This window comes from Phaeobacter sp. JH20_26 (assembly GCF_048056275.1).
GTDB classification, from domain to species: domain Bacteria; phylum Pseudomonadota; class Alphaproteobacteria; order Rhodobacterales; family Rhodobacteraceae; genus Phaeobacter; species Phaeobacter bryozoorum.
The window spans coordinates 1,302,946-1,533,631 of sequence record NZ_JAYMWL010000013.1 but is presented as its reverse complement, the minus strand read 5'-3'; the positions used below and the strand labels follow the sequence as shown (position 1 = coordinate 1,533,631).

At 62.1% G+C, this 230,686-nt stretch carries 206 protein-coding genes, 1 tRNA gene and 2 riboswitches (2 of these 209 running past the window's edge); of the genes, 98 read left to right on the top strand and 109 right to left on the bottom strand.

Features of this window, described 5'->3' with window-relative positions; all coding sequences use genetic code 11:
- On the bottom strand, nt 1-714 hold the 5' portion of the coding sequence (locus VWY60_RS13075) for an indolepyruvate ferredoxin oxidoreductase family protein (RefSeq protein ID WP_416540677.1). It extends 2,709 nt beyond the left edge of the window; 714 of the gene's 3,423 nt are visible here — the first part of the coding sequence; it begins with the start codon at nt 712-714; the stop codon falls past the left edge of the window.
- A 140-nt stretch (nt 715-854) separates the two neighbouring features.
- On the opposite strand from VWY60_RS13075, the gene VWY60_RS13070 reads away from it, so the two are divergent.
- A complete protein-coding gene (locus VWY60_RS13070) occupies nt 855-1,325 on the top strand; it encodes an Lrp/AsnC family transcriptional regulator (RefSeq protein WP_416540676.1) in 471 nt (156 codons plus the stop codon).
- A gap of 45 nt (nt 1,326-1,370) precedes the next feature.
- Here the strand turns inward: VWY60_RS13070 and VWY60_RS13065 are convergent, their stop codons facing one another.
- A complete protein-coding gene (locus tag VWY60_RS13065; RefSeq protein ID WP_340544401.1) occupies nt 1,371-1,763 on the bottom strand; it encodes a DUF3307 domain-containing protein in 393 nt (130 codons plus the stop codon).
- Between the two features lie 292 nt (nt 1,764-2,055).
- On the opposite strand from VWY60_RS13065, the gene VWY60_RS13060 reads away from it, so the two are divergent.
- Nucleotides 2,056-5,013, top strand: coding sequence for an ABC transporter transmembrane domain-containing protein (locus tag VWY60_RS13060; RefSeq protein WP_416540807.1), 2,958 nt, complete (start codon nt 2,056-2,058; stop codon nt 5,011-5,013).
- 100 nt (nt 5,014-5,113) lie between these two features.
- Here the strand turns inward: VWY60_RS13060 and VWY60_RS13055 are convergent, their stop codons facing one another.
- The 9 genes from VWY60_RS13055 to VWY60_RS13015 all read right to left on the bottom strand — a co-directional run bounded on the left by VWY60_RS13055 (nt 5,114) and on the right by VWY60_RS13015 (nt 14,349).
- Complete coding sequence (locus VWY60_RS13055; RefSeq protein WP_416540675.1) at nt 5,114-6,346, bottom strand: mandelate racemase/muconate lactonizing enzyme family protein; 1,233 nt, start codon at nt 6,344-6,346, stop codon at nt 5,114-5,116.
- Between the two features lie 27 nt (nt 6,347-6,373).
- Nucleotides 6,374-7,465, bottom strand: a complete 1,092-nt coding sequence (locus VWY60_RS13050) for a zinc-binding dehydrogenase (protein WP_416536506.1) — start codon at nt 7,463-7,465, stop codon at nt 6,374-6,376.
- Between the two features lie 139 nt (nt 7,466-7,604).
- Nucleotides 7,605-8,954: a class-II fumarase/aspartase family protein gene (locus tag VWY60_RS13045; RefSeq protein ID WP_416540674.1), complete on the bottom strand. Its 1,350-nt coding sequence runs from the start codon at nt 8,952-8,954 to the stop codon at nt 7,605-7,607.
- Nucleotides 8,954-9,676: an alpha/beta fold hydrolase gene (locus VWY60_RS13040; protein ID WP_416536508.1), complete on the bottom strand. Its 723-nt coding sequence runs from the start codon at nt 9,674-9,676 to the stop codon at nt 8,954-8,956. The genes VWY60_RS13045 and VWY60_RS13040 overlap by 1 nt, the downstream gene beginning before the upstream one ends.
- Nucleotides 9,669-10,460: a 3-oxoadipate enol-lactonase gene (pcaD, locus tag VWY60_RS13035; RefSeq protein WP_416540673.1), complete on the bottom strand. Its 792-nt coding sequence runs from the start codon at nt 10,458-10,460 to the stop codon at nt 9,669-9,671. Before pcaD ends, VWY60_RS13040 begins: the two co-directional genes overlap by 8 nt.
- 96 nt (nt 10,461-10,556) lie before the next feature.
- Nucleotides 10,557-11,759, bottom strand: a complete 1,203-nt coding sequence (locus tag VWY60_RS13030; RefSeq protein ID WP_416540672.1) for an endonuclease/exonuclease/phosphatase family protein — start codon at nt 11,757-11,759, stop codon at nt 10,557-10,559.
- A 52-nt stretch (nt 11,760-11,811) separates the two neighbouring features.
- Nucleotides 11,812-12,786, bottom strand: a complete 975-nt coding sequence (locus VWY60_RS13025) for a threonine ammonia-lyase (protein WP_416540671.1) — start codon at nt 12,784-12,786, stop codon at nt 11,812-11,814.
- Nucleotides 12,783-13,655 carry an alpha/beta fold hydrolase gene (locus VWY60_RS13020; protein ID WP_416540806.1) on the bottom strand — a complete coding sequence of 291 codons (873 nt, stop codon included), beginning with the start codon at nt 13,653-13,655 and terminating at the stop codon, nt 12,783-12,785. The genes VWY60_RS13025 and VWY60_RS13020 overlap by 4 nt, the downstream gene beginning before the upstream one ends.
- A gap of 7 nt (nt 13,656-13,662) precedes the next feature.
- Nucleotides 13,663-14,349: a haloacid dehalogenase type II gene (locus VWY60_RS13015; RefSeq protein WP_416536512.1), complete on the bottom strand. Its 687-nt coding sequence runs from the start codon at nt 14,347-14,349 to the stop codon at nt 13,663-13,665.
- 198 nt (nt 14,350-14,547) lie between these two features.
- Here VWY60_RS13015 and VWY60_RS13010 point away from each other — a divergent pair, with 198 nt between their 5' ends.
- Both VWY60_RS13010 and VWY60_RS13005 read left to right on the top strand, forming a co-directional pair.
- Nucleotides 14,548-14,976 carry an FKBP-type peptidyl-prolyl cis-trans isomerase gene (locus VWY60_RS13010; RefSeq protein WP_340544413.1) on the top strand — a complete coding sequence of 143 codons (429 nt, stop codon included), beginning with the start codon at nt 14,548-14,550 and terminating at the stop codon, nt 14,974-14,976.
- Nucleotides 14,977-15,059: 83 nt separating this feature from the next.
- A complete protein-coding gene (locus tag VWY60_RS13005) occupies nt 15,060-16,133 on the top strand; it encodes an NAD(P)H-dependent flavin oxidoreductase (RefSeq protein ID WP_416536513.1) in 1,074 nt (357 codons plus the stop codon).
- A 75-nt stretch (nt 16,134-16,208) separates the two neighbouring features.
- Here the strand turns inward: VWY60_RS13005 and VWY60_RS13000 are convergent, their stop codons facing one another.
- The 3 genes from VWY60_RS13000 to fabA are packed head-to-tail and all read right to left on the bottom strand — an operon-like array spanning nt 16,209 to nt 18,792.
- Nucleotides 16,209-17,000 (bottom strand): enoyl-ACP reductase FabI, encoded by a 792-nt coding sequence (locus VWY60_RS13000; RefSeq protein ID WP_340544415.1) that lies wholly within the window; start codon nt 16,998-17,000, stop codon nt 16,209-16,211.
- Between the two features lie 6 nt (nt 17,001-17,006).
- Complete coding sequence (fabB, locus tag VWY60_RS12995; RefSeq protein ID WP_416536514.1) at nt 17,007-18,236, bottom strand: beta-ketoacyl-ACP synthase I; 1,230 nt, start codon at nt 18,234-18,236, stop codon at nt 17,007-17,009.
- Between the two features lie 46 nt (nt 18,237-18,282).
- The gene (gene fabA / locus VWY60_RS12990) at nt 18,283-18,792 is read right to left on the bottom strand and encodes a bifunctional 3-hydroxydecanoyl-ACP dehydratase/trans-2-decenoyl-ACP isomerase (RefSeq protein WP_340544418.1); all 510 of its coding nucleotides are present in this window, start codon (nt 18,790-18,792) and stop codon (nt 18,283-18,285) included.
- 234 nt (nt 18,793-19,026) lie between these two features.
- On the opposite strand from fabA, the gene irrA reads away from it, so the two are divergent.
- A complete protein-coding gene (irrA, locus tag VWY60_RS12985; protein WP_260099685.1) occupies nt 19,027-19,443 on the top strand; it encodes an iron response transcriptional regulator IrrA in 417 nt (138 codons plus the stop codon).
- Nucleotides 19,444-19,478: 35 nt separating this feature from the next.
- On the opposite strand, the gene VWY60_RS12980 is transcribed toward irrA, so the two are convergent.
- Nucleotides 19,479-20,378: a LysR family transcriptional regulator gene (locus VWY60_RS12980; protein ID WP_416540670.1), complete on the bottom strand. Its 900-nt coding sequence runs from the start codon at nt 20,376-20,378 to the stop codon at nt 19,479-19,481.
- 125 nt (nt 20,379-20,503) lie between these two features.
- Between VWY60_RS12980 and VWY60_RS12975 the strand changes: the two genes are divergently transcribed.
- The gene (locus tag VWY60_RS12975; protein ID WP_416537245.1) at nt 20,504-21,301 is read left to right on the top strand and encodes a phytanoyl-CoA dioxygenase family protein; all 798 of its coding nucleotides are present in this window, start codon (nt 20,504-20,506) and stop codon (nt 21,299-21,301) included.
- Between the two features lie 36 nt (nt 21,302-21,337).
- On the opposite strand, the gene VWY60_RS12970 is transcribed toward VWY60_RS12975, so the two are convergent.
- The gene (locus VWY60_RS12970; RefSeq protein WP_416537246.1) at nt 21,338-22,207 is read right to left on the bottom strand and encodes a hypothetical protein; all 870 of its coding nucleotides are present in this window, start codon (nt 22,205-22,207) and stop codon (nt 21,338-21,340) included.
- Nucleotides 22,208-22,349: 142 nt separating this feature from the next.
- On the opposite strand from VWY60_RS12970, the gene miaB reads away from it, so the two are divergent.
- From miaB to trpB, 17 genes are all read left to right on the top strand, one after another.
- On the top strand, nt 22,350-23,672 hold the full coding sequence (gene miaB / locus VWY60_RS12965; RefSeq protein WP_416536518.1) for a tRNA (N6-isopentenyl adenosine(37)-C2)-methylthiotransferase MiaB: 1,323 nt from the start codon (nt 22,350-22,352) through the stop codon (nt 23,670-23,672).
- A 205-nt stretch (nt 23,673-23,877) separates the two neighbouring features.
- On the top strand, nt 23,878-24,429 hold the full coding sequence (locus tag VWY60_RS12960; RefSeq protein ID WP_340544425.1) for an OmpA family protein: 552 nt from the start codon (nt 23,878-23,880) through the stop codon (nt 24,427-24,429).
- Nucleotides 24,430-24,440: 11 nt separating this feature from the next.
- Nucleotides 24,441-24,737, top strand: a complete 297-nt coding sequence (locus VWY60_RS12955; protein WP_340544426.1) for a hypothetical protein — start codon at nt 24,441-24,443, stop codon at nt 24,735-24,737.
- Nucleotides 24,738-24,890: 153 nt separating this feature from the next.
- Complete coding sequence (locus VWY60_RS12950) at nt 24,891-25,898, top strand: PhoH family protein (protein ID WP_416540669.1); 1,008 nt, start codon at nt 24,891-24,893, stop codon at nt 25,896-25,898.
- A gap of 127 nt (nt 25,899-26,025) precedes the next feature.
- Nucleotides 26,026-26,556, top strand: a complete 531-nt coding sequence (gene ybeY / locus VWY60_RS12945) for an rRNA maturation RNase YbeY (RefSeq protein ID WP_340544428.1) — start codon at nt 26,026-26,028, stop codon at nt 26,554-26,556.
- A gap of 5 nt (nt 26,557-26,561) precedes the next feature.
- Nucleotides 26,562-27,461 (top strand): hemolysin family protein, encoded by a 900-nt coding sequence (locus VWY60_RS12940; RefSeq protein WP_340544429.1) that lies wholly within the window; start codon nt 26,562-26,564, stop codon nt 27,459-27,461.
- The gene (gene lnt / locus VWY60_RS12935; protein WP_416540668.1) at nt 27,458-28,969 is read left to right on the top strand and encodes an apolipoprotein N-acyltransferase; all 1,512 of its coding nucleotides are present in this window, start codon (nt 27,458-27,460) and stop codon (nt 28,967-28,969) included. The genes VWY60_RS12940 and lnt overlap by 4 nt, the downstream gene beginning before the upstream one ends.
- Nucleotides 28,970-29,030: 61 nt before the next feature.
- Nucleotides 29,031-29,079: riboswitch (SAM-SAH riboswitch) on the top strand.
- 6 nt (nt 29,080-29,085) lie between these two features.
- The gene (metK, locus tag VWY60_RS12930; protein WP_340544431.1) at nt 29,086-30,267 is read left to right on the top strand and encodes a methionine adenosyltransferase; all 1,182 of its coding nucleotides are present in this window, start codon (nt 29,086-29,088) and stop codon (nt 30,265-30,267) included.
- Between the two features lie 245 nt (nt 30,268-30,512).
- Nucleotides 30,513-31,160, top strand: a complete 648-nt coding sequence (locus tag VWY60_RS12925; RefSeq protein ID WP_340544432.1) for an ATP-dependent Clp protease proteolytic subunit — start codon at nt 30,513-30,515, stop codon at nt 31,158-31,160.
- A 105-nt stretch (nt 31,161-31,265) separates the two neighbouring features.
- Nucleotides 31,266-32,030 carry a tRNA (guanine(46)-N(7))-methyltransferase TrmB gene (gene trmB / locus VWY60_RS12920; RefSeq protein ID WP_416540667.1) on the top strand — a complete coding sequence of 255 codons (765 nt, stop codon included), beginning with the start codon at nt 31,266-31,268 and terminating at the stop codon, nt 32,028-32,030.
- A gap of 128 nt (nt 32,031-32,158) precedes the next feature.
- Nucleotides 32,159-33,508: a 3-phosphoshikimate 1-carboxyvinyltransferase gene (gene aroA / locus VWY60_RS12915; RefSeq protein WP_340544435.1), complete on the top strand. Its 1,350-nt coding sequence runs from the start codon at nt 32,159-32,161 to the stop codon at nt 33,506-33,508.
- Nucleotides 33,505-34,110 carry a (d)CMP kinase gene (cmk, locus tag VWY60_RS12910; protein WP_416540666.1) on the top strand — a complete coding sequence of 202 codons (606 nt, stop codon included), beginning with the start codon at nt 33,505-33,507 and terminating at the stop codon, nt 34,108-34,110. The genes aroA and cmk overlap by 4 nt, the downstream gene beginning before the upstream one ends.
- Nucleotides 34,111-34,502: 392 nt before the next feature.
- Nucleotides 34,503-36,182 (top strand): 30S ribosomal protein S1, encoded by a 1,680-nt coding sequence (gene rpsA / locus VWY60_RS12905; protein ID WP_340544437.1) that lies wholly within the window; start codon nt 34,503-34,505, stop codon nt 36,180-36,182.
- A 341-nt stretch (nt 36,183-36,523) separates the two neighbouring features.
- On the top strand, nt 36,524-36,808 hold the full coding sequence (gene ihfB, locus VWY60_RS12900) for an integration host factor subunit beta (RefSeq protein ID WP_008560927.1): 285 nt from the start codon (nt 36,524-36,526) through the stop codon (nt 36,806-36,808).
- Nucleotides 36,808-37,158 (top strand): LapA family protein, encoded by a 351-nt coding sequence (locus tag VWY60_RS12895; RefSeq protein WP_340544448.1) that lies wholly within the window; start codon nt 36,808-36,810, stop codon nt 37,156-37,158. The genes ihfB and VWY60_RS12895 overlap by 1 nt, the downstream gene beginning before the upstream one ends.
- Before the next feature lie 6 nt (nt 37,159-37,164).
- A complete protein-coding gene (locus tag VWY60_RS12890; protein WP_416536528.1) occupies nt 37,165-37,815 on the top strand; it encodes a phosphoribosylanthranilate isomerase in 651 nt (216 codons plus the stop codon).
- Between the two features lie 135 nt (nt 37,816-37,950).
- Nucleotides 37,951-39,204, top strand: a complete 1,254-nt coding sequence (gene trpB / locus VWY60_RS12885; protein ID WP_416540665.1) for a tryptophan synthase subunit beta — start codon at nt 37,951-37,953, stop codon at nt 39,202-39,204.
- A 91-nt stretch (nt 39,205-39,295) separates the two neighbouring features.
- Here trpB and VWY60_RS12880 read toward each other — a convergent pair whose 3' ends face one another.
- From VWY60_RS12880 to VWY60_RS12850, 7 genes are all read right to left on the bottom strand, one after another.
- A complete protein-coding gene (locus VWY60_RS12880) occupies nt 39,296-39,679 on the bottom strand; it encodes a DUF2237 family protein (RefSeq protein WP_416540664.1) in 384 nt (127 codons plus the stop codon).
- A 9-nt stretch (nt 39,680-39,688) separates the two neighbouring features.
- Nucleotides 39,689-40,852: a serine hydrolase domain-containing protein gene (locus VWY60_RS12875; RefSeq protein WP_416536531.1), complete on the bottom strand. Its 1,164-nt coding sequence runs from the start codon at nt 40,850-40,852 to the stop codon at nt 39,689-39,691.
- A gap of 77 nt (nt 40,853-40,929) precedes the next feature.
- Nucleotides 40,930-41,682 carry an aminoacyl-tRNA hydrolase gene (gene pth, locus VWY60_RS12870; protein WP_416540663.1) on the bottom strand — a complete coding sequence of 251 codons (753 nt, stop codon included), beginning with the start codon at nt 41,680-41,682 and terminating at the stop codon, nt 40,930-40,932.
- Between the two features lie 200 nt (nt 41,683-41,882).
- On the bottom strand, nt 41,883-42,512 hold the full coding sequence (locus tag VWY60_RS12865; RefSeq protein WP_340544454.1) for a 50S ribosomal protein L25/general stress protein Ctc: 630 nt from the start codon (nt 42,510-42,512) through the stop codon (nt 41,883-41,885).
- A gap of 128 nt (nt 42,513-42,640) precedes the next feature.
- Nucleotides 42,641-43,804: an alpha-hydroxy acid oxidase gene (locus VWY60_RS12860; protein WP_416540662.1), complete on the bottom strand. Its 1,164-nt coding sequence runs from the start codon at nt 43,802-43,804 to the stop codon at nt 42,641-42,643.
- A gap of 153 nt (nt 43,805-43,957) precedes the next feature.
- On the bottom strand, nt 43,958-44,749 hold the full coding sequence (trpA, locus tag VWY60_RS12855) for a tryptophan synthase subunit alpha (RefSeq protein WP_340544456.1): 792 nt from the start codon (nt 44,747-44,749) through the stop codon (nt 43,958-43,960).
- A 108-nt stretch (nt 44,750-44,857) separates the two neighbouring features.
- A complete protein-coding gene (locus VWY60_RS12850; protein ID WP_416540661.1) occupies nt 44,858-45,370 on the bottom strand; it encodes an acyloxyacyl hydrolase in 513 nt (170 codons plus the stop codon).
- A 297-nt stretch (nt 45,371-45,667) separates the two neighbouring features.
- Here VWY60_RS12850 and ychF point away from each other — a divergent pair, with 297 nt between their 5' ends.
- From ychF to VWY60_RS12835, 3 genes are all read left to right on the top strand, one after another.
- Complete coding sequence (ychF, locus tag VWY60_RS12845; protein ID WP_416537256.1) at nt 45,668-46,765, top strand: redox-regulated ATPase YchF; 1,098 nt, start codon at nt 45,668-45,670, stop codon at nt 46,763-46,765.
- 154 nt (nt 46,766-46,919) lie between these two features.
- Nucleotides 46,920-47,840 (top strand): nucleoside hydrolase, encoded by a 921-nt coding sequence (locus VWY60_RS12840; protein ID WP_340544460.1) that lies wholly within the window; start codon nt 46,920-46,922, stop codon nt 47,838-47,840.
- A 177-nt stretch (nt 47,841-48,017) separates the two neighbouring features.
- A tRNA-Ser gene (locus tag VWY60_RS12835) sits at nt 48,018-48,107 on the top strand.
- A gap of 613 nt (nt 48,108-48,720) precedes the next feature.
- Here the strand turns inward: VWY60_RS12835 and VWY60_RS12830 are convergent.
- The 13 genes from VWY60_RS12830 to VWY60_RS12770 all read right to left on the bottom strand — a co-directional run bounded on the left by VWY60_RS12830 (nt 48,721) and on the right by VWY60_RS12770 (nt 61,589).
- Nucleotides 48,721-49,398, bottom strand: coding sequence for a DUF2461 domain-containing protein (locus tag VWY60_RS12830; protein ID WP_416540660.1), 678 nt, complete (start codon nt 49,396-49,398; stop codon nt 48,721-48,723).
- Nucleotides 49,399-49,407: 9 nt separating this feature from the next.
- On the bottom strand, nt 49,408-49,752 hold the full coding sequence (locus VWY60_RS12825) for a TfoX/Sxy family protein (RefSeq protein ID WP_416540659.1): 345 nt from the start codon (nt 49,750-49,752) through the stop codon (nt 49,408-49,410).
- Nucleotides 49,752-50,150, bottom strand: a complete 399-nt coding sequence (locus VWY60_RS12820; protein WP_340544464.1) for an MAPEG family protein — start codon at nt 50,148-50,150, stop codon at nt 49,752-49,754. The genes VWY60_RS12825 and VWY60_RS12820 overlap by 1 nt, the downstream gene beginning before the upstream one ends.
- A 12-nt stretch (nt 50,151-50,162) precedes the next feature.
- Entirely contained in the window at nt 50,163-50,549 is a 387-nt protein-coding gene (locus tag VWY60_RS12815; protein ID WP_340544466.1) for a VOC family protein, read from the bottom strand.
- Between the two features lie 67 nt (nt 50,550-50,616).
- Nucleotides 50,617-51,852, bottom strand: coding sequence for an RNA polymerase sigma factor (locus VWY60_RS12810; RefSeq protein WP_416540658.1), 1,236 nt, complete (start codon nt 51,850-51,852; stop codon nt 50,617-50,619).
- 4 nt (nt 51,853-51,856) lie between these two features.
- Nucleotides 51,857-52,363, bottom strand: coding sequence for a YciI family protein (locus tag VWY60_RS12805; protein ID WP_416540657.1), 507 nt, complete (start codon nt 52,361-52,363; stop codon nt 51,857-51,859).
- 262 nt (nt 52,364-52,625) lie between these two features.
- Nucleotides 52,626-54,230: an amidohydrolase gene (locus VWY60_RS12800; protein ID WP_416540656.1), complete on the bottom strand. Its 1,605-nt coding sequence runs from the start codon at nt 54,228-54,230 to the stop codon at nt 52,626-52,628.
- 10 nt (nt 54,231-54,240) lie between these two features.
- Nucleotides 54,241-55,164, bottom strand: coding sequence for an oligopeptide/dipeptide ABC transporter ATP-binding protein (locus VWY60_RS12795; protein WP_416540655.1), 924 nt, complete (start codon nt 55,162-55,164; stop codon nt 54,241-54,243).
- Nucleotides 55,161-56,144 carry an ABC transporter ATP-binding protein gene (locus VWY60_RS12790; RefSeq protein WP_340544472.1) on the bottom strand — a complete coding sequence of 328 codons (984 nt, stop codon included), beginning with the start codon at nt 56,142-56,144 and terminating at the stop codon, nt 55,161-55,163. The genes VWY60_RS12795 and VWY60_RS12790 overlap by 4 nt, the downstream gene beginning before the upstream one ends.
- Nucleotides 56,141-56,998 (bottom strand): ABC transporter permease, encoded by an 858-nt coding sequence (locus VWY60_RS12785; protein ID WP_340546277.1) that lies wholly within the window; start codon nt 56,996-56,998, stop codon nt 56,141-56,143. Before VWY60_RS12785 ends, VWY60_RS12790 begins: the two co-directional genes overlap by 4 nt.
- An 11-nt stretch (nt 56,999-57,009) precedes the next feature.
- Entirely contained in the window at nt 57,010-57,948 is a 939-nt protein-coding gene (locus VWY60_RS12780; RefSeq protein WP_416536542.1) for an ABC transporter permease, read from the bottom strand.
- Nucleotides 57,949-58,021: 73 nt separating this feature from the next.
- Nucleotides 58,022-59,584, bottom strand: coding sequence for an ABC transporter substrate-binding protein (locus VWY60_RS12775; RefSeq protein WP_416540654.1), 1,563 nt, complete (start codon nt 59,582-59,584; stop codon nt 58,022-58,024).
- Nucleotides 59,585-59,606: 22 nt separating this feature from the next.
- The gene (locus VWY60_RS12770; RefSeq protein WP_416540653.1) at nt 59,607-61,589 is read right to left on the bottom strand and encodes a CocE/NonD family hydrolase; all 1,983 of its coding nucleotides are present in this window, start codon (nt 61,587-61,589) and stop codon (nt 59,607-59,609) included.
- Nucleotides 61,590-61,715: 126 nt separating this feature from the next.
- Here VWY60_RS12770 and VWY60_RS12765 point away from each other — a divergent pair, with 126 nt between their 5' ends.
- Nucleotides 61,716-62,483, top strand: a complete 768-nt coding sequence (locus VWY60_RS12765; protein ID WP_416541610.1) for a helix-turn-helix transcriptional regulator — start codon at nt 61,716-61,718, stop codon at nt 62,481-62,483.
- Between the two features lie 68 nt (nt 62,484-62,551).
- Here VWY60_RS12765 and VWY60_RS12760 read toward each other — a convergent pair whose 3' ends face one another.
- The gene (locus VWY60_RS12760; RefSeq protein ID WP_416540651.1) at nt 62,552-66,475 is read right to left on the bottom strand and encodes a Hint domain-containing protein; all 3,924 of its coding nucleotides are present in this window, start codon (nt 66,473-66,475) and stop codon (nt 62,552-62,554) included.
- A gap of 248 nt (nt 66,476-66,723) precedes the next feature.
- Between VWY60_RS12760 and VWY60_RS12755 the strand changes: the two genes are divergently transcribed.
- On the top strand, nt 66,724-67,527 hold the full coding sequence (locus VWY60_RS12755) for an SDR family NAD(P)-dependent oxidoreductase (protein ID WP_416540650.1): 804 nt from the start codon (nt 66,724-66,726) through the stop codon (nt 67,525-67,527).
- 42 nt (nt 67,528-67,569) lie between these two features.
- Here VWY60_RS12755 and VWY60_RS12750 read toward each other — a convergent pair whose 3' ends face one another.
- On the bottom strand, nt 67,570-68,667 hold the full coding sequence (locus VWY60_RS12750; protein ID WP_416540649.1) for a DegT/DnrJ/EryC1/StrS family aminotransferase: 1,098 nt from the start codon (nt 68,665-68,667) through the stop codon (nt 67,570-67,572).
- Complete coding sequence (locus tag VWY60_RS12745) at nt 68,667-69,077, bottom strand: sugar 3,4-ketoisomerase (RefSeq protein ID WP_416540648.1); 411 nt, start codon at nt 69,075-69,077, stop codon at nt 68,667-68,669. Before VWY60_RS12745 ends, VWY60_RS12750 begins: the two co-directional genes overlap by 1 nt.
- 412 nt (nt 69,078-69,489) lie before the next feature.
- Here VWY60_RS12745 and VWY60_RS12740 point away from each other — a divergent pair, with 412 nt between their 5' ends.
- Nucleotides 69,490-70,434, top strand: coding sequence for a glycosyltransferase (locus tag VWY60_RS12740; RefSeq protein WP_340544482.1), 945 nt, complete (start codon nt 69,490-69,492; stop codon nt 70,432-70,434).
- A 25-nt stretch (nt 70,435-70,459) separates the two neighbouring features.
- Here the strand turns inward: VWY60_RS12740 and VWY60_RS12735 are convergent, their stop codons facing one another.
- Nucleotides 70,460-71,122, bottom strand: coding sequence for a GntR family transcriptional regulator (locus VWY60_RS12735; protein ID WP_340544483.1), 663 nt, complete (start codon nt 71,120-71,122; stop codon nt 70,460-70,462).
- 158 nt (nt 71,123-71,280) lie between these two features.
- On the opposite strand from VWY60_RS12735, the gene VWY60_RS12730 reads away from it, so the two are divergent.
- From VWY60_RS12730 to VWY60_RS12710, 5 genes are all read left to right on the top strand, one after another.
- Nucleotides 71,281-72,240 (top strand): dihydrodipicolinate synthase family protein, encoded by a 960-nt coding sequence (locus tag VWY60_RS12730; RefSeq protein ID WP_340544485.1) that lies wholly within the window; start codon nt 71,281-71,283, stop codon nt 72,238-72,240.
- Nucleotides 72,231-73,175, top strand: a complete 945-nt coding sequence (locus VWY60_RS12725) for a proline racemase family protein (RefSeq protein WP_416540647.1) — start codon at nt 72,231-72,233, stop codon at nt 73,173-73,175. Before VWY60_RS12730 ends, VWY60_RS12725 begins: the two co-directional genes overlap by 10 nt.
- Nucleotides 73,175-74,605: an aldehyde dehydrogenase family protein gene (locus VWY60_RS12720; protein ID WP_416540646.1), complete on the top strand. Its 1,431-nt coding sequence runs from the start codon at nt 73,175-73,177 to the stop codon at nt 74,603-74,605. Before VWY60_RS12725 ends, VWY60_RS12720 begins: the two co-directional genes overlap by 1 nt.
- Nucleotides 74,606-74,662: 57 nt before the next feature.
- Entirely contained in the window at nt 74,663-75,913 is a 1,251-nt protein-coding gene (locus VWY60_RS12715; protein WP_416540645.1) for an NAD(P)/FAD-dependent oxidoreductase, read from the top strand.
- Nucleotides 75,914-76,079: 166 nt separating this feature from the next.
- On the top strand, nt 76,080-78,359 hold the full coding sequence (locus VWY60_RS12710; protein WP_416537273.1) for a methyl-accepting chemotaxis protein: 2,280 nt from the start codon (nt 76,080-76,082) through the stop codon (nt 78,357-78,359).
- 192 nt (nt 78,360-78,551) lie between these two features.
- Here VWY60_RS12710 and VWY60_RS12705 read toward each other — a convergent pair whose 3' ends face one another.
- From VWY60_RS12705 to VWY60_RS12670, 8 genes are all read right to left on the bottom strand, one after another.
- A complete protein-coding gene (locus VWY60_RS12705) occupies nt 78,552-79,706 on the bottom strand; it encodes a M56 family metallopeptidase (protein WP_416540644.1) in 1,155 nt (384 codons plus the stop codon).
- Complete coding sequence (locus tag VWY60_RS12700) at nt 79,696-80,091, bottom strand: BlaI/MecI/CopY family transcriptional regulator (RefSeq protein WP_340544494.1); 396 nt, start codon at nt 80,089-80,091, stop codon at nt 79,696-79,698. Before VWY60_RS12700 ends, VWY60_RS12705 begins: the two co-directional genes overlap by 11 nt.
- Nucleotides 80,092-80,249: 158 nt before the next feature.
- On the bottom strand, nt 80,250-80,528 hold the full coding sequence (locus VWY60_RS12695; protein WP_340544496.1) for a DUF2160 domain-containing protein: 279 nt from the start codon (nt 80,526-80,528) through the stop codon (nt 80,250-80,252).
- Nucleotides 80,528-81,325 carry a carbohydrate ABC transporter permease gene (locus VWY60_RS12690; RefSeq protein ID WP_008561997.1) on the bottom strand — a complete coding sequence of 266 codons (798 nt, stop codon included), beginning with the start codon at nt 81,323-81,325 and terminating at the stop codon, nt 80,528-80,530. Before VWY60_RS12690 ends, VWY60_RS12695 begins: the two co-directional genes overlap by 1 nt.
- A 12-nt stretch (nt 81,326-81,337) precedes the next feature.
- Nucleotides 81,338-82,201, bottom strand: a complete 864-nt coding sequence (locus VWY60_RS12685; protein ID WP_340544503.1) for a carbohydrate ABC transporter permease — start codon at nt 82,199-82,201, stop codon at nt 81,338-81,340.
- Complete coding sequence (locus VWY60_RS12680) at nt 82,201-83,304, bottom strand: ABC transporter ATP-binding protein (protein WP_340544505.1); 1,104 nt, start codon at nt 83,302-83,304, stop codon at nt 82,201-82,203. The genes VWY60_RS12685 and VWY60_RS12680 overlap by 1 nt, the downstream gene beginning before the upstream one ends.
- Before the next feature lie 7 nt (nt 83,305-83,311).
- Entirely contained in the window at nt 83,312-84,388 is a 1,077-nt protein-coding gene (locus VWY60_RS12675) for an ABC transporter ATP-binding protein (protein ID WP_416540643.1), read from the bottom strand.
- 152 nt (nt 84,389-84,540) lie between these two features.
- Nucleotides 84,541-86,274 (bottom strand): ABC transporter substrate-binding protein, encoded by a 1,734-nt coding sequence (locus tag VWY60_RS12670; protein WP_416540642.1) that lies wholly within the window; start codon nt 86,272-86,274, stop codon nt 84,541-84,543.
- Nucleotides 86,275-86,601: 327 nt separating this feature from the next.
- Here VWY60_RS12670 and VWY60_RS12665 point away from each other — a divergent pair, with 327 nt between their 5' ends.
- Nucleotides 86,602-87,732 (top strand): THUMP domain-containing class I SAM-dependent RNA methyltransferase, encoded by a 1,131-nt coding sequence (locus VWY60_RS12665; protein ID WP_416537276.1) that lies wholly within the window; start codon nt 86,602-86,604, stop codon nt 87,730-87,732.
- Nucleotides 87,733-87,747: 15 nt separating this feature from the next.
- Here the strand turns inward: VWY60_RS12665 and VWY60_RS12660 are convergent, their stop codons facing one another.
- Nucleotides 87,748-88,602: a 2-dehydro-3-deoxygalactonokinase gene (locus VWY60_RS12660; RefSeq protein ID WP_416537277.1), complete on the bottom strand. Its 855-nt coding sequence runs from the start codon at nt 88,600-88,602 to the stop codon at nt 87,748-87,750.
- Between the two features lie 846 nt (nt 88,603-89,448).
- Between VWY60_RS12660 and VWY60_RS12655 the strand changes: the two genes are divergently transcribed.
- The 3 genes from VWY60_RS12655 (at nt 89,449) to VWY60_RS12645 (ending at nt 92,716) form a co-directional block, all read left to right on the top strand.
- Nucleotides 89,449-90,192 (top strand): sugar transferase, encoded by a 744-nt coding sequence (locus VWY60_RS12655; RefSeq protein WP_416540641.1) that lies wholly within the window; start codon nt 89,449-89,451, stop codon nt 90,190-90,192.
- 75 nt (nt 90,193-90,267) lie between these two features.
- Nucleotides 90,268-91,326, top strand: coding sequence for a CpsD/CapB family tyrosine-protein kinase (locus VWY60_RS12650; protein WP_416537279.1), 1,059 nt, complete (start codon nt 90,268-90,270; stop codon nt 91,324-91,326).
- Between the two features lie 103 nt (nt 91,327-91,429).
- Entirely contained in the window at nt 91,430-92,716 is a 1,287-nt protein-coding gene (locus VWY60_RS12645) for a GumC family protein (RefSeq protein ID WP_416540640.1), read from the top strand.
- A 22-nt stretch (nt 92,717-92,738) separates the two neighbouring features.
- Here the strand turns inward: VWY60_RS12645 and VWY60_RS12640 are convergent, their stop codons facing one another.
- On the bottom strand, nt 92,739-94,103 hold the full coding sequence (locus tag VWY60_RS12640) for an oligosaccharide flippase family protein (protein WP_416540639.1): 1,365 nt from the start codon (nt 94,101-94,103) through the stop codon (nt 92,739-92,741).
- 144 nt (nt 94,104-94,247) lie between these two features.
- On the opposite strand from VWY60_RS12640, the gene VWY60_RS12635 reads away from it, so the two are divergent.
- Nucleotides 94,248-95,465 carry a glycosyltransferase gene (locus VWY60_RS12635; RefSeq protein ID WP_416540638.1) on the top strand — a complete coding sequence of 406 codons (1,218 nt, stop codon included), beginning with the start codon at nt 94,248-94,250 and terminating at the stop codon, nt 95,463-95,465.
- 18 nt (nt 95,466-95,483) lie between these two features.
- On the opposite strand, the gene VWY60_RS12630 is transcribed toward VWY60_RS12635, so the two are convergent.
- The 8 genes from VWY60_RS12630 to VWY60_RS12595 all read right to left on the bottom strand — a co-directional run bounded on the left by VWY60_RS12630 (nt 95,484) and on the right by VWY60_RS12595 (nt 114,433).
- Complete coding sequence (locus VWY60_RS12630) at nt 95,484-96,326, bottom strand: glycosyltransferase (RefSeq protein WP_416540637.1); 843 nt, start codon at nt 96,324-96,326, stop codon at nt 95,484-95,486.
- The gene (locus VWY60_RS12625) at nt 96,323-98,896 is read right to left on the bottom strand and encodes a hypothetical protein (RefSeq protein WP_416540636.1); all 2,574 of its coding nucleotides are present in this window, start codon (nt 98,894-98,896) and stop codon (nt 96,323-96,325) included. Before VWY60_RS12625 ends, VWY60_RS12630 begins: the two co-directional genes overlap by 4 nt.
- The gene (locus VWY60_RS12620; RefSeq protein ID WP_416540635.1) at nt 98,893-99,795 is read right to left on the bottom strand and encodes a hypothetical protein; all 903 of its coding nucleotides are present in this window, start codon (nt 99,793-99,795) and stop codon (nt 98,893-98,895) included. The genes VWY60_RS12625 and VWY60_RS12620 overlap by 4 nt, the downstream gene beginning before the upstream one ends.
- Entirely contained in the window at nt 99,792-100,505 is a 714-nt protein-coding gene (locus tag VWY60_RS12615; protein ID WP_416540634.1) for a 4'-phosphopantetheinyl transferase family protein, read from the bottom strand. Before VWY60_RS12615 ends, VWY60_RS12620 begins: the two co-directional genes overlap by 4 nt.
- Nucleotides 100,502-105,139, bottom strand: a complete 4,638-nt coding sequence (locus VWY60_RS12610; RefSeq protein ID WP_416540633.1) for a MupA/Atu3671 family FMN-dependent luciferase-like monooxygenase — start codon at nt 105,137-105,139, stop codon at nt 100,502-100,504. The genes VWY60_RS12615 and VWY60_RS12610 overlap by 4 nt, the downstream gene beginning before the upstream one ends.
- Nucleotides 105,136-106,209, bottom strand: a complete 1,074-nt coding sequence (locus VWY60_RS12605; RefSeq protein ID WP_416540805.1) for a glycosyltransferase family 2 protein — start codon at nt 106,207-106,209, stop codon at nt 105,136-105,138. Before VWY60_RS12605 ends, VWY60_RS12610 begins: the two co-directional genes overlap by 4 nt.
- A gap of 2 nt (nt 106,210-106,211) precedes the next feature.
- Nucleotides 106,212-112,703, bottom strand: coding sequence for a type I polyketide synthase (locus VWY60_RS12600; RefSeq protein ID WP_416540632.1), 6,492 nt, complete (start codon nt 112,701-112,703; stop codon nt 106,212-106,214).
- A gap of 266 nt (nt 112,704-112,969) precedes the next feature.
- Nucleotides 112,970-114,433, bottom strand: coding sequence for a hypothetical protein (locus tag VWY60_RS12595; RefSeq protein WP_416540631.1), 1,464 nt, complete (start codon nt 114,431-114,433; stop codon nt 112,970-112,972).
- 164 nt (nt 114,434-114,597) lie between these two features.
- Here VWY60_RS12595 and VWY60_RS12590 point away from each other — a divergent pair, with 164 nt between their 5' ends.
- Nucleotides 114,598-115,350 (top strand): WecB/TagA/CpsF family glycosyltransferase, encoded by a 753-nt coding sequence (locus tag VWY60_RS12590; RefSeq protein WP_416540630.1) that lies wholly within the window; start codon nt 114,598-114,600, stop codon nt 115,348-115,350.
- A 90-nt stretch (nt 115,351-115,440) separates the two neighbouring features.
- Here the strand turns inward: VWY60_RS12590 and VWY60_RS12585 are convergent, their stop codons facing one another.
- Both VWY60_RS12585 and VWY60_RS12580 read right to left on the bottom strand, forming a co-directional pair.
- Complete coding sequence (locus VWY60_RS12585; protein ID WP_416540629.1) at nt 115,441-116,427, bottom strand: glycosyltransferase; 987 nt, start codon at nt 116,425-116,427, stop codon at nt 115,441-115,443.
- Complete coding sequence (locus tag VWY60_RS12580; protein WP_416540628.1) at nt 116,424-117,539, bottom strand: glycosyltransferase family 2 protein; 1,116 nt, start codon at nt 117,537-117,539, stop codon at nt 116,424-116,426. Before VWY60_RS12580 ends, VWY60_RS12585 begins: the two co-directional genes overlap by 4 nt.
- Before the next feature lie 161 nt (nt 117,540-117,700).
- Between VWY60_RS12580 and VWY60_RS12575 the strand changes: the two genes are divergently transcribed.
- Entirely contained in the window at nt 117,701-118,651 is a 951-nt protein-coding gene (locus tag VWY60_RS12575) for a glucokinase (RefSeq protein ID WP_416537291.1), read from the top strand.
- A gap of 25 nt (nt 118,652-118,676) precedes the next feature.
- Here the strand turns inward: VWY60_RS12575 and VWY60_RS12570 are convergent, their stop codons facing one another.
- From VWY60_RS12570 to VWY60_RS12560, 3 genes are all read right to left on the bottom strand, one after another.
- Nucleotides 118,677-122,339, bottom strand: a complete 3,663-nt coding sequence (locus tag VWY60_RS12570) for a translocation/assembly module TamB domain-containing protein (protein ID WP_416540627.1) — start codon at nt 122,337-122,339, stop codon at nt 118,677-118,679.
- The gene (locus VWY60_RS12565; protein ID WP_416535530.1) at nt 122,336-124,189 is read right to left on the bottom strand and encodes an autotransporter assembly complex protein TamA; all 1,854 of its coding nucleotides are present in this window, start codon (nt 124,187-124,189) and stop codon (nt 122,336-122,338) included. The genes VWY60_RS12570 and VWY60_RS12565 overlap by 4 nt, the downstream gene beginning before the upstream one ends.
- Nucleotides 124,190-124,418: 229 nt before the next feature.
- Nucleotides 124,419-125,651, bottom strand: a complete 1,233-nt coding sequence (locus tag VWY60_RS12560; protein WP_340544549.1) for a urate hydroxylase PuuD — start codon at nt 125,649-125,651, stop codon at nt 124,419-124,421.
- 228 nt (nt 125,652-125,879) lie between these two features.
- On the opposite strand from VWY60_RS12560, the gene VWY60_RS12555 reads away from it, so the two are divergent.
- Nucleotides 125,880-126,857 (top strand): LysR family transcriptional regulator, encoded by a 978-nt coding sequence (locus VWY60_RS12555; RefSeq protein ID WP_416535528.1) that lies wholly within the window; start codon nt 125,880-125,882, stop codon nt 126,855-126,857.
- Nucleotides 126,858-126,944: 87 nt separating this feature from the next.
- Here the strand turns inward: VWY60_RS12555 and uraH are convergent, their stop codons facing one another.
- On the bottom strand, nt 126,945-127,316 hold the full coding sequence (uraH, locus tag VWY60_RS12550; protein WP_416540626.1) for a hydroxyisourate hydrolase: 372 nt from the start codon (nt 127,314-127,316) through the stop codon (nt 126,945-126,947).
- Between the two features lie 155 nt (nt 127,317-127,471).
- On the opposite strand from uraH, the gene puuE reads away from it, so the two are divergent.
- The 3 genes from puuE to VWY60_RS12535 all read left to right on the top strand — a co-directional run bounded on the left by puuE (nt 127,472) and on the right by VWY60_RS12535 (nt 130,965).
- Complete coding sequence (puuE, locus tag VWY60_RS12545; protein ID WP_416540625.1) at nt 127,472-128,887, top strand: allantoinase PuuE; 1,416 nt, start codon at nt 127,472-127,474, stop codon at nt 128,885-128,887.
- A 28-nt stretch (nt 128,888-128,915) separates the two neighbouring features.
- Nucleotides 128,916-129,401, top strand: a complete 486-nt coding sequence (locus VWY60_RS12540) for an ureidoglycolate lyase (protein ID WP_340546280.1) — start codon at nt 128,916-128,918, stop codon at nt 129,399-129,401.
- Nucleotides 129,402-129,537: 136 nt separating this feature from the next.
- The gene (locus tag VWY60_RS12535) at nt 129,538-130,965 is read left to right on the top strand and encodes a uracil-xanthine permease family protein (protein ID WP_340544553.1); all 1,428 of its coding nucleotides are present in this window, start codon (nt 129,538-129,540) and stop codon (nt 130,963-130,965) included.
- 85 nt (nt 130,966-131,050) lie between these two features.
- On the opposite strand, the gene VWY60_RS12530 is transcribed toward VWY60_RS12535, so the two are convergent.
- The 4 genes from VWY60_RS12530 to VWY60_RS12515 all read right to left on the bottom strand — a co-directional run bounded on the left by VWY60_RS12530 (nt 131,051) and on the right by VWY60_RS12515 (nt 134,504).
- Nucleotides 131,051-132,040: a type I glyceraldehyde-3-phosphate dehydrogenase gene (locus tag VWY60_RS12530; RefSeq protein ID WP_416536326.1), complete on the bottom strand. Its 990-nt coding sequence runs from the start codon at nt 132,038-132,040 to the stop codon at nt 131,051-131,053.
- Between the two features lie 145 nt (nt 132,041-132,185).
- On the bottom strand, nt 132,186-132,671 hold the full coding sequence (locus tag VWY60_RS12525; protein WP_416540624.1) for a hypothetical protein: 486 nt from the start codon (nt 132,669-132,671) through the stop codon (nt 132,186-132,188).
- A gap of 117 nt (nt 132,672-132,788) precedes the next feature.
- Nucleotides 132,789-133,619, bottom strand: coding sequence for a bifunctional allantoicase/(S)-ureidoglycine aminohydrolase (locus VWY60_RS12520; protein WP_416540623.1), 831 nt, complete (start codon nt 133,617-133,619; stop codon nt 132,789-132,791).
- Between the two features lie 114 nt (nt 133,620-133,733).
- Nucleotides 133,734-134,504 (bottom strand): IclR family transcriptional regulator, encoded by a 771-nt coding sequence (locus VWY60_RS12515; RefSeq protein ID WP_340544559.1) that lies wholly within the window; start codon nt 134,502-134,504, stop codon nt 133,734-133,736.
- A gap of 406 nt (nt 134,505-134,910) precedes the next feature.
- Between VWY60_RS12515 and VWY60_RS12510 the strand changes: the two genes are divergently transcribed.
- The 8 genes from VWY60_RS12510 to queF all read left to right on the top strand — a co-directional run bounded on the left by VWY60_RS12510 (nt 134,911) and on the right by queF (nt 144,220).
- Nucleotides 134,911-136,362, top strand: coding sequence for a glutamine synthetase family protein (locus tag VWY60_RS12510; protein ID WP_416540622.1), 1,452 nt, complete (start codon nt 134,911-134,913; stop codon nt 136,360-136,362).
- 223 nt (nt 136,363-136,585) lie between these two features.
- A riboswitch (glycine riboswitch) is annotated at nt 136,586-136,666 on the top strand.
- A 295-nt stretch (nt 136,667-136,961) separates the two neighbouring features.
- Complete coding sequence (gene gcvH, locus VWY60_RS12505) at nt 136,962-137,324, top strand: glycine cleavage system protein GcvH (protein WP_340544561.1); 363 nt, start codon at nt 136,962-136,964, stop codon at nt 137,322-137,324.
- A gap of 142 nt (nt 137,325-137,466) precedes the next feature.
- The gene (gcvP, locus tag VWY60_RS12500; RefSeq protein WP_416540621.1) at nt 137,467-140,316 is read left to right on the top strand and encodes an aminomethyl-transferring glycine dehydrogenase; all 2,850 of its coding nucleotides are present in this window, start codon (nt 137,467-137,469) and stop codon (nt 140,314-140,316) included.
- Nucleotides 140,317-140,459: 143 nt separating this feature from the next.
- Complete coding sequence (locus VWY60_RS12495) at nt 140,460-141,698, top strand: acyl-CoA dehydrogenase family protein (RefSeq protein WP_340544563.1); 1,239 nt, start codon at nt 140,460-140,462, stop codon at nt 141,696-141,698.
- A gap of 275 nt (nt 141,699-141,973) precedes the next feature.
- A complete protein-coding gene (queC, locus tag VWY60_RS12490; protein WP_416540620.1) occupies nt 141,974-142,672 on the top strand; it encodes a 7-cyano-7-deazaguanine synthase QueC in 699 nt (232 codons plus the stop codon).
- Nucleotides 142,672-143,025: a 6-carboxytetrahydropterin synthase QueD gene (gene queD / locus VWY60_RS12485; RefSeq protein WP_416540619.1), complete on the top strand. Its 354-nt coding sequence runs from the start codon at nt 142,672-142,674 to the stop codon at nt 143,023-143,025. Before queC ends, queD begins: the two co-directional genes overlap by 1 nt.
- Nucleotides 143,022-143,729 (top strand): 7-carboxy-7-deazaguanine synthase QueE, encoded by a 708-nt coding sequence (queE, locus tag VWY60_RS12480; protein WP_416540804.1) that lies wholly within the window; start codon nt 143,022-143,024, stop codon nt 143,727-143,729. Before queD ends, queE begins: the two co-directional genes overlap by 4 nt.
- Before the next feature lie 26 nt (nt 143,730-143,755).
- The gene (gene queF, locus VWY60_RS12475; RefSeq protein WP_340544567.1) at nt 143,756-144,220 is read left to right on the top strand and encodes a preQ(1) synthase; all 465 of its coding nucleotides are present in this window, start codon (nt 143,756-143,758) and stop codon (nt 144,218-144,220) included.
- 55 nt (nt 144,221-144,275) lie between these two features.
- Here the strand turns inward: queF and VWY60_RS12470 are convergent, their stop codons facing one another.
- Nucleotides 144,276-144,947: a PAS domain-containing protein gene (locus VWY60_RS12470; protein WP_416540618.1), complete on the bottom strand. Its 672-nt coding sequence runs from the start codon at nt 144,945-144,947 to the stop codon at nt 144,276-144,278.
- A 174-nt stretch (nt 144,948-145,121) separates the two neighbouring features.
- The gene (truA, locus tag VWY60_RS12465) at nt 145,122-145,895 is read right to left on the bottom strand and encodes a tRNA pseudouridine(38-40) synthase TruA (RefSeq protein WP_416536332.1); all 774 of its coding nucleotides are present in this window, start codon (nt 145,893-145,895) and stop codon (nt 145,122-145,124) included.
- Between the two features lie 145 nt (nt 145,896-146,040).
- On the opposite strand from truA, the gene VWY60_RS12460 reads away from it, so the two are divergent.
- From VWY60_RS12460 to VWY60_RS12450, 3 genes are read left to right on the top strand one after another with little or no spacing between them, the layout of a single operon-like run.
- A complete protein-coding gene (locus VWY60_RS12460; RefSeq protein ID WP_340544573.1) occupies nt 146,041-147,456 on the top strand; it encodes a YcjX family protein in 1,416 nt (471 codons plus the stop codon).
- A complete protein-coding gene (locus tag VWY60_RS12455; RefSeq protein ID WP_416540616.1) occupies nt 147,453-147,983 on the top strand; it encodes a GNAT family N-acetyltransferase in 531 nt (176 codons plus the stop codon). Before VWY60_RS12460 ends, VWY60_RS12455 begins: the two co-directional genes overlap by 4 nt.
- A complete protein-coding gene (locus VWY60_RS12450) occupies nt 147,980-149,017 on the top strand; it encodes a YcjF family protein (RefSeq protein WP_416540615.1) in 1,038 nt (345 codons plus the stop codon). Before VWY60_RS12455 ends, VWY60_RS12450 begins: the two co-directional genes overlap by 4 nt.
- Nucleotides 149,018-149,124: 107 nt before the next feature.
- On the opposite strand, the gene VWY60_RS12445 is transcribed toward VWY60_RS12450, so the two are convergent.
- Both VWY60_RS12445 and VWY60_RS12440 read right to left on the bottom strand, forming a co-directional pair.
- Nucleotides 149,125-149,535, bottom strand: coding sequence for a group III truncated hemoglobin (locus VWY60_RS12445; protein WP_340544577.1), 411 nt, complete (start codon nt 149,533-149,535; stop codon nt 149,125-149,127).
- Nucleotides 149,536-149,645: 110 nt separating this feature from the next.
- The gene (locus VWY60_RS12440; RefSeq protein ID WP_416540614.1) at nt 149,646-149,768 is read right to left on the bottom strand and encodes a hypothetical protein; all 123 of its coding nucleotides are present in this window, start codon (nt 149,766-149,768) and stop codon (nt 149,646-149,648) included.
- 604 nt (nt 149,769-150,372) lie between these two features.
- Here VWY60_RS12440 and ileS point away from each other — a divergent pair.
- Nucleotides 150,373-153,303, top strand: a complete 2,931-nt coding sequence (gene ileS, locus VWY60_RS12435) for an isoleucine--tRNA ligase (protein ID WP_416540803.1) — start codon at nt 150,373-150,375, stop codon at nt 153,301-153,303.
- 243 nt (nt 153,304-153,546) lie between these two features.
- On the opposite strand, the gene VWY60_RS12430 is transcribed toward ileS, so the two are convergent.
- The gene (locus VWY60_RS12430; protein ID WP_416540613.1) at nt 153,547-153,882 is read right to left on the bottom strand and encodes a hypothetical protein; all 336 of its coding nucleotides are present in this window, start codon (nt 153,880-153,882) and stop codon (nt 153,547-153,549) included.
- 262 nt (nt 153,883-154,144) lie between these two features.
- On the opposite strand from VWY60_RS12430, the gene VWY60_RS12425 reads away from it, so the two are divergent.
- Complete coding sequence (locus tag VWY60_RS12425; protein ID WP_416540612.1) at nt 154,145-154,639, top strand: methylated-DNA--[protein]-cysteine S-methyltransferase; 495 nt, start codon at nt 154,145-154,147, stop codon at nt 154,637-154,639.
- A 60-nt stretch (nt 154,640-154,699) separates the two neighbouring features.
- Here the strand turns inward: VWY60_RS12425 and VWY60_RS12420 are convergent, their stop codons facing one another.
- From VWY60_RS12420 to fsa, 5 genes are all read right to left on the bottom strand, one after another.
- A complete protein-coding gene (locus VWY60_RS12420) occupies nt 154,700-155,395 on the bottom strand; it encodes a CDP-alcohol phosphatidyltransferase family protein (RefSeq protein WP_340544582.1) in 696 nt (231 codons plus the stop codon).
- Nucleotides 155,396-155,564: 169 nt separating this feature from the next.
- The gene (locus tag VWY60_RS12415) at nt 155,565-155,906 is read right to left on the bottom strand and encodes a hypothetical protein (RefSeq protein WP_416540611.1); all 342 of its coding nucleotides are present in this window, start codon (nt 155,904-155,906) and stop codon (nt 155,565-155,567) included.
- A gap of 97 nt (nt 155,907-156,003) precedes the next feature.
- Nucleotides 156,004-156,939 carry a tyrosine recombinase XerC gene (locus tag VWY60_RS12410; protein WP_416540610.1) on the bottom strand — a complete coding sequence of 312 codons (936 nt, stop codon included), beginning with the start codon at nt 156,937-156,939 and terminating at the stop codon, nt 156,004-156,006.
- Nucleotides 156,936-157,643: a DUF484 family protein gene (locus VWY60_RS12405; RefSeq protein WP_416540609.1), complete on the bottom strand. Its 708-nt coding sequence runs from the start codon at nt 157,641-157,643 to the stop codon at nt 156,936-156,938. The genes VWY60_RS12410 and VWY60_RS12405 overlap by 4 nt, the downstream gene beginning before the upstream one ends.
- Before the next feature lie 234 nt (nt 157,644-157,877).
- Nucleotides 157,878-158,531, bottom strand: a complete 654-nt coding sequence (gene fsa, locus VWY60_RS12400; RefSeq protein ID WP_072505527.1) for a fructose-6-phosphate aldolase — start codon at nt 158,529-158,531, stop codon at nt 157,878-157,880.
- Nucleotides 158,532-158,723: 192 nt separating this feature from the next.
- On the opposite strand from fsa, the gene VWY60_RS12395 reads away from it, so the two are divergent.
- Nucleotides 158,724-160,919, top strand: coding sequence for a primosomal protein N' (locus VWY60_RS12395; RefSeq protein WP_416540608.1), 2,196 nt, complete (start codon nt 158,724-158,726; stop codon nt 160,917-160,919).
- Nucleotides 160,920-161,047: 128 nt separating this feature from the next.
- Here VWY60_RS12395 and VWY60_RS12390 read toward each other — a convergent pair whose 3' ends face one another.
- Nucleotides 161,048-162,112, bottom strand: coding sequence for a YeeE/YedE family protein (locus tag VWY60_RS12390; protein WP_416540607.1), 1,065 nt, complete (start codon nt 162,110-162,112; stop codon nt 161,048-161,050).
- 130 nt (nt 162,113-162,242) lie between these two features.
- Here VWY60_RS12390 and VWY60_RS12385 point away from each other — a divergent pair, with 130 nt between their 5' ends.
- The 3 genes from VWY60_RS12385 (at nt 162,243) to VWY60_RS12375 (ending at nt 164,909) form a co-directional block, all read left to right on the top strand.
- Nucleotides 162,243-163,478 (top strand): MFS transporter, encoded by a 1,236-nt coding sequence (locus VWY60_RS12385; RefSeq protein WP_416540606.1) that lies wholly within the window; start codon nt 162,243-162,245, stop codon nt 163,476-163,478.
- A 108-nt stretch (nt 163,479-163,586) separates the two neighbouring features.
- Nucleotides 163,587-164,459 (top strand): 50S ribosomal protein L11 methyltransferase, encoded by an 873-nt coding sequence (locus VWY60_RS12380; protein ID WP_340544593.1) that lies wholly within the window; start codon nt 163,587-163,589, stop codon nt 164,457-164,459.
- Between the two features lie 105 nt (nt 164,460-164,564).
- Complete coding sequence (locus VWY60_RS12375) at nt 164,565-164,909, top strand: hypothetical protein (protein ID WP_260086218.1); 345 nt, start codon at nt 164,565-164,567, stop codon at nt 164,907-164,909.
- Nucleotides 164,910-165,115: 206 nt separating this feature from the next.
- On the opposite strand, the gene VWY60_RS12370 is transcribed toward VWY60_RS12375, so the two are convergent.
- Entirely contained in the window at nt 165,116-165,334 is a 219-nt protein-coding gene (locus VWY60_RS12370; protein WP_340544595.1) for a DUF1127 domain-containing protein, read from the bottom strand.
- Nucleotides 165,335-165,695: 361 nt separating this feature from the next.
- On the opposite strand from VWY60_RS12370, the gene ruvC reads away from it, so the two are divergent.
- The 17 genes from ruvC (at nt 165,696) to folD (ending at nt 181,905) form a co-directional block, all read left to right on the top strand.
- On the top strand, nt 165,696-166,193 hold the full coding sequence (gene ruvC / locus VWY60_RS12365) for a crossover junction endodeoxyribonuclease RuvC (protein WP_340544597.1): 498 nt from the start codon (nt 165,696-165,698) through the stop codon (nt 166,191-166,193).
- Nucleotides 166,190-166,879 carry a Holliday junction branch migration protein RuvA gene (ruvA, locus tag VWY60_RS12360; RefSeq protein ID WP_340544598.1) on the top strand — a complete coding sequence of 230 codons (690 nt, stop codon included), beginning with the start codon at nt 166,190-166,192 and terminating at the stop codon, nt 166,877-166,879. Before ruvC ends, ruvA begins: the two co-directional genes overlap by 4 nt.
- A gap of 111 nt (nt 166,880-166,990) precedes the next feature.
- Nucleotides 166,991-168,022 carry a Holliday junction branch migration DNA helicase RuvB gene (gene ruvB / locus VWY60_RS12355; RefSeq protein WP_416540605.1) on the top strand — a complete coding sequence of 344 codons (1,032 nt, stop codon included), beginning with the start codon at nt 166,991-166,993 and terminating at the stop codon, nt 168,020-168,022.
- Nucleotides 168,023-168,329: 307 nt separating this feature from the next.
- Nucleotides 168,330-168,998: a hypothetical protein gene (locus tag VWY60_RS12350; RefSeq protein ID WP_416540604.1), complete on the top strand. Its 669-nt coding sequence runs from the start codon at nt 168,330-168,332 to the stop codon at nt 168,996-168,998.
- Nucleotides 168,999-169,038: 40 nt separating this feature from the next.
- A complete protein-coding gene (gene ybgC, locus VWY60_RS12345; protein ID WP_416534703.1) occupies nt 169,039-169,425 on the top strand; it encodes a tol-pal system-associated acyl-CoA thioesterase in 387 nt (128 codons plus the stop codon).
- 114 nt (nt 169,426-169,539) lie between these two features.
- Nucleotides 169,540-170,235, top strand: coding sequence for a protein TolQ (gene tolQ, locus VWY60_RS12340; protein WP_027247939.1), 696 nt, complete (start codon nt 169,540-169,542; stop codon nt 170,233-170,235).
- Between the two features lie 3 nt (nt 170,236-170,238).
- Complete coding sequence (gene tolR / locus VWY60_RS12335; protein ID WP_260114293.1) at nt 170,239-170,727, top strand: protein TolR; 489 nt, start codon at nt 170,239-170,241, stop codon at nt 170,725-170,727.
- 13 nt (nt 170,728-170,740) lie between these two features.
- Nucleotides 170,741-171,892, top strand: coding sequence for an energy transducer TonB (locus VWY60_RS12330; protein ID WP_416534702.1), 1,152 nt, complete (start codon nt 170,741-170,743; stop codon nt 171,890-171,892).
- Nucleotides 171,889-173,229, top strand: coding sequence for a Tol-Pal system beta propeller repeat protein TolB (gene tolB, locus VWY60_RS12325; RefSeq protein ID WP_340544609.1), 1,341 nt, complete (start codon nt 171,889-171,891; stop codon nt 173,227-173,229). Before VWY60_RS12330 ends, tolB begins: the two co-directional genes overlap by 4 nt.
- Nucleotides 173,230-173,350: 121 nt before the next feature.
- Nucleotides 173,351-173,860: a peptidoglycan-associated lipoprotein Pal gene (pal, locus tag VWY60_RS12320; RefSeq protein WP_340544610.1), complete on the top strand. Its 510-nt coding sequence runs from the start codon at nt 173,351-173,353 to the stop codon at nt 173,858-173,860.
- A gap of 6 nt (nt 173,861-173,866) precedes the next feature.
- On the top strand, nt 173,867-174,712 hold the full coding sequence (ybgF, locus tag VWY60_RS12315) for a tol-pal system protein YbgF (RefSeq protein WP_340544611.1): 846 nt from the start codon (nt 173,867-173,869) through the stop codon (nt 174,710-174,712).
- 53 nt (nt 174,713-174,765) lie between these two features.
- Entirely contained in the window at nt 174,766-175,971 is a 1,206-nt protein-coding gene (tilS, locus tag VWY60_RS12310) for a tRNA lysidine(34) synthetase TilS (protein ID WP_416540802.1), read from the top strand.
- 77 nt (nt 175,972-176,048) lie between these two features.
- Nucleotides 176,049-177,962: an ATP-dependent zinc metalloprotease FtsH gene (gene ftsH / locus VWY60_RS12305; protein WP_340544613.1), complete on the top strand. Its 1,914-nt coding sequence runs from the start codon at nt 176,049-176,051 to the stop codon at nt 177,960-177,962.
- A gap of 172 nt (nt 177,963-178,134) precedes the next feature.
- Nucleotides 178,135-178,713, top strand: coding sequence for an MOSC domain-containing protein (locus VWY60_RS12300; RefSeq protein WP_416540603.1), 579 nt, complete (start codon nt 178,135-178,137; stop codon nt 178,711-178,713).
- 211 nt (nt 178,714-178,924) lie between these two features.
- Nucleotides 178,925-180,601: a formate--tetrahydrofolate ligase gene (locus VWY60_RS12295; protein WP_340544615.1), complete on the top strand. Its 1,677-nt coding sequence runs from the start codon at nt 178,925-178,927 to the stop codon at nt 180,599-180,601.
- 57 nt (nt 180,602-180,658) lie between these two features.
- Complete coding sequence (locus VWY60_RS12290; protein ID WP_340544616.1) at nt 180,659-180,964, top strand: chorismate mutase; 306 nt, start codon at nt 180,659-180,661, stop codon at nt 180,962-180,964.
- A gap of 38 nt (nt 180,965-181,002) precedes the next feature.
- Nucleotides 181,003-181,905 carry a bifunctional methylenetetrahydrofolate dehydrogenase/methenyltetrahydrofolate cyclohydrolase FolD gene (folD, locus tag VWY60_RS12285; RefSeq protein ID WP_416534698.1) on the top strand — a complete coding sequence of 301 codons (903 nt, stop codon included), beginning with the start codon at nt 181,003-181,005 and terminating at the stop codon, nt 181,903-181,905.
- Between the two features lie 120 nt (nt 181,906-182,025).
- Here the strand turns inward: folD and VWY60_RS12280 are convergent, their stop codons facing one another.
- The 16 genes from VWY60_RS12280 to VWY60_RS12205 all read right to left on the bottom strand — a co-directional run bounded on the left by VWY60_RS12280 (nt 182,026) and on the right by VWY60_RS12205 (nt 197,901).
- Entirely contained in the window at nt 182,026-182,436 is a 411-nt protein-coding gene (locus VWY60_RS12280; RefSeq protein WP_340544618.1) for a PaaI family thioesterase, read from the bottom strand.
- A gap of 86 nt (nt 182,437-182,522) precedes the next feature.
- Nucleotides 182,523-183,209 (bottom strand): ligase-associated DNA damage response endonuclease PdeM, encoded by a 687-nt coding sequence (pdeM, locus tag VWY60_RS12275; protein WP_340544620.1) that lies wholly within the window; start codon nt 183,207-183,209, stop codon nt 182,523-182,525.
- Between the two features lie 53 nt (nt 183,210-183,262).
- A complete protein-coding gene (locus VWY60_RS12270; protein ID WP_416540602.1) occupies nt 183,263-185,698 on the bottom strand; it encodes a ligase-associated DNA damage response DEXH box helicase in 2,436 nt (811 codons plus the stop codon).
- Between the two features lie 75 nt (nt 185,699-185,773).
- Nucleotides 185,774-187,081 carry an ATPase gene (locus VWY60_RS12265; protein ID WP_340544623.1) on the bottom strand — a complete coding sequence of 436 codons (1,308 nt, stop codon included), beginning with the start codon at nt 187,079-187,081 and terminating at the stop codon, nt 185,774-185,776.
- A gap of 182 nt (nt 187,082-187,263) precedes the next feature.
- On the bottom strand, nt 187,264-187,770 hold the full coding sequence (locus VWY60_RS12260) for an A24 family peptidase (RefSeq protein WP_416537316.1): 507 nt from the start codon (nt 187,768-187,770) through the stop codon (nt 187,264-187,266).
- Between the two features lie 18 nt (nt 187,771-187,788).
- Entirely contained in the window at nt 187,789-188,637 is an 849-nt protein-coding gene (locus VWY60_RS12255; RefSeq protein WP_340544625.1) for a tetratricopeptide repeat protein, read from the bottom strand.
- Between the two features lie 40 nt (nt 188,638-188,677).
- Nucleotides 188,678-189,280 carry a tetratricopeptide repeat protein gene (locus VWY60_RS12250; protein WP_340544627.1) on the bottom strand — a complete coding sequence of 201 codons (603 nt, stop codon included), beginning with the start codon at nt 189,278-189,280 and terminating at the stop codon, nt 188,678-188,680.
- A 3-nt stretch (nt 189,281-189,283) separates the two neighbouring features.
- Nucleotides 189,284-190,264, bottom strand: coding sequence for a type II secretion system F family protein (locus VWY60_RS12245; protein WP_340544628.1), 981 nt, complete (start codon nt 190,262-190,264; stop codon nt 189,284-189,286).
- Nucleotides 190,265-190,274: 10 nt separating this feature from the next.
- Nucleotides 190,275-191,243, bottom strand: coding sequence for a type II secretion system F family protein (locus VWY60_RS12240; RefSeq protein ID WP_340544629.1), 969 nt, complete (start codon nt 191,241-191,243; stop codon nt 190,275-190,277).
- Complete coding sequence (locus VWY60_RS12235) at nt 191,243-192,685, bottom strand: CpaF family protein (RefSeq protein WP_340544630.1); 1,443 nt, start codon at nt 192,683-192,685, stop codon at nt 191,243-191,245. Before VWY60_RS12235 ends, VWY60_RS12240 begins: the two co-directional genes overlap by 1 nt.
- 29 nt (nt 192,686-192,714) lie before the next feature.
- Nucleotides 192,715-193,947 carry an AAA family ATPase gene (locus VWY60_RS12230; protein ID WP_340544631.1) on the bottom strand — a complete coding sequence of 411 codons (1,233 nt, stop codon included), beginning with the start codon at nt 193,945-193,947 and terminating at the stop codon, nt 192,715-192,717.
- 204 nt (nt 193,948-194,151) lie between these two features.
- Entirely contained in the window at nt 194,152-194,778 is a 627-nt protein-coding gene (locus VWY60_RS12225) for an OmpA family protein (RefSeq protein WP_340544632.1), read from the bottom strand.
- 19 nt (nt 194,779-194,797) lie between these two features.
- The gene (locus VWY60_RS12220) at nt 194,798-196,204 is read right to left on the bottom strand and encodes a type II and III secretion system protein family protein (RefSeq protein WP_340544633.1); all 1,407 of its coding nucleotides are present in this window, start codon (nt 196,202-196,204) and stop codon (nt 194,798-194,800) included.
- A 227-nt stretch (nt 196,205-196,431) separates the two neighbouring features.
- Entirely contained in the window at nt 196,432-197,292 is an 861-nt protein-coding gene (gene cpaB, locus VWY60_RS12215) for a Flp pilus assembly protein CpaB (protein WP_340544634.1), read from the bottom strand.
- Nucleotides 197,293-197,448: 156 nt separating this feature from the next.
- The gene (locus tag VWY60_RS12210; protein ID WP_340544635.1) at nt 197,449-197,625 is read right to left on the bottom strand and encodes a hypothetical protein; all 177 of its coding nucleotides are present in this window, start codon (nt 197,623-197,625) and stop codon (nt 197,449-197,451) included.
- Nucleotides 197,626-197,715: 90 nt separating this feature from the next.
- The gene (locus VWY60_RS12205; protein ID WP_040181915.1) at nt 197,716-197,901 is read right to left on the bottom strand and encodes a hypothetical protein; all 186 of its coding nucleotides are present in this window, start codon (nt 197,899-197,901) and stop codon (nt 197,716-197,718) included.
- Between the two features lie 354 nt (nt 197,902-198,255).
- On the opposite strand from VWY60_RS12205, the gene VWY60_RS12200 reads away from it, so the two are divergent.
- Complete coding sequence (locus tag VWY60_RS12200; protein WP_416540601.1) at nt 198,256-199,185, top strand: lytic transglycosylase domain-containing protein; 930 nt, start codon at nt 198,256-198,258, stop codon at nt 199,183-199,185.
- Nucleotides 199,186-199,330: 145 nt separating this feature from the next.
- Nucleotides 199,331-199,822 carry a hypothetical protein gene (locus tag VWY60_RS12195; RefSeq protein ID WP_416540600.1) on the top strand — a complete coding sequence of 164 codons (492 nt, stop codon included), beginning with the start codon at nt 199,331-199,333 and terminating at the stop codon, nt 199,820-199,822.
- A 71-nt stretch (nt 199,823-199,893) separates the two neighbouring features.
- Here the strand turns inward: VWY60_RS12195 and VWY60_RS12190 are convergent, their stop codons facing one another.
- The 5 genes from VWY60_RS12190 to tldD all read right to left on the bottom strand — a co-directional run bounded on the left by VWY60_RS12190 (nt 199,894) and on the right by tldD (nt 207,335).
- Complete coding sequence (locus VWY60_RS12190) at nt 199,894-200,523, bottom strand: 3-oxoacid CoA-transferase subunit B (protein WP_416540599.1); 630 nt, start codon at nt 200,521-200,523, stop codon at nt 199,894-199,896.
- Between the two features lie 12 nt (nt 200,524-200,535).
- Complete coding sequence (locus VWY60_RS12185) at nt 200,536-201,255, bottom strand: CoA transferase subunit A (protein ID WP_340544649.1); 720 nt, start codon at nt 201,253-201,255, stop codon at nt 200,536-200,538.
- A 334-nt stretch (nt 201,256-201,589) separates the two neighbouring features.
- Entirely contained in the window at nt 201,590-204,277 is a 2,688-nt protein-coding gene (gene topA / locus VWY60_RS12180; RefSeq protein WP_416540598.1) for a type I DNA topoisomerase, read from the bottom strand.
- Between the two features lie 113 nt (nt 204,278-204,390).
- Entirely contained in the window at nt 204,391-205,629 is a 1,239-nt protein-coding gene (dprA, locus tag VWY60_RS12175; protein ID WP_416540597.1) for a DNA-processing protein DprA, read from the bottom strand.
- A gap of 284 nt (nt 205,630-205,913) precedes the next feature.
- Complete coding sequence (tldD, locus tag VWY60_RS12170) at nt 205,914-207,335, bottom strand: metalloprotease TldD (RefSeq protein ID WP_340544652.1); 1,422 nt, start codon at nt 207,333-207,335, stop codon at nt 205,914-205,916.
- Nucleotides 207,336-207,534: 199 nt separating this feature from the next.
- Here tldD and coxB point away from each other — a divergent pair, with 199 nt between their 5' ends.
- From coxB to VWY60_RS12120, 10 genes are all read left to right on the top strand, one after another.
- Entirely contained in the window at nt 207,535-208,374 is an 840-nt protein-coding gene (gene coxB / locus VWY60_RS12165; protein ID WP_416534684.1) for a cytochrome c oxidase subunit II, read from the top strand.
- A 122-nt stretch (nt 208,375-208,496) separates the two neighbouring features.
- Entirely contained in the window at nt 208,497-209,438 is a 942-nt protein-coding gene (gene cyoE, locus VWY60_RS12160) for a heme o synthase (RefSeq protein WP_340544654.1), read from the top strand.
- A gap of 1 nt (nt 209,439) precedes the next feature.
- Nucleotides 209,440-209,619: a cytochrome C oxidase assembly protein gene (locus tag VWY60_RS12155; RefSeq protein WP_416534683.1), complete on the top strand. Its 180-nt coding sequence runs from the start codon at nt 209,440-209,442 to the stop codon at nt 209,617-209,619.
- A complete protein-coding gene (locus VWY60_RS12150) occupies nt 209,619-210,206 on the top strand; it encodes a cytochrome c oxidase assembly protein (protein ID WP_340544656.1) in 588 nt (195 codons plus the stop codon). The genes VWY60_RS12155 and VWY60_RS12150 overlap by 1 nt, the downstream gene beginning before the upstream one ends.
- Nucleotides 210,207-210,230: 24 nt before the next feature.
- Nucleotides 210,231-211,046 (top strand): cytochrome c oxidase subunit 3, encoded by an 816-nt coding sequence (locus VWY60_RS12145; protein ID WP_416540596.1) that lies wholly within the window; start codon nt 210,231-210,233, stop codon nt 211,044-211,046.
- A gap of 120 nt (nt 211,047-211,166) precedes the next feature.
- The gene (locus VWY60_RS12140) at nt 211,167-211,841 is read left to right on the top strand and encodes an SURF1 family protein (RefSeq protein WP_416540595.1); all 675 of its coding nucleotides are present in this window, start codon (nt 211,167-211,169) and stop codon (nt 211,839-211,841) included.
- Nucleotides 211,842-211,845: 4 nt separating this feature from the next.
- Nucleotides 211,846-213,234, top strand: a complete 1,389-nt coding sequence (thrC, locus tag VWY60_RS12135) for a threonine synthase (RefSeq protein WP_416540594.1) — start codon at nt 211,846-211,848, stop codon at nt 213,232-213,234.
- Entirely contained in the window at nt 213,231-214,493 is a 1,263-nt protein-coding gene (locus tag VWY60_RS12130) for a M16 family metallopeptidase (protein WP_416540593.1), read from the top strand. The genes thrC and VWY60_RS12130 overlap by 4 nt, the downstream gene beginning before the upstream one ends.
- Entirely contained in the window at nt 214,493-215,083 is a 591-nt protein-coding gene (locus VWY60_RS12125; protein WP_260105589.1) for a GNAT family N-acetyltransferase, read from the top strand. Before VWY60_RS12130 ends, VWY60_RS12125 begins: the two co-directional genes overlap by 1 nt.
- Before the next feature lie 63 nt (nt 215,084-215,146).
- On the top strand, nt 215,147-216,571 hold the full coding sequence (locus tag VWY60_RS12120; protein ID WP_416540592.1) for an FAD-binding oxidoreductase: 1,425 nt from the start codon (nt 215,147-215,149) through the stop codon (nt 216,569-216,571).
- A gap of 18 nt (nt 216,572-216,589) precedes the next feature.
- Here VWY60_RS12120 and VWY60_RS12115 read toward each other — a convergent pair whose 3' ends face one another.
- The 5 genes from VWY60_RS12115 to VWY60_RS12095 form a co-directional block, all read right to left on the bottom strand.
- Complete coding sequence (locus VWY60_RS12115; RefSeq protein WP_416540591.1) at nt 216,590-217,810, bottom strand: CynX/NimT family MFS transporter; 1,221 nt, start codon at nt 217,808-217,810, stop codon at nt 216,590-216,592.
- Between the two features lie 242 nt (nt 217,811-218,052).
- The gene (locus VWY60_RS12110) at nt 218,053-218,529 is read right to left on the bottom strand and encodes a fasciclin domain-containing protein (RefSeq protein WP_416535773.1); all 477 of its coding nucleotides are present in this window, start codon (nt 218,527-218,529) and stop codon (nt 218,053-218,055) included.
- 218 nt (nt 218,530-218,747) lie between these two features.
- Nucleotides 218,748-219,287, bottom strand: a complete 540-nt coding sequence (locus VWY60_RS12105; protein WP_416540590.1) for an adenine phosphoribosyltransferase — start codon at nt 219,285-219,287, stop codon at nt 218,748-218,750.
- 244 nt (nt 219,288-219,531) lie between these two features.
- A complete protein-coding gene (locus VWY60_RS12100) occupies nt 219,532-220,392 on the bottom strand; it encodes an S-methyl-5'-thioadenosine phosphorylase (protein WP_416540801.1) in 861 nt (286 codons plus the stop codon).
- Between the two features lie 185 nt (nt 220,393-220,577).
- Nucleotides 220,578-220,721 (bottom strand): hypothetical protein, encoded by a 144-nt coding sequence (locus VWY60_RS12095; protein ID WP_416540589.1) that lies wholly within the window; start codon nt 220,719-220,721, stop codon nt 220,578-220,580.
- 498 nt (nt 220,722-221,219) lie between these two features.
- Between VWY60_RS12095 and VWY60_RS12090 the strand changes: the two genes are divergently transcribed.
- The gene (locus VWY60_RS12090) at nt 221,220-222,860 is read left to right on the top strand and encodes a SulP family inorganic anion transporter (protein WP_416535776.1); all 1,641 of its coding nucleotides are present in this window, start codon (nt 221,220-221,222) and stop codon (nt 222,858-222,860) included.
- A gap of 100 nt (nt 222,861-222,960) precedes the next feature.
- On the opposite strand, the gene VWY60_RS12085 is transcribed toward VWY60_RS12090, so the two are convergent.
- Together VWY60_RS12085 and VWY60_RS12080 are read right to left on the bottom strand one after the other, a co-directional pair.
- Entirely contained in the window at nt 222,961-223,602 is a 642-nt protein-coding gene (locus VWY60_RS12085) for a CatB-related O-acetyltransferase (RefSeq protein WP_416540588.1), read from the bottom strand.
- Nucleotides 223,603-223,611: 9 nt separating this feature from the next.
- Nucleotides 223,612-224,217: a flavin reductase family protein gene (locus VWY60_RS12080; RefSeq protein ID WP_416540587.1), complete on the bottom strand. Its 606-nt coding sequence runs from the start codon at nt 224,215-224,217 to the stop codon at nt 223,612-223,614.
- A 204-nt stretch (nt 224,218-224,421) separates the two neighbouring features.
- Here VWY60_RS12080 and VWY60_RS12075 point away from each other — a divergent pair, with 204 nt between their 5' ends.
- From VWY60_RS12075 to VWY60_RS12060, 4 genes are all read left to right on the top strand, one after another.
- Entirely contained in the window at nt 224,422-224,931 is a 510-nt protein-coding gene (locus VWY60_RS12075) for a GNAT family N-acetyltransferase (RefSeq protein WP_416540800.1), read from the top strand.
- A gap of 86 nt (nt 224,932-225,017) precedes the next feature.
- Entirely contained in the window at nt 225,018-225,797 is a 780-nt protein-coding gene (locus VWY60_RS12070; RefSeq protein ID WP_340544674.1) for an EcsC family protein, read from the top strand.
- Nucleotides 225,798-225,927: 130 nt separating this feature from the next.
- Nucleotides 225,928-226,461 (top strand): DUF1178 family protein, encoded by a 534-nt coding sequence (locus VWY60_RS12065; RefSeq protein WP_416540586.1) that lies wholly within the window; start codon nt 225,928-225,930, stop codon nt 226,459-226,461.
- Between the two features lie 13 nt (nt 226,462-226,474).
- Nucleotides 226,475-227,116 (top strand): SDR family oxidoreductase, encoded by a 642-nt coding sequence (locus tag VWY60_RS12060; RefSeq protein WP_340544676.1) that lies wholly within the window; start codon nt 226,475-226,477, stop codon nt 227,114-227,116.
- Between the two features lie 113 nt (nt 227,117-227,229).
- Here VWY60_RS12060 and VWY60_RS12055 read toward each other — a convergent pair whose 3' ends face one another.
- Entirely contained in the window at nt 227,230-229,020 is a 1,791-nt protein-coding gene (locus tag VWY60_RS12055; RefSeq protein ID WP_416540585.1) for a serine protease, read from the bottom strand.
- A 258-nt stretch (nt 229,021-229,278) separates the two neighbouring features.
- On the opposite strand from VWY60_RS12055, the gene VWY60_RS12050 reads away from it, so the two are divergent.
- Together VWY60_RS12050 and VWY60_RS12045 are read left to right on the top strand one after the other, a co-directional pair.
- Entirely contained in the window at nt 229,279-230,208 is a 930-nt protein-coding gene (locus tag VWY60_RS12050) for a glycine--tRNA ligase subunit alpha (protein ID WP_340544678.1), read from the top strand.
- Between the two features lie 32 nt (nt 230,209-230,240).
- Nucleotides 230,241-230,686, top strand: the 5' portion of a protein-coding gene (locus tag VWY60_RS12045) for a DUF6446 family protein (protein ID WP_416540584.1). It continues 88 nt past the right edge of the window; the window shows 446 of its 534 coding nt (coding positions 1-446); its start codon is at nt 230,241-230,243; its stop codon lies off the right edge, out of view.

The following is a 230,686-nucleotide window of genomic DNA, read 5'->3' as shown; positions in this document are numbered from 1 at the left end:
GTGCAGCCCGCCTGGATAATCGGGCAGTTCGGGGTAGGAGAAAGCGCGGTCCGGGCGCAGGTCCACGGAGCGTGCGCTTTCCACGGTTTCCGAGACGGCTTTGAACCCCACCCAGGTGCCCGAATAGCGCGACAGCGCAAAGCCGTATTCGCCAAACTGCAGGAATTCCCCGACATCGGCCGGGTTCAGGACCGGCATGAACCAGGACATGAAGGCCACGTCGGACTGATGTGGCATTGAGGAGCTGACGCAACCATGGTCATCGCCTGCAACGACCAGAACGCCGCCCTTCTCGGATGAGCCATAGGCGTTGCCGTGCTTCAGCGCATCGCCGGACCTGTCGACCCCCGGTCCCTTGCCATACCACATGGAGAACACGCCCTCGACCTCGCAGTGAGGGTCAAGAATGGCCTGCTGCGCGCCCAAGACGGCGGTTGCGCCCAGATCTTCGTTCACGGCGGGCATGAAGGTGATGTTATTGGCGTCCATGCGTGTGCGGCTGCGCCAGAATTCCAGATCAACGCCGCCCAGCGGAGAGCCGCGATAGCCGGATACAAAGCCTGCGGTATTCAATCCGGCCGATCTGTCGCGCCGTGCCTGATCCAGCATCACGCGCGCCAGTGCCTGGGTGCCGGTCAGAAAGACGCGGCCCGTCGTCATCTCATACCGGTCATCCAGCTGGTAACTGCGAAAATCGTGGCTGAGCTGGGTCATTGGAGTATCCCTTGCAATGATACGATCATATGCGCGAAATGATAATCCACATTGGCTGGATATTCTTGCCAGATTACCTCTGTTTTACTCCATTCATGAATGATATTTCCATGTGGTGTAAGAATTTGGATGATTTTACCATGGATGATGATCTCACCCTTGATGATCGGGACCGTCGGATCCTGACGCTGCTGCAACAGGATGCGCGGATGTCGAATGCGGATCTGGCAGAGGCGGTGGGGATGTCAGCTTCGGCGTTGTGGCGGCGGGTGCGCGCGCTGGAGGAGGCGGGTGTCATTGAGCGCTATGGCGCGGTGGTGAACGCGGCGGCGATGGGGCTGGGATTTCACGCGATTGTCCATGTGCAGCTGACCCGCCACGACCGCGAAAAGCTGTCGGACTTCATCAAGGCGGTTGAGACCAGCCGTCTGGTTCAGGAATGCTATGCCACCACGGGGCAGTCGGATTACCACCTGCGGGTATTGGCGCCTGATCTTGACGCTTACAATCGGTTTCTTGAGGAGTTTCTGTTCCGCCTGCCTGCGGTTGCCAGTGCGCAAACAAACGTGGTGCTGCGGACCATCAAGCGCGACGAACCTGTCACGCGCTGAGCTTTGTCCCGGGCGCCGACAGCTTAGGTCGCGCTGCTTCGGCTTTCAGCCGAAACTGACATGCGCCCAGGCAGCTGCCATCGCAAGATAGGTGAGTTGGTGTAAGGCCTGGTCGGTGCCCATCGCGCGCCAGTAGACAGCCATATTCGGTGCCAGTTCCTTGCGTTTGGAATAGCAGGCCTTGCAATAGTCGATGTTGAAATGTGCCACCCATTCCAGCGCGCAGATGATCAAGATGAAGCCAACCGGAGCCCCCATGATAACAAAGGCAATAATGGATCCCATCACATGCACCCCCGCATGTTGTGCCCGTCCGGCATGCAGATATTCACCACGACCCGAGAGCATCTTGGGTGTTTGCAGGTAGAAATCCGCAAACATGTGTTTGATCTGAAGCAGGCAAAGCAATCCCAAAAGGGATGCGAGGTGGTCTGTCAAAGCAATGGCCCCGTTTTGTGTCGCGCGCTGAAAGCTTACGTATTTTTTCGAAACAGGCAAATGGCCTGTGGCACTAATCGCCACGACGCTCCGTCATCTGGATAGGCTTTGGGCAAGGTCAGCTGGATTGAACCGGACGACACGGCGTGCGACGTCCGTCTTGCCATTGCCTGCAACTGGCAATCCGGGCTAGGCATATCGGGATCAGTTTCCGTAACATTTTCCATTTCGGAGCCGTCCCATAGAACGCACTCTTTTTCGGTTTATCTGGAACTACTCAAAGCGCGACCAACTGGTTCTGTTGGTGGTCACGGCCTGCTTGTTTCCACTTCTCTATCTCACTCTGGAACTGCCAAAACGCATCATCAACGATGCTATAGGGGCGCAGAGCTCCACGATTGACCTGCTTGGGTACGAGCTGAACCAGCTGCATTATCTCTGGCTTCTCTGCGGTGGATTTCTTCTGGCGGTTCTCGCGCATGGTCTGCTGAAAATGCGCATCAACACGATGAAGGGGGTTCTGGCCGAGCGGATGCTACGGCGGTTTCGCTATCGGTTGATCTCGCGTGTTGTGCGGTTCCCACAGCCGTATTTCGAACGGGTAAGCCAGGGCGAACTGGTGTCTATGATCACCTCGGAAAGTGAGCCGATGGGGGGGTTGATGGGGGATGCGGTCAGCCAGCCGGTGCTACAGGCCGGTCAGATGCTGACGATCCTCTATTTTCTGTTCATGCAGAGTGTCTGGTTCGGTCTGGCGGCGGTTGCGCTAATTCCCTTGCAGGGCTGGTTGATCCCGATGTTGCAGCGGCAAATCAACCTGTTGAACAAGAAGCGCATTCATCAGATCCGCGCTTTGGCCTCCGAGATCGGCGAAAGCGCTGCTGGCGCATCTACCCTACGTCTGAACGGCGGTTGGCGTTACCGGATGGCTGTCATCACGGATCGGCTCGGATGGCTCTATGACATCCGGTTTGCGATCTATCAGAAAAAATTCTTCATGAAGTTTCTCAACAACTTCATTACCCAGCTGACACCGTTTCTGTTCTATGCAGTTGGCGGCTATCTGGTGCTTGAAGGCAAGGTCTCGCTCGGTGCACTGGTTGCAGCCCTTGCCGCCTACAAGGACTTGGCATCGCCCTGGAAGGAACTGCTGGCCTATTACAACCAGACGCAGGATATGGCGTTGCGCTGGGATGTGATCCTGGAGCGATTTGACCCGCCCGGCATGGTCGATGAGGCCTTGATGACGGGCGCTCCCGAGGATCTGAAACGGCTTCGGGGCGATATCGTCGTGGAGGGGGTCAACGTCCGCGATGCGGATGGCAATCTTGTTCTGGAAGATCTCAATGCCCGCTTCCCGGCAGGCAAGGTGATCGGGGTTGCCGCGCCTTCAGAGGAGGATCGCCGTGCGTTGGCGGGATTGTTGACCCGCGAATTGCTGCCTTCGGCGGGCAAGGTCTGTATCGATGACCAGAACATGCGTGACATTCATCAGGCGGTGATCGCTGCCCGCATCGGTCATGCCACGTCCCGCCCGGTGCTGTTTCAAGGCTCTTTTGGCGACAATGTGATGATGCCGATCAGGCAGCGGCCGCTTGGTACCGCGCAGGACCTGCGGCGCTATGATGTGGCGCAGCGTGCGGGTAACAGCCCAGATCCACTGGACGCCTCCTGGCTGGACCCGAGCCTGGCCGGGTTCTCCAGCGAGGCGGAGCTGCGCGACTGGTGGCTGCGGTTGGTGTCGGGGATCGGGTCCGATACCGCCCTGTTCCGTCGTGGCGTCGAACAGCGTTTCGATGCCAAGAGTCATTCAGAATTGGCGCTTCAGCTGGTCGAACTGCGTCCAAAGGTGCAGCAGGCGGTTACCAAGGCGGGCCTGGAACAATACGTGCACTTTCTGGCGTCAGATCGGTACAATCCGGCCCTGCCGGTGGCGGAGAATCTTCTATATGCAACCACGCAAGCGCGGATCACCGAAGACGTCCTGAGGCAACAGAATGATTTTCTGGATCAACTCAGGGCACTCGATCTTGACGTCGATCTCGTCGCGCTCAGCCGTGACGTGGTGGAAATGCTGCGGCAGATCTTTGGCATTGACGGTACCGATCATCCGCTCTTCCGCAAGCTTGGGCTGGAGGCTTCGGCCTATGAGGGGGCGCTGGCGCTGGTCGACAAGACCCGGAACGATGGCGTCTCTACGCTGAGCCATGAAGAACTTGCGCGGTTACTTATCGTGCCTTTCAGCATCTCTGCCGAACAAATCGGTGCTGCGTTCAGCGATGAGATAGAAGAGCGCATTCTTGCGTTCCGCCAAAGCCACTCCAAGCAGTTGATGGCGACGCTGGGTGATATTTTCGAGCCGCTTGATGAGGGGGCCTTTGCTCCGGGTCTGACGGTGCTCGAGAATGCCCTGTTCGGCAAGATTTCCGATAGCGCCGGCGGGCGAGCCGAGGAGGTGCAGAAGCTGGTCTCAGAGGTTCTTGTCGAGAACGGCGTGCGTGATCGGGTTGTTGAGCTGATTTTTGATCTGCCGATTGCGATAGGCGGGCAGGGGCTTGCAGCCAGCTTTGCCGAGCCGCTTGCCTTCTCACGCGCTTCGATCAAGCGCCCGGATATCCTGATCCTAGACACTGCAATGGCGAGCTACGATCTGGATACACGCATCGCCATTCACAAGAACCTGCGCCATCTTTTGCCAGAGACGACGCTGATCTATCTGGGCAGCAGCTTTGAAAGCCCGGATGTCTTCGACAGTTATTATGAGCTTCGCCAGGGCCGGTTGGTGAGTGACACCCCCGCTGCGGATGCGGTCAGTGATGGTGCGGGCAGTGCTGATCTTGCACGGAAACTACGAGCGCTTGAGCAAACTGAGCTGTTCTCCGAGCTCAACCGTCGCCAGCTCCGGCTTCTTGCCTTTGGGGCGCGCTGGTATACCGCCAAGGCTGGTGACACGGTGTTTCTCAAGGACGATGAAGCGAGTGACGGCGCTTATATGATTCTGGAGGGCGAAGCGGGCCTATATCTGCCGCAGGCAGGTGATGACAGCCGTCTCGTAGCCAAGGTCGGTGCCGGTCGTCTGGTTGGCGAACTGGGATTGATCCGGAAGGAACCCAGGGCGCTGAGCATGATTGCCGAAAGCGAGCTGACGTGTTTGCGGATCGGTGAGGAGGAGTTCCTCGCAGTTGTCGAAAACGATGCCGCCACGGCTTTTAAACTGTTGCAGGTGGTTGCTGGCTACGTGTCGAGCTAGCGCGGCCGAGACTTGTGGCAGGGCAAGCGCAGGCCGGATGGTCAGACAGGCGGCGCGCATGCGCGACAGGTTCGAAATCCTACTGCGACGGGTAGTTCTGTTATTTGGTTTTGGGCGGCGCGCCGCCGACAAAACTGTTACCATCGGCGTAGTTGCAGGGGGCATCCTGCATATTGAGGTGCAAATCGTCTCCCTCGAATGGATGGGCGCGGGCGAGACCTTCGTCTACCTCGATACCAAGGCCGGGGGCGTCCGAGGGGATGACGCACCCAGCTTCGATCGTGATACTCTGCTTGATCAACGACATGTGGAACGGCGTTTCAATGGTCTCGATCATCAGAAGGTTGGGGATTGACGCCGCCAACTGGATATTGGCAGCCCATTCCACAGGACCGGCGTAGAGATGCGGTGCCATTTGGGCACCAAAAACCTCGGCGATGGCCGCAATCTTCTTGACCTCCCAGATGCCGCCTGCCCGCCCCAATGCCGGTTGCAGGATTTCGGCCGCGCCAGCGCGCAGCACAGCGGCAAACTCCGCCTTGGTGGTCAGTCGTTCTCCGGTGGCAACGGGAATGCGCACCCGTTCAGCGACACGGGCCATATCCGCGACCAAATCGGGGGGTGTCGGCTCCTCGAACCACAAGGGACTATAGGGTTCAAGAGCCTGCCCCAACCGAATGGCGCCGGCGGGCGTGAACTGGCCATGGGTTCCGAACAGTAGGTCGGCACGATCTCCCACAGCCTCACGGATCGCTCGGCAGAAGGCGACGGATTTCGTGATGTCAGATTGTGCCGGCATATGCCCGCCGCGCATCGTATAGGGACCGGCGGGGTCGAATTTGATCGCTGTATATCCGTTCTCCACAGCTGCAATGGCGGATTCAGCTGCCAGCTCGGAGCTGTTCCAGAACGCATCAATATCGTGATGGGGCTGCGGATAGAGATAAGTATAGGCGCGCAGCCGCTCGTTCATTCGCCCGCCGATAAGTGCGTGAACCGGACGATTGCGATCCTTTCCGAGAATGTCCCAACAGGCGATTTCCAGTCCTGAGAATGCGCCCATGACGCTGAGGTCGGGCCGCTGGGTGAAACCTGACGAGTACGCCCGTCGGAACATCCATTCGATGTTTTCTGGCGATTGTCCCAGCATGTGGCGGTCAAATACATCACGGATCACGTGGCTCATCGCGTCTGGGCCGATCGAGGCCGCGTAGCATTCGCCCCAGCCGATGATGCCGGTATCGGTGGTCAGTTTGACGAGGATCCAATAGCGCCCTCCCCAGCCGGGCGCGGGTGGGGCTGTGACGATGATGTCGAGGTCTTGCAGTTTCATGTCATTTCCCCGTGGCTACTGAACGGTTTATTGGTCGAAAACGATGATGTTGCGGCGCGCCGAGCCCGTCTTGGTGTCTGCGATCGCTGCATTGATCTCTTCAAGCCGCCACCGGCCGGAGATCAGCTCGTCCAGCTTCAAACGTCCTTGTTTGTAGAGGTCTACCATCCATGGAATATCGCGCTGGATAACGACGTCGCCCATTTTCGACCCGATCATGCCCTGACCGATAGCCGCCATGATCACGGGTTCGTAGCTGGCTTTCGCGCCGGAATGGGGCATGCCGATCATTACCATGCGCCCACCGACACCGAGATACCTTGTGGCCTGATCGTAGGCGGGGATCGCACCAACGGTGACCAGGACGACATCTGCACCGCGACCGCCAAGCGCTTTGTAGGCGGCCTTCCAAGGGGCATCCAGACTGCCGAGAACCGTATGGGTGGCCCCGAACTCTTCGGCAATGGCCAGCTTATCCTCGCTGAGGTCGACAGCGACGATGCGGCGGGCGCCGGCGATGCGGGCGCCCTGAATCGCATTGAGGCCGACACCGCCTGCACCAATCACCACAACATCCTGGCCTGCGCGCAGCTGGGCGGCGTTCACCGCAGCGCCGACACCGGTGATCACGCCGCAGGACAGAAGTGCGGCAACGTCTTTACCCAGATCTGCCGGAATTTTCACAATCTGGCGTTGGTCAACCACCACCCGTTCTGCAAATGCACCGCAGGCCATGGCCTGCATCAGGGGGGAACCTGCAAGGGTTTTCAGCGGGCCATTGATAGCATCATAGGGGGTCTCGCACAGCGTTGGAGCGCCCCCTGCACAGCTGGGACAGCTGCCGCAGGAGCGGATCAGGGTCACGACCACGCTATCGCCTTCGGCGAAGCCATGAACATGCTCGCCAACTGCGCTGATCACGCCGGCAGCCTCGTGACCATAGACAGCGGGCAGGAAACCACCCCAGGCACCCTCCGCATAGGAGATATCACTGTGGCAGATCGCGACGGCATCCAGTTTGACCTCCACTTCACCGCTACGCGGCGCGGCAAGCTGGACATCCTCGATCACAAGCGGGCTGCCGAACTGATGGCATACGGCTGCTTTAACGATAGGCATGTCGCGTCTCTCCCCTTTTAGTGGTCACGGTGGACCGGGGGAAGCGAGCCCGCAAGCCCGAAACCGTCTGTGACGCGTCGTATCTTGAAGACGAATTGGCGCAGGGGGCAGGGAAACGGTTGCGCCGATCACCGCCGGGTCAGGAGGGATTTCGTCTGGCTTGCAGGGCGGTGACGCTTTTCGCAAATTGCTGTGCCTCTTCCGGGGCAGAGCCAAGTTGCCGTGCTGCGTCAAAGATCGCGGTGTGATCAAGCTCTGGATAATGCGCGACCGTGATCTCCTGCAACGACTTTCCGTCTTGGGCGGCCTTGGCACAGAGCTCCTTGACCATCGCCTGCGCCTCACCGCGCCGCATATGCTCAGCCAGAGCAAAGCTCAACGCTTCGGCATGAATGGTACCGTTGGCAGCGTTCAGATTGTGCCGCATGCGGTCGACATCCGGTGTCAGCCCCCGGGTCATGGAATTGGCAATCCGCACGGCACTGGCGGCGCAGAAAATGGTCTGCGGCAGGCTAAACCATTCGCCGAGCCAGCTTGTCCCGTCCCGTTGGTGCTGATGGCCAGCAGAATGATGCAGGGCCGAGAGCTGGGCGTTTGCCTGCGACGTCAGCGCAACCAATGCGGAGGCGCCTACCGGGTTTTGCTTCTGTGGCATTGTGGATGAGGCGCCGCGACTGCTGATCGCAATCTCATCAATACCACTCTGACGGAGGGCGAGGCAGTCAGTACCCAGTTTGCCCAATGCAACGCAGACTCGGGTAAACCAATCGGCAATACGCAAGACCGGCGTGCGGTCGGTATGCCAGCTGCGACCCGGATCGGCGAGCGACAGACCGGCGGCCAGTTCTGCGCGCAGCTCCGCAACCCGGGGGCCAAGCGCGCCAGAGGTGCCCGCGGCGCCTGAAAGTGACACCAGCAGACAGCTGTCGCGCAACCTTGGCAATTCGTCCAACAGCCCAAGCAGGGGCTGTCCCCAGGCGGCCACGACAGCGCCAAAACTTGTTGGCGTGGCCAGCTGGCCGTAGGTGCGTGCGGCCATCGGCAGGCTGGCATGGGCTTCAGCCAAATCGGAGAGCTGGGCCAGCAGCGCCATCAGATCCCCTTCCACCGCCGCAAGCGCCTGTCGCAGGCGTAGCATCAGCGCGCTGTCCATGATGTCCTGCGAGGTTGCGCCCCAATGAACATACTGTGCATGTTCCGGCGCGCTCATCTCGCTCCGCAGCGCTGCGACCAGACCTGGAACCGGCACGCCGTTCTGCCCAGCCGCGGCAGCCAGTGCCCCAGGATCAAGAGCGACCTCCATCACGGCGCGTCCGATCGCGGCGGCGCTGTCTTCGGGGATAATGCCGACTTTGCCCTGCGCCTTCGCTAGCGCACCTTCGACCAGCAGCATGGCACGGATTTCAGCACTGTCTGAAAATAGCCGGGAGACATCTCCGGCAGGAAAAAGCGCGGCATAGAGCTGACTGTCAAAAAGAGAAGCGGCCATCAGAGATCTTTCACTATGGTTGCCATCACCGTTGCCAGTTGATCGGGCGCGGCAAAGAACGGCGAATGTGACGTGTCGAGATTTTTTATCCGATCAGTGGGCCAATCCGCCACCATTTCTGCCTGATATTCTGGCGGGATGACGCGATCTTGGGTGCATCGAATATAGGCTTTTGGTGTCGCGGCCCATTGTGGACCCAGTTTCACGGGCGTGTCTTGCGGCCTGATCGGCTGCGGTGCCAGTCGCGACAGCGCATAGTCCACCACTGACCTCGGGCAATCGTGGTATAGCAGATCCGGTGCGGCTTCGGGGTCGAAACAGTAGCTTTGCCCGTCCGCGGTTTTCAAAACCTTGCCGATGAGCGGTTGGCTTGGGCCGCGTTTGCGCATGTCGATCATCGACAGGCCATTCTGGGGGACATAGGCGCAAAGGTAAATCAATCCACGCAGCGGTGGGCCGATATCGGCTGCGGCTGACATCGGGTAGCCGGCCCAGGAATGGCCCACAACGATAGTCTCTGATCGCGCGGCGTCGCGGACAGCGGCTACGGTTTCCTCCAAAGTGACAGCGACTGGATCGCACCCCCGCGCGTTGCCGCCTATACGAGGGCCGGGAAGGTCGATGGTTCGCGCGTTGATCCCGCGTGCTTCCAGTTGAGGCAGGACGTCGCGCCAGCACCACGAACCGTGGCAGGAGCCGTGGACCAGCAGCAGATCAGTCAATATGCCCGAGCTCCTTCAGGAAGGTCACCAAACGGTCAGCAAAGATATCGGGCTGTTCGACACAGGGAAGATGTCCGGCTCGGCGGATCAGCTCGAACCTTGATCCGGGGATTAAATCCACCGTTTCGCGAACCAGATCTGCCGGCGTTGCACCATCATCCGATCCCGCGATGCCCAAGGTTGGCAGGCGCAGGCCGCTGGTTGGGGTGTAAAAATCAGTTCCGGCGATGGCCGCGCAGCAGCCGATATAGCCTTCGACCGATTGCCCAAGCAGCTGGGCGCGCCAATGGGCCAGCTCCGGGGACCTGTAGAAGGCCGGAGCAAACCAGTTCTGCATGATCGTGTCGGCGACCGCATCAAGCCCATCCTGCTTGATCGCATCAATGCGCTGTTGCCATTTGGCGGGGGTGCCAATCTTGGCCGCCGTATTCGAGAGCACCAGTCCGCGTATCAGATCCAGCCGCTTGACGGCCAGCCCCTGCGCGATCATCCCGCCGATCGATAAGCCAACAAAAATACAGTCCCGCACCCCCAGATGATCCAGCAGGCGCTCGGCATCGCGCACCAGAGCGCCCATCGAATAGGGAGCGGGCGTGGCCGACGTGCCGCCATGGCCGCGCAGGTCATAGCGAATGATGCGCAGCGACGGCGGCAAGCGCGCCACCACGTCGTCCCAGACATGCAGATCGGTGCCGAGGGAATTGGCGAACACCAGCGTCGGGCCGTCAGGCGTTCCATCCAATTGATAGTTCACCCGGATGTCACCCAGATCTGCAAGCGGCATGGAACTCCTCCTGAGCTTATTCGATGCGCTTCCCTAGCCTGCGTGTTTCAGGACGTAAACCCGATCCGAGCACCGCCATGCGGCTGGATCGCGGCTCTATTCGGCAGTCTCGAGCCGCATATGGGCCATGATTTGCCCATGGTCGGAGGCCAGCTTATTATAGGGCGCTTCGGGGTGGCTGCCATCAGTAAGGTGGTCGTTGAAGACGCTGAAATATTGCATTTCGCCGATGGCCCCTGTCCATTCGGGATCAAAATGGCGGGACATATAGATCTGATCGATGCTCTGGTGCACGCCTCCGAATGTGGTGGTGTATACCACGTCACGGAGAGATTTCTTGAGAAACAGCTTTTCCGCCGAACGCAGGCGAACCCGGTCGATCATCTCCCGGATCTGACGGTTTTCGTCTGGATTGTAGCGATCTCCCGAGTGGCGAGCGTCATGCCGCAGCATCCAGGAGTAGTTGCGAAACGGTGTCTCGCCGCTGATGATTTCAGAGCTGACGGCATCCTCGCCATCATTGAAGTCTCCCAGGACCATGACCGGCCGGTCCTGTTCCAGCTCGTCCAGGATGGCGCGGCGCAGAACCCAGGCCTCGGCCATACGCCGCAGAGCTGCCCGCAACGCGCCCATGGCCCGCCCACTGGCATCATAAGCCGTGAGCACGGTTTCGGGCGCATAAGGCGCCCCAAGTGGTGTTATGAACTCGCCCAGTTTCGATTTCAGGTGGCAGTTGAATACGCTGATGATCTGGTTCGCGACGGGAATGCGGGCCTTCATGATCGGTCGAGACAGCCGTCGCAGCGTGTAGTAGCCCGCGTCATCCTCGCCGCCCAGGCAGGCCATCGGGATATCCAGCGGCAGCGGCAGGTCCTGAATAATCTCGACCGGTTCCACAAAACCCGTACGTGACAGAATCGCGAGACCGGGGCGACGCTTGCCCGGAGTGTCGTGGTCATTCGTATTGGCAGCATAGGCCAGCTTGGCATCGGTATAGGGCGTGTAGACGAGTTTGCGGAATATGGCCTTGCGGTGATAGCGTTTGGAGCGATCGGGCAGGGTCGCGGCGTTTACCTGTTTGCCACGCCGATCGGTTTCGGCGACCACCTCGCGCAGCGTCGCCTCATCGAAGATTTCCTGAAACCCCACGATATCGGCATCGAGCGTCAGCAGCTGATCGGCCAACCAATCGGATTTCCAAGCATATTCCTCGGGCGTGTAGCTTTGAAACCTGTAGTATTCTTGATCGGGACCGATCAGGTTCTTCACATTGAAGGAGGCGATAGTGAACTCGGTCATAGGGGCACTCCAGGGGCGAAGGGCACCGGATCGACCGGTGCGAGTGTGAAGCCTATCCGAACTTTTGTAGCGCTTCGGCAAAAATGGCGGGGTCGACATTACCACCGGTCGCAATGGCAATCGCGCTCGATCCGTTGAGGTGGTCTGCGTGAAACAATGCTGCCGCCAGCGAGACAGCACCGCCAGGCTCCAGCACGATTTTGAGCCTCGAATAGGCCAGCGCCATGGCGTGCATGGCCTCGTCTTCGCTGACAGCAATTCCGGAACCGCAGAGCCGTGCCAGGATCGGGAAGGTGATTTCGCCGGGTGCAGGCGTGAGAATAGCGTCACAGAGTGAGCCGGCCGTGGTCTCATTGCGACAGATCCGCCCGGCGGCCAGTGACCTGGAAACGTCATCGAACCCCTGCGGTTCACAGGGGCGAACCCGCATTTTTGGCGCAGCGTGTTCCAGCGCCAGGGCAACACCCGAAGTCAAACCACCACCGCCGCAGCAGACCAGAACATCCGCCTCGGTCACGTCTTGTTCAGCAGCCTGTCGGGCGATTTCCAGACCAACCGTGCCCTGACCGGCGATGACGTCGTCGTCGTCGTAGGGCTTGATCAGGGTGAGGCCGCGAGTCTCTGCCAGCTCTGCCCCAATGGCATCACGATTATCGGTGGCGCGGTTGAACAGCACCACCTCTGCGCCGAGCGCACGGGTGTTGGCGATCTTAATTCTTGGGGCGTCCTGCGGCATCAGGATCACGGCGGGTGTGCCATGGGCGGCCGCCGCTGCGGCCACACCCTGCGCATGATTGCCACTTGAATAAGCAAGCACGCCTTTCTTGCGCTGATCCTGGCTGAGCGCAGACAGCGCGGCCCAGCCCCCCCGGAACTTGAACGATCCGGTATGTTGCAGGCACTCGGCCTTGACCAGTACCCGGCGACCCGCGATGTCGTCCAGAAAGGGGGAGGAGAGCAACGGCGTTTCGCGGGCGTGGCCCCGCAGGCGCTCCGCAGCGGCACTGATTGCGGCAAAGGATGTCATTGGGCGACCTCGAGAATTCGGTGGATAAGGGCAAGTGCTTTGGGTTCGTCCAGAAACGGGACATGGCCGCGATCCTGCACTTCCATGGCGATCAGGTCCGGCAGACGGCGCTGCATGTTCTCGTAGGTCTCAGCCGTCAGAATGTCGGAGTTCGCGCCTCGGATCACGCCGCAGGGCAGACCTTCAAGTGATTGAAACAATGGCCAGAGATCCGGCGCTGGCCCCGCTGCAGCCTGCGCCAAGAGAGCTTCACGCAACCGGGCGTCATAGCGCAGCGCCAAACCCGTCCGGGTCTGCGTGTAAAAAACCTCGGCTTCTTCGCGCCAGCGTGTCATCGGCACATCGGGAAACGCTGGCGCCATATGGGTCGCAAGCGCCGAGGCGGCTTCTTCGTGGGTTTTGGCTGCCGGACGATATCCGACATAGGCCATAATCCGGGTGATCCCATCTGCCGGAATTTCTGGCCCGACATCGTTCAGGATGACACCGGCCAATCGCTCCTTGTGTAGAGCGGCCAGTGCCATCGCCACCAACCCGCCGCGCGAGGTGCCGAGCAGCGTCACGCGATCAATGCCCAGATGGTCCAGCAGCTCGATCACATCCTGCGCCTCGCGCGGGACCGAATAGCTATGGATATCGTCTGCATATTGAGACCGGCCCCGACCCCGGGCGTCCAGGGTGATCAGGCGATGGCCATGAATATGCGGCCGCAGGTAGCGAAAGTCCTGCCCGTCGCGTGTGAGCCCTGCCAGGCACAATAGGGGTGGGCGGGAAATGGCTGTTGTCTGGGGGCCGAAGTCTGGATCGTCATAGGCCAGCTCCAGCCCGTCAGAGCTGGTAAAATATGAGAGTGCGCGTGGCGTGTTCAGCACGGGTTTATCCCCCCGCCAGGTCAGGGATACTGGCCAGATTCCTCAGCACGTGATGCGGCCTCCACGGCAGGCGATCCATAGGTTCACCACTTCGGTTCACCCAAGCCGTAGTAAACCCGTATCCCGCCGCACCGGCAGCGTCCCAGCCGTTGGAGGACACGAAAAGCACTTCATCGCGCTGGCAGCCAAAGCGTTTGCCGACAAGGTCATAGACCTGCGGGTCCGGTTTAAAGACACCAACGCTTTCGACAGAGAGCACATCGTCCAGCAGGTCGCCGACCCCTGCGGATTGAACGGCTCCGTCCAGCATCTCGGGTGATCCGTTGGAGAGGATTGCGGTCTGCAGGCCCGCAGTCTTGAGGGCGCGCAGCATCTGCGGAACCTCATCATAGGCCTGAAGCTGCCAGTAGAGATCCAGCAGGCGCTTTCGCAGCTGCGGGTCACCGCTCAGGCCGGTGGCCTCCATGGCCCAATCCAACCCGTCCTGTGTGACCTGCCAGAAATCGGCATGTGAGTTTGTGATTACACGCAGCCAAGTGTATTGTAGCTGCTTCAGCCGCCAGTGGTTGGCCAGCTCTGCCCAATGGTCGATCAGATGCGGAAACTCCGGCTCACCTGCAGCTTGCCGTGCGGCCGCTGTCACATCGAACAATGTGCCATAGGCATCAAAGATACAGGTGCTGATTGCCATGGGGCCTCCGGTTCGATGTCCTGCGGTTGTCCCAGCCTAGGCGCAAACGGGGCGCAAATTCCAGCCACAATCATTTCCCGCCGCTCTGCGGACGCCCGGGAACGGTGCGACCGGGGCTGCTTCGGATCATCGGGTTTACATCACGGTGGTGTCCTATACTGTGCGCGCCTTTGTAACGTGAAAGCAACTGGAGGTCCCATGACCGAGGTAAAAAGCGGCGATACCGTACGCATCCACTACACAGGCAAGCTGACAGACGGCAGTGTCTTTGACAGCTCTGAAGGGCGCGAGCCGCTTGAGTTCACCGTCGGCTCTGGTCAGGTTATCGAGGGTATGGACGCCGGTCTGCTCGGCATGGCCGCAGGCGAGACGAAAACGCTCAACATTCCCGCGGATCAGGCCTATGGCCCCAGCCATGACGAGGCGCGGCAGAGCATTCCGCGTGAAGGGATCCCTGATGACATCCCGCTTGAGGTTGGAACACAATTGCAGATGCAGGCTCCGACGGGCGAAGTGCTGCCGGTGACCGTGGTTGAGGTGAGCGAGGCGACTGTGACCCTTGACGCCAATCATCCCCTGGCAGGCAAAGACCTGATCTTTGATATCGAGCTGGTCTCGATCAACTGATCGCATCTGAGGCGGTGCCTCTTGCGCCGCCTCGTCAAACCGGCTCTTTTGCAGCGGGATATGCCGTGGTGAAAGAGGACGGAATGACTGATATTTCTACGTCAGCCGCATTGATGGAACTTCTGGGTATATCCGTGCCGATTCTCCAGTCTCCCATGGCCGGCGTCAGCACGCCCCAGATGGCGGCGGCTGTCAGCAATGCCGGTGGGCTGGGCGCCCTGGGTATCGGAGCGGCAAGCATCGACCAGGCTGAGGAGATGCTGCGTCAAACGGTGGCACTGACTGGCCGACCCTTTAACGTCAATGTGTTCTGCCACCGGCCAGCGCTTGAGGATTCCTCCCGCGAGGCGGCCTGGCTCAGCGCCTTGGCACCGGTGTTTCACAGCTACAATACGGCGCCGCCGGAGGCGCTGCGCGAAATCTACACCAGCTTCTGCGTTGATACCGATATGCAGGAGATGCTGATTGCGCAGCGCCCGGCAGTTGTCAGCTTCCACTTCGGTTTGCCGCCGCAGGGGGTGATCTCGGCTCTGAAGTCAGCCGGCATCATCTTGCTGGCCACAGCAACCTCACTTGCCGAGGCTGCTGTGTTGGCGAGCGCCGGGATCGACGCCATTGTTGCACAGGGGTGGGAGGCCGGAGGCCATAGGGGTATCTTTGATCCGCGCGGCGCGGATCCCAGGCTTGGAACTCTTGAACTGGTCCGTGAACTGGTTACCAACCTGAACCTGCCGGTGATTGCCGCAGGCGGGTTGATGACCGGTGCCGATATTGCAAAGGCGCTGGTAGCAGGTGCCGCTGCTGCGCAGTTGGGCACCGCGTTCATCGCCTGTCCCGAGAGCAGTGCCGATGCGGGCTATCGGGCCGCCTTGCTGGCCGCGGATCCGAAAACAGAGATGACGACGGTAATTTCAGGTCGCCCGGCCCGCTGTCTGAGAAACCGTTTCACCGACCTTGCGCAGAAGCTCGATCCGACGATCATTCCGGATTACCCCATTGCCTATGATGCCGGGAAAGCCCTGAACACTGCGGCGAAGCAGGCTGGCGAGCCCGGATATGGCGCGCAATGGGCCGGACAGGGCGCTGCCGGAGTTCGTGCTATGCCTGCGGCTGATCTCATGCAGCAGCTTCTTTCAGAACTGGCTGCGGAACAGTGATGTCAAGCGGAGACAGCAACAAGAAAGGGCACCCGCTGGGTGCCCTTGGTTCTTGTGACAGGGATTGGCAGCAGGTCAGAGATTGTCCTGCTGCGGCATGCCAAGGACATGAAAACCACCGTCGACGCGGATGATCTCGCCCGTCGTGCAGGCCCCTGCGTCGGAGGCGAGATAGACGGCTGTACCACCAACCGCTTCCAACGTGGCGTTATCGCGCAATGGGGCGTTCTGCGCCGTATGTTTAAACGTCTTGCGGGCACCACCGATGGCGGCCCCTGCCAGGGTTTTCATCGGGCCAGGGGAGATGGCGTTCACACGGATGCCTTCGGGGCCGAGATCATTGGCCAGGTAACGCGTGGCGCTTTCCAATGCCGCCTTTGCGACACCCATCACGTTGTAGTTGGGCACCACTCGGTTCGATCCCTGGTAGGTCAGGGTCAGCAACGTGCCGCCATTGGCCTTCATCAGCGGGTAGGCGCGGCGCGCCACCTCGACAAAGGAATAGGCGGAGATATCCATCGAATTCTTGAAGTTCTCGCGGCTGGTGTCGAGGAAGCGTCCGGTCAGCTCGGTCTTGTCCGAATAGGCGATGGCGTGCACCACGAAGTCGACACTGTCCCAGCGTGCCGCCAATTGCTCGAACGCGGTGTCGAGCGACGCATCATCGGTGACGTCCACATCGACCATAAAGTCGCTGCCAACGCTCTGGGCCAGCGGTTCCAACCGTTTACCAAAGGCTTCACCCTGATAGGTGAATGCCAGTTCGGCCCCCGCATCGGCCATGGCCTTGGCGATGCCCCAAGCGATCGAACGGTCGTTTGCGACCCCCATGATCAGGCCACGTTTGCCCGTCAATACTCCTGACATCCGCCGTTATCCTTTGTATTTGCTCAATACCATTGAGCCATTGGTGCCGCCAAAGCCGAAGCTGTTGGTCATTACGCTGTCAAGGCCCGCGTTTTCCACCAGCTGGGTTGCGACCTCTCCCGGCTCGATGCCCTCGGCAAGCGTGTCGACGTTGATCGACGGCGTGATGAAGTCATTGTCCAGCATCAGAAGGCAGAAGATCGCCTCCAGTGCGCCCGCCGCGCCCTGCGCATGACCGGTCATTGATTTGGTCGAAGAAATCGGCGGCACGTTGCCCGCGCCGAAAACCCGGCGGGCCGCTTCGATCTCGCCGACGTCGCCGACCGGGGTCGAGGTGCCGTGGGCGTTGATATAGTCCACCTTGCGGCCGTCCGGCAGGGATTGCAGGGCCAGACGCATGGCGCGCTCGCCGCCTTCGCCGGAGGGGGCGACCATATCGTGGCCATCGGAGGTGGCGGCAAAGCCGGTCACTTCGGCGTAGATCTTGGCACCGCGCGCCAGGGCGTGATCCAGATCCTCCAGCACGACGATACCGCCGCCACCAGAGATCACGAAACCGTCACGGTCCTGATCAAACGCGCGGGAGGCTTTCTCCGGCGTGTCGTTGTATTTGGACGACATCGCGCCCATCGCATCGAACAGGCACGACAGGGTCCAGTCCAGTTCCTCGCCACCACCGGCGAACATCACATCCTGCTTACCCATCATGATCTGCTCAGCCGCATTGCCGATACAGTGCAGCGAGGTCGAGCAGGCCGAGGTGATCGAGTAGTTGATACCTTTGATTTTGAAGGCTGTGGCCAGATTTGCCGAGATCGTGGAAGACATGCACTTGGGAACGGCAAACGGCCCGATCCGCTTCGTGGCCCCGGTTTTCAGCACGGTCTGATGGGCTGCCAGCATGGCCGATGTGGACGGCCCGCCCGAACCGGCCACCAGACCGGTCCGCTCATTCACCACTTGCTCTTCGGAGAGGCCGGCATCGGCAATTGCCTGGCTCATCGCGATATGGGCATAGGCCGCGCCAGCCCCCATAAAACGCAGGGTACGCTTGTCGACATGGTCAGCAACATTCAGCTTGAGCGTTCCCGCAATTTGGCTGCGAAAGCCATGCTCGACCATTTCGGGGCTGGCCTCGATGCCAGATTTTCCTGCTTTGAGAGAGGCAAGAACCTCTTCGGCATTGTTCCCGATGGACGAGACGATGCCCAGACCGGTGACGACGACGCGACGCATGATGCGTACTCCTATTTCTTGTTCAAGGGGCGGGGAGAGCTGCGGATCAGCTCTCGGAGAGGGCCACCTTCATGTCCTTGACCTGGTAGATAACTTCACCATCGGCTTCCACGATGCCGTCGGCAACCCCCATGGTCAGGCGACGGGTCTGGATAGCTTTGGTGAAATCGATCTTATAGGTCAGCATCTTGCGGTCGGGTCGCACCATTCCAGTCAGTTTCACCTCGCCTACACCCAGCGCATAGCCGCGACCCTGCCAGCCACGCCAGCCCAGGTTGAAGCCGGTGAGCTGCCAGAGGCCGTCAAGACCCAGACATCCGGGCATGATCGGGTTGCCGGGGAAATGACAGTCAAAGAACCACAGGTCAGGCGTGATATCGAACTCGGCCGTAATGTGACCCTTGCCGTGGGCGCCGCCATCGGCCGACACATCGGTGATGCGATCCATCATCAACATGGGAGGGGCGGGCAGCTGTGCGTTGCCAGGGCCGAACAGCTCGCCTCTGGCGCATTTCAGCAAATCGTCTTTGTCAAAGCTGCTGGGGTAATCGGCCATGCTGGCGCTTCTCCTGCCTATGTTATGATCGTGTATCTGGCTCCCTGTAGCACCCGTTTCGACTCTCCTGCAAGGGTTCCGGGTGCCGAGGGCACACCAGCATTCAGCCTGTGGCCTTCAGGTTTTTCAACTGTGACAGTCTACAGATACAGATCGGAGCTACGCAAATTGAATTGAATGCAAGGACCCTTTCGGCCTATAAATGCGGCCAGCAACGCTATGCAGGACCGCTACATGACGCCAACACCAGCAGATATCGCTACCAACTGGCTGGAAACAGCCGGATTGCGCCCGACCCGTCAGCGGGTGGCGCTGGCAGAGTTGTTGGTGGGCGACGGCAAGCATCGCCATGTGACCGCCGAGAGCCTGTTTGACGCGGCAAAGGACAAGGGTGCAGCTGTTTCACTGGCGACGGTCTACAACACGTTGCGCGCCTTTTGCGATGCTGGCGTCTTGCAGGAAATCACAGTCGATGGGTCCAAAAGCTATTTTGACACCAATACGCACGACCACCCCCATTTTTACTGGGAAGACGAGGGGCGTCTGTCGGATGCGCCATCCGATCAGCTGGTGATCAAGAGCCTGCCCGCGGCGCCGCAGGGCGTTGAAATCGCGTCCGTCGACGTTGTGATCCGACTGCGCAAGGTCTGATCGTAGGAACGCCGGGCGCTGCGCTCATGTGCGTGCTAGAGTATTTCCGTAACCGTTTTCGCCAGAATCTGCTGCGCGGTCTCTATCACGCTGCCTTTTGACGGCGGGCTGTGGCTGATCAGGACCAAGGGCTCCTCTGCCGATGTGTCGCTGATGGGTATCGCGACCAGTGGCTTGCCATCGTAGGAGCGTAAATCGGGGGGCCTGCTGTAGGTGATGCCGATCCCTTCGCCATGGGCGGCCAGGCTGCGCAGCAGCTCGACCGATGCCGCCCGGTGGGCAATTCGGGGCAGCGCGCCAATGGATTTGAACAGCCCAAGCATGTGGCGCACGGACAATCCTTCTTCGGACAGAATCAGGGGCTGTTCGGCCAGATCGGCCAAGGACAGGAGGTCACGATCTGCCAGCGGGTGACCATTGGGCATCAGCGCTACGGGGCCGCGCCGCAACACCTCCTGCCGGACGAAGCTTGCATCCACGCCCAGGTCATAGCTGATCGCCAAGTCGATATTCCCGGCGGTCATCGAGGCCAGCAGCGGTTTAAAGTGATCCGTCCTGTAGCGGATGGCCACACCGGGCAAGCCGATCCGAAGGCGCTGCAGCGCTGGGGCCAACAGAAAGGGAGCCAGATCGGTAAAACATCCCAAGGTCAGCTGCTGGCCGTCGGTTTGATCTGCGCCCCGACGTTCCAGCCGCGCGGCCTGATCCAGGAGCGCTTGCGCACGGTCTGCGAACCTGCGGCCTTGTGGGGTCAGGATCATGCCGGCCCCGCGACGCCTCAGGAACAGGGGCTCTCCCAGCTGCGCTTCAATCCGGGCAAGCGCTGTGGACAACGCGGGCTGGCTGACATGCACGGCGGCAGCCGCCGCCGACAGGCTGCCGTGCTGAGCGATCGCGCAGACATATTCGTAGTGGCGTAGAGTTAGGTATAACATCAGTTTATTTTCTGCATACTAAGATATTATTTGAGCACGCCGCCCCGCCGGGTGCAACATCGGCCCGAAACGGGTGACTGCAACCAGATGCTGTCACCAGTACTCCCGATACCAAGGATTGATCGATGCCCCATCCCCTCATCACCCGAGACCATATTGACGATTTCCAACGCGATGGCGTTGTGTTGATCCGCGGTCTCTTCGTCGATCAGGTCGATATTCTGCGCGACGGCGTCGAGGCGAATATGGCGCAGCCCGGCCCTTATGCTTCCAACAATGAAAAACCCGGGCAGACCGGGCGGTTCTTTGATGACTATTGCAATTGGACCCGGATCCCTCAGTTTCAGCAGGCAATCGAACAATCGCCCGTGGCGGAGGTGGCCGCAGATCTGATGCAGTCCAAACGGGTGCAGATGTTCCACGACCACGTGCTGGTGAAAGAGCCGGGCACCTCCATGGCGACGCCCTGGCATCAGGATGGGCCTTATTATTTCGTCGAAGGGCAGCAGACCATCAGCTTCTGGTCGCCGCTCGATCCTGTCACGAACGCCTCGCTGCGATGCGTTGCAGGCTCGCACCGCTGGGAGAGGGAGGTGTTGCCAACGCGCTGGGTCTCCGAGGAGGGCTTCTTTGCCGATGAGGGGCAGTACATGCCGGTGCCGGATCCCGATGCCGAAGGCATGACAATCCTGGAGTGGGAGATGCAGCCAGGTGACGCCGTCGCCTTTAATTACCGGACGCTGCACGGCGCCCGCGCCAATACCAGCGAAACCCGTCGCCGCGCCTTTTCGTTGCGTCTGGTCGGGGAGGACGCACGCTATATTGAACGCCCTGGCCCAACCTCGCCGCCCTATCCGGGCCATGACATGGTGTCGGGTCAGACCCTCCGCGAGGATTGGTTTCCCGTTCTATTGCAGCGCTAAGCTATGACAGGGTCGCGCTGCATTGGCGCTCGGACCCTAGAACCACTGTCCCGGCTCCATCAGGCCCAGATCAAGCAGCTGACGAGAATGCCAGTCAAAGGGTGCCGAGTTGTGCCATCGAAAACTGTCGATCTCAAAGGAGGATCCGGGGTTGCGTTTCAACGCCTTTGCGGTGCGAAAAGAGCAAATCGCGGCGGTCAGATTGTGGTGCCAGGGGCAGGCGTAGGTGTTGTACTCCGGTTCGTTGAACCGGTGATCCTCAAACAGCCGTAGTTCCGGTTTTGCACGGAACAGCGAAATCCGGTCGATCTTTCGGCTTGCTGCGGGGATATGTTCTTCATAGCGCCAGCGTATGCCGCCGTAGAAATCCAGCTGGCGATCAAGCGGATGGCCGGTCTGTGGATCAATGCGGGCCTGTGCATAGTAGCCGGATTTATCCAGATGCGCGGTTTCCAGCGATACGCCGTTTGGTGCTGCGTCCAGATCGGCGGCATAAAGATCAATGACATAGGTCAGCATGGCCGAGCGCCGCTCTTCGCCATGAAACCCCAAGAGTTCGACAACATTGCGGCTCTCACAGAAGGGGTAGAACAGGTACTCTGCATTATAGCAGTAATAGAGCCAGCAACCCGGTGCGGCTCTCGCGATCACCTTGTTGATGGCCTCAATCACCGCTTCACGCGCGCTACAGTCAAACGGCACACGGTGGATGCGCGTCTCCAGATCGTAGGGGATGTCGAAAGCGTCCGGCATAAAGGCCACAACGGTTGTAAAGGCGAGATCAAGATGGTGGCGCAGGGTGGTCGCAATCTCCACCTTATCCTCGACAAAGATCAGAGCGACGGGCCCTGTTGTCAGGATCTTGTCCCCGGCGCCAAGAAACCCTTCGAGTGATGAATGCATCATATCTGATTGCCTGCTGTTCTCTGCCGACTTCCCTGTCTGGCGATTGCTGCTAAAGTCGGGTAATCCGCGCGCCATTGCAAGCAGAGCCGTTTCCGGCTATGCCACGCCGCTGTTGCGACCCTCCGGTGAAAAGGTTGTCCCCATGAGCGCCCCGAAGAAGCTGTTTATCAAGACCTATGGCTGTCAGATGAATGTCTATGACAGTGAACGCATGGCCGAGGCGCTGGGCGGCGAAGGTTACGTTGAAACCAAATCGCCGGATGACGCCGACATGATCCTGCTGAACACCTGCCACATCCGGGAAAAGGCGGCGGAGAAGGTCTATTCCGAACTGGGGCGCTTCAAGGGGCTGAAAGCGCAGAAGCCGGACCTGAAGATTGGCGTCGCGGGCTGCGTCGCCCAGGCCGAGGGCGAGGAGATCATGCGCCGCCAGCCGCTGGTCGATCTGGTGGTCGGCCCGCAGAGTTATCACCGGCTGCCGGAGATGGAAGCGAAGGCCCGCAAGGGGGAGAAGGTGCTGGACACCGATTTCCCCGAGGAAGACAAATTCGAGAAGCTGAAGAACCGCCCCAAAGCCAAGCGCGGCCCGACGGCGTTTCTGACCGTGCAGGAGGGCTGCGACAAGTTCTGCGCCTTCTGCGTGGTGCCCTACACCCGCGGCGCCGAAGTGTCGCGCCCGGCGGACCGTATCCTGCGCGAGGCTCAGGAATTGGTGGAGCGTGGCGTGCGCGAAATCACGCTCCTCGGCCAGAACGTGAACGCTTATCACGGTGCTGGCGCCAACGGCGACCTGACCCTGGCCCAGCTTATCTGGGAGCTGGACAAGATCGACGGGCTGGAGCGCATTCGCTTCACCACCTCGCACCCCAATGACATGCAGGACGACCTGATCGAGGCGCATGGCACCTGTGCCAAGCTGATGCCCTATCTGCACCTGCCGGTACAGGCGGGTTCCGACAAGATCCTCAAGCGGATGAACCGCGCACATACCGCCGAGAGCTATATCCGCCTGATCGAGCGGATCCGCGCCGCGCGCCCAGACATTCTGATCTCAGGCGACTTCATTGTTGGCTTCCCGGAAGAAACCGAAGAAGATTTCCAGGCCACCATGGACCTGGTGGAAGAGGTGAAATACGGCACCGCCTATTCCTTCAAATACTCCACCCGGCCTGGCACCCCGGCGGCCGAGCGTCCCCAGGTTGACCCGGCTGCGGCTGACGACCGGCTTCAGCGCCTGCAGGCCCTGCTGACCAAGCAACAGCGCGAGGTTCAGGACAGCATGGTTGGCCGCGAGGTTGGTGTTCTGTTCGAAAAGGCGGGCCGCTTCGCGGGCCAGATGGTTGGCAAATCCGATTACCTGCATGCGGTGCATGTTGCGGATTGTGATCGCGCCATCGGTGATCTTGCCCGCGTGCGGATCCTGTCCTCTGGGGCCAACTCACTGGCGGGCGCTCTGATCGATTGATCATGGGCGGGGGCGGTCGCGCAGCCGATAGCGCCCCCAGCGCGACATGGCGTCGTGAAACTTCTGATTTCCTTAAGCAAATGATTGCAATTTGCGTTCTATACCTGCGAATATCACGGTAACGGCCGGCACAAAGCCTGCGTGGCCGCAAGAATGACGCCTGCGAATGACTGGTGTAAGGGGGATATTGGGTGTGTTGAAACCAATGAGGAAACAACTCTGCGGACTCGTGGCCACCGTTGTCGCGACTGTCGGCTTGAATGTGGGCGCTTTGCTGGCGCAGGACGCCGGTGTGATCGGTCAAAGCTATATTCCAACCATCTGGGTTGATCCCGACGGTTGCGAGCATTGGGTGATGGACGATGGCGCCGAAGGCTTTATGACACCCCATGTCACGCGAGACGGGAAACCGGTTTGCCGTCGGGGCAATATCTGCGGCGTGATGCCCAGCGATCAGTTCTTTGCCACCAACAGGCATCACATCAGCGCCGCCGGGCAACAGCGCCTGCGCGAGTTTTTCCAGTCCGCGAATGCCCGATCCTTCATCATCACGGGCCATACCGACAGTCGCGCATCAGATGAATATAACATGCGGCTGTCTCAGCGCCGTGCCGATGCGGTCGCAAAAGTCGGCCAATCGGTTGGCGCCCGCATCCTTGAGGCGCGGGGCTATGGCGAGCGTGATCCGCGCGTGCCGAACGACTCGGCCGTGAATATGGCGCAGAACCGTCGCGTCGAAATTATCTGCCTGCGCTGAGGAGCATCGTTATGTCATTCACCAGAACAGCGCTTCTTGCGTCCTTGGCGATCGGTCTGTCTGCCTGTGGCGACAAGGTCGACAAAACCGTGGATCGTGGTTTTGACAGCAAGGATCTGTCTCAGCTGAAGGCGGGGATTTGGGTTGATCCGACCGGCTGCGATCATTGGATCATTGACGACGGGGTCGAAGGTTACCTGTCGCAACGGCTGGCGCCGGATGGCCGCCCGGTCTGTTCCGGCGTCGCCCCTCCGAATACGGCGGTTGGTCCGTTCAAATCCGGGTCCAGCATCGAGGACCCGATTTGACGGGATTTCGTTACCACTGCAAACAACTGCCTATTGGCCGTCCTTTTCGGGCGGCCATTTTGTTTCAATCGCGTGAAATTGCCGACGCGTAGCTTGCGCAGGGGCGACCGGAGAGGCACACTGAAAGAGCAACGTCAAAGACAGGAGACCGGATTGGCCATTGGCACTTTGACCCCATCGCATGAGCAGGATTCCTCACATGAGGCGCTGCTCGAATTTCCTGATAACCGACTGCTGATTGATCTGTGCGGTGAATACGACCGCAATCTCGCGACGCTCGAGCAGACGCTTGGTGTTCAGATTGTCCGGCGCGGCAATCAACTCTCAGTACTGGGAGAAGAAGCCGCCCGCGATCAGGCCGCGGCGGTTCTGGCAGCGCTATATGACCGGTTGGAAACCGGCCGCAGTGTTGAGGCCGGCGATATTGATCGTGAATTGCGGATGGGACAGGAGCAGGTGGAAAATCCCGGCAGCCAGCTGGAGATGTTTCGGGGCGGCAAGGTCGAGATCAAGACGCGTAAGAAACTCGTCGAGCCACGTACCGACGCTCAGAAAGCCTATGTCCAGTCGCTTTTCGAACATGAGCTTGCCTTTGGGGTCGGTCCGGCTGGCACCGGCAAAACCTATCTTGCTGTTGCTGTTGGCGTGAGCATGTTCATTACCGGGCATGTCGACAAGATCATCCTCAGCCGCCCTGCGGTGGAGGCGGGCGAGAAGCTCGGCTATCTGCCCGGCGACATGAAAGATAAGGTCGATCCTTATATGCAGCCGCTCTATGACGCGCTGAATGATTTCCTACCCGGCAAACAGTTGGCGAAGCTGCTGGAAGAAAAACAGATCGAGATCGCGCCGCTGGCCTTTATGCGGGGGCGTACGCTATCCAATGCTTTTGTTGTTCTGGATGAGGCGCAGAATGCCACCACCATGCAGATGAAGATGTTCCTGACACGTTTGGGTGAGGGATCGCGCATGGTCATCACCGGCGACCGCAGCCAAGTTGACCTGCCGCGCGGCGTGGCGTCGGGGCTGGCGGATGCGGAACGTCTGCTGAGCAAAATCCCCAAGGTGAGCTTTAACTACTTCACATCTCGTGACGTGGTGCGACATCCGCTTGTGGCGGCCATCATCGAGGCCTATGAGGCGGATGAGAAATCCGTCTGAACCAGCCTTCGGTTGCTGAACGAGGGGGATGCAAATTCATATTGGGTTGGGGCCTTCATGGAAAACCACCCAAGAAACGCCCTCCCGGACCTGTCGGAACGGGCTGCCTTGGCATTGAGACTGGACTATGACTCTCGACATCTCCATTGAAGACGCCCGCTGGCAGGACATCGGCTTGTCAGCGCATGCCGAGCAGGCCGTTGATGCGGTGCTGTCGCATTTCAATCTCGATCCGGAAGACTGCGAACTATCCCTGCTGGCCTGCAATGATGCGCGGATCATGGAATTGAACACTGAGTTCCGTCAGAAGGCCAAGCCGACAAATGTGCTCAGCTGGCCAGCTGAGGAACTTGCCGCCGAGGAACCGGGGGGTGATCCGCTGCGACCCGAGGCGGATTTTACCGGCGAAATACCGCTCGGCGACATTGCGATTGCCTATGAGACCTGCGCAGGCGAGGCCGAGGCCGCTGGCAAGCCATTGGCCGACCATTTGCGTCATCTGATCGTTCACGGAGTGTTGCATCTTTTGGGTTACGATCACATTCGTGACCCGGACGCCACTTTGATGGAAGGTCTTGAGGTGGAGATACTTGGCAAAATGGGTATCGATGACCCATATACATTGGATGACAGCCCCAATCACGGGCGTATCGGATAGGAACGATGGACGATATAGACGGAAGTTCTAACGCAGCGCAGGGCGCGCTGGAGAACAAGGACAGCGCTGGCGACACCGCAGCGGCTGGACAATCGACGGGGTTTCTGGGGCGTATTTTCAGCTCCTTTACTCCGACCGAAAGCGAGGAAGACGTGGATTCCGGACCGGAAACACGCCTGGCGAACCAGCCGCACGGGATGATCAATCTGCGGCGTTTGCGGGTCGAGGACGTTGCCATTCCCGCAGCGGAAATCGTGGCAATCCCAGCCTCGACTCCGAAAGACGAACTTGTTCAGGTCTTCCGCGAAAGCGGTTTTACCCGTATCCCCGTCTACGAGGGCACGCTGGATACACCCATCGGCTTTGTCCACCTCAAGGACTTTGCCCTGATGCACGGTTTCAACGGCACCGATGCCGATTTCGCGCTGGACGCTATGGTGCGTCCTTTGCTGTTTGTCCCGCCGTCCATGACGATTGGCGTTCTGCTGACAAAAATGCAGGCAGAGCGCCGCCACATGGCGTTGGTGATTGATGAATATGGCGGCGTTGATGGTTTGCTGACCATCGAAGACCTGATCGAGCAGGTTGTTGGCGAAATTGAGGACGAGCATGACGCGGGCGAAGATCAGACCTGGTTCCGTGAGAAACAGGGCTGTTATGTCGCGCAGGCACGTACCCCGCTGGATGAGTTCGAGAATGAAATCGGTCGGTCGCTGACCAGTCACGATGACGTCGACGGCGAGGAGATCGATTCCCTTGGCGGTCTGGTCTTCATGCTGTCAGGACGCGTCCCTGCACGGGGTGAGGTCATCCAGCATCCCGACGGGCCTGAGTTCGAGGTTATGGATGCCGACCCGCGCCGGATCAAACGCCTGCGGGTGCGGTTGCCCGATTGTTCGGGATGATTGCTGCGGTCCGGCGGTATGTCGGGCTGCGGCCGGTCATTCTGCCATTGGTCACGGCGGTTGCTGCGGGTGGTCTTCTGGCCTTCGCGCTTGCACCGTTCCATATGCTCTGGCTGGCTCCGTTCTGCCTGGGCGCAGTGGGATATCAACTGCTTCAGCTTTCGGCCTCCCGGCAGGGCGCACTTTTCGGCTGGCTTCTGGGGACGGCCTATTTTTCCGTCGGCATGATCTGGATCTACGAGCCGTTTCAGATTGATGCAGAACGCTACGCCTGGATGGCGCCCTTTGCCGTCGTCGGTCTTGCCGCCGGATTGGCGCTGTTTTGGGCGCTGGCGTTCGGTTTGGCTGTTCGGCTCAGGCGCGGTGGCAACCGGATCGTCCTGCTGATTGCCGCGCTGTCGCTTGCCGAGTTTGCGCGGGCCTATGTCCTCACCGGGCTGCCCTGGGCAGCGTTCGGGCAATTCTGGATTGATACGCCTGCCGCAGGGCTGCTGCCCTGGATCGGGCCACATGGTCTAGCCTTCTTCACCCTCGTTGCGACTTTACCGCTAGGGCTGATATCGCGTCGTCCGGTCGTTGCGCTGCTGCCCATGCTGCTTGTCGGTGGGGCTATCCTGCTGATGCCGCAGCAGCCCTCTGCCATGCTGACGGGTAAGATTATTCGTCTCGTTCAGCCCAATGCGCCGCAGGACGAGAAATGGCACCCGGATCTGCGCTGGTCGTTTGTTGATCGCCAGCTGGACTATTCGCGCGCGCCAGCTCGCAGCGGACAGCCCGTCGATCTGATTGTCTGGCCTGAAACAGCCGTTCCGTTGATGCTGAATTATGCGGATGACGTGTTGAGCGAGATTGCGGATGCGGCTGGAACTACCCCAGTTCTGCTGGGCATTCAGCGCCGGGAAGAGGGCCGCTATTACAATTCAGCAATCGTACTGGATGGCGCTGGTAACGTTGGCCAGATCTACGACAAGGCGCATCTGGTTCCCTTTGGTGAGTATATTCCAGCTGGCAATCTGATGGCGCGTTTTGGCGTCCATGGGTTCGCCTCTCAGGCCGGGGCAGGTTACGCACCGGGGCCGGGACCGCGGCTGTTGGATCTGCCGGTCGGCAAAGCGCTGCCACTGATCTGCTACGAAGCGGTTTTCCCACAGGATGTGAACGGGGCACCGGACCGGGCTGATCTGCTGATTCAGATCACCAATGATGCCTGGTTTGGCACCTATTCCGGTCCGTATCAGCATCTGGTCCAGGCGCGGATGCGTGCTATTGAGCAGGGGCTGCCCATGGTGCGGGTTGCCAATACCGGCATCTCGGCAATGATTGATCCACATGGCCGCGTCCTGGATGCGCTGCCTTTGGGGGAGGCCGGCTATCTGGACGCAGCCCTGCCTGCGCCGCTGCCGCCTACGCTCTATTCGCGGACCGGTGACCTGCCAGTGTTTCTCGGCTGCATCCTCCTCGGCGGGTTGGCGCTGCGACGCAGAACCACAGTTGCGCGCGGGTCATAGCTGCTTAACCTCTCGGCTTTATAGATTGACGACACACGTCTCCCCGCGTACTGCGGATCGATTACTGCCACAACGGCTTCCTGGCGTGGCAGGCTAAACCCAACGGAGCACCTTTCATGACCCGCACGAACTATACCTTCACCTCGGAATCGGTTTCCGAGGGCCATCCGGATAAGGTCTGTGACCGTATCTCGGACGCTGTTCTTGACGCCTTTCTGAGCGAAGAGCCTGAGGCCCGCGTTGCGGCCGAAACCTTTGCTACCACCAATCGCGTGGTGATCGGGGGGGAAGTGGGTTTGTCGGATCAGGACAAACTGCACGACTACATGGGCCGGATCGACGAAATCGCCCGCGCCTGTATCAAGGACATCGGCTACGAGCAGGACAAGTTTCACCACGAAACCGTCGAAATCACCAATCTGCTGCACGAGCAGTCTGCCCATATCGCACAGGGTGTTGATGCGGCCGCCGACAAGGAAGAGGGTGCCGGCGATCAAGGCATCATGTTTGGTTTTGCCACGAATGAGACCCCAGCGCTGATGCCGGCCCCGATCCAGTACAGCCATGCGATCCTGCGCCGACTTGCGGAAGTGCGCAAGAATGGCTCCGAGCCGACGCTTGGCCCGGACGCAAAATCGCAGCTGTCGGTGGTCTATGAAAACGGCAAACCCACACGCGTCAGCTCTTTGGTTCTGTCGACACAGCATCTCGATGAAACGCTGACCTCCAACGATATCCGTGCCATCGTCGAGCCTTATATCCGCGAAACCCTGCCGGATGGCTGGCTGACGGATGAGACGGTATGGCACGTCAACCCGACGGGAAAATTCGTCATCGGCGGACCGGATGGGGATGCGGGGCTGACCGGTCGCAAGATTATCGTGGACACCTACGGTGGTGCGGCGCCTCATGGCGGCGGCGCGTTTTCCGGCAAGGATCCGACCAAGGTCGACCGTTCGGCCGCCTATGCCGCGCGCTATCTGGCCAAGAACGTCGTCGCTGCGGGCCTCGCCGATAAATGTACAATCCAGTTGTCCTATGCGATCGGCGTGGCCAAGCCGCTGTCGATCTATGCGGATACCCACGGCACCGGCGATGTTGATGCGGCCCGGATCGAGGCGGCCATTGATCAGATCATGGACCTCACGCCTCGTGGCATTCGTCATCACCTCGGCTTGAACAAACCGATCTACGAGCGAACAGCGGCTTATGGGCATTTTGGCCGTGAGCCTGACACAGATGGCGGGTTCAGCTGGGAGCGCACCGATCTGGTCGACGCGCTGACAAAAGCGATCTGACGCCATTAGGCGATAAGACAAGAACGACAAAGGCGGGGAAGTCCCCGCCTTTTTTTCATCCAGCCGTAGCCGCTCATAACGGCCTTGGCAAAAGACGTGGAAGATCGGGCGCTTTGCTGGCAATATAGCTGCGAACCCGGATCTACATGGAATTGCGTTTGCCCTGTCTTCGTCATGTTCTGTTATTTTCTCAACGCGCCCCTGCCAGGGCTGCGCAATGCGGCTTGCTTGGACTTGTCGCTCTGATGTCTGTCGGCCTCACCGGGCTTGGCCCCGCCATGGCCCGCGAGACGCTGCCCGCGAAGTTCAAGATAGACGGCAATACGCTGATCTATGACACCGACGCCCAGTTTGCTGACAACGGGGATGGCACATCTCAGGAGACAGCCGGTGAGATTACGGATGATGATATCGAACCCTTCCGTGAAATCCTTGATGCGAACCCGGCCATAACACGGCTGCAGCTCAATAGCGGCGGCGGCAGCGTCTACGCAGGTGAAACGATTGCCGACATTGTTCAGGGCCACGCGCTTGATACCTGGGTGGTCGGCGAATGTATCAGCGCCTGCGTCGATATCTTTCTGGCCGGTGATCGTCGCCAGATGACGCTGGGATCAAAGATCGGCTTTCATCAGCGTGATTGGGCGCCCAAAGCGGTGCAGAGCTATTATCGCCTGTGGCGCAAGGATGAGAACTGGGCGACGCCCTTTGAGTTCGGCACCTGGATCTATCGCGACACGCAGTCGGAGGTCTTTCGGCATCTGAAGTATATGATGCAGCGCGGTGTTGATCCGGCCTTTGCGATCGAAACGTTGAAGACCGAGCCCGAGGACGTCTGGTACCCGACCCGGTTGCGGCTGATGGCGGCCGGGGTGCTGCGCGAGAAGCCTTGATAGGGCCTGCCCCGAACCGCATCTATTGCCGGCTGACTTGACCCAGACGCAAGCATGGGGCAGAGGGGCGGCCAGGTTTTGAACGCGCGATAGGAAAGTCTCCCGATGTCTGATGACAGCAAACCCACCCAGGCGCCTACTGGCGACAGCCGGCCCAATGCGGTTGACAAACATCAGAGCGGTGCGCCCTGGCGGAACTTTTACGGGCGGCTCAAAGGCAAGCAGCTGAAAGACAGCCAGCAGCGCTACATCGACGAAGATCTCGCCTCACTCAGCCCAGGCGCTGTTGGCTGGGACGTGAACCCCGATCGCTCCGATCTTGATCTGGCGGCGATGTTCGGAGGGCGCGATGTCTGGCTGGAAGTTGGTTTCGGCGGCGGCGAACATCTGGTGCATCAGGCGAAGTCGAACCCGGATGTCGGGATCATCGGCGCAGAACCCTATATCAACGGTGTCGCTATGGTCTTGGGCAAGATCCGCCGCGCGGGGGTGGACAATATAAAGGTCCATCACGGCGATGCACGCGACCTGATGGATGTTCTGCCGGAACAGTCGATCTCCCGTGCCTTTTTGCTCTACCCCGACCCCTGGCCTAAGGCCCGCCATCACCGTCGCCGTTTCGTGACCCAAGAGCATCTCGAGCCGCTGGCAAAATGCCTGAAACCGGGCGCGATCTTCCGGGTGGCAACCGATATCCCCGATTATGTCCGCCAAACCATGGAAGAGGTGCCGCAGGCCGGATTCGAGTGGCTGGCAGAGGGGCCGGATGACTGGCGCGTGGCCTGGGATGACTGGATCTCGACCCGCTATGAGCAAAAGGCCCTGCGCGAAGGCCGTACGCCCCACTATATGACCTTCCGTCGCCTCTGATCTCATTCGCGCCCGCCCGACGAACACGATATTCTGCCGGGAATGGCGGCAGCGGGAAAACACGCTGGACCGAAACCGAGCGATTGGGTAGGTCCAAGTGTGAACGCTAGCATTTCGAAAGGTTCTTCATGTCCGGACACGGTACGCCCATCCCGATGACCTCGCACCGCGCCGATCCGCTGACCGGCATCGCTGAGGTTCCAGGCGACAAGTCGATTTCGCATCGCTCGCTGATCCTTGGGGCGCTGGCCGTTGGCGAGACCAAGATTTCGGGCTTGCTGGAAGGTGAGGATGTCCTGGATACAGCCAAGGCGATGCAGGCGATGGGGGCGGAGGTCATCAACCATGGTGGCGGAAACTGGTCGGTGCATGGCGTCGGCGTCGGTGGTCTGGCCGAGCCGGATCAGGTGATCGACTGCGGCAACTCCGGTACGGGCGTACGCCTGATCATGGGGGTTATGGCGACCTCTCCCATCACAGTGACATTTACCGGCGATGCCAGCCTCAACAAGCGGCCTATGGCGCGGGTGACCGATCCGCTGGCCCTGTTTGGTGCGCAGTCTGTTGGCCGCTCGGGCGGACGTCTGCCGATGACGATTGTCGGTGCCGCGGATCCAACCCCCGTGCGCTACACTGTTCCGGTGCCCTCGGCGCAGGTGAAATCCGCAGTCTTGCTGGCCGGTCTGAACGCACCCGGAAAGACGGTGGTGATCGAGAAAGAGGCGACCCGCGACCACTCTGAGCGCATGCTGGCAGGCTTCGGCGCCGAAATCACTGTCGAGGATACCGATGAGGGGCGCGTTATCACGCTGACAGGACAGCCCGAATTGAAGCCGCAGGTCATTGCGGTGCCGCGTGATCCTTCCAGCGCGGCTTTCCCGGTATGTGCTGCGTTGATCACTCCCGGATCTGATGTGCTGGTCCCCGGTATCGGCCTGAACCCGACGCGGGCAGGGCTGTTCTACACGCTTCAGGATATGGGCGCGGATCTCACCTTTGAAAACATGCGCGAAGAGGGTGGGGAGCCGGTGGCTGACCTGCGCGCACGCTATTCGCCCGAAATGAAGGGGATTGATGTTCCGCCAGAACGCGCCGCCTCGATGATCGACGAATATCCGGTTCTGTCTGTGGTGGCGTCTTTTGCCACCGGCAAAACGATGATGACCGGTGTGAAGGAGCTGCGTGTCAAGGAAAGCGACAGGATCGACGCGATGGCCCGTGGCCTGCGGGCCAACGGCGTGATGGTCGAGGAGGGTGACGACTGGTGGGCGGTCTCTGGTCTCGGTCCGGAAGGTGTGCCCGGTGGCGGCACCTGCGAGAGTTTTCTCGATCACCGCATTGCAATGTCCTTCATGGTCATGGGCATGGGCGCGCAGAAACCGGTGACGGTTGACGATGGCACGCCAATTGCCACCTCCTTTCCGATTTTCACGTCCCTGATGACCGGTTTGGGGGCACGGCTAGAGACCCCGTCATGAGCTTCACGGTCGCAGTTGATGGCCCCGCTGCTGCGGGTAAGGGCACGATATCGCGGGCGGTTGCGGCTCATTTCGGCTTTGGTCACCTGGACACCGGGCTGCTCTATCGTGCCGTTGGCGCGCGGATGCTCGCAGGTGGTAAGCCGATTGAGGCCGCGCTTGCGCTGCTGCCTGAGGATCTTGAGCGCCCTGAACTGCGTACGGCACAGGTGGCCCAGGCCGCCTCAAAGGTTGCTGTGATCCCTGAAGTGCGCGCGGCCCTGGTCGATTTTCAACGCGCCTTTGCCCGTCGGGCTGGGGGCGCGGTGCTGGACGGGCGGGACATCGGCACCGTGATCTGCCCGCGTGCGCAGGCAAAGCTTTTCGTGACGGCAAGCGCCGAAGTGCGCGCGCAGCGACGTTTGCAGGAGCTGATGGCTGCTGGAAACCCCACCAGCTTTGCCGAGGTGCTGGAAGATGTGAAGGCCCGCGATGCACGCGACACAAACCGTTCCGAGTCGCCTCTGAAACCTGCCAGCGATGCGGTGATCCTGGACACCAGCGCGTTGAGCATTGAGGAAGCTGTGGCGATGGCCATTGCAGCCATTGAGGCACGCCGCTAGCGGCCGTTGGCAATCCCTAGTCCGCAGTTTGCAGGGCAGATCAGATAGCCATCTCACGACGATAAGCCGCAGTTGCGTCCCATGGCAGAGCGAAACCTCGCGTGTTTTTGCTCGTTCCAGCGGTTAGTGTCGGTGTCGCGGCCCGTCCTTTGCGGAGATTTATGACGGTTTCCCTTGCGCCGAAGGGGGAATCCGCATACTAAGCGCGCTGTCACTATAGAGGCGGTTAACGCACGGGCGGCATTCTGAGCAGGGTCGGGGCATACCTCGGCCCTTTGTGTTTGTCTGATCAGACCGGCATGTGCTGCGCCTCATACGGACCAATCTTCAAGACCGGCGGAGACAACCGCCCGGCCAGATAAAACCGATTTGTAAAGGAAACCTGAGACCACATGGCTCAAGACACATCGATGGAGGAATTCGAAGCCCTCCTGAACGAAAGCTTCGAAATGGACACACCCGAAGAAGGGTCTGTCGTAAAAGGCAAGGTCATCGCAATCGAAGCGGGCCAGGCCATCATCGACGTCGGCTACAAAATGGAAGGCCGCGTTGAGCTCAAAGAATTCGCAAACCCTGGCGAAGCTCCCGAAATCTCTGTTGGCGACGAAGTCGAAGTCTTCCTGCGCGCCGCTGAGAACGCCCGTGGCGAAGCCGTTATCTCCCGCGAGATGGCCCGCCGCGAAGAAGCATGGGATCGCCTGGAAAAAGCATACGCAGACGACCAGCGCGTCGAAGGTGCGATCTTCGGTCGTGTCAAAGGCGGCTTCACCGTCGATCTGGGCGGCGCAGTTGCCTTCCTGCCCGGCTCGCAGGTTGACGTGCGCCCCGTGCGCGACGCTGGCCCGCTGATGGGTCTGAAGCAGCCGTTCCAGATCCTGAAGATGGACCGTCGTCGTGGCAACATCGTTGTGTCCCGTCGTGCGATCCTCGAAGAGTCCCGCGCCGAGCAGCGCGCCGAAGTTATCGGCAACCTGTCCGAAGGCCAGGCAGTGGACGGTGTCGTCAAGAACATCACCGAATACGGTGCGTTTGTTGACCTGGGCGGCGTTGACGGCCTGCTGCACGTCACCGACATGGCATGGCGCCGTGTGAACCACCCCTCCGAGATCCTGTCGATCGGCGAAACCGTCAAGGTTCAGGTCATCAAGATCAACAAAGACACCCACCGCATCAGCCTCGGCATGAAGCAGCTGCAGGAAGATCCGTGGGATCTGGTTGGCGCCAAATACCCGCTGTCCTCCGTGCACAAGGGTCGCGTCACCAACATCACCGATTACGGTGCATTTGTTGAGCTGGAGCCGGGTGTCGAGGGTCTGGTTCACGTCTCCGAGATGTCCTGGACCAAGAAGAACGTCCACCCGGGCAAAATCGTCTCCACTTCTCAGGAAGTCGACGTCATGGTTCTGGAAATCGACGGTGCCAAGCGCCGCGTGTCTCTGGGCCTCAAGCAGACCATGCGCAACCCGTGGGAAGTCTTTGCTGAGACTCACCCCGAGGGCACCCAGGTCGAAGGCGAAGTCAAGAACATCACCGAATTCGGTCTGTTCATTGGCCTCGACGGCGACATCGACGGCATGGTTCACCTCTCCGACCTCAGCTGGGACGAGCGCGGCGAAGACGCGATTCAGAACTACCGCAAAGGCGACATGGTTTCGGCCGTTGTTTCCGAAGTGGATGTCGAGAAAGAGCGTATCTCGCTGTCGATCAAAGCCCTGGGCGGCGACAAGTTCGCAGAAGCCGTGGGCGGCGTGAAGCGCGGCTCCATCGTGACCGTGAACGTCACCGCCATCGAAGAAGGCGGCATCGAAGTGGAATACGAAGGCATGAAGTCCTTCATCCGCCGCTCCGATCTGTCGCGTGACCGTGCCGAACAGCGCCCCGAGCGCTTCTCGGTTGGTGACAAGGTTGATGTGCGCGTGACCAACGTGGACAGCAAGACCCGCCGTCTGGGCCTGTCGATCAAAGCACGCGAAATCGCGGAAGAAAAAGAAGCTGTCGAACAGTACGGCTCCTCGGATTCCGGCGCATCGCTGGGCGATATCCTCGGCGCAGCGCTGAAAACAGGCGACTGATTTCAGCAGCCAGCCTAGGCTGACGAGTATGAACGGTCCTGCCCTGTTGGGTGGGGCCGTTTCTTTTTGTCGCAGGCCAATCCTCTCTGCCGTGGCGGCAGGCGGGGGGAAAACACCGCAGGGCCTGACTGCGAATCACAAAATCTGTCCCGACCCTTGCAGATGAATCCGGCGAGCCCCATCTCTGCTTTGTGGGTGAAAGCCGCCTGAACGAGCCTAATGATAGGCAAACGCTGACTTATTTGCGGGGCAGGCCCGTATCCACTGTTCCCGGTTTGAGGTTTTGTACCTATAGTCGGTGGATAGAAACTGTGCCTAGCTTGGCTTGGGAGGGCCGAGAGATGATCCGCTCGGAATTGATCCAGAAGATTGCAGACGAAAACCCGCACCTGTATCAGCGTGATGTGGAGCGGATCGTGAATACCGTGTTCGAAGAGGTGACCGACGCAATGGCGCGCGGTGATCGTGTGGAGCTGCGGGGCTTTGGCGCCTTTTCGGTGAAACAGCGGGATGCGCGGGTTGGTCGCAATCCCCGTACCGGCGAAACGGTCCATGTTGAGGAAAAACACGTGCCGTTCTTCAAGACAGGTAAACTCTTGAGGGATCGCCTGAACGGAAAAGCCTGATGCGCTATATTCGCTATGCCTATCTTGGGGTGATTGCTATCGCCCTTATCTCTGTTTCTTTGGCGAATCGGGGGCTGGTTGAACTCAAACTGATGCCCACGGCTTTTGCCGAACTTCTGGGATATAATTTTCAGATCACGTTGCCGCTGTTTGTGGTGGTTCTGGGTGGCATTGCGGTTGGTTTGATCATCGGCTTCATCATCGAATGGCTGCGTGAACACAAACATCGCCGCGAAGCAGATCTGAAGGCTCGCGAGGCGAAGAAGCTCTCGCGCGAGGTCAATCGCCTGAAGAAGCAGAAACACGAGGGCAAGGACGAGGTCCTCGCTATTCTCGACGAAGCGAGCTGACGCCCCATGGACATTCGGGTCAAGATCTGTGGGCTGAAAACGCCGGGCGACATCGCGGCTGCGGCTGAGGCGGGCGCCGCCTATATTGGTTTCAACTTCTTTCCGAAATCCCCCCGGTCTGTGACCCCGCAGGAGGCTGCGGTACTTGCTGTTGAGGCGCCGATGGGCTTGTGCAAGGTCGCGTTGGTGGTCAATCCAGATGACGCCCTGCTGGATGAAATCACCAGTGTTGTACCATTGGACATGATTCAGTTGCACGGGCAGGAAACGCCGGAGCGGGTTGCGCAGGTCAAAGCACGCTACGGCCTGCCGGTGATGAAGGTTCTCGGAGTCTCGAATGCTGAGGATATCCAGGGGATCGAAGCCTACGAATCCGTTGCGGACCAGATTCTCGTCGATGCCAAGGCGCCGAAGGGGGCGGTTCTTCCCGGCGGCAATGGGGTCATCTTTGACTGGGGTCTGCTGGCGCGCAAGAAATACTGGCGGCGACCCTGGATGCTGGCAGGCGGCTTGACGCCTGAGAATGTCGCCGAGGCGATCCGGGTCACCGGCGCGCGCCAGGTCGATGTAGCCTCCGGTGCAGAGAGCACGGTTGGCGTGAAGGATCCGGCCCGCATTCGTGCATTCTGTGAAGCCGCCGGTGCGCCACGCCGCTGAGCGGCACCTTGGCTCCGGCGATCCAACGCCAGCGCCGCGACATTGCGCATCAGCCTTGATAATCCGCTGCACCTCTCTTTACCCGGGGCAGGCTGCGCTATACTCATATCGAGCGCCGCGAAGAAGGAAAGAACCATGGCCGAAGATCTATTCAACAGCTTCATGAACGGTCCCGACGAACAGGGACGGTTTGGTATTTTCGGGGGACGGTTTGTCAGCGAGACCCTGATGCCGCTGATCCTCAGCCTGGAAGAGGAGTATGATCGCGCCAAGGATGATCCAAGTTTCTGGGCGGAGATGGATGACCTTTGGAAGAACTACGTGGGTCGCCCCAGCCCGCTCTATTTCGCCGAGCGGCTGACGGACCATCTCGGCGGTGCCAAGGTTTATCTGAAGCGTGATGAGCTGAACCACACCGGCGCGCATAAGATCAACAATGTTCTGGGGCAGATCCTGCTCGCCCGCCGCATGGGCAAGAACCGGATCATCGCCGAGACGGGCGCCGGGCAGCATGGTGTTGCAACAGCAACGGTCTGCGCCAAGTTCGGCCTGAAATGTGTGGTCTATATGGGCGCTCATGATGTGCAGCGTCAGGCGCCCAATGTCTTCCGTATGCGGCTTCTGGGTGCTGAGGTGATCCCGGTCACCTCGGGGCGTGGAACGCTGAAAGATGCCATGAATGACGCGCTGCGCGACTGGGTTACCAACGTCCACGACACCTTTTACTGCATCGGGACGGTGGCTGGCCCACACCCCTATCCGGCGATGGTGCGCGACTTCCAGGCCGTGATCGGCAAAGAGGTCCGCTGGCAGCTCGCGGAGCAGGAGGGGGACGGTCGCCTGCCTGACACTGTGATTGCGGCCATCGGTGGCGGATCGAACGCCATGGGCCTGTTCTACCCCTTCCTTGATGACAAATCGGTCAACATCATCGGGGTCGAGGCCGGCGGCAAGGGGGTTGACGAGAAGATGCAGCATTGCGCATCTCTAACTGGCGGTCGCCCGGGGGTGCTTCACGGCAACCGAACCTACCTGTTGCAGGACGACGACGGGCAGATCCTTGAGGGCTTTTCGATCTCTGCCGGACTGGACTACCCGGGGATCGGGCCGGAACACGCCTGGCTGAATGATATCGGCCGCGCCAACTACGTCTCCATCACCGATAAGGAGGCGCTGGAAGCGTTTCAGCTGTCCTGTGCGCTGGAGGGGATCATCCCGGCGCTTGAGCCAAGCCATGCACTGGCGCATGTGATGAAGATCGCACCGGATCTGCCAAAGGACCATATCATCGTGATGAATATGTGTGGTCGTGGCGACAAGGATATCTTTACCGTCGCCCGTCACCTCGGCTTTGACATGTCTGACACCGAAGGCCGCGACAGCGACTGAACCTGCCACAATGCGCGAATAATCAAAAAAGGCGCCTCGCATCGCGGGCGCCTTTATTCGTGGCTCTAGGCTCGCAGGCGGTCCGCTGCGCCTAAGAGGTTTCCCCTGATGTAGCATGGTTTTTCAGCACGCTGAGCGGAACGATCTCCAAAGCACGCTTATGTGTCGCCGCAAGGTTGACCTGTGGTGCGCAACCTTCGTCAGCCGCCTGAAGGAAACGCGCGGCACAAAGGCACCAGCTGTCCCCGGCCTTCAGCCCGGCAAAGCCGAATTCGGGGCGCGGTGTGGAGAGGTCATTGCCGACGTATTTGGAATAGGCCAGAAACTCATCCGTCATCACCGCGCAGACCGTATGGCTGCCCTGATCCTGCGCGCAGGTGTTGCAATGGCCGTCACGAAAGAACCCGGTCATCGGAGCGGTGGAACAGGAGGCCAGGGCTCTCCCGAATACGTTTATGCTGTCGTCTTGGTCCATGGTCGGATCCTACAGAGATTTGGCAAGGGCCCGCAGTATTCTGACGTTTTCATCAGCGACACCGGGATCACGGAACCGCCGATCAGCGCTGGTTACCACAATCACCACCTCGCGGGCCTGATTGATATAGATATACTGCCCGTAGACCCCTCTGGCCAGAAATTCGCCCGGTACGGCATTCTTGGGGATCCACCATTGAAACCCATACCCGATACGACCGGCCTTTGTCGGCGCCGATGGCCGGGTGGAGGCGGTGATCCAGGCCTGCGGAACCACCTGCATGCCGTTGTAGCGGCCGTTCTGGGCAATCATCTGACCAAAGCGTGCATAGTCGCGCGTGGTCTGGTTGATCCCTCCCAGCACAAAGGCAACGCCCTCGCCATCCGTCAGATAATAGCCCGCCTGTTCCAGGCCGAGATGCCTCAGTATTTTCTCTGACAGGAGGTCCGGGACGGTGCGGCCCGTTGCCCCGCGGATGACCATTCCCAGCACATGGGTGTCGATGGAGACATACTGCCAGGCCTCGCCCGGGGCTCCGATTGTTTCGGTCAGGCCAGCGGCGAACTCATCCAGCGTGCCGCCAAGCGCCAGCGTGCGCCCCATACGGTTGATGTCGGAGTTATAGTCCAGATAATCCTCGTTGAACTTAACTCCGCTGGCCATATTCAACACATTGCGGATGCTGGCCCGCTCATAGGCACTGCCCTTCAGCTCGGGCGCATACTCGATGACAAGATCATCGAGCGAGCGGATCTTATCCTCCTGCAACAGAATGCCCAGCAGCGCCGAGAGGTAGCTCTTGGCCATCGACCAGGAAATCCGCAGATCACCCGGCTTGGTCCCCTGATAATAGCTTTCGTGACGAAGCTGACCGCCCTTCAGTACCAAGAGAGACGTAACCGTCCGCTCATTGATCCAGTCTTGGGCGCCGGCTGGCAGTGTCATTTCGACGCCGCGCGGCAGGGGGCTGACCGCAGTGTCGCCACGATCAAGGGGGACCGTCAGGAATGCGGCCTCCATATTTGAGAAATTAGAAACAATACGATCTGCATCAAACAGCCTGTTCACGGCCATCAGACGGCTCAGCGACTCTCGCTGCCAATAGGCAAGGGCGGCCGCGCAGATCAGTAAGGTTATGAGAAAATAGGAAAATAGCTTTAAATATCGACGCATAAAAATCCTCCTCGGGCGCGGCTGAGCCTAGCCAGCCGGAGCCTGCCCGCGCAAACAGGACGCAACGGAAACTTTAATTACTTGAACTTGTTCAGCAGCCGCTCCATGGCGGATGGCTGGGGTTGATTGCCGGTGTCAGTTCTATCGGCTTGTGAAGGCTGGGAGGGCTGCGACTTGGCCGTGTCTCCGGATTTTGCCGCTTTTTCCGAAGGTACGGCAGCTTTCTGTCCCTTTGGCGCCGACCCGGCGCTCGAGCTGCGCGGTGGAGCCACGCGCAGGGCAACGGCATTCATGAATTTTCCGCCATCTCCCGCCGCCAAATGGGCGGCGCCGTCGGAGATACCGCGCATTAGATCATCGAGCCAGACCTCATCTGCCTTCGCGAAATCGCGTAGCACATATCCTGCGACGGCGTCCTTGTGACCCGGGTGACCGATACCGAGCCGCACGCGACCGTAATCTGCACCGATATGAGAATGGATCGAGCGCAGCCCATTATGGCCTGCATGGCCGCCACCCTGTTTCACCCGCGCCTTCCCCTGTGCAAGGTCCAGCTCATCGTGCAGGACAATCACATCGGCGGGGGCGAGTTTATAGAACCGCATAGCTTCACCGACGGACTGACCGGACAGGTTCATAAAGGTCTGCGGTTTCAGCAGCAGGACCTTGGTTTCGCCAAGCATACCTTCACTGATCTGGGCCTGGAACTTTGATTTCCAGGGCGAAAACCCGTGGTCGCTCGCAATCTGATCCAGCGCCATAAAGCCGATATTGTGCCGGTTGCCTGCATATTTCGCGCCGGGGTTTCCGAGGCCAACAAAAAGTTTCATGGACAATTCTACGATGTGTTTGGTGTGGGGCTCTATCTCATCAGGCTACATGGCGCGTTTGCGAACAAAAATCCAGCCCCTGACGCGATTCGACATCCGTTTGAAAGGTGGCGACCTGCCAAGACTGCCGCCCATATCTACAAAAAAAAGCGAGGCCAAAGATGGCCTCGCTTCGTCGTTCCGGACCTTTCGGTCGGAGCTTATTCTTCTGCGGCCACTTCGGCTTCGTCTTCAGACGCTTCGTTGTCAGCGGACTTCAGGCCCGACGGAGCGGAGATGTTGGCTACAACGAAATCGCGGTCGATGGTCGGCTTTGCGCCTTCCGGCAGTTTGATTGAGGAGATGGTGACGGTATCGCCAACATTCAGACCGTCAAGATCAACAACCAGCTTCTCGGGGATGTCGCCAGCGGTCACAACCAGCTCAACCTCGGGACGGACGGCGGTCAGAACGCCGCCACGCTTAATGCCGGGGGCTTTGTCTTCGTTGATGAACTCTACGGGAACGAAGAGATTCACCTTCGAGGTGCGACGCAGACGCATCAGGTCGAAGTGTGTCGGCAGGTCCTTGACAACGTCACGCTGAACGTCGCGGCAGATCACGCGCACGTCTTCCTGGCCTTCCACTTTCAGGTTCCACAGGGTGGACTTGAAGCGGCCGGCTTTCAGTTTTTTCAGCAGTTCGTTGAAGGGGATCTGGATCGACATCGGTTCGGCATCGCCACCGAAAACAACACCAGGAACCATGCCAGCACGACGTGCTGCACGAGCGGCGCCCTTGCCCGACCCCGTACGTTCTTGGCAAACAAGATCAGGAATCTGACCAGCCATGATAATTCTCCAATTTGATAATGGGGGTGCCTCCAAGGCTGTCACCCCGCGTGAAGCCGTGCGCATAGACCGGATTGGCTGATATTGCAAGTCGCAAACCGGAAATACGGCTGTCGCCGCGCCGTATGTTACTGCCAGCGTCCGCCGAAATCTTCGGGGATCAGCAGGTTGTGACGACCCAGATTGGCGACAGATTTCTCACCGCATAGCGCCATTGTTGTATCCAGCTCCTTGTGCAGCACCTCCAGTGCCCGGGTGACGCCGGCCTGTCCCATAGCGCCGAGCCCGTAAACAAAGGCGCGCCCGATCATGGTTCCCGTCGCGCCAAGGGCAAGTGCCTTCAGGATATCCTGGCCGGAGCGGATGCCGCTGTCCAAATGAACCTCGATCTGATCGCCGACAGCCTCCATGATTGCCGGAAGCATCTGAATGGAGCTCAGTGCGCCATCCAGCTGGCGGCCACCATGATTGGAGACCACGATCGCGTCGGCACCAACTTTTGCTGCCATCCTGGCATCTTCTACATCTAGAATTCCCTTCAGGATGACCTTGCCATCCCAAAGCTCGATCAGCTTGGCAATCTTGCCCCAGTCGAGCGAGGGGTCGAACTGTTCCGCTGTCCAGGCACCCAGTGACGAGACGTCCGAAATCCCGTCCACATGGCCGACGATATTGCCGAAGTTACGCCGCTTGGCGCCCAGCATCTGCAGGCCCCAGGTCCATTTGGTCATCAGGTTGGCGATGGTCTTCGGGGTCAGCTTCGGCGGTGCGGAAAGGCCGTTTTTCAGATCCTTGTGCCGCTGGCCAAGAATTTGGAGGTCCAGCGTGATTACCAGGGCGGAGCATTTGGCGTCCTTTGCACGCCGGATCAGACGACGGACATATTCCTCGTCCTTCATCGTATAAAGCTGAAACCAAAAGGGTTTTGTCGTAGCCTCGGCCACGTCCTCGATCGAGTTGATGGACATTGTCGACAGCGTGAACGGCACGCCGAAAGCCTCGGCGGCGCGGGCTGCTTTTATCTCGCCATCGGCATGTTGCATACCGGTCAGACCAACCGGCGCGAGGGCAACAGGCATCGACACTTCATGCCCGATCATCCGGCTTGCGGTGCTGCGGCCAGCCATATCGACCGCCACCCGTTGGCGCAGTCGAATCTTTTCAAAATCGCTGGTGTTGTCGCGAAAGGTCTGCTCGGTCCAGCTGCCACTTTCTGCATAGTCATAGAACATGCGCGGGACACGCCGTTCATAGATGCGTTTCAGATCGTCGATATTGGTAATGACTGGCACGGTGTCATCCTCGCCCTTGTTTGGTAATAATTTATTACCAATCCATTGGGTGAGATGCAATGCAGGATGCTCGCGCGCGGATGTGAACGGCAAAAAAGCCGCACCCGATGGGATGCGGCCTGATGATTGTTGGCGGCGATCAGCTGATTGTGATCAGGCAGCGTGTGCCCCGTCAGAGAGAGACTTTACGAAACTGAGGACCTCGGCGACGGATTTGCCTGCGCCAATCTGGCCGACAATGGCAGAGCCGACCACCGCGCCATCGGCGACGGAGGCGATAGCCTTTGATTTTTCAGGCGTATTGATGCCAAAGCCGACGATAACAGGCAGATCGGTATTGGCTTTGATCCGCGCCACTTCCGGTCCGACATTGGTCGCTTCGGCTTCGGCTGCACCTGTGATCCCGGTGATCGAGACGTAATAGACGAAACCGGAGGTGTTTTGCAGGACGCGGGGCAGGCGCTTGTCGTCGGTGGTAGGAGTGGCCAGTCGAATGAAATTCAGCCCTGCCTCCTGCGCGGGGAGGCACAATTCGCTGTCTTCTTCCGGCGGCAGGTCAACCACGATCAACCCGTCGATGCCGGCTGCCTTGGCGTCTTTGAGGAACTTATCAACGCCCCGGCTATAGATAGGGTTGTAGTATCCCATCATCACAATGGGTGTGGTGTCGTCTTCGGCGCGGAACGCACGCGCCAGCTCAAGTGTGCGCTCAAGGGTCATACCGGCTTCCAGCGCGCGCTGTCCGGCCAGCTGAATGGTCGGGCCATCGGCCATCGGATCGGTAAAGGGTAGGCCCAGTTCGATCACATCGACGCCCGCCGCGGGCAGCCCCTTTACCAGTTCAAGCGAGGTGTCGAAGTCAGGGTCACCCGCCATGACATAGGCGACAAAGGCCTTTTTGCTGGCAGCTTTCAGTTCGGCGAATTTGGCATCAATGCGGGTCATGATCGGGCCTTTTGAATGTGTCCGCTTCGGTGTGCCGAATGTTGCGGCGGAAATCAATCCCGCTCGCCTTATTGCCACGCTGCTCCTCCGCCAGGCGGGCGCCTGCCTCTAGCCCTTGAAGGGGACGTGCCAGCGTAGCAGCAGCGAATTTACCCCGGGGTTGATATCGGCTGTGGATGCGTTTGATTTATGGGTCAGCGCCAGCGACAGCGATTTGCCATTTGCGAATTCCTTGCCAAGGGCGATTGCGCTGCGAATTTCAAATGTTGAGCCCAGATCGTTGAGCCGGACACTCTCGGCGTAGGCACCGGGCATCACGCTGGTTTCAATGAACCAGCCGCGCTGGAGATGCCACGTGCCGACCGCACCTGCGCCGATGAACAGATCGCCAGTGGTTTGCACATCAAGTGCCGCACCAAAGGCTGCGTCGAAGTTGCCACGCTGCCAGAACGCATCATGCTGGTACTCCACCGAGATCAATGCGCTATCCTCTGCGCCTTCACGGGAAAAGCTTGAATATCCTGCACCAAAGATCCAGTCGGCGGCAGCCGAAGGGAGGGCGCTGGCAAGCGTCAGGGCGCAGGCGAGGGGCGTCGCGATAACGAAGGTGCGTAATGTCATTGTCAATAGTCTCGTTTTGGTCAGCCTAGCTGAAATGAGCCGTTAAATCATAAGAATGTCCACCTTCTGGCGGGGCAAAGGGATCACATTCCGATCAAAGGAACGCGAGTGTCGCCAATTGGTTGCACCTTGTTTTGAAATTTTCCTTGCTCAGAACCTCCGCATCGGGACTGGGTCTTCACGGCTCTTTGCACCAGCCTCGACCGGGGCGCTTGGCGGAGGGGGCGGGAGATGCGCGCTTGCGTCACTTCGAAATGCTGCCTAGAAGCACCTCCCAAGTGGCATCAGGAGGCCGAAATGGGCTTTAAAATGGGAATCGTGGGTCTGCCGAACGTCGGCAAGTCGACCCTGTTCAACGCATTGACGAAAACCGCATCGGCGCAGGCGGCGAACTTTCCGTTTTGCACGATCGAACCGAATGTCGGTGAAGTCGGCGTGCCCGATGCCCGGCTGGACAAGCTGGCGGCCATTGCGGGCTCTAAACAGATCATCCCGACGCGGATGACATTTGTTGATATCGCAGGCCTGGTCAAAGGTGCTTCGCAGGGCGAGGGTCTGGGCAACCAGTTTCTCGCCAACATCCGCGAAACCGATGCCATCGCCCATGTGCTGCGCTGCTTTGAAGATGGCGATGTGACCCATGTTGAAGGGCGCGTTGACCCGGTTGCCGATGCCGAGGTGATCGAGACTGAACTGATGCTGGCCGACCTAGAAAGCATTGAAAAACGCCGCGCCAATCTGGTGCGTAAGCTGAAGGGCAACGACAAGGAAGCTCAGCAGCAGGACCGCCTTCTGGCGGCGGCACAGGCGATGTTGGAAGATGGCAAACCCGCGCGTCTGGTCGAGGTCGACGCAGAGGATGCCAAGGCCTGGAAAATGCTGCAGCTGCTGACAACCAAGCCAGTGCTTTATGTCTGCAACGTCGGCGAGTCGGAATCGGTCGAGGGCAACGAGCATTCGGCCAAAGTGGCGGACATGGCAGCGGCTCAGGGCAACAGCCATGTAATCATCTCCGCCCAGATCGAAGAAGAAATCAGCCAGCTGGAGCCGGAGGAAGCAGAGATGTTCCTCTCCGAAATGGGACTTGCCGAGGCTGGTCTCGACCGGCTGATCCGTGCAGGCTACCAGCTGTTGCACCTGGAGACCTATTTCACCGTCGGCCCCAAGGAAGCACGTGCCTGGACCATCCGGTCCGGTACTGCGGCACCACAGGCGGCGGGCGTCATCCACGGCGATTTCGAGAAAGGTTTCATCCGCGCTGAAACCATCGCCTATGACGATTTCATCGCCCATAACGGCGAACAGGGTGCCAAGGAAGCGGGCAAGATGCGCGCCGAGGGCAAAAGCTACATCGTCAAGGATGGCGATGTGCTGCACTTCCTGTTCAACACCTGATCTTTCTGCTCTCCGCGACAATATTGGTGCCCGTCTTCCAGTGAAGGCGGGCATTTTCTTGATACAGCTGTTGTCTATTCCTGAAAGTGGCAGGCTTGAGTTGCCGCTAACGGAAATGCTAAACCCGCACGATTAATTAGTCGGAAGGATAAAAATGACAAAGCTGATCATCGACACGGATCCCGGTATCGACGATGCCATGGCGATTTTCTATGCGGCCGCGGCCCCGGATATCGAGCTACTCGGGCTGACGACAATCTTTGGCAATGTGACCACCAAAACGGCCACCCGTAACGCGTTGCGTTTGCTGGAAGCTGCGGGTCTGGACCTGCCTGTCGCCCACGGCGCCGAGACCCCGCTGGTGCTGCCGCCCTTTACGCCCTCTGCCCATGTGCATGGCGCCGAAGGGTTTGGCGACATTCCGGCCAAGACGCCGAAAGGGCAAGCTCTGGAGGAGGATGCAGCTGACTTCCTGATCCGCATGGCGCGCGAGCACAAGGGTGAGCTGGTGATCTGTCCGATTGGTCCGCTGACCAATATCGCCCATGCGATTCAGCGCGACGCCGAGTTTGCAAAAAATGTGAAACGGATCGTGATCATGGGTGGCTCGCTGGAAGAGGGCGGCAATATCACCCCCCACGCCGAAGCCAACATCTATCACGACCCCCACGCGGCCGACGTCGTCTTCGGCTCCGGCGCGCAGGTCGAGATGGTCGGTCTGGATGTCACGCATCGCATTCTGTGCACCGCCGAGGATTTCTCCGCCATTGCCGCGCAATCCCCTGAGCTGGGTGGGATGTTGCAAGAAATGTCGGTCTTCTACCTGCATTTCTATGAAACCGTCGGCAAGTTTGACGGCTGCTCGCTTCATGATCCGGCCGCAGTCATTGCCTGCACGCATCCTGAGTTGTTCACGGCGCGCTCGGTTGCAATGGAGGTGTCCTGCGACGGTGAAACGTCAGGCGAAACCCGCCTTGCCACAGACAGCGACCGCAAGCCGATCGACGTCTACATGGCAGTTGACGCCGATGCGGTGAAAACTCTGTTCCTGAAGCGGCTTGCCATCCTGCCCTGAATCGGTGCGCGACGATGGTTTCCTTCGTCCGAACAGCGTCTCACATCGCCCCGCTGCAGCACGCCTGCGGCGGGGCGATTGCTGTTTTTGTCCCCCTGGTCAAGGGCTGCAATTTTTTTGCCGAAAACAGCATTTCGCCCTTGTTCTTGGCTTGGTTGCGCTGATAGACGGGTCAGCGGAGACGTGGCCGAGTGGTCGAAGGCGCTCCCCTGCTAAGGGAGTAGGCCCGGAAGGGTCTCGTGGGTTCGAATCCCATCGTCTCCGCCATCTTCCTCAATATTGTCGTATTCTGTTTCTCTTAATGTTGGGGTGGAATAGGGCGCTCACGATGGATTTCCATCCGGCTGATGAGCCGCACATATTGGGGATCGCTCTGCCCTGAGGGCCGTGAATGTGGTCCTCTTGACCACCTTCGCTTTCGCGTCGGGCGCCGGTATCGCAGGTGCGGGCCGCGCGAAACGGTCTGGATCAGCCTGTGTCTTGGATCGAGCAGCGGGCTGCCACTATCTCGATCAAGGCGCCATGCTCCAAGCGGACAACGTCGGCAATCGCGCCGGAATCCTCTCTGTGTCGGTGAAGCAATCCGCTTACCGGTCGCGCCTCGGCTGTAAGCACATGGCCATGGATGAAAATAGTCGTTCACCGAGGCCTTCGCCAACCGACTTGGCGGCCGGTCGCCCGATATGGTTTTGCGGCGATAAGCAAGCCGAGTAAATTCATTATGGTCACCGCGCCACGCTGAGATCGGCCTCCGCTCTGCCGCCGTCTATCGGGCTCTGTCATCTAGAGGTGCTTCAGGCCTATCAAATGACGCGCGTCAACCGCCTGTATTCCCACACAAGTGTCATATTGCGACCGTGCCGATGATAATGCGGATTCTTTAGCAGGGGCCGGTAGGGGAACCGATGTCGGAAAGCAGGTCAAATACCGGGATGAGCTTTTGAAACGTCGCAGTGCTACGTTCGACGAGATCTGGCTCCGTGACAAAGGCTGTGTCGGTGATGTCGATCCATGCGGCAAACCCCTTGCGTCGCAGTGCAACCTCGTTCGGATGATCCTTATCAAAACCTTTGGGGACCCGTTTCAGGTCCGGCTCACCGATGCGGATACCTGAGACACGCAGTCCGTCCGTCAATGCGATCAACTCGGCCCCTTTAGGACCCGCCATCGCCCTGCGGAAATTGGCGAGTGCTTCGTTGTCGTATTTAAACACGCCACAGCCCAGCGTCAGCTTCTCAGGCGAGAGACCGAAGAACCACATGGGCGGCTGCGCTGTTGTTCTTTCTGGTCTCAAGGCGACGTGGATATGAGCGTTGTAGGGCGTCTTGACCTTGGAGAAGCGGACGTCGCGATGGATACGGAAGATCTTGCTGCTATGCGGTTGACCGGTCAGCGCACCAAGTGCGCTCTCCATGTGAGCTGCAAAGACCTTGGTGGGATCTTTGATGCAGTGTTCATATGTCGTTTTATGTGCCGTGAACCAGTCTTTGGTGTTGTTCGCCTTCAGATCGCGCAGGAATTGCAGCGCATCGGGGCTGTAGCTGTCGAATGTATTCATGATTGTCCCTCAATTTTTGGCGGGCAGGGCTGCTGCATGTGCCAGGCATTGCTGCAGCCAGCGCTTCATTGCGGGGTCCGGGCAATCGGCCTCATCTACCAGGATGAAGCCACCCAGCTTGCGCTTGCCGTGGATGACGACGCGGGCGGTCGGGTCTGCAAGGGCGGCCGCTTCGTTCTCCTTGCCGATACGGAACATAAACCGCCCGACACCATCTTTGTGCCGTCGCGCACCGCAAAGCATATTGCCGTTCAGGAAAAAACACACACCGCCCATCATCCGCTTTTCAGTGATCCCCACATGCGCGGCGAGTGCGCCGCGCATGTGTTGGCTAAGGCCTTCGTCATAAGGCATCAGGCAGCCCCAAATAGTTGCCACAGGATGGCGATGGCGAGCATGAACATCGCCAAGGTTGTCAGCGCGGCACCGACGGCGCGCCCTTTGCTATCCGCCGATGCAAGCAGGCCAAAGTAGTGGATGAGCCGCGCCAGGATGAGCACGGCACCGCAGAGGGCCACCAGCCAAGCTGCGGTTCCGGCGATTTCAGCACCGGCGAGGGCCAGAAGCGCAAGCGGGACATATTCGACAAAGTTGCCATGGGCCCGGATCCGGCGCAGCAGCACATCATCGTCACCATGCAGCAGCAGGATGCCGGTTTTGGCCCGGCGCACCCCGACCGAGATCGCCATCGGGATGCTGAGAAGGACGAAAATCGCCGTTACGGCCAGCGCGATCTGTGGTGTTTGTTCCATCTGAGCGCGTCCTTAGGCCGGGTTCTGGGCATAGGTGATCACTGCAAAGCGGGCGCCCTGCGGATCTGTGAGCGTTGCCATGCGACCGACACCGGGCATATCCATGGGGGCTTGCAGGACGGTTGCGCCTTTGGCCTTTGCGGTGGCCACGCAGCTGTCCACATCGGCAACGGTAAAGAAAATCGTCCAACTTCCGCTCTCCTCGGGCATGGGAGAAAAACCGCCAATCGCCGTTTCGCCCACCGCAATCGCCGAGTAGCTGGACCCGTCCTGCATCGGCATATTGTTGATCGTCCAGCCTAGCACCTCCTGATAAAAGGTTTTGGCCTTCTCCTGATCCGGCCCGGAGTGCCCGATCCAGCCGGCGTTTCCAATTGCTGTCATCTCAAGAATGCTCATATGTCTTCTCCCTGTTTGCCTGCCCGAATGCAGGTCTGACCCAAGGACGCATGACCACTCCCAACCCCTACACGTCGGGCAGTTCTTTTTTGCTGAGCGCGATTTTTCCTTGAACGGCGGCGCGTTCCGGTGCTGTCGGGTTGAGTGAAAGCGCTGCTTCAAACGCCTTGATGGCCGCTGGATGATTGCCGGTGTCCTGCAACAGTCGGCCTCTCATGGCATGAAACCAGCGGTATTGCGACAGATCGTCAGCCAGCGGCTCCATCGCGGCCAACGCGTAGGCAGGGCCTTCAATCCGTGCCTCCGCTGCGATGAGGTTGAGACGCACAACGGGCGAAGGCTGCAGGGCATAGAGCGCGGCGTAATGCGCAGCGATCAGTGACCAATCGGTCTCTTCTGCGGAGGGCGCGCGGGCATGGACCGCAGCAATCGCGGCCTGAATGATGTAAACCCCCCGATGATTGATCCTCTGGGCCTTTTGTAGCAGCGCCGTCGCCTCGGCGATTTGGGAGAGATCCCATCGGCTGCGGTTCTGATCCTCCAACGGGACGAGCTGGCCATCAGCATCCATGCGCGCGTCACGCCGCGAATGTTGAAACAGCAGGAGCGACAGAAGCGCCGCCTGCTCGCCCATGGCCGGGAACAGGTTTGCCAGCAGACGAGCGAGGCGGATTGCCTCTTCGCAGACTGTGAGCTTGATCTGGGTCTCACCACCAGAAGCCGACCAGCCCTCGTTGAACATCAGGTAGACCATCAGCGAGACCTCACCCAGCCGCGCGCCCCGCTCCTGCGGGCTGGGCGTTTCAAAGGCGACGGTACCACTGGCAATTTTCTTCTTCGCGCGGGTGATCCGTTGTTCCATGGCCTTCGGTTTGATCAGGAAGCCGCGTGCAATTTCCGCAACGCTGAGCCCGGCGACGATGCGCAGCGCGATGGCAATCTGATCGCGCCGTTCCAGCTCCGGGTGGCAACAGATGAACAACAGGCGCAGGACGTCATCGCGCAGTTCATCGGGATCAGGGGGTGCCTCTGTCATGGGTTGAAACTCTGCACAGTGCCGCGCAAGGATGGCATGGTGCCGCTGGGACTTGCGCAGCGCGTCGAGCCCCGCGTTGCGGGCGGTGGCCAGCAGCCAGGCCAAAGGATCACGGGGTGCGCCGATGTCCGTCCAGACCTTGAGGGCTTTGAGACAGGCCTCTGCAAAGGCGTCCTCCGCGATATCTATATCGCGGAAGTAGCGGGTCAGCGCGGCCAGCGCCTGCGGACGCTGTCTGGTGATTGTTGCTTCTAGCCAGTCCGACACATGCCTATTCCGACGAAATCGCACCTCCAGCCCAGGCCACGGGCCGCACTTCTAGCCGAACCACCGGGGATGAGATCATCTTGGCATGGGTTAGAGCATCGTCCAGGTTTTCAAAGTCGGCGGCGTAAAATCCCAGGAAACTCTCTTTGGTCTCGGCATAGGGCCCATCCACAATCAACGGAGGTTGATCGACCGCCGGTGCAGGGTCAAGCATCACTGCCGAGGTTGGCGGCATCAGCTTGATCGAGATGAACTCCCCTCGTTTCTTCAGCGCCTCCTGCAACGCGCCATGTCCGGCCAGTACTTCGTCCTGCCGTTCTTTGGGGAGTGTTTCAAAAAGCCCGGCTTCTCCGTAGATTGTAATTGCATAGATCATGGTTTTCTCCAGTGAACTGATCACATGCTGCAAGAACGCGCGGGCCAATGCAAATCCGACAATACCTGCGTGGATTTCTGAAAAAAGATGATTGCTGGTCGCGCGGCTGGATCGCGAACCCTTGTAATCGCCCATGACGCTGCGCTTGCGCGGCGGGTATTCTAGCAGGTCTGCGTCCTATTGGTTCTTTGCAACGCTTGAGCGTGGCATCCCCTCCCAATGCAACAGCGCAATGGAGATGAGGCATGTTGCGGGCGCACACGCATACGAGATTGGGTAATTGCCAAATGCAAAGCTGCTGCAATCTGTGTCCTCGGCTATGGTCTCTCTGAATAGGTTGTGAAGCGATCAAAAATGAACCCGTCACGACCACAGTCACACAGACCTCGTCGGAGGGTCAGTCTCCCGACACCATTTTGCCCGCTCGAATTGTCGCCGTCACTTTCAAATCCAGAAGGTTCTCTGAGGCCGCAATCGGATTGCCTGAGAGAACTGCAAGATCGGCGCATTTTCCCGGCTCTATTGATCCACGAATATCTTCCTGGAAGACCTGCCAGGCCGCGTCTATCGTTTGTGCCCGCAGGGCCGAGAGGGCGCTGATTTTCTGGCTTTCCCCGAGCACCCGCCCGCTTGATGTGGTGCGGTTGACGGCGCAATGGGCCAGATGCAGCGGCCTGGTTGGCGTTACGGAGGCGTCATTGTGCAGGGTGTAGCGGACCCCAAATCGCTCGGCCGACGCGGCGGGGGACAGGCGGCTGGCGCGCTCGGGGCCGAGAAACGTACTGTAATGGCGATCGCCCCAGAAATGGATATGGGCCGAGAAGAAGCTGACCGTGATGCCAAGCTCGGCCATACGGCCAAGCTGGTCGTCGCGCAGGGTCTGGCCGTGAATGATCGTGTGGCGGTGATCCGCGCGTGGGGTGTCGGCCAAGGCGGCGGCCACGGCATCAATGAACATGTCGGCCCCGGCATCACCGTTGCAGTGGCAATGGATCTGGTGGCCGAGGTCATGTAGTTTCCTGACTTCGCGGCGGTGTTCCTCAGCGGCCACATAGGGCATCCCGCAGGAATGTTTCGGGTCAATTGGCCGGTGATAGGGCGCAGAGAGATAGGCGGTCTGAAGCTGGAATGCTCCATCGGTAAATAGCTTGCGGGGGCCAAGGGTGAAATGCCGATTGCCGGGCCAGTCGAGAGTGTCCCAAAGCCCCGGTTCAAGCTCTCCAATGGGCAGCAGCATCAGGTCGATACCGGGATCTTTGTCTGGCCCGAGCGAGGCAAAATGCTCCAGCATTACCCGCGAGGTCCAGGCGTTCTGCGCATAGGTCACGCCATGGGCGAGGTAATCGTCGCGGCAGACCGCGAAACCCTGCCAGAATCTTTCGCGATTGATCAGGAAATCGGTATCGCCCATTTCGCCCATGGCAGACAGGCCTTCGATGAGACCTGTCAGCGCGCCGTCATCCCGGCGGCCATAGCGGCCGCCCAGTGGGTCCGGCGTATCCCGTGAGATGCCGCGCATTTCAAGGGCGGCGGAGTTCGCGACGCCATTGTGGCCCGAGGCATGAAGCACCCAGATGGGATGATCTGTGGACACGTCGTCCAGTTCAGCCCGGGTCGGCATCCGACCCTCGGCGATTGCGGTGTTGTCAAAAAGAACCCCCATGACCCATTCGCCTTTTGGGGTGTCGGCTGCCTTGGCACGCAGGCGGTGCAGCGCCGTTGCCATATCGATGCAATCGCCACGTGGCGGTGACGCAAGATCGACACGGAAAAGCGCAATGAACCCCGGATCGGGAAAGTGCCCATGCGGGTCGATAAAGGCCGGGATAAGCGTCTGGCCCTGCAGGTCATGGAGCCGCGTGCCGCCGGGCATCTGGGCGCGCAGGACGGTTTCGTCGCCGACGGCACGGATCAATCCGCCTTCGGTCAGCACCGCCTCGGGCTGAGAGTTTTCGGCGTCCATCGTCAGGATGATGCCGTTGGAATAAAGCGTGGCTGTCATTGCGGGCTCGCTACGAGAGTGGCGCGAGGCAGCGCAGGCCATGGCCTGCGGTCACCTCCCATCTGGGTATTTGGGTGCAAATGTCCTGGGCAAAGGGGCAGCGCTCGCGGAACTCGCATCCCTTTGGCCGGTTCAGCAAACTCGGCGGTTCGCCCTTCAGCGCGATGCGTTCCAGCCGGGCGTCAGGGTCAGGTTCCGGGTTCGCGCTGAGAAGGCAGCGGGTGTAGGGATGGCGCGGGCTTTCGAATATTGCTTCGGTGGTGCCTTCTTCCACCAGCCGCCCCAGATACATGATCCCCATACGGTCGGCCACATGGCGCACGACGCTGAGGTTATGGGTGATGATCACCATGGCCAGACCCAGCCGTTCGCGCAGTTCATTGAGCAGGTTCAGCAACTCGCCCTGCACGGAGACGTCCAATCCCGCTGTCGGTTCGTCGGCCAGGATCAACCTGGGTTCCAGCGCCAGTGCGCGGGCCACCCCGACACGCCGTGCCTGACCGCCGGACAATTGATAGGGATAGCGGTCGGCAAAATGCGCAGGCAGGTTGACCATCTCCAGCAGGCGCTTGGCCTCGGCGTGCTGATCGCGGCTCTTCATGCCCTGAATCCTGTAGGGTTCCGTGATCAGACTGCCGATGGTCAGTCGCGGAGACAGGCTTCCGACCGGATCCTGAAACATCATGGCGATGTCCTTGCGCAGGGGGCGCAGCTGCCGTTCGGGCAGGCCGCGGATTTCCCTGCCGTCGAATTTGACCGAACCGGCCTGCGCCGGGGCCAGCCCGGCAATTGCGCGAATGACGGTTGTCTTGCCCGATCCGCTTTCGCCGACAAGCGCGTAGGTTTCGCCCGGGGCCACGTCAAAGCTGACGCCAGCCAGCACATTGACCTGACCATAGCTGGTTTGAAGGTTATCAACAGACAGAAGGCTCACGCCGTCATCTCCTCATGGTTCAGCCAACAGGCAGCCAGATGACCGTCGTCTCCCAGTCGCTCAAGTGGCGGCACGTCTGCCGCGCAGCGGGCGATTGCCTGATCGCACCGGTCGCGAAAAATGCAGCCGCCGGGCAGGTTCGCCAGATCGGGAACTTCGCCCGGAATGGTCGGCAGGACACGGGCGCGGGTCTTGATGTGGCCCGGATCACATTCGATCAGGCGGCGGGTGTAGGGATGTTTCGGGTTGTGAAAGATCTCGCGCACATCGCCGCTTTCGACGACTGCGCCCGCATACATCACCACCACCCTGTCACAGAGTTCCGCAATCACGCCCAGATGATGCGAGATGAATAGGATCGCGCAGTTCATTTCGCGCTGAAGCTCCTGCAAGCGTTCGATAATCTGTACTTCAAGCGTGGCATCCAGTGCCGTTGTGGGTTCATCGGCGATCAGCAGGTCAGGCTCGGACATCAGCGCCATGGCAATGGCGATCCGCTGGCGCATCCCGCCGGAGAATTCATGCGGGAACTGGTTCAGCCGCGCGTCGGGATCGGGAATGCCCACAGCCCCCAGCATTTTCGCGGCGGTTGCGCGTTTTGCGGCCTTGGATGCGGAGGACCGGTGCTGGATATCGACCATCTGCTGACCGACGGTCAGCACCGGGTTGTGGGTCTGCATCGGGTCCTGGAAGACGATTGAGATATCGTCGCCGCGCAGGGCGCGCATCTGACGCTCGTTGGCCTGCAACAGGTCCTGCCCCTTGAACCGCACCGCGCCCTCACGGAACCGCGTGTTCGGTGCCGTCAACCGCAGGATCGACGAGATCAGCGTCGACTTTCCGCAGCCGCTTTCGCCGACGATCCCGACGATTTCCCCTTTGCGGACGTCAAAGGTGATATCGCGCAAGGCTTTCAGGTCGCCGCGTTCGGTTTTATAGTCGACGCTGAGATGGTCGATCTCCAACAAGGTTTCGGTCATCGGTTCTTTCTCAATTTCGGGTCAACCACGTCGCGCAGGGATTCGCCGAGGAAGGTGAAGCCCAACGTTGCGATGATGATCGGCAGGCCGCCTCCGACCACCAACCACGGCGTTTGCCGGATCAGGGCATAGCCATCTTTCAACAATGCACCCCAGCTGGGTGTCGGCGGTTTTACCCCGAGACCGAGGAACGACAGACCGGCCTCAAGCGCGATCACCGTGGGGATGTCCATGGCAGCCAGAACCGCCAGGACGCCAATGATATTGGGCAGCAAATGGACACCCAGAATACGGGCCATGCTGGCCCCCATGGAGCGTTCGGCCAGTATGAACTCCGAGTTGCGCAATGTGAGCGTCTGCGTGCGCGCCACACGGCCATAGGTCGGGATCGAGGTCGCCATGACCACGAAAACCACAGTTTGCAGGCTGGGACCCACCAGCGCGACGACGGCCAGCGCGAACATCACGGTTGGGAATGACCGGATGGTGTCAAACAGAAGCATCAGCAGATTGTCGAGCCATTTTGGCCCGTAGCCCGCGATCATTCCCAGTGTCAGACCGATCACCATGGCCCCAAAGACCGCAGGCAAGGCGACCTTCAGCGCCACCTGTCCGCCCATGATCACGCGGCTGAAGGTATCTCGGCCCAGCTGGTCGGTGCCCAGCCAATGGCTGGCCGATGGGCCTTGCATACGGTCCTGAATATTCATGGCAATCGGATCGTAGGGCACAATCCATGGCGCGAAGATGGCGCTGAACACGATGGCCCCGACGATGATCAGCCCCATCAGGCCCAGCGGGTTCCCGGCGACGCCTTTGAGAATAATGCCGAGTTCGGAGCGCGGTTTACCCATGGTCGAGGACGTCATGTCGAGGTCCTCGCGCGCGGGTCCAGCCAGGCGTTAACGAGGTCCGCAACGGCGGTCGAGATAACGAACAGCCCCGTCGAGATGAGCACCGAGCCCATGACGATCGGGTAGTTGCGGGTGGTGATGCTATCGATCACCAATTTGCCCAGACCGGGCCGGGCAAAGACGATCTCGGCAAAAACGGCCGCACTGAGCAGAAAGCCCATCCCGACGCCGATCACGGTGACGACCGGCAGAACGGCGATCCGCAACGCGTAGACCATGACGATCCGTCGCTCGGAGAGACCAAAGGCGCGGGCGGTCCGGATGTGGTGTTCACCAAGCACTTCCAGCATCGAGGCACGTACAAGCCGCGCGATATACCCGACCCAACTCAGCCCGATTGCAAACGCGGGCAAGACCAGATGATCCAGCCGGTCCCAGAACCCGTCACCGACACCAATCGCCGGGAACCACTGGAGCTGCACGGCAAACAGCAAAAGCGACAAAAGCGCCACGACAAATGCGGGGGCCGCGACGAAACTCACCGACAGCACCGCGACGCTTCGGTCGATCAGGGTGTTGGGATGGGCCGCGGCATAGGCGCCAAGCCCGATGCCGAGGGCGGCAGACCAGAGGATCGACGCAAAGATCAGCTCAAGCGTGAAGGGAAGCTGTTGAAAGACAATCTGGGTGACCGAGCGGCCCGAAAACACGTCGGTGCCCAGATCGCCCTGCATCATGTTGCTGTAAAAGATCACCAGTTGCCGCCAAATCGGCTGATCCAGCGCCAGTTCGGCGGTGAGCCGTGCCTGAAGCTCCGGGGTCGCTCGCGGACCAAGCATGATCTGCACCGGATCGCCGGGGACTGCACGGATCATCAGGAACATGAGTGTTACCGCAACAAAGAGGATCAGCGCCGCAAGCGCAAACCGCCTCAGAGCAAAGTTGAACATCGATCGGGCCTTTCTGGGCGGGGTAATCGCGTGCGGCCGCCCGAGGGCAGCCACACGCAGAGACGTAGGGAGGTTACGCCTTGCCGAAGTATCTGAGCAGCGAAAGCCCATCCGGGCGCAGGGCCGGAACAACACGCGAGGAATGCACGACCGGCGTTGCTTCATGGGTGATAAAGCGATAGGCGCCGCTTTCTTCCATCAGGTCCTGCGCTCGCTGATACATTGCAGCGCGTTCTGCATTGTCGGTTTCCGCAGATGCGGCGGCGTGGAGTTTGTCGAATTCGTCGTTGCGGAAACGTTCCCAGTTCCAGATGCCTGCCTGTTCAGTGGTGAACCAGGCCGTTGCATAGGAGGGATCAGGCGCCATCGAGAAGCGGTTCAGCACCAGTTGCAGATCTTCGTTTTCGCCGCTCGCCCAGAACGCACCGGATTCCAGAACGTTGATTTCCAGCGTGATCCCGATTTGCGCCAGCATCGCCTGAATGACCTGAGCCATCGTCGTGTAGGTCGTCTTGTTCAGGATATCGAGCGTGAGGGAGACATTTGTCTCGCCGGATTCCGCAAGCAGTGCCATTGCCTTTTCAATGTTGGCCTGCGGCGCCACAAGACCCTGAGCACGGTTTCCTGCCAGACCCGGTGCGATGATGCCTGTCGACGGGTCCGCCGCGCCAAAGTAGGAGGCCTCCAGGATTGTCGGCACGTCGATGGCATGCTGGATCGCCTGCCGCAGTTTCTGGTTCTGTAGTTTCGGATGATCCAGATTCATCCCCAGCCAGACATAGAACAGCGAGGGGTTTTCGACGAGGGTCCCGCCGTTTGGAACGCCACCACGGTAGCGCGCGACCGATCCTAGCGAGACGCGGGTCAGGTCCAGCTCGCCTGCCTCGAATGCGATCTCGGCGGTGTTTTCATCGTCGATCGGGTAGACTTCAATCGTATCCCAGGCCGGTGCGTCCCCTTTCCAGTTGGGGTTGCGCTGCAACACTGTCTTCTCCTTGGGGCTCCAGCTCGCGCGCAGATAGGGGCCGCTTTCGGCGACCGGGTCGGAGCCGATCCGCCCGCCAGCGGCCTCAACCGCGGCCTTGGACACGATGTTGCCGGTGATATAGGGCAAGGCAATAGACCAGAGCGGCGCGAAGGGCTCGTTCAGCACGATGGTGCCTTCGCGCTCGCCAGTGACCTCAACATGGCTGAGCGGTCCCATATCCGGCTTGTTCGGGCTTTCGGTGGCCTCGGCCACGATCCGTTCGAAGCTGAATTTGACATCCTCGGCTGTCATCGCGCCATGGCCGTTGGTAAAGCCGATGTCATCGCGCAGGGCGAATTTGATATGGGTCGGGTCCACCTGTTCGATCATCGACGCCGCATCAAGTTGCCAGCCCCATTCGGAGCCGGGCTTGTACTGGATCAGCTTGTTGTAAATTGCGGCGTGGATCTCCTCTTCCACAACGCCGACACTATGCGCGGGATCCATGTTCGGAGCGTCGCCATAGGCGCGGACGCGCAGGACGCCATCATCCTGGGCAAAAGCGGTCCCCGCCCAGCCCATAGGCATTGCGGCGGCCGCACCAAGCGCTGTCGCGCCTTTTAGGAAGTTTCGGCGTCCTGTTGGTGCCTTCATCCATTCGATCTTCATTGTGATCTCCCCGTTGGGTTGTTCAGAGAAGCCCGCGCGGAATGGTCCGCGACCATTCTTTTGACAGGACTTCGGTTTCATCGGGCCCTTCCGTGGCCCGCAAACTGCGGTGCAGGTAGAAATGCGTCTCGTCGCAGGACATGCGCGAATGCGTGTCGATCCGAACCTGCCAGTGGTCGCGGCGGAACTCGAACCGCCAGTCTGCCACCATCTTGGCGCTGGCCGGATCGTCGGGATGGATGGAATAATGCGTCGCTACATGGCTGCCGCTGATAAGGCCGTGATAGGGATCGCGCGACATGCCGAAATCGTCAAATGCGTCGAGCGTTGTCCGTCCTTCATCGTCGGTTCCACGCCGTGACGTGCTCGACGGATCACGCAGGACATCCGCAGCCAATGTCGGAAATTTGTCTGGCGGTCCGGGGTTGGCAGGCTCCGGTTCACCAGCCACGTGGCGCTGAGGCAGTGTCAACTGGCTGCCCGCGCAGTCCAGCGTGATCGTCACAGGTTTGGGCGAGGGCCAGACGATCGGCCAGTAGGATGTCGACAGCGCCAGACGGAGGCGATGCCCCGCGCGCAGCCGATGGGCACAGGCGTTCAGTTCGAACTCAACCTCGTAGCGTTCGCCCGGCACCAAAGCGTCCGGGGTTTCGTGGCTTTTGTGATGGGTCAGGTTGAAGGGCCGATAGGTGATGCGTTGCGACACGCCATCCGGCGCGACATCACAGAGCCGGGCCACCACCTGGGCAACCGGTCGATCAACACGAAACGCCAGCTTCAGACGCGGGCGCCCAACGATCTCAAGCGGCGCGTCCAGCGAAATGTCAAAGCAGGCGGAGTGCCTGTCGTCCTCGACCTGATCGCCCGGCAGCTCGTTGTCGATCCGCATCCCCGGGCAGAAATAGCCGCTGGCGGACCCGACGCTGGCAGGATTGGCAATATCGACCTCCCCGGATTTGGCTGCTGGGCACAGCGCACCATCGCCGAGAAAATAAATGCGCTCCTGAATCGTGTTCGATGGCCAGCTTTCCTCTGACACCCACCGACCCCTGCGTGGCTTGTTCTTGCCGGACGGGTTGTCATGTTCCTGCACGAATGTTCGCAAGGCAGGCAGTGTTTCAGCCCCGTTCAACTCGCCTTTCAGCCACCGGTCGAACCATCCGATGATCTCCGAATGGGCGTCTGCAGCCTCGATCTTTGAGATATGCGGATATCGGTGCTCCCAGGGGCCGATCAGCGCTTTGGTCGGCGAAGTCAGGTTCTCAACCAGGGTAAGGGGCGTGTTGACATAAGCGTCCGCCCAGCCTGTGATTGCCAGAACCGGCACCTCGATCCGTGACCAGTCTTCGCAAACCGATCCGTGTTTCCAGAACTCATCGCGTGTGGGGTGCGCCAGCCAGTCAGCGGCAAGATCAGGCAGCAGCTCCATCCGCGCGATCCAGTCATCGCGCCAGTCGGGCCGCAGGTCGGGATCAGCAGGGCGAGACAGATAGGCAAACATCTGTGCTGCCCAATTGGCGTTATCGCTGAGCAGGCAGCCGCCCATGTAGTGAATGTCATCGGCATAGCGGTCAGCGGTCGAGGCCATGGTGACAACCGCCTTCAATTCCGGCGGTCGGCGATACGCAAGCTGCAGGCCGTTGAAGCCACCCCAGCTGATCCCGATCATTCCGACGTGGCCATCACACCAGTCCTGGCCTGCGATCCATTTCAGAACCTCTTCGCCATCGCAGAGCTCCTGTTCGGAATATTCATCGTCAAAACGGCCCTGGCTGTCGCCGGTCCCGGCAATGTCGACCCGCACACAGGCATAGCCATGGGCGGCAAACACCCGATGTGTGGTTTCATCACGCGCTGCGGTTCCGTCCCGCTTGCGATAGGGGAGATACTCCAGGATCGCCGGCGCAGCCCCCGGCAGAGCGGGAAGCCAGACCCGTGCCGCCAGTTTTCGCCCGTCCGGAAGAGGGATCCACTCATTCTCTAGTGTCTTGATTTCGTTTTGCACGCCGATCACCGTTTGCGACTCACAAGCGAAAATTGGAACGAAAATCAAAAACCACCTAGTAAGCGACTGTACGCAGGTTTAAGCTTTTGTAAGCATCAATGCGTCTATGTGCGAAGGACTTGTCGCATGTCGGAAAACTTTTCGCGGAACCTGCGATCCCTCTGCGCTGACTACGGCAGCATTGCGCAGGTCTGCCGCGATATCGGCTTGAACCGTCAGCAATTCAATCGATACCTCAATGGCGTTGGAATGCCCTCGGCGCACAACCTTCGGCGCATCGCCCGGCATTTCAATATCAGCGAACAGGACCTCGATCTGGATCACCCGGCCTTCCTGGGCAGGATGAACAGATTGACGGCGCCCTCCCGCAAAAGCCCGGCGCGCGTGCTGTCCAGAATTTTTGAGAACCAAGCCGGTCCGCTGCGTCGGTACCTGGGGTTCTATCACGGCCATTTCACAACGCCGACCTGGGAAGGCAAGATCATGCGCACGCTGATCTGGCTGCGTGAACAGGACGGCTATATCGTTTCGCATACCTTCGAACGTGCATTGAGCGATGATCAAAGCATCGTTCAACGGACGAAATATACCGGGCTGGCAGCCTATAAGGGCAATCGCATCTACCTGTTGGAAAGCGCAAACAGCGAGGATGGATTCTTGTCGGAGTCCATTCTGTTTCCTGCGCATCGCCAACAGGTCAGATATCTGAACGGGATGACAATGGGCGTCGCCACCAAACCGCGTATGGCCCCATACTCGTCGCCGACCGTCTGGAAACGGCTATCTGAAAGCACCTCGGTCCGGGACGCTCTGAAGCAAACAGGTATCTTTCGCTTCAACGACACAAGGATCGACGTAATCGTGCGCAACCAGCTGGCGGACGCGCAGGACTGAATAGGACGGCGATTTCACCGTGTCTCTTCCGGGTGAGGACCAACTGGCAGAGAGCCGCTAACCGGCTGTCACCTGTCGACGTTTTCGACACAAAAACTGCGGTTGGTTATCGGGTGAAACCTTAGTTGGCTGCCAGTTTCGCGCCCCCTGTGGCTGTGAGTCCAATCGGGTGGGGTGCCCGCCAGCCGCCTGCCTTGAAGAAGTCCAAGGCGCCCGTTGAGTTTTTGCAGTTCATTGCGTGACAGAACGGTTGCGGCTCGCGCCCCGTAGGCTTGTTCGACAGGCATCTGATCCAATTCAGGGAGTAGGGCGTATAGTTCTAGGCGAGTTACGGCCGGCATCATCTTCATAGCCATCGGCCCAGGATAGAAGCTTTCGCTCGGAATATCATTGGAAATCAGCGTCGCATGTTTGTCGAGCATAAGATGGATATACGTGACGCTCTGACGACCCCGCGCAAAAGAAGCCAATGCAGTTTCTTCAGCCAGATGCTTAGCCCGCACATAGTAGGACGCATTCGTGAGCTGATCTGTCAGCAGGACGCAGTGTTGCGGCGACACCACCAGCGCACGTGCATTGCCCAGCACGCCCGGCCTGATCCGGACCGGCGTGAGGTTCTGCGGTAGAGACGCAGTTTTTACTGCGACTTCCGACAGGGCCAGCCAGCGTATCGGCATCGGGCCGTATTCAAGAGTTGTGACCAGATCGCCGGGCTTCAGCGTTTCTATCTTGGTTTCACCGCTTGGGGTTGCGATCATCGTACCGGGCGTGAAACACGGGATGCCCATCGAATTGAGTTTCTGGGCGTTGTCCACCTGCGAACGCTGAACGCCAACCAGCGTCACCGACTCGCCGTTGACAAAGGTCAGCACCGCATCACCTGTCCCGTCGCCATTGGTGTCGCTGACGACAACATCCCAGGCATTGACCGGATTGCCATCTGCATCGACCAGATTCGAGACATCGAATTGGTCTACCGTGGTGCCATCGCCGCTGTCGGTCATGTCGAAATTCGTCACGATATCCGACCCGGCAAGATCGGACACTCCCAGGGTATCCCTGTCGCTATCGGCACCAAGGTCAATAACGTCGTCCCCGGTGCCACCCTCGATCGTGTCGGCACCGGTGCCGCCGGTGATTGTATCGGCACCCGCGCCGCCGTCGATCACGTCATTATTGTTGCCGCCGTCGAGGGAGTCCGCGCCATCTCCGCCTTGAAGGGTATCCTGACCATCACCACCGGCGATACTATCGTTTCCATCGCCACCGGTGAGGCTGTCTTTGCCCAGACCGCCGTCGATGGTGTCATCGCCCAAGCCACCGTCTATGGTGTCATCCGATAGGTTCAGGCCTGAGTCGGTGATCACGTCGTTGCCGTCACCGCCCAGGATCAGATCGCTTTGGTTGCCGCCGTCAATCGTGTCCGCCCCAGCACCACCCGAGATAGTGTCGGCACCGAGTCCACCAAGAAGGCTGTCATTGCCCGCGCCACCGTCGATGGTATCCTCGCCATCGCCACCGTCGATTGTATCGTTCCCGGATCCGCCGGTCACGGTGTCGTTGCCGCCGCCTGCGATAATCTCGATCCCGCCTGCGTCGTTGGTGGCGTCCACCACATCGGCTGAGTCGCCCAGGATTACGCGCTCGATTTCGGAGAAGGTGAGCGTGCTGGTGCCGTCGCTGATCGTGCCCGCGCCGGTACCGGTAAAGGTTACCGTGACCGGAACGGTGACGGCCGACAGATCAAGCGTGTCGTAATCCGTGCCGGTGGTGACCCCTTCGCCGCCGATGATCGTGTCCGCGCCAAAGTTGTCCTCGATGACAAACGTGTCAGCATCGTCGCCACCCGACATGCTGTCGGCGCCAGTGCCGCCGACCAGCCTGTCATTGTCAGCACCGCCTTCAAGCGTATCGTCGCCGTCGTTGCCTTCGAGCGTGTCATTGCCGCCGGTGGCAACGATGCTGTCATTGCCCGCACCGCCGACCAGGCTGTCATCGCCATCGGAGTTCATCAACGTGTCGTTGCCGGAGCCACCGATCAGGGTATCGTTGCCAAGCCCGGTTGTCAGGAAATCATCCCCGTCGCCGCCGTCGATCAGATCATCCCCGTCGCCGCCCGCAATCGTGTCGTTGCCGGAGCCGCCGGTCACGGTGTCATTGCCGGCCCCGGCGATAATCTCCATTCCGCCTGTGTCGCTGGTAATATCCACCACATCGGCTGAGGCGCCCAGGATCAGCCGCTCGATCTGCGAGAAGCTGAGCGTGCTTGTCCCATCGCTGATCGTGCCCGCGCCGGAGCCGGTGAAGGTCACGGTGACCGGGTTGGTCACGGCGGAGAGGTCGATGGTGTCGTAATCCGTGCCGGTGGTGACCCCTTCGCCGCCGATGATCGTGTCCGCGCCAAAGCCGTCCTCGACCACAAACGTGTCGGCATCGTCCCCGCCTGACAGGCTATCAGCGCCAGTACCGCCCGAAATCGTGTCCGCGCCCGCGCCGCCGTCCAGTAGGTTGTTGGCGCCGTCGCCGGTCAGGCTGTCATTGGCGGTGCCGCCGAGAATGTTCTCGATCCCGCTATAGGTGTTGCCGTGCTGGTCCGTACCGGTCGTGAGATCGATGTTGAAGTTGACATACGACGCATCAGAATTGACGATATCGTAGGTGTCAATCCCGGCACCTCCGATAAAGGTGTCGGCGCCGAAATTGGCCAGAAGCGTATCATTGCCGCTGCCGCCATCGATTGTGTCGGCGCCGCCGCCGCCGTCCAGCACGTCGTCGCCTGTACCGCCATCGATTGTGTCGGCCCCGGCACCGCCGCCCAGAACGTCGTTGCCGCTACCGCCATCAATTGTGTCGGCGCCGGTGCCGCCGGTCACGCTGTCATCCCCAGATGAGGCATCAATCCGCATACCGGTGCTGTCACTCGACAGGTCGATGGTGTCGTTTCCAAGGCCTGTGGAGATGAATTCAATCTCGGAGAAATTGATGGTCGAACTGCCACCGGTCACGGAACCGGCCTCGCTACTGGTTAGCGTGACGGTAAGCGGATCGTTTTCCCAGGCGCCGCCGTCCTCAAACGTCAGTCGTAGCCAGTCGCCATTCCCGTCTTCGTCCCCTTCGCCACCGATGATGCTGATCGTACCGCCTATGCCTTCTGGTGCATAGTTATAGAAGGTATCGTCGCCGGTCCCGCCCTGTGCTGTATCGCCAGCACCTGTGACAAAGACGTCGTCGCCTGCGCCGCCAGTCATCAGGTCGGCCTCGGTTCCGCCGTAGATCGTGTCTTTGCCGTCTCCGCCGATCAGGGTATCGCTGCCGCTTCCGCCGTAGACGATATCGTTGCCCGCGCCCGCGACGATGCTGTCGTTGCCGGCTACGGCATAGATTGTATCGTCGCCCGCTCCAGCATCCACGGTATCGTCGCCGCCATAGGCGTTCATCTGGGTGCCGTCGGCATCGATATAGCTGGCGCCGATGCTGTCATTACCTGCGGTGCCGTCGACCGTGCCGTCGATAAAGGCATCCTGTTCGAGGTCGGCAAAGGCAAAGGAGTAGTTGTCACCGATGACTGACGTGAGCTGAATGGATTCGATCGGCTTGTCGTCGAGAACGTTGTTGGCAGGGTCACCTTCTCTGTAGGGGCTAAGGAACACCCGACCTGATGTATCCTGCAGGATCAGCATCTGCGTCGTAGCCGTTGTGCCATCGGAATAGGTGACAAGGACATTGTAGTCGATGGCGCTGTCGATATCGGAGGATATTCCGCCATAGATCAGCTGATCGGCGCTTTGTCCGTTGTCGTTCTCAAGGAGCTGCCCGTCACTGTTGAGGTCGTTTACTGTGAGGCTGTCGATGTTGTCATAAAGCGGCGCGCCCGAGCTGCCGAACGTGGCGCCAACCAGGATGGAGGAGTTTTCAGATGCAAAGTTGGCTTCGTTTGGATCCAGATCGGAAAACGTTCCGAGGTAAAACGATTCAATTGTTCTAGTTACCAATTTTCACCTCGGGTTACTGTGCGATACGCAAAACGCGTTGTTTGTACCGGTGCTGGAGCCGTCCAGATCTGAGCGACTAAATTAGAAGATGGTGCTTAAAGTTCAGTTGAAACGGCCAAATCGGGCCCAAACCGCCGCTCCAAGTGGCAGGGAGTACAGCCTCCAGCGTGGATTTGGCCGCTGCTTGACAATGGTTTCCGCGGCTCCGGCAGATGTTCATCGCAAGCGGTTGCGGGCTGGGATCCGCCTTGAATCCTGCCTCTGTGTCGATCGGCGACGGCGTCGCAGGCGATGTTGCGGATGCTCCTGGGCAGGGCTATCAGTTGCCTCGTGGATGCGGGGGCGAGGTGACTGTGAAGAAGAACATTCTGATTGTCGGCGGAAGCTCTGGCGTCGGTCTAGCACTGGCGCGGCACTACGTTGCCGAGGGACACCGGGTCACCATCACCGGACGGGCCGATCCGGGCTGCAGCGGCGCACGGTTTCATGCACTTTCGGTGACTGAGGATTCCAGCGATCTGATCACGGAACTGGATCGGTTGGCGCGGCAGGTCGGAGATGTGCAGACCCTGATCTATTGCGCGGGCTTTTTGCAGCAGGGGACGATTGCCTCGCTAGAGGATGCCGCGCTTGCGCAGATGACCAATGTCGGATTGCTGGGGCCTATGATGCTGATCCAGCGACTGGTCCGGCAGGCGTCCGGACCGCTCAAACTGATGCTGATCACCTCAAGCTCACAGTATAAACCGCAGGCGGGAATGCCTGCCTACTGCGCGACCAAGGCCGGTCTTGGCATGTTGGGGGCGGCGCTGGTGCGCGGCGACGGTATCGGCAAGGTGCTGGTCGTCGCTCCGTCAGCGATACGTACGAATTTCTGGGACGGCACCACGGAAGACACATCGACCATGCTTGACCCCGGCTGGGTGGCCGGGCGGATTGTGGAACTGTCCAGCGGTGCCTTCAAATACAAATACGCAAAGCTCCTGCGCAGCCCGGCAAGGGTTGAGGTGGTCGATCATCTCGACAATGCTTTCCAGCCGATAGATCCCTGATGGCACCATGCTCTGACCCGGGCAGGGGGCAGGGGGCAGGGGTCAGGCCAGCCGCCTGAGGCAGCTGATCACATGATCGGTCTGCGCGTGGCTTTGATGCGGGCCGATGGGCAGGCTGATCACCTCCCGGGCCAGCTGAGTTGCCAGTGGCAGCATCGAATCCGTCAGACCCAAGGAAGCATAAGCTGCCTGCGCATGTGGCGGGATCGGATAATGCACCAGGGTCTGGACGCCGGCCTCGGCCAGATCTTTCGCCAGCCGGTTCCGGTCCGGGTGCCGCACCACAAACAGATGCCAGACGGGATCGGCCTTGGCCGCGACATTGGGCAGCGCAATGCCAAGATCGCACAATTCCGACAGGTAGCGCGCGGCGATCTGCGCCCGCCGTGCGTTCCAGTCGTCCAGCACCGCCAGCTTCACGGTCAGGAAGCTGGCCTGAACCGGATCGAGGCGGCTGTTGAACCCTGCAACCTCATTGCGGTATTTTTCGTGAGACCCGTAATTGCGCAGCAGCGATAGCCGGTCGGCCAGTGCATCGTCATCGGTGGTGACCGCGCCGCCGTCTCCCAATGCTCCGAGGTTCTTCCCCGGATAAAAACTCCAGCAGACGATATCACCGGTTCCGCCGATGGAGCGTCCGTCCCAGCGCGCGCCATGCGCCTGCGCGGCGTCCTCGATCACCTTCAGCCCCAATTCGCGGGCAACCGCCATGATCGCGGTCATGTCTGCGGGCTGGCCATATAGGTGAACGGGAATAACCGCCTTGGCGCCGGGCACCATGGCGGCGCGTATGCCGTCAGCGGTGATATTATGGGTTGCCGGATCAGGCTCCACCGGTACCGGGATCGCGCCACATTGCGATACTGCCAGCCAGGTGGCGATATAGGTGTTGGAGGGAACCAGCACCCGATCTCCCGGCCCGATTTCCAGCGCCACAAGTGCCAGGCGCAAGGCATCCAGCCCGTTCGCAACACCAAGCGCATGTGAGACGCCGCAGTAGCGGGCAAACGCCTGCTCGAACCCGGCAACATCCGGGCCGAGGATATACCAGCCGGAGCGCAGGCTCTCCAGCATCCGGGGTTCGCTGCGCTCTGCCAGCTCATCATAGGCCGCTTTCAGATCGAGAAACGGAACCTGCATCACGTTGCCCCCACGGCCCGCCGGAAGTCGGTGTAGTCGCGAATATAATCGCTTTCGTCATAAGGCGCGGATGCCATCACCATGCAGACCGCACCGGAGGAGAAGTTATCGAGATATCGCCACATCATCGGGCAGATGTAGATGCCGAAATATGAGCGGTTCAGATGAAAGCGTTTCTTGTCGAACCCGTCATCCAGAACAACGTCAAAGCTGCCGGACATCGCGATCATGAACTGGTGCAGACCCTTGTGCGCATGCGCGCCGCGATCCGATCCGCCCGGCACATCGTAGAGGTAATAGACGCGTTTGATATCAAACGGGATGTGGTTCATCCCTTCGACAAATGTCAGGTTGCCGCGTGCGTCTTCGATCTTGGGCAGGTCAATAAATTTGCAATCGCTGAGTGGCAAATCCGTACTCCGGTCTTGTGGCAACGACCGGCTTTGGCAGCTGATCGGAGCAAACGTCGGATCTATCATCGAAAAAGAGCGATCCAGTCTGGTCTATTGGCACAGCTGTCTACCATATTGTCACCTCCGATCAATCGAATTGGCGCATGCCGCGCCTGCATTGCGGAACTTGGCCTACGTGGCTGTGACCGCCAGAAGACCGCTGGGATCACTCGATTGCGGTGCCAGCGGGCAGGCAGTTTCATTGGCTGCGCACACGGGCAACCGCAGCTGTCGGGCATGGCTCCTTCTTGCAAACTGCAGTATTGGTGGTCTAACGGCGTCGGCGTCCAGGTGGTAAGACAGGCCTGAGGCCCGCAGGGGCAACAGCTATGGATTTTCTGCGCGTGCGTGCAGGTTGGATTGGGTTGAAATGAACAGATACAGCTACTCAGTTGTGCTTCTTACCTACAATCAGCGGGACTATGTGAAAGAGGCGGTTGAGGCCGTGCTGGCACAAGACTGCGATCCTATCGAGATTCTGCTGTCGGACGATTGTTCGCAGGATGGCACCTTTGAGGCGATGGAGGCGCTGGTCGCCGATTACTCCGGGCCACATTCCGTTGTGCTCAACAAGAACCCGCAGAACCTGGGCGTCAACAAACATATCGAACGATGCTTCAACCTGAGTACAGGTGATGTCATCATTGCCGCGTCCGGCGATGATATCTCTCTTCCGGGGCGCGTAGCACGGACCATTGAAGTCTTTGAGCGTGACGATCCGCTTCTGGTCTTCTCGCACGGCCAGGTCGAGACATTGGACGGCAAACCGATGCCCAAAACCTATGCCAAGGCAACATTCTACACCCGGACCGATGCCATGTCCGCGGCCTGTTCAATGCAGTTGTTCCTTGGGGCGACCTGTGCCTGGCACAAGGATCTCTTCCGCAAGTATGGTCCGATCCAATATGCAGACTGCTACGAGGACCTTGTGCTTGGGTTCCGTGCTGCACTGGAGGGGCGCGTCGCATTCATCGACGAAGATCTTATCATCTATCGGGTCGGTATGGGGCAGACCAGCACGCAGCAATCCATCACAGATGCCGAGGCTTTTCGCAAAAAACGTCTGGCAGAGGTCGGCCGCGAGGTTTCGCTTTTGCGCCAGCGCCTGTCCGATGCGCAGGTTTTCGGTCTGACCGAAGGTGACCCGATTCTCGAGGCCATCCGCAGCCGACTTGAGGAACGGCAACTGCGCCGCACCTATCTGAAGGGCGGGCTGCGGAAACTGGACAAATCGGCCTTGAAGCATCCCTGGTCGGTGCTGGGCTTCATTTTATCCGAGCGGCGGCGTCGCAAGAAGGCGCTCAAGACGTCTTAAGGGAGATTGCGGCGGCTCCGGGCGCTTAGCCGAAATCCTCCAATCGTTGCAGCAGCGTTTCGCAGGAGCCGGTGATGTGGTCACGTGTGAGCGCGGCTGCAAGGTCAGCGTCGCCTGCAACACAGGCCTCCCAGATAGCGATGTGCTCACGATTGGCCCGTTCGTTGCCATTGGTCAGCACCAGCTGCGCCCTCAGGTAGCTGTCAACGCGGTCCATCGCATTGTCGATCACATCCATGTGGTATTGCAACCCGCTCTCTCGATAGAGTGTGGAGTGGAAATCCCGGTTCAACTCGCCCCAGGTCATCGGATCTTCCGACTGCGAGAACGCTTCCAGGCAGGCCTTGGCATTGGCCAGCGCCAAAGGCGACATCCGCGGGACAGCACGGCGGATCACCTCCGATTCCAGAACCGCTCGGAAATCGAAAATCTCCTTGGCTTCCTGCGCCGACAGGCCTGAGACGACAGCGCCCTTGTAGCGCTGGGTTTTGACCAGGCCCTGTTCCTCAAGTCTGGAAATCGCTTCGCGCACGGGGATTCGGCTGGTGTTGAACATCTGGGCAATCTCATCCTGCCGCAGCGGCTCACCTTCCTTCAGGTCTCCTTCGATAATCGCCTTGCGCAGGGCGTCAAAGACGATCGTCGAGGCAGACGCGGTCTTGGATATATCAACGGATTTCAACTTCATATCTTCGCTCCTTGTCCGGTTTATACCCTTGATCGTCATTGCGGGGAAAGTGCAGATAAATATCATATTGAATATTGGATCCAATATGTATTATGCAATAAAGCATAGCGCCGAGAGCCAGCACCCTCGGGTTCATATCCATTGAAGAGGATCCAACAATGACACACCCCGTATTCTCCGGCTGTATCCCGGCCCTGATGACCCCCTGCACCGCCGACCGCCGACCGGACTTCGATGCGCTGGTCAAAAAGGGGCAGGAGCTGATTTCGAAGGGCATGTCGGCGGTGGTCTATTGCGGATCGATGGGAGACTGGCCACTGATCAGCGATGCCGAGCGGATGGAAGGCGTTGCCCGATTGGTTGCCGCTGGCGTGCCGACTATCGTCGGTACTGGCGCTGTCAATACGGCGCAGGCCGCTGCCCATGCCGCTCATGCCGCCGAGGTCGGGGCCGCCGGTCTGATGGTGATCCCGCGCGTTCTGTCGCGCGGCAGTTCCGTGGCTGCGCAGCGCGACCATTTCGCGGCCGTGCTCTCTGCCGCACCCACGCTGCCTGCGGTGATCTACAACAGCCCCTATTATGGGTTCGCTACGCGCGCTGATCTGTTCTTTGACCTGCGTCGTGACCATCCGAACCTGATCGGATTCAAGGAATTCGGCGGCGCTGAGGACCTGCGGTATGCAGCCGAGAACATCACCTCGCAGGACAGCAGCGTTACCCTGATGATCGGCGTCGATACCACCGTGTTCCACGGCTATGTGAACTGTGGGGCCGGGGGCGCGATCACCGGGATCGGCAATGCGCTGCCTGCTGAGGTGCTGCATCTTGTTTCGCTTTGCCAGTTGGCGGCCAAGGGCAATGCAACAGCCCGTCGGCAGGCGCTTGAACTGGAAGCTGCACTGGCGGTGCTGTCCTCCTTCGACGAAGGTGCGGATCTGGTTCTCTACTACAAGCACCTGATGGTGCTGAACGGCGACAGCGAATACCAGCTGCACTTCAACGAAAGCGACCGGCTCAGCGCCAGCCAGAAAGCCTATGTCGAAGCGCAATATGACCTCTTCCGCAGCTGGTACGCCGACTGGAGCCAGCAACCCGATGTTGCGGCGCTATGCGGGTAATCGACAGCCATACCGCTGGAGAGCCGACCCGTCTGATCCTCTCGGGCGGGCCGGACCTTGGCAGTGGATCACTGGCGGAGCGGGCCGAGCGCCTGTTCCGCGAGCATCGGAGCTTTTGCACATCGGTGCTGTCGGAGCCACGTGGTCACGACGCCATCGTTGGTGCCCTGCTGGTGCCGCCGACAGATCCCGGCTGCGCCGTCGGTGTCATCTATTTCAACCCGGTCGGACCCTTGGGCATGTGTGGCCATGCCACCATAGGAACCGCAGTGAGCCTGCATCATCTCGGGCGCCTTGATCTGGGCCGACACCATATCGAAACGCCGGTTGGGACCGTCGGCGTCCATTTGCAGTCCGCCAATCGCGCCGCTGTCGAAAATGTCGAGAGCTACCGCTATCGCGCCAACGTCGTGGTCGAGGTGCCAGATCAAGGCCCCGTCACGGGCGATATCGCCTGGGGTGGAAACTGGTTCTTCCTGACCTCCGATGCACCGGCACCTCTCACTTTGGCCCATATCGACCAGCTGACCGCGCGGGCCGTTGACTTGCGGCTTGCCTTGGCCGAGCAGGGGATCACCGGGCGCGACGGCGCCATGATCGACCACGTCGAGTATGTCGCGCCACCGCTGACCTCCGAAGGGCATGCACGCAACTTCGTGCTTTGCCCGGGAACAGCCTATGACCGCTCGCCCTGTGGCACCGGTTCGGCGGCGAAACTGGCCTGCCTTGCTGCTGATGGCGATCTTGCGCCCGGCGTGACCTGGATTCAGGAAAGCGTGATCGGCAGCACCTATTCGCTGCAATACCGCAGAGGCTCCAGCGGCGGAGTGATTGCGACCATAACCGGCACGGCCTTTGTGACCGGAGACACAGTTTTGAACTTTGATCCCGCAGACCCCTATCGGGCGGGGATCACCACCCAAGAGGTATTTTGATGGACTATCGCAACCTGATCGCCGGCGACTGGTCGGAGACCGCCGCCGCCAGCGCCAATATCAACCCGTCCGACACGCAGGACATGTTGGGCTACGCCGCCAACAGCCAGGCCGAAGACATGGATCGCGCGATTGCCGCGGCGAAGGCCGCCGCCCCGAGCTGGGCCGCCAGCACGCCGCAACAGCGATTTGATGTATTGGACGCCATCGGCACCGAAATCCTGGCCCGCAAGGCCGAACTGGGTCGGCTGCTGTCGCGCGAAGAAGGCAAGACGCTGCCCGAAGGCATCGGCGAGGCAGCGCGGGCCGGGCAGATTTTCAAGTTCTTCGCGGGTGAAACCCTGCGCCAGGCGGGTGAGATACTTGCCTCGGTTCGCCCCGGCGTCGGTGTCGAGGTGACCCGCTCTCCGGTCGGGGTTGTCGGCCTCATCACGCCCTGGAACTTCCCCATCGCCATCCCGGCCTGGAAAGTCGCCCCGGCACTGGCCTTTGGCAATGCGGTTGTTCTGAAACCGGCCGAGCTGACACCGGGTTGCGCCCATGCGCTGGCCGAGATCATCAACCGCTCCGGTTTGCCCGATGGTGTCTTCAACATCGTCTTTGGCACCGGCAGCACCGTTGGTCAGCGGCTTGTGGACAGCCGTGATGTTGATGCTGTCTCCTTTACCGGTTCGGTTGAGACCGGCAGCGCCATTGCGGCTGCCTGCGGCGCGCAGCGCAAGAAGCTGCAGCTGGAAATGGGTGGCAAAAACCCAATGGTGGTGCTGGATGATGCCGATCTGGAGACCGCGGTCGAGGCCAGCCTCAATGGCGCGTTCTTCTCCACCGGTCAGCGCTGCACGGCCTCTTCGCGGCTGATCGTGACCGAAGGCATCCACGACCGTTTTGTCGCGGCTTTGGGCCAGCGGATGACAGATCTTCGGGTCGGCAATGCGCTGGATCAGGAGACCCAGATTGGCCCGGTTGTGGATGAGCGGCAGCTGGAGAAGGATCTCTACTATATAGATGTCGCCGCCAGCGAAGGCGGGCGGGTGCTCGGAGGCCAGACGCTTCAGCGCAGCACCAAGGGATTTTATCTTTCGCCTGCTCTGGTGACCGAGACCTCCAACGAGATGCGCATCAATCAGGAAGAAGTCTTTGGCCCGCTGGCATCGGTTATTCGCGTTGCCGACTATGACGAGGCGCTGATGGTTGCCAATGACACACCGTTTGGTCTCAGCGCAGGGATTTGCACCGGATCGCTTAAATATGCGACGCATTTCAAGGCCAATGTCGAGGCCGGCATGACGATGGTGAATCTTCCGACCGCCGGGGTGGATTATCACGTTCCATTTGGCGGCACCAAAGGGTCCAGTTTTGGCGCCCGCGAGCAGGGCAGCCATGCGAAAGACTTTTATACAAAAGTCAAAACTGCCTATACCTTGGCGTAACGCCGGTTAGCAGGTGGCGGGGCGGGGGCCTCGCCACAGTCACGAATGGGGGGGCAGATGACAAAGACGGTTGTGGTTATCGGTGCAGGTGTCGTGGGTGTCAGCACGGCTCTGCGGTTGCAAAGCGAGCTTGCAGCCAGCGGCGGGCAGGTTGTCCTGCTGGATCGCAAGGGCGTGGCCGAGGAAACCTCCGCTGGCAACGCCGGGGCCTTTGCCTTCACCGATGTTGAGCCGCTTGCGACGCCCGGCATCATGAAAAAGGCGCCGGGCTGGCTCATTGATCCGCTTGGCCCGCTGTCTGTGCCGCCTGCCTACGCGCTGCAGCTGACGCCCTGGTTGATCCGCTTCTGGCGGGCCAGCTGGCGGGATCGTTATCAGGCCGTGGTAAAGGCCCAGGCCGCTCTGATGCACCTTGCCAAGGCCGCGACGGAACGCCAGATCTCCGATACCGGCGGCGAAGCGATGATCCAGCGCGAAGGCGCCCTGCAGCTATATGAATCCGAGGCCGAGTTCGCGGCCAGCCAGTACGGCTGGCAGCTGCGCCGTGATCACGGCATCCGGTTTTCTCTGCTCCACAGCCCGGCTGAAATCGCCGAGATCCAACCCGGTCTCAGCTCCCGGTTTACCCACGCAGGGTTCACGCCCGACTGGATGAACACCTGCGACCCCAAGGCCTGGGTTGAGCATCTGTTTCAGGCCTTCACAGCGCGCGGTGGCCAGTTTCGCAAGGGCGATGTGCGCGATCTGGAGACCGGCGACGATGGCATTCGCATCATGACCGAGGGCGAGCCGCTCTTGGCGGATCATGTCGTGATAGCCGCCGGTGCCTGGTCACATCACCTGGCACGCAGGCTGGGGGACCGGCTGCCGCTGGAAACCGAGCGCGGCTATAATACGACCCTGCCGGCAGGGTGTTTTGATCTGCGCACGCATATTACCTTCAGCCGACATGGCTTTGTGGTGAGCCGGATTCGCGGGGGAGTCCGTGTCGGCGGTGCGGTTGAACTGGGCGGGCTGAAACTGCCTGCGAACTTTAAACGCGCGGGCACGCTCCTGGCAAAGGCCGCGCAGTTCATGCCCGAACTGGACACGGCCAATGGCACCCAGTGGATGGGTTATCGCCCCTCATTGCCCGATAGCCTGCCAGTGATCGGTACCGCCACCCGTGACACGCGCGTGATCTATGCCTTTGGCCATGGCCATGTCGGCCTGACACAATCGGCGGCCACGGCCGAGCTGGTCGCGGATCTGGTCGAAGCGCGTCGGCCCGCCATCGACCTCTCTGCCTTTGCAGCGGATCGCTTCTGACACAACCGTCTGCATCTATTGTCGTTTTCGCCGTGCCGAAAGGCGCGGCGTTGTTTTTTCCACAGTTGTTCGCAAACCGAACGTGAACGAAATAGAAGGAATTGTCTGGCTATCTCTTAGGCTATTCGGTCGCCTTGCGACAGAATCGGCACTTTTAAGAGGAGACATGCGCGTCATGCCCAAGGCCCCGAAACTCTCGCTCAAGCTGAAATTGCCCCTGATTATGGTGGCCTTGACGGCAACGTTTCTGGTGACAGTCTCATTCCTCGTCTATTCGATGGCGGAGAAGAGCATTCGCGATTTCGTTTATGCGTCGAAAGCGACCACCGCCCGTTCCGGTGAGCAGGCGTTGAGCTTCATGATGGAGGCCGCGCGCCGCGACTTGTCGATCAACGCGTCGCAGCCAACGGTATTCCGGGCCATCAGCAACTTCGACCGCGTCTACACGATGATCGAAGAAGAGCCGGTTGGGTTCCTGCGGCGTCACTACATCGAGGAAAACCCCAACGCGGCGAACGAACGTCATCTGCTGAGCGATCCGGGCGATGGCTCCTATTACAGCCAGTCCCATGCGACCTATCACCCGACTTTCCTGCAGTCGCTGGAGGTCAACGGTTATGAGGATCTCTATCTTCTGAACGCATCGGGCCAGCTGTTGTATTCGGTAAAGAAACGCGAAGACTTCATTCAGCAATTCGGTTCGGGCGAGAATGCCGAAAGCGGCCTAGGCAAAGTGTTCAGCGCAGCGCTCAACGCCGAGGAAGGTCAGGTTGTGACCGCTGATTTTGCGACCTACGCGCCGGGCGGCGGCGGTGCAGGTGCCTTTATGGCGGTGCCGGTATTCAACAAGAAAAAAGAAGTCATCGGCGTGATGGCGGTTCAGATTTCAAGCGCTGCAGTCGTGGCCGCGCTGACATCCAACATGGACGTCGATGGGCATCAGAACATCTTCCTGGTTGGCAGCGACGGCACCGCACGCAGTACTTCGGTGATCGAAGGGGAGTTTGCCATTGGCGATGCCCTGCCGGAGAACGCCGTAACCAAGGCGGCCGCGGCGGGCGATAGCGGTCTGTTTGAGGGCGCCACATCCATCTCTGGTAAACCCATCATTGCCATGGTGCGGCCATTGGACATTGCGGGCTTTGACTGGTCTTTGGTGCTACAGACCGAAGAACAGGCAGCTTTTGCAAAGGTTCGCGACATCCGGCTTGTGGCGATGCTGATGATCGGGGTTTCGGTCCTGATTGCTATCGTGGTGTCTTTCGTCGCGGCACGCCATGTCACCCGCCCGATTCTGGCGCTGCGCGAGGCTACGAATGCGCTGGCTGCCGAAGATTACGCAAGTGAAATCAGCGGTCGTGGCCGTGGTGATGAGCTGGGCGATCTGGCCCGGAGTCTGGATATGTTCCGCGACAAGCTGCTGATCGCGGATGAGGCCGCCGAGCGCGAAGAAGAAGCCGCAAAACAGACCGCTGCGGTTGTCGAGGAGATGAGCGGCGCCCTGGCCGAGTTGCAGCGCGGCAACCTGGCCTGCGACATCCAACAACCTTTTGCGGAGCACTACGAAACGCTGCGCGAGAATTTCAATCGCAGCCTGGTCAACCTGCGCGATTCGCTGTCTGAGGTGGTGGATGCGGCTCATAACGTCGACAAGTTTTCCGAAGAGCAGCGCGCCTCCGCCGAGGAAATGGCGCATCGGACCGAAGCGCAAGCCGGCACTTTGGAGGAAACCGCAGCAGCGCTGCAGGACCTGACCAATAGCATTCGAGAGACCGCCGACCGGGCCGGGCAGGTCGATGAGACCATGCGCGGTACACGCGACGAGGCCGAACACAGCAACCATATCGTGACGTCTGCGGTCCAGGCAATGGACCAGATTCAGGATGCCTCCGAGCAGATTTCGCAGATTATCAACATGATTGACGATATCGCCTTCCAGACCAATCTTCTGGCGCTGAACGCAGGCGTCGAGGCGGCACGGGCCGGTGAGGCCGGTGCTGGTTTTGCAGTTGTCGCCTCTGAGGTGCGTGCCCTCGCAATGCGGGCCTCCAAAGCTGCTGGGCAGATCAAGGGGCTGACGTCGGCAAGCGAGGAACATGTGGCAAACGGGGTGGCCATGGTGGGGCGTGCGGGGGATGCGCTCAGCGGGATCATCGAAAAGGTCACGAATGTATCCGACCTCATCACTGAAATCGCAGATGGCGTGCAGAAACAATCCAAAGGGTTGGAGAACATCAACGGCGCTATGGGGCGTCTGGATGGCACCACTCAGCAAAACGCCGCAATGTCCGAGGAAGCCTCTGCCGCCAGCCAGCTGCTGCAACATGAAGCACAGGCGCTGACCGGCGTGGTTTCGCGGTTCCAGCTCGGCAATGGCGCAGCCAGCGCAGGCTCAGGTGACTGGGCGGCGGATGGGGCTGCTGGCGCACACTCAGCCTACGGCTGACCGCATCAAGACATGAGACAGAATCGCCCGGTCTGATTTTCAGATCGGGCGATTTTTTGTGATCGGGTGTTTGTTTTTCCGGGATCGACACCGCAGCTGCGCAAACTCACCGGTACGCCCTAGAGGATGTCTCGATCAGCAGAAATGGATGCAGTTCTGACAGCCGTCGCAGGTCGTGAACACCGAAAGGGGTTATTTGGTGAGCGTCATGAACCCACCCTGCAAGGCGGTGACAGCCGTCTGATTGGTATCGGTCACAGCGTTGCGGTGGGCCATCCGCTCGAGATTGACGATGGTCGACAACATGATCCGGTCATGGCTCCAGTCGCCGGGCCGCTGCATCAGGAGCGCGGTGGCAATCACCCCGGTCGCCAGCATCGTCGAAACCAGCATCCAGCCAAACATATGGGGATCTTGGGGCTGCTGCGCTGCGGTGACCACATCAATGCGCCGGGCCAGCGTGGCCCCACGGCGCAGTTCGCGCCGATCTACCAATGCGACCGAGGGGCTGCGCTGCACGAAGCGGATCGGATCCCGCGCCGCCAGGGTGCAGGCCCGGATCAGACATTCGCAATAGGCGCGGATATCCCGCTGCCCGCGCGTCATCAGCGCCTGGTCACAGGCAAATTCCCGCAGCATCTGCACTTCACGACGCCAGAGGTGATAGGCGGGGTTCCAGAACAGGAAGGGGCGCAGTGCCTCCAGCAGGAATTCGCATTCCACATCCCACTGGCGGAAATGCTGCAATTCATGGGCAACGCTCAACCGCAGATCCGATGGGTTTGTGACCAGCGCGGAGGGCAGCACAACATAGCGGGTAAACAGGCCGCGCGTGGAGAAGGCGACTGTGCTCCGGTCGCTGATGCGGATTTCGATACGGCCAAGCCGCTTCCAGATATAGGCCTGTCGCAATCCCGACCGCAGCCGCAGCACGGCCAAGCCCAGCTGCGCGAGGGAAAGGAGGGCACCGACAATGAGCGCGGCAACCGCAAGCTGCGCCCAGAGGCTGGTCTGCGCCATCAACGCCCTCACCAGATCTTCGCGCAGGCCAAGGATGCTCTCAAACCGTGTGGCGCTCATGTTGACATTGCCCTGCAGATACTGCGCCACCAGCATGTCCGACAGGGTGGGCGGCTGGGAGACGACATAGGTGGTCAGAGCAACCACCAGTATCGGTGACACCGTCAGCAAAAGCGTCATGCCGTTCAGCAGCCTGAGCTGTGGGCGAAACGCCGGGCCCAGCCGACTGCGTGCCAGCATCGCCCGCAGCGCCAGCCAGAGAACGGTGCCGGCAAGGAGCAGTAAATTCAGGTCAATATAGGCGTTCAGAAAACTCTCAGCGTTCATCGTCCCCCAACCTTTCATTCAGCAAGGCCCGTATCTCCACGAGCATCTCGTCGGTGACATCCTCGTCATCCACCAGGCGGGCGACGAGGGCCGCCGGGGCGCCGTTGAAGAGCTTGCTCGAAAGGTTCTTGAGAGTGGTTTTCTGATAATCCGCCTTGGGCACCGCAGGACGGTAGACCAAGGATCTGTCAGCTCGTTCGCTGCTCAGAAACCCTTTTTGTTCCATAATCTTCAGCACAGTCGCGACCGATGTGTAGGCCCGTTCCTGGCTTTTGTTCAGTTCGGCCAGGATATCGCGCACCGTGCCGCCGCCGGTTTCCCAGACAACAGTCATGAATTCGAGTTCAACCTCTGTCAAAAGCGGGTTGTCCTGTTTCTTTCGCATCATGTCTGTCCGGTTGTCCTGGGCTTTGATCATGCTAGGGGATTGGGGGGAGGTTTGAAAACTACTTTTTTAAGAGAGTGGTCCCGAGACCGCGAAAAACACGGTGATGGTCTTGCGACAAAGGGCCCGCCAAGGGGCCCTTTGCCAATGAACTGCGGTCAGACCTTCCAGAAGGTGAAGACAAACCAGCCGATCGAGAGCCCCAGCGGCCACCACAGCGGCATCCCCACCAGACCCAGCCAGGCCAGGAAGATGTAGGAGGTGCCCAGCAGGCTGATGAACAGCCGGTCGCCACGGGTTGTCACCAGCCCCAGCGCGCCTTTGCGGGTGTCGCCTCCGGGTTGACGGATTTCCAGAACGATCATCAGGCCGATGGCCGAAAAGATCCCGATGAACACAAGGGCGGTGGGCCAGGTCCAGGCCATCCAACTCAGCATTATACCCTCCCCATCGCAAAGCCTTTTGCGATGTAGTTGCGGACGAAATAGATCACGATCGCGCCCGGAATGATTGTCAATGTGCCCGCGGCCGCCAGCAGGCCCAGCTCATACCCGGCACTTGAGGCGGTTTTGGTCATGGTGGCCGCGATGGGTTTTGCGGCAACGGCGGTCAATGTCTTGGCCAGCAGCAGTTCCACCCAAGAGAACATGAAGCAGAAGAAAGCCGCCACGCCGACGCCTGCCTTGATCGACGGGATGAAGATCGTGGCAAAGAAGCGCGGGAAGGAATAGCCGTCCACATAGGCGGTTTCATCCAGCTCTTTGGGGATGCCGCCCATGAACCCTTCAAGGATCCAGACCGCCAGTGGAATGTTGAACAGGCAGTGCGCCAGAGCCACCGCGAGATGGGTGTCGAACAGGCCGACAGCGGAATAAAGCTGGAAGAACGGCAGCGCAAACACCGCGGCCGGCGCCATCCGGTTGGTCAGCAGCCAGAAAAACAGCTGCTTGTCGCCAAGAAAGCGGTAGCGCGAGAACGCATAGGCCGCAGGCAGGGCAACAGCGACGGAGATCACCGTATTGATCGACACATAGATGATCGAGTTGATGTAGCCCCAGTACCAGCTCGGATCGGTAAAGATCGTTGCATAGTTCTCAAGCGTAAAGGTTTGCGGGAACAGCGAGAACCCGGACAGGATTTCATTCGTCGTCTTGAAGCTCATCGCCACCAGCCAGTAGATCGGCAGCATGAGGAACAGGATGTAGACGATGGGGACGATGGTACGTTTTTGCATCGTATCAGATCCTCAATTCTGGTCGTCTTTGGTCATCAGCGTGTAAAACAGCCAGCTGACCAGAAGCGTGATTGCGAAATAGATGAGCGACATGGCGGCAGCCGGGCCTAGGTCGAACTGACCAAGGGCGATCTTCACCAGGTCAATCGACAACAGCGTGGTGGAATTGCCGGGTCCGCCGCCGGTCAGAACAAATGGCTCAGTGTAGATGTTGAAGCTGTCCATGAACCGCAACAGGATCGCGATGGTCAGCACCGTCTTCATCTTCGGCAGCTGGATGAACCGGAACACGGCCCAGTTGGAGGCGCCGTCGATCTTGGCCGCCTGATAATAGGCGTCGGGGATCGACACGAGACCGGCATAGCTCAGCAGTACCACCAGCGAGGTCCAGTGCCAGACATCCATGGTCACGATGGTCACCCAGGCCGCAATCGGGTCCTGTGTCATGTCATAGTTGATGCCCAGCACGTGGTTCAGGAAATACCCCAGGAGGCCGATATCCGGCAGGGTGAAGATGTTCCACATCGCGCCGACCACATTCCACGGGATCAGCATCGGCAGCGCCATGGTCACCAGACAGACCGGAACCCAGAACCCTTTGCGCGGCATCGACAGCGCAATGGCGATGCCCAGCGGCACCTCGATGATCAGGATCAGGAAGGTGAACAGGAACTGGCGTCCCAGCGCGGCATGGAACCGGTCAGAGCGCAGGATCTGCTGGAACCAGTCGAGCCCCTGCCAGAAGAACACGTTGTCGCCGAATGTCTCCTGAACGGAGTAGTTGACGACGGTCATCATCGGGATCAGCGCGTTGAAGGCAACGAGCAGAAGGACAGGCAGGACAAAGAACCACGCCTTTTGGTTTTCGGTTTTCATTATGCCTGCTCCTCGGTCGCGGTGGCAGATTGGGCAGCTTCTGTCGCGATCCAGCCATCGACATAAAGCCGGGTCTGGTCCTGACGGAAGGACAGGTGGACCGCCTCGCCCTTGGCGGGGCCTGCACCTTCGATCACGGCATTGATCCGCTGGCCTTCAGCTTCACATTCGACAACGGTGTGCCGCCCGACATCCGAAACCTTGGTCACAGTTGCAGGCAGGCCGTTCGCGGCGAGCGTGACAAACTCGGGCCGGATGCCGACCTCGGTCTTGCCTTTGGCGTCACCCAAAATCGGGCCTTCCAGTGCAATCGGCTGGGTGCCGATATAGGGCTGGCCTGCGCGCAGGTCGCAAGGCAGCACGTTCATGCCAGGTGAGCCGATGAAATGGCCAACAAACGTATGTGCGGGGCGTTCGAACAGCTCAACCGGGGTGCCGATCTGTACCACCAGACCATCCTGCATCACCACCACCTGATCGGCAAAGGTCAGCGCCTCTGTCTGGTCATGGGTCACATAGATCATCGTGGCCTTCACGCGCTGATGCAGTTCTTTCAGCTTCGAGCGCAGTTTCCACTTCAGATGCGGGTCGATCACGGTGAGCGGCTCGTCGAACATCACGACGTTCACATCCTCGCGCACCAGACCCCGGCCCATGGAGATCTTCTGCTTGTTGTCCGGGCTCAACCCTGCGGCGCGGGTGTTGAGCAGATCAGTCACTTCCAGCATCTCGGCAATGGCCATCACGCGCTCTTTGACCGTCGCCTCGTCACGGCCGCGGTTGCGCAGCGGAAAGGCGAGGTTGTCGTAAACGGTCATGGTGTCGTAGATCACCGGAAACTGGAACACCTGCGCAATATTGCGCTGATCTGGGGGCAGTTTGGTGACATCCTTGCCGTCAAAGAGGATCTGCCCTTCGGAGGGCACCAACAGGCCGGATATGATGTTCAGCAGCGTGGATTTGCCGCAACCCGAAGGACCAAGCAGGGCGTAGGCACCGCCATCGGTCCAGTCGAGGTCGATTTCCTTCAGGGCGTAGTCGGATTCGCTTGAGGGGGTCGGCACATAGCTGTGCCGCAGTTTTGAGAGTGTAATTTTTGCCATTTGCGCCTCACGCCACGCGGGAGCCATCAGGGGCAAAGACATATGCCGCCGAGGGATCCATATAAAAATCATGCAGTTCGCCGACCTCATAGGGGTGAACCCCCGCAGCAAGGGAGACCCAGCTGCCGTGATCTGCATCCAAGCCCATGTCGAAATGGGCACTGCTTTCAGAGCCGGACAGCTCCGTCACCTGCACCCGGCCCGACAGCTGCACCGTGGTCGCAGGGCTGGCGATCGGCAGAACGTGGTAGGGGCGGATCGCGATGGTGTAGGGGCCATCTGACAGATCTGCCGCCGCGCCGGTCAGCGACCAGCTGACGTCACTGCCTAGGCGCGCTGTGCTGCCCTGCTTCACGATTGGGGCGGTGTTGATCGGCGGATCGGAGAATACGCGCGCCGCTGCGACATTATCGGGGTTGCGATAGATATCGGCAGTGGTGCCGAACTGGGTGACGCGGCCATCCTGCATCAGCGCGGTCTTCCCACCCAGCAGCAGCGCCTCCTCCGGTTCGGAGGTTGCATAGACCACAACGGCGCCACGACCAGCAAACAGCTCGGGCAGCTGATCGCGCAGCTCTTCGCGCAGCTTGTAGTCGAGGTTCGCCAGCGGCTCATCCAGGAACACCGCACGGCTTTCCTTGGCAATTGCGCGGGCCAGCGCGGTTCGCTGCTGCTGACCACCGGACAGCTCATGCGGGCGACGGTGCAGCATCGGGCGCAGCTGCAGGATGTCTGCGGCTTCTTCGACGCGGCCTTCGATCTCGGACTTCGCCATACCAGCCACCTTCAGCGGCGAGGCGATGTTCTCGTAGACGGTCATATGGGGGTAGTTGATGAAAAACTGGTGCACCAGGCTGATATTGCGCTTCTGAGTGCTGAGCGAGGTCACATCCTGACCATCCATCAGCACCTGTCCGCTGGCAATCGGGTCAAGACCCGCCATCATCTTGATAAGAGAGGTCTTGCCTGACCCGGTGGCGCCCAGAAGGACGTTGAAGTGACCTGGCTCCAGCACAAGGGAGGTTTCCTTGATATGCAGCTGGGCGCCGACGCGTTTGGTCACGTTTCTGAGTTCGAGTGCCATCTTGCTTTGACTTTCCGGCGGACGGCCTGTTGCGCGCGGCATGCGCGATCTAATTTTGGGAAAAAATTGCCCCGGAGAGGGCCAGCCACGCTCCGGGGCGAAAGCGGGGAGCGCAGCGGATAGATCCGCGCGCTCCCCACGGGGAGGAGGGGTTACTCAGATGCCCAGCGGGCAACCAGCTCGTCATAGTTGACGGTCTGGCCCTGCGGCTTCTCATTCTCCAGTTTCGGCTTGGCGCCGCCATTGGCATACCACCACTCGGCGTCTTTCTCTTCGTTCAGACGCGGGCCGCAGCCGCCATAGACATTCGCCTGCTCGTCTGCACGCTGCATACGGGCCATGGTGATGTCCATTTCCTCGGCCAGACGGTCCATGGCTTCCTGCGGGGTGAAGGCGCCGGAGTTCACGTCACCGATCTGCTGCCACCAGATCTGGGCCAGCTTCGGATAGTCAGGCACGTTCACGCCGGTCGGGGACCATGCAACGCGGTCGGGCGAACGGTAGAATTCGACCAGACCACCCAGCTTGGGCGCACGCTCGGTGAAGCTCTCGTGGTTCACGGAAGAGTCACGGATGAAGGTCAGACCAACGTGGGATTTTTTCACGTCAACGGTCTTGGACACAACAAACTGAGCATAGAGCCAGGCCGCCTTGGCGCGATCAACCGGGGTGGATTTCAGGAAGGTCCAGGAACCCACGTCCTGATAGCCAACCTTCTGGCCTTCTTCCCAGTAGGGACCATGCGGGCTGGGCGCCATCCGCCACAGCGGGTTGCCCTCGTCGTCAACAGTGTTGTTGCCTTCGGACTTCGGCTTCACCATATCGGCGGTGAAGGCGGTGTACCAGAAGATCTGCTGGGCTACGTTGCCCTGTGCCAGAGCGGGCAGCGACTGGTAGAAGTCATAGGATGCAGCACCCGGAGGGGCGTATTTGCGCAGCCATTCGTCCCACTTGCGGATCGCATAGACCGCAGCCGGACCATTGGCAGCACCACCGCGGGTCACGCTTGCACCGGCAGGGTTGCAGGAATCCGCTTCCATGCGGATGCCCCATTCGTCGATCGGCACACCGTTCGGCTCACCTTTCGAACCGGCACCGGCCATCGACAGCCAGGCGTCGGTCATCCGCCAGCCAAGGTCAGGCGCGCGCTTGCCGTAGTCCATGTGACCAAAGATTATGGTCCCGTCGATTTCCTTGACGTCTTCGCTGAAGAATTCGGCGATGTCTTCATATGCGGACCAGTTGACCGGAACGCCCAGATCATAGCCGTATTTTTCTTTGAACGCGGCCTGCAGATCTTCGCGGTCAAACCAGTCCTTGCGGAACCAGTAGAGGTTCGCAAACTGCTGATCGGGCAGCTGGTAGAGATCGCCGTCGGGACCCGTGGTGAACTGGGTGCCCATGAAATCGCCGAGATCCAGACCGGGGTTGGTGACGTCGAAGAAGTCGCCTTCCATCATGTCGGTCAGGTTATAGGCCAGTTGCAGGCGCGAGTGGGTGCCGATCAGGTCGGAATCGTTGACATAGGCGTCATACAGGTTCCGCTTGGTCTGCATTTGCGTCTGCACGGCCTGAACCACTTCACCCTCGCCGAGGATCTGGTGATTCACCTTGATGCCGGTGATTTCCTCGAACGCCTTGGTCAGCACCTCGGATTCGTAGCTATGCGTCGGAATGCCTTCGGACAGGACGTTGATTTCCATGCCCTTGAACGGCTCGGACGCCTTGATGAACCATTGCATCTCCGAGAGCTGTTCATCCTTGGTCAGAACCGAGGGCTGGAACTCTTCGTCGATCCATTTCTTGGCAGCGGCCTCATCGGCATAGGCTGCCTGTCCCGCGACCACGGCAATAACCGCGGCTGCGGACAAAAGATACTTCCGCATCTTTCTCCTCCCTAGTGATTTATTGTGGCCAAAGATGCCCCGTGGCACCCGGCTGACAAACAGGTTCCATACCGCAGTCTATCTTGTCAAACTAATTTTTTAGTTTGTCGTAAGGCGCTGAATTTTAAAGGTAAGTAAATCCACCTTGAGGCGAGTGATCTGACCGTGCGGATGGGCTCTGCGGTGCTGCATCGCGGCAATCGTCGCGGGAATCCCACTGTGCGCGATCCGCACTTGCGTGCACGGCAACGGTAGCGGCCATCGCCGCCGCGCCGAATGGCGAAATTTGCCGTCGCTGACAGGGGGTTTTGCCGCTAAGGAGAGGTCATGGATACATGTGATACATTCGAGATCTTCCTGACCGCCCCTCCGGGGATGGAGCAGACCCTGCAGCGCGAAGCGACGGAGGCTGGCTTTGCCGGTGCCAAAACGGTACCCGGTGGCGTCACTTTTGAAGGCGGCTGGCCCGATGTCTGGCGCGCCAATCTGCAATTGCGCGGCGCCGCGCGCGTGCTGGCCCGTATCGGTTCTTTCCGTGCGTTTCACCTCGCGCAGCTCGACAAGCGCGCACGCAAATTTCCCTGGTCGGATGTGCTGCGCGCGGATGTCCCGGTCCGCGTGGAGACCACAACCAACAAGAAATCCAAGATCTACCACGCAGGTGCGGCCACCCAGCGTATCGAACGTGCGATCACAGAGGAGCTTGGCGCCGAGATCAGCGCCGATGCCCCCATCACGGTGAAACTGCGGATCGAGGATAATCTCTGCACCTTCAGCGTCGATACCTCCGGCGAGGGGCTGCACAAGCGCGGTCACAAGACAGCCGTGGGCAAGGCGCCGATGCGCGAGAACCTCGCCGCTCTGTTCCTGCGGGACTGCGGGTATGACGGGCAGGAGCCCGTGGTGGATCCGATGTGCGGCTCCGGCACCTTTGTGATCGAGGCGGCCGAGATCGCCAGAGGGCTGTTTCCCGGCCGCAGCCGCAGTTTTGCGTTTGAACAGATGGCCAGCTTTGATCCCGATGCCTGGCAGGCCCTACGTGCTGAGCAGAACCCGCGCCAGACCAGCGCACGCTGCTACGGATCCGACCGCAATGATGGCGCGGTTGACATGGCCGCCGCCAATGCCGAACGGGCAGGGGTCGGCGATCTGGTGACCATTGTTCAGCAGGCGGTCAGCGACCTGACGCCACCGGATCTGGGTCCGGAGGGCAAACCGGGTCTGGTGATCGTGAACCCGCCTTATGGCGCGCGGATCGGCAACAAGAAGCTGCTCTATGCGCTTTATGCGGCGCTTGGGGAAACGCTGATGGCCCGTTTCAGTGGTTGGCGCGTCGGCATCGTCACCAGCGAGACCTCCTTGGCCAAGGCGACGAACTTGCCCTTCAAACCCTTTGGTCCGCCGGTGGCCCATGGCGGTTTGAAGATCCGGCTGTTCCAGACCAATCCGCTGCCATAGGCGCTCTGGCAGATCCTAGGATGTGATGCCCCGCCAGGCCCGGACCAGACCGGCCAGAGCCATGCGATCGGCGTCGGTACGGGTAACCGGCACGCCCTGGTGATTGAGCGCAAGACAATAGGGCACATCCAGCGGCGCAGCTGCGATCAGGGCAACATTCTGCCCTAACCAATAGGGGCGCGCCGCCGACAGCTCTGCACCAAGGAGCAGCCCCCAAAGCCGCGCCGAGGTTTCGCTGTCTGATCCGTCCCGCAGAACCTGAAGCTCGGCCAAACGCGCGGCCAGGGCTTCAGGTTTGGACTGGATGGTTTCCATCGCCGCTGTCAGAGCGGTGCGCTCGGCACTCTGAAATTCTGCGCCCCCCTCAATGCCCAATCCCGGCGCCAGGCTGCGCCACAGTCCGGGTGTCAGAAAGCTCTGAAAACTGACCACTTCCTCTGCGCTGATCAGTGCCCAATGGGTCGTCACCCCGGCAATGCAGATCACGCCGTCCCAGTCGGGGTTGAGGCTGAGGAACCCCGCAATGCGATTGACGGCACCGCGCATCACTCCAACCGGAGCGCTTTGTGACAGCCCGCCAAGCAACCGCAGCGGATGCGTCCCCAGCATCGCCTCTCCCATCGGCAGCTCCGTGACCTTGGCAGGCACCGCGATCGTGCCCGTCGTGCCGCCCCGCAGGCTGTCATCATTGAGCAGGATCGGCGTCTCCGGGGCGCAGCCATGCAGCGTGCCAACCAGCCAGGCCAGATCCGCCATCAAATCGGCGCCTGTGCTGGCGGAGACATGTTGCACGGCGTCCCCTTCGTTCATCAGCCACACCATCAAGCGACCGTCTGCGTGATCCGCAGCCACCCAGTTGGCAGATTTCATCGGGGCGGCCCCGGCGGTTGATGCAGAGGATGGCTCAGAAGATGCAGCGCACATGTCGATGTCCTTTTGCCCAGATCCCGAAACGGGAATGCGGTGACGGCGGTTTCCGGCACCAGGCCCCTCCTTGCCAAGTTCCGGGTCAATGATCAACGTCAGCCCCGGATTTGGCGCCATTTGGCTTCAGGCGACAATCGGGCCCGGATTGGCGCTATTTTTGTTTCGGCAATGGCGGGGAAATGGTTAACAGATCCAGCCACCGGATAAAGAAGGTTAACATTCCTCATTGGATAAGCCGGGCGTGGACTCGAATTTAGCCATGAGTCTTGGTTGATTCCTTATACTTTTGGGTAGGCTGCGGAGATAGTTCCTATCCTTTAGAGGAATTGTTTCTCAGTTGGCGCCCTGATTTACTGAAAATTGAGCGAATACTGCCCTATCTCCGATTTTACTGAGATTTGCGTAAAATTGCTTTATTAAGAAATGGCCGCAATTGCGGTTCGGAGGGCGACCTGAACGGGCCGCCTGATTGGGACGAAGGTGCCAGCCTCATGGGGGTGCGGCTGGAGAAGAACCATCGATCTTATTGGACTTGGGACCCGGGGCGCTGTCGTGCCGGGATACTCAGATTGGTGCGAGTACGCCCGCTTTGGCGGGGCAATGTCGCTGTTGTTTCAGCGCACGGGTGAGGATCGCGGGGGCGGTCCTAGATTGGGGTTAGAAATGAAGGATTTCGTGCAAGAGGGGGCTGCTCGCCCGCCTGGTGTTGCGGTCGGTCGGGCGACATGGTCGCGCTGGCCGTTGGTCGGAAACGGCTATCCTGTGGCATTGGTCAGGGAGGCGCGTTTTGTGTCTGTCGCCAAGTCCGTTGCCAATATGAATGCAGAGCTTTCGGCGCGATCATCTTCGCCGCGCCGGGCGCTCGACAGTCACCTGACCGGACTGCGCGCCGACGTTCAGGCCCAGTCCTCGAAAATGTCTCGTCAGGGTTATGCCGTTTTCGGCAAACGTATGCTCGATATCACGCTGGTTCTGCTCACGCTGCCGATCAGCCTGCCTTTGATCCTGATGGCCGCGCTTGCGCTTTGGCTGGAAGGGGGCAATCCCTTCTACACGCAGGATCGCCTTGGTCAGCGCGGGCGGGTATTCTCGATCCTGAAGCTGCGCACCATGGTGCGCGATGCCGACAAGCTGCTGGAGCGTTATCTCGCCAGCAATCCGGCCATGCGGCGCGAATGGGACGAGACGCAGAAGCTGAAGGCAGATCCGCGCATCACGCCGGTCGGCCGCTTCCTGCGCACCACGTCACTGGATGAGCTGCCACAGCTGTGGAATGTTCTGATCGGTGAGATGAGCCTGGTTGGCCCGCGTCCGATGATGCCGGATCAACTGTCGCTCTACGGCGATGCCACCGCCTATTTCGATCTCAAACCCGGGATTACCGGTCTCTGGCAGGTCTCGGTGCGCAATGAAAGTGGATTTGCCACCCGCGCCCGCGCCGATACCAGCTATCACGGCGACCTGAGCCTGCGCACGGATGTTGATCTTTTGCTGCGGACGGTGGGTGTCGTTCTGCGAGGCACGGGATATTAACCGATCGCATCTAACTGTGATGGGCCGGACTATAGGCGCATCTTGCCTAACGTGGTAGAACTGCGAGGGGGTTTCATGAAAGATGCGATCAACGACGCGGAGGCCCCTGGCACCTGTGGACAGAAACTGGAGTGGGACGACCCCATTGCAATGACGCAACAAGGCTTTAAGAGATTTCGCCGCCGCAAGGGGCGCAACTCCTCGGACCCAGAGCATGACACGGCTCTGACCGGGCAGCCTCAGTCTGCGCCGAACGCGCCACAACAGGGCGGTGAAAGTGCCCGAGAAATGGCGGCTGCCGCGCGCAGCGCGCAGGCCGATGAAGGCAGACGTTTTGCCCGGCGCCCTGAGAGCAGCAGAAACAGGCCGCTCGAAGGGATCTCAGATACGGATCCAAAGCCGCAGCGCCTGCCCGCGACCCTGCCCGAGATGTGGGAGCGTCTCCACCGCGTCCCACTGGACATTCGTGGTCATCAGGTGGCGCGCTCGCCGCTGGTGAATTTCTTTCGCAACTCCCCCACCGCAAACGCCTTTGACCTGCTGCGCACCCGCCTGCTTCACAGTCTGAAGGCACAGGGCTGGAAGCGGGTTGCCATCGCGGCGCCGACAGCCGGGTGCGGGGCCACGTTCTCTGCCGTCAACCTCGCGCTCAGCATGGCGCGGGTTCCGGGGACACGCACGGTGCTGATGGATCTGAATTTTCGCAGGCCCGGTGTCGCCTCAGCGCTGAAACTGCCACCGGCCGGCGATATGCCGGGCTTTCTATCAGGGGAGCTGACGCTGGCAGAGCATCTGATCCGCCCCGCCGCGTCTTTGGCCGTCGGGCTGACCGCAGCCCCGGACCGCAACGCCGCCGAAATCCTGCATGACGGGCGGTGCGCCAGCGTGATCGACGACATGGTGCTAAGCACGGGCGCGGATGTGACATTGTTCGATCTGCCGCCGGTTCTGGAACATGACGATACCGCCGCCTTTCTGCCGCAGGTCGATGGCGTTCTGCTGATTGCCGACGGCACCCGTACCACGGCGGCACATCTCGCGGCCTGTGAAAAACTCTTTGATGGTCAAACCCAGTTGCTGGGCGTCAGCCTGAACCGCGCGCGGGGCGCCGGTTTGCTGCAATTTGGCCAATAGATCCGACCGGGGACCTCGCCGAGGTCCCTGATCCCGCCCCCCGGCGCGCGCGCCGCTTCTGAACCGACGACCAACCGCAACCAACCATCAAACGAGCCGACACATGGGACCGATCCGCACTCTGGATGACATTTTGGATATGCTGCGACGGCGCGCGTCGGTGATCCTTTGGGTTGTCCTGCTGGGTGCCATGGTGTCGCTATGGGTCGCGGCAAAGCAGCAGCATTTCTACGAAAGCTCCGCGGTCCTGCAGATCACCCGGCCGAAGATCGCCGACGAACTTGCCAAATCCACCGTTGACGGATCTTCGGCGCGGCGGCTGCAACTGATCGAGCAGCGTCTGATGGCGCGTGGTTCGGTCCTGGAAATCATCGAGAAATACGGTCTCTACAAGGATCTGCCAGGCCTTGTCCCCTCTGAAAAGGTGGCGCTGCTGCGCGACTCCGTCTCGCTGACCGGGGTTGCTGCCGCGCGGGAGGGGTTTGCCGATGACGGCACGATTTCGGTGCTGACCATCTCGGCGCTGATGCCGACGCCGGAACAGGCGCAGGCCGTTGCCAGTGAATTCGCCACCCGCACGATTGAACTGAGCCAGAGCTCGCGCATCGAACAGGCCCGGGAAACCCTGACCTTTTTTGCCGACAAGGAAGCCGCGCTCATCGGCGAGGTGGCCGAGCTCGAGAATGAGATCACCGCCTATCGCAACGCCAATAACGTTGCACTTCCCGGCGGGATCGAGATGCGCCGCGAGGAGATTTCATCGCTCAATACTGGCTTGCTGGAGATCGAGCGCGAGCAGATCGAGCTGCGCAGACAGGCGGATCAGACCACATCGAACCAGCGTCAGGCCACGGCCCGTCGCATGCTTGAAGTCTTTGAGGAGAAACTGGCCACGCTGGACGCGCAGCGCGAACTGCTGCTGAACCGCAGGTCGACGCTTGAGCGATCGCTGGAAACCACACCGGAGGTGGAGCGCCAGCTTGGCGTCTATGAACGCAGGATGAGCCAGCTGCAAAGCGAGCTGGATGCGATTTCCCAGCGCCGGACCGAGGCGGAAGTGGGCTTTCGCCTGGAGGCCTCGCGCCAGTCGGAGCGCTTGAATATCATCGAATCCGCGCCGCTTCCGGACTATCCGGCAACAGGCGGGCGCAAGAAAAAGGCACTGATGGGCGGTGTTGCCAGTATCGGACTGGCCCTTGGCATCGCCTTCCTGCTTGAGCTGCGGCACCCGGTGCTGCGCAGCGTGGCGCAGATGGAGCGGGAGACCGGCCTGACACCGGTTGTTGCGATCCCCTATCTGGACACGGCACCCCGGCGGCGCGGCTTCCTCGCGCGGCTGCGCAGAGGCTTCAACAGGCGGCGCCCGCCGGGGGCCGAAGCAAGCGGCTGAAAGAGGCGTTCGGTCTTGGTTCTTAGCCAACTGCGGCGATCATCGCCGTCAGCCTGTCCCAGTGCCACCAGATCGCGGACAGGCCAACCATCAGAGCCAGAACCATAAACAGCAGGTCATGCAGCGGATCCCAGACATGGTGTTTGCAGGCCAGCCAGATCATCACCGGATAGGCCATTACCATCGCCAGCCCCAGCGCGGCGATCCCGCCTGTCAGGCCAAACAGCATCACCCCGGCCAGAAACAGCACCGTCTGCGCAATCCCTCGCGCCGCCGTAAAGACAAAGAATGACCGGCTGTCCCCGGCGGCCAACGCGGCCTGATCATAGGTCATGGTGATCACAGCCGGAGCCATGGCAAGCGCGATCAGAACCACCATCGGACCGGCATCGCCATATCGCGCATCATAGAGCAGATCGACAAGCCAGGGGCCAAGCCAGGCCATCGTCAGCAGGATCGACAGGATCATCATGCTCAGCCCGGCGCGCAGCTGGCGCTGTTTGCGCCGGTACTCCGGTGCGGCATGGGCAGGCTTGTCGCGGTAAACCGGGATCATCAGCCGCTGGTTCACCGCATGGCCGAGTGCCATCGGGAAACTCGCCAGGAAAAACCCGATATTGTAGATACCAAGCACGTCCAGCGGGACGAACTTACCTAGAATGGCCCGATCGCCCTGCGAGGTCAGAAACCAGAAGGCGGTCGACAGGAAAATCCATTTGCCGAAATGCAGCAATTCACGCAGCGCCGTCGGCTCCCATCGAAACCGGCTGGGCCGCCCCGGCAGTCCCAGATGCACGCTCAGCAGGAATACGCCTGCCTGCAGGACACTGCCCAGGACCAGGGCCAGAACCGATTGCGTCCACCAGGCCAGCAGAACCATGGCGCCAATGCCAATGGCCTGGCTGATCAGCTCCAGCGCCGTTAGTCGACCGACCAGCAAATGGCGATGGGCCGTCTCCACGCGGATCGGGTCAAATCCGTTGAGCACCAGCGCGATACCGGCAATCGGCAGGTACCACAGCAATTCCGCTGCGCCATAGAATTGCGAAACAGGCCAGGCCAACAGCAGGGTCAACCCCCACAGGACAAAGCCACGCACCACCTGCACGCTCCAGGCCGTGTCGAGGAAATCCGGATCGTCGCCGCGCTTGCTCTGGGCAATGGACGGACCGATCCCCATATCGGAAAACAGCGCCAGCCCGGTGACCACAACGCTGACCAGCGCCATCAGGCCAAAGGCTTCGGGGAACAGCAGCCGCGTCATCACCAGATTCGCCGCCAGCCGCAGCGCCTGACTGCCGCCATAGCCGATCATCAGCCAGGAGGCCGAGCGCAACACGCGGGCGGCGAGGCGTTCTCCTTGGAAAAGCGACAGGACCTGCGGCATCAATATCCTCGAGGTTTTGCGATACACTTGCGATACTGATCCCAAAAGGCGTCAATTCCGCGGCATGATCGCGGCAATGCTGGGCAAGTGTGACAACTGACGATAGCCTGCGACAAGTCTTGCATAAAATGGGCCATCGTCCTCGTGAAAATAGCGTATATTCTCAATACCTATCCGCAGCCGTCGCATAGTTTCATCCGGCGCGAGGTACAGGCGCTGGAGCGCCAGGGTCACGTGATCCATCGGATCGCCATGCGGCGCAGCAGTGCCCCTCTGGTGGATCCCGGCGACCAGGCCGAGCAGGCGCGCACCATCTACGTCCTTGACCGGGGTGCAATCGGTCTGCTCCAGGCGCTGATGCGGTCTGCTCGCAGGACGCCGCGACGTCTGATCGGCGCGCTCCGCATGGCCTGGCGCCTGGGGGCGGCGTCGCAGGCGGGGCGTCTGCGTCATCTGATCTATCTGGCCGAGGCTGCCTACGTCGCCGATTATGCCGCGCAGCAGGAGATCGCCCACCTGCACGCGCATTTCGGCACCAATGCAACCACCGTTGCACTTCTGGCCTCTGAACTGGGCGGGCCGGGCTATAGTTTCACCACCCACGGGCCAGAGGAATTCGACGCGCCGCAACCCTTGTCCCTGGGGGAGAAACTGAACCGCGCCAGATTTGCGGTAGCCATCAGCAGCTTTGGCCGCAGTCAACTGAGCCGATGGGCGGCCTTTGGCGGCTGGGAACGGTTGAAGGTGGTGCATTGCGGGATCGAGCCTGCACGTTTTGCGGATCCCGCGCCTTTGCCGGAAGGCGCATTGCGGATTGCCGCCATCGGTCGCTTTGTGGAGCAGAAAGGCCAGATGATGCTGATCGAGGCCATGGCGCATCTGGTCGCGGATTATCCCGATCTGCATCTTGCGCTGATCGGCGATGGTGAGATGCGCCCCGATCTGGAGGCCGCCATAGCGAAGCACCGGCTTGGCGATCATGTCACGCTGACCGGCTGGCTCTCCGAGGCTGATGTCAGGGCCGAACTGGCCCGCGCGCAGGCGCTGGTGATGCCCTCCTTTGCCGAAGGTCTGCCCATGGTGGTGATGGAGGCCATGGCAGCCGCACGTCCGGTTATTGCCACCTATATCGCGGGCACGCCTGAACTGGTGCTGCCGGGAGAGACCGGCTGGCTGGTGCCTGCGGGTGATCCTGCTGCTCTGGCGCAGGCCATCCGGGATCTGGCAGTGACGCCCCATGCCAAACGGGTTGCCATGGGGCAGGCCGGGCGCGCCCGGGTTCTGGAGCGGCACGACAGCGACACAGAGGCCGCAAAGCTGGCGGCGCATTTCCGATCGGCGATTGCTGGGCAGTCCAGCTAGGCCAGCTCAATGGCCCGCCTAGCGGCCCCGCGTCCAGCGGGTTTCCTGTCGGCCGCGAAACAGCGGCGACTTCACCGCGATGGCAACAGCCGCATAGGACATAAATCCCGCCGGGTCGCGCAGCGCCCGCGCGACAACTGCTGCGGGGCCAGGGCGGGTGACGTCCTCATTGGCCAGCAGTGCGGGGAACCGCGCGGCAATCTCTGCAACCCCGGCATTCTGGCGTCTGCGCACGCGCACCAGATTGCGAAACCCCTCGATCAGCGGCCATTGGTAGCTTGCCTCCAGCCGGAGACGCTCGTGCGGCGCAAAGCTGAGGCGCGCGTAGATGTCGTCGGCGATTATGTCCGGCCAGTCTTCCCAGCGCCCGCGCCCGGCCCGGTTCATCGCAAAGAGGCCAAACCCCGGCACCCCCTGCTGGACAAAGGGCAGTGTTTCCCAGAACCGCCCGTAAAGGCGGCTGATCAGGCTCTTGGCCGGAGCCAGCCGGGGCGACCCGCTGGCATAGCGCGGCGCGGTGCAATCCAGCGCGTGGCATATCTGCGCCATCAGCGGTGGGGCGACACACACATCGGCGTCAAGATACACCAAGATGCCACCGGTGGCCTGCGCTTCTCCCTGTTGAAGAGCCCCGATCTTGCCGCCCTCGCGCCGATCAATCACCCTGCAATCCCACCCGGGCGGCACCGTCACCGCCTGCGCCGCCGCGACCGTGGTGTCAGTGCAACCGTTGGCGATCACCAAGACCTCGGCGGTGGCACCATCCGGCAGCGGATCACTGGCAAACAGCGCCGACAGACACGACCCGATATAGCCCGCCTCATTATGTGCGGGGATCAGCACGCTCAACAGCGGTTTCATTTCGCCGCCTCCACAGCGCGCCAGCGCGGGTTGTCGTCGGTCAGATAGCGCAGGCTGCCCCAGCTGCCCCATTTTCCGGGTGTCGAAACATCCGAATAGGCGGTGAACAGACTTCCGCCCAAGGCGGGCCAGCCCTGCAACAGGCTGCGATACAGGCCGCCCATCTCCTCGGTGTAATTGAAATGGCTGAAAAAACCGGTCAGCATGTCGTCGTCGACCATCGGACCCAAGCCAACCACATGGCTGCCGCCCTCATACATGATCAGGTCGAGTCCGTGGGCCTCTGCAACTTTGGCATGATAGGGCAGAACCCGGCCCAGAAGATCGCTGATCGTGTCGTCTGAACTGCCGGAAACCAGCCCGTCCTGCAATTCTGCCGCTGCCAATGCGCTCGCGGCATCATATTGATGCGCCTCGACAAAATCGGCTGCGGCGGTTCCGCTGAGACCCTTGGCCCTGGCGGCGGCCTCAGCCTGCTCGCGGCTCTGGGCAATCCAGGCGCGCAGAATTGGCGCGCGTTCCGGCAGGCCGAGAACGCCGCCGAAATAGCCGGTCACCGCATAGGCGTCAAAAGCGCGGGCCGGCGGTCGGCGCGTGGCATCTTCGGCAACCCAGAGCGGCGCGGTCAGCACCTGTTCCTCCAGCCCCAGCCACCCGGTCTGGGTAGAGATAACGCGCACCAGCCGGTCATCGGCCGCCGCGCCAAAAACCTCCGTCCAGATCGCGGCAACCTCGGCTGCGCGGCCACCGTAGAATTGCATCCACAGATCCTGGCCACCCCAGCGGGCGCGGGCCTGATCATCAGCCCAGACCGCCTGTTCGAATTGCCAGTTCCAGACCTCGTTGGAATATTCCACATAGGCGGTCAGCGCGGGGTCCAGCTGTTCCCGCACCAGCCGCGCGTAGTTACGGACATAGCTGTCGTCGGCCATATGGGGCAGGGTGAACCAGGGCGCGGTGCCAAGCTGATTGGCCAGCGCCACCAGCACCTCCGCTGGCGCACCTTTGGCCGCCCAGCTGTAGTCCTGCACCCTTGGGCGATCCTCCCAGCCAACCTGCGTGCTGTCGTTGGTGGCCATCCAGTCCATGAATCGCAGCGCTGCAAACCCACGCATCCGCGCCATGAAATCCGGATTGAAGATGGCGCCGGCCTGCCAGTCCGGCAGGTGTTTTTCCATCACCACCGCGATGTTGCGGATGTAGTCACCGGTTCCCTGCCGGTCGCTGCGCTGAATGCGGATTTCGACCGCGCCGGGACCGGGCGTATAGTCAAAGCGGATTTCGGTCTTGCCGTAGCGGATGTTCTTGGCCCGCCCCGTCACCTCGACAATCCCGTCGCCGTCAAACAGCAGGACATAGCGCCCAGAGAGGCTGGCGGCCTCCGCAGGCAAATCGGTGAGGATCAGCGTCCCGACCGAGCCAAGCTTCGGTGGAATTGCGGTCGGCCAGCCATCAGGGTCCAGATATCCCGCTGCTGCAAGATCGGCATAATCCGCGCCCCCCCATTGCCCGGCCAGATGACCAATCCACGGACGGGCAGTTTTGAAATGGTCGAGAAACGGAGCCTGCGGGCTCCAATCGGCAATCGAGGCCAGGTTCATCGCAATCGGCTGAGGCGGCACCTCGGCGCCCTGGGGCAGCCCCTGCGCTGCGGCGATGTCGCGCGGCGCGCTGGTCTGGCTGGCCGGAACCACTCGGTTCAGCGCAGGCAGCATCGGGTCGTCGGGCAGCGGCGGCGGATCGGCAGGCAGGGCTGCCCGCTGTGTTCGGTCCTGAGCGGCATCCCAGGCAATCTCCTGCAGTCGTCGCGCCAGGTCCGGCGCGGGCGCCTCATAGCGACCGCCCCATTTGGAGCGCAGCTGGTGCGGCAGCCCCACCGGAGACTGACCGGTCAGCACCGCGTATTGCAGCGCCGACAGAAAATAAAGCCCAAGATCATTGGGGTGGATATCATCGGCAAAGACATCTTCGATCCGCACAAGGCCCGGCACCGTGCCTGCCTGTATGGCGTCATCCAGTCGCGCCATCGCCTGACCGGCCTTGAGCAGCCTGATCTCTCCGCCGGTCTTTTTGTTGACCGTGTCGACGACCTTTTGCCAGCGCGGCAGATCCGCCGCCAGCCGGTCGCGCCATTGCATTGTCGCCCCCGGATCAAAAGGCACCTCAACCCCGGTTCCGCTGTTCAGGCTGTGCCAAGTTTCCTGCAGATAGACCTCAACCTCAGGGTTGGCGGTGTGGGCAAGGTTGTAGAACTGCGTCAGCGCACCCTCGGTATCGCTCCACTTCAGGTGGTTGGCGAGGGGGATCGCCTCGGTCACGATCAGCGCATCCACGCCTTCGGCCAGACGGGTGCGGGCATTGATCCCCTCGGCCTGATCGGCATGTGTCCAATTGTAGCTGAGCGGCGCGCCGTTGATGATCTGCGCCTCGACCCTGACCTCTTCGGCGATCTGTCCGGCAGTCGCGGCCGGTTGCCGGGCCAGGAGCTGGTCCAGCATCACCGGATTGTCGGGTCCGAACAGGGAATGCCCGACCATGACGACACTGGCCACCAGATCTGCCAGCGTCATGGGGAAACACCGGTGCGGGGGTGGCGCGTGACCACCTGCCAGACGATCTCCTGCACCTGCCGCGCGGCTTTGGCGCTGAAAGCATCCGCAGGCGAGCCATCGGCGCGTTGCAGCTGATGCGGCAGGCCAACCGGGCTTTTGTGATAAAGCACGCTGACATGGGTCAGCGCCACGACATAGGCGCCCAGATCGTTGATGTGGATCGGGTCGAGCGCCCCCTCGGATGTGCGGGCAAAAAGCGCCTCGCGATGAGTCATTCTGTCGATCTGGCCGTCCTCGGCGGCGCGCACGACGGCGGCCATCACCTGTCCTGCGGGGATCAGATAGGCGGGACGTCTCGGATTGCGGCGGCTGTCAGATCCGGCCAGCCCTCCCAGCCAGAGCTGTTCCAGATCACCGTCGACCCGCTTCAGCCAGCCGTCCGGCGTATCCAGCGGGTGCCAGGTCTCATAGAGGTATATCCGCGTCCGATCCGACCCCGCCCGGGCCAGATCAGCCCAGCGGCGAAAGTATCGCGCGCCTTTGAAATAGCGCAGCGCGTCGCGCAGTTCGACCATCTCCGTCAGGATCACGGCGTCATACTCACCGGAGCCAACCGCCTCGCGTGCATCCCGCCAGACCGGAGGGTGATTGACCTGATCGAAATGCAGGATATCCAGATCCGGCTCCCAGTGATCCTGCAACGGGGTGCCCGACCCCAGCTGGCTGTTGTAGCTGTGCCCTTCCGGTGCCAGCTGCCGCACCATATGCGGCATATCGCGACCAACCAGCGAATGGCCAATGTGGAACACCCGCATTGGGCCTGTTGGGGCCTTCAACAAGGGCAGGGCAAAGGGGCTGGCCTGCGCGCGCAGTGGCAGCAGCGACAAGAGGGCGAGAAATCCGCGACGGCCGATCATTGCACCTCTGGCAGCTGCGCGGCGGTTGCGATCAGCCCCTCCCCGATAACAAAACGCCCGTCAATGGCGTCGCCTTTTCGAAACGGCAGCTGATCCGCCGTGAACCGCGCGCAAAACGTCCCGCTGATCTGATCGGTGCCCTGCGCCAAATCCATCTCAAGTTCCATCCCATCAAAGCCAAAGAACCGCTCGCTCAGGCGGTACTGACATTTATAAGCCGCTTCCTTGGCCGAGAATATCACTTTGGCGAGCTGGCCGGAGCTGTTTTGTTGTGCGAGCCAGTCACGCTCGGCGGGGCGGCAGATCTGCGGGATCAGGTCATCCGCCAGCGGCGTGTCCTCCTCCACGTCGACCCCGATCCCGCGCATCTGTTGGGGCAGGGCCATAACGGCGACGGCGGCGCTGTGACAATGGCTGATCGAGCCGACAACCTCAGGCGGCCAGACCGGCGCGCGTTTGGGGCCGACGGGAATCGCGCTTGGTGTCAGGCCCAGCGTTGCCATCGCGCGATGCGCGGCAGCGCGGCCCGCCGCAAATTCGCGCCGCCGCTTCTCGACGGCATTTGGCGACAGGCAGGCGGCCTCCTCAGGGAAGGGCGGAGGCGGATCGTCCTGCGGATCGCAGGTTTCCACCACGACACAGGCGTCAAACAACCGGCGGATCAGCGCCTTGTGCCGGGCGCTGCGTGAGAGCGGATCGGCAAGGCTCATCCGCTGCGGGCCTTGCGGTTGGCCCGCATCGCGCGGCGTTTCGACATCATATCGGATTTTGCCGCCGCATCGACGGCGGGGGCGGCGGTGTCCTCTGCCGCGGCCGCTCCGGTCAGCGTGTCGATATGGCTGGCCAGCCCCGACAGCGTCGGAAACCGGAAGATATCCGTGATCGAGAGCTTCGGCACATCCAGAGCGCCGCGAATGTCGCGGTGGGCCTGCACGGCCAGCAAGGAATGACCGCCGAGGGTGAAGAAATTGTCCTCCGCCCCGATACCGCTGACCCCAAGGATCCCGGCCCAGATATCGGCAATCTTGCTCTGTGCTCCGGCGCTGAGCGGGGTGTCCGAGGTGGAAGCAGTGATCCGCACCGGTTTCGGGTCTGGCAGGGCCTTGCGGTCGATCTTCTTGTTCGGCGTCAGCGGGAAGGCGGCGAGATGTTCGATATGGCTTGGCACCATGACGGCAGCGAGCTGCTGCGCCAGCGCGGCCTTGAGCGCTGCCTGATCCGGCGGCAGCGCGCCGGTGACATAGGCAACCAGCCGGGTGTCTGCCCCGCTGTCGCGCGCCACCACAACCGCGCCGGTTATCCCGTCCATGGCTGCAAGCGCGGCCTCGATCTCGCCCAGCTCGATCCGCTGGCCCCGGATCTTGACCTGATGGTCACTACGGCCGAGGAATTCCAGCTGGCCATCGCCGCGCCAGCGGACCAGATCGCCGGTGCGATAAAGATGGGTCGAGGTCACCCCGGCGCCCGCATCACCAAAGGGATCGGGAATAAACCGTTCCACAGTCAGCTCGGGGCGCTGCCAATACCCGGCGGTGACGCCTGCGCCGCCGATCAGCAGCTCCCCCGGCACTCCGACCGGCTGCGGGGACAGATCCTCCTTGACGACATAAACAGTGGTATTGGCAATCGGCGCCCCGATTTGGGCGGTCCCGGCGGGTACGCCGGATAGGGTCTGCATGGTTGACCAGATCGTCGTCTCCGTCGGTCCGTACATATTGTGGATCTCTGCGCTGGTCGTCCCGCGCAGATCCGCGACAAGATCTCCCGGCAGCGCCTCCCCGCCGATCAGCAGGTGCGACAGCCGCCCCAGCACCGGGCGCGCATCGGCATCCGCGGTGATCATCCGCGCCATCGACGGGGTGCATTGCATATGGGTGACGCCATGGCGCAGGATCTGTGCCGCCAGCGAGACATCCTCCGCCGCCAGTTCCTGCGGGGCATTGGCAAGACGCAGCACCTCCGCAAGGGGTTTCAGCCCCTCCAGCACCACCTCGGGCGCGATGCCGTAGTCGATCAGACAGGCGATTTCATCAACGCCAATCCGCTTCAGCTGTTCGACCCGCTGCATGGCATCGGCAATGGTTCCAAACAGGCCGGAGTCTTCGAAATACCGTTCAAAGGCGAAGTCCAGAATGGCCTCCAGCTCCTCTGTCGAGAGCATCCCGAGATCCATTTCAAACGGGTTTTTCACCCCCTCGGGTTTCTTGAACGCGGGGAAGGCCCAGGCGTATTGCTTGATCAGACCGGCTGCTGCGCGCAGATAATCCTTCATCGGTTCACGGGCCGTGGCGCGGGCTTCCTCGCGGGTATCGGCAAGATAGCTGTGTAGCATCAACGTGACCTTGTGATCGCGCGGATCGTGACCAGCCGCGCGCAGGGCGTCGTGGTATATGGCGATCTTGCCCGCGACTTCGCCGATGCTCTGGCCCAGCAGATGGGTCAGCACATTGGCCCCGATGCTGCCAGCTTCGCGCCAGGTCTCGGGGTTGCCGGCCGTTGTCACCCAGACCGGCAGTTCCTTTGACACCGGGCGCGGCTGGGTCAGCACCGCGTGGTCGCCGCCATCCTTGCGCGGGAAGGCAACCTCCTCGCCGCGCCAGAGCTTGCGCACGGTCTCGATCGCCTCAAACAGCGCAGGTTTGTTGGCGGGGGGGGTGTTTTCGGGGCGCAGGATGAAATCATCCGGCTGCCAGCCCGAGGCAAAGCCAATACCGGCGCGGCCGCCGGTCAGATTGTCGATCACCGACCATTCCTCGGCAATCCGGGCCGGGTGGTGCAGCGGCGCCACGCAGGAGCCCGCGCGCACCCCGATATTCTTCGTCACCGCCGCCACCGCCGCGCCGGTTACCGCCGGGTTCGGATAGGGGCCGCCAAAGGCGTGGAAATGCCGCTCCGGTGTCCAGACCGCGTTGAACCCGTGCTGATCGGCGAATTTCGCGCCCTCCAGCAGCAATTCATATTTGCGCGGACCGGGGCCGTCGTCATTGCCCCAGTAGAACAGGTTGAAGTCCATGCCCCGGTCGCTGGTTGCGATGGGGCCATTGGACAGCTGCAACCGTGCCTCATCACTGGACAGCACCAGCTTGAAGCCGCGCGACAGGGTCCAGAACAGCTCAAGCACGGAGATATCAAACGACAGGCTGGTCACTGCCAGCCAGCAATCGCCCGGCTGATGCGGAACCCGCTGGTCCATCGCGGCAAAGAAATTTGCCACATTGCCATGGCGCACCATCACCCCCTTTGGGGTGCCGGTAGAGCCGGAGGTATAGATCAGATAAGCCAGATCCTGCGGTCCCGGCTGGGTGGTCGGCCCACCGCTGCCTGCGGGTGTCTCCGGCAGATCATCCAGACAGAGAACATCGGCAGATGCGGTGCCGGGCAGCTGGTCGCGCAGACGGCTGTCGGTCAGGATCACACTGGCCGCGCTGTCGGTGATGAAATGCGCGATCCGATCCGCCGGATAGGCCGGATCAAGCGGCACATAGGCCCCGCCCGCGGCCATGGTCGCCAGCGCCGCGATGACCAGCGCAGGGCTCCGCCCCAGATAGATGCCGACATGGCTGCCCGGCGCAACACCCCGGTGGCGCAGCAGCGCCGCCAGTTGTTCGACCTCCTCAGATAGCTCCGCGTAGGTCAGGCTTTGATTTTCGTAGACCAGCGCTGTGGCCTCCGGGGTCCGCGCCACCTGGGCTGCAAATTCTGCCGGGATGGTGGTGTTCTGCGTCCCGGTCAGAGCGGTTTCATTCCAGGCCACCAGCATCTGTTGCCGTTCGGTCTCTGGCAGCACGGGCAGATCGGCAAAAGTCCCCTCGGCCGCTGCGTCGCGCGCTGCGACCAGCATGTTGATCCGAGCGATCAGCAGGTCGACGGCCTGCGCATCAAGGCGTGTGCTATCGACCTCCAGAGTCAGCCTGCCATCCGTCAGGCAAAGCGTCGCCGCACATCCCGCAATGGGCCGGTCGCTCCCCAGATTGCAGCCGATGTCGGGGCAAAGGCCGCTGCCTGCGGTCTGCCGCAGCTCTGGCGCGCGGGCGATCAGATCGGATGCGAATCCGCCGCTGTTGCGGATGCTGCCGAGATCCTCGCGTAGGCGGGTTTGCAGGTCTGCCAGGTGGCTGTCGCGGCTGGATTGCACCGGCACCCAGTCACAGATCATCCCTGTGACCGCCGCCTGTTGCAGCGCATCATTGCTAAGCGCGATCCCCGCAGCCTCGGACCCTGAACTGCACAGCGCCAGGGCAAGCGCCGTGGTCACCGCATCGGCCTCCGTCATGGCATGGCCGTCGGGCAGGTTCAGCGCGTGGCTGGTGATATCGGCACCGGCATCGCCCGCGGGTCTGGCAAGCGGCAGATCCGTGGCAGGCAGTGCGGCGAGGGCCGCGCGCCATCTGGCTTCGCTTGCCTGTGTTGCGGCCAGCCGCCCTGTCAGATCGCGGCGCGTCTCCGCATCCAGCTGCCGCAGCACATCCCCGGTTTTGACATTGGTGCCGGCGCGGATCAGGCGACCATCGCTATGGTGCAACCCCAGCAGCCGCAGCGCGCCGTCGCCGCAGGCCAGCGTGACGCTGGTGTCGTCGACGGCTAACACGGTGCCCGGTGCCGCCGATCCCGGCACCACCTCGGCAGAGCCGATCAGCACCACCGGCGCGCTGTCCTCCGTGCCCAGATGTAGCTTGGCCGCGCAGAGCGGGTTCCAATAGCCGTTGAAATCAAGCGCGCGGATCAGCCGGTGCACATCAGCCGCGGGCTGCGACAGGTCCAGCAGGGCGCCGGCTTCGGGCCGATCAGCGCGGGTATAGAGCTTGCGGGTGCTGAAATCCTGCGCCTGCCGCGCCAGCGTGTCGGTTTCCAGCTGGCTCAGCGCATCGCCGAAGCTGTCCATCGCCGCGGCGTAGCATTTGGCGTTGAGACTATAGGCCGTCTCATCCCCGGCAATCTCAAACAGGCGCTGGGCGAGGATGTCGCCCTCATCCACACCGCCCTCGATCATATGCCAGGTGATACCGTATTCCGTCGCCCCTTCGATCAAGGCCCAGTTCGGCGTATTGAGACCGGCATAGCGCGGCAACGGTCCATCATGGAAATTGACGCCGCCCTTGGTCGCGCGGGTCAGCACGCTGTCGGGGATGATTTCGAGATTGGCAATCGACAGCAGCCAGTCCACCGATCCGCCAAAGTCGCGCGCATCCTCCAGCACGCTCAGCCCCTTGTCAGCGGCCCACTGGCGGATTTCGGCGTCTTTGGTCACCACGGCGGCGATGCTGTGGCCACGGGCCATCAGGGTGTCGGCACAGGCGACAAGCAGCGATTCATTGCCAAGCACGATACAGGAGAATGGGGTCATTTCTGCTCCTCCGGTTGAGACGGGGTCTGGCGCGTTTCCATAGGCTGGGTTTGGCGGCGGCGAAAGATCGCGCGGATGTGATGCACAATCAGGTCCCGCAGAAAATAGGGCGGATCCGAGGCGGGTTTGTCCGACACCAGCCGCCGCAGCCCATAGAGCAGGCTGCCCGTGATCAGCGCCAATGTGGCTCCGACCGTATAGGCGCGCCCATGGGTGCTGAGAAAGTAGTGCAGCCTGCTGTCGAACCAGTATTGCGGTGTGCGCTGCCAATCCTTCATCCCGGTTGAGGCGGATCCCACATGGGCCACCTCGCTTTCCGGCAGATAATGCGTGCTCCATCCGGCGCGGGCGGCACGGTGGCACAATTCGGTTTCCTCGAAATAGAGAAAGAAGGTCTCGTCAAAACCTCCAACCGCCTCGATCACCTCGCGTCGGATCATCAGGCTGGCACCAGCGGTCCAATCCAGCTGAGTTGGCTCGGTCGGGATCTCCATGGGCACCACGGCATCTTTCAGCAGGCGGGTCACGATGCCAGTCCGCACCGAGGATTCGAATTCCCCCGCAATGGTCGGGAACCGGAAGGCGGTGCAATGGGGCGCCCCATCGGTGCCCCGCACATAAGAGCCGACCAGCCCGGCGGTTGGTGTGGCCTGCAAGAAATCCCGCAATGCGCGGATCGCTCCCGGCTGCACAAAGGCATCCGAGTTCAGCAGATAATAAAACTCAGGCGCGCTGCCATCGGCGAGGCCGAGGCGAAAGCCGATGTTCATGCCCGCCCCAAACCCGCCGTTGCGGTCGCTGGCGATCAGGCGCAGGCGGCCGCTGTCCAGCCAGCCACGCTCCTGCACCGCCGTCAGCAATTTGTCATAGGACCCATCGCCAGAGCCGTTGTCTATGATCACCACCTCACCTTGCAGCGCGTTCATCTGCTCCAGCGCGGCGGCGGCACAGTCCAGCGTCATTTCGGGCGTCTTGTAGTTCAGGATGATGGTCAGAATACGCGCCTGTTCGGCCCCGGCTGCCGGGCGCGCGCAGGTCTCCGTCTGCTGTGGGGCGGGGCTGTCGGTCATGGTCATTCTGCCGCCTTTGGCGCGCTTTGGCGCAGCGCGGCGGCGTCGGCTGCATCAAGCCGCGCCTTGACCTCGCCTGCCAGCACGCTGACGTTGGGCACCAGCACCATGCTGTCGTGATCACCCGGCACCTCGACGACCTCGATCGCTGGCGCCCAGCGGGTCCAGTCGTTGTCGTCGTAGACATATTCGCGCTCCCGGCTGACCCAGTTCCCTGCCGAGACCTGCCAATGGCGATCAAGCGGCGGGCGGAACAATGTGAGAGGTCCGCTCCACGGGCGCAGCTCATAGGCGGGCAAGGCGGCGCGGAAGGCCAGTTCGACCTTGCGGTTGTTGAACACGGGTGCGCTGCTGTCTTCGCTGGCGGCATACCGGCGTTTTTCGATCTCCCAGGCGATGCGATTGCCGATCCATTCGCCCAGATACCCGATGCCCTTGCGGCGCAGCTCGGCCCATTTGATCAGCGCCTTGTCGCGGCGGTTCAACTCAGGTCGCATCGGCAACGGTGTGTCCAGCAGGATCAGCGCGGCGGTGTCTTCGCCGCTGGCGCGCAATTGCTGGGCCATTTCATAGGCGGTCAGCCCGCCGCCGGAAAACCCGCCCAATAGATAAGGCCCCTCCGGCTGGATGCTGCGGATTTCGGCGAGATAGTCGCGGGCTGCCGCATCAAGCCGGTCATGCGGGGCGTCGTCGCCGATCAGGCCACGGGCCTGCAGCCCGTAGACCGGGCGGTCCTTGCCAACCATCAGCGCCAGATGGCGCAGGTTCAGAACGTTGCCGAACATGCCGGCCACCAGAAAGAAAGGCCGTCGCCCGGTGCCATCGCCGGGGTGGAGCTGCACCAGATGGGTATATGTCGGCGTCTCGGCCTGGGGCGTTCCTGTGTGGTCGGCAGAGGTTTCGGTGGTGAGGCCGCCGCCGGTGCGGGCGATCACCAGTTCGGAGAGCCTCGCGACGGAGGGGGCCTCAAACAGGGTGGAAATCGCCAGATCGACTCCAAAGCTGCGCTTGATCTGTGCAAAGAGCCGGACCGCGACAAGGGAATGGCCGCCAAGGTCGAAGAAGCTGTCGTCGACCCCAACCTTCGCCACCCCAAGCAGCCGGGCAAACTGCGCCGCGATCTCCTCCTCAACCGCGTTGCGCGGGGCGAGGTAGTCGGTGTCGAGCTGTGGCCGTTCGAAGCTCTGGCTGTCCTCGCGCGCCTGCTGCGGAGGCTGATCGGCCTGTGCCATCAGATCCGGCAGCGCGAGGGAGGATACCACCACCTGCGACAGGCCAGTCGCCAGCGCCCGGCGCAGCGCGTCCGGGCCTTCTTCGGCGCGGATGCCCTGGCTGATATTGCGATGCAGTCGGCGTTCCTCGGGCGACAGCGGCTGTGCGCCCGGCGATGCGGCCAGCCCCAGATCCGCGCCGCTGGCGTCTGCTCCCTCTGCCGGGGCCAGTTTGGTTGCACCGGGCAGCTGCTGCATCTGAAAGCCCCGGACCTCAACCAGCACGGTGCCATCTTCGGTGGTCAGGGTGATGTCGAACCGGGCACTGGTCGCATCGCTGTCCATCAGCCGCATATGGCTGAGCACGTCGCAGGGCAGCGGAGCAAAGACCTCGATACCGTCATAGGACACCGGCACCCAGAGCGCGGCACCGCGATAGGCGGGAATCAGGTCAATCGCCCATCCGGTGGCAAGATCCATCAGGCCGGGTGGCAGCAGCGTGCCGTCCTTGGCGGCGATGGCCGGCAGTTGCAGCCGGGCAATGCCTTCGCCCGTCGCCTGTCGCATCTGTTGCAGGACATGCCAGCGCGGGCCGAACTTCAGATGCGCCTCCTGTGGTGTCCGTAGCCGTTCGCGCTTGGTACAGGGTGACGTTTCGATGGCCACCGGTAGCAGATCGGGCAGGGGGTGCCGACCGGGCTGCCGCGCCGCGATATCCGTCTCCAGCAGCGCCTGAACATGCAGGGCATAGCCCTCCGCCGTGCGGCTGTAGACGGCAAACTCATAACCGCGCTCGACCGGCAGCAGCCGCACGACCATATCGCAGGCGGCTGTCTCCGAGACCACGAGCGGGCGCAGGAAATAGAGATCACGCAGGGCAAAAGGCGCCTCATGCCCCAGTTCGGCAAGTGCCTCGGCGGCATATTCGATATAGCCGGTGCCGGGGATCAATGCAGTGCCATACTTGGTGCGGTGTTCATCAAGGATCCACTGGTCGCTGCTCAGCCGACGATGAAACAGCACCCCGCCATCCGGGGCAAACTGGCGGCTGTCAAACAACGGCTGATCACAGGGGATCGGATCATCACCGGCCTCCTGCTGGCGGGCGCCAATGGCATCTGCCGCCATGCCGACATCTGCCCAGACCCCCCAATCGACGGCAACGACGCGGGTTGTGTTGCCCGCAGCCCCGGCAGCGCTGCGGTGCTTGGCAAAGGCGTTGAGATATTCATTCGCGGCGACGTAATCGACCTGGCCGATCGGGCGCGTCACCGTCGAGGAGGAGGAGAACAGTACCATCAGCTCCAGCGTGTCGGTGCCGAAAATGGCGTCCAGTACCCGCAACCCGCTGACTTTCGGGGCGAGCACCTGGGAAATGTCGTCCTCGGTCTTGGCCAGAACCGGCGCGTCATTTATCTGGCCTGCGCCATGGATGACACCGGTGATGGGGCCAAAGGCGGTCTCGGCCTTGGCGACGGCTGCGCGCATCTGTTCGCTGTTGCAGACATCGGCTGCCAGCGGCAAGACCCGGCCCCTGCCAATGGCGTCCAATGCCATCACGGCGCGGATGCGCTGGGCGGTTGTATTGGCCGGGCTGTGGCGGTTCAGATAGCTGTCCCACTGGTCACGCGGGGGCAGGCCACCGCGCGAGATCAGCACCACATTGGCGCCATAGCTCTGCATCAGATCCGCGGCGATGGTGCGTCCGATGCCGCCGTAGCCGCCGGTGATCAGATAGGTGCCACCCTCGCGGAAGCCGGGGAGTGACGATGTGATCTGCTCCTCTTCCGACAGCTCCACAGGGCGCCACCGAAGGGTGTAGCGCTTGTCACCACGCCAGAGTGCGGTGTCATTTGCAGGCTCCGCCAGCAACTCCTCCAGCAGGCGATCCGCAATCGACGCGGGCTGGTCCTCCGCCAGCCAGCGCCGCAGCCCACCGGGGCGGCGCGGCAGTTCGATATCGACCGTGGCGCAGGTGAGGCCGGGAATTTCGCGCGGCAGCACACCGGCAGGGCCGGCGATCATCGCCTTTTCGGGGTAGGGCAGCGGCTCGTCGCGCAGCTGGGCCGCGCCAGTTGTGAACACTGTCATATGCAGTGGCTGCGGTAGGTCGATCTGGGCCAGAGCCTGCCCCAGCGCGGTCAGCGCATAAAATCCCATCTCCAGATTGCGATCAAAGAAGGAGGCGCCGGGCCGGAAGGTCTCGCCCTCGGTTACCAGCCAGAAATGACCGATACGGCTGGGCAGAAGATCGGCCAGCGCCAGATCGGCAAGCAGCGCATCGTAGCCCGCGCGCCCCTGTTCGGGCGCCAGCATATAGCGGGTCTCGCTCAGTTGCGCATAGGTGTCGCCGGGGCGCACCCGCACCACCCGGTGGCCTGCCTGATCCAGCCTTGCGGCCAGTTCGGAGCAGAGCCCGGCGTCGTCTTCAAACAGCAGCCAGGTTTCGGGCTGCTGATCCAGCTCGCCGGTGACGTCCAGATCGCAGCTTGCCAATGCGGGCCGCCAGCTGGGGCGCGATCCCCAGTGCGACAGCTGGTCGTGGCGGGCCGGGGTGATGATGGCAGCCTCGGCGCGGGCCGGGGCCGCGGGCTCGATGAAATAGCGGCTGCGCTGAAACGCATAGGTTGGCAGCGGCAGGCGCTGACGCCGTGCATCGCCCCAGATCTGATCCCAATCGGCGTCCAGCCCGCAGGCCCAGAGCCGTCCGATCACCCCAAAGAAATAGGCATCATCCGCCATCATCTGCTCGGGATGGCGCAATGAGCTGAGCACCTGACCGGGTTTGATCTTCGGCGCCATCTGCGCCAGCGAGGACAGTGCCTTACCGGGGCCGACCTCCAGATAGATGCGGTTCGGCACGTCAGCCAGCGTATCAAGACAGGCGGCGAACATGACCGTATTGCGCAGCTGGGCAACCCAGTATTCGGGATCGGTGGCCTCGGCGTCGGTCAGGATCTGGCCGCTGCGGTTCGACAGGATCGGGCGTCCTGGTGCTGTCAGGGTCAACCCGCGCAGGAACTGGCGGTATTCATCCAGAATGCCCTCCAGTATTCGGCTATGGGCAGCAATATCAATCTGGATCCGCTGGTGATCCACCTCATCGGCGGTGAGCTGAGCCGCAAGCGCATCCAGCGCCTCCTGCGGGCCGGACACGGCAGTGAGGCGTGGGGCATTGACGCTGGCGATGTCCAGATCCGGCGAAAGCCGGGCCTCAACCTCATCCAGTGGAAGGGAAATCGACAGCATCCCGCCGGCAGGCACCTTGTCGAACAGCCGTCCGCGCAGCAGCACCAGATCGATGCAATCCTCAAACGACAGCACACCGGCCAGACAGGCGGCGGTGTTTTCACCCATCGAATGTCCCACCAGCGCGGCAGGGCGGATGCCCCAGCTGATCCAGAGCTGCGCCAGCGCAAATTCCACGATCATGATCAGCGGCAATTGCACCGACGGCTGTTGCAGCCGGGCATTGGCGGCGTCTTCTTCCCCCGGTTCCGGCAGCCACAGCGCGCGGATGTCATAGTCCAGCTGCGCCTGAAGGTGGTCGAGGCCCCGGTCCATCCAATCGGCAAAGACAGGCTCGGTTTCGTAGAGATCCCGCGCCATACCGGCATATTGCGCGCCGCCGCCAGGGAACATGAAAACCACCTCCGGCGGACGGTCGGCGCTGTCGTGGTCAAACACGCGTCTGGGGTCGCCCGCCTCAAGCAGCGCGGCGGCCTCCTCGGCGGTTTCGGCCACCAGGGTGCGACGCTTGGCAAAGCTGCGGCGGCCCTCCTTCAGCGTATAGGCCACATCGGCCAGAGGCAGATCCGGGTTGGCGCGCAGATGCGCGGCCAGGGCACTGGCATTGGCATTCAGCGCGGCCTTCGAATGGCCCGAGAGGCAGAGCACCTGAAACGGAAAATCGCTGTCCTGCGGTGCGGGGCGGGGTGCGGCCTGTTCCAGCACGACATGGGCATTGGTGCCGCCCACCCCGAGGGCGTTGACCGCAGCGCGGCGCGGTCCCTTGGCCGAGGTCCAGTCTCGCAACCGGTCATTGACCACAAAAGGCGCGGTTTCAAAATCAATCGCCGGATTGGGTGCCTCATAGCCGAGGCTGGGCGGGATCTGACCATGATGCAGCGACAAGGCGGTCTTGATCAGCCCGGCGACGCCGGCGGCGGTATCCAGATGGCCGATATTGGTCTTGACCGATCCGATACGGCAGTAACCCACGGCGGCGGTGGTTTCGCGGTAGGCTTCGGTCAGCGCGGTGACCTCGATCGGGTCACCAAGATAGGTGCCAGTGCCGTGGCATTCGACATAGTCGATGGTGTCCGGCGGGGTCTTGGCGGCGCGCAGCGCTTGTCGTACGGCGCTGGCTTGCCCCTCGACCGAGGGGGCCAGATAGCCGGCCTTGTCGGCGCCATCATTGTTGATCGCAGAGCCTTTGATCACCGCCCAGATATGATCGCCATCCGCCAGCGCATCTTCCAGCCTGCGCAGGGCAACCGCCCCGGCACCGGAGCCAAAGACCGTGCCCTGTGCGCGGTGGTCAAAGGCGTGGCAGTGGCCGTCGGGTGACAGGATCTCGTTTTCCTTGAACAGGTAGCCGCGGCCCTGTGGCAGTTCGATGGTGACGCCGCCGGCAAGAGCCATGTCGCAGTCGCCCTCGCGCAGGGCCTTGCTGGCATAATGCACCGCCACCAGCGAGGTGGAGCAGGCCGTCTGAATGTTGACCGATGGTCCCTTCAGATCAAAGACATGGCTGACGCGGGTCGACAGGAAATCCTTGTCGTTGCCGGTATGGCGCAGCAGGAACATGCCCACGTCATCCACCAGCGGTTTATTGGAGCAGATGTTGAAGTAGAAATAGCTGCCCATGCCGCAGCCCGCATAAACCCCGATGGGGCCGTTCAGGCTTTCGGGCGGGTGACCTGCATCCTCCATCGCGCCCCAGGCGACTTCGAGGAATTTGCGGTGCTGAGGGTCGAGAATGGCCGCCTCTTTTGGGCTGAAGCCAAAGAACTCGGCGTCAAATTCGGCGTAGCCGTCCAGCGCAGCGGTAGCGGCGACGTAATTGGGGTCGGACAGCGTCTCGGGGTCTTCGCCTGCGGCCAGCAGATCCTGTTCGCTGACGGGTTTGATCGATTCCACACCGTCACGCAGGTTTTGCCAGAACGCTTGCGGCGACTGCGCTCCCGGCACGCGGAGTGACATGCCGACAATGGCGATATCGCCACTGTAGCGTGACGCGTCAAACGGAGTGCGATCTGTGGTTTTCGCGGATGTTTTCAATTGCCCCAATCGTCCTCAACCCATGTGTCCGAAACAAGAGCCTTGCCCGGACGTAACCCTAACCAATCAACAACACTGACCCTGCGAGCGCAAAGGTCTTGCAACAGTGGCACGAATTGGTCCCCAATCTGTGAACAGGGCGTGCGCCCGCTGGCCCCCAAGCCGACGGATTACCCTGTGCGCAGTGTGAACCCTGCAAAAGATATACGGTATCGATAGGGACAGATTGTGTCCAATTCGGCCTGAATTGCGAAGAGAATGCGGCATCACAGCACACTGCGCCGTGCCTTGGCCAGCGGCGCGGTGGCGAGTGCCTGATGGCCGTCGAACAGCTGCCGCTTTGGCGTGAACAGGCCGGGGTATAGCAGGCGCTCAGCATAGCCAAGCACCGACCCGGCACAGAGCCATGTCACCGGGGTCAGCGTCGCGTTCAGCAGCATATCGACCAGCGTCGCCGCCAGCATCAGCGCCAGAGGCGCGGCAAAGGGCGACAGCGTTGCAGCCGCATGGCGGCGCATCTGTTGCCACAGCAGCACCAAGGGCCCGGCCAGAAGGCCCATCTCGGCGATATAGCCAACCCAGCCAAAGGTGCCAAAGACAAGGATCCAGCGACCGTCCGGGATCGATTCGATCTCTCCGCTTTCGAGGTTGCGTACCAGATTACGCCCCCAGCCGCCCCAGCCGAACCAGGGTTTGTCGGCGGCGCGATCCAGCATCAGCGCCTCATTGGTGAACCGAAAGCCCAGCGATTGCGCCCGTTCGGGACTGAAGGCCTGGGCCTGCGCAAGGATGGCATCCACGGGCACCAGCCCGAGGTTGCGCAGCATCGGATAGACAATCGCCACCACCCCCAATGCCAGCGCCAGCCGCATCTGCATCCGGTAGGAAGCCATCGCCACAAAGGGTGTGAAGATCAGGCCATAGACCAGCGAGGCGATGCTCTTGCACAGGATCAGCACCGCAAAAAGGTAAATCGCCGCCATGGTGTAGCGTCGCTTGTCCGGGCCTTCGGCACTGCGGGCCAGCGATGTTGCGGCCAGCACTGACATCAGCACGAACAGCGCCAGCCACAGACTATGGGGCAGGAATACAATCGGTCGGAACCCGCCCTGACGCATGGTCTGGCTGAAATCATGCTGAAAGAATCCATAAACCCAGGTGTTGATCTGCGGGCTGAACCGGACTTCGAACAGCGAGGGTATCGAATAGATCAGCCCGGCCACCATCAGCACCATCACCAGCTGCCGCTGCTGGTCGGGATGTGAGAGGTAGCGGCGCGCCAGAAAGAATGGCAGCAAGACGATCAACTGGTTGATCATCACCGATCCGAGGTCGCGCCAGCGCAGCCCCGGCAGGGCATAGGTCGGAAAGACGATGGGTTCGGCGTTTTCAAGAACGCGGAACACGATCGGGTCACCATTGGTCAGGACGGTTGCAATGACCGAACCGAGGAAGAGAGCCACAAGCGCCCGCATCAGCGGATGGCGGGGCCAGATCTCCACCCGCTTACGCAGGATATAGACACAGATCACAAAAGCGACGACGGCCGGAATGGAATCCTTGTCCATATCCGGGACCAATGGCAGGTCGAACACCGCAAGCGGTGGCAGGAACAGATAGCCGCCGATGACGCACCAAAGAATAGCCTGCTGCAACGGCAGACGCCGAAACAGTTTGTATGCGATCACCGGCCAGGCGATCAGCATAAGATAGGCCAAAGCATTTGGCATCGCGTGCGGCCCTGCGCTCCTGTATTTGCCCCCGTGACCATAAGTTTAGCCCCAGATGTCTGCGCTGTCGCCCGCATTCGTATTCTGAGGTAAACTCTTGAAACAGATGCAAGGCCATGTGATCGAAGAGGGGCGTCGTTTTTGGCGCATGAGGGGGGATGCGGGTGTATTTTGATATTCGGGACACACGGATTGATGTGAATATTGCCGATCCGGCGCGGCTGGAACAGGCGGTGATGGGGCATTTCCAGACCCGTCGTGGCTTTGCGCTGGCGACGGTGAATTTGGATCACCTGGTGAAAATGCACAGCTCGCCTGCCTTTCTGAAAGCCTATGCCGCACAGGATTTCGTGGTGGCTGATGGGCGGCCCATTGTCTGGCTGTCACGGCTGGCACAACGACCGGTGGCGCTGATGCCGGGCTCTGACATGGTGCTGCCGCTTTGTCGTTGGGCCGCGCGCGCCGGGGTGCCTGTTGCCCTTGTGGGCAGCACCGAAGCCGCGCTTCAGGATGCCTCCGCGGCATTGAAAGCTGAGGTGCCGGGGCTTGAAGTCGCCTGGTGCCACGCGCCGCCGACGGGCTTTGACCCCGGCAGCGAGGCTGCGGAGCAGATCCTGCGCGAGCTTGCGCGCAAGCAGATTGGCCTGTGTTTTCTGGCGCTTGGCGCCCCCAAACAGGAGATCATGGCCGCCCGTGGTCGCGCTCTTGCGCCCGAGGTCGGCTTTGCCTCAGTTGGCGCGGGGCTTGATTTTCTGGGCGGCCATCAGAAAAGAGCGCCCGCCTGGGTGCGCCGATTGGCCCTGGAATGGCTGTGGCGGGCGCTGAGCAGCCCGCGCCGCCTGGGTCCGCGCTATCTGCGCTGTCTGGCAATCCTGCCGGGTCAGCTGCTTCACGCGCTCAGGTTACGCCACCCCTGACGGAAACTGGCCTGACCGGATCTGGCCTGACCGGATCTGGCCTGACCGGATTTGGCCCGACCGGATCTGACCTGACCGGGGTGGCGGCAGTTATTTGTATTCCATCAATCCGCGTTTGCGCCCCCGCAGTCGCAGCCAGTGATATTCCATCGCGCCCTGTGCCTCGGCAAATTTGCCGAGAATGGAATAGAATGCGCGACGACGGCCCATCCGGGTAGCCAGCCGCAGGAACTGCACCGGGTAGACCAGCAACAATAGCAGCGCCCAACCGGAAAACGGCAGCAGCATCAGGATGAGGGCCGGGATCCCGGCGCCCCAGATCAGCGCCCGCCGGGTTTCCGCAACCCAATGGCGTTCGGGACCGGCGCCATGCAGCGCCGCCCCCTCGGCAAAGGCGAAACCCGCACGGCGGCTGCGCTGCCACCACTGCGAAAACCGGAGCATCTGGGCATCGTGCAATGTCATCTCGGCATCCAGCCGCCAGATTGACCACCCCGCGCGTGCCAGACGCAGGCACAGCTCAGGCTCTTCTCCCGCGATCAGGTCGTTGCGATAGCCGCCAACCTCCTGCAGTGCGCGAAGCCGCATCAGGGCGTCGCCGCCACAGGCCTTCGCCGGGCCGACCGGAGTGTCCCATTCGTGATCGCAGAGCTGGTTGTAGATCGAGCTGTCGGGGTGACGTTCGCGCCGCCGCCCACAGACCACCGCCAGCCGGGGATCAGCCTCCAGCCGCGCGGTTGCGCTGGCGATCCAGCCCGGCACCACCTCGCAATCGCCATCCACCAGCTGCACATAGGTACAGTCGCCGTCGAGATGGGCCAGACCTGCATTGCGGGCGCGGGCAGCGGTGAACCGCTCGCTCATATCGAGGCTGACAACCTTTACCCCCAGCGCCTCGGCCGCGGCGACCGACCCATCCGTCGACCCGCTGTCGACATAGATCACCCGACGCAGCTGACCTTGCAGGCTGCGCAGGCAGGCCAGCAGCCGCGCCCCTTCATTGCGGCCGATGACGACAGCATCGACAATCGGCGGCGTCTGGGCGGCGACCGGCGAATCCTGCACATCTCGGGTCATGCTGCGCTCTGGGCCAGATAACGCGGGGAAACCTGCAGGAAACCAGCCTCGCGCAGCTGTTGCGGCCCGGTTTCCGGCCCGTCATAGCGCTGAGCCTTTTCGGACCATAGCCTGAGATCCGGCGTCGTGGCAAAGCCCGCAACACGCAGCGCATCCTCGCCATGGGAGATGGCCGCGCGGGACAGGGAGGCCTGATCCCGCGCCATCGGATCATTGGCAAATTTATAGTGCTTCAGAACTGCCATCGTGTCGGCGACCTGCACACCGGTCGACAGATGCGGATGCACCGCCGGGCCGACGTCTGCACCGACAAAAACCAACGGGTGTTTGCTGAGGCAACAGTTCTCTCCGAAGACGGCGCCGCGAATGCCACCGAACTGCATTCTGGGTGCAGGCGCGGGCGCATCTGGCAGCTGGTTCTGGGACAGGAAGAACCCCAGCCCGGTAGCCGGATCATGATAGGGTAGCGCGCGCACCGCGCTGATGTCGTAGTGGCAGAAGCTCTGCTGCACCTCCGGGTAGGCGTGCTGCGCGACCGATTGCAGCGGCGCCTTGGGAAACATTTCCAGCATCTGCGCCATCATCGCGCTATACCCATGCCGATCCAGATAGCGCACCAGCCCGGTCAGGCCGAGCGGCACCTGCCCCTCGAATTCAAGGATTTCGTCCATATCGGCGAAAAGACACCAGCGACCGGCGCAAAACTTCCGCGCCGCATAACCGCGAAAGATATTTTCAAAGCGGCCCCAGGGCAGGCGGGATTGCAGCACCGTGACATCCGGTTCTGCCGCCAGCCGGGCCAGCGTGTCGTCGCTGGAGCCGGTGTCGCAGAAGACGAAATGCGCCGCCCCAAGCGCGCGGTAATGGGCGAGAAAAACATCAAGGTAATAGGCTCCGTCCCGCACCAGCGCGACCACGGTAACTGCTTCGCGCGGTTGATGAATTTGGCGCGGCCCCGACAGGTGCCGGAGCGTTGCACGAAACCGCAGGCGATCAAATGGCATGACGATCCTGCTGTCGAACCGATCCGCAAGACGGGCACGAAACCGGCGGGTCAACCCATCGGGCGCTTTCGGCGCGGCGGGGCTGGGAGGATCATCTGTGCCGGTCATCGTGGCTCCTGGTCGGACAGTTCCAACTGTGCAAAAACATCGATCCGTGGCAAGTATATTGCATTATGTTAGCGCTAAAACTATGACCGTCGCAGAATTGCATTTCGACGCTGAATACGGCAGTGTCTCGCAAAAATCGGACATGCAGAGGGACAGAGCACATGGGCTCGGACATGACAGTGCTGGTTGGCGACGTGGGCGGCAGCAATACGCGGCTGGCCCTTGCCGGTCCTGAAATCGGCGTCACGGCGCTGCAAAGCTTTGCTAATGATAGCTTTTCCAGTCTCGATGACGTGCTTGCGGCCTATTGCTCGCAGCCCGATCTGCCGCCTTTGGCCGGTGCCTGCATCGCGGTGGCGGGGCCTGTCTATGGCAACGAATATCAGCTGACCAACCGCAACTGGCAGGGGACGGCAGCGGACCTGGGCCGACAGTTGCAGCTAGGCGAGGGCGCGCGGGTTGACGTGATCAACGATTTGGCCGCGCTCGGGCATTCGCTGCCCGCACTGATCCCCGGCCAGCTGTCGTCGCTGCGGGCGGGACACCAGCGCGGACAGCAGGCGCTGGTGGCGGGCATCGGCACCGGCTTCAACGTGTCCTTGTCGGTGGATGGCCACACTGCCGAGGCCGAGATGGGCCATACCAGCCTGTCGGCGCCTGTCGCGCGTGGTCTGGCCGAACGGCTTGGAGAGCGAGCTGCCGGTTTTGCAACCAATGAGGATCTGTTCTCCGGGCGCGGGCTGGTGCGCTATCATCAGGCGCTGCATGGCGTCGCGGCAGAGGGCGGCGCGCAGATCGTCGCGGATTATCTTGCCGATGCCGACAGCCCTGCCGCCGAGACGGTGACCAGCTGGGCGCGGCTGCTGGGGGATTTTGCCCGCGAATTGGTGCCGACCTATATGCCGGGACAGGGGATCTTCTTTGCCGGCAGCGTGGCACGGGGCGTGCTCGGCACCCCGGCCTGCGAGATATTCCTCAAAAGCTTCCTGCAACCTGCGACCGGCGTGCAGAGCCGGTGTGAAACCACGCCGCTGTGGTTGATCACCGACGATGCCGCAGGCGTCAGCGGGGCGGCGCGTTTTGCAATCGAAATGGCCGGCCGCAGCCGCTGAACCGCGCCCATGGCTGGGGCGCAGATCAATAGTCGCGTTTGAAGAAGAGGCCGATCCCGGTCTCGCCTTCGCCATCCACCTTGCCGGTGACGGTGAGGCTCTTGCTCACATCCAGATTGATGCTCAGCTCACTGTCGCCGCGGGTGTTGACATTGAAATCGGTATAGACGTTCTCCGACACATAGCCGCCGATATCCAGAAGGCCCGCGCCGATATTGTCGAGACCCAGCTCAACATTGCTGGCGCCGGTTTCATCGCGCAGTTTGCTCTCGGCCCGATTGCTGCCGCCGCGCCCGCTGAGCGTGGCCACGGAGCTCGCCAGCCGTGCCAGTGCCAGCGGGGAGAGGTCCTGAATATTGTCGCCAAACAGCAATAGCGCCAATGCCTCCTCGCTTGGGCGTTCCGGCTCGGAGGTCACCTTGATCGAGGGGCTGTCGATCAGCCCGGAGAGTTCGAGCGTCGCGGTGCCTTCGGAGGTCGCTGCCGAGGAGCGCAAGAGCAGATAGGGGCGCAGGTCGCCTTGCAAGGTGATCTGCCCCTCATCAAGCGCCAGCCGTCGTCCAAGAATATCAAAGGTGCCACGGATCAGGCTGATCTGGCCTGATGGCGCCAGGTTCGCGGTGCTGCCGCGCAGCTGGATCTGGCCGCCCAGCTCGGCACGAACGCCACGCCCACGGGCGTTGATGCGATTGGGCGCGCTGATCAGCACGTCAAGCAGGGTTCGGCCAGCCCCGCCACCGCCGCCGCCGGTGTTGATCAGCCCGGCACGGGCGCGCGTGCGGCGCACCTCGGCAGGCTCACCCTGATGGCGGATATCCGGGATCGGCGCTGCGGTGACGGAGCCGCCTGCGGTCGCAAGGTTGATATTGGTCTCGCCCACATCAATCCGCCCTGACAGGCTTTTGGTTCCGATCAGCCCCCCGGTCAGAGACAGCGCACCAGAGAGTTGCGTGTCATAGGACAGCTGATCGCTGAGACCGACATTGGTGAGCGCGATCTGCAACTGCGCATCAAAGGGCGCGATCAGCCCGATGGGTCCGCTGACCCGCAGCTGGCCGCCATCGCGGGGCTGCGCCGTCAGCTGAAGATCGGCTCTGGACCGCGCAATAGAGACGGTGGCGGTGATGTCATCTATCCGCTGGGCGGCAGCCGGAATTGCCAGCGACGTCCCACTGGTACGGATCTGCCCGCTGAGGTTGGCCAGCGATGGCTCCCCTTCCAGCGAGAGATCGAACTGGGCGGGGCCACGGATCAGATTGGGTGACATGAAGGGGTTCAGCCCCTCCAGACGCAGCTGTCCCCTGGCATCAATATCGGCACGGCCCTGCACCTCGTCCCAGCTGCCCGCAACGGTGCTGGTGACGCCAGCCGGGCCAATCGCGCGGCTATCGATCTGCCAGACCCCATCGCGGCGACGGGCGGTGCCTTCGGCGGTCAGCCGCCCCGGCAGCCCGGGAACGAAGCGCTGTACCTCGGCCACCAGCGCGTCAAAGGTGATATCGGCGTCCCCTTTGTTTTCGGAGACCGTACCATCGAGATCAGCCGACAGCCCCGCCGGTCCTTCGGCCGCGCCGTCAAAGGTCCAGACCCCGGCGCGGCGGCTGGCAGTGCCCTTGGCGCTCAATGATCCGGCGAGGGTCGGCACAAAACGTTCAAGCGCGTTGATCGCGGCGTCGAACTCCAGATCGCCATCGCCGTTGATATTGATCTGGCCGGTCAGTTCCGCGCGGGAGGATTTCGGGCCTTGCAGCTCGGCAATGCCAGAAAACGTCTGGTTCTCGCGGGTGATATCCGCGCTGAATTGCAGCGCTCCGGGGGCCTGCGGCAGGACCTTCTCCAGCTGCTTCAGCGTGGCGCCGAGGGACAGGTTGCCGCTGGTGCTGCCCAGTTGCCCTTTGGCCCGCGCGGTCAGCCCTTTGGCCTCCAGCGCGAAGCTGTCGATGCTGAGCCCGGCCTCGTCCCGGCCGGCCTTGAGCGCAATGGTGGTGGTGCCGCCGATCAGGTCATCGACAGGCCGCAATCCCGCCGAGAGGTCGTGACCCCGAACTGCGAGGTCAATGTCAAAGGCCCCAGACAGCGGGGTGGTGGAGCCGACGGCCTTTGCCGTCATCCGCCCGTCCAGAGATTGTCCCGCAAGGCTGGAGAAACGCGCAAGATTCTGGGCGTTGGCGTCAATATCGGCGGAGATGCGCAGCCCGCTTTCCAGACCGTCGATGGTGACCGCGCCGGTCGCACCGTAATCCGCCCCCAACAGCAGCATATTGGTGATACGCAGCGCGCCGGGTCCATCTGTGGTGACCTGCCCGTCAAAGGTGATTGCCGCCCCCAGGGCCTCGGCCAATGCAGGGTCGGTGGGGCGCAGCCCGGTCAGCGCGGCGGCGATCTGCCCGTCCAGCGCCAGACCGCTGCTCTGGTCCAGGGTGCCGGTCATCTCCAACTCGGCACGGGCAATGCGCAGCGCGGGGTTGGCCAGCCGTTTCATCCGTGCGGTCACGGTCCAGTCGCGGCCAGCGGGTTTCCGTGCATGGAGCGCAAGGTCGGTGACCGTGGTCGAACCGCCTGCCACCGGCAGGACCACCGCTTCCTGTCCCGGCGGAGGGGTGACCGCAGCGCTCAGATCGGCGCTTTCAAGTTCGCCACCGGCGGCCATTTCAACAAAACCGGAAACTTCGAGCGCCTGTGTCGAAAGCGCCAGATCGTCGATCATCACCCCGCCCATGGCGCGGGTCTGGCCGCGCAGCCGGGCGCGCATGTCTGGGCCGAAGAACGGCTGATAGACCGGATCGACCAGCGCGGTGATATCGCCGTTCAGATCCGCACGAAAGCCAATGGGGCGGCTGCCCGCGCTGGGATCCGCCGGGGCGTCGCCGGCAGGCGACAGAACAACAGTACCGCCGAGGCGTCGGGTGCCGTCGGTATCCAGTGCCAGTTCGGCGCTGAAATCCTCAACCGGTCCGCGTCCTTGCAGGGCGAGACGGATATCGGGGCCGCCTGGCAGGCCAAGCGCGGTGGACACAAGCCCGCCGTCTTCCTCCTGCAACACCATATCAACCGTGATGTTGCCGGTGTCATTGGCAAAACCCGCCTCCAGGGTGAGCTGATCACTGTCGCGGTCCAACCGGGTGATCTGCAAGGCGCTGTCGAGCGCGCCATTGGCAAGGCTCATCGAACCATCAAGGGTCAGCACCGCCGCCACCCCGACCAGATCCTGCCCAAGTGTCAGCCGCCCAACCTTGATTTCACCGATATTGATCGACACCGGCAGCTCCGGCAGCTGGAACGGCGCCGCCTCGGGGGTTGGCAGGTTGGGGTCGTCCAGCGGCGCAGCGGGTGCGCGTTCGATATGAATGCGATCCGCCTTTAGCGTGTTGATGGAGAAATCACCGCGCAGCAGGCCTAGGCGGTTCCAGTCCAGTTCTGCGCCCTCAATGGTCAGCCAGATGCCTTCGCTATCTGCCACGGTCAGCTTTTGCAGCGTAGCCTGAGAGGACAGCGCTCCCTCCAGCCCGGTAACGCGGATCGCGCGGCTCTCGCCCGAGAGCGTGTCTTCGAGAAAATCAACCAGCAGGCCACCGCTCTCTTGGCGCTCCTGCGCGGGTGTTTCAAGAGGGGCCATTGTCAGCGCCACAGCCAGGAGCAGCGGCGAGAACAGGGTGGCAGGGCGGAGGGCTGCGAGAAGATGTTTCAAAATGCCTGTCCTATCCCGATGTAGAATTGCAAGCCGTCGTCGCTGCCACCGTCTACCGGATAGGCCAGATCCAGACGGATGGCGCCGATCCCGGCCACGTCGTAGCGCAGCCCGAACCCGGCGCCGGCATGTCGGGCCGAGTCCGAGGAGACAAAACTCTCCGCATCCACCAGCCCGACATCGTAAAAGCCGACAAGGGTGAATTTCTCGCCGATCCGCCCGCGTACCTCGCCCGATAGGGCCAGATAGCCGCGCCCGCCGGAGATCCCGCCCGCCGCAGGCACGCCCAGCGACTGGAACTCCTGACCGCGCACCGATCCTGCGCCGCCGGAGTAAAACAGCAGGGTGGGCGAAACCTCAGACAGCGACGGGCCGATCACCGATCCCATCTGCAACCGCCCGGCCAGCACGATGCGGTCACTGCTGCCAAGCGCCTTATAGGCGCGCCCGTCGAATTTCAGCTGAAGCCCGGATTTGCTGCCATCCACGCCGACAAAGGGCAGGGCGCGGGCATCCAGATAATATCCGCTGGTGGCGCTCAGGCTGCTGTCGCGCCCGTCGTATTCCGCCCGCAGCTGCCCGACCAGATATTTGAAACGTCGCTTGCCGAAGACGTCTTCGGCGAGCACGCTCTCAAAGCCAACGGAGGCCTCGGCAAAAAGCTGGTCGGAATAGACCCGGCGCAGACCGACCGCGCCCAGTCCACGGGTGGCGGTGTAATGTTCTTCGTCCAGCCTCTCGGCCTCAAGCAGGTAGAACTGGCTGTCATCGGGACCAAAAGCGGCAGGCCGGTCCAGTCGCAGCGCCACGCGCCCGTCCAGATCATTTGCACTGCCAATGCCCGACAACCGGGCCTCAAATCGCAGGCGCTCCGCACCGCCAAAGAGATTGCGGTGCATCCAGGAACCACTCACCTCCAGCCCGTCAGAGGAGCTGAGCTCAGCCCCAAAGGTAAATCGCCGGGGCGGCTGATCCTCGATCCTGGCGACATAATCCAGCGTACCGTCGGGATTGGCGCGTTCGGCAGGGCGAATGGTGACAGCGGCAAAAGCCCCGGTGCGGCGCAACCGTGTCGCGGACCGCGACAGAAGATCGGGGTGAAACACCTCGCCTGTCGGGAAGCCTGCGATCCGCTGTATCGCCTCTGCCCGCACGTTCGAGGGGGTGGCCAGCTTCAAACGACCAAAACGCAGCTGCGGTCCCGGCGCCAGGCGCAGACTCGCATTCAGTCTGGCGGCCACATGGTTGGCGGTGATCGACTGCGCGCCGACCTTGGCCTGCGGGTGACCGGCATAGCGCCAGTTTTCCACACCCGCGTTTGCGGCATCGCGCAGGACTGCGGTGGTGGCGGTGCGACCGGTGGCAAATTCTTCGGGGATCTCAACCGCTCGTCGCTGTGGGAGGGGGGCAATCTCAGCGGTGCCAAAGGTGAATTTCGGACCTGCCTTGACGGTGATATCTATCTTCTTGATCTCACGCGGAAGGTTCAGGGGCTGGATCCGGGCCGCCTCGCGCCCATCGACGCTTATCTGCACCACCGGCGAGAAATATCCCTGATCGTAAAGCACCTGCACCAGCGTGCGATAATCCGAGAGCGCCGCCGCCATCAGCGGCTGCACGCCGGTCTCGCCGCGTGCGCTGGTCGCCAGCGTGGCAGAAGCATCCTGCAGGAGGTCGCGCAAATCGCCGTCCGACCCCGGCGCGACCAGCCGGGCGTCCGCCGCAGACAGCGCCAATGTGCCGCCAAAGAACAAGGCCGTTGCCAGGGCGGCCTTGCGGCCCAGCTGAGCAAAACCCCGAGGTTGAGTGACATGGCAAAGGGAGCGGCGGAAGGATCGGCGATAGAACATGGGACGCTCCGGACAGGCTACAAGATCGGTCCCCGGTCTCGGGCGGATCGGCGCTGACGCCACCGAGACATGTGGACCGGGATCAGACCTAACATAGGGCAAACCCGGTGTGTAACGTCAATGTCGCGTGATAGGTTCCCGCGCCAATTCGTGATCAAGCCTCTGACAGATCGGCGACAGATCGGCGCTGATGCGCGCCCCAGGTTGGAGCTGACGGGCTGACGACCGGCTACATCTGCGCGGCGCGGAACCAGGCCCGGATCGCAGCGCGATCCTCGGGCGCCATATAGGTGATATTGGCAGGTGGCATCGCATGGGTCACACCCGCCTGCAGGTAAATCTCACCGGCGCGGCGGGCCACATCCGCTTCGGTCTCCAGCAAGACACCCTTGGGGGCGGTGCGGATCCCGTCCCAGAAGGGTTCGCGGGCATGGCACATGCTGCATCGGCCCAGAACGATTTCATGCACCTCGGCAAAGCCTTCGGTCTGGGCCATGGTCAGCGCGGTGCCGCTCAGCGCGGCCTCCTCCGGGGCATCGTCGCCCTCATGCTCAAGCCCCAGCGATGACAGGATGATCACGCCCAGGAACAACAGCGCCGTCGCCAGCCAGGTCCAGGTCGGATCACCGGCACGGGCGTGGCGTGTGTTGAAATAATGCCGGATGGTCACCCCCATCAGGAACACCAGCGCCGCGATCAGCCAGTTGTATTCGCTGGCAAAAGCCAGCGGGTAGTGGTTCGACAGCATCAGAAACACCACCGGCAGCGTCAGATAGTTGTTATGGGTCGAGCGCAGCTTGGCGATCTTGCCATATTTGGCGTCCGGCGCGCGGCCTTCCTGCAGATCCTTCACCACGATGCGCTGGTTGGGCATGATGATGAAAAACACATTCGCCGTCATGATGGTGGCGGTAAAGGCACCGAGATGCAGCATCATGGCGCGACCGGTGAACACCTGATTGAGACCCCAGCCCATGGCCACCAGCATCACGAACAACAGCACCATCAGCAGGGTCGGGCGCTCAGCCAGACCGGATTTGCACAGACGGTCATAGACCAGCCAGCCCACCGAGAGCGTCGCGGCTGAAATCAGGATCCCCTGCCACAGCGCCAGATCCGCCTTCGACTGGTCGATGAGATACAGCTCGCCACCGACCCAATAGACCACCATCAACAGCGCAAAACCCGAAAGCCATGTCATATAGCTTTCCCATTTGAACCAGGTCAGATGGTCAGGCATCTCGGCGGGGGCGACCAGATATTTGCGGATGTGATAAAAACCGCCACCATGGACCTGCCATTCCTCGCCATGGGCGCCCACCGGCAGATCCGGTGCCTTGCGCAGCCCCAGATCCAGCGCGATGAAATAGAAGGAGGAGCCGATCCAGGCGATGGCGGTGATCACATGCAGCCAGCGGATGGCAAAGCCCAGCCAATCCCACATCATCAACAGCTCAAACATTCAGATCCGGTCCTTTGTCGCCCAATGCGCATTGCTGCGGCCGGGGCTGGGTTAACAGTCAGTCGCTGCGCGTCCTGCGGGCGCCGATGCCGCCCGGTGGTTCGGGCCGGGCGGGGCGCAATCTGGCCTAGCGCAGCCCTGCCACACTAGGCAAAGCGGGGTTTCTTCGGTATTCCCATATACTGCCAAACTGTATCAAAAAATCTGGAACAATCGCAGGCCTCTGTCATGTCTTACCTCGACAATATCCGCACCTTCGTTCGGGTCTATGAACTGGGCTCGATGTCGGCCGCAGGGCGCGACCTCAGGGTGTCGCCTGCAGTCACCTCGGCGCGGATCTCGCAGCTGGAGGAATACCTCGGCGTGCGGCTGTTCCAGCGCACCACTCGCAATCTCACCGCAACCGAGCAGGGGCGAGCCTTCTATGACGGGGCGGTTGCGGTATTGGATGCGGTGGATCTGGCGGAGGCCAGGGTGATGCATCTGACCGATACCCCGCGCGGCACCCTGTTTGTGGCGGCACCTCTGGGGCTGGGTCGGCGGCTGCTGGCGCCGCAGACGCCGGAATTCCTGGCCACCTACCCGGAGATCAACCTGCGTCTGCGGCTGTCGGACCGTGCGGTGGATCTCACCAGCGAGGGGCTGGATCTGGCATTCTTCCTGGGCCAGCCAGAGGACAGCAACCTGCGCATTCGCAAGATTGCGGATTGCCAGCGGGTGCTCTGCGCCGCGCCCGCCTATGTCGCGCGGCGCGGGTTGCCCGCAGATGGTGACGCGCTGCTGCGGGATGGGCATAATTGTCTGAACCTGCGCTACCCCGGCGCCAGCGAGTTTCAGTGGCTGTTGCAGACCGGCGATGGCCCGCGCCGTTTTGCGGTGAGCGGGCGCTACGAATGCGATGATGGCGATGTGCTGACCGATTGGGCGCTGGCAGGGGAGGGCGTGATCCTGAAACCCCTCTTCGAGGTTGCCGAGCATCTGGCGGCAGGACGTCTGGTGCCGGTCGCCGAGGCCACGCCACCGGTGCCCGTCCAGCTGGCCTGTCTTTATACCCATCGCCGCCATCAGGATCCGAAGACCAGATTGTTCATGGAATATATGACCGCGCGGCTGGCCTCAGTGCTGCGTGTCGATGGGCTGCGTGTCGATGGCGCGCAACCGGGGCGTGCTGCCGACCCCGCGCAGGCAGGAACGCCCGAGACCTGAGCGACCCGCAGCAGCTCCCGCCCGCCCCGGCGCTCCTGTCGGAGCGCCGTGTACGTTGGGCATGGCCGCGCCAGGGCGCGGCGGCGCTCAGCTGCCGCGATAGGTGGAATAGCCGAAAGGCGACAGCAGCAGGGGCACGTGGTAATGCGCGCTCTCATCGGTGATGCCAAAGCGGATCGGAATTTCGTCCAGAAACAGCATCTCGCCGGAGGCCTGGCCATTGGTGCGCAGGTATTCCCCGGCCTCGAACACCAGCTCGTAGAGACCGGTCACAAAATCCTTCTTCGGCAGGATCGGACTGTCGGTCCGCCCATCGGCATTTGTCAGCATCTGCGAGATCTCGGTGCGCCCGCCTGCATCCAGCCGGTACAGCCGGATCGGCAGTCCGGCGGCGGGGCAGCCGCGCGCGGTGTCCAGCACATGTGTGGTGAGATACCCGGGCTCTGTCCTTGTGCTCATTCTTAAGTCCTCCTGCTATGGGGCTACCTCTGCCTGATGGCGGCGGGGCCTGCAAACCTGTGCAATCTGATAGTGTATTCGGGAAAATTTGAAAGATAGCCGTGATCTTCTGCCATAGTAATGACCTGGAGTTGTTTGAAAAGAGGCCCCCGGCAATGAACAGATACCCCCGCAACATGATCGGATATGGCGCGACGCCGCCCGATGCAGCCTGGCCCGGCAATGCCAAGGTCGCGGTGCAGTTCGTGTTGAACTATGAAGAGGGCGGGGAGAACAATATCCTGCATGGCGATGCGGGGTCGGAGGCGTTTCTGTCTGACATCGCCGGGGCGGCGCCCTGGCCAGGACAGCGGCACTGGAACATGGAATCGATCTACGATTACGGCGCCCGCGCCGGGTTCTGGCGGCTGCATCGCATGTTCACCGCTGCGGATATCCCGGTCACCATCTATGGTGTCGCCAGCGCATTGGCGCGCTCTCCCGAACAGGTCGCGGCGATGAAGGCTGCCAAGTGGGAGATCGCGTCGCACGGGCTGAAATGGGTCGAACACAAGGATATGGCAGAGGCCGACGAACGCGCCGCCATTGCCGAGGCGATCCGCCTGCATACCGAGGTGGTCGGAGAGCGTCCGCGTGGCTGGTACACTGGCCGGTGCAGTGAAAACACCGTGCGTCTGGTGGCTGAGGAGGGCGGCTTTGACTATATCTCGGACACCTACGACGATGATCTGCCCTATTGGCTGGAGGTCGGCGAACGCGATCAGCTGATCATCCCCTATACGCTGGAAGCCAACGACATGCGCTTTGCCACCGCACCCGGCTACATCACTGGCGAACAGTTCTATCAGTATCTCAAGGACGCCTTTGACCTGCTCTATGCTGAGGGTGAAGAAGGTGCGCCGAAAATGATGTCGATCGGGCTGCATTGCCGCCTGATCGGCCGCCCCGGCAAGGCGGCGGGGCTGAAACGGTTTATCGACTATATCCGGGGGTTCGACGGGGTCTGGTGCCCGCGCCGCATTGATATCGCCGATCATTGGGCGAAAACCCATCCACATCAGCGCCGTGAACGCCCCAGCCAGATGAGCCGCGCGCGATTTGTCGAGGCCTATGGCGGGATCTTTGAACACTCCCCCTGGATTGCCGAACAGGCGCATGATCTGGAACTGGGACCAGCCCATGACCGCGCGGCAGGGCTGCATAATGCGCTGTGCCGGATGTTCCGCTCTGCCAGCGAGGCGGAGCGGTTGGGCGTGCTGACAGCGCACCCGGATCTGGCAGGCAAGCTGGCCGCCGCCAAACGTCTCACGGCGGAGAGCACCAGCGAGCAGGCCTCCGCCGGGCTGGATGCGCTGACTGATGCGGAACGCACACGGTTTACGCAATTGAACAGCGCCTATGTGGAAAAACACGGCTTTCCCTTCATCATTGCGGTGCGCGACCACGATAAGACGTCGATTCTTGCAGCATTTGAACGGCGTATCGCCAATGATCGCGACAGCGAATTTGCCGAAGCCTGTCGGCAGGTCGAACGTATCGCCGAGTTCCGCCTGCGGGATGTGCTGCCGTGAGGGACTGCCAGCTATGCCGGAGACCGCGATGAAGATGCTTGAGATCCAGCCGATCACAGCCGAGGGCTTTGCCCCCTTTGGCGATCTGATCGACTGCACCGGAGCGCCGGACAAGATCATCAACCAGGGGCTCTGCGGACGGTATCACGATCGGGCCACCATGGAGTTCAGCGCCGGTCGTGCGGGTCTCAGCCTGTTCAACGCCGAGCCGCGTGAACTGCCGATGCCACTGCGGATGGTCGAGCGCCACCCGGACGGCAGTCAGGCCTTCATCCCGATGAGTGAAACCGGATTTCTGGTGATCGTCGCCCCGGATCGCGGTGGTGTGCCGGGACTGCCGCTTGCCTTTGAAACGCAACCCGGACAGGCGATCAACTTTCACCGGGGCACCTGGCACGGGGTGCTGACGCCCCTGACGGCGCCGGGCCTGTTTGCCGTGGTGGATCGGATCGGAGAGGGCGCCAATCTGGAAGAACACTGGTTTGAAAGCCCCTATCAGGTGATCCGACCCTGATCTGACAATCAAAGGCGCAGCGACCCAGCGGGTCTTGCGCCTTTTTCTTTCGCAACAGGCACTCCGCCAAATGAGAGTGTCATCACAACACCGACCAAGACCAACAGAATAAGCAACAACAGAGAGGACCAGATCCATGGCCGATGGCTCAATCGGAACGCCGGCGCAGCTGCGCGATCCCAATTACACTCCACCGCTGGCAAAGGCTGTGCCACTGGGCATCCAGCATGTGCTGGCCATGTTTGTCTCAAATGTCACCCCGGCGATCATCGTGGCCGGGGCGGCGGGATTTGGCTTTGGCTCTAATTCCCCCGATTTTCCCGAACTGCTCTATCTGATCCAGATGTCGATGCTGTTTGCCGGGGCGGCGACGCTGCTGCAGACACTGACCATCGGGCCGATTGGTGCGGCGCTGCCGATTGTGCAGGGCACCAGTTTTGCCTTCTTGCCGATCATGATCCCGCTGGTCGCGGGCAAGGGGGTTGATGCGCTGGCGGCGCTATTCGGCGGGGTGCTGATCGGCGGGCTGTTTCATGCCGCATTGGGGCTGGTGATCGGGCGTATCCGCTTTGCCCTGCCGCCGCTGGTCACCGGGCTGGTGGTCACGATGATCGGTCTGGCGCTGGTCAAGGTCGGCATTCAATATGCCGCCGGAGGCGTGCCAGCGATCGGGACACCGGAATATGGCTCGCTGCTGAACTGGTCGGCAGCGCTGGTGGTGATCATCGTCACCCTGGGTCTGAAGTTCTTTGCCCGCGGGATGCTGTCGATCTCGGCGGTGCTGCTCGGGCTGATTGTCGGCTATCTCTATGCGATGATGATGGGCATGGTGACGGTCGAGGCCATTGGCACCAGCTGGTCGCGCGCCAGCGCCTTTGCGCTGCCGATGCCGTTCAAATACGGGATCGAGTTTTCCTTTGCCGCGATTGTCGGTTTTTGCCTGATGGGGCTGGTATCGGCGGTTGAAACCGTGGGCGATGTCAGCGGTATCGCCCGTGGCGGTGCAGGCCGGGAAGCCACCGACAAGGAGATTTCCGGTGCCACCTATGCGGACGGTTTCGGCTCGGCGCTGGCGGGCGTGTTTGGCGGGTTGCCCAATACCTCCTTCAGCCAGAACGTGGGCCTGATCGCCATGACCGGCGTCATGAGCCGTCATGTGGTCACGATCGGCGCGCTGTTCCTGATCCTCTGCGGGCTGGTCCCGAAGGTTGGCGCGATCATCCGCACCATTCCGATTGAGGTGCTGGGAGGCGGTGTCATCGTCATGTTCGGCATGGTGGTGGCTGCTGGTATTTCGATGCTGTCGGATGTCGACTGGAACCGCCGCAATATGGTGATCTTTGCCATTTCCCTCTCCATCGGATTGGGGCTGCAGCTGGAACCGGGTGCGGTGCAGCACCTGCCGGATACGCTGCGGGTCCTGATGACCTCGGGCTTGCTGCCGGCGGCGCTCATTGCTGTTGTGCTCAATCTGGTGCTGCCGCAGGAGCTTGCCAGCGAGGCCACGGAAGAGGTCTCTGGCGGCCTGTCAGGACAGGGGCGCGGTAGCCTGCCGGGCGAGTAACCGCAGCTCTTGAGTGTGCAACGAACAGGGGCCGCAGCAGATATGCGCGGCCCCTTTGTTCATGGTCGCAGACAGTCGCCTCTTTTCAGCTCTGCCCTGCCATCAGCGCGGCCATATCCAACATCCGAGCGGAAAATCCCCATTCATTGTCATACCAGCCAAACACCCGCAGCTGGTGATTGCCGATCCGACGGGTTTCCGGCCCGGCAAGGACCAGCGATTCAGCTCGGGCACGCAGATCGGATGAGACCAGTGGCTGCTCGGTCCATCCCAGAACCTGCGAAGCCTCGATCGCAGTGCGCAGGGTGGTATCGGCGAAGTCTGCCGCCATCGGGTGGCTGGTCCTGACCACCAGATCCACCGCAGACACGCTGGCGGTTGGCACTCGCACCGCAGCACCACTGATGCGACCAGCCAGATGCGGCAGTACCTCGTCGATCAGATGGGTGGCAGAAGTCGTGGTCGGCACCATCGACAGCGCCCCGGCACGGGAGCGGGCAAAATCGCCGCGCGGTGCGTCCACCATCGGCTGCGAATTGGTGTAGCAGTGGATCGTGGTCATATGGGCGCTGTCGATACCCAGCAGCATGTCCAGCAGCTTGACCAGCGGGGCCAGCCCATTGGTGGTGCAAGAGGCATTGGAGATGATCGCGCCATCGCCCAGATCGGCCTCGTTTGCGCCCAGCACAATCGTGCGTTCGGCGGCGGGCGAGGGGCCGGAGATCAGCACCTTGCGCGCCCCGGCCGTCAGCCCCCGTCCCGCCACATCCGATGTTCGCGCGATGCCGGTGCATTCCAGCACCACATCGACGCCTGTGAGATCCAGCGTGCTGAGGTCGGCTGTCTGGTGGAACCGGATCACCCGGTCGGCAATCCGCAGGTTGTTGCCCTCGATCGCAACCGCATCGGGATAGGGGCCAAAGGTGCTATCGTATTGAAACAGATAGGCGCACATGTCCAAGGGTGCGATATCGTTGATGCAGACCAGCTCAATCCCGGCACCGCGCGGCGTCGTCAGGATCTGGCGCAGAATAGCGCGGCCGATGCGGCCGAATCCGTTGATTGCAAGTTTCATGGCCAAGCTATGACAGGGCGCGGCGCGCGGCTCAATCCGCTAGAGCGGCAATCCTGCTCCGGTTTCGGTCACAATTTCCCGCGCGGTGTTTCAAATCGACGCCTGTGCCGCGGGGCGGAGCCACGCGAACCACGGCGGAGTGCGCCTAGCGGCAGGCCAACTGTGCGAAATACGTCCCATTGATGGAGCGCACCATCGTCTCGACCCGGGCCCGGCACCCGGTTGCAGCGTGAAAGGCGCGCACGGCCTGCCGCGCTGTCAGAACCGCAGGCGGGCGGAACGGCTGTAGCTCCGCGTTCTGGCGCTGCGCCATGTAGCGTCCCGTCGCGCTGCCGGTGTTGCGACCTGTGTCTGTCACCTCCGGGGCCACATGCCAGCTGCGCCCCAGCACATTGACCACGGTCACCTGTGCCTCCGATTCGGTGCCAGCATCAGCCGGACCCGGCAGGGTGAGCAGCAACGGTCCCGTCACCACGGCAAAGGCGATGCCAGTCATCTTGCGGCCAGCGGCCCTGCGCGGGGCGGCAGCGACGGCGATGGTTGCCGGACGACCCGCACGGGTGCTCAGCACCGCCAGCAGGCTCATCAGCCCCAGCGCAAGACCTGTGAACACGATAGATATGATCGACATTGGCGCAGGCTCCATGGCTGACCTCGCGGGGCGAGATCGACCCGCGAGACTGTCTTGCAACATGTCACTTACCTTAGCGCAGCTGTGCGTTCTGGCAATGGCGATGCGCCGCCTTGGTTAGCGCGGCGGGCTTAGCGGCATGTGCCGGTTGACGTCCTTGTATAGCAGGTAACGGAAGCGTCCCGGTCCCCCGGCATAGCAGGCCTGCGGGCAGAAGGCGCGCAGCCACATGAAATCACCGGCCTCAACTTCGACCCAATCCTGGTTAAGGCGGTAGACGGCCTTGCCCTCCAGAACATAGAGCCCGTGTTCCATCACATGGGTCTCGGGGAAAGGGATGACGCCGCCCGGTTCAAAGGTCACGATAGTGACATGCATGTCATGCGACAGATCTGCCGGATCGACAAAACGGGTGGTGGCCCAGCGACCCTCGGTGTCGGGCATGACGCTGGGGGCGATGTCGCGCTCGTTGGTGACCAGAACTGCGGGTTTCTCGACGCCGGGCGCCGGTTCCCAGCGTTTGCGGATCCAGTGAAACCCTGCTGTGCTGTCGCTGCTGTTGTGCAGGGTCCAGGCCGCCCCGGCCGGGATATAGGCATAGCCGCCCGGTTCCAGGTGATGCGCGACGCCATCGACGGTCAGATCCAGCTTGCCCTCCGTCACGAACAGCACGGATTGCGCGGCGCTGTCATGTTCGGGGCTGTCGGAGCCGCCACCCGGTTGCAGCTCAACGATGTATTGCGAGAACGTCTCGGCAAAGCCACTCAGGGGGCGAGCGATGACCCACATCCGCATCCCCTGCCAGCCCGGCAGATATGAGGTGGTGATATCGCGCATTGTGCCCTTGGGGATGACGGCATAGGCATCGGTGAACATGGCGCGGTCGGTCAGCAGCTGCTCCTGACCGGGGTGGCCTCCCTTGGGGGTGAAATAACGCGGCGCGGTCATCGGCGATCCTTTCGTGATGGGTGCCGTATTTATGCGGGCTTGCCGATGGGGGTCCAAGAGGGGCGCTGCGGATAACATCCTTCGCGAAATTTTGAATATCGGATGCGGGCAGCGTTACAGATCTGCCAGCGCCTGGCTCTGGCGCAGCTCCGCCGCGCAGAGCTGCAACGCGCGCAGCGAGATTTCGGTGTCCTGTGCCGGGTTCATCCCCCGCGGGGACGAACTGCCAACCACGATAGGCCGTTGATCGGGGCGCGAGACCGGCACGGCGTAACCGATGATCCCGGTTTCGAACTCACTGTCGGTCACCGCATAGCCCCGCTGCCGCGCGGTGCGCACCCGGTCGAGGATTTGATCCACCTCGGTCAGGGATTGCTCGGTGTGGCGGGGGATATCCGCCGTCGCCAACGTTTCGGCAGCCGCGTCGTCCGACAGGCAGCCCATCAGCATCCGCCCCAGGCTGGTATGGACCAGCGGGATATGAGCGCCGGCGGTAAACCCATAGGTGACCGGTGCATGTTCGACCGTGGATTGCGCCAGCAGCAACACCCGCCCCTGATCCAGCGTCGCAAGCGTAATCTCAGCGCCAAGGCTGCGGGCATGACGGTTCAGCACCGGCTGCACCTTGCGGCCAAACTGATTGGCCTGAAGAAACCCGCCGGACAGCGCCAGCACCTGCGGCGTCAGCGACAGGACCCGGCCCTGCTGGCGCAGATACCCGGCCTGTACAAGCGTCAGCGCCCCGCGTCGCGCCGTGGCGCGATCCTGACCGGTGCGCCGTGCGATATCTGCCAGCGTCAGCGTCGGAGTAGCCGCGTCAAACGCCGCCAGAACAGCCAGCCCCTTGGCAAAGCTTGAGGAAATATTACGGTCTTGTTCACTCATCTTCTCATCCAAAAAATACTTGTCAGCGCGCCTGCTTGCACCGGGGGAGGGGATCAAATGGATCGTATCCCGGTAGCACCGACCGCAGATCGAACAAGGTACGGCCCGTGTCCGCATCGGTCTGAGACATCATCGGTGTTCTGTCGGTGCCCCTGCCTCCGTCACCCTGGGTTGTCTGTCAGTTCCAGTCTTCGGCCCTGCGCTGTGCCCTGCGTTCAATTCGCAGCTTTATGTGCCTCGCCTCTGATAAGAGACTGGACCTGAACTAGTTTTTTAGTTCAAGCTTAAATTATCCAGTTGCATAACAAAAACATTGCAAAGGGTGTGATATGGGGAAGACCGACGCAACGTCATGAGCGGCGGGGCACATATCGAAGGCGTGGACAGAAGAAGGTCAGATCACAAGATGACGACGTCACTCATCAAGGGGGCGCTTGCGCGCAAGGGGTTGCTGACAGAGCAGGCCTGTCACGCGGGCGAGGCGGTGCTGGCGCAATGCGAAGCCGCTCGCGTGGAAACCGTGCGCGTCCTCTTTGCCGATCAACACGGCATTCTGCGGGGTAAGACGCTGGTCGCCGCCGGTCTGAGGTCGCTGTTTGAGCAGGGAATCGCGGTGCCGTCGACACTGTTGCTGAAGGATACCGCCCATCGCACCGCCTTCCCGGTGTGGAGCGAAAACCCCGAGGAGGTTGTGACGCCGATGCAGGGCGCCAGCGATGTGCTGCTGGTGCCGCGCCCGGAGACCTTTCGCGTGCTGCCATGGTCCCCACATTCGGCCTGGATCTTCTGTCATGTCGCGTTCCACGATGGCGACGTCGTCCCCTTCGGATCGGCCTATGTGCTGGAACGGGCGGTGGAGACATTGGCAGAACAGGGTCTGAAGACCGTGGTCGGGCTGGAGGTCGAATTCCAGATCTTCGAACGTGTGGACCCGGCGCTGGGCCATGCGCAGCAGGGGATGCCCGGGGCTCCGATCGAAACCCGGAACCTCATTCAGGGCTACCAGTATCTCACCGAAACCCGCTACGGCGAGGCCGAGGCGATTCTGGACAGGTTGCGACGCAATGCGCAGGCGCTTGGCCTGCCGGTGCGCACTGTCGAGATCGAGATGGGTCCGAGCCAGTTCGAGTTCACCTTCGATCCGGCCGATCCGATGACGCAGGCGGATGCGATGGTGATGTTCCGCACCATGGTCAAGGAAGTCTGTGCCGCTCAGGGATTACACGCCAGTTTCATGGCCAAGCCGCGGCAGGATCACGCGATGGCCAATGGCTGGCACATCCATCAGTCGCTGATAGATCCCAGCACCGGGCGCAATCTGTTCATGCCCGAGGTTGAGGGCGAGCTGACGGAAGAGGCCAGTGGCTGGATCGCCGGGCTGCTCGCCCATGCCGAGGCGGCCTCGCTGCTGGTTGCCCCTACGGTCAATAGCTACAAAAGGTATCTGCCATACCAGCTGGCGCCCAACCGGATACAATGGGGAGAGGACAATCGCGGCGCCATGCTGCGCGGCCTGATGCGCCCCGGCGATCTCTCCAGCCGGATCGAGAATCGCGCGCCCGACAGCAGTGCCAATCCTTATTTCGCGCTGGCCGCGCAGATCATCGCGGGCAGCGAGGGGCTGGCCTCCGGGCGACGCGCGCCGCCGCCCACGGCATCGCCCTATTCCGACGACGCGCAAAAGCTGCCGCGCTCGCTTGGACAGGCGTTGCAGGCCTTCAGCGGATCCGACCTGTTTCGCGTCGCTCTGGGGGGCGATGTGGTCGACTATCTCGCCCATCTGAAAGAGGTCGAGTGGTCCCGCTACCTCGATACGGTCAGCGAATGGGAGCAGGCTGAATACTTTAACCTTTACTGATGTTTGACCGGTTCCGGCAGGGCCGTTGCGCGGTCGGCCGGCGGTGCCTGATTGCGGCGGTTCAAATGCGTTCGAGACCGCGATTGCAGCTTGAACGAGACATCCGTTATTGGTACCGTATACAGGCGTATGCGGGAGAACCATTGCAGCAGGAATTTCCTGCCGACACTGGTGCCGAAGGAGCAACCGCCCCGGAAACTCTCAGGCCAAAGGGACCGTAAACGTGACGTACTCTGGAGAGACCCTGACCACACCAGGGCGCCGAAGGGATAACGATCTCAGGCAAAGGGACAGAGGGGGCATCACATTGCGCAGGTTCTGCCTGCGTGACGATTGGATGCCGGGACCATGCCATCATTCCTGATCGGACCGGCCCTGAACTCATGGGATGGATCGGCATGACTGCTGAGACCAGGCAAATAGGAACGATACCGGCGCCAGTCGGGCTGGCCGGGGCAGTTCCCTGCGGGCGGTGCTTGGCTCCGGCGGCTCGTGCCATGCCCGTGATGCCGCAGATTTTGACACCCAAACCGCAGCCGTCCACCAGGGCGCGCTGCCATAAGCGCTGAGATCGGCGCGATCTCCAAAGGAAGAGACTGATGAAATACACCGAAGAACACGAATGGCTGCTGGCTGAGAGCGATGATCTGATCACGGTGGGCATCACAACCCACGCGGCAGAGCAGCTGGGCGATGTGGTCTTTGTGGAACTGCCCGAGGTCGGCACCGAAGTCTCCAAGGATGATGAAATCGTGGTCATCGAATCCGTAAAGGCAGCCTCCGATATCCTGGCGCCGCTGGACGGCGAGATCGTCGAGGTGAACGACGCCCTGATCGACAACCCCGGCAAGATCAACGAAGATCCTCAGGGCGACGCCTGGTTCTTCAAGATCAAGCCGTCCGATCTGTCCCCGATGGACGATTACATGGATGAAGCCGGCTACAAGGACTTCATCGGCTGATCCTTTCACCCCGCCTGCGCCCTTCCGCGCGGCGGGGTTTTTTGATCGCTGTTCCCGCACCTATCGCGGTGCCAATCCGCACCACCGGGCCAGCCCGCAGCATTCCGCTGCCTTAACCTCCTGTTGCTGAAGAGGGCGACACATGTCTTTTGAACCCACGGACTATCTGCCGTATGACTTTGCCAACCGCCGCCATATCGGCCCGTCTCCCGAAGAGATGGACGACATGCTTGCCGTGGTTGGCGCCGAGAGCCTGGATGCGCTGATTGACGAAACGGTGCCTGCCACCATCCGTCAGGCCGCCGCGCTGGAGTTTGGCCGTCCTCTGTCGGAACGCGAGCTGCTGCATCACATGCGTGAGGTCGCAGGCAAGAACGTTCTGAAAACCTCGCTGATCGGGCAGGGCTACCACGGCACCGTGACCCCACCCGCCATTCAGCGCAATATTCTGGAAAACCCGGCCTGGTACACCGCCTACACGCCCTATCAGCCCGAAATCTCGCAGGGCCGTCTTGAGGCGCTGTTGAACTTCCAGACCATGATCTCGGATCTGACCGGTCTGGAAATCGCCAATGCCTCGCTTCTGGACGAGGCCACAGCCTGCGCTGAGGCAATGACCGTCGCGCAGCGGGTCGCCAAATCGAAGGCCAAGGCGTTTTTTGTCGACCGCGATTGTCACCCGCAGAACATTGCCGTGATCCAGACCCGCGCCGAGCCGCTGGGGATCGAGGTCATCGTCGGCAACCCCGACAAGCTGGAGGCGGATAAGGTCTTTGGCGCGCTGTTCCAATACCCCGGCACCTACGGTCATGTGCGCGATTTCACCGACCACATCGCGCAGCTGCACGCGCATAAGGCCATCGGCATCGTTGCAGCCGACCCGCTGTCGCTGACCCTGCTGAAAGAGCCGGGCGCCATGGGTGCCGATATCGCTGTCGGCTCGACCCAGCGCTTTGGCGTGCCGGTGGGCGCAGGCGGTCCGCATGCGGCCTATATGGCGACCAAGGATGCTTACAAACGCTCGATCCCCGGCCGGATTGTCGGCGTCTCGGTCGATGCGCATGGCAACCGCGCCTATCGCCTGTCGCTACAGACCCGTGAACAGCACATCCGCCGCGAAAAGGCGACCTCCAACGTCTGTACTGCACAGGCTCTGCTGGCGGTGATGGCGTCGATGTACGCGGTCTTCCACGGCCCCAAGGGGCTGAAAGCCATCGCGCAGCGCATCCATCGTAAGACCGTGCGTCTGGCCCGTGGGCTGGAAGGGGCAGGGTTCAGCGTTGATCCCCGATCCTTCTTCGACACGATCACCGTTGATGTGGGGCCGCTGCAATCGGCGGTGCTGAAATCGGCGGTGGACGAGGGGCTGAACCTGCGCCGCGTTGGCGAAACCCGCGTTGGTATCACATTGGATGAGGTCACCCGTTCTGAGACCATCGAAGCGGTCTGGCGCGCCTTTGGCATTCGCCGCAAGGACGAAGACTTCACCCATGAATACCGCGTGCCGGAAAACATGCACCGCACGTCTGACTATCTGACGCATCCGATCTTCCACATGAACCGGGCCGAAACCGAGATGATGCGCTACATGCGCCGCCTCGCGGATCGTGATCTGGCGCTGGACCGGGCGATGATCCCGCTTGGCTCCTGCACGATGAAGCTCAATGCCGCCGCCGAGATGATGCCGCTCAGCTGGCCGGAGTTCGCCAATATCCACCCCTTTGCCCCTGCCGATCAGATGCAGGGCTATGCAGAGATGGTCAGCGATCTGTCCGAGAAACTGTGCCAGATCACCGGCTATGATGCGATCTCCATGCAGCCTAACTCTGGCGCGCAGGGGGAATACGCGGGCCTTCTGTCCATTGCGGCCTATCACCGTGCCAACGGTCAGGGCCACCGCAACATCTGTCTGATCCCGATGTCGGCCCATGGCACCAACCCGGCCTCGGCCCAGATGGTGGGGTGGAAGGTTGTCGTGGTGAAATCCGCAGAAAACGGCGATATCGACCTCGAGGATTTCCGCGAAAAGGCGGAGAAACACGCCGAAAACCTTGCAGGCTGCATGATCACCTACCCCTCGACCCACGGCGTGTTCGAGGAAACCGTGCATGAGGTCTGCAAAATTACCCATGATCACGGCGGTCAGGTCTATATCGACGGTGCCAATATGAACGCCATGGTGGGCCTGTCCCGTCCCGGCGATCTGGGCGGCGATGTGAGCCACCTGAACCTGCACAAGACCTTTGCCATTCCCCACGGTGGTGGTGGCCCCGGCATGGGACCGATTGGCGTGAAGGCGCATCTGCAACCGCATCTGCCCGGCCACCCGGAAACCGGCGGTCAGGAAGGGCCGGTCTCGGCTGCGCCTTTCGGGTCGGCCTCTATCCTGACCATCAGCTGGGCCTATTGCCTGATGATGGGTGGTGCGGGCCTGACGCAGGCGACAAAGGTGGCGATCCTCAACGCCAACTACATCGCCAAACGTCTCGAAGGCGCCTATGACGTACTCTACAAGGGGCCGACAGGCCGCGTTGCGCATGAGTGTATTCTGGACACCCGCCCGTTTGAGGCCAGCGCGAACGTGACCGTGGACGATGTGGCCAAGCGACTGATCGACAGCGGTTTCCACGCACCAACAATGTCCTGGCCCGTCGCGGGCACCCTGATGGTGGAGCCGACAGAATCCGAGACCAAGGCCGAGCTGGACCGCTTCTGCGAGGCCATGCTGTCGATCCGCGAGGAAATCCGCGCGATTGAGGCAGGCGAAATGGATGCGGAGAATAACGCATTGAAAAACGCGCCTCACACGATGGAAGATCTCGTTAAGGACTGGGATCGCCCCTATTCCCGCGAACAGGGCTGCTTCCCTCCGGGCGCGTTCCGGGTCGACAAATACTGGCCGCCGGTCAACCGCGTCGACAATGCTTACGGTGACCGCCATCTGGTCTGCACCTGCCCACCGATGGAAGACTACGCCGAGGCGGCAGAGTAACCACTTGCGAAACGGGCCCTTCGGGGCCCGTTTTTCTGTCCTGCGATGCCTATCCATCTGTGACGTCCCGTCACGCGGCTGGACAGCGGCACAACCCCCGCGCCATGCTGCCGCCAAGGGAAACAACACAAAGAGGCGCCGGGATGGACATGAACTTGGGTATGCGCAGCGAAAACCGCGCGCTTCTGGATCGGGTGGCGGCGATGATCCGCGACGAGATCATGCCGATGGAGGCCGAGTATCATGCCGAGATCGGCAAGGGGGATCGCTGGCAATACACCGATCGGCAGGCCGAAATCCTCGAAGGCCTGAAAGCCAAGGCCAAGGCCGACGGCCTGTGGAATTTCTGGCTCACCGACAGTGACAAGGGCTTTGGCCTCTCGACCGTCGAATATGCTTACTTTGCTGAGGAAATGGGAAAAACCCCGCTGGGGGCAGAGGTGTTCAACTGCTCCGCGCCCGACACCGGCAATATGGAAGTGTTTGAGCGCTACGGCACCGAGGCGATGAAACAGCAATGGCTGGCGCCGCTCCTTCAGGGCGAGATCCGCTCGGCCTATCTGATGACAGAGCCGGATGTCGCCAGCTCGGACGCCACCAATATTGCCATGTCCTGCCTGCGCGACGGCGATGACTATGTGCTGAACGGCGAAAAATGGTGGGCCTCAGGGGCAGGGGATCCGCGCTGCAAGGTCTATATCGTCATGGTGCGCACCGGCGGCGACGAGCTGCCCAAACACAAGCGCCAGTCGATGATCGTGGTGCCTGCGGATGCACCGGGGATCGAGGTGCTGCGCCCGATGGAGGTCTACGGTCACGATGACGCCCCCCACGGCCATATGCATATCCGCTTCTCAGACGTGCGTGTGCCTGCTGAAAACATGCTGCTGGGCGAGGGGCGCGGATTTGAAATCGCGCAGGGCCGTCTTGGGCCGGGGCGCATTCACCATTGTATGCGCGCCATCGGCCAGGCCGAAAGCGCGCTGGAACAGCTCTGCCGCCGCTCGCTGCGCCGCGAGGCCTTTGGCAAGCCGCTGGCCCAGCTTGGCGCCAACTACGATATCATCGCCGAATGCCGGATGGAGATCGAAATGGCCCGGCTCCTCTGTCTCAAGGCGGCATGGTACATGGATCAGGGCGATGCACGCGCCGCAGCACCCTGGATCAGCCAGATCAAGGTGGTTGCCCCCCGTGTCGCGTTGAAGGTGATCGACGAGGCGGTGCAGATGCACGGAGGGCAGGGCATCAGCCAGGACACGCCGCTGGCGCAGGCCTGGACCCATGTGCGCACCCTGCGCCTCGCCGATGGGCCGGATGCGGTGCACCGCAGGCAGGTCGCCCGCGCCGAGCTGAAAGCCTACAGTCAGGAGAATCTGGGTTAACGCTTGCCCCCCAATCCGGGCTGAGCGGCGAGGCTCCGACCGAAAAAAATAGGCCTCCAGAAATAGTCAGGCGCGCTCCCGGTGGAGGGCGCCTTTCTCATGTTAAGCCCAATGCGTTGAAAGAATGAGATTTCACCGCGTGAACCGGTCAGATCATCGGCTGATCTGACGTAGCGGAAAAATACTGTGGATATCTTGCCGTAGTTAACGGCAGTCGCTATACGCACGCCTTTCCGGTCGCAGCCTACCCGGATATCAAAACAAGGACTGAAAACTTGAAAACACTTGTCATCTGCTCGGGCGGATTGGATTCGGTATCCCTCGCCCATGTACTCGCTGCCAAAGGGCAGCTGTCGCGCCTTGTCTCGTTCGACTACGGACAGCGCCACCGCAAGGAACTCGACTATGCTGCCGCCTGCGCAGAGCGGCTCGGGGTTCCCCACGAGATCATTGATATGCGTTCCATCGGCGCGGCACTCAGCGGCTCTGCCCTGACGGACGATATTGATGTGCCGGACGGACACTACGCCGAAGAGACCATGAAGGTTACGGTGGTGCCCAACCGCAATGCCATCATGCTAACCATTGCCTACGGGATTGCCGCCGCCAAGGGCGACACGGCTGTGGCAACGGCGGTGCATGGCGGCGATCACTTCATTTACCCGGACTGCCGCCCGGCCTTCACCGAGGCTTTTGACGCGATGCAGCGCATGGCGCTGGACGGCTATGCAGATGTGGCGCTGGTGACACCGTTCGTGCATCGCTCCAAAGGCGACATCGTCACCGCAGGTGCGGCGGTGAACACGCCCTTTGCCGAGACCTGGTCCTGCTACAAGGGTGGCGAACATCATTGCGGGCGCTGCGGCACCTGCGTTGAACGCCGTGAGGCCTTCGATCTGGCAGGCGTTGAGGATCCGACAGTCTACGCGGACCCCGATTTCTGGCGCACAGCCATCAAGGAAGGGGCCGCCTGATGTTCCGCATTACCAAGGAGTTCCACTTCTCCGCTTCACATCAGCTGACCCATCTGCCAGCCGATCACCAATGCGCGCGGCTGCATGGGCATAATTACATCGTCGTGGTCGAACTGGTCGGCGCCAAGCTGAACAGCGACGGTTTTGTCCGCGATTATCACGAGCTGGCACCGCTGAAGAATTACATCGACGGCAGCTTTGATCATCGCCATCTGAACGATGTGATGGACGGCCCCTCGACCGCCGAGAACATGGCCCGTCATTTCTACGAATGGTGTGTCGCGCGCTGGCCCGAAACCGCTGCGGTGCGGGTATCGGAGACGCCGAAAACATGGGCCGAGTACCGACCATGAGCCTGCGCATTGCCGAAATCTTCGGACCCACGATCCAGGGAGAAGGCGCCCTGATCGGGGAGCCAACCGTCTTTGTCCGCACTGGCGGCTGCGATTACCGATGCAGCTGGTGCGACAGCCTTCACGCGGTTGACAGCAAATTCCGCGAGACCTGGATCCCGATGACCACCAGCGATGTCTGGGCAGAGGTCAGGCAGCTCAGCGGCGGCCAGCCGCTGACCGTCTCGCTCTCGGGTGGCAACCCGGCCATTCAGGACTTTGCCGAGCTGATCGCACGGGGAAAGGCCGAGGGCTATCGCTTTGCCTGCGAGACGCAGGGCTCGATCAACCAGCCCTGGTTTGCCCAGCTTGACACGCTGGTGCTCAGCCCGAAACCACCCTCCAGCGGCCATAAGGTGGATTGGCAGAAATTTGACCACTGCCTTCAGGCTGCAAAGGGGTGCGGGCAAACCGTGGTGAAGATCGTGATCTTCGACGACCGGGATTATGACTGGGCGCGGGCCGTTGCAAAACGCCTGCCGGACCTGCCGCTCTACCTGCAACCCGGCAACCCGGAGGTGGACCCGGATAAACCGGTGGACCTGACCGCCGCCACAGAACGTCTGCAATGGCTGATTGAAAAGGTAACCGGAGACCGCTGGTTTACCCCCCGTGTGCTGCCACAGCTTCATGTGCTGGTCTGGGGCAACAAACGCGGTGTCTAGGCCGAGAGACCTGAGGAGAAAAGAAGATGAGTGACGATATCTACAAGGATCTGAAACAGCTGGGCGGCGCGACCGTAATGCCCAGCAACCCCGATGAAGCAGAGCTGGAGCGGGTGCAGAACCCGCAGGCCGACGTCGCCTACAACGTGCGCTTCACCGCGCCGGAGTTCACATCACTCTGCCCGATGACCGGCCAGCCCGATTTTGCCCATCTGGTCATCGACTACGTGCCGGGCAAATGGCTGGTCGAGAGCAAATCGCTCAAGCTGTTTCTGGGGTCCTTCCGCAACCACGGCGCCTTCCACGAAGATTGCACCGTGTCCATTGCGCGTCGGCTGGCCGATTACCTTGAGCCGCAGTGGCTGCGGATCGGCGGCTATTGGTACCCGCGTGGCGGCATTCCGATTGATGTCTTCTGGCAGACCGGACCGCTGCCGGAGGGAGTCTGGATCCCGGATCAGGGCGTGCCGCCCTATCGCGGTCGCGGCTGAAAACGTCGCTCTGGCCGTCAGCCGACGGCCTGATCACTGAATGCGGGCCGGGTCGTCAGGCCTGGCTCGCCCGTGGTCCCAGCAACGGATCGCGGGCCATGGCGGCGGCATCGACATCCTGCGGTTCCGCTCCCAGAAGATTGCCGCGACGGCGATTGAAGTAGAGATCAATCCGGCTGTAGAGCGTGTTGCGGCGCATCTCCAGACAGCGCATCAGCGCCTTGCGGGCATAGTCCAGCAGCTCATCTTTCTGATCCTGAAGGCCAATCACTTCCTCGGCCCGGTTCGATCCGCGATCAGCGGCTCTCTCTGCCTCAGCTTGCGGCGCGCCAGCATCCTCGCGGTTGGCCGTCGGCGGCGGTGATGATGACAGCTGCGGCGACAGCGGAAAGTGACAGCCCAGCAGGACCACATTGCCCGGTGAAACGGTGATCGGGTCGATATAGGTCAGACACTCAAAGGGCTCGCCCTCGGCATTGTAATTCCACAGCGTTTGCGACCCGCGTCTGCACATATCGCGGGCGTGTTTCAGCTGGCTCACCGAACGTTCCTGAACCGCAGGGCCCTGGAACAGCGGACACGGCCGGTCGATCACATCCTGCGCCCGGTAACCCGTTGCCTGTTCAAAGGCCCGGTTGACGAAAACCAGCTCCAGCTCCTCGGCTTCGGGATCGATCAGCGACAGCGGCAACGTGGAATGCCGCAGCAAAGTACCAAGAAGTTCCATCTCTTTTTCCACGTCATCACCCACCGATTAAGCATATGATCTGTGACGAAACGCGTAACCGAACGGTTGGTTCCCGTAGGGCGCCAAAAAAAACTGAAAAAAATACGCCGCCCTCCGCAACAGCGGATTGCCGCTGCCGTGAAAGGTGATTTCTGAAACTATTACAGCAGTTTGTCAGGTTGCGGAGAAGGGGTCGTCAGGATATCCGACCCGCGCAAGATAGAGCCCATGCCCCGGGCAGACCGGTCCACAGGCGGCCCTGTCCGTCGCCTCAAGCGCAGATTTCACATCCTCAGGCGACCAGGCTCCGGCGCCGACCCGCTCCAGCGTGCCGACAAAACTGCGCACCTGATTGTGCAGGAACGACCGCGCCCGCACATGGAAATGGATCTCCGGCCCCGAAAAGCCCTGAACCCGCTCGACGCGCAGCTCGTCCAGCGTCTTGAGCGGGCTGGCCGCCTGGCAGATCGAGGAGCGAAACGTGGTGAAATCATGCTGGCCGATCAGATGGTGCGCGGCCTCCTGCATGGCGTCTGCATCCAGATCATGGCTCAGCTGCCAGACCTGTCCGGCGTCATGGGTGGCAGGCGCGCGGCGGATCAGGATGCGGAACAGATACTGCCGCTCAATGGCCGAGAACCGCGCGTGCCAATCATCGTCCACACGGGCGCAATCCACAATCGCCACTGGCGCAGGCTTCAGATGGTAATTCAGCGCCTCGGACAGGCGGAAGGGATCCCAGTCCTTTTCCATGTCGCAATGGGCCACCTGACCCAGACCATGCACCCCGGTATCGGTGCGGCCTGCTGCGGCAATGGTATGGGGGCCGGGTTCGAGCCGCGCAAGCGCATCCTCGATCGCCCCCTGAACCGAGGGCTGATCCTTCTGGCGCTGCCACCCGGCAAAGGGTGCGCCGTGATATTCGACTTTCAAAGCAAAACGCGGCATGAGCGGGCAAGTAACGCGGCAATCGCGGCGGCACAAGTCCCGGATGGCGGCCTGCCGGGGTGGTATCATACCCGGTCAGCCCTTATCTTGATCAAATCGAACAAGGATCCGACCCCGCAAAGGGTCGGCAAGACGGGGCAAACCTTTGGGATTATCATCACTGGCAGACGGGGTCTTGCGCAGCGTCGAAGGGGCGGGCGCCGCCCTTTCGGAGAGCCTGTTTGAACCGTCGATCCGCCTTGGCGTCACGGGTCTTGCCCGCGCCGGCAAGACCGTGTTCATCACCTCACTGGTGGCCAACCTGATGAACCGGGGGCGGATGGTGCAGCTCTCGGCGGTGCGCGAAGGGCGGGTCGAGACGGCGTTTCTGCAACCCCAGCCCGATGACACCGTGCCCCGATTTGACTACGAAAACCATCTTGGCGCCCTGACCGGGCCGCGCCCCTTCTGGCCCGACAGCACGCGGGCCGTCTCTGAACTGCGCCTCAGTCTGAAGGTGCAGCCAAACGGTCTGCTGTCGGGCTTTCAGGGACCACGCACCCTGCATCTGGACATCGTCGATTATCCCGGTGAATGGCTCCTGGATCTGGCGCTGCTGGACAAGACATACGCCCAGTGGTGCGATGAGGTGCTGACCCGCATCCGCAGTCGGTCGCAGGCGGCGGCGTTTCTGGATCTGGCGCAGAAGGTTGACGCCACAGCCCCCCATGACGAACCGCTGGCGCAGGATCTGGCCGCGGCCTTTGCCGCCTATCTGCAGGCGGCCCGTGCCGCCGGCTACTATGACTGCACACCGGGGCGCTTCCTGTTGCCGGGGGATCTGGCCGGGTCGCCGGTGCTGACCTTCGCGCCGGTCCCGCTTTGCGATAGCGCCCCGCGCCGGTCGCTTCACCGCGAGATGGAACGCCGGTTTGAGGCCTATAAGTCAAAGGTCGTGAAACCCTTCTTCCGCGATCATTTCGCCCGCATCGACCGGCAGGTGGTGCTGGTCGATGCCCTCAGCGCCATCCATTCCGGCCCCCGCGCGGTGGAGGATCTGCGCCACGCGATGACTGATATCCTTGCCGCCTTCCGTCCCGGTCGCAACGGGTTTCTGCGCCAGATCCTGCGCGGCAAGCGGGTGGAAAAGATCCTGTTCGCGGCGACCAAGGCCGATCACCTGCATCACCAGCAGCACCCGCAGCTGACCGCCATCATCGAGGCGCTGACCCGCGATGCCCGCGACCGGGCCCGCTTCGCCGGGGCCGAGACGGCGGCGCTGTCGCTTGCCGCCCTGCGCGCCACGACGGAGGAGCTGCGCCATCACAACGGGATCGAGCTGCCCTGCGTGCGTGGCACGCTTCTGGACAGCGGCAAGCCTGCGGCCTTTTATCCCGGCGCATTGCCGCAGGATCCCTCGCATCTGCTGACCCCGGCCCGGCAGGGCGCCGAGACCTGGCTCGACGGCGATTATCAGGCCATGGCCTTCGCCCCGGCTCCGCTCACCCTGCGTCCGGGCGACGGCCCACCTCACATCCGCCTCGACCGGGCGGCAGAATTCCTGATCGGAGACCGCCTTTGACCTGTGTCGCACAGTCTGATCCACCGCCCGCGCTGCGCCCGGCCCGCAGCACCGACGCAGGCAAGATTGCCGAAATCCTGCACGGGTTCGAAGTCGACACGCCATGGATGCCCAAACGCCATACCGGTGCCGAGGCGATTGGCTTCTGCGGGATCATGATTGATCGCGGCTGGGTCACCGTGGTGCAGATCGGCGGCCGGATCGAAGGCTTTCTGGCGCGGGACGGCGCCACGATCTGTGCGCTCTACATCCGGCAGCGTGCACGCGGGCAGGGGCTGGGACGCCTGCTGCTGGACTATGCCAAATCGGTGCAGTCGCCGCTTCAGCTCTGGACCCATCAGGCCAATGAGGGGGCGCAGCGGTTCTACCGGCGCGAAGGCTTCGGGGAGCAGTCGCGCAGCGATGGGGCCACCAATGATGAGCGCCTGCCGGATATCCAGTATCTCTGGCCGACGCCGCAGCCCGCCGCTGGTCCCCGACCGGCAGCGCAGGCCCGGCCGTCCGCCACATCAAAGGACAGAGCATGACCCGCAAGGACGCCGTTCTTTTTGATCTCTCCGACAGCGCCACGGCAGATGCCGCACCGGATGTGGCCGCCGCACCACCGGTGCCCGATCTGGATGGCGCCAGCAGCAACCTGCCACAGCCCGCGCTGGCACAGGCGGCGGAGCTGGCCAGCCGTCGCCCCTCCCGGCTGGCGCGCTGGTTCTGGGCCTGTCTGACGGCCCTCATAGGTGCCGTCATCTCGGTCGCGGCCTGGGATTTCACCACCGGGCTGATTGAGCGCCTGCCGCTTCTGGGATGGGCCATCAGCGCAGGCTTTGCTATCGCCCTGCTGCTGGCGCTACTGATGGGTCTGCGCGAACTGGCCGCGCTGTCGCGCCTGCGCCGGGTCGAAAGCCTGCGCGCTGCGCAGCCCCTGCTGGCGGCGGATGCCCGGACCGCTGATGCCACCGCCGATCTCAAGGCTGCGCGCAGCTATGTCTCCGGGCTGGAACGGTTCTATCGCGGCCGCAAGGATCTCGCCTGGGGGCTGGCCCGGCTTAGCGAGCGCAAGGCCGATATCATGGATGCCGACGCGCTGCTGCAACTGGCCGAGGCGGAGCTGCTGGCGCCGCTGGATGCCCGCGCCCTGCGCGTAGTCGAAGGTGGCGCACGTCAGGTCGCCACGGTCACCGCACTGGTGCCGCTGGCGCTGGCCGATGTGGTGACCGCGCTTGTGACCTCATTGCGGATGATCCGCCGCATTGCCGATATCTACGGCGGGCGGTCCGGTTTTCTCGGCTCCTGGCGGCTCACCCGCGCCGTGCTGTCCCATCTGGTCGCCACCGGCGCCGTCGCCGTTGGCGATGACCTGCTGGAGCCGGTGCTGGGCGGATCGTTGTTGTCGAAACTCTCGCGCCGCTTTGGCGAAGGGCTGGTGAACGGCGCGCTCTCCGCCCGCGTCGGCATCGCCGCGATGGAGGTCTGCCGCCCGATGGCCTTCTCAAAGGCGCAGAAGCCAAGCACCCGCAAGGTCATCCAGCGCGCCCTGACCGGCCTGTTCTCCAAGGATCAATAGGCAGGCCTGAGGCTCATGCGCAGCATGAGCCACGCCCAAGGCTGCCAGGTGGCTCTGGCTCCGCCGGAGCGCCGCCGCAGAGGCGGGAGAGCCGCCGTCCTCCGGGATCAGAACAGCTTCGGTGGCGCATCCTTGGGCTGGCGCATGGCGACGATCCCGGTGCGAAACCCCTCGCCAATCCGATCCGCCAGCGCGCCCCATTGCAGCGCCGTCCGTTCCGGCAGCTCCGCCTGCAACACCTCGTGAAACAGCCCCAGCCAGAGCGGGAAATGCTCCGCCTTCACATCCGGCCTGCTGACATGCACCCGCATCGGATTGCCGCTATAGCATTTCTCCCGCAGGATCGCATTGCGCCAGAACCGGCTGATCTTCTCCTCATGCTCGGGCCAATCCTCGACATGGGCGGCAAACACCGGGCCGAGCACCGCATGGGTCCGCACGCGGGAATAAAACACATCCACCACATGAGCGATCTGCTCTGCGGTGATGTCAAAACGTGCAAGCGCGGTCTGGGTCATGTCAAAAGCCACCTTTCCATCCCGTCGCTACACCAGAGCACGCCGCCGGTACAGCCGCCCGGACACAGGCTGCGACCAATTGTGCGGCGAGTCGGTGTGGCGTATCTCGGTTAAGAGCCGTCGGGCACGTCGTCGTAGGTTTCGCCCCATGCCTCCACCGCGTTCTCGACGGCGTGATCATCCAGAACCTCATCGACCCAATGGCAGGGACGTTCTCCATCGGTGAGCGTCACAGAGCCATTCCCGAAGGTGCGATACGGATCGAAAAAATGTAACGCCGCAGACGAGGAGGACATGCCACCGCATCTCTGCACCGTTCATAGTCGGGTCAAATCTGCCCGACAGCTGCAAAAGCGCGACCAGAGTTTCTAGGAGAAGCAATGCCCAGACGGGCGATAGGGCGAAAGCATAGCCCACAAGAGGGGTGCGGTTCGTCCACGGGCGATGTCGTGAGCGATTGCCCTGCACAGGGATGGCAAGCCATGCCAGCAAAACAAGCGCGGTAAACCCCGCAACAGCGAGAAATGCAGACACTGATACTGCGCGAAGAGAAGCGAAACCGTGATGGGACCAGTTGCTGACATCTGTTCACTGTTCAATGATATTTTGTAGATGCCGCTACCATCGCGCACGGTTATCCGCGTGCCACCGCTATCTGCCGCTTTACCCGCCTGCCGCTCCTGCCTATAAGGCCCTCATGTCCCATGTTGCGGCCATCATTATTCGAATTATATCCCCGGCGCTCTGACCACGTGAGCCGCCGGGCAAAGGTGCTTGAGCCATCGCACCGAACCGAATATTCCAAAATACGACCAGATCATCCAAAGGACGCTGCACATGTGTGCCGACACGCCTCAGACGCCTGAGTACAAAGACACCCTCAATCTGCCCAAAACCGATTTCCCGATGCGCGCGGGCCTGCCCAAGCGTGAGCCGGGCTGGCTGGAGCGTTGGGCGCAGATTGGCGTCTATGACAAACTTCGCGAAAAGGCCGCCGCCGCCAAGGGCACCGATGCCGAGCGCAAGCCCTTCACCCTGCATGACGGCCCCCCTTACGCCAACGGTCACCTGCATATCGGCCACGCGCTGAACAAGACGATCAAGGACATGATCGTCCGCTCGCACCAGATGATGGGCTTTGACGCGCGTTATGTGCCGGGCTGGGATTGCCACGGCCTGCCGATCGAATGGAAGATTGAAGAGCAGTACCGCAAGAAGGGCAAGAACAAGGACGAGGTGAACATCGTCGATTTCCGTCAGGAATGCCGCAAGTTCGCCGAAGGCTGGATTGATATCCAGCGCGAGGAATTCAAACGCCTTGGCATCACCGGCAACTGGGCTGATCCCTATATCACCATGGATTTCCACGCCGAAGCGGTGATCGCGGATGAATTCATGAAGTTCCTGATGAACGGCACGCTCTATCAGGGCTCCAAACCCGTGATGTGGTCGCCGGTTGAGAAAACCGCGCTGGCTGAGGCCGAGATCGAGTATCACGACCATAAATCGCACACCATCTGGGTGCCCTTCGGCTTTGCCAATGCGACCGGCGATCTGGCCGATGCCCGCGTGGTGATCTGGACCACCACCCCCTGGACGATCCCGTCGAACAAGGCCGTCGCCTTCAATCCGAAGGTCGCTTACGGCCTCTATCGTGTGGACGCCACCGAAGAGGAAAGCTGGACCAACCCCGGTGATCTCTATCTCTTTGCAAACGCGCTGGCCGAGGATGCGCTTGGCAAATCCCGCGTCACCGAATTCACCAAGGTCCGCGATGTTGAGGCCTCCGAATTTGCAGGGCTGATCTGTAAACACCCCTTCAATGGCATCGACGGAGCAGATGGCTTCTGGGATTATGACGTGCCGATGATCGACGGCGACCATGTCACCGATGATGCAGGCACCGGCTTTGTCCACACCGCGCCCAGCCATGGTGCGGATGACTATGAGTGTTTCGTGGCGCGCAACTGGATCGACCGGATGACCCACAACGTGGGCGAGGAATCCGAATTCCTGTCGCATGTGCCGTTCTTTGCCGGGCTTCAGATCTTTGACAAGAAGGGCAAGGAAGGCAAGGCCAACACCGCCGTGATCGCCAAGCTGGTCGAGGCCGGCGGCATCATCGCCCGTGGCCGCATCACCCACAGCTACCCGCATTCCTGGCGCTCCAAGGCACCGATCGTGTTCCGCAACACCCCGCAGTGGTTTGCCTCCGTGGACCGCGAGCTGGACGACGGCATGGGCGAGATGGGCGATACCATCCGCACCCGCGCGCTGAATTCCATCGACCAGCTGGTGCACTGGACCCCGCAGACCGGCCGGAACCGCCTCTATTCGATGATCGAAAGCCGCCCGGACTGGGTGCTGTCGCGCCAGCGCGCCTGGGGCGTGCCGCTCACCTGCTTCGTGAAGAAGGACGTGCTGCCGACCGATCCCGATTTCCTCCTGCGCAATGAACAGCTGAACACGCGCATCGTGGCCGCGTTTGAGGAACATGGCGCCGATATCTGGTACACGGATGGCTTCAAGGAGAAGATGCTCGACGGCATCGCGAACCCTGAGGATTACGATCAGGTCTTTGACGTGCTCGACGTCTGGTTCGACAGTGGCTCCACCCACGCCTTTGTGCTGCGCGACCGCGAGGACGGCACCGAGGACGGTATCGCCGACGTCTATATGGAAGGCACCGACCAGCATCGCGGCTGGTTCCACTCTTCCCTCTTGCAGGCCTGCGGCACCAAGGGCCGCGCGCCCTATCGCAACGTGGTCACCCATGGATTCACGCTGGACGAGAAGGGCAACAAGATGTCCAAATCGCTCGGCAACACCATTGTGCCCGAGAAGATCGTCCAGCAGTATGGCGCCGATATCCTGCGTCTCTGGGTGGCACAGACCGACTACACCGCCGACCAGCGGATCGGGGCGGAAATCCTCAAAGGTGTCGCCGACAGCTATCGCCGCCTGCGCAATACCATGCGCTACATGCTCGGCAGCCTTGCGGATTTCTCCGAAGATCAGCGCGTGGATCCGGCCGATATGCCCGAGCTGGAACAATGGGTTCTGCACCGTCTGGCGGAGCTGGATCACAAGGTCCGCACCGGCTATCAGGCCTTTGATTTCCAGGGGGTGTTTTCGGCGGTGTTCAACTTTGCCACCGTGGATCTGTCGGCCTTCTATTTCGATATCCGCAAGGACGCGCTCTACTGCGACGGCGACACGCTGAACGCCCGTGCGGCCCGCACGGTGCTGGATATCCTGTTCCACCGGCTGACCACATGGCTGGCCCCGATCCTGGTCTTCACCATGGAAGAGGTCTGGCTGGAGCGGTTCCCCGGCGATGACAGCTCGCTGCATCTTCAGGATATCCCGACGACCCCGGCCGATTGGCTGAATGAGCCGCTGGCTGCGAAATGGGCCAAGGTCCGTCAGGCCCGCCGCGTCGTTACCGCCGCTCTTGAGGTGCAGCGCGTCGACAAGGTGATCGGCGCCTCACTGGAGGCCGCGCCGGTGGTGCATGTGCGCGACGCCGAGGTTCTGGCGGCGCTGAAATCGGTGAATTTCGCCGATGTCTGCATCACCTCTGATATCGTGCTCAGCGGTGACCCGGCCCCGGCCGAAGCCTTCCGCATGCCCGAGGTGGACGGCGTGTCGGTGGTGTTCGAGAAGGCCGATGGTGATAAGTGCCAGCGCTGCTGGAAAATCCTGCCGGATGTGGGCAACCACAGCCATGCGGGAGTCTGCGGCCGCTGTGATGCGGCGCTTGGCTGAGCCGCGCTAAGACTGGGCGCGGGGGGGTGATGTCCGCCCGTCTCGCCTGTGGTGATCACAGATCCCGTCAGGGATCTGCGCGCCGCCCGCTCCTAGATGGAGCGGGCGGCGCGCTTCTTTTGGACGTCCTCGACAGGGGCCCCTGTCAACAAACGCCGGGGGTTTCTATGAAATCTCTTTGTGCTGCTGTTCCGCAGTCGGCGCGGCGGGGCGTGGCCTGCCGGGGTGAACCTCCCGGATGCCTCAGCCGATCACCCGCTGGGCGGCACGATACTGGTTCTGGGCGATCACCTCGCTGACCGGAAGCGGCCCGGCGTGGTAGCCCGACTGCAGATCCTGCAGTTTCTGTTGAACCACTGAACGCAGATACTGGGTGCCTGCCATCATGCTTGCTCCTTCGCTCGGTCCGGTCAACGCTGCCTGTGTCGATGTGGCTGCCGCTTTCTTGGCGACCGATGCGACACTTTCCAGGCCACCGGTCTGCTCAGCGGGCTGGCCCGCCTGCGCGGCCTGCTGCCCATTCATATGTCCGCTCAGCATACGGTACACGCTGACATTTGATTGACCGGTGATCTGCATGGTGACTGACCTTCTTAACAACTTGAGACCCATCTTTACTAAAATTTGGCGAAATTGCATGCGCTCCTGTGGGTAGCCGACAGCGCTGAAGGCATAGGTTCCTATCCAAAAGGTTAGGATCCTGACGGCCCCGGATCGGGCATTGCCTTGACGGCGGCGGCCATCGCGCAGAGAGTCGGCGGATGGGATCAGCAGCCCCTGGTGCTGTGATCCGGGCGGCCAGCGCCGTTGAGGCATGCCGCCGCAGCAAAAAGGGATCATCGTGACCGGGCAGCTCACTGCAACCGCGACACAGCATATCGCACAGGCCGGTCTCGACACGCCGGTCGGCTGGCTTTGTGTGACCGAGCGGGACGGGGCCATTGTCCGGCTGGACTGGTCAACGGCGCCCGCCGGAGCGTCGGCTTCGGCGCTGACGGAGCGGGCGCTTGCCCAGCTGCGCGCTTATTTTGCCCATGAGCTGACGGAATTCGACCTGCCGCTGGCGGTGGCGGGCAGCGATTTTCAGCGCCGGGTCTGTGCTGCCATGTCGGCGATTCCTCTGGGAGGGACCCGCACCTATGGTGAAATCGCGCGGGAGCTTGGCGCCGCCGCGCAGCCGGTGGGCAATGCCTGCGGAGCCAATCCGATCCCGGTGATCATCCCCTGCCACCGGGTTCTGGGCGCGGGCGGACTGGGCGGGTTCTCCGGTGCAGGCGGTGTGGAAACAAAGGTGGCCCTGCTGCGCCACGAAGGCGCGGCCGGCCTGCTGATCTGACCACCGCGGCCATTTTTTGCAAACATCGCAGGGCGGCATGCCCCCGTCAGCGGCTGAGGCTCAGGCCTCGCGCTCCGGCACGATCTGCTGCGCGATACCGACAAAGATCAGATAGATCGACGTCAGCACCAGCCCCCAATGTGCCCAGCTCTGCGGGTGGAAATCCACCCAGGCGGCCCAGCCGGCAAAGAAGGTCCAGGCCAGCGCCACCGGCAGCGACACCTTGCGCCAGCGTTCGGTGCGGACCGGGTGAATGAACTTCAGCGGCAGGAACATGGCAATCGCCAGGAGGGTGACCAGAACCAGGCTGGTCCAATGGCTCGGCTCCAGCGCAAAGATGACCAGCACCAGCATGTTCCAGCATCCCGGAAAACCGGAAAAGGAGTTGTCCTTGGTCTTCATCCGGGTGTCGGCAAAATACAAGGCACTGGCAAAGGTGATCACGATCAGCGCCATCCAGCCGGTCCAGCCTGCCATCAGGCCGGATTTGAACAGGGCAAAGGCCGGAATGAACACATAGGTGAGATAGTCGATGATCAGATCGAGCAGCACGCCGTCAAACTCCGGCGCATAGCGTTTCACCTCATAGTGGCGGGCCAGCGGCCCATCAATACCATCCACGGCAAAGGCCACGACGAGCCAGACAAACATCAGGCTCCACTTGGCATCAGCCGCAGCCAGCATGGCGAGGATTGCAAACACCGCACCGGTGGCGGTGAGCAGGTGAACGGAGAGGGCGCGAAACTGAGGTGTCATCTGCCCCTGATGGCGAATTTCCCGTTATCTCGCAAGTGGTCAATGGGAAAACGCTGCATCCATAGGCGGAAATTCAGGCCTTTGGTGTCCTCGGTGCCACCTGCTGCCACGGATCGGTTCGGCGTCCATCGCTGGCTGGCGTCCTGCTGTCGCGGCACCGCAATTGGCGTCACTCGTGGTCCGGGTTTTCCATCAGTGCCTTGCGAAACAGCGTCTCGGTCAGATTGCGGCTGTCCACCAGCTGCGGGTAGGCACTGGCCTCCGATGGTCCGGGGCTGGCGACATATTCGCCACGGGCGGCTTTCCCGGCGCGGTAGGCGGCCCATTCCTGATCGGAGATCTGGCGGTCGCCATCGCTGTCCAGATCCGCCAGCAGCTGTTCATAGAACTGGCTGAAATCCACATCACCGATATCGGAGGTCGTGGCATGGGCGGCACTGCGGTTTGCGGGATTATACGGCGCGCCAAGCGGTGCGCTTTCGGAGGTATGGCTTTGGGATACGATACTCATCACTGGGGATCCTTCTGGATTTGACGCCAGTAATTTCTCCCATGGCCGTTACCGCGGGGTTAAGGCCGCTTACGCAGATGCACCTTTTGCGCAGGTCTTACGCTTTGGGGTGGGCCCGGTTGTAGACATCCATCAAATGTGCCGTATCTACGGCCGTATAGGCCTGTGTTGTCGACAGCGAGGCATGGCCCAGCAGTTCCTGAATCGCACGCAGATCGCCACCGGCCTCCAGCAGATGGGTGGCAAAGCTGTGGCGCAGCGCATGTGGCGTGGCACTGGCAGGCAGACCCAGCTGCGCGCGGGCCTTTGCCATGGCGCTGCGGATGATACGTGCGTTCAGCGCGCCGCCGCGTACCCCGCGAAACAGCGGTCCCGCGCGCTCCTGCGGATGCGGGCAAAGTCGCAGATAGCGATCCACCGCATCCCGCGCCACGGGCAATACCGGCACGATCCGCTCCTTGCCGCCCTTGCCGGTGATCCGCAGCACCGCAGGCAGCGGCGCGTCTGCACCTGTCAGACCCAGCGCCTCCGAAATCCGCAGCCCGCAGCCATAAAGCAGCGTCACCACCGCCACATCGCGGGCGGCGACCCAATCGGTGGTGGATTGATGTTCCACGGTCTCGATCACCGCGCGGGCGGCCTCCTGCGCCAGCGGGCGGGGCAGTTTCTTCTGGAATTTCGGACTGCGGGCGGACAGCACGGCGGTCGGTTCAAACCCCTGCCGTTCAGCCAGCCAGGTGTAGAAACTCTTGACCGCCGAGAGCTTGCGCGCCAGTGACCGTGCCCCGGTCCCGGTGGCGCGGGTGGCCGCCATCCAGGCGCGCATGTCGCCGGTGGAAATCTCCGCCAGCGCCCCCAGCCCCTGCGGGCCACCAAAATGCTGTGTCATGAAGGCGAGGAATTCGACCACATCGCCGCGATAGGCGGTGATGGTATTCGCCGCCGCCCCCTGTAGCGCCGCCAGACCGGCCAGCCAGTGTTCCAGCGCATCGCGGCAGGCCGGGGAGATCAGCGTTGTGGCTGGTGTCGTCACGACAACCAGTGGCGCATCGACCGTTCAAAGACGCCGGCAAAAAATGCCAGCAGATCGGTGCCATGCTGCGGGGTGAACTGATGCGGGTCCTCGGCTCCCAGCACCAGCAGGCCGGGCAGGCGGCCTGCGCCCAGTTCCAGTTTCAGACAGGCCTCCGAGCGGATGAACTCGGCCTTTGCCCCATGGGTGCGGGGATTGCCGGATTGCATCTGGCGCAGCGTGACCTGACGGTCCGGCCCGCTCCGCTGCGGGTTGATATACTGTTCGACAAACCCCGGCTCGACCACTTTCAGAACCTGATCCATGCGCTGCACGGCGGCATCCTGTTCCGGCTGCGGCGATTCCAGCACCAGGGTGATCGAAGCCACCCGCAGGATTTCCGCCAGCTCACCGCCAAGATTGCCGAGGTAGCTTTCAAAATCCGTCGGATCCAGCAGGCGCAGGACGGCACGATGGATCTGATTGGTCCCGGCAAGGTTCTCATAAGCCGCCGCAATCACCGACCGATGGGTGTCCTCCAGCCGGTCCAGCCGGGCCTCCATCCGCTCCATCGCAATGCCGCGCAGGTCCACGATATTGGACCCCATCGCGCGCTCATTGGCGCTGACCAGCGCGCTCATCACGCTTTGGTCCTCCAACAGGGCGTCGGGTTTGGCCAGGATCGCCTGGCGCAGGGTGTCTTCCAGTTCTGCCGTCGTGCTCATGATCTGCTCTTTTTTGACCTCTGATGGGTTTTGCCGGTGTTATAACACGGGTTTCACGCAGGGGTGGCAAAATTTTGGACACCCTCTGCAAAACCCTGCCGATGGAACGCCTCAGATACCGGACGCCCTGCGATCGCCCGCACAGGCCAGCGGCACAAAGAAAAAGGGGCCGCCCGTCAGGCCGCCCCTTGCTGTCTCTAACGTGTCGTGGCCGTCTATCGACGGTCCCCGGCCTTACAGGATCTTGATGTTCGCAGCCTTGATATCGGCGAGGAAGGCATCCAGACCCTTGTCGGTCAGCGGATGGTTGATCATGCCCTTGATCACGGCGGGCGGTGCGGTGATCACATCGGCGCCGATGCGCGCGCTTTCCAGCACGTGGTTGGCGCTGCGGATGGAGGCCGCAAGGATCTCGGTCTCAAAGCCGTAGTTGTCATAGATGGTGCGGATATCCGCGATCAGATCCATGCCATCGAGGTTGATATCGTCCAGACGGCCGATGAAGGGCGAGATGAAGGTCGCGCCAGCTTTGGCCGCCAGCAGCGCCTGATTGGCCGAGAAGCACAGGGTCACATTCACCATATGGCCATCGTCGGTCAGGGTTTTGCAGGCCTTCAGACCGTCCCAGGTCAGCGGCACTTTCACAGCGATGTTTTCGGCGATCTCAACCAGCTTGCGGCCTTCGGCGATCATGGTCTCGGCATCTGTTGCGGTCACCTCGGCAGAGACCGGACCATCGACCAGATCACAGATTTCCTTGGTCACTTCGATGATGTCACGACCGGATTTCTTGATCAGCGAGGGGTTGGTGGTCACACCATCCACCATGCCGAGATCATTCAGCTCGGCAATGGCGTCGATTTCAGCGGTGTCTACGAAGAATTTCATCGGCTAGGGTCCTCTGGATGGGTTGGCCTTGATTGCGCTAGCCTTTACCTGATGGGGCGGGCTTTAAAAACCCCCCGTAACGCCCGGATCGAGCTGAGCAGCAGGCCCGGGCTCAGGCACCAAGGCCGGGGCAGAACCAGCAGGGCGGGGAAACACCCGGCCCCGGCGGATGGGCAGAAGAGGCAGAAACGCGTGCAGGAGCAGGCATTTTTTCACCAAGGCGACCGGGTTGGCGTCCTGACGACACAGCCGCTGGACCGCGTCCTTGACTATCGCGCGCCCGAGGGCGGCTGCCATCTCGGCGCCTATGTCGAGGTGCCGCTCGGCCCGCGCCGTGTGCTCGGGGTGATCTGGGGGCCGGGGGCGGGCGATTTCGATTCGGCCAAGCTGCGCCCGGTGAACAGGGTGCTGGATGTGGCCCCGATGCGCGATGAAATGCGCCAGTTCCTCGCCAAATCCGCCGATTACACGCTGACGCCGCTGCCGGCGATGCTGCGGCTTGCGACCCGCGCACCGGGCCTCTCGGATCCCGTTTCCATGCGCAAGGTGCTGCGCCCCACCGGCCAGATGCCCGACCGCATGACCGATGCCCGCGAACGGGTGCTCTCTGCGGTGGCGGAATACGGCGGCCTGGCCTTCACGGCGAAGGAACTCGCGGATCTTGCCGGGGTCACAACCTCGGTGGTCAAGGGGCTGGTGAAACAGGGCGCCCTGCGCGAAGAGGACGCGCCGCGTGATCTGCCCTATCCGCGCCTCGACCCGGACCTGCCCGGCAAGACCCTGACCGACGATCAGGCCGCCGCCGCCGCCACACTTGGCGAGGGGGTCGCCAGTGGCCGCTACGGCACCACGCTGCTGAAGGGCGTCACCGGCTCCGGCAAGACCGAGGTCTATCTGGAGGCGGTCGCCGCAACCTTGCGCGCAGGGCGCCAGGCGCTGGTGCTCTTGCCGGAAATCGCCCTGACGGCAGAATTCCTGAAACGGGTCGAGCAGCGCTTTGGTGCGACGCCCGCCGAATGGCACTCGGGCGCGACGATGACCGAACGTCGCCGGGTCTGGCGCATGGTCGGGCAGGGCAAGGCGCAGCTGGTGATCGGCGCGCGCTCGGCGCTGTTTCTGCCCTATCAGAACCTCGGCCTCATCATTGTGGATGAGGAACATGACACCTCTTACAAACAGGACGAAGGGGTCTGTTATAATGCCCGCGACATGGCGGTGCTGCGCGCGGCCATGTGTTCGGCGCAGGTGGTGCTCGCGTCGGCCACGCCCTCGCTGGAGACCTGGGCCAATGCCGAGGCAGGCAAATACAGCCGTCTGGATCTCGCAGCACGATTTGGGTCAGCCGTCCTGCCAGAGATGCGCGCGATCGACATGAGGGCGGAAAAACTGCCCGCCTCGACCTGGATCTCACCAACACTGAAACAGGCAATGACAGCCCGCATGGAACGCGGCGAACAATCGCTCCTGTTCCTCAACCGCCGTGGCTTTGCGCCGGTCACCATCTGCCGTGCCTGCGGCGGCCATGTGACCTGCGACCACTGCGATTCCCGCATGGTTGAACACCGTTTCATGAAGCGGCTGATGTGCCACCAATGCGGCGAGACCAAACCCGTACCGGACGCCTGCCCGACCTGCCAGGTCGAGGGCAAGATGGCCCCCGTCGGCCCCGGTATCGAACGGCTGGGCGAAGAAACCGCCGCGCTGTTCCCAGAGGCCCGGATCGCGGTCCTGTCCTCCGATCTCTTTGCCTCCGCCCGCGCCCTGAAGCAACGGATCGAGAAGATCGCCGCAGGTGAGGCCGATATCATCCTCGGCACCCAACTGGTGGCCAAGGGGCATAACTTCCCGCTGCTCACACTGGTTGGCGTGATTGACGCGGATCTTGGCCTGCAAGGGTCGGATCTGCGCGCGGCGGAGCGAACGTTCCAGCTGATGCGGCAGGTCGCAGGGCGGGCCGGGCGCGCCGACAGGCCGGGCGAGGCGCTGATGCAGACCTTCCAGCCCGAACACCCGGTCATCCGCGCGATCCTCTCCGGCGATGAGGAAGCCTTCTGGAAGGCCGAAGCCGCCGAACGTCACGCCGCAGGCGTACCGCCTTATGGGCGGATGGCGGGCATCATCCTGTCGGGGCCGGATCTGCCTGCGGTGATGGATCTTGGCCTGACACTGGCGCGCAATGACATGCCACTGCGCCAAATCGGTGCGCAGGTTTTTGGTCCGGCACCGGCGCCCATAGCGCGGATCCGTGGCCGCCACCGGGTGCGCCTGCTTGTGAAGGCCGACAAGGGGACGCCGCTCCAGGATGCAATCGCCCGCTGGATTGGTCCGATACGTCTCAAGGCGGATCTGCGTCTCTCCGTCGATATCGACCCGCAGAATTTCTTCTGAGGAATCCGATGGGGGCGCTGCCCCCGGCCTGCGGCCTCCCCCGGGATATTTCCGGCCAGAAGATATCTGCGGCTTGTCATCTTCTGGCGTCAAATATCCCGGAGCGCGAGGCAGCGCCTCGCATGTGGTCAGGCCAGCGCCGACATCCGCCGCTGATCGGTCAGCACATCGGTCAGCACCGCCCCGACCCACATGGAAAACAGCGCAAGCCAGGCGGTGCCCGCAAAGATCGATCCGCCGGTGACACCCGCACCGATGGCGCAGCCACCCGCCAACATGCCGCCAAAGCCCATCAGGGCCGCGCCAATCATCGCCCGGCGCATCGTGGCAGCGTCGTCAAACGCCTGCAGGCGCATCTCTCCACCAACGGCAGCCGCCAGCATCGCGCCGCCAAAGACCCCTGCAACCAGCCCGATATCGAACTCCAGAACCGAGGCGCGATCGAGGAAAAACATCAGCATCCGTGCCGAGGGGCCGGTGAAGGTCGCGCTTTCGATCTGCACCGGATCAAAGGCCACCTGTGCCAGCGCCGAGGTCAGCGCCCAGCCAAGCGCCACCGCAAAGCCGACGCCAGATGCAAAGATCAGCCGACCCGCGCCGATGCGGTTCTGTGCGGACAAACCCAGCGCAAGGAGTGCCGTTAGCAGGCCAATGACCAGCCCGGACCACTCCGGCAGACCTGCTGCGGTCAGCAAATCCAGATTGCGCCCGCCGGAGGTGATCCGGAGCCCGGCCAGATAATCCCTCAGGGGCGCCAGATGCCCGGAAAGGCTCATCTGGGCGGTCACGGCAAAGATCAGCCCCGACACCACCGAGCGCAGGTTTCCGCTCGCGGCCAGCACCAGCAGCCGACCCGAACAGCCCCGCGCCAGCACCATGCCGATGCCAAAGGTCAGCCCGCCGATGATGGCGCCGGACCAGCTGCCCGGCACCGCCATCATCCGCGCCTCATCGGTATCGATCCAGCCCAGCAGCCGACCGGCCTGCACCCAGACCAGCGCGGTCGAAAACGTCAGCAGCCAGACCGCTACCCGGTCTCCCATCCGGCCCCGGGCAAATTCCACGGTGGCGGCCCGCAGGCAGAACCGTGAGCGCTGCGCCGCCACGCCAAAGATGCCACCGGTCAAAGCCCCGAGCAGGGCCGCCGCGCCGGGTTCGCCAACCCATTCGACAAATCCGATAAATCCGTCCACCCGCAGCCACCTTTCATGAAATTCCGCTTTGTGAATATGATTTCCGATACCCTTGTGCATTGATGCAGATCAGATGTGCGGGCGGCTTTTTTTCTCGCCAGCGGCGGCCGATCGGCGTAGAGCCGTGGGCATGTTCAAACCTGTCCCCACCGAAGCTGCGGCGTCCCTGCCGCTCTGGCGCCGCCCCACGACCTTGCTGTTTGTGATGGCGCTGACCATGCCGATTGCCTTCAACACCTGGAGCGCGCTGCTCAACAACTTTGTGATCGAGGCCGCGAATTTCGACGGGGCTGACATCGGCCTGCTGCATACGGTGCGCGAGATTCCGGGGTTTCTCGCCATCGGGGTGATCGCGGTGATCCTGTTTGTGCGCGAACAGGTGCTGGGGCTGGTCTCGTTGATGATGCTGGGGCTGGCGACCGCCGTCACGGCGTGGTTTCCCAGCCTTGGCGGGCTGCTGACCATCACGCTGCTCAGCTCGATCGGGTTTCATTACTATGAGACGGTGAATCAGTCGCTACAGTTGCAATGGCTGCCCAAGCTGCGGGCGCCACAGATCCTGGGCTGGCTGGTGGCGGCGGGATCCGCGGCAACGCTGGTGGTCTACAGCCTGATTGCCCTGCTGTGGGAGCCGCTGGGCCTGACCTATAATATCGTCTTCCTGCTGGCGGGGGGCACCACCACTGCGATGGCGCTGTTCTGCCTGCTGGCCTATCCGCAGTTCGACGCGCCGCATCCGCAGACCAAACGCCTGATCCTGCGCCGCCGCTACTGGCTCTACTATGCGTTGCAGTTCATGGCCGGGGCGCGGCGGCAGATCTTTGTGGTTTTTGCCGGCTTCATGATGGTGGAGAAATTCGGCTTTGCCGTGCATGAGCTGACCAGCCTCTATCTGATCAACCTGGTGGTCAATATGATTGCGGCACCGCTGCTGGGGCGCGCTGTCGCCCGCTTCGGCGAGCGCCGCACGCTGATTTTTGAATACACCGGGCTGGCGCTGGTCTTTGCCGCCTATGGCGGGCTCTACTGGTTCAGCTGGGGCGTGGTTCTGGCGGGGGTGCTTTACGTTGTAGACCATATCCTGTTTGGGCTGGCGCTGGCGCTGAAGACCTATTTCCAGAAGATCGCCGACCCGTCAGATATTGCGCCAACCGCTGCGGTGGCCTTTACCATCAACCATATCGCCGCGGTGGTGCTGCCGGTGACGCTGGGGTTGCTCTGGGTGGTGTCTCCTGCTGCGGTCTTTGCGCTGGCGGCTGGGATGGCGATGGTCTCGCTGATGCTGTCGCTGCTGATCCCGCGCCATCCCGAACCCGGCAATGAGACGATCTTTGCCAAGTGGCAGGGCACCGCCCCGGCAGAATGACACGCGCGGCCCGCGCCCCAGTCCCAAAGCGGGGCGGGCAGGGTCACGGCTCTTGACCTGCGCCGCCGACGGGCCTAGGCGCTGTGCAACCATTGCCCGGAGACTGCCATGCCCACCTTTACCGCCCTCACCACCCTGACTGGAAAAGCCCCCGCCGAAGCGCTTGGCGAGGCGATGGAGCGCCTGATCCCGGAACCCACCGGTCTGGGCGTGTTCGAGGTCGAGGACGGCTCCGGCCTGTGGGAGGTCGGCGGCTATTTCACCGAGACCCCGGATGAGGCCGGTCTGGCGCTGCTGGCGACCATGTTCGATGCCCAGCCTTTTGTGATCTCTGAACTGCCCGAGACCGATTGGGTCGCCCATGTGCGGCGTGAACTGGCGCCGGTGGAAGCGGGCCGTTTCTTCGTCTACGGCAGCCATGATGCCGACAAGCTGCCCGCTGATCGCATTCCGCTTCTGATTGAGGCGGCGATGGCCTTCGGCACTGGCCATCACGGCACCACCCTGGGCTGCCTGAAGGCGCTGGACAAGCTGATCGACGACGGTTTCGTCGCCGGGAAAGTGGCCGATATCGGCTGTGGCACGGCGGTGCTGGCGATGGCTGCGGCGCGCGTCTGGGATGGGCAGATCCTGGCCAGTGACATTGATCAGGTCGCCGTGGACGTTGCCGAGGCCAATCTGAAGGCCAATGACATGGAAGGCCGTGTGCAATGTCTGGAAGCCGCCGGTTTCGACGCCCCGGCACTGGCCGAGGCGGCCCCTTACGATCTCATCTTCGCCAATATCCTGAAAGGCCCTCTGGTTGCATTGGCCCCGGATGTGGCCGGCCATCTGCGCGACGGTGGCTATGCGATTCTCTCCGGTTTGCTGAACGAACAGGCCGATGAGGTGCAGGGCGTTTATGCACAGAACGGCATCAATCTTGTGGAACGCACCGAGATTGGTGACTGGACGACGCTGCTTTTGCAGAAAAAGGGCTGAATCGTTCAAGTTTGTTGAGCATTTTAATGACCCGCCCCAAAATGGTCCCATTCCCTACCTAAACATTAATATGTGGATGGTGGGAGCCATTGCAGGGTTTTGGTTATGGGTGAACACAGTAACAATTTCTATGCTCGGCTTGACCGGCTGGAACGCAAACACGGGGCCATGGCGCGCGGCTATACTGCCAAAGTGCGCGCGGATGGGTTGATCGTGGTGGCGCCGCGACGGGTGCAGTCGCGGATCTCCGGCCGATCATTGATCCTGTTTGTCGCGGCGTTTCTGCTGTTCAAGGGCTTCTTGATGGCAGCGCTGGGATTTGGCAGCTACGACTATCGTGTCGACCAGCTGCGGGCGGGAACGGGGCTGGAAAAAGCCGGTGCATTTGTCATGCAGCGGGATCCAGTGTCACAGTTCCTGGCCGAGAAGATCGGACCTGTGCTGCGGTAGAGGGACAGGCTGGCGGGCCATGTGTCGGGCGCTGGGGGGCATCCGACACAATCCGGCCGCGCGGTCATGTCCGACGCAGCAGGGTTACGCCTCGGCATCGGCGTGCAGACCAAAGCAACCAGAAAACGCCGCACTCCATCAGGAGGCGGCGTTTTTCATGTCTCTCGGATGATAGGTTCTGGATGATCCAGACCCACGTGCCAACCTCAGAAGACCGGCTTGCCCTCGGCAACGCGATCGATATCCGCGCGGGACAGGCCGATATCGGCCAGTTCGCGGTCGCTCAACTGACCCAGGGTCTGGCGGGTGGCGCGCGCGTCGTTCCAGTCGATAGCCGCGCCCAGAAGGCCGGTGATCATGGCGCTGAAGCGGCCAAACAGGCTGCTGGTGCCATAGGTGGTGCGGGTGGTGTCAAATGCAGCCATGTCCTCGTCCTTTCGGAGGTTGAATTGAACTCTTCGCCCTGTGGCGATGGACGGCACTTAGTCATCTGCATGACGGCTGACAATCGCTGAAATTGCATGTGTCATATGCGCTTTTTGCATGGCTTATGATCCATAAAAACAAGGGAAAAGGCCGATTTTTTACCTCTTGGAAAGGAATGTCGGTTTCCCCGCCGGAGAGGGTCGTTTTCGGAACAGGATTCACGTGTTTTTGCGCCACAGGTGCCGCGCGGCATCCCCGCAGGGCACATCGCACAGGCCTGTAAAGCAATTGGACATGTTCGCCTTTTGTGCTAATCCTGAGCAAAATCAGACCTCCACACCGGGCAGGGATAGGGCAGACATGCGAATATTGGGCATTGATCCGGGGTTGCGAAACCTCGGTTGGGGGGTGATCGAATCACGCGGCACCCGTCTCAGCCATATCGCCAACGGCGTCTGCACCTCCGATGGCGATGATCTGGGCGAACGGCTGCTGTCGCTCCACAATCAGGTCATCGAGGTGATCGCGGCCTACCGCCCCGATCAGGCCGCCATCGAACAGACCTTCGTGAACAAGGATGGTGCCGGCACGCTGAAACTGGGGCAGGCGCGGGGCGTCGCCCTGATGACGCTGGCGCAGGCCGGTCTTCCGGTGGGTGAATATGCCCCCAACCGGGTGAAGAAAACCGTGGTCGGCGTGGGTCATGCGGCCAAGGAACAGATCCTGCATATGGTGAAACTGCAACTGCCCGGCTGCCTGCCCAAGAATGCCGATGCAGCGGATGCTCTGGCCATTGCCATCTGTCATGCGTTTTATGGGGGCACGCAACAACGCCAGCTGAAGGAGAAGCGCGCGTGATCGGAAAACTCACCGGGCGTCTGGAGTACCGCAGCAGCGATCACGTGCTGATTGATGTGCGCGGCGTCGGCTATATCGTCTATTGCTCCGACCGCACCATGGCCGCGCTGCCGGGCGTCGGCGAGGCGGTCGCGCTCTATACCGATATGGTGGTGCGTGAGGACCTGATGCAGCTCTATGGCTTCCCTTCGCTGGTTGAAAAGGAATGGCATCGCCTGCTGACCTCGGTGCAGGGGGTGGGGGCGAAAGTCTCGCTGGCCATTCTCGGCGCGCTTGGCCCCGATGGGGTCAGCCGCGCGATCGCGCTGGGGGATTGGGCGGCGGTGAAGGCCGCCAAAGGGGTCGGCCCCAAGACCGCGCAGCGCATTGTGCTGGATCTCAAAGACAAGGCGCCGGGTGTCATGGCGATGGGTGGCACCGTCGTCGACGCCATGGATGGGCCGGGGCTGGATGTGGTCGAACCCGCCGAGCCGGTGAGCACGGCCAAGAAACCCCGCAAAGCGCCACCCAAGGCCCCCTCCGGTGCCGCAGCTGCTTCTGCGGGGGCGCTCTCTGCGCTTGGCAATCTGGGCTATGGTCCCTCCGATGCCGCCGCCGCCGTGGCCGAGGCGGCCGCCACCTATCCAGACGCCAATGAGGCCGAGCTGATCCGCGCCGCCCTGCGGCTGCTGGCACCGAAAGGCTGATGGTGTGAGAGTATTGAAAAAAATAGGACAGTGCCCGTCTGCGGGCGGACGGGCATTGTCCGGCCTGCCGACCGGAGTAGGGTTTAAAGAAACCAGATTGGAGTCATCAGAATGATTGACGCCGATCCCACCCTGCGTCCCGCGCCCCTGCCCGAAGACAGCGCCGCCGAAAACGACCGCGCCCTGCGCCCGCAGGGGCTGGGCGAATTCATCGGTCAGGCCGAAGCCCGCGCCAATCTGCGTGTGTTTATCGAAAGTGCGCGCCGCCGCGGCGAGGCGATGGACCACACGCTGTTTCATGGCCCCCCCGGTTTGGGCAAGACCACCCTGGCGCAGATCGTCGCCCGCGAACTGGGCGTAAACTTCCGCATGACCTCCGGGCCGGTTCTGGCCAAGGCGGGCGATCTGGCAGCGATCCTGACCAATCTGGAATCCCGCGACGTGCTGTTCATCGACGAGATCCACCGTCTGAACCCGGCGGTGGAAGAGGTGCTCTACCCCGCGATGGAGGATTTCGAGCTGGATCTGGTGATCGGCGAAGGCCCGGCGGCGCGCACCGTGCGGATCGAGCTCCAGCCCTTTACCCTGGTTGGCGCCACCACCCGCATGGGCCTGTTGACCACGCCACTCAGGGACCGGTTTGGCATTCCAACCCGGTTGCAATTCTACACCATCGACGAGCTCTTTGAGATCGTCAGTCGCAACGCCCGCAAGCTGGGCGCCCCTGCGGATGACGACGGCGCCCGTGAGATCGCGCGGCGCGCCCGCGGCACCCCCAGGATCGCCGGCCGGCTCCTGCGCCGCGTCGTGGACTTCGCGGTTGTCGAGGGCGATGGCACCATCACCCGGGATCTGGCCGATGGCGCGCTGACGCGGCTGGGGGTGGATCAGCTGGGGCTGGATGGCGCCGATCGCCGCTATCTGCGGATGATTGCCGAGAATTATGGCGGTGGTCCGGTCGGGATCGAGACCATGTCGGCGGCCCTGAGCGAAAGCCGTGATGCGCTGGAGGAGGTGATCGAGCCCTATCTGTTGCAGCAGGGTCTGATCCAGCGCACGCCGCGCGGGCGGATGCTGGCGCATAAGGCCTGGACCCACCTTGGGCTGACGCCGCCACGGGGGCAGGGCGACCTGTTGCTATAGCGGCTCATCTGCCGCGCAGGCGCGTCAGTGCTGTCGCGGATTGGCGTCAAAACAGTCTGAAAGTGTTAAAATGGGTTTGAAGAATTGGACTCAATTTTAGCGTATGTTTCGCGTGCGAAACATTTGGTCACGCCTGCTGACCTAAGTGACAAGGCCTGAATGAAGCGCCGCGCCAGACGCGGCGCTGCCTCCGGCGGGGATATTGTGGGCCAGAAGATGCACAGTGATACCCGGTCGCAACCCTTGCCGTTGATCCCGCGAGCGGGCATTAAGCCCATTCAAGACCGAAGTCCGACTAGAGAGCCGCATGATGACCCCAGCCGAGATCGAAGCCTTGTTTACCCGTGCCGATGGCTCTTATGCCTTTGCCCGTTGGGGGCGGCCGATTGCGCCGATCGTCTTTGGCGTGGAGGACTGCACGCTGGCGACCGTCAAGGGGGCGATCGAGGCGGTGGTGACCCTTGCCGGGCATCAGATGGCGGAGACCGATCCCGAGCTGGGCTCCAACCTGATGGTGTTTTTCTTTCGCGACTGGGACGAGCTGATGGGGGTGCCGGATCTGGACCGGCTGATCCCGGGGCTTGATCCGCTGCTTGAGCGGCTGAAGGCGGCGGATGCCAGCCAGTACCGCGCCTTCCGCTTTGACGATCAGGGGGCCATTCAGGCCTGTTTCGTTTTTCTGCGCATGGGCGGCGCGATGGCAAAGCTGCCTGCCGAAACGCTCGCCCTGACGCAGGCCGTGCAGGCGATCCTGATGTGGGGCGACAGCGCTTTTGCCAAGACCTCGCCGCTGGCGGTGCTGCCGGAGACGGGCGCCACCATTCTGCGCCCGGATATCGCCGGGGTGATTGCGGCGGCCTATGATCGGATGATGCCGCTTGCGGCATCCGACAGCGCCCATGCGCTGCGGCTCTTTGCCCGGCTGCAGGCACCGATTGAGCCCTCGGCCGACGCCTCTGGTCAGGCCAGCCACTGAGCCGCGCGCCAGCGCAAAACGGGGCAGGAGGCCCGGCAGAATGATCCATCGCTTTCCGGTTCGGGTATATTACGAAGACACCGACATGGGCGGGATTGTCTATCACGCCAATTACCTGCGGTTTATCGAACGGGCGCGCAGCGACTGGGTGCGCAACCTTGGCAATGATCAGAACGCCATGCGCGAGGCGGGGCTGATCTGGGTGGTGCGGCGGATCGAGGCGGATTACCTCGCCCCTGCCAAATTCGACGAAGAGCTGCAGATCGAGACCGAGGTGCAGAAGGTCACCCCTGCGCGGCTCACCATGTCGCAGCGGGTGTTTCGCGGCGAGACGGAGCTGTTTCGCGCCATCGTTACCGTGGTTTGCGTCAATGCCGGGACCGGCGCGCCGATCCGCCTGCCGGCAGAGATTCGCGCATTGCTGTAACAATTCCTGCTGTCACGGCTGTTTCATTGGCTTTTGACCTTGAACTGCGATAGCCTTTTGCCAAATGAAAGCCGGAAAACGGCTGGAAAACGGCCAAAAACATAGAGCAGGTCCATGGAAGCAGAAACTCTGGCGTTGGCGCAGGAGATTGATTTCTCCATGTGGGGGCTATTCGCGCGGGCGACCCTGACGGTCAAATTGGTGATGCTGATGCTGGTTGTCGCCTCCGTTTGGTCCTGGGCGATCATCCTGCAGAAACTGATCAACTATCGTCTGGCCCGTCGGGAGGCGGCGGAGTTCGACCGTGCCTTCTGGTCCGGTGAGCCGCTGGATGGTCTGTTTGACCAGATCGGCCCGCAGCCCAAGGGGCAGTCGCAGCGGATCTTTGCCGCCGGGATGACCGAATGGCGGCGCAGTCATCGCACCGACGGGGCGCTGATTGCGGGTGCGCAGGCACGGATCGAGCGGTCGATGGATGTGGCGATCGCCAAGGAAAGCGAACATGTGCAGAGTGGTCTGTCGATCCTGGCCACTGTTGGGTCCACCGCACCGTTTGTCGGGCTGTTCGGCACCGTCTGGGGCATCATGACTGCCTTTATCGAGATTGCGGAACAGCAGAACACCAACCTCGCCGTTGTGGCGCCGGGCATTGCCGAGGCGCTGATGGCGACGGGTCTGGGGCTGCTGGCTGCGATCCCTGCGGTGATTTTCTACAACAAGCTGAGCGCGGACAGCGACCGGATCATCGGCAGCTACGAAGCCTTTGCCGATGAGTTTTCCACCATCCTCAGCCGCCAGCTGGATTCCTGATCCATGGGCGCCTCGGTTCAACCCAATGCCGCCAACGGGCGCCGCCGGGGACGGCGGCGCAGCCGTGCGCGGCCGATGGCGGAAATCAACGTCACGCCCTTTGTCGATGTGATGCTGGTGCTGCTGATCATCTTTATGGTGGCGGCCCCGCTGATGACGGTGGGCGTTCCGGTGGAGCTGCCAAAGACCGCCGCAGGCGCGCTGCCCGGCGATGAGGAAGAGCCGCTGACCGTGACCATGACCGCCAGCGGCGAGATCCAGATCCAGACCACTGCCGTGGCCCCGGATGAGCTGATCGCCAAACTGCGCGCTATCGCGGCGGAGCGGACCTCCGATCAGGTGTTTCTGCGTGCGGATGGGGCTATCCCCTATGAGGCGGTGATGCAGGTGATGGGGGCGCTGAATGCCGGTGGGTTTTCCAGCGTTGGTCTGGTGACCGATGTGGGTGGTCCAACCCTTGATGGGCGGGCTGTCGAAGACAGCGGGCAATAGGCGGGGCACGGGTGTGCAGACCGGAACCAAGATCTCTGTTGCAGGCCATGCGCTGCTGGCGGGCTGGGTCGTTTTCGGCGCCTGGTTCCCGTCCGAGCCGCTGCCGATGGCGGTGCAGGATGTGTCGATCATCTCGACCGAGGAATTCGCCCGGCTGAGCCAGCAGCGCGCCGCGCCAGTGGTGGCCGATACCGCCGGCGATCTGACCCAGCCCGAGCCGGAACCCGCACCGCAGGTCACGCCACCGCCGGCGCCGGAGCCCGAACCGCAGATCAGCCAGCCTGAGCCGGTGACCCCGCCCGAGCCTGACACCGAACTGGCCGAGCGCCCTGAGCCGCAGCCGGTTGAGCCGACACCGCCGGTGGCCGCGCCCGCGCCGCCCGACGTGCCGGACACGACCACGGTGACACCGCAGCTGGCCGAGCGCCCGCAGCTGCGCCCGCTGGACCGCGTCGCCCCGACCCCGGTGGCACCACCGGAGCCGGACACCCGGATTGATGATGTGGCCCAGCCAGAGGTCTCCGATGAGGTTGGTTCCGAGCCTGCCCAGGAGTCCCAGCAGGCCACGGCAGAGGCGGCGGCCAACGACCGGATCGTGACCGAGGAGGTCGAGGCGCAGACCGAACAGGTGGCCAGCGCTGCACCTGCGCAGTCACTGCGGCCCCGGACCCGGCCAGCGCGGCCGACGCGGCCGGAGCCTGTCGCACAGCCCGAACCGGAACCTGCCACGACTGAGCCGGCCGAGCCTGACCCCGTGCCGGATCGCTCTGATGCGGTGGAGGATGCGCTGGCCGCTGCCCTTGCCGGTGGTGGTGAGGTGGCAGCGCCGGAACCCTCAGGCCCGCCGCTGACCAGTGGCGAAAAGGATGCGCTGCGGGTGGCCGTGCAGCAATGCTGGAACGTCGGCTCGCTGTCATCGGAGGCGCTGCGCACCACCGTGGTGGTCTCGGTCGCGCTGACACCGGACGGCCGGCCCGAGGAGGGCAGTATTCGGATGCTCTCCAGCACCGGCGGATCGGGGGCTGCGGCCAATCAGGCCTTTGGCGCGGCGCGGCGGGCGATTCTGCGCTGCGGTGCGCGTGGTTTCCAACTTCCGTCTGACAAATATGCGCAATGGCGTAATATCGAAATGACCTTCAATCCCGAAAGGATGCGGATCAAATGAGGACATATCTGGCAACGCTCGTGATGGGCGCGACCCTGCTGGGGGCGGCGGTGATGGCACCGGTTTTGCCTGCGCAGGCACAGGATGGCCCGCTGAGGATCGAAATCACCGACGGGGTGATCGAACCCTTGCCCTATGCGGTGCCCGGCTTTGTGCCGGAAACCCCTGCCGCCGCCGAACTGGCGCGTGAGATTTCGCGGGTGATTGCCGCGGATCTGAGCGGCACCGGCCTGTTTCGTGAAGTCCCGGCCTCGGCCCATATCGCCAAAGTCACCGATTTCGATGCGGCGATCGGCTATGCCGACTGGAAAGCGGTGAATGCACAGGCGCTGATCACCGGCGCTCTCAGCGTGAATGGCAACCGGCTGACGGTGCGGTTCCGGGGCTATGACGTCTTTGCCGAAAAGGAGCTGGGCACCGGTCTGCAGTTTTCCGGCACCACCGACGGTTGGCGGCGTATGGCCCATAAGGTGGCGGATGTGATCTACAGCCGCATCACCGGCGAAAGCGGCTATTTCGACAGCCGGGTGGTGTTTGTTTCCGAAAGCGGGCCAAAGGACGACCGGCGCAAGCGGCTGGCGGTGATGGATTACGATGGCGCCAATGTGCAATATCTGACCAACAGCGCCTCCATCGTGCTGGCGCCGCGGTTCTCACCCACCGGCGACCGGGTGCTCTACACCAGCTACGAGAGCGGCTTTCCGCAGATCCATGTGCTGGATGTGGGCAGCGTGCAGCGTCGGGTGCTGTCGGCGGACAATGGCATCATGAGCTTTGCGCCGCGCTTTGCGCCGGATGGGCGCACCGTGGTCTACTCGCAGTCGCAGGGCGGCAATACCGATATCTTCACCATGGATATCGACACCGGCACCCGGACCCGGCTGACCAGCGCGCCGTCGATCGAAACCGCCCCGTCGTTTTCCCCCGATGGCAGCCAGATCGTCTTTGAAAGCGACCGTTCCGGCGCGCCTCAGCTCTATGTGATGGCGGCAACCGGCGGCGAGGCCCGGCGGATCAGTTTTGGCGCGGGGCGCTACGGCACTCCGGTGTGGTCGCCGCGCGGTGACATGATCGCCTTTACCAAGCAGAACAAGGGCCGGTTCCATATCGGCGTGATGCGGACCGATGGCAGCGAGGAACGCCTGCTGACGGCCTCCTTCCTAGATGAGGGGCCGACCTGGTCCCCGAATGGCCGGGTGATCATGTTCACCCGTGAAACCCAAGGGGCCAGTGGCCGGGCGCTGCTTTATTCGGTGGATGTATCGGGGCGCAACCTGAAACCGGTCCGCACCCCCGATGGCGCGTCGGATCCGGCGTGGTCGCCCTTGCAGAACTGAAGTGTCGCGCGCCTGCCATAATGGTCCGGCGCGCGCCCTGTTAACAAAGACCAAAGTGGCAGCGGCATCGGGCCTGTGGTAAATCTGGTGCAACAATTGGAAATGGGACGAGGCGGATATCATGAGCGGTTTGACAAAAGCAGTGCTGGTGGCAGCGGCGTTGGGGCTGAGCGCCTGTACGGGCAACCCCTGGGATGATGCAGCCGGGGCCGGTGGGCCTGGTGCAGGGGCCGGGGCGGGCGCTGCGGGGCAGCTGGATCCCAGCAGCCCGGCCTACTTCCAGCAGACGGTCGGCGACCGGGTGCTGTTTGCGGTTGACCAATCGACCCTGTCACCTGCCGCCCAGAGCGTTCTGCAGGGGCAGGCGCGCTGGCTGACGGCCAACCCGGATTATGTGGTCACAATCGAAGGCCACGCCGATGAGCAGGGCACCCGCGAATATAACCTTGCACTGGGTGCGCGCCGGGCCAATGCTGCCCGCGAATACCTGATTTCCCAGGGGGTTGCGGGCGGTCGTCTGCAGGTTGTCAGCTTTGGCAAGGAGCGCCCGCTGGAGATCTGCTCGAACGAGGCCTGCTACACCAAGAACCGTCGCGCGGTCACCGTGCTGGCGGGTGGCCTGACGGGGTAAGTGACCATGCGACTGCGTCCTCTTGCGATTGCCGCCCTTGCGCTGACCCTGGCTGTGCCGCCGCTTGCCGTCCGGGCGCAGGATCAACAGACCCTTGCCGATATCCGGCAGGAACTCACCGTGCTGCACGTCGAAATCCAGCGGCTGAAGCGGGAAATGTCGACCACCGGCAGCCCGCAGACCAATGTCGCGGGCGACAGTGTGCTGGACCGCGTCAGCGCCATCGAGGCGGAGCTGCAGCGGCTGACCGCGCAGACCGAACAGCTCTCCTACCGGGTCGATCAGGTGGTGCAGGATGGCACCAACCGGATTGGTGACCTGGAGTTCCGTCTGGTGGAACTGGAAGGCGGCGATGTCTCGAAACTGGGGGAAACCAGCACGCTGGGCGGCGGTGAGCTGCCCGCAGCCGGGGCACCTGCGCTGCCCGCCACGCCGCCGGGCACTTCGGTCGATACGACGTCGGAGCTGGCGGTGGGCGAGCAGACGGATTTCGACGCCGCCAAGGCCGCGCTGGACAGCGGCGCCTATCAGGAGGCTGCGGAGAAATTCGCGGCCTTCACCCTGGCTTATCCCGGCAGCCCGCTGGCCGCAGCGGTGGAATACAACCGCGGCAAGGCGCTGGACGGGCTGGGTGACACCCGCGAGGCCGCGCGGGCCTATCTGGCGTCATTCTCCGGCAACTCCTCAGGAGAGACCGCGCCGAAGGCATTGTACGAACTGGGCGCGGCACTGGGGCGGCTGGGTCAGACCAGCCAGGCCTGCGTGACCCTGGCAGAGGTCGGCAGCCGCTTTCCCGGTGCAGCCGAAACCGCCGCAGCGGAGGCGGAACGCGCAAAACTGGCCTGCAATTGACGCGCAGGGACCGGGATATCCTCGCCATTGTGCAGGAGCAGTTCCGGTCTGCCTTGCCCGAACGGCTGGGCGTTGCGGTGTCAGGCGGCGGCGACTCGATGGCGCTGATGTATGCGCTGCATGAGTGTTTTGCCGATCTGGGCGTGGAAATCTGTGTCGCAACTGTTGATCACGGGCTGCGCGCGAGCTCGGGCGAGGAGGCGCAGATGGTGGCGGATGTGGCTGCCAAACTGGGTCTGGCGCATGATATCCTGCAATGGGTTGACCGGCCTTCTGCGCAGCAGGCGGGCAATCTTCAGGAGCAGGCCCGCAACGCGCGCTATACGCTGCTGACCGCATGGGCGCAGTTGAATGACATCCCGGTGGTTGCATTGGGGCATACGGCCGATGATCAGGCCGAAACGCTGCTGATGCGGCTGGGGCGGTCGTCGGGGGTGTCCGGTCTGGCTGCGATGCCGCGCAGCCGCGCGATCGAGGGGATCACCCTGCTGCGGCCGCTTCTGGAGGTGACGCGCGAAGAGCTGCGCGGCTACCTGCGGGAGCGGGGAGGGCAATGGGTTGAGGACCCCAGCAACGAGGATCTGCGTTTCGAGCGGGTGCGGGTGCGTCGGGCGATGGATGCGCTGGCGCCGCTGGGGCTGACCGTGCAGCGGCTGGCCGCCGTTGCCCGCAATATGGGCGCCGCCCGCGAAGCCCTGGACTGGTATACGTTCCTGGCCGCCCGCGACATGGCCGAGGTGCGCGATGGCGCGATTGTCATCGACCAGCGCCAGTTTCGTACGCTGCCGGACGAAATTGCCCACCGGCTGCTGGTGCGATCCGTGCAATGGGTCAGCGGGGCGGTGCATCCGCCACGGCGTGAGCCGATGGTGCAGGCCCGCGAGGCAGTGCGTCGTGGCGGATCCTTCACATTGGGGGGCTGCCGGATGATCACCCGCAAACAGCGCACATGGGTCTGCCGCGAATATAACCCGGTGGCCGATGAGATGACCCGGCCCGGTCGGCTCTGGGACGGGCGCTGGCGGGTTTTTGGCGGCGAGGTGAAGGACCATGAGGTGCGCGCCCTGGGCTCTGACGGCCTGCAGCACTGTCCCGACTGGCGCAGTGCCGAGGTTCCGGGCGAGGTGCTTCATGCCACGCCGGCCGTGTGGCGGGGGGATGAGCTGGTTGCCGCCCCATTGGCAGGATTTGGCAACGGATGGTCCGCAGAACTGGTTCAGAACAGCGAAGAGTTCTTCACAGCTCTTTTATCGCATTGAACCTCACTGAAGTATCCCTATTTTAGAGGCAACGAAGGCGGCCTGCCAGGTGCGCCTCGCATTTTGGGAGACTTTCCTTGGGCAACGTACGCAATATCGCCTTTTGGGTTGTTCTGTTTGTGCTCGTCTTGGCGCTGTTCAACTTGTTCAGTGGTTCGGGCAGCACGATGCAGAGCCGAGAGAAGACTTTTTCTGATTTTGTCAGCGCGGTTGAAAACGGCAATGTCAGCACCGTGACGCTGGATGGTGAACAGGTTCGCTATACCACGTCGGACGGGCAGAATTTCATGACCATCAAACCCGGCGATGCCGAGGTGACCGCCCTGTTGATCGACAACAACATTCCGGTCCGCGCCGAGAAGCAGCAGCAGTCCGGGTTCCAGTCGTTCCTGCTGACCCTGCTGCCCTTCCTGCTGCTGATCGGTGTCTGGATCTATTTCATGAACCGGATGCAGGGCGGCGGCAAAGGCGGCGCCATGGGCTTTGGCAAGTCGAAGGCGAAGATGCTGACCGAGAAGCATGGCCGCGTCACCTTTGACGACGTGGCTGGCATCGACGAGGCCAAGGAAGAGCTGGAAGAGATCGTCGAATTCCTGCGCAACCCGCAGAAGTTCTCGCGCCTCGGCGGCAAGATCCCCAAAGGCGCCCTGCTGGTGGGCCCTCCGGGTACCGGTAAGACGCTGCTGGCGCGTGCGATTGCAGGCGAGGCGGGCGTGCCGTTCTTCACCATCTCCGGTTCCGATTTTGTCGAGATGTTTGTCGGCGTCGGTGCCTCCCGCGTGCGCGACATGTTCGAACAGGCGAAGAAAAACGCGCCCTGTATCGTGTTCATCGACGAAATCGACGCCGTCGGTCGCCATCGTGGCGCCGGCTATGGCGGCGGCAATGATGAGCGTGAACAGACGCTGAACCAGCTCTTGGTGGAGATGGACGGTTTTGAGGCCAATGAAGGCGTCATCATTCTGGCCGCCACCAACCGCAAGGACGTGCTGGACCCGGCGCTGCTGCGTCCGGGCCGTTTTGACCGGAACGTGACCGTCGGCAACCCCGACATCAAGGGCCGCGAAAAGATCCTGGGCGTTCATGCCCGCAAGACGCCGCTTGGCCCTGACGTTGATCTGCGCATCATCGCGCGTGGTACGCCGGGGTTCTCCGGTGCGGATCTGGCCAACCTCGTCAATGAGGCCGCATTGATGGCCGCCCGTGTTGGCCGCCGTTTTGTCACCATGGAAGATTTCGAATCGGCCAAGGACAAGGTGATGATGGGGGCTGAGCGCCGCTCGATGGTGCTGACCCAGGACCAGAAGGAAAAGACTGCCTACCACGAGGCCGGTCACGCGGTTGTCGGCATGGCGCTGCCGCTGTGCGATCCGGTCTATAAGGCGACGATCATTCCGCGCGGTGGTGCGCTGGGTATGGTTGTGTCGCTGCCGGAAATGGACCGTCTGAATTATCACCGTGACGAATGTCAGCAGAAGCTGGCGATGACCATGGCGGGCAAGGCGGCGGAAGTCATCAAATACGGCGAAGATCATGTCTCCAACGGTCCGGCCGGCGACATCCAGCAGGCCAGCCAGCTGGCGCGTGCCATGGTGCTGCGCTGGGGCATGTCGGACAAGGTCGGCAACATCGACTATGCCGAAGCGCACGAAGGCTATTCCGGCAATACGGCGGGCTTCTCGGTCTCTGCCAACACCAAGGAGCTGATCGAGGATGAGGTGAAGCGCTTTATCCAGCAGGGCTATGAACAGGCGTTGCAGATCCTCAAGGACAAGAATGAGGAATGGGAACGTCTGGCGCAGGGGCTGCTGGAATTTGAAACCCTCACCGGTGACGAGATCAAACGCGTTATGAATGGCGAGCCGCCGCAGGCAGGCGAGGACGAGGATGATGACACCGATACCGGCAGCGCCTCGGTCACCGCGATCCCCAAGGCCAAGCCGAAGAAGCCTGCGTCGGATGATGGCATGGCACCGGAACCGTCGTCCTGACGGCGCGGCGCTGAACACCGTGTAATATCAGACCCGGTCACCCTGGCGGTGGCCGGGTTTTTTGATGACTGAACTGCGCGCGAAAAGCCGAGCGGCGGGGCTGGCCAGAACGGGACGCTGCCCCTATGGTGGCGGAAATTCCTGAATGAAATGAGCCTGATGGAGATGCCCCATGCCAGTGATGCGCGAAACGGAGTTTCAGGGAGAAGTGACCTGGATCGGCTATGTTCCGGCTGCCACCGGTGGGCTGCGGTCCGAGCCGCGGGACGCGCTGACGCTGGGGTTTGACGGCATCGAAGGCGAGCGCCACGCGGGCGCCTTGCGCGCCTCCTGTGTGCGGGTGCGCAATCTGCATCCCGAGGGCACGGAAATCCGCAACCTGCGCCAGATCAGCATCCTGTCGGAGGAAGAGCTGGCGTTGATCGCCGCTGATATGGGGATGGAGCGGATTGATCCCGTCCACCTTGGCGCGACGCTGGTGCTGCGCGGTATTCCCGACCTTAGCCATCTGCCACCCTCCAGCCGCTTGCAGGGGCCGGATGGGGTGACGCTGACAATCGATCTTGAGAACCGGCCCTGCATTTTCCCGGCCAAGGAGATCGAGAAGGACCACGCGGGCTTTGGTCCGAAGTTCAAGCCGGCAGCCACCGGCAGGCGCGGTGTGGTGGCCTGGGTCGAGCGGCCCGGAGTGCTGAGGCAGGGCGAAAGCCTGCGCCTGTTTGTGCCGGACCAGCCTGCCTGGGCACCCTGAGTCGGGGCATGTCTGCGCCGCTGGTTGCCGATAGGCGTTGACGCGGCACGATTGGCAATCTTTGGATGCCCTAGGGGGAGCGAACGCCGTTTCAATGCCTGATCATGTCGGAAATCACGCGCATGGAATGTCGCAGAAGGGCTAAGTCTTGCGGGAAACCGGCACGGCTGTGCCCATGTAACTCGCGACATCACAATTCAGGAAACCGGCCATGAGCTACAAGAGTGACATCGAAATCGCCCGCGAGGCGCAGAAGCGTCCGATCCAGGAAATTGGCGCCAAGATCGGCATCTCCAGCGATGATCTGCTGCCCTACGGCCACGACAAGGCCAAGGTGAGCCAGGACTTCATCAATTCGGTTCAGGGCAAGGAAGACGGCAAGCTGATCCTGGTGACCGCGATCAACCCGACGCCTGCGGGCGAAGGCAAGACCACCACCACGGTTGGTCTGGGTGACGGTCTGAACCGCATCGGCAAGAACGCGATGATCTGTATCCGCGAGGCCTCGCTGGGCCCGAACTTCGGTATGAAGGGCGGCGCCGCAGGTGGCGGTTACGCGCAGGTTGTTCCGATGGAGGAGATGAACCTCCACTTCACCGGTGACTTCCACGCCATCACCTCGGCCCACTCGCTGCTGTCGGCGATGATCGACAACCACATCTACTGGGGCAATGAGTGCGATATCGACATCCGCCGTGTTGCATGGCGTCGTGTGGTCGATATGAACGACCGCGCCCTGCGCCAGATCACCGCCTCCCTTGGTGGCGTCTCCAACGGCTTCCCGCGCGAAACCGGTTTTGACATCACCGTGGCCTCCGAAGTCATGGCGATCCTCTGCCTCGCCAACGACCTGAAGGACCTGGAAAAGCGTCTGGGCGACATCATCGTGGCCTACCGCCGCGACAAGACCCCGGTTTACTGCCGCGACATCAAGGCAGAAGGCGCGATGACCGTTCTGCTGAAAGACGCGATGCAGCCGAACCTGGTGCAGACCCTGGAAAACAATCCGGCGTTTGTCCACGGTGGTCCCTTCGCGAATATCGCCCACGGCTGTAACTCGGTGATCGCAACCAAGACCGCGCTGAAAGTGGCTGACTATGTTGTCACCGAAGCAGGCTTTGGTGCGGATCTTGGCGCTGAGAAGTTCATGAACATCAAATGCCGCAAGGCAGGCATCGCACCCTCGGCTGTGGTGCTGGTTGCGACCGTGCGCGCGATGAAGATGAACGGTGGCGTGGCCAAGGCTGACCTCGGCGCCGAAAACGTCGAAGCGGTCAACAAGGGCTGTGCCAACCTCGGCCGTCATATCGAGAACGTCAAATCCTTTGGCGTGCCGGTGGTGGTTGCGATCAACCACTTTGTCACCGACACCGAGACCGAAGTGCAGGCGGTCAAGGATTACTGCGCCACCCATGGCGTCGAAGCGGTGCTGTCGCGCCACTGGGAGCTGGGCTCCGAAGGCTCCGCCGATCTGGCCCATAAAGTGGTTGAGCTGGCCGACTCCGGCAAGGCCAACTTCTCGCCGATCTACCCCGACGAGATGCCGCTGTTCGAGAAGATCGAAACCATCGCCAAGCGCATCTACCGCGCCGACGAGGTGCTGGCCGATCAGAAGATCCGCAACCAGCTGAAGGAATGGGAAGCGGCTGGCTATGGCAACCTGCCGGTCTGCATGGCGAAAACGCAGTATTCCTTCTCCACCGATCCGAACCTGCGCGGCGCGCCGACCGGCCATTCGGTTCCCGTGCGCGAAGTTCGCCTGTCGGCGGGGGCCGGTTTCATCGTCGTGGTCTGCGGCGAGATCATGACCATGCCGGGTCTGCCCCGCAAACCGGCATCGGAAACGATCCGCCTGAATGACGCAGGCCAGATCGAAGGCTTGTTCTAAGGCCTGAAATAGGCAATCTGCGGCCCGAGGATCCCCTCGGGCCGCAGGAGTTTAAAGATGAGCGAACGACACCCGCCGCAGGACTGTGCCGACATGCCGGCGCTGCGGCAGCAGATCGACAGGCTGGACCGGGAGCTGATTGCCCTGTTGGCCGAGCGGGCGGGCTATATCGACCGTGCGATCGAGCTGAAGGCGGCCAATAACTGGCCCGCGCGCATACCGGCCCGTGTCGAAGAAGTGGTCGGGAATGCCCGGATGACGGCCAGCACGGCAGGGCTTGATCCCGATCTGGTCGAGCGCCTGTGGCGCCAGCTTGTGGAATGGTCGATAGCCCGCGAGGCACAGATCATTCGCGAGGAGTAACGCGGCCCGGAGCGGCGCGCAGCAAGAGGACAGAAGCAATGGCAGCGAATATCATCGACGGCAAGGCCTTTGCCGCCACCGTACGCGAGAAGGTGGCAGGCCACGTGGCCCGGTTGAAGGAAGAGCATGACATCACCCCCGGTCTGGCGGTGGTTCTGGTGGGTGAAGATCCGGCAAGCCAGGTCTATGTGCGCTCCAAGGGCAAGCAGACCGTTGAAGCGGGCATGAACTCCTTTGAGCACAAGCTGGAGGCCGACACCTCCGAAGAGGACCTGCTGGCGGTGGTCGATCAGCTGAACAAGGATCCCTCGGTGCATGGCATCCTCGTGCAGCTGCCGCTGCCGGGTCATTTGAACGAAGACCTGATCATCAACTCCATCGCGCCAGAAAAGGACGTGGACGGGTTCCACATTTCCAACGTGGGCCTGCTGGGCACCGGTCAGAAAAGCATGGTGCCCTGCACGCCGCTTGGCTGTCTGATGATGCTGCGCGACTATCATGGCTCGCTGTCGGGCATGGACGCGGTTGTCATTGGCCGCTCCAATATCGTTGGCAAGCCGATGGCGCAGCTGTTGCTGGGCGACAGCTGCACCGTGACCATCGCACATAGCCGCACCAAGGATCTGCCGGATGTTGTCCGCCGCGCCGATATTGTTGTCGCTGCTGTGGGCCGTCCTGAAATGGTGCCTGGCGACTGGATCAAGGAAGGCGCCACCGTGATCGACGTGGGCATCAACCGGATCGACGCACCGGAAAAAGGCGAGGGCAAGACCCGTCTGGTGGGCGATGTGCATTTTGAGAGTGCGGCCGCGCGCGCCGGCGCAATCACCCCGGTGCCCGGTGGCGTCGGCCCGATGACCATCGCCTGCCTGCTGGCCAATACCGTGACCGCCTGCTGCCGCGCCAATGGTCTGGCGGAGCCGGAAGGGTTGACCGCCTGATCAGAACCGACCTGCTATCTGCGGATGGCTGAGATCTGCTGCTCCCGTCGGATGCCTCCGGCGGGAGTATTTTTTGGAAAAGTGACAGGTGGGAAAAACCCGCGGATCAGGGCGCGCGGATCAGGCCGCGACTGGCACCATGGTGCCCTGCAACAGGGCGATCAGTTTTTCCTCCTCTCCGGTGATGGCGTGGACCTCGGCGGTGACAATGATCAGACGGCGGCCGGGTTTGATGACCTGGCCCGTGGCGCGCAGCATATCGCCTGCACCCGGTGCGAGAAGATTGATCTTCATCTCGGCGGTCATCACCTCGCTGTCCTCGGGCATCAGGGTCAGAGCGGCATAGCCTGCGGCACTGTCTCCGATGGCAAAGCTGAGCGCCGCATGGGCGACGCCGTGCTGCTGGCGGCTGCCCGGCAGGATGGGCGCGGAGATGGTGACGGTGCCGGTGCCGACGCTGGCAACCTCGGCACCCAATGTCTGCATCATGCTCTGTCTGGCAAAGCTGTCGCGGATGCGCTGTTCGATCATGGCTGTCCCTTTCGCATGTGCAGCCAGCATAGACCGCGCGTGCTGCGATGGGGAGGTGACGCTGCGCGCAGATCCGCCGCGGCGGGTCAGCGCGGCATCGGGCAGGGCAGCGGACGCGGGCCGGTGAGGATGGCGAGGGCCCGCGGCGCCATGAGATCCGAGAGTGCCGGGTTGGTGGTGCAGAGACCGCCGGTATAGGTGCCAAAGGCGGGCAGGATCAGGCGCTGGTGATCGGCCAGGAACGCAGGCCGGGCGCTGCCGCGCAGACGCGCCTTTGGATGGTAGTGGCCGGATATCTCGGCGGCAGCTTCGCCCGGGGTCTCAGCGCCGGTGTGGCTCTTGAAGGTGGGGTCGGCGATGTGACGAAACAGCAGCGGGCCGAGGGTCAGGCTGTCACAGGCGTCGCCCGCCAGCCCGCTGGGGGCAGGGTCGTGATTGCCGGTGATCCAGATCCAGCGATGAGCCGCGATCAGCTGGTCGAGACGGGTTTGGTCGGCATCTGACAAGGCGGCTGCCGCCGCGTCATCGTCGAAGCTGTCGCCGAGGCAGATGACCGTTTCGGGACGGGTCTGGTCAAGCACCGCTGCAAGACGCTGAAGGGTATCGCGGGTTTCATAGGGGGGCAGGGCCGGGCCGCCGCGCCGGAGCTGGCGTTCGGATTTGCCCAGATGCAGGTCGGAGACACAGAGCAGCCCCTGCGCCTGCCACCAGAGCGCACCAGCACCAAGCGCGGTGAGGCGCTGGCCTGCGAGGGAGAGATCATAGCCGGTCATGGCTGCTCTGATCGCCGGTTTTGCGGGACGGTGCAAGACGGCAGATTCAGCGGTCAGGGTGACGGCGCGCCGGGCGGAGCCAGCTCTGCCAGCCCGGCGCTGCGCATCAGCTCTTCGGTTTCGCGTTGCAGCAGCTTTTCCTGGGCGGCACCTTTCACCGGGACCTTGCCTGCCTCCAGCAGCAGCGGCGCGGCCAGCGGTGAGATCTGCGACAGCCGGTTGAGGGTGATGTTTCCCTTGATGCGGCTGAGCAGTTCCTCGATGCGGCCGAAATCCACCAGCCCGCCAAGCGCCTCCTGCCGGGTGATGTCCAAGAGCAGGTGATCGGGATCATATTTACGGAGCGTGTCGTAGAGGATGTCGGAGGAGAATGTCGCCTGTCGTCCGTTCTTGCGCTGGCCGGGGGTGTTGCGTTCGATCAGCCCCGCGATGGTGGCCACCGCGCGGAAGCTGCGTTTCATCACCGCATTGCCCGCGAGCCAGCCGTCCAGACCCGCGCGCAGCTCGGCAGGATCGAACAGCGGGGCGGGGTCGTCAACCGGGCTGAGTCCCCAGATCAGCGTGGCATAATCGGTGGCGACAAAGCCAAGCGGATCGAGCGACAGCTCTTCCATCCGTTTGGTCAGCAACAGACCGAGGGTCTGCATCGCATTGCGCCCGGCAAACCCGTAGATGCAGAGGTGTTCGCGGCCCCGGAAGGGAAAGCTTTCGAGCAGCAGCTGGCCCCGGCGGGGCATCTGTGAGACCTCGCGCTGTAGCGCCAGCCAGTCGGCGGTGTGCGGTGGCAGATCGGGCCAGCTGTCGCGTTGCAGGATATCGAGTATGCGGGTGCTGAGCTGGGTCGAGGTGGCAAATTTGGTGCCGGAGAAGACCGCGACCTTCGGTTTCCGGCTGGCATTGCGGCTGACCTCGACCGTCATTTCGCGCAGCGATTCATACCGTACGATCTGGCCGCCGATGAGGAAGGTGTCGCCCGGGGTGAGGGTGGCGGCAAAGCTCTCTTCGACCTCGCCAAGCGGTTTGCCGCCGCGGCTGCGTTTGAGTCGGACCTTCAGGAGGTCGGCGTCCTGAATGGTGCCAATGTTCATGCGGATGCGGCGGGCGGCGCGGGGGTCGCGCAGCTGCCACATCCCGTCGGGACGTTGCAGCAGCCGTTGCCACTGGTCATAGACCCGGAGGGCGTAACCGCCGGTGGCACAGAAATCGAGGCAGGCGTCGAATTCAGCCCGGCTGAGGCTGGCATAGGCGCCGGCTCCCGTGACCTCGGCATATAGCTCATCGGCGGCGAAGGGACCGGCGCAGGCGCGGATCAGGATGTGCTGACAGAGCACGTCGCGGGGGCCGGGTGTGCGCGGGCTGCCATCAAGCGTGCCTGCCTCCACCGCCTCAAGGGCGGCACGGCATTCCACCACCTCAAACCGGTTGGCCGGCACCAGAAGCGCCTTGGAGGGGGCATTGTAGCGGTGGTTGGCGCGGCCGATGCGCTGGACCAGCCGTTTCACGTTCTTCGGCGCGCCGATCTGGATCACCAGATCGACGTCCCCCCAGTCGATGCCCAGATCAAGCGAGCCGGTACAGACCACTGCGCGCAGCTCTCCGCGCACCATCGCTGCCTCGACCCGGTCCCGCTGCATCCGGTCGAGTGAGCCATGGTGAATGCCGATCGGCAGCGCGTCATCATTGGCAAGCCAGAGGTTGTGAAAGAAGATCTCTGCCTGGGCGCGGGTGTTGTGGAAGATCAGCGTGGTGTTATGCGCCTTGATCTGCTCAAGCACGGCGGGGATGGCATGGGCAGCGCCGCCCCCGGACCAGGGCGGGGCTGCATCCGTGTGCAGCATCTGGATATCGGCGGCGGGGCCGGGATCGGCCAGAACGATATCGCAGGGATCCGGGTGGCGGGCCAGATACTGCGCGATGGCGGCGGGATCATCGACGGTGGCCGAAAGGCCGACGCGGCGCATGTCCGGACAGATCGCCTGAAGCCGGGTCAGGGCGAGCATCAGCTGGTCGCCGCGCTTGCTCTCGGCGAGGGCGTGGATCTCGTCCAGTACCACTCGTTTCAGTCCCGCAAACATCCGCGGCGCGTCCTCATAGGAGGTGAGCAGGGCGAGGCTTTCAGGTGTGGTGAGCAGGATATGCGGCGGGTCGGCGCGCTGGCTGCGCTTGCGGGAGGCGGGCGTGTCACCGGTGCGGTCGTCGATGCGGATGGGCAGGCCCATCTCCTCGACCGGGGTGCGCAGGTTGCGTTTGATATCCGCCGCCAGCGCCTTCAGCGGCGAGACGTAGAGTGTGTGCAGCCCGCGGTGTTCGCCGGTTGCAAGATCGGCAAGAGTGGGCAGGAAACCCGCCATCGTCTTGCCGCCGCCGGTTGGGGCGATCAGCAGCGTTGTCGGATCATCCGCGCGCGCCAGCATCTCTTGCTGGTGCGGGTGAATGGTCCAGCCACGGTCGTGGAACCAGGCGGTGATGACATCGGGAAGACTGCTCATCCGACTTATCTAGGCGCGGTGGCAGAACTTTTCTAAACGTTCTGGTCAAAGTTTATCAAAAAACTTTGAGGTGGCTCATTTGACGATGTGTTCGTCCTTGACGAACATATTGGCCCAGGCGCGGTCGATGAGGTCGGGAGACATCTGATAGGGGATGCCTTCGAAATCGCAGATCGCCTTCATCTGGTCGATCAGGAACACCGGCTGATAATTGGCGTAGATATTGTCGATGGTCGGGTATTTGCGTTTCAGAAGATGCACCAGCGCCGCCTCGTCCAGGGGCACGCCTTTCTTCTGGGCGACCATGGCAAAGATCTTGAGGAAGTTTTCCTGATTTGGCCCGTCGATCTTGATCTTGAAAAAGATCCGCCGCAGCGCCGCCTGATCGAAGATCTCATTGGGGTGGAAGTTGGTGGAGAAGATCACCAGCGTGTCAAAGGGCACCTCGAATTTCTCGCCCGATTGCAGGGAGAGGATATCGCGGCCCTCTTCCAGCGGCACGATCCAGCGGTTGACCAGCGCCTGCGGTGATTCCGCCTGGCGGCCCAGGTCATCGACGATGAAGATGCCGCCGGTGGATTTCAGCTGCAGCGGCGCCTGATAGGTGCGCGCGGTTGGGTTGTAGACCAGATCCAGCATCGACAGGGACAGCTCGCCCCCGGTCACCACCGTGGGCCGTTCGCAGCAGACATAGCGGCTGTCAAAGCGGCGGGCGCGGCGCAGGCTGTTGGGGTCGTCCTCGGGCAGCGGCACGGCAGTGTGAACGATGGGATCATAGACCGTGATCACCTGACCGGCATATTCAATCGCGCGCGGCACGTAGACGTGATCCCCCAGCGCGTCGCGGATGCCGTTGGAGATGGAGGATTTCCCGTTGCCGGGCGGGCCATACATCAGGATCGAGCGGCCGGCGCTGACAGCGGGGCCGAGGTGGTCGAGCAGGCTGTCGGGCAGGACCAGATGGCCCATTGCACCGAGCAGTTGCTGGCGGGTGACCAGAATATTGCGGATTGACTGGCGTTTGACCTGTTCGCGGTAGATGTGCAGCGGCACCGGCATGGCGCCGTAATATTCGGACTGGCTGAGCGCATCCAGCGCGCGGGCTTTGCCCGCCTCGGTCAGCTGATAGCCCATTTCATTGCCGCTGTTGGCGTTGAGCGTACCGGTTGCCTCCAGCAGCTTCTGTTCGCGGGCGATATCGACCAGTTCCTGCGTCACCGGGATCGGCAGGCAGATGGCGGCGGCGATTTCGCTGACGTTTTCGCAGGTCTTGCGGAAAATGGTCTTGAGCAGGATATCCCGCATCATCACCATCGGGAGCTGCATCTGCTCCAGCCCGCGCGGGGTAGGGGGTGCCACTACGGCGGATGTCTGCATGTTCATGCTGCGGCCTGCCTGTCTCGATTGTTCAATGTTGCGCCCGGTGGCGCCTGACTGTTCAGACAAGAGTTTATTCAGCACTGTGGCACAAGCGGGGCAAAGCTGGTGCATTTCCGCGAAGGGGCGGGGCAGATGCAGCGCATTTTAGGAAATTGTCAGTCGGGGGCGATCTGGACCGGGATGCCTCAGACCGGAGCGCTCTGACCCAGCTGGCTGCCGAGCAGCAGATAGGCGACCAGCGTGCCGCCAAGGCAGAGGCCCATTGGAAACTTGCTGCCGACCTCCCAGCTCTTCCAATGCGGGGCGAGACGGCGCAGGGGGGTGTATTTCGCGATACGATGGGTGAGGAACCCGGCCAGCAGCATGGCCGAGAAGATCATCACCACCACCGAGAGATCGCCAAAGACCACAAAGGGCGCGGCGGCACCGGCGAATTTGGCGTCCCCTGCGCCGACCATGCCCGCGCTGTAGCACAGGAAGCCAAGGCCGATGCCGATGGGCAGATGCAGCAGCTGCCAGCCATAATCCGTCCAGCTCATCAGGAAGGGGCCGACAAGGACAAAGATCACGGCCAGAAGATCCACGGTCCAGTTCGGGATCCGCATATGGCGCAGGTCATTCAGCGCGACCACACAGCAGAGCGGCACCACAAAGGGCAGGAACCACAGGGCGACATGGGCCGAGATCAGCATGGGGTGGGGGCTCCGGTCTTAGCCGTTTTCCAGCGCAGCAAGTGCGCGCGCCGCCGCGTCGAAATGCTGCGGATGGGTCGAGATTGCCTGCCGCAGCAGGCTTTCGCCGGTCTGCACGTCGCCCTGTTTTACAGCCGATAGCGCCAGCGTGTGCAGCAGCTGGGCGCGTTCGACCTGATCCATCGGGATCACCGGCAGCGTGTAGTTGCGCTGCGCGCCACGGGCCAGCACCAGATTGTTCTTGGCGGTGAACAGCGACTGATCCTGGCGGATGGCATCGCCGAACAGGCGCTCGGCCTCGGCGTAATCGCCACGGGTCAGTTTCGAATAGCCCCAGTTGTTCATCACGCGGGCGGGCTGTGTCGTGAGGCCGACGGCGGTCTGGTAAAAGCTGTCGGAGCGTTTCCAGTCCTGTTCCGAGTCGGCGACCATCGCCTCCAGCCGGTAGCGTTTGTAGGTCTCATGGGTGGGCGGCACCTTGTCGAGAGTGGCCTTGGCCTCGTCCCAGTTGCTGGTGCGGATCAGCGCGTCGGCCAGTTCGATACGGTCCTCATCGGTGGCCTCGGGCAGCGAGACGACTTTTTTCCAGGCGGCGACCGCTTCGGTGTTGCGCTTGGCGCGGATCAGCGAGATCGCCAGCCCGCGGTTGAGGTCGATCCGGTCGGGTGCGGATTTGACGGTGCGCTGAAAATAGGTGACGGCTTCGTTTGGATCGGCAACCGTCAGCATCACATCGTTGAGATTGCTTTCGTCGACCACATTCACCTCCTGAAAGGCGCGGTCCACGGCTTCGGTGTCGTCCTTGGCGCAGGCCGACAGGACAAGCCCACCGACCAGACATGCGGATACGAAAATCTGCTGGCGCATGTTTTGCGTCCTCTGTGCTGCTCTGCCTCTAGGCCTTGCGTCACTGGGACGTGCGAATCAGGTAGCTGCCCCCTCCGCGTTGCACCAGTGCATAGCCTTTTTGTTGCGGATCACTATGCGTGTTCTGATCAAGTTTTGCGAGGGCAAGGCGGAAATTTTCACGGATTGCGTCACTTTCGCCATTATCGAGGGCAAAGGCGCGGCGCAGGGTCTGCTCGGCCTCCGGGTATTTCTGCCGCTCCATCAGCACGACGCCGAGATTGTTCATCGCCGCAGGCCAGTCGGGATCCTTTGCGACCGCGCGGCGCAGCTGGGTTTCGGCCTGACCCAGACGGCCCAGCCCCAGATTTGCGGTCCCGAGGCCAGAGAGCACCTCGGCGCTGAGACCCTCTTCCAATGCGGCGCGGGTAAAGGCATCCAGCGCCAGCTCATACTCGGCGGCGGCCATCAGACGGTGCCCGACAATAAGCCCGCTTTCGGCAGTGCCACGGGGATCAACGCCGGGCAGGGCGGGCGCGCCAAGGGGATCCTTTGGATCCGGTTTTCCGCCCGGCGACATGCAAGCCGCCACCAACGCAAGCGCGAGGGTGGCGGGGATCAGTCGATAGAGACGGGAGGGGATGGCCCAACCCAATGTCATCATGTGTTATTTGCTCATATTGCCCAGATTGGCGATGCCCTGTGCCGAGGGTCCGACCAGAATGATCAGCAGCGGCGGCACCGTCAGGGTCATTGTGGCAAGGGTCATTTTGGTTGGCAACTTGTTTGCGGCCTCTTCGGCGCGCATGACGCGCTTGTCCCGCATTTCGCTGGCATAGACCCGCAGTGCCTCGGCAATCGAGGTGCCGAAGGTGGCGGATTGGATCATCACGGTCACAAAGGAGGACACATCCTGCACGCCGCAGCGGGTGCCCATGTCGCGCATGACCTTATCCTTGTCCTTGCCGGCCTTCATCTCCTGGGCGACCACCTCGAATTCCTCGGCCAGCGCCGGGTAGGAGGCATGCAGCTCCTTGGCCACGCGCACAATCGCCTGATCCAGAGACTGACCTGCCTCGACGCAGACCAGCATCATGTCCAGCGCGTCAGGAAAGCCCGAGGTGATCTCCTGTTTGCGCTCCTCGATGCGGCGGGTGATCCAGTATTTCGGCAGCATATAGGCGGCGGCACCGGGGCCGATGATGCGGATCACCATCTGCTGGCTGTCATATTCCATGTCCGCATTCAGCACGTAGACATAGAACAGACCCGCGGCGAGACCGATGAGGCCAAGGGCAAACTGTGCAAAGTGGAAAAAGCGGACCGAGTCCTTGGACTGATAGCCGGCCTGACGCAGCTTCAGCTCCATCTTGGAGAGTTCGGCGGCGTCCTGCGGCTCCAGAAAGGAGGCGAATTTCTGCAGCTGCTCGTTGCGATCGGCCTGCCGCAGACGTTCCTTTTTCGGTTTGGTCTGGGTGCTGGCCGACATGCTTTTTTGCAGCTTCTTCAGCGGATCCTCGGGCTGGTTCAGCAGCAGCGGAATCGCCAGCAGGATCATGAAGAGGCCGATCAGCCCGACCACCAGAAGCGGGCCGAAGGGGCCAAGATGGGAGGTCAGCAGGTCGTTGATATCGCTCAGGGATGTCATGATTATTGCCTCACACCTTGATGTTCGTCAGCATCCGCATGACGAAGAGGTTGACGGTCAGCATGGCGCCCACAACAAAGCAGGCGGGAATGAACCAGGGATGGTCGATCACGCTGTCGTAATAGCCCGGATCCTTAGCCAGGATGCCGCCCAGACAGAACAGCGGAAAGCCGGAGAGGAATTTGCCGGACCACTGCGCCTCGGCGGTGATGGCCTTCACGCGGCGGAACAGGCGGAAGCGGGCGCGGATCACCTTGGCCAGACCGGCCAGCACCTCGGCGAGGTTGCCACCGGATTGCTGCTGGATGGTGACGGCCACGGCAAGGAAGCGCATGTCCTGCATGTCCAGACGTTCGGCCATTTCCTTCAGCGCCTCGCCGACATCGCGGCCATAGGCGCTTTCGTCGGCGATCACGCCAAATTCCGTGGCCAGCGGGTCTTCGACCTCATTGGCGACGATCTGCACGGCAGAGGAAAACGGATGGCCGACGCGCAGGGAGCGCACCATCAGTTCGACCGCATCGGGCAGCTGTTCCTCGATCATCGCCATGCGTTTGGCGGCTTTTTTGTTGACCCAGAAGAACACGGCGCCGACGCCGATGATCACCGAGGCCAGCAGGCGCAGCGGCAGTTCGGCGCTGGTGCCGACGCTGAGACCGACAAAGGCGATGGCCGCGACGCCGCCCATGATCATGATCAGCTGGCGCGGTGAGAAGGCGATGGCCGCCTTCTGAGCGCGTTCAGCCAGCAGCGAATAGAGCGGGATCGACTTGGCGCTCATATGCTGGCGCATTTCCTTGCGCAGCTGTTCCAGCACCTGTTCGCGGTTGCCGCCCTTGTCCATCATTTCCAGACGGCGGTTCACGCGGCTGTTGAGGCTGATGGATTTGCCGAATGTCACCAGGTAGAGACCTTCAACCAGCACCAAGACGCCGATGAAGATCAGGCCGTAGATGATCGGTTCTGCACTCAGTTGCATCAGCGGGCCTCCATCACGGTGGGTTCATAGATCGACGCGGGCAGGTCATAGCCCCAGAGGCGGAAGCGCTCGGAGTAGTGGCTGCGCACGCCGGTGGCGGTGAAATGGCCGATGATCTTGTTGTCCGGGGTCAGGCCGACGCGCTGGAAGCGGAAGATTTCCTGCATCGAGATCACATCGCCCTCCATGCCGGTGATTTCGGTGATCGAGGTCATGCGGCGCGACCCGTCCTGAAGGCGCGAGGCCTGCACGATGATGTTGACCGCCGATGCGATCTGGCTGCGTACCGCCTTGATCGGCATTTCGATGCCGGCCATGGCGATCATGTTTTCCAGGCGCGAGATGCCGTCGCGGGCGGAGTTGGCGTGGATCGTGGTCATGGACCCGTCGTGGCCGGTGTTCATCGCCTGCAACATGTCGATGACCTCCTCGCCGCGGGTCTCGCCCACGATGATCCGGTCCGGGCGCATCCGCAGGGCGTTCTTGAGACAGTCGCGGGGGGAAACCTCGCCGCGACCCTCGACGTTGGGCGGGCGGCTTTCCATCCGGCCCACATGGGTCTGTTGCAGCTGAAGTTCCGCCGTATCCTCGATGGTCAGGATACGTTCGGCATTGTCGATGAAGGACGATAGCGCATTGAGCGTGGTGGTCTTACCAGAGCCGGTCCCGCCGGAAACGATGACATTCAGGCGCGTGGAGACAGCGGCCTGAAGATAGGCGGCCATCTCTTCGGTGAAGGCGCCGAAGCCGACCAGATCGTCAATGCCCAGCTTGTCCTTTTTGAATTTACGGATCGACACCAGCGAGCCATCGACCGCGACCGGCGGCACCATGGCGTTAAAGCGCGAGCCGTCGGCAAGACGGGCGTCCACGTAAGGGTTGCTTTCATCGACACGGCGACCCACGGCGGAGACGATCTTGTCGATGATCCGCATCAGGTGCTTTTCATCCTTGAATGTGACATCCGACATCTGCAGCTTGCCGTCGCGTTCGACAAAAACCTGATGCGGGCCGTTTACAAGGATATCGTTGACCGTATCGTCCTGAAGCAGGGTTTCCAGCGGGCCAAGGCCGGTGACCTCGTCATAGAGTTCCTTGGTCAGGGTCTGGCGGTCCTCGCGGTTGAGAACGATGCCTTTTTCCTCAAGGATTTCGGTGGCGATGGAGGAAATCTCGGCGCGCAGTTCCGCCTCGCTGGCGCGTTCCAGTGCTGCGAGGTTCAGGTTGTCCAGCAGCTCGCGGTGGAGCTGGATCTTGATCTCACCCATCCGCTCCTTGCGCTTGCGTTCCTTGTCCGCCGGGGCGGCCTCGGCGGGAGTGCCGACCATTGGTCGGCGCATGGAGACGGCCGGAGCGGCTTTTTGCGGGGCGGGCGTGGCCACGGGCGCCGGCTGCGCCGCAGCGCGGGGGGTGGCGGATTGTTTTTTATACTTCGAGAACATGAAAGGAACGCCCCTGGTTAAATCTGGGTTCAGGCCGCCGCAGCGTCGCTTTGACCGAGGTCATGCAGCGATTGGGCCAGTTTCAGAACTTCCTTGCGTAGCGGGTTCTTGGCGGCCGAGCTGGCCAGCGGGGTGCCGTGGTCGCAGGCCTGCGCAACCTGTTTGCCGCCGTCGGGCAGCTGCAGGTCGATGGAAATACCCAAGGATTCCGCCATACGCTTGACGCGGCTCTTGCCGCTGAGGTCGGTGAACTTCGGTGCGCGGTTCAATGCGAAGCGCAGCTTTTCAAACGGCAGCTCCTCCGATTGCAGAGCGCGTTTCAGGCGCAGCGCATTCTGCGCCGACCGCATGTCCAGCTCGACCATGGAGAAATAGACATGCGCCATATTGAGAACGGTTTCAGACCATTGCACCAGCGTGTGGGGCATGTCGATGACGACAAAATCAAAATGGCTGCGCGCCAGCGTTACCACCCGCTCGATATCTTCGGGGGTGATGAATTCCAGCGGGATCATATCCACCGGCGCCGTCAGCACCTGTAGCTTGTCCTCATAGGTGACCAGCGCCTGGCCAAAGATGTCTTCGTCGAGATTCTCGGTATCGCTCAGCATCTCCATCACCACCTCGCGGCGCGGCAGGTCGAGATAGGTTGCGACGGACCCGTATTGCAGGTCAAAATCCAGAAGGCAGACGCGCGGGGTCTCCGATGTGGAAAGCTGCGCCAGCTCCCAGGCGAGATTTACCGCCAGCGTGGTTGAACCGCTGCCGCCGGCCAGACCGTGGCAGACGATGACCGCGCCGTCGCGCTGGCTGCCGGTTTTCAGAGCGTGCTGCGGTTGGGCGGTGCGTTCGGCCTCGGCCAGGCGCAGCCGTTCGATGGCGGCCTGCAACTCCCCCTCGGGCAGCGGGTAGGGGATGAATTCATCGGCCCCCTGGCGCAGCAGGCTGTGCAGTGCGGCGGGGGTCACGTCCTCGGCAATCAGGATCACCTTGATATTGCGGGACTTTGCCTCGGTGATGATGGTGCCCATCAATTGCAGATTGTCTTCGTCGGCGCTGTCCAGCGCCAGCGCCACAAATTCCAGCGCTTCGGCTTCGCTCTGGTTGAAGAAGGCCAGCGCCTCGGTAAAGCCGAGATCGCCCCAGGCTTCGCCCATGGTGGCTTCCATGTCTTCGATCAGCAGGTCAAAGTTCTGCACGTCGCGGCTGATCGTGCAGGCAACAATCGCGTTCGCTTCTGTCTGCGGCATACCACTGCTCATCACCGTAATCCTTCTCTCGGGGCGTGTCGCACCATGTTGGCCAGAGCACGCTAGCACGCACGTCCGGCATTTGGACGCACATTACCTCTTGAGAACAATGTCGGTGAAGATCTGGGCGAGATTGGGGCCAAGGCGGCCCATTTGTGGGGAATTCCTAATGAAGCCTGAACAGGGTTAACCGCGGTCAACCCTGTCGTCCTGCGCTTATTCCAGGGTGGTCCTGATCGACCGTTCGCTGGTCAGAGAGGTGCGTGGCACCGCGCTTTCGACATATTCGCGGTAGATGATCTGCGCATATTTTCCATCCAGAACAGTGGGATGGCGCTTCAGGAAACCGCTGACCTCAGTCACGGTGCGACGGTTGCGGCGTTCGCGGTCGGAGGTGGGGATCAGAGGCTGCGTTTCGCCAAAGGACACGACTGCCTCCAAGCGACTGCGGCTGATGCCCCGCGAGACGAGATAGGCGACGGCGGCACGGGCGCGGCGCAGGCCCAGGGCCTTGTTGTAGCTTGCAGAGCCGACGGCGTCGGTATGGCCGAAGACACGGAATCGCACCTCCGGGAACTGTCTGATCCAATGGGCCTGCTGATCCAGCACGGCGCGGGCGTTGCCATCCAGCTGCGCGCTGTCAAAGGCAAAGGTGATCGTATTTGGCACTTCCTCGGCAAACCGGGTGGCGAGCTGGATCGCAAAGTCGCGCTCTCCGGCCATCACGGCGGCGTTGGAATTGGTCGCATTGCCAAAGACCGAGCGGTCCAGCGGTTCGCCCGCTTCATATCCGCAGGCGGCAACTGTCAGGGACAGGCCAAGGAGTGCTGCATATCTGATCATCTGCCCCATGTTCCTCTGCTCAATCCATCACATAGCCGTAAGAGCCGTTGAAGTCCTGCTTGGCGACCTCGCTGGCGGGGCCTTTTTGTCCCTTGGCCACGCGGCCCATCAGGAACAGCTCGCTTTCGCTGGGTGGGCGGATCCGATCGGTGGGCAGGCTCAGCGCCTCGCCCCGTGTCGGCGTAACCAGATGGGCGCTGACAATGATCACCAGTTCAGTCTGCGCGCGCTGGTAGTTGGCGCTGCGGAACAGCGAGCCGAGGACCGGCACGTCGCCAATCCATGGCAGCTGCGAAGAGTTGTCGCGGAACTCATCACGGATCAGGCCGGCAATCGCAAAGCTCTCGCCGTCGCGCAGCTCCACTGTGGTGGAGGTTTCGCGCCGCGAGAAGGCGGCGATATTCAGCCCGTTCAGCTCAATCGAGTTGGTGGGATCAATAGCGGAGACGGCGGCCTTCATTTCAAGGTTGATGACATCGGCGTCCACCACCCGCGGAACGAAGTTCAGCTCGATCCCGAAGGGTTTGAATTCAATCGTAATAATGCCGTCTTCCTGTGCGACGGGAATGGGGTATTCCCCCCCGGCGAGGAACTTGGCTTCCTGCCCGGACAGGGCCGACAGGTTCGGCTCTGCCAGAGTGCGCACGACACCTTTCTGTTCCAGCGCCTCCAGCAGCAGGTTCACCTGAAAGGCCCCGGCGTTGAAGCCAAAGACAAAGGCACCGGTGTTGTCGTTGCCCGCAGGGATATTGCCGGACAGGCTGTTGGTCAGCGCGCCCTGGGTGTTGAGTGTGCTGGTGCCGCCATTGACGCCGACGCTGTTGCCGCCCTTCACGCCAAGCGAGGCGCTGAGCGACTTCGAGACGGTGCGCTGCATCTCGGCAAAACGGACCTTCAGCATGACCTGCTGGACACCGCCCACCGACATCAGGTTGCTGACCCGTTCCGGGGCGTAGCGTTCGGCCAGATCAAGCGCCCGCTGCAATCGCGACGAGCTGGAGACAACGCCGGACAGGACAATACCGTCATTGGCGGTACGGACCTCGATCCGCTCGCCGGGCAGGATCTGCCGCAGCCGCTCCTTGAATTCGCTGACATCCGCGGCAACGCGGACGTCGACATTGGTGATCAGACGACCGGAGGCATCGAGCAGGGTCAGCGTGGTTAGACCCGGCGCCTTGCCCAGCACGTAGATTGTGCGATCCGAAAGCGAGGAGATATCGGCGATGCTGGGATTGGCGATGCTGAGCTCGGAGAAGGGCACATCGCTTTCGACCACGACCGCCCGGTTCATCGGCACCTCAAGATTGGCCGCCGTGCCCTTTTTGACCACGCGCAGGCCATTGCCCCAGGCCGCATCCGCAACCGGGAAACACACCAGCGCGAGCCCGGTGAGGGCCGCCGCTACATACCGTCTAAAAGCCATGTGACCTGCCTTTCCGATCACGCCTCAATACAGGGTCTTATTGCCCATTGTTTGGGACACTCTGCGCGTATCGGCGAATTTTTGCAAGAATCAAAGGCTTCCGGGATGCAGCGACCGTGGCCGACCTGTGGGGTGACAGCAACAATCACATAAAAACGCCGCCCCGGAGGGGGCGACGTTCGATCTGTTATCTATCTGAAACCTTTGCAGGAAAGGCGCGGTGCTGATCAGTTGGTGCAGGGAATCGGGATCTCTACCACCTCGGCGCCGCGACGGGTGCGGATGGTGCAGACTTTTTCCTGCTCGGCCTGCTGCGGCGCTTCGATGGCGCTGAGCCCCAGCAGGCTGCGCTGATCAACCTCGATCACCGATGCAACCGTGTCGTCACCAGCCCCCACAAGGGAGAGCGAGAGCCGCCCGGTGGACTGGGCCTGGGCGAGGGCCGCAACCTGTTCAGGGCGGACAGCGGCTGTGACGGTGCGCGCAATCACGGCACCATCCAGATCGCCACCTGCAGTCTGATCCACGGCAATCAGTTCGATATTGGTCTGGATCAGACGGGTGAATTCACCATTGCGGCCACCGGCCTGATCATTGAGCGATCCGGTCCAGTAGACATCGACACGGTCACCGGGACGCAGGAAGCCGGACACGCCGGAGGAGACATCGACGCGGATGGCAAAGGCGCGCATCCCCTTGGACAGGCGCGAGGTGATGCCTGCGTCCTCACCGGGTTTGGTGACTTTGACGGCCAGAATCGCCTCGTCCTTTTCCATGCGGCGCAGCACCACGCGATGATCATCGGGGTATTGCGGCGGGAACAGCGCATCCATGGTCAGGAAGGCGCCTTCGGGAATCGCGTTTTCGGGCCAGCGAACGGAGCGGATATGTTCCTTGGTCAGTCGCTCGCCGTATTTCAGCTGGTCATTGGCGACAAAGATATCGACCAATGGGATGTTTTCCCCCCGCGAGGCGCGCTCACGGGCGAGTTCGTTCTGGTAAGCGCTGATATAGTTCTTGGCCATCATCACAGCCCCCCCGGCGAGGGCGACTCCGACAATGAGGACAAGTCCGAATACTGCACGCATGGTGGTACCTCTCATCAGTTGCGGCCGGCATTGCAGACGCAATACCGGCGCCTGGGTCGGTCAAACCGTTGCCTAAGGCGGACGTTCTGTCCTGTTGCGCGCCTGGCGCACCTTAAATCTCTGTCTGGCTGCCGAGTTGCCTCGGCCACTACCGGATCAGCTGAACGACCAGTTGGTCATATAGGCGGCCAGCAGATCGGCCAGCCCCAATGCGCCATCCTCCATGGAGGCGGCGATCAGAACGACCAATCCGACAATCGCAGCGGTCAGAACCACCCAGTCAACGGTGACTGCGCCGTCGTCTTTGGCAATGAAATGCTTGAACCTGTTCATAATGGACCTCGTAAGCCGAAGGTTCCTTGGGCAAAGGGCCGCGCCTTAGGCAAAAGGCGCGGCCCTCGAACTCGTCAGGTCATAAGCGACTTAGGAGTCGGACGGACCTTTGGTGCCCAGGTAGGAGCCGGTTGCCGAGGTCAGGTTCGACGCGCCGGTTTCGATCGAGGTGTAAACAACACCTGCCAGAGCGGCCACAGCGGCGGTCAGAACAACCCAGTCAACGGTCACGGCGCCAGAGTCGTCTTTACGGAAGTTTTTGATGAATTTGATCATGGTACGTCCCTCCAAAGGATCTAAAAGTGTGTTTCGACCTTGCCGTCCGTTGTGAGCCTGCTCTCTCCTGCTCGGCTCTGTTCGACTTGGTGTGAAGCTATATAGCCAGCGGAGCGTGGCAGGATTTGGGCTGAAACGCGGACTCATTTGCCCTACTTTAACTTTTTGCCGAGTATTCGGGTAAGGCATTGAATTTTAACGCTTATTAGTTTTACCTCTTGTCAATACCCGTGGCTTCGAGGCGGCAGATCTTGGTAAATATGGCAAATCTGCCAGAATCTGGGGCGCGAAACTGGATTTTTGCCGGGGCTTCGGCGAGTCTCATCTGCGAAAAAGGAGAGGCAGAGCAGCCCCATGAGTCTTCTTCAGTCCATTCGCCGCCGTCTGGTCCGTCTTATTGCGGCTCAGCGGCAGGGCATGAGTCAGTTGTCGGGCCTGCCAGTCGCGGGCAGCGCAGTCATCTGTGGCAATGTAGCGGCGCTGGTGATTCTGGCGGTGCTCTGGGCTGGCAGCGCGACGCCTGCCCGGTCGCAGGAGCCGGGCAAGGTGACCCCGGCGCCCTTTCCTGAGTTTGAGGCCAAACGCGTGCGCCCGCCGAAACCGGGAACCAAGCAGCGGATTACCATCCAGATTGATCCGCCTGCCGCACCGATTGCGGCGCCTGCCAGTGGCGGCGCGGTTCCGGCTGCTGCTGCGGACAACGGGCGCTACACCGGTTTCTGGCAGGACATCTCAGACAAGCTGGAGGACAGCGGGCCGGGGCGGCTGGCCAAGGCGCTGCGGGCGCTGGATGGCGACACCCCGGTTGCCGCCCCCCGGTTGCAGTTGATGCAGGACATTGCCAGCGCGCGGGGAGTGCAGATCCTGACGGCCAGTGTCGGCACGGATGTGTCGCCCGCGCTGGTCCTGGCGGTGATCGCGGTGGAATCGGCAGGCCGGTCCGACGCGGTCAGCCGCGTCGGCGCGCAGGGGCTGATGCAGCTGATGCCGGACACCGCCGCACGTTTCGGCGTTGGCGACGCGCTGGACAGCGCAGAGAATATCGCGGGCGGAGTGAAATACCTGAACTGGCTGATGGGCGAATTCAACCGCGATCCGATTCTGGTTCTGGCGGGATATAACGCGGGCGAGGGCGCTGTGCGCAGCCATGCCGGGGTGCCGCCCTATGCCGAGACGCGCGATTACGTGCCCAAGGTGCTGGCGGCCTTTCAGGTGGCGCGGGGGCTTTGCATGACGCCGCCGGAGCTGATCACCGACGGCTGTGTCTTTCGCCGGATGAACTAGCCGGATGCGATCCCGCCAAACTCTGCGCAGGTCAGGATCAACTTATCGAAAAATATTCGCGCTCTGCCGATGGGATCATTTTTCCGCCCGAATTGGCTGATTTATCGCGCCTGTATTCTACCTTGAGTTATTTCGGAGACAGGCATTGGATTTAGGGATTGATCCGACGGCTTTGGCCGCGGGCTCGCATGTGGTGACGGGTAATATCATGATGTTCGGCACCATCGCATTTGTCGGTTTTTTCGGGCGGCTGGTCTTTGTCGCCTTTGGTCCGGGGGTGGCGCAGGCCAATCCGCTCGGACATCTGTCCGGCTTTGGGCATATTCTGGTGGCAGTGGCGCTATTTGCCGGGGCGCTGCATCTGTCGGGCAAGACCGTCAAGGCGCAGGTCCTGTTCAAACGTTATCTGGTCGATCCGGTCATCGTCACCCTGCTGGGGCGGGACAGCTGCGATCCGCAGGGGGAGGCCTATTGTGTCATGGTGTTTGAAGATGGCCGCGAGATGAGCGTCAACTGGCATGACACGCGAGTTCATATGTATGAGCTGCTGAACCCTGTGGAGCTGCCGCTGTGGTCGTCGCTTCGGCCGCGCGAACGCCCGGAGGCGGGCACCACAGAAGCGCCAGCCGGCGTCTGAAAGCAGACGGCCCGCCAGCGGAACTGACGGGCCGTCTCATTCTATATGCTTTGGAACCAGCCTTGCGGCGATCAGTTGACGATGGTCGCCTCGGTGGCGGCGCGCAGCTCTTCCTCGCTGACGCCCTCGGCGGTCTCGACGATCTTCAGACCGCCCTCGACCACATCCAGCACGCCGAGATTGGTGATGATGCGGTCGACCACGCTCTTGCCGGTCAGCGGCAGGGTACATGCTTTCAGAACCTTGCTGTCGCCATGTTTGTTGGTGTGGTCCATCACCACCACCACACGGCCGACGCCTGCGACCAGATCCATCGCGCCGCCCATGCCCTTCACCAGCTTGCCGGGGATCATCCAGTTCGCCAGATCGCCGTTTTCGGCCACTTCCATCGCACCAAGGATCGCCATGGCGATTTTGCCGCCACGGATCATCGCAAAGCTCTGTGCCGAGTCGAAATAGGCGGTCTGCGGCAGTTCGGTGATGGTCTGCTTGCCGGCGTTGATCAGGTCGGCGTCCTCCTCGCCCTCAACCGGGAAGGGGCCCATGCCCAACATGCCGTTTTCCGATTGCAGCGTCACGTTGACGCCTTCGGGGATGTGGTTGCTGACCAGCGTCGGAATGCCGATGCCGAGGTTCACATACCAGCCGTCCTGCAGCTCCCGTGCCGCGCGGGCGGCCATTTGATTGCGGTCCCATGCCATGTCGCGGTCTCCTTACTTTGCTGCCGGGCGCGTGGTGCGCTGTTCGATGCGTTTCTCGTGATCGCCCTGAATGATGCGGTGCACATAGATGCCGGGCAGGTGGATCGAATCCGGGTCAAGGCTGCCGGTGGGGACAATTTCCTCAACCTCGGCCACGCAGATCTTACCGCAGGTGGCGGCGGGCGCGTTGAAGTTGCGCGCGGTCTTGCGGAACACCAGGTTGCCGGTCTCATCCGCCTTCCAGGCCTTGACGATGGCGAGGTCGGCAAAGATGCCTTCCTCCATGATGTAATCCTCCATCGCGCCATCGGGGCCGGTGGGGAACTGCTTTTCCAGCTTGCCCTCGGCAATCACGGTGCCGACGCCGGTCTTGGTGAAGAAACCGGGGATGCCCGCGCCGCCGGCGCGCATACGTTCGGCCAGCGTGCCTTGCGGGTTGAACTCCAGCTCCAGCTCGCCGCTGAGATACTGGCGCATGAATTCGGCGTTTTCCCCGACGTAGGAGGAGATCATCTTTTTCACCTGTCGGGTCTGCAACAGGATGCCAATGCCGAAATCATCGACGCCGGCGTTGTTGGAGGCAAAGGTCAGATCCTTGGTGCCCGCATCCTTGATCGCCTGCAACAGCAGTTCCGGAATACCGCAGAGCCCGAACCCGCCTGCGGCGATGAACATGCCATCGTGCAGAACACCGTCCAGCGCTTCGGCAGCGTTGGAATAAACCTTCTTCATATCCATCTCCCTTGATCATCAGCCAGGTTGGCAAAGTTCTGACCTCCGCCGCAGGCAGAGTCAACGATACGGAGAAAGACAGGTATTTCTACGGAGCGGCCCGCGCCACGGGCCGCCCGGCGCTGCCGACGCCTGCGGCTACATGCCCCCGGGCGCCGCGCCAGCGGCGCTATGCCCAACGGGTCGAGGTCCGTCGTCAGACGGGGCTGACCGGGCGGGAGCAGCTGCGATCGGGCCTCGGCACCAGACCGGGCCGACCGGGGGCGCTGATGGCCGCCGCAACAATGGTCGGGCGGCTGCCACAGGATCCCGATCCCGGCACCGGCGGAAAGGGTCAGCCTTCGTCGCTGCTGGCTTCGGCGGCTTTCTTCTTGGTGGTCTTCTTGGTCGTGGTTTTCTTCGCGGTGGTCTTCTTTGCCGCCGCTTTCTTGGCCGGAGCCTTTTTCTTGGCACCGGATTTGCCGGCCTTCTCGCTGATCAGCTGCAGCGCCATCTCGACCGTCACATCCTTGGGCTCGACATCCTTCGGGAGGGTCGCATTGACCTTCTCCCATTTGATATATGGCCCGTAGCGCCCGTCCATGATGCTGATGGCGCCGCCGCTTTCCGGGTGCTCGCCAAGCTCCTTCAGCGCCTTGGCTGCGGCGCGACGGCCGCGACCGGGGTTGGCGCGCTTTTCCGCCAGCATTTCAACCGCGCGGTTCATGCCGATCTCAAACACATCGAGTGTCTCCTTGAGATTGACATAGACCGGCTTGTCCTCATCCGGTTTCTGATGCGCGATATAGGGGCCAAAGCGGCCCAGATTGGCCTGAATCACGCCGCCTTCGGGATGTTGACCAACCTCGCGGGGCAGGGTCAGCAGGGTCACCGCCTGTTCCAGCCCGATTTCATTCGGGCCCCAGCCCGGCAGGAAGTCGCGCCCCTGTTTGGGCAGCGACGAACGCGGCGGCTTCTTGTTCTCGGGCGTCGCCTCGCCGCGCTGCACATAAGGCCCGAAGCGGCCGGATTTCAGGTGGATCTCATCACCGTCGTCTTCGCCCAGGATCCGCTCATAGCCTTCGGCACCCTCGCCGGAGATCGGGCGGGTGTAGTTGCATTCGGGATAATTGCCGCAGCCGACAAAGCCGCCGGTGCGCGAGGTCTTGAGGTGCAGCTGGCCAGCGCCGCATTTGGGGCAGATACGCGGATCGCCGCCATCCTCACGCGGGGGATAAAGCTGCGGCGCAAGTGCTGCGTCCAGCACATCCAGCACCTCGGTGATGCGCAGATCTGAGGTTTCGGCAATGGCTGCCGAGAAATCGCGCCAGAATTTGCCCAGAATATCCTTGTAATCGCGCTGGCCGGCGCTGACGTCATCCAGCTCGCCTTCCAGATTGGCGGTGAATTCATAGCCGACATAGGTGCGGAAGAAATTCAGCAGGAAGATGGTGACGATCCGGCCCTTGTCTTCGGGGAACAGGCGGTTCTTGTCCTTGCGGACATATTCGCGGTCCTGAATCGTGGTGATGACGGAGGCATAGGTGGAGGGGCGCCCGATCCCCAGCTCTTCCATGCGTTTGACCAATGTTGCCTCGGTGAAGCGCGGCGGTGGCTGGGTGTGGTGTTGCAGGCCCAGCACGGATTTGCTGTCGGAGAGGATGGCGGCACCGGTATCGGCCTTTTCCGCCTGTGGCCCCAGCGTGGGCGCGAACTTCAGCGCCTCGCCCTGCATGATCTGGGGCAGGCGCTTGTCGTCTTCGTCCACGACATCGTCGCGGCCCTCTTCATAGACCCGCAGGAACCCGTCAAACAGCATCACCTGACCGGTGGCACGCAGCACCACCTGCGCGTCCTTGGAGCCGATATCAACCGTGGTCCGCTCGAGACGTGCGCCTTCCATCTGGCAGGCGAGGGTCCGCTTCCAGATCAGGTCATAAAGCTTGCGCTGATCATCTTCGGAGACCTTCAGGCTCTTGGCATCGCGGCCCATCTCGGTGGGGCGGATACATTCATGCGCTTCCTGCGCGTTCTTGGCCTTGTTCTTGTAGATGCGTGGCGATGACGGCACATATTCGGCGCCGTAGCGTTTGGCGATTTCGGCGCGGGCCTCCTGCACGGCCTCGGGCGCCATGTCGATGCCGTCGGTTCGCATATATGTAATGTAGCCTGCCTCATAGAGGCGCTGTGCTGCATTCATGCACTGCTTGGCGCCCATGCCGAATTTGCGGCTGGCTTCCTGTTGCAGGGTCGAGGTCATGAAAGGCGCGGAGGGGTTGCGGGAGGCGGGTTTAGCCTCGACCGACTGCACCACCATGTCGCGGCTGGCAACTGCCTGAACGGCGAGTTCGGCGGCGGTGGAATTGGCCAGGCTGTATTTGTCCAGCTTGTCGCCGCCCAGAACCGTCAAACGGGCTTCGAATTCCTGGCCGCGCGGCGTTGCTAGGCTCGCCTTTACCGACCAGTATTCCTGCGGGTTGAAGGCTTCGATTTCCAGCTCGCGCTCAACGATCAGGCGCAGGCAGACCGACTGCACGCGCCCGGCAGAGCGGGCACCGGGCAGCTTGCGCCACAGCACCGGCGACAGGTTGAAGCCAACAAGATAGTCCAGCGCGCGCCGCGCCAGATAGGCCTCGACCAGCGGCATATCCACCTGACGGGGGTTCTTCATCGCCTCGGCGACCGCTTCCTTGGTGATCGCATTGAAGGTGACGCGGCTGACGGCGGTGTCCTTCTTGATCGAGCGGCGCTTGGTCAGCGCTTCCTGCAGGTGCCAGCTGATCGCCTCGCCTTCGCGATCGGGGTCGGTCGCGAGGATCAGGGCGTTGTCGTCTTTCAGCGCGTCGGCGATGGCCTTGATGTGTTTGCGGCTGTCGGCGCCAACCTCCCAGGTCATCGCAAAATCATCGTCCGGTTCGACCGATCCATTCTTTGCAGGCAGGTCGCGCACATGTCCGTATGAGGCCAGAACCGTGTAGTCTGAGCCAAGATACTTGTTGATTGTCTTGGCTTTAGCTGGGGATTCTACAACAACAACGGGCATAAATTCGAAAACCTCTATGGGACGGGCTGCGGGCGCTCTATGGCGGGGCAACATGTGGGGTGCAAGGGGAGATTGTCAATCCGGCATCGAATGACCGGGGGCTGATGCGTCAATCAGCGCTGGGGCTTGGGCGTGGCCGTGCTGTCTGACGTCGCATCGAAATCACTGCGAACCAGCATTCCGCCCGCCGCGCGGGCCACGGCGCCGGACAGCTCCAGATCGGTGAGCGCCGGTGCCAAATCACGCGAGGGGATCGCCAGATCGCGGACCAGTTGATCCTCCGCCGTCGGGGCGGGGCCGAGCCGGTCGAGGATCTGTTGGTGCAGCGCTGCGGTGTCGCGCAGATTGCGCCGCTCCTTCGGTGGTGGCGGCAGTTCGGTGAGGCGGGCGCTGGCGGCAGCCTCCGGCGGTGGCACCGGGCGATCCGACAGTTCCGCCACCACACGGTGCGACAGATCCATTGGCGGCAGCGCCTCGATCACGTCCTGCGCGTTGCGCACCAGCTGGGCGCCGTCGCGGATCAGCATGTTGCAGCCAGCCGCGCGGGCATCAAACGGATGGCCGGGCACGGCCAGCACATCACGGCCCAGATCCAGCGCATCGCGCGCGGTGATCAAAGAGCCGGATTTGGCGGCCCCCTCGACAACCACCACGGCCTGTGCCGCCCCCGCGATAATGCGGTTGCGGGCCGGAAAATGCCGGGCTTTCGGTGACATGCCCGGCGGGTGTTCGGAGATCATCAGCCCCTGTTCGGCAATATCCCCGGCGAGGCGGGTGTTTTCGGTCGGGTAGATGACATCAACACCGCCTGCCATCACAGCGCAGGTGCCGGTGCGCAGGGCCGCCATATGTGCGGCGGTGTCGATCCCGCGGGCCAGCCCGGAGATGATGCAATAGCCCGCTTCGCCCAGGTCCCGTGCCAGCGCGCGGGCCATGCGCACCCCAAGGGAGGAGGCGTTGCGGGCGCCGACGATGGCGATGGTGGGCTGGTGCAGCAGGGCCGGATCGCCAACAGCCCAGAGCAGGGGCGGGGCGTCGCGCAGCGCGGCCAGATGTGAGGGATAATCGGCCTCACCAAAGCACAAAAGCCGCGCATTGGCGGCTTCTGCGGCCTTGATTTCGGCGAGTGCCGCATCGACAGAGCATGTTTCATACCCTTTAATGCCAGCGGCGCGTGCCATTTCAGGCAACGCGGATAGCGCGTTCTGCGCTGACCCATATTTCGCGAGGAGACGGTGAAACGTCACCGCGCCAACACGTCTTGAGCGCAACAGGCGGAGCCAGGAAATCCGAATATCTTCCGTGGTGGGTGGGAGTGGGGGGTGAGTGGAAGAATGTGCTTCTTCGGTCATCCTGCGCTCCGCCTTGTTGCAAGACTATGATTAGCTCTTGAGTGGTTAACAGGTGATGAACATAGAGAATTAAAGGCAATATTTTTAAAAAACTCAATTCTAACACGTTCTACTGCAAGTAAAATTTCGCAACCTTTGGGCGTTTGACCGTGCTGCGGGGGGCCTTGCAGGGCCGCTGTGAGGCTGCTGCAAATCGTAAAATCAACGAAAAATGCCGCCGAGTCGGCTGGTTAGCGACACGGCGGCGATTCTGATCTTAGGTCTGATGCGTATGGGGGATGAGGTCAGGTGGCGGAACCGCCAACGGTCAGCCCACCCATCAGGACCGTGGGTTGCCCCACGCCGACCGGCACCCATTGCCCCTGCTTGCCGCAATTGCCCATGCCGGGGTCCAGCGCCATGTCATTGCCAAGCGCGCGGATCTTGTTCAGGGCCGTGGCGCCATCGCCGATCAGGGTTGCCCCCTTCACCGGTGCGCCGACCTTGCCGTCCTTCACCCGGTAGGCCTCGGTGCAGGAGAAGACGAATTTGCCATTGGTGATGTCCACCTGACCGCCGCCAAAGCCGACTGCCCAGATGCCATCCTTGATGGAGGCCACCAGATCGTCCGGGTTGGCATCGCCGCCCAGCATATAGGTGTTGGTCATCCGTGGCATCGGCGCATGGGCATAGCTCTGACGGCGCCCGTTGCCGGTGCTCTCCACCCCCATCAGCCGGGCGTTCTGTCGGTCCTGCATAAAGCCGACCAGCTTGCCGTCCTCGATCAGGGTGGTTTTCTGGCTGGGGGTGCCTTCGTCATCAATGGTGATGGAGCCGCGTCGGTCCGGGATGGTGCCGTCATCCAGCACGGTCACGCCCTTGGCCGCGATCTGCTGGCCCATCAGACCTGCGAAGGCCGAAGAGCCCTTGCGGTTGAAATCGCCTTCCAGCCCATGGCCGATGGCCTCATGCAGGAGAATACCGGGCCAGCCGGGGCCAAGCACCACATCCATTTCCCCGGCCGGGGCCGGCACCGCCTCAAGGTTCACGCAGGCAATACGCAGCGCCTCGCGGACCTTGGCCTGCCAGTCTGCGGGCGCGACCAGACCATCCAGCCCGACGCGGCCACCGCCACCGGCAGAGCCGCTTTCGCGTCGACCGTCCTGTTCCACGATCACCGAGACATTGAGCCGGGTCATTGGGCGCACGTCCCGCACCCGGGTGCCATCGGCGCGCAGGATCTCCACCTCCTGAAGCGAAGCCGCCAGCGCGGCAGAGACCTGCACCACGCGCGAGTCCTGATCGCGGGCAAAGGCGTCGATCTCGCGCAGCGTCTCTACCTTTACGGCAAAGGGCATGGCGCCAATCGGATCATCCTCAGTATAAAGTCTGGTGTTGGTGCGCACCGGCGGCGGGGCCATGGTGCCGCCGCCATCGCCCACGGCGAGCCGCGCGGTCTCGGCCGCGCGCTTCAGACCGGAGATCGAGACATCGGTGGAATGGGCATAACCGGCCACCTCGCCATTGACGGCGCGCAGTCCGAACCCCTCGGCAGCGTCATAGCTGGCGTTGCGCAGCCGCCCATCGTCGAACACCAGCGCCTCCGACTTGCGCCGTTCGACGAAAATCTCGCCATCATCGGCCCCCGCGAGCGCCTGACGCAGCACGCCCAGGGCCTCGTCCTCGGGCAGGGTGGTTTCAAACGGGCGGAAGGCTGCGGTATCCATGGTTTGACCTCGGTTTTTTTGATCTAAATCAAGAAAGCGACGCTTTGACGCGAGCATTCCTCTTTAACTGCACGATGGAATATGATTTTTAGCAGCGTCAAAGACAACGGGTCCGGCGCGTTTTGTGGAATCAAACTTCCGACATAGGACGTCGGCGCAGGAATAACTCGATCAACCGATCAACTGATCAGGACATGACATGAAGAACGCTTTGATGCTTTCAGGCCTTTTTTCGGGCCTCTCGAGCCTTCCAGCTATCGCGCAAGACGGTCTGGAAACCATTGGCAAGCCGGTTGACGGCGGCCTCGGCTTCCAGCCCGCGGCGACCGAGCTTGCCGAAGGCATCCATTCTCTGGATTACATGATTCTGGTGATCATCACCGCTGTTTGTGTGTTCGTTGGCGGGCTGCTGCTCTATGCGATCTTGCGCTTTAACCGTCGCGCCAACCCGAATGCGGCGCAGTTCACCCATAACACCCCGATTGAAATCGCCTGGACCGTTGTGCCGATCCTGATCCTGGTCTTCATCGGGTCCTTCTCGCTGCCGGAACTGTTCCGCCAGCAGGAAATCCCCGAGGGTGACATCACCATCAAGGTGACCGGCTACCAGTGGTACTGGGGCTATGAATATGTCGATCACGAGTTCGGCTTTGAAAGCTTCATGCTCGCCAAGGAAGATCTGGCAGCCAACGGCTATGCCGAAGACGAGTATCTGCTGGCCACCGACACCGCCGTTGTTGTTCCCGTTGGCAAGACCGTCGTGATGCAGGTGACCGGCGCGGACGTGATCCACTCCTGGACCATCCCGGCCTTTGGTGTGAAGCAGGATGCGGTTCCGGGTCGTCTGGCCGAACTGTGGTTCAAGGCTGACAAGGAAGGCATCTACTTTGGTCAGTGCTCCGAACTCTGCGGCAAGGACCACGCCTATATGCCGATCACCGTGAAAGTGGTGAGCCAGGAGGCTTATGACGCCTGGCTGGAAGGCGCGATCGAAGAATACGCCGGTCTGCCCCAGTCCTATCAGGTCGCCTCCAACTGAGCGACACGACAGGCGCTTGCCTTCGGGCGGGCGCCGCCTAGCTATCACGTGAAATCGGATCGGGCCGCGCCACGTCGCGCGCCCGCTTTGGCAAAGATTGTTCACGATCAAAAGAGAGCACCATGACTGACGCAAGCATCAACGCCAGCACCGTCCAGCAGGGGGACGCGGAGTTCGGGGATTATTTTGCCCTGCTCAAACCGCGTGTCATGTCTCTGGTGGTGTTCACGGCGCTGGTGGGTCTGCTGGCCGCGCCGGTCGGGGTGCACCCTGTTATCGGTTTCAGCGCCATCCTGTTCATCGCCATCGGTGGCGGTGCCTCCGGCGCGCTGAACATGTGGTGGGACGCCGATATCGACCAGGTGATGAAGCGCACCAAGAGCCGCCCGATCCCTGCGGGCAAGGTGGAACCGGGCGAGGCACTGGCGTTGGGGCTGGCGCTGTCGGGCCTGTCGGTGATCATGCTGGCGCTGGCGACCAATGTGTTTGCCGGGGCGTTCCTCGCATTCACCATCTTCTTCTATGTGGTGATCTACACCATGTGGCTGAAACGGGCGACGCCGCAGAATATCGTCATCGGCGGTGCCGCGGGGGCCTTCCCGCCGGTGATCGGCTGGATTGCGGCGACCGGCAGCATGGCCGTTGAACCCTGGCTGATGTTTGCTCTGACCTTCATGTGGACACCGCCGCATTTCTGGGCGCTGGCGCTGTTCATGCGCTCGGATTATGACGATGCGGGCGTGCCGATGCTGACCGTGACCCATGGCCGCCGGTCGACCCGCAAACATATTCTGATCTACACCGCCCTGCTGGCCCTGCTGGCTGTTGGCACCGCCTTCTCCGGCGTTGGTGGCCCGATCTATCTGGTGGTGGCGCTGGTGCTGAACGCACTGTTCCTGCATGGCGCCTGGAAAATCTCGCGCCGCGATGAAGACGACAGCGAGGCCGACAACTTCAAGGTGGAGCGCAGTTTCTTCAAGCTGTCGCTGCTCTACCTGTTCCTGCATTTTGGCGCGATCCTGGCCGAGGCGGTTCTGAAACCCTACGGATTGGGAGGCTGGTAATATGAGCCTGCGCAAAGAACATGAGCTGCACCAGAGACGTAAGGGACGCAATGTCGGTGTCGGCGTTCTGCTGGGGTCTTTTGTGGTGCTGGTGCTGGCGCTGACCATCGTCAAGGTCACATCGGCGGGGTTCAAATTCCCGAACACCTCCGCCGCAGAGCAGAGTGAGGGGCAGGGCTGATGGCATTGCAGGGACCACAGAAAACCGTCGTACAGCTGGTTGGTGTTGTTGTCCTGATGGGCGGCCTCGCCTGGGCATCGGTGCCGTTCTATGACTGGTTTTGCCGGGTGACCGGCTTTGGCGGTGTGACGGGCGTTGCCGAGAAGGGGTCGGATACCGTTCTGGATCAGACCATCACCGTACGCTTTGACGCCTCCAAGGAACGCAACATGCCGTGGGAATTCACCCCGGTTGAGCGTGAGATGAAGATCAAGATCGGCGAGACAGGGCTGGCTTTCTACGAGGCCTACAACCCCACCGACCGCCCGGTCGCGGGTCAGGCATCCTATAATGTGACGCCTTATTCGGCTGGTGCCTTCTTTGAGAAAATTGCCTGCTTCTGCTTTGAGGAGCAGGTGTTGCAACCGGGGGAGCGGGTCGAAATGCCCGTGACCTTCTTTGTCGATCCCGAAATTGTCGAGGATCGTGACGGAAAATACGTGCATACGATCACGCTGTCGTACACATTCTATGAAATCGATCTGCCAGAAGGGTATGCCGCCCTTGAAACCGGTGATACAGCCGGGGCAGGCACAAACACGAACTAGGCCGCTTTGGTGAGGGACACTTAAATGGCGCACGCTAAAAATCACGACTATCATATTCTTCCGCCGTCGATCTGGCCTCTGCTCAGCTCGCTTGGCACGTTCATCATGCTGTTTGGTGCGGTTCTGTGGATGCACGGGGTCACTGCCTATGCGTTCTGGGGCGGCTTTGTCATGGTAATCTACAGCGCCTATGCCTGGTGGGCAGAGGTTGTCGCCGAGGCACGCCAGGGGGATCACACCCCGGTGGTGCGGATCGGCCTGCGCTATGGTTTCATCCTCTTTGTGATGTCCGAGGTGATGTTCTTCTTCGCCTGGTTCTGGTCGTTCTTCAAACACGCGATCTACCCGATGGAGACCTATGTCGGCACCGCCTATGCAGCGCCTGAGATTTACCCGGTCGATGCGTTCCACCTGCCGCTGATCAACACGCTGGTGCTGCTGCTGTCGGGCTGTGCGGTGACCTGGGCGCATCACGCGCTGGTTCACAACAATGACCGCAAGGCGCTGATCCAGGGCCTGTCCATCGGCATCCTTCTTGGCATCTTCTTCACCTTCCTGCAGGGCTATGAATACGCCCATCTGCTGCACGAAGGCTGGGAATTCGGCGGCGATGAGTTCTACTCGAACTTCTTCATGGCGACCGGTTTCCATGGGTTCCACGTGATCATCGGCACCATCTTCCTGACCGTCTGCCTCATCCGCGCGATGAAGGGGGATTTCACCCCCGAGCAGCACGTGGGTTTTGAAGCCGCCGCCTGGTACTGGCACTTCGTTGACGTGGTCTGGCTGTTCCTCTTCGTGGCGGTCTACGTCTGGGGCACCGCCGGTCTCGCCCACTAAGGGCATCGCCCGAATTGTAACGGGTACAGGTTTAAGGTTTCGAATCCCGACCTGACCCCGTAAGACATGCAGCGCGCGGAGCCATGCTCCGCGCGCTTTCTCATTCGCAAGGACGGCGCGATGCGACGGTTGATCTTTCTCTCCCTTGTTGGCGGTCTGGGCCTCATGGCGCTGCTGTCGCTGGGGATCTGGCAGATCCAGAGACTGGAGTGGAAAGAAGACCTGCTTGAGACCATCGAGGCGCGCATCGCCGCTGCGCCGACGGCGCTGCCGCTGACCCCGACCGAGGAAGACGACCGTTACCGTGCCGTAACCGTCAGCGGTCGGATCGAGCCGGGCGAACTTCATGTCTTCTGGGTGACCAAGGCGGCAGAGACCGGCTATCGCATCATCGCCCCTCTGGTGACGGAGGAGGGCCGCCGCCTGCTTCTGGACCGCGGGTTCATTGCCTCCGCCGCCAAGGAGCGCGCGCGCGCGTTTGGTCCGGTCACGGTTACCGGCAACCTGCTGTGGCCGGATGAAGGCGACTGGACCACACCGGCCCCCGAAGTTGACACCAATATCCTCTATGCCCGCGATCTGGCCTATATGGCAGAGCGGCTCGACACTGAACCGGTGCTGATTGTGGCCCGCAGCGTCGCCCCAGATGCAGCGGTGACACCACAGCCGGTGACCACGGCGGGCATTCAGAACAATCACTTGCAATACGCGATCACCTGGTTTTCGCTGGCCCTTATCTGGGCCGCGATGACCACTTATTTCCTGTGGCGCTCGCGCCCCAAATCCGAAGGCTGAAGCGATGAAATATATCTCGACCCGGGGCCAGGCGCCCGAGCTGACCTTTGAAGACGCCATGCTGACCGGGCTTGCCCGTGACGGCGGTCTTTACGTGCCCGCGGAAATCCCGACCATGTCGAAGGATGAGATCGCGGCCCTTGCCGGTCTCTCCTACGAGGAGGTCGCCTTTCGCGTGATGCGCCCCTTCCTTGGCGATTGCTTCACGGATGAGGAATTCCGCGGCATCATCGCCCGCGCCTATGACGGCTTTGGCCACGCCGCCCGCGCGCCGCTGGTGCAGCTGGCGCCGAACCATTTCCTGCTGGAGCTGTTTCACGGCCCGACGCTGGCGTTCAAGGATTTCGCGATGCAGCTGATCGGTCAGCTGTTTGAAACCGCCCTGAAACGGCGCGGCGACAGCGTGACCATCGTCGGCGCCACCTCCGGCGATACCGGGTCGGCGGCGATCCAGGCCTTTGGTGGCTTGGATGCGGTCAATGTCTTTATCCTCTATCCGCATGGCCGGGTGTCCGAGGTGCAGCGCCGCCAGATGACCACGCCCACCGATGCCAATGTGCATGCGCTTGCCGTGGATGGTGACTTCGACGATTGCCAGGCCGCGCTGAAGGATATGTTCAACGACTTCGACTTCCGCGATGAGGTGAAACTGGCCGGCGTGAACTCGATCAACTTTGCCCGCGTGCTGGCACAGGTGGTCTATTACTTCACCTCCGCCGTGTCGCTGGGCGCGCCGGAGCGCAAGATCAGCTTCACCGTGCCGACCGGCAATTTCGGCGACATCTTTGCAGGTTTCATCGCCAAGCAGATGGGCCTGCCCATCGACAAGCTGGTGGTCGCCACCAACCAGAACGATATCCTGCATCGCTGCCTGAGCGGGCAGGGCTACCACAAGGGCGAAACCATTCCGTCGATCTCCCCGTCGATGGATATCCAGGTCTCGTCTAACTTTGAACGCGCGCTGTTCTATGCCTACGGGCAAGATGGCGCGGCAGTGGCTCAGCTGATGGAGGAGCTGAAGACAGGCGGTTTCGAGGTGAGCCAGGGCGCCATGCAGGCCCTGCAGGAGCATTACGTGTCCGGTCGCTGCTCTGAGGAGGAAACCTCCGCCACCATCAAATCCGAACGCGCCGCCTCGGGCGAGCTGCTCTGCCCGCATAGCGCCATCGGCGTGAAAGTCGCCAATGAACAGCGTGACACATCGGTCCCGATGGTGACTCTGGCCACCGCCCATCCGGCGAAATTCCCGGCTGCGGTCGAGGCTGCCAGCGGCGTTCATCCGCCTCTTCCCCCGCGCATGGCAGATCTGTATGACAGATCGGAGCGGGTGACGCGGATCGCCAATGATCTGACCACTCTTGAGACACATATCAGAAAGCACATCGCGAATTGACAGTTCAACAGCACCAACTCGCCAACGGGTTCAGGATCGTCACCGAAACCATGCCGGGGCTGCAATCTGCCGCCATCGGCATCTGGGTGACCGCAGGCGGGCGGAACGAGCGGATCGAGCAGAACGGCATCGCTCATTTTCTTGAGCATATGGCGTTCAAAGGCACCAAGCGGCGCAGCGCGCTGGAGATTGCCGAGGCGATCGAGGATGTTGGCGGCTATATCAACGCCTACACCAGCCGCGAAGTGACCGCCTACTACGCCCGCGTGTTGCAGGAGGATGTACCTCTGGCGCTGGATGTCGTGGCCGACATCGTTCTGAACCCGGTGTTCGACCCGCGCGAGATCGAGATTGAGCGTGGCGTGATCCTACAGGAAATCGGTCAGGCGCTGGATACGCCCGATGATGTGATTTTCGACTGGCTTCAGGAAGAAAGCTATCACGATCAGCCCATTGGCCGCACCATCCTTGGCCCCGCCGAACGGGTGCGGGCCTTTGGCCGCGAAGATCTGGAACGCTTTGTCTCGGAACATTATGGCCCCGGCCAGATGATCCTTGCAGCCTCCGGTGCGGTGGATCACGACGCCATTGTCAAACTGGCCGAAGAGCTGTTTGGCAAAATGCCCCCCAAGACGTTGATTATGCCCGCAGCGGCCAGCTTCACGGGCGGTGAGGCGCGCCATGAAAAGGCGCTGGAACAGGCCCATATCGCACTGGCGTTTGAGGGGCCGGGCTACCGCGACGATGCGATCTATACCGCGCAGATCTACTCCAGCGCACTGGGGGGCGGCATGTCGAGCCGCCTGTTCCAGGAGGTGCGTGAAAAACGCGGGCTGTGCTACACCATCTTTGCCCAGACCGGCGCCTATGCCGATACCGGCACGCTCACGCTATATGCAGGCACCTCCGGCGATCAGCTGGACGAACTGGCCCAGATCACCATCGACGAGATGAAGCGCGCCGCCAGCGATATGAGCGACGCCGAGGTGGACCGGGCTCGGGCGCAGATGAAGGCGGGGATGCTGATGGGGCTGGAAAGCCCCACCAACCGCGCCGAACGGCTGGCACGGCTGGTGCAGATCTGGGACAAGGTGCCGCCGCTTGAGGAGACCGTGGCGCGGATCGACGCGGTGACCACTGCCGATGTGCGCGCCATGGCCGAAGAGATGGCCCACCGCGCCTCGATGGCTTTGGCGCTCTATGGTCCGGTGGGCGACGCCGCCCCGCTGGCCGCTCTGCAGGAGAGGCGCGCGGCCTGATGTTGCTGACCGGACGCAAGGTGCGTATCGAGACCGAACGCCTGACCCTCAGGCCGCCGGTTCATGCGGATTTTCGCGACTGGGCGGCGCTGCGCCAGCACAGCCAGGGCTATCTCACCCCGTGGGAACCGAGCTGGGCGGCGGATCACCTGAGCCGCAAGAGCTTCACCAATCGGGTCTATTGGGCGCGCCGGGCGGTCAGCTCCGGTTCGGCGCTGCCGCTGTTCCTGATCCGGCGCAGCGATCAGCTGCTGATCGGGGCAATTACCCTCGACAATATCCGCCGTGGGCCTGCGCAGGCGGGCACATTGGGGTATTGGACCGGTCAGCCCTTTGCCCGCCACGGCTATATGCGTGAGGCGATCGGGGCCGTGGTGCATCACGCCTTTACCAAGCTGGACCTCAGCCGGATCGAGGCGGCCTGTCTGCCGGAAAACGCCGCCTCGCGCGGGCTGTTGGAGAGTGCGGGCTTCAAATATGAAGGTGTGGCGCAATCCTATCTGCAAATCAACGGGCGCTGGCGTACCCACGTTCTATATGCTTCCCTGCGCCATGACCGGCGCGGACGCACGCAGGTCGGCCAGGCCTGAGGCCGCGGCGGGCGCGGTCAACGCGGGGGCCGACCCCACAGCACGGCATTAGGAGAGATGCGCATGACCCTGAACCCTGCGGACACCGGTTTTGTCGACCATCTGCGCGCGGTGCTGCCTGCCGATACCCTGCGCCCGGCTGAACCGCGTTATCTGGAAGAGCCGCGTGGCCGCTATCACGGGCAGGCGGGGGTCATCGCCCTGCCGCGCAGCACCGACGAGGTCGCGACGCTGCTGCGGGCAGCCCATGCAGCCCATGTGCCGGTGGTGCCCTATGGCGGCGGCACCGGGCTTGTTGGCGGGCAGATCATGGGTGCTGGGGGGCCGGCGCCGCTGGTGATTTCGCTGGAACGGATGACCGCCCTGCGCGGAGTTTACCCGCAGGAGAACGTTATCGCGGTTGAGGCGGGCATGATCTTGGCCGATGTGCAGCGCGCCGCCACCGAAGCGGGCCGACTGTTCCCGCTGTCACTCGCCGCCGAGGGCACCGCCCGCATCGGCGGCACCCTTTCGACAAATGCCGGCGGCGTCAATGTGCTGCGCTACGGCAATGCCCGCGATCTCTGTCTGGGGCTGGAAGCCGTGCTGCCAACCGGCGAGGTCTGGCAGGGCCTCAGCCGCCTGCGCAAGGACAACACCGGTTATGATCTGCGCAACCTGCTGATCGGGGCCGAGGGCACGCTGGGCATTATCACGGCCGCGTCGCTGAAACTCTCCGCGATTCCGGCCGAACAGGGCACCGCGATGCTGACGGTGGCCTCGCCCGCGGCGGCGATTGATCTGCTGGCGATGGCGCGGGAGCAGCTGGGCGAGACGATCAGCGCCTTCGAACTGATCCACCGGCAGGGGCTTGAGTTCCTGCGCGAAACCCTGCCAGATCTGCGGCTGCCCTTCAGCGACCTGCCGGACTGGTGCGTGCTGATTGATCTTGGACTGCCGCAGGGCAGCGCCCCGCGGGATGCCTTGGCGCAGCTGTTTGAGACGGCGCTGGCAGCGGGGCTGAGCAGCGATGGCGTCATCGCCCAGTCTGAGGCGCAGCGGCAGGCGCTATGGTCGGTGCGCGAACATATCCCGGAAGGCAACCGCCGTATCGGCTCGGTCTCCAGCCATGATATCTCGATCCCGATTTCGCGCATCCCCGATTTCATTGTCGAAGGTGGCAAGCGTCTGGCGGCCCTGGGAGATATGCGGATCAATTGCTTTGGCCATCTGGGCGACGGCAATCTGCATTACAATGTCTTTCCGGCGCAGGGGCGGGACCGCAGCGCCTATGAGCATCTGCGCGATGAGGTGAAACGCTGCGTCCATGATCTGACCCATGACTACGGCGGCTCGGTCAGCGCCGAACATGGCATCGGGCGGCTGAAGGTCGCCGATCTGGCGCGATATGGCGATCCGGTCAAACTGGCGGCAATGCGGGCGATCAAACAGGCGCTTGATCCGCATGGCATCATGAACCCCGGCGCGGTGGTGCCACTGGCAGATTAGGCAGCGGCGCTACCGTCGTTAGGCCGGTTGCATCCGGGGCCGCGCCGGTCGGCTGCGCATCAGCAGCAGCACCATGATCGCGATGTTGAGCCCGTTCCACAGGATCCCGTTCACAAAGGCCAGCTGATAGGACCCGCTGACGTCGTAGATCCAGCCGGACATCCAGCCTCCCAGCGCCATGCCGAGGATGGTCATCATCATCACGAAACCAACTCGCGTTCCGGCTTCCTCCGGGGGCATGTATTCCCGCACCACCAGCGCATAGCTGGGAACGATCCCGCCCTGCGCCAGGCCAAAGATGGCGCTGACCAGATAAAGCGAGACCATGCCGTCATAGGGCAGGTATAGAAACAGCGCGATACATTGCAGGATGGAGCCCACCAGCAGCGTGCGTACGCCGCCGAACCGATCCGCGACCAGCCCCGAAATCACCCGGCTGACCACGCCGCCGAGCAGCATCAGCGACAGCATCTCGGCGCCCACCGTGGGGCCGTAGCCCAGCCCGACGCAATAGGCCACGATATGGACCTGCGGCATCGACATGGCGACGCAGCAGCCAATACCGGCTAGACCCAAAACCCACTGGAGCTGGCGCGGAGAGAGCCCCGCCCGGGCCGCGTTGCTGGCGGATGCGGCTGCGCTGTGGCCCAGGGCGTCCACCGGGATGCGCCGCCGCAGCACCACGGACAAAGGCACGACCACCAGCAGCGTGACCATTGCCAATGTGGCGTAAACGCTGCGCCAGCCGCTTTCGGCCAGCATATCGGCAAGGGCGGTCGGCCAGATCGCCCCGGAGAGGTAGTTGCCACTGGCCACCAGCGCCACCGCGATGCCGCGCCGCCGCTGGAACCAATGCGAAATATCGGCGATCAGCGGACCAAACCCCGCTGCCGTGCCAAGCCCCAGAAACAGATGCGCCGCCGACAGCCAGAGCATATCCGGCGCCAGCATCGCCAGCCCGTAGCTCACCGCACTGAGCGCCGCCGCCGCGCAGAGCGCCAGCGTGATGCCAAACCGGTCTACCAGACGGCCAATCACCAGATTGCCAACGGCAAAGCCGATCATCGTCAATGTATAGGGAAGCGACGCCGCCGCACGGCCTGCGCCAAACTCGGCTTCGACCGCAGGCATCACCACGATCACCGCCCACATGCCGACATTGGCGACGGTGGCAATGGCCAGCGTCACCAGAAGTCTGGTCCAGGAGTAGCGGCTGTCGAGGATTGCGGATGTAGACATGTCGGCACGCTAGGAGACGTGCCGACATGCTGCAACGATAATAACGCCTGTTACCGGGGGAGAGAGGCCTAAAGGCTGCTATCGTTGCAAAGGGTCTCGGCAGCGACGTCTCGGGCCGCCGCTGCCGATGGTGGCGCTGAGGCATCCCGCGATCCGAAAGGAAAAAGATCGCCGGGCTGCGTTCACGCCACCTGTGGGTGGTGGCCGCGCGAACCGCTTCGCTGGCCGACCCACCCGTAGGCTCAGGGCATGATCACGGTATCAATGACGTGAATGACGCCGTTTTCAGCCTCGATATCGGCGGTCACCACCTTGGCCTCATCGACCATCACGCCGCTGTCCAGATCAATGGTGATTTCGCTGCCCTGAACGGTGGCGGCCTTCATGTCATCGACCAGATCACCGGACATCACCTTGCCTGGCACCACGTGGTAGGTCAGGATCTCGATCAGCTTGTCCTTGTTTTCAGGCTTCAGCAGTTCTTCGACGGTGCCCTCGGGCAGGGCGGCAAAGGCGGCATCGGTCGGGGCAAACACGGTGAAGGGACCGTCGCCTTTCAGGGTGTCGACCAGGCCAGCAGCTTCAACTGCGGCGATCAGGGTCGAGAAATCACCGGCACCCGCAGCCGTGTCGACGATGTCCTTTGCGTGACCACCGGCAAAAGCCGAGGTGGTCAGGGCGAGCGTGGCGGCGGCGGTCAGAAGTGTCTTGCGGATCATGAGTACAGTCCTCTGTCTGGGTTACCTGCCTGTGTCGGCATTGACGGTATTACGGCGAGGTCTGCGGTTTGGATCTGGCGGGTTTCCGCCACCTGCATGTTGACAAGAAAAGCGCGCCGCCTAAGCCGCGCGCTTTTAGAATTTCCACTCACAATTATGTGATTGAACGCTGGACGCTCTTTGCAATTAAGGGGTGATCCAACCCTATTTGCAGAGGCTCAGGCGCCTTCGAATTCGCAGAGCACGGTGACATCCATGCCCAGATCTTCGAGCACCTTGCGGCCGCCAAGCTCCGGCAGGTCGATGATGAAGGCACAGGAGACGATCTCACCGCCGAGCCGCTCGATCAGCTTGATGCCCGCCGCCGCGGTGCCGCCGGTGGCCAGAAGGTCATCGACCACCAGAACCTTCTCTCCGGGCTGGATCGCGTCGTCATGGATCTCCATGATCGCCTCGCCATATTCCAGCGTGTACTCCTGGCTGATGGTGGTGCCGGGCAGTTTGCCCTTCTTGCGGATCGGCACAAAACCGACGCTCAGCTGGTGGGCGATGGCGCCACCAAGGATGAAACCGCGCGCCTCAAGCCCGACAACCTTGTCGATCTGCTCGCCCGCATAGGGGTGCAGCATCTGGTCGATTGCCATGCGAAACCCGCGCGGATCGGCAAACAGCGTGGTGACATCGCGGAACATGATGCCCTCATGGGGGAAATCCACGATGGTGCGGATGTAGTCTTTGACAGCAGTCTTGCGGGCCATGGGGTGTCCCCTTTTTGGTCGTCTGGAATGGGTCGTCTGATCTCTGGCGCCTGCGGCCCCTAGCGGGCGACGCGACCAATGATATGTCGCTGATGCTCTTGGCGCAGGCAAGGGGGCGGATGGGGTGGCTGCTGTCAACCGGCGCGGCTGTGGCCTTTCGGAACCAGCGGCGGAGGCAATAATCAACCGTTACCAGACCGGGCGGTCGGTATGCCGAGGCCGCCTAGGCGGCCCCGGCAGCCGGTCAGCCCAGAACCCGTGCGGCAACCGCATCCAGTTTGGCCAGAAGCGCGGCATCGCGTTTTTCCGGCGCCGTCATGATGGCATGTTCCAGCGCGCGGTCGCAGCCATGCGGGCAGGCCACGCGGGTCGCCCCCAGCAGCGCAGGCAGCCGCTGCACCAGCGCACGGCCCTTGGCGGAATTGCCGGTCAGGGTGGCGATGATGTCGGTGATCTCCACCGCGCCATGATCCGGGTGCCAGCTGTCGAAATCCGTCACCATGGCGATGGAAGCGTAGCAAAGCTCAGCCTCGCGGGCGAGCTTGGCCTCCGGCATATTGGTCATGCCGATCACGTCGCAGCCCCAGCTGCGGTACATCTTGCTTTCGGCCATGGAGGAGAACTGCGGCCCTTCCATACAGAGATAGGTGCCGCCGCGATGCACATTGATGCCCGCGTCCCGCGCCGCGGTCTCTGCGGCATCGGACAGCCGCTCGCAGGTCGGATGGGCCACGCTGACATGCGCCACGCAGCCGGTGCCGAAGAAGCTCTTGTCGCGCGCGAAGGTGCGGTCGATGAACTGATCGACAATGACAAAATCCCCCGGCGCCATCTCCTCGCGGAAGGAGCCGCAGGCGGAGATCGAAAACACATCCGTGACGCCGAGCCGTTTCAGCGCGTCGATATTGGCCCGATAGGGCACTTCGGTCGGCGAATGCACATGGCCGCGCCCGTGGCGGGGCAGGAAGGCCATTTTCACACCATCGAGGTTGCCCGTCAGGATCTGATCCGAGGGCGCCCCCCAGGGCGTTTCAACCGAGACCCATTCTGCGTTTTGCAGCCCGTCGATGTCATAGAGGCCCGAGCCGCCGATGACGGCAATCATTGTTTCCTGTGTCACGTGTTCTGTCCCCTGAAGCTGGTCCTTGCCGTTCTGCCCGAGGAGGCCCCGGTTTGACAAGCGCGACGGGGGATTTGATTGCTGCCGCCCTGTGGGCGGTAGCAAGGCCTTCGGCGAGAGTATTTGGAGAAAGATGACAGGCGGGCGCTATTCGCGCCGGATGATCCCGGTCAAAGCCGCCGCCCAAGGGCGGTGACGATCCAGCCTGCAAAGGTGAAGATCCAGCGTGCCCACCACAGGATCACACCCGCCGGGCCACGGGTGGTGGAGGGTGCCCAGGCCTCGGTCTGGCCGAAGTCGATGATCGGAACCACGACGTCGGCGGCATAGGCGATCGCTGAGAAGCTTTCCCAGTCGCGGCCGGGAATTTTGTGATCACTTCAATGACCGGCGGGCTTCGCAGATCGCTCACCGCGGATGTAAGGGTTCAGATCGCACATAACACGATCTGGTGAAGCTCGAGAGCTGGCGGCGATGCGCTTTTCATCTGCTGGGGAAAGCTCGCCTTCCTGCATCGTCCTTAAATCCGTTATCTTGTTGGCGCCTTGCATCACATATTCTCCAATTCCAATGATGAGAACCGTCCGATGGATTGTGGGCCAATCAAAGCGAGGCGAGTGGCTAAGTGTTACTAAACGCTTAAGTTTAATGTCAGCTCTCCTGCCGCAATGTTTCGCGTGCGAAACATTGCGGCAGGAGAGCTGACCCATTGGGCGCTGAGCGGGCGGTAACGGGGGCTGCCCTTGCCCCACTGGCGGAATTCCGCTAGGGGCGGGCGCTAACGATACCCTTTCCCGATCACAGGTGACCCCATGACCCGCGGCATAATGGCGACGCTCGCCAAGCAGATTTCACCGCCCAATCTCTCCATCATGCAGGACGAGGGCTTTACCGTGGGCCGTGTGCGCACCGAATTGCTGTCGGGCCTGACCGTGGCGCTGGCGCTGGTGCCGGAGGCGGTCGCCTTTGCCTTTGTGGCGGGGGTGCACCCGCTGGTGGGGCTTTATGCGGCCTTTATGGTCGGGTTGATCACGGCCGTCTTTGGCGGCAGGCCCGGGATGATCTCCGGCGCGACGGGGGCGCTGGCGGTGGTGATGGTGGCGCTGGTGGCCGAGCATGGGGTCGAATACCTCTTTGCCACGGTGGTGCTGATGGGGATCTTGCAGATCTTTGCCGGTGTCATGCACTGGGGGAAATTCATCCGGCTGGTGCCGCATCCGGTGATGCTCGGCTTTGTGAACGGGTTGGCGATTGTGATCTTCCTGGCGCAGCTCACGCAGTTCAAGGACCCGGACAATACCGAGGCCTGGCTGGCAGGGTCGCAGCTGATCATGATGTTGGGGCTGGTGGGTCTGACCATGCTGATCATCTGGGGCACGCCCAAGATCACCGCCATCGTTCCGGCGCCACTGGCCGGGATCGGCATCGTGGCGGCGCTGGTGATTGCGCTGGGCATTGACGTGCCGACGGTGGGCGATATGGCCTCGATCAAGGGCAGTTTCCCCTCCTTCCACAATCCGTTTGGCACGGGTGAAGGCCTTTACGGCACCGCGCTGGCACCCTTCACGCTGGAGACGCTGTGGATCATTCTGCCCTATGCGGTGATCCTCGCGGCGATCGGCCTGATCGAGAGCCTGCTGACGCTGAACCTGGTTGGTGAAATCACCGGCAAGCGGGGCGGGGCAAGCCAGGAATGTATCGCGCAGGGGGCCTCCAACGTGGTCACAGGCTTCTTTGGCGGCATGGGCGGCTGTGCGATGATCGGCCAGTCGATGATCAACGTGAAATCCGGCGGTCGGACGCGGATTGCTGGCATTGCTGCGGCGCTGTTCCTGCTAGCGTTTATCGTGGTGGCCTCGCCGCTGATCGAGCAGATCCCGCTGGCGGCGCTGGTGGGCGTGATGTTCATGGTGGTGATCGGCACCTTTGCCTGGAACAGCTTCAAGGTGATGACCAAAGTGCCCATGATGGACGCCTTTGTCATTGTGCTGGTGACCGTGGTGACGGTGATGACCGACCTTGCGATTGCGGTGGTTGTGGGCGTGATCGTCTCGGCGCTGGCCTATGCCTGGAACAACGCCCGCCGCATCCACGCCTATACCCGCGAATCCGCCACCGACAAGGGCGCCAAGGTCTATGAGATCGAGGGGCCGCTGTTCTTTGGCTCGACCGACGGGTTCATCGAGCTGTTCGATGTGGCGAATGACCCGGATCATGTGATCGTGGACTTTGCCCGCAGCCGGGTGGTGGACCAGTCGGCGCTACAGGCGATCGAGGCGCTGGCGGGCAAGTATGAGGCCGAGGGCAAGGCGCTGGTGCTGCGGCATCTGAGCCGCGATTGCCATCAGCTTCTGACCAAGGCCGGGCATCTGATGGTCGATAGCGACGATGACCCTGACTATGCGCTGGCGGTGGACTACTCGGTCAAGACCGGGATCCTGGGCGGCCACTAAGCTGTCCCGTGGCATCTGAAAGAAGAAACCCGCGACACCATCGGCGTCGCGGGTTTTCTCGTTTTACGGTGATTGAACGGCGCTCTTGGGCAAAGCTTGGTCAGTCAGGTGCCAGGGTCTCCAGCATGTCGAGGTCACCGGACAAGAGCGCAGGTTCAGCGCGCGAGATCAGGTCGGCGGGCCAGTCCCACCATTTCAGACCAAGCAGGCGCGCGATCTGCGGTTTGGTGAAGCGGTAGCTGTGGACGGTGCCGGGGTTGCCGGTCACGATGGCGTAGGGCGGGATTGACCCGCGCACCACCGCACCGGCACCGATGATGGCGCCATCCCCGATCCGCGCGCCCGGCAGGATCATCGCGCCATAGCCGATCCAGACATCATTGCCGACCACCGTGTCGCGGGTATCGGGCTGAAATCCTGTCATCTGCGTCTGATCGAACACCGGGAAAGGATAGCAGCTGAGCCCGTCCTGCGCGTGATTGGCAGAGGCGGTGATGATGCGCACGCCCTCGGCGATCTGGCAGAATCTGCCGATCACCACCCGCTCGCGCGATCCGGCAAAGAGATAGGGCGCCAGACGGCTGGCCCAGTCCGACGGCGGTTCAAAGGCGGAGGCATAGGTGAAGGCGCCGATGGTGAAATTCGGGTGATCAATCGCCTCCGACAGCATCACAGTGCCGGCATGGGCGCTGCCATCGGGCAGGGTGATCGGATGGCGTTTCTTTGGGTCGGGTAACGGCATTTCTGGGCCTCATTCATCCGGGCGGGTGAGGGAAAACAGATCCCGCACCACAGAGTAGTCACGGTAGCCAAGGCGCGCCAGCGGCTGGAAGCGGGTCACATCGAAAGTCCCGTCGATCAGGCAGCTGTCGTCGAGATGGACGCCGACCACCTCGCCAAAGACCACCTTGTTGGCGGCGCCGGGAAGGGTCACGATCTGCGTCAGGCGGCATTCCAGCGCAGCCGGGGCGGCGGCGACACGACCGCAGGGAATGGTTGCGCAGGCGGCCATCTCCAGACCCGCGTGGGCAAATTCATCCACCCCCTTCGGCAGGGCTGCGGAACTGGCGTTCATTGCATCCCGCAGCGCGTAGGAGACAACATTGACGCAGAACACGCCGGTTTCGGCGATATTGGCCACGCTGTCCTTGGTGCCGTCCTGATCGTCCTTGGCCGAGGTGGAGGCAAACATCACCTGCGGCGGTTCATAGGCGACGGCATTGAAGAAGGAATAGGGCGCCAGATTGTTGGTGCCATCGGCCGCACGGGTGGAAATCCAGCCAATGGGGCGCGGGGTGACAATGGCGTTGAACGGGTTGTGCGGCAGCCCGTGGCCGCTCTCGGGTCGGTAGAACATATGCTGGTCTCCAAGTCTGAGCCGGAGCGGTAGCCTGCTGGTATTGCTTGCGGATCCGGCTGCCGGGGTTTGCCCAAGGCTTACGCCCGTGTTAGGGCGATGACCAGCCTGCGTGAAGAGTTTGCAGCGCGCTGTGGGGCAAATCCCTCGGTGGTGCTGGGCTGGTCAGCGGGCGGTGACGGCGACGGGCGTGGAGGCGGGCGCGTGATTGAGTTGAAGGCAGAGCAGCCCGAGGACCGCTGGGAGGTCGAGGCGCTATATGACCTGTGCTTTGCGCCCGGTCGCGAGGCGCTGTCGTCCTATCGTTTGCGCGACGACGTGCCGCCGGTCAGCGGGCTGAGCCAGGTGGCGCGCGATCAGGGCGGAATTCTGGCCGGGGCGATCCGCTTCTGGCCGGTGCGGATTGGTGAGGCGGGCCTGCCGGCGCTGCTGCTGGGGCCGGTGGCGGTTCACCCGACCCATCAGGGCGAGGGGCTGGGCGGCGCCCTGATCCGCGACAGTCTGGCCAAGGCGGAGGAGCGCGGCTGGAGCAGGGTGCTGCTGGTGGGCGATGCGCCGTATTACCGGCGCTTTGGGTTTTCGCTGCTGCCCGCGGTCGAGATGCCGCCGCCGACCAACCCGGAGCGGGTTTTGGGTCTGGATCTGGCGGCTGGCAGCTGGGCCGATGTGCGCGGCAGGGTTCTGCGCTGGAGCGGGCCGCAGATCCCCGGCTGATCGGGGTGGATCGCAGGCGCAGGTTACCGAGATCTTGAAATACGGGCCGGGAAGACAAACATTTTTTTGGCAACATGAGGTATGCCATGACCGAGATCCTGACCCCTGACACTGCCCTGACCACGCCGCTGGACGCTGCTGCGGTGGAGGCGGAGCTGGAGGCGCTGGCCAAGCGTTACCGCGCCGCCGGTGGGCTGGGCATCCAGATCCTGAACCTGCTGGGCGGCTCGGTTGACGGGCTGCTGGACAAATTGCCTGCGCCGGTGCGGAGCCGGTTGAACGGCGCCACGGAGCAGGCGTTGCAACTGGCGATGCAGGGGGCCAGCGGATCGCGCCGGGTGGTGCCGGATCAGCCGGCGGCGGTCAACCGCGCGGTCAGCGCCGCGATGGGCGCGGCGGGTGGCATGGGCGGTTTGCCCGGAGCATTGGTCGAGCTGCCCGCAACCACGGCCTTCCTGCTGCGCAGTATTCAGGGGGTGGCGGCCGAAGAGGGCTTTGACCCGGAGGCCGAGGGCGTGCGCTTTGACTGTATCCGGGTGTTCGCTGCTGCCGGTCCGCTGGCGGCGGATGATGGCGCGGATCTGGGGTTCTTGTCACTGCGGCTGGGGCTGACCGGGGGGGCGGTGCAGAAACTGATCGCGCAGGTGGCACCCCGTTTCAGCATGGTTTTGGGCCAGAAGCTGGCCGCGCAGACACTGCCGGTGCTGGGGGCCGTGGCCGGGGCCACGACCAATTTCGTCTATTCGGGCTATTATCAGGAAATGGCGCGGGTCCATTTTGGTCTGCGTCGTCTGGCGGTGGCGGCGGATCAGCCACATGAGACATTGGTTGCGCGCCTGCAGGACCGGTTGCTGGCACCACGGTAGCAACCCGCCCCCCGAAGGCGGTTGCCGATCTGCGGCGGTCTGATGTGGAACACCGGCAGCGGGCGCTTCTGCCCTTGCACTTGTGGGGATTGCAGATTTAATCATCCCCTCCTGATGAAGAGTGATGACGATGATACAATACGCTCTGAAATGCGCTGAAGGACACAGTTTTGACAGCTGGTTCCAGTCGGCAGCCGCTTTTGACAAGCTGGCAGCGGCGGGGATGGTGGCCTGTGCGCAATGTGGATCCAGTCAGGTGGAAAAGGCAATCATGGCGCCCCGCGTGCGCCCCGGCCGTACGGCGGTTTCGCCGGTCGGTGAGGCAGAGTCGCGTGCCGCTGCGGGGGCTGTCGCGCCGCAGCAACCTGCACCACAGGCGGCTGGAGCGCCGGGCGCGCTGCGGGCGGTTCCACCCGGTGCGGGGGCGCTGAGCACCCCATCGGGAGAGCTGGAGGCTGCGGTGGCGGAGCTGCGGCGCAAGGTTGAGAAGAATTCAGATTACGTCGGTAAGGATTTCGCCAATGAGGCGCGCGCCATGCACCTTGGTGATGTGCCGGAGCGGGCGATCCACGGTGAGGCCCGGCCGGAAGAGGCGCGGGCGCTGATCGAGGAGGGCGTGCCGGTGCTGCCGCTGCCCTTCCTGCCCAATAGAAAAACCAATTGAAGGAAGAGCATGTATGCATGTCGTCGTGACAGGAACCAGCCGGGGCATTGGCCGCGAATTGGTCGCGAAGCTGCGGGAGGATGGTCACGAGGTGACGGGCACGTCGCGCGATCATTCCTCCGGTGTGCGGCTGGATGTGACCGATCCCGGCCAGCAGGCGCGGTTTGCCGCCCAGCTGAAGGGGCGACCGGTTGACCTGCTGGTGTGCAACGCCGGTGTCTATCTCGATAAATCAATGGCGCTGGAGGATTACTCTGCCGAGGTCTGGGGCAAGACGCTGGCCGCCAATGTCACTGGGGTCTTTTTGACGGTGCAGGCGCTGTTGCCGAACCTGCGGCTGGCGGCGGATCCGAAGATCGCGATCATTTCGTCACAGATGGCGAGCCATGCCCGTGCGCCCGGCGGCAGCTATGCCTATCGCGCGTCAAAGGCGGCAGCGCTCAATATCGGGCGCAATCTGGCGACGGATCTGCTGCCGGAGGGCATCGCCGTCGGGATCTATCATCCGGGCTGGGTGCGGACGGATATGGGCGGCGAAGAGGGCGACATCTCGGTGCAGGAATCCGTCGCCGGGCTGCTGCATGAGTTTGATGTGCTGAGCACGGAAACCACGGGCTGTTTTCACACCTGGGATGGCCGCATCCACGCCTATTGAGCGTGCGAGTGAAGACCGGCTGAACAGATCGGCGCGGAAACGAATAAGGCCGGAGCATTCGCTCCGGCCTTTTTTGGTTTGCAAAGCCCCGCAGGGCGGTGGCTGGCCGTGGCTCAGTCCCAGCAGCTGACCAGAACGGTCATGCCGCTGGCCTGACGGGTCAGCGCCCCGACCGGCAAGGCGGTTGCCTCAGCGCTGGCGTCAGAGGCGGTGACCCCGGCGCTGCTCAGGGCGGCGCGCAGGGTATCGGCATTTGCCGCAAAACTGACCCCTTCTGGCAGCTGGGTGGCGCCTTTGGTCCGGCTCAGCAATATGCCCTGCACGGCGCCATCGGTGGTCAGCACCGGGCCGCCCGCATCGCCCGGCTGGCTGCTGAGTTGCAGACGCGAGACACCGGGGTTGCCGGACAGATCCTTTACATCCTGCAAGCTGCCCCAGCTGAGGCTGGGGGCGCCGAGGACGCCCTCGTAAGAGAAGCCGGAAACCGCGATATCGGACTGAAGCCGGGCGGAGGCGCTGGCCAGTTTGGCGACGGCCATCGGGGCCAGCGCCTCAACCGGGCGCAGCACGGCGATGCCGGTGGCGGTGTCGGTATAGGCGACCTCGGCCTGGTAGTCGTGATCCAGTGTCACCCGGGTGCAGCCTGCAACCACATCGGCGGTGGTCGCCACGCTGCCCTTGGCATCGACATAGAAGCCGGAGCGCGACAGGCGCGGCTTGCGCACGTCAAGGCCCGAGATCAGATCGACATTCTGCGGGGCATCGGCACCGGCGGCGGGATCCAGAACGCCGTCGATGCGTTCGAAGCTGGCCGACATCGCTGCCAGCACGCGGGCGCGCCGCTCGTCGTCACCGGTCGGCCAGGCCAGCGTGAAGCCCTTGATTTCGCCATTGGCGAGGCGGGCCTCGGTATAGGAGACGATGCCATTGCCGCGGCCTTCCAGGGTGAAACTGTCGCCGCTGCGCTGGCGCGGACCGTCCAGAGGGACGATCTCCAGCGTCTGCATGATGTCGTAGAGACCGTAGAGCGTGCGCCGGTCACCGGGCTGGCTGATCAGCAGCAGCTGCGCGCCGAGATCGCCGCTGCTCTTGAACAGGGCAAAGGGAGATTCGTAGCGATCGAAGGTCACTTCACCTGCGGGGATCTGCATCGAAATCCCGGCTTTGGTATCGGTGAGGGGGGCCATGCCAACCGAAATCAGCGGCGCGTTATATTCATCCATCAGCGCCTGACGCTGGGCGGTGGTCAGCACACCGGTGGGCGCGTAGCCACGGGCCGACTGCCAGTCCGACATGGAGCCACGCGTGCCGCGACCAAAGGCGCCGTCGATGGTGGAAGTATAGAAACCGGCGGCCTTGAGCGCGGTTTGCAGATCCATGCGTTCTTCGCGGGTGAGACGGGATTCGCTGCGGCGCGCCTCAGCCGGGGTCTCATCGGGGAGCACAGTTTCGACCGGTTCCGCCGGGGCCTGGGTCACCACTGCGGGGTCGATCGGCTCCAGAACCGGGCTTTCGACGGTGGCCTGTGGTTCGGTATTGGCGGTGGCGGCTGTCGGGTAGAACTGATTGCCGAGGTTGCTGCTTAACGCGATGAAGCTGTCGCGCGGGATCTGCCGTTCGGCGCGGTAGACCTGAAGCACCCGGTCGGCATCGCTGCGGGTATAGGGGCCAAGCAGAATGCCATACCAGCCACCGCCAAGCGAGAAGCCGGAGACATCGGGCAGCCGCGCGGCAAATTCCTGCGCTTCGGCCTGGGCTTCGCGCAGGGAGGCGCGGGCGGCAACCTGGATCCAGACCGTCTCCTGCGCGGATTGTTGGGTGCCGGTCTGGGCGGTGGCAACACCTGTAAAGGCGGATGCCAGCGCCATCAGGGACAGTGCCAGCGTAGCAATCAAACTCTTCATCAAAAGGCCTCTATCGGGGTGATCGGTCGTTGGCGCGCACATAACCACTTTCGCGCCGCGAAGGGAACTCCTCTTCGCAGGGGGAAAACCCGGCGGATGGCGCCAAATTCGGCTGATGTGGCCTCAGGGACGCGCTGGAGGGCGGGGGCTGCGTGTTTCAGCGGGGCCGGAGCCGCTGAGGCTGCGATGCGCCGTTGACCCTGCGCCGGGGCTTGCATAGGAAGAACCCCGGATTTGCTGCCCCCATAGGGAAGAAACATGACCGACACCAAAGGCGCTCCGCGCTCGTTCCAAGAGATCATTCTGCGGCTTCAGACGTATTGGGCCTCCAAAGGCTGTGCCATTATGCAGCCCTACGACATGGAAGTCGGCGCGGGCACCTTTCACCCCGCGACCACGCTGCGCGCGCTGGGCAGCAAGGCCTGGGCGGCCGCCTATGTGCAGCCGTCGCGCCGTCCGACCGATGGCCGCTATGGTGAGAACCCGAACCGGTTGCAGCACTACTACCAGTATCAGGTGCTGATCAAACCCTCGCCGCCGAACCTGCAGGAGCTGTATCTGGGCAGCCTCGAGGCGATCGGCGTCGATATGGACATGCACGACATTCGTTTTGTCGAGGACGACTGGGAAAGCCCGACGCTCGGCGCCTGGGGCCTGGGCTGGGAGGTCTGGTGCGACGGTATGGAAGTCAGCCAGTTCACCTATTTCCAGCAGGTCGGCGGCTACGATTGTCACCCGGTATCGGGCGAGCTGACCTATGGTCTGGAACGTCTGGCGATGTATATTCTGGGCGTCGATCACGTGATGGACATGCCGTTCAACGACCCGGACGCGCTGATCCCGCTGAGCTATGGCGATGTGTTCAAGCAGACCGAGGAAGAATACGCCCGCTGGAACTTTGACGTGGCCAATACCGAGGTGCTGCTGCGCCATTTCGAGGAGGCCGAGGCCGAATGCGCCGCGATCCTCGCGCAGGAGCATATCGACCCCAAGACCGGCAAACGCATCATCATGGCCCATCCGGCCTATGACCAGTGCATCAAGGCCAGCCATGTCTTTAACCTGCTCGATGCGCGCGGCGTCATTTCCGTCACCGAGCGGCAGGCCTATATTGGCCGGGTGCGCGCGCTGGCCAAGCAATGCGCCGATGCCTTTGTGCAGACCGAAGCCGGCGGTCACGCAGCGTAACCCGAGGCTGATTGCCAATAGGAGTCCACGGTATGGGCAAGTTCCTTTCGCTGATCCTGATTTGCTCCGGCCTCGCGGCTGGGGCGGCGATGTATTACCTGCAGGTCTACGGCTTTTACGAGGATGTCGAGCTGGAGCCGGGCAAGGACGTGATGCTGACGCCGCTTGGTGGTGGCGCGGCGCTGCCGATCCGCTACAGTGGCTTTGAGGCGATCGACGCGGAGAGTTCTCCCATTCGCTATCGCGCCTGTTTCGCTACCGATCTTAAGCCCGAAGAGCTGGCGCAACTGTTTGTGCTGTCGGATCAGAAAGAGCCGCGCAATGCGCCGGGCTGGTTTGACTGTTTTGATGCCGAAGCCATTGGTCAGGCGCTGGCCGAGGGACGCGCCGAGAGCTTTTTGTCGGTCAAGAATATCTCTTACGGGGTGGACCGCATCGTAGCGATCACCGACGCAGGGCGCGGCTATGTCTGGCATGA

What these genes read in the sequence shown, in the direction of transcription:
- VWY60_RS13070 (WP_416540676.1), top strand. Translation starts at nt 855, where the DNA reads ATGGATGATGATCTCACCCTTGATGATCGGGACCGTCGGATCCTGACG.
- VWY60_RS13055 (WP_416540675.1), bottom strand. Translation starts at nt 6,346, where the DNA reads ATGAAACTGCAAGACCTCGACATCATCGTCACAGCCCCACCCGCGCCC.
- VWY60_RS13050 (WP_416536506.1), bottom strand. Translation starts at nt 7,465, where the DNA reads ATGCCTATCGTTAAAGCAGCCGTATGCCATCAGTTCGGCAGCCCGCTT.
- VWY60_RS13045 (WP_416540674.1), bottom strand. Translation starts at nt 8,954, where the DNA reads ATGGCCGCTTCTCTTTTTGACAGTCAGCTCTATGCCGCGCTTTTTCCT.
- pcaD (WP_416540673.1), bottom strand. Translation starts at nt 10,460, where the DNA reads ATGCCGCTTGCAGATCTGGGTGACATCCGGGTGAACTATCAATTGGAT.
- VWY60_RS13030 (WP_416540672.1), bottom strand. Translation starts at nt 11,759, where the DNA reads ATGACCGAGTTCACTATCGCCTCCTTCAATGTGAAGAACCTGATCGGT.
- VWY60_RS13025 (WP_416540671.1), bottom strand. Translation starts at nt 12,786, where the DNA reads ATGACATCCTTTGCCGCAATCAGTGCCGCTGCGGAGCGCCTGCGGGGC.
- VWY60_RS13015 (WP_416536512.1), bottom strand. Translation starts at nt 14,349, where the DNA reads ATGGCAATCAGCACCTGTATCTTTGATGCCTATGGCACATTGTTCGAT.
- VWY60_RS13010 (WP_340544413.1), top strand. Translation starts at nt 14,548, where the DNA reads ATGACCGAGGTAAAAAGCGGCGATACCGTACGCATCCACTACACAGGC.
- VWY60_RS13005 (WP_416536513.1), top strand. Translation starts at nt 15,060, where the DNA reads ATGACTGATATTTCTACGTCAGCCGCATTGATGGAACTTCTGGGTATA.
- VWY60_RS13000 (WP_340544415.1), bottom strand. Translation starts at nt 17,000, where the DNA reads ATGTCAGGAGTATTGACGGGCAAACGTGGCCTGATCATGGGGGTCGCA.
- fabB (WP_416536514.1), bottom strand. Translation starts at nt 18,236, where the DNA reads ATGCGTCGCGTCGTCGTCACCGGTCTGGGCATCGTCTCGTCCATCGGG.
- fabA (WP_340544418.1), bottom strand. Translation starts at nt 18,792, where the DNA reads ATGGCCGATTACCCCAGCAGCTTTGACAAAGACGATTTGCTGAAATGC.
- irrA (WP_260099685.1), top strand. Translation starts at nt 19,027, where the DNA reads ATGACGCCAACACCAGCAGATATCGCTACCAACTGGCTGGAAACAGCC.
- VWY60_RS12980 (WP_416540670.1), bottom strand. Translation starts at nt 20,378, where the DNA reads ATGTTATACCTAACTCTACGCCACTACGAATATGTCTGCGCGATCGCT.
- VWY60_RS12975 (WP_416537245.1), top strand. Translation starts at nt 20,504, where the DNA reads ATGCCCCATCCCCTCATCACCCGAGACCATATTGACGATTTCCAACGC.
- VWY60_RS12970 (WP_416537246.1), bottom strand. Translation starts at nt 22,207, where the DNA reads ATGATGCATTCATCACTCGAAGGGTTTCTTGGCGCCGGGGACAAGATC.
- miaB (WP_416536518.1), top strand. Translation starts at nt 22,350, where the DNA reads ATGAGCGCCCCGAAGAAGCTGTTTATCAAGACCTATGGCTGTCAGATG.
- VWY60_RS12960 (WP_340544425.1), top strand. Translation starts at nt 23,878, where the DNA reads ATGAGGAAACAACTCTGCGGACTCGTGGCCACCGTTGTCGCGACTGTC.
- VWY60_RS12955 (WP_340544426.1), top strand. Translation starts at nt 24,441, where the DNA reads ATGTCATTCACCAGAACAGCGCTTCTTGCGTCCTTGGCGATCGGTCTG.
- ybeY (WP_340544428.1), top strand. Translation starts at nt 26,026, where the DNA reads ATGACTCTCGACATCTCCATTGAAGACGCCCGCTGGCAGGACATCGGC.
- VWY60_RS12940 (WP_340544429.1), top strand. Translation starts at nt 26,562, where the DNA reads ATGGACGATATAGACGGAAGTTCTAACGCAGCGCAGGGCGCGCTGGAG.
- lnt (WP_416540668.1), top strand. Translation starts at nt 27,458, where the DNA reads ATGATTGCTGCGGTCCGGCGGTATGTCGGGCTGCGGCCGGTCATTCTG.
- metK (WP_340544431.1), top strand. Translation starts at nt 29,086, where the DNA reads ATGACCCGCACGAACTATACCTTCACCTCGGAATCGGTTTCCGAGGGC.
- VWY60_RS12925 (WP_340544432.1), top strand. Translation starts at nt 30,513, where the DNA reads ATGTCTGTCGGCCTCACCGGGCTTGGCCCCGCCATGGCCCGCGAGACG.
- trmB (WP_416540667.1), top strand. Translation starts at nt 31,266, where the DNA reads ATGTCTGATGACAGCAAACCCACCCAGGCGCCTACTGGCGACAGCCGG.
- aroA (WP_340544435.1), top strand. Translation starts at nt 32,159, where the DNA reads ATGTCCGGACACGGTACGCCCATCCCGATGACCTCGCACCGCGCCGAT.
- cmk (WP_416540666.1), top strand. Translation starts at nt 33,505, where the DNA reads ATGAGCTTCACGGTCGCAGTTGATGGCCCCGCTGCTGCGGGTAAGGGC.
- rpsA (WP_340544437.1), top strand. Translation starts at nt 34,503, where the DNA reads ATGGCTCAAGACACATCGATGGAGGAATTCGAAGCCCTCCTGAACGAA.
- ihfB (WP_008560927.1), top strand. Translation starts at nt 36,524, where the DNA reads ATGATCCGCTCGGAATTGATCCAGAAGATTGCAGACGAAAACCCGCAC.
- VWY60_RS12895 (WP_340544448.1), top strand. Translation starts at nt 36,808, where the DNA reads ATGCGCTATATTCGCTATGCCTATCTTGGGGTGATTGCTATCGCCCTT.
- VWY60_RS12890 (WP_416536528.1), top strand. Translation starts at nt 37,165, where the DNA reads ATGGACATTCGGGTCAAGATCTGTGGGCTGAAAACGCCGGGCGACATC.
- trpB (WP_416540665.1), top strand. Translation starts at nt 37,951, where the DNA reads ATGGCCGAAGATCTATTCAACAGCTTCATGAACGGTCCCGACGAACAG.
- VWY60_RS12880 (WP_416540664.1), bottom strand. Translation starts at nt 39,679, where the DNA reads ATGGACCAAGACGACAGCATAAACGTATTCGGGAGAGCCCTGGCCTCC.
- VWY60_RS12875 (WP_416536531.1), bottom strand. Translation starts at nt 40,852, where the DNA reads ATGCGTCGATATTTAAAGCTATTTTCCTATTTTCTCATAACCTTACTG.
- pth (WP_416540663.1), bottom strand. Translation starts at nt 41,682, where the DNA reads ATGAAACTTTTTGTTGGCCTCGGAAACCCCGGCGCGAAATATGCAGGC.
- VWY60_RS12865 (WP_340544454.1), bottom strand. Translation starts at nt 42,512, where the DNA reads ATGGCTGGTCAGATTCCTGATCTTGTTTGCCAAGAACGTACGGGGTCG.
- trpA (WP_340544456.1), bottom strand. Translation starts at nt 44,749, where the DNA reads ATGACCCGCATTGATGCCAAATTCGCCGAACTGAAAGCTGCCAGCAAA.
- VWY60_RS12850 (WP_416540661.1), bottom strand. Translation starts at nt 45,370, where the DNA reads ATGACATTACGCACCTTCGTTATCGCGACGCCCCTCGCCTGCGCCCTG.
- ychF (WP_416537256.1), top strand. Translation starts at nt 45,668, where the DNA reads ATGGGCTTTAAAATGGGAATCGTGGGTCTGCCGAACGTCGGCAAGTCG.
- VWY60_RS12840 (WP_340544460.1), top strand. Translation starts at nt 46,920, where the DNA reads ATGACAAAGCTGATCATCGACACGGATCCCGGTATCGACGATGCCATG.
- VWY60_RS12830 (WP_416540660.1), bottom strand. Translation starts at nt 49,398, where the DNA reads ATGAATACATTCGACAGCTACAGCCCCGATGCGCTGCAATTCCTGCGC.
- VWY60_RS12825 (WP_416540659.1), bottom strand. Translation starts at nt 49,752, where the DNA reads ATGCCTTATGACGAAGGCCTTAGCCAACACATGCGCGGCGCACTCGCC.
- VWY60_RS12820 (WP_340544464.1), bottom strand. Translation starts at nt 50,150, where the DNA reads ATGGAACAAACACCACAGATCGCGCTGGCCGTAACGGCGATTTTCGTC.
- VWY60_RS12815 (WP_340544466.1), bottom strand. Translation starts at nt 50,549, where the DNA reads ATGAGCATTCTTGAGATGACAGCAATTGGAAACGCCGGCTGGATCGGG.
- VWY60_RS12805 (WP_416540657.1), bottom strand. Translation starts at nt 52,363, where the DNA reads ATGGGCGATTACAAGGGTTCGCGATCCAGCCGCGCGACCAGCAATCAT.
- VWY60_RS12800 (WP_416540656.1), bottom strand. Translation starts at nt 54,230, where the DNA reads ATGACAGCCACGCTTTATTCCAACGGCATCATCCTGACGATGGACGCC.
- VWY60_RS12790 (WP_340544472.1), bottom strand. Translation starts at nt 56,144, where the DNA reads ATGACCGAAACCTTGTTGGAGATCGACCATCTCAGCGTCGACTATAAA.
- VWY60_RS12785 (WP_340546277.1), bottom strand. Translation starts at nt 56,998, where the DNA reads ATGGGTAAACCGCGCTCCGAACTCGGCATTATTCTCAAAGGCGTCGCC.
- VWY60_RS12780 (WP_416536542.1), bottom strand. Translation starts at nt 57,948, where the DNA reads ATGTTCAACTTTGCTCTGAGGCGGTTTGCGCTTGCGGCGCTGATCCTC.
- VWY60_RS12775 (WP_416540654.1), bottom strand. Translation starts at nt 59,584, where the DNA reads ATGAAGATCGAATGGATGAAGGCACCAACAGGACGCCGAAACTTCCTA.
- VWY60_RS12765 (WP_416541610.1), top strand. Translation starts at nt 61,716, where the DNA reads ATGTCGGAAAACTTTTCGCGGAACCTGCGATCCCTCTGCGCTGACTAC.
- VWY60_RS12750 (WP_416540649.1), bottom strand. Translation starts at nt 68,667, where the DNA reads ATGCAGGTTCCGTTTCTCGATCTGAAAGCGGCCTATGATGAGCTGGCA.
- VWY60_RS12740 (WP_340544482.1), top strand. Translation starts at nt 69,490, where the DNA reads ATGAACAGATACAGCTACTCAGTTGTGCTTCTTACCTACAATCAGCGG.
- VWY60_RS12735 (WP_340544483.1), bottom strand. Translation starts at nt 71,122, where the DNA reads ATGAAGTTGAAATCCGTTGATATATCCAAGACCGCGTCTGCCTCGACG.
- VWY60_RS12730 (WP_340544485.1), top strand. Translation starts at nt 71,281, where the DNA reads ATGACACACCCCGTATTCTCCGGCTGTATCCCGGCCCTGATGACCCCC.
- VWY60_RS12725 (WP_416540647.1), top strand. Translation starts at nt 72,231, where the DNA reads ATGCGGGTAATCGACAGCCATACCGCTGGAGAGCCGACCCGTCTGATC.
- VWY60_RS12720 (WP_416540646.1), top strand. Translation starts at nt 73,175, where the DNA reads ATGGACTATCGCAACCTGATCGCCGGCGACTGGTCGGAGACCGCCGCC.
- VWY60_RS12715 (WP_416540645.1), top strand. Translation starts at nt 74,663, where the DNA reads ATGACAAAGACGGTTGTGGTTATCGGTGCAGGTGTCGTGGGTGTCAGC.
- VWY60_RS12710 (WP_416537273.1), top strand. Translation starts at nt 76,080, where the DNA reads ATGCGCGTCATGCCCAAGGCCCCGAAACTCTCGCTCAAGCTGAAATTG.
- VWY60_RS12705 (WP_416540644.1), bottom strand. Translation starts at nt 79,706, where the DNA reads ATGAACGCTGAGAGTTTTCTGAACGCCTATATTGACCTGAATTTACTG.
- VWY60_RS12700 (WP_340544494.1), bottom strand. Translation starts at nt 80,091, where the DNA reads ATGCGAAAGAAACAGGACAACCCGCTTTTGACAGAGGTTGAACTCGAA.
- VWY60_RS12695 (WP_340544496.1), bottom strand. Translation starts at nt 80,528, where the DNA reads ATGCTGAGTTGGATGGCCTGGACCTGGCCCACCGCCCTTGTGTTCATC.
- VWY60_RS12690 (WP_008561997.1), bottom strand. Translation starts at nt 81,325, where the DNA reads ATGCAAAAACGTACCATCGTCCCCATCGTCTACATCCTGTTCCTCATG.
- VWY60_RS12685 (WP_340544503.1), bottom strand. Translation starts at nt 82,201, where the DNA reads ATGAAAACCGAAAACCAAAAGGCGTGGTTCTTTGTCCTGCCTGTCCTT.
- VWY60_RS12680 (WP_340544505.1), bottom strand. Translation starts at nt 83,304, where the DNA reads ATGGCAAAAATTACACTCTCAAAACTGCGGCACAGCTATGTGCCGACC.
- VWY60_RS12675 (WP_416540643.1), bottom strand. Translation starts at nt 84,388, where the DNA reads ATGGCACTCGAACTCAGAAACGTGACCAAACGCGTCGGCGCCCAGCTG.
- VWY60_RS12670 (WP_416540642.1), bottom strand. Translation starts at nt 86,274, where the DNA reads ATGCGGAAGTATCTTTTGTCCGCAGCCGCGGTTATTGCCGTGGTCGCG.
- VWY60_RS12665 (WP_416537276.1), top strand. Translation starts at nt 86,602, where the DNA reads ATGGATACATGTGATACATTCGAGATCTTCCTGACCGCCCCTCCGGGG.
- VWY60_RS12660 (WP_416537277.1), bottom strand. Translation starts at nt 88,602, where the DNA reads ATGAAATCTGCCAACTGGGTGGCTGCGGATCACGCAGACGGTCGCTTG.
- VWY60_RS12650 (WP_416537279.1), top strand. Translation starts at nt 90,268, where the DNA reads ATGAAAGATGCGATCAACGACGCGGAGGCCCCTGGCACCTGTGGACAG.
- VWY60_RS12645 (WP_416540640.1), top strand. Translation starts at nt 91,430, where the DNA reads ATGGGACCGATCCGCACTCTGGATGACATTTTGGATATGCTGCGACGG.
- VWY60_RS12640 (WP_416540639.1), bottom strand. Translation starts at nt 94,103, where the DNA reads ATGCCGCAGGTCCTGTCGCTTTTCCAAGGAGAACGCCTCGCCGCCCGC.
- VWY60_RS12630 (WP_416540637.1), bottom strand. Translation starts at nt 96,326, where the DNA reads ATGAAACCGCTGTTGAGCGTGCTGATCCCCGCACATAATGAGGCGGGC.
- VWY60_RS12625 (WP_416540636.1), bottom strand. Translation starts at nt 98,896, where the DNA reads ATGACGCTGGCAGATCTGGTGGCCAGTGTCGTCATGGTCGGGCATTCC.
- VWY60_RS12620 (WP_416540635.1), bottom strand. Translation starts at nt 99,795, where the DNA reads ATGATCGGCCGTCGCGGATTTCTCGCCCTCTTGTCGCTGCTGCCACTG.
- VWY60_RS12615 (WP_416540634.1), bottom strand. Translation starts at nt 100,505, where the DNA reads ATGAGCCTTGCCGATCCGCTCTCACGCAGCGCCCGGCACAAGGCGCTG.
- VWY60_RS12610 (WP_416540633.1), bottom strand. Translation starts at nt 105,139, where the DNA reads ATGACCCCATTCTCCTGTATCGTGCTTGGCAATGAATCGCTGCTTGTC.
- VWY60_RS12605 (WP_416540805.1), bottom strand. Translation starts at nt 106,209, where the DNA reads ATGACCGACAGCCCCGCCCCACAGCAGACGGAGACCTGCGCGCGCCCG.
- VWY60_RS12595 (WP_416540631.1), bottom strand. Translation starts at nt 114,433, where the DNA reads ATGCCAAATGCTTTGGCCTATCTTATGCTGATCGCCTGGCCGGTGATC.
- VWY60_RS12585 (WP_416540629.1), bottom strand. Translation starts at nt 116,427, where the DNA reads ATGACCCGAGATGTGCAGGATTCGCCGGTCGCCGCCCAGACGCCGCCG.
- VWY60_RS12580 (WP_416540628.1), bottom strand. Translation starts at nt 117,539, where the DNA reads ATGACCGGCACAGATGATCCTCCCAGCCCCGCCGCGCCGAAAGCGCCC.
- VWY60_RS12575 (WP_416537291.1), top strand. Translation starts at nt 117,701, where the DNA reads ATGGGCTCGGACATGACAGTGCTGGTTGGCGACGTGGGCGGCAGCAAT.
- VWY60_RS12565 (WP_416535530.1), bottom strand. Translation starts at nt 124,189, where the DNA reads ATGTTCTATCGCCGATCCTTCCGCCGCTCCCTTTGCCATGTCACTCAA.
- VWY60_RS12560 (WP_340544549.1), bottom strand. Translation starts at nt 125,651, where the DNA reads ATGTTTGAGCTGTTGATGATGTGGGATTGGCTGGGCTTTGCCATCCGC.
- VWY60_RS12555 (WP_416535528.1), top strand. Translation starts at nt 125,880, where the DNA reads ATGTCTTACCTCGACAATATCCGCACCTTCGTTCGGGTCTATGAACTG.
- uraH (WP_416540626.1), bottom strand. Translation starts at nt 127,316, where the DNA reads ATGAGCACAAGGACAGAGCCCGGGTATCTCACCACACATGTGCTGGAC.
- puuE (WP_416540625.1), top strand. Translation starts at nt 127,472, where the DNA reads ATGAACAGATACCCCCGCAACATGATCGGATATGGCGCGACGCCGCCC.
- VWY60_RS12540 (WP_340546280.1), top strand. Translation starts at nt 128,916, where the DNA reads ATGAAGATGCTTGAGATCCAGCCGATCACAGCCGAGGGCTTTGCCCCC.
- VWY60_RS12535 (WP_340544553.1), top strand. Translation starts at nt 129,538, where the DNA reads ATGGCCGATGGCTCAATCGGAACGCCGGCGCAGCTGCGCGATCCCAAT.
- VWY60_RS12530 (WP_416536326.1), bottom strand. Translation starts at nt 132,040, where the DNA reads ATGAAACTTGCAATCAACGGATTCGGCCGCATCGGCCGCGCTATTCTG.
- VWY60_RS12525 (WP_416540624.1), bottom strand. Translation starts at nt 132,671, where the DNA reads ATGTCGATCATATCTATCGTGTTCACAGGTCTTGCGCTGGGGCTGATG.
- VWY60_RS12520 (WP_416540623.1), bottom strand. Translation starts at nt 133,619, where the DNA reads ATGACCGCGCCGCGTTATTTCACCCCCAAGGGAGGCCACCCCGGTCAG.
- VWY60_RS12515 (WP_340544559.1), bottom strand. Translation starts at nt 134,504, where the DNA reads ATGAGTGAACAAGACCGTAATATTTCCTCAAGCTTTGCCAAGGGGCTG.
- VWY60_RS12510 (WP_416540622.1), top strand. Translation starts at nt 134,911, where the DNA reads ATGACGACGTCACTCATCAAGGGGGCGCTTGCGCGCAAGGGGTTGCTG.
- gcvH (WP_340544561.1), top strand. Translation starts at nt 136,962, where the DNA reads ATGAAATACACCGAAGAACACGAATGGCTGCTGGCTGAGAGCGATGAT.
- gcvP (WP_416540621.1), top strand. Translation starts at nt 137,467, where the DNA reads ATGTCTTTTGAACCCACGGACTATCTGCCGTATGACTTTGCCAACCGC.
- VWY60_RS12495 (WP_340544563.1), top strand. Translation starts at nt 140,460, where the DNA reads ATGGACATGAACTTGGGTATGCGCAGCGAAAACCGCGCGCTTCTGGAT.
- queD (WP_416540619.1), top strand. Translation starts at nt 142,672, where the DNA reads ATGTTCCGCATTACCAAGGAGTTCCACTTCTCCGCTTCACATCAGCTG.
- queE (WP_416540804.1), top strand. Translation starts at nt 143,022, where the DNA reads ATGAGCCTGCGCATTGCCGAAATCTTCGGACCCACGATCCAGGGAGAA.
- queF (WP_340544567.1), top strand. Translation starts at nt 143,756, where the DNA reads ATGAGTGACGATATCTACAAGGATCTGAAACAGCTGGGCGGCGCGACC.
- VWY60_RS12470 (WP_416540618.1), bottom strand. Translation starts at nt 144,947, where the DNA reads ATGGAACTTCTTGGTACTTTGCTGCGGCATTCCACGTTGCCGCTGTCG.
- truA (WP_416536332.1), bottom strand. Translation starts at nt 145,895, where the DNA reads ATGCCGCGTTTTGCTTTGAAAGTCGAATATCACGGCGCACCCTTTGCC.
- VWY60_RS12450 (WP_416540615.1), top strand. Translation starts at nt 147,980, where the DNA reads ATGACCCGCAAGGACGCCGTTCTTTTTGATCTCTCCGACAGCGCCACG.
- VWY60_RS12445 (WP_340544577.1), bottom strand. Translation starts at nt 149,535, where the DNA reads ATGACCCAGACCGCGCTTGCACGTTTTGACATCACCGCAGAGCAGATC.
- ileS (WP_416540803.1), top strand. Translation starts at nt 150,373, where the DNA reads ATGTGTGCCGACACGCCTCAGACGCCTGAGTACAAAGACACCCTCAAT.
- VWY60_RS12430 (WP_416540613.1), bottom strand. Translation starts at nt 153,882, where the DNA reads ATGCAGATCACCGGTCAATCAAATGTCAGCGTGTACCGTATGCTGAGC.
- VWY60_RS12420 (WP_340544582.1), bottom strand. Translation starts at nt 155,395, where the DNA reads ATGACACCTCAGTTTCGCGCCCTCTCCGTTCACCTGCTCACCGCCACC.
- VWY60_RS12415 (WP_416540611.1), bottom strand. Translation starts at nt 155,906, where the DNA reads ATGAGTATCGTATCCCAAAGCCATACCTCCGAAAGCGCACCGCTTGGC.
- VWY60_RS12405 (WP_416540609.1), bottom strand. Translation starts at nt 157,643, where the DNA reads ATGAGCACGACGGCAGAACTGGAAGACACCCTGCGCCAGGCGATCCTG.
- fsa (WP_072505527.1), bottom strand. Translation starts at nt 158,531, where the DNA reads ATGAAATTCTTCGTAGACACCGCTGAAATCGACGCCATTGCCGAGCTG.
- VWY60_RS12385 (WP_416540606.1), top strand. Translation starts at nt 162,243, where the DNA reads ATGTTCAAACCTGTCCCCACCGAAGCTGCGGCGTCCCTGCCGCTCTGG.
- VWY60_RS12380 (WP_340544593.1), top strand. Translation starts at nt 163,587, where the DNA reads ATGCCCACCTTTACCGCCCTCACCACCCTGACTGGAAAAGCCCCCGCC.
- VWY60_RS12375 (WP_260086218.1), top strand. Translation starts at nt 164,565, where the DNA reads ATGGGTGAACACAGTAACAATTTCTATGCTCGGCTTGACCGGCTGGAA.
- VWY60_RS12370 (WP_340544595.1), bottom strand. Translation starts at nt 165,334, where the DNA reads ATGGCTGCATTTGACACCACCCGCACCACCTATGGCACCAGCAGCCTG.
- ruvC (WP_340544597.1), top strand. Translation starts at nt 165,696, where the DNA reads ATGCGAATATTGGGCATTGATCCGGGGTTGCGAAACCTCGGTTGGGGG.
- ruvB (WP_416540605.1), top strand. Translation starts at nt 166,991, where the DNA reads ATGATTGACGCCGATCCCACCCTGCGTCCCGCGCCCCTGCCCGAAGAC.
- VWY60_RS12350 (WP_416540604.1), top strand. Translation starts at nt 168,330, where the DNA reads ATGATGACCCCAGCCGAGATCGAAGCCTTGTTTACCCGTGCCGATGGC.
- ybgC (WP_416534703.1), top strand. Translation starts at nt 169,039, where the DNA reads ATGATCCATCGCTTTCCGGTTCGGGTATATTACGAAGACACCGACATG.
- tolQ (WP_027247939.1), top strand. Translation starts at nt 169,540, where the DNA reads ATGGAAGCAGAAACTCTGGCGTTGGCGCAGGAGATTGATTTCTCCATG.
- tolR (WP_260114293.1), top strand. Translation starts at nt 170,239, where the DNA reads ATGGGCGCCTCGGTTCAACCCAATGCCGCCAACGGGCGCCGCCGGGGA.
- tolB (WP_340544609.1), top strand. Translation starts at nt 171,889, where the DNA reads ATGAGGACATATCTGGCAACGCTCGTGATGGGCGCGACCCTGCTGGGG.
- pal (WP_340544610.1), top strand. Translation starts at nt 173,351, where the DNA reads ATGAGCGGTTTGACAAAAGCAGTGCTGGTGGCAGCGGCGTTGGGGCTG.
- ybgF (WP_340544611.1), top strand. Translation starts at nt 173,867, where the DNA reads ATGCGACTGCGTCCTCTTGCGATTGCCGCCCTTGCGCTGACCCTGGCT.
- VWY60_RS12300 (WP_416540603.1), top strand. Translation starts at nt 178,135, where the DNA reads ATGCCAGTGATGCGCGAAACGGAGTTTCAGGGAGAAGTGACCTGGATC.
- VWY60_RS12295 (WP_340544615.1), top strand. Translation starts at nt 178,925, where the DNA reads ATGAGCTACAAGAGTGACATCGAAATCGCCCGCGAGGCGCAGAAGCGT.
- VWY60_RS12290 (WP_340544616.1), top strand. Translation starts at nt 180,659, where the DNA reads ATGAGCGAACGACACCCGCCGCAGGACTGTGCCGACATGCCGGCGCTG.
- folD (WP_416534698.1), top strand. Translation starts at nt 181,003, where the DNA reads ATGGCAGCGAATATCATCGACGGCAAGGCCTTTGCCGCCACCGTACGC.
- VWY60_RS12280 (WP_340544618.1), bottom strand. Translation starts at nt 182,436, where the DNA reads ATGATCGAACAGCGCATCCGCGACAGCTTTGCCAGACAGAGCATGATG.
- pdeM (WP_340544620.1), bottom strand. Translation starts at nt 183,209, where the DNA reads ATGACCGGCTATGATCTCTCCCTCGCAGGCCAGCGCCTCACCGCGCTT.
- VWY60_RS12270 (WP_416540602.1), bottom strand. Translation starts at nt 185,698, where the DNA reads ATGAGCAGTCTTCCCGATGTCATCACCGCCTGGTTCCACGACCGTGGC.
- VWY60_RS12265 (WP_340544623.1), bottom strand. Translation starts at nt 187,081, where the DNA reads ATGAACATGCAGACATCCGCCGTAGTGGCACCCCCTACCCCGCGCGGG.
- VWY60_RS12260 (WP_416537316.1), bottom strand. Translation starts at nt 187,770, where the DNA reads ATGCTGATCTCGGCCCATGTCGCCCTGTGGTTCCTGCCCTTTGTGGTG.
- VWY60_RS12255 (WP_340544625.1), bottom strand. Translation starts at nt 188,637, where the DNA reads ATGCGCCAGCAGATTTTCGTATCCGCATGTCTGGTCGGTGGGCTTGTC.
- VWY60_RS12250 (WP_340544627.1), bottom strand. Translation starts at nt 189,280, where the DNA reads ATGATGACATTGGGTTGGGCCATCCCCTCCCGTCTCTATCGACTGATC.
- VWY60_RS12245 (WP_340544628.1), bottom strand. Translation starts at nt 190,264, where the DNA reads ATGACATCCCTGAGCGATATCAACGACCTGCTGACCTCCCATCTTGGC.
- VWY60_RS12240 (WP_340544629.1), bottom strand. Translation starts at nt 191,243, where the DNA reads ATGCAACTGAGTGCAGAACCGATCATCTACGGCCTGATCTTCATCGGC.
- VWY60_RS12235 (WP_340544630.1), bottom strand. Translation starts at nt 192,685, where the DNA reads ATGTTCTCGAAGTATAAAAAACAATCCGCCACCCCCCGCGCTGCGGCG.
- VWY60_RS12230 (WP_340544631.1), bottom strand. Translation starts at nt 193,947, where the DNA reads ATGAGCAGTGGTATGCCGCAGACAGAAGCGAACGCGATTGTTGCCTGC.
- VWY60_RS12225 (WP_340544632.1), bottom strand. Translation starts at nt 194,778, where the DNA reads ATGATCAGATATGCAGCACTCCTTGGCCTGTCCCTGACAGTTGCCGCC.
- VWY60_RS12220 (WP_340544633.1), bottom strand. Translation starts at nt 196,204, where the DNA reads ATGGCTTTTAGACGGTATGTAGCGGCGGCCCTCACCGGGCTCGCGCTG.
- cpaB (WP_340544634.1), bottom strand. Translation starts at nt 197,292, where the DNA reads ATGCGTGCAGTATTCGGACTTGTCCTCATTGTCGGAGTCGCCCTCGCC.
- VWY60_RS12210 (WP_340544635.1), bottom strand. Translation starts at nt 197,625, where the DNA reads ATGAACAGGTTCAAGCATTTCATTGCCAAAGACGACGGCGCAGTCACC.
- VWY60_RS12205 (WP_040181915.1), bottom strand. Translation starts at nt 197,901, where the DNA reads ATGATCAAATTCATCAAAAACTTCCGTAAAGACGACTCTGGCGCCGTG.
- VWY60_RS12200 (WP_416540601.1), top strand. Translation starts at nt 198,256, where the DNA reads ATGAGTCTTCTTCAGTCCATTCGCCGCCGTCTGGTCCGTCTTATTGCG.
- VWY60_RS12190 (WP_416540599.1), bottom strand. Translation starts at nt 200,523, where the DNA reads ATGGCATGGGACCGCAATCAAATGGCCGCCCGCGCGGCACGGGAGCTG.
- VWY60_RS12185 (WP_340544649.1), bottom strand. Translation starts at nt 201,255, where the DNA reads ATGAAGAAGGTTTATTCCAACGCTGCCGAAGCGCTGGACGGTGTTCTG.
- topA (WP_416540598.1), bottom strand. Translation starts at nt 204,277, where the DNA reads ATGCCCGTTGTTGTTGTAGAATCCCCAGCTAAAGCCAAGACAATCAAC.
- dprA (WP_416540597.1), bottom strand. Translation starts at nt 205,629, where the DNA reads ATGACCGAAGAAGCACATTCTTCCACTCACCCCCCACTCCCACCCACC.
- tldD (WP_340544652.1), bottom strand. Translation starts at nt 207,335, where the DNA reads ATGGATACCGCAGCCTTCCGCCCGTTTGAAACCACCCTGCCCGAGGAC.
- coxB (WP_416534684.1), top strand. Translation starts at nt 207,535, where the DNA reads ATGAAGAACGCTTTGATGCTTTCAGGCCTTTTTTCGGGCCTCTCGAGC.
- cyoE (WP_340544654.1), top strand. Translation starts at nt 208,497, where the DNA reads ATGACTGACGCAAGCATCAACGCCAGCACCGTCCAGCAGGGGGACGCG.
- VWY60_RS12155 (WP_416534683.1), top strand. Translation starts at nt 209,440, where the DNA reads ATGAGCCTGCGCAAAGAACATGAGCTGCACCAGAGACGTAAGGGACGC.
- VWY60_RS12150 (WP_340544656.1), top strand. Translation starts at nt 209,619, where the DNA reads ATGGCATTGCAGGGACCACAGAAAACCGTCGTACAGCTGGTTGGTGTT.
- VWY60_RS12145 (WP_416540596.1), top strand. Translation starts at nt 210,231, where the DNA reads ATGGCGCACGCTAAAAATCACGACTATCATATTCTTCCGCCGTCGATC.
- VWY60_RS12140 (WP_416540595.1), top strand. Translation starts at nt 211,167, where the DNA reads ATGCGACGGTTGATCTTTCTCTCCCTTGTTGGCGGTCTGGGCCTCATG.
- thrC (WP_416540594.1), top strand. Translation starts at nt 211,846, where the DNA reads ATGAAATATATCTCGACCCGGGGCCAGGCGCCCGAGCTGACCTTTGAA.
- VWY60_RS12125 (WP_260105589.1), top strand. Translation starts at nt 214,493, where the DNA reads ATGTTGCTGACCGGACGCAAGGTGCGTATCGAGACCGAACGCCTGACC.
- VWY60_RS12120 (WP_416540592.1), top strand. Translation starts at nt 215,147, where the DNA reads ATGACCCTGAACCCTGCGGACACCGGTTTTGTCGACCATCTGCGCGCG.
- VWY60_RS12115 (WP_416540591.1), bottom strand. Translation starts at nt 217,810, where the DNA reads ATGTCTACATCCGCAATCCTCGACAGCCGCTACTCCTGGACCAGACTT.
- VWY60_RS12110 (WP_416535773.1), bottom strand. Translation starts at nt 218,529, where the DNA reads ATGATCCGCAAGACACTTCTGACCGCCGCCGCCACGCTCGCCCTGACC.
- VWY60_RS12105 (WP_416540590.1), bottom strand. Translation starts at nt 219,287, where the DNA reads ATGGCCCGCAAGACTGCTGTCAAAGACTACATCCGCACCATCGTGGAT.
- VWY60_RS12100 (WP_416540801.1), bottom strand. Translation starts at nt 220,392, where the DNA reads ATGATTGCCGTCATCGGCGGCTCGGGCCTCTATGACATCGACGGGCTG.
- VWY60_RS12090 (WP_416535776.1), top strand. Translation starts at nt 221,220, where the DNA reads ATGACCCGCGGCATAATGGCGACGCTCGCCAAGCAGATTTCACCGCCC.
- VWY60_RS12085 (WP_416540588.1), bottom strand. Translation starts at nt 223,602, where the DNA reads ATGCCGTTACCCGACCCAAAGAAACGCCATCCGATCACCCTGCCCGAT.
- VWY60_RS12080 (WP_416540587.1), bottom strand. Translation starts at nt 224,217, where the DNA reads ATGTTCTACCGACCCGAGAGCGGCCACGGGCTGCCGCACAACCCGTTC.
- VWY60_RS12070 (WP_340544674.1), top strand. Translation starts at nt 225,018, where the DNA reads ATGACCGAGATCCTGACCCCTGACACTGCCCTGACCACGCCGCTGGAC.
- VWY60_RS12065 (WP_416540586.1), top strand. Translation starts at nt 225,928, where the DNA reads ATGATACAATACGCTCTGAAATGCGCTGAAGGACACAGTTTTGACAGC.
- VWY60_RS12060 (WP_340544676.1), top strand. Translation starts at nt 226,475, where the DNA reads ATGCATGTCGTCGTGACAGGAACCAGCCGGGGCATTGGCCGCGAATTG.
- VWY60_RS12055 (WP_416540585.1), bottom strand. Translation starts at nt 229,020, where the DNA reads ATGAAGAGTTTGATTGCTACGCTGGCACTGTCCCTGATGGCGCTGGCA.
- VWY60_RS12050 (WP_340544678.1), top strand. Translation starts at nt 229,279, where the DNA reads ATGACCGACACCAAAGGCGCTCCGCGCTCGTTCCAAGAGATCATTCTG.